The organism is Peribacillus phoenicis (assembly GCF_047238085.1).
In the GTDB taxonomy this organism is placed as follows: Bacteria; Bacillota; Bacilli; order Bacillales; family DSM-1321; genus Peribacillus.
Genome location: NZ_JBDFMF010000001.1, coordinates 1,857,085 through 2,087,770 on the forward strand (window position 1 = coordinate 1,857,085; position 230,686 = coordinate 2,087,770).

Genomic DNA, 230,686 nt, shown 5'->3' on the forward strand with positions numbered 1-230,686 from the left:
ATTTTGCCATTGCGAAAATCGGCGCAATTGCCGTTCGACTTAATTTTAGGCTATCAAGTGCTGAGCTTAAGTATGCATTAAATGATTCACAGACAAAAATATTGTGCTTTCATTCGAACTTAGCCAATCAGCTGGAATCAGTTTGTAATCATGTTCCTGTTGAGCGTTATTTTTGTCTTCCTCATAGAAATGGCTCAACCCCAGGTTGGTCTGAGTCATGGAGTGTTTTAGAAAGTGGTTCGGTAGATGAGGTCAAAGTCGATAACATCAAATTAAACGATCCGGTCATGCTGATGTACACATCAGGCACAACGGGAAGACCTAAAGGTGCGATTTGGACTCATGATACAACTTTCTGGTTTTCTACGATACAAGCGCTGAAATGGAAATTTACAGGGAGAGAAGTTGCGATGACGACAGGACCACTATACCATGTTGGAGCGATGGAAGATATCGCACTTCCTATTCTCATGATGGGTGGAAGCGTAATAATTACAAAAAGCCAAGAATTCGAGATTGGAAGAATTCTTTCCGTTATTGAACAGGAAAATGTGACCGATGCTTTTTTATTCCCTTTTATGATTTATGAAATGCTAAATTTACCTGAAATTAAAGAGTATCAGCTAAATTCTTTAAAAACCATTTATACAGGTGGTGATCCGCTAATGCCATGGGCATTAGAACAATTAAAAAAGAGGTTTCCTCAAATTGGAGTTGTTCAAGTTTACGGGTTAACTGAAGGACAACCAATTGCGGCTTCGCTTGAACCACAGGATGCTTTTACAAAAGGCCATACCGTTGGAAAGCCGATGCCACTTACAGAAATTAATATTATTGATGAGGATGGAACGCCCTTGCCTGTTGGTGAAATTGGTGAAATCGCTATTAAAAGTCCAGCGGTTTCTGAGGGGTATTGGAGGAAACCTGATGCCACAATGGAAACATTTGTGAATGGTTGGTGTAAAACAGGAGACATGGGAAAATTCGATCATGATGGGTATCTATCAATTGCAGGCAGAAAAAAAGATATGATTCGAAGCGGTGGTGAAAACATATACTCAGCGGAAATTGAAGATGTCTTATATCGCCATGAGGAAGTGAAGGAAGTTTCTATAATTGGTATTCCTGATCCGAAATACATTGAGGCTGTATGTGCTGTTATTGTCAAAAAAGAAGGGGCCAAACTTACGGAAGAAGATGTTGTTAATTACTGTAAGGAACATCTTGCTAGCTACAAAAAACCTAGAAAGGTTACATTTGTTGATGAAATTCCACGTACCCCATCCGGTAAGGTTCAAAAGTTTATTCTTCGAAAACAGTTTAGTGGTAAGGAATAAATAAGGAATTTCCAAAAAGTTAAAAGTTTATAAATACATTATTTCAATTTTTAAAAAAATGCACATAACCACTATGGATTTTATCAAGATATCTGTGTTTACCCACTGATGCACGTTTTCAACAATGCAAGAATATTTGGAACCCACAAGTACACTTAAGGTTGAGGAGGAAAGCCGATGAAGAATAAAAATCAAGTTGTTTCATGGTCAAAACAGGGGAATATTGCAATGATTATTATTGATAATCCACCTGTTAATGTACTAAGCGCAGATGTTATAGAACAATTGAATCTTGTGGTGGATGAAATTGAAAGCGATTACAAGGTTAAGGTCATTATCCTTACAGGTGAGGGCGAAAGAGCTTTTGTTGCTGGTGGAGATATTAAAGAATTTCCAGGATGGATAGGAAAAGGAGTCGAAGAAGGAAAGGGGAAATCACTTTGGCTTCAGGAACCACTTAATAAAATTGAACGTCTATCACGTCCAACCATTGCTGCAATCAACGGATTAGCATTAGGTGGAGGATGTGAACTTGCCTTAAGTTGTGACATTCGAATTGCGGAGGAACAAATTAGGATTGGACTTCCTGAAATTAAATTGGGATTGTTTCCAGGGGCAGGGGGAACTCAAAGACTTCCTAGACTGATAGGTAAGGCAAAAGCAAAAGAATTGATCTTTACTGGTGAGCCACTGAATGCAGAAGAGGCCAAACAAATAGGCCTTGTTAATCATGTGGTGCCAAAGGGCGAATCCATAAATAAAGCAATGGAAATCGCAAAATGTATTTGCAATTATTCTTTACAATCTTTAACTTTTGCAAAGCATTCTATTGATTATGGCTATGAACAAACACTTGAAGATGGACTCGTGATTGAAGCTGAAAATTTTGGTCATGTTTTTCAGACGAAGGATGTTAAGGAAGGCGTTGAAGCCTTTATTAATAAAAGAGAGCCGAACTTCGTTGATCAGTAATCCTGCATGACAAAACCAGAGTCAAGTCCAATTTTTGAAAAAAGAAGATTTTGCAGTTACTATTTTTGTTAATAAACTAAATAGATAAAGTTATTTTAAAAAACAATAAATCTATTCGGGAAATTAATTAATGTTCTTTACTTTATGTTCACTAGAAAAGTGGACTATGATGCGCAAGAAGTCTTGGGGCAATGCATTCAAACCAGCAACAAATGATAACATATTATATTTTGAGAAAAAGGGGGAATTCAATATGGATGTAATGATAATTATTATTTCACTAGGATTACTTATGTTTCTAGCATATAGAGGATTTTCTGTTATTCTTTTTGCACCATTGTGCGCTTTGTTTGCTGTATTTTTAACGGATCCTGGACATGTTTTACCTTTCTTCTCTAATATATTTATGGTTAAGTTGGTTGAGTTTGTTAAATTATATTTCCCGGTTTTTCTACTAGGTGCTATTTTTGGGAAATTGGTTGAAATAAGTGGAGTTGCAAAGAGCATAGCTAAAATTATTGTCCGTTTTATCGGGGCTAAACAAGCCATTCTAGCCATTGTGATAATGGGCGCAATCCTGACATATAGCGGAGTTAGTTTGTTTGTTGCAGTGTTTGCCATCTATCCATTTGCTGCTCAGCTGTTTCGCGAAGCTAATATTCCAAAGCGTTTAATTCCTGCGACAATTGCAGTTAGTGCTTTTACCTTTTCAATGGATTCACTTCCAGGGTCTCCCCAAATTCAGAATGTCATTCCAACGGGATTCTTTAAAACTGACATCTATGCTGCACCGACATTGGGGATTATTGGGGCAATATTTATCATTTCCTTGAGCCTTTTATATTTAAATCATTGTCGACATAAGGCAGCTAGAAATGGTGAAGGGTATTTTGGAATTGGGGATAAAGCTATTGATAAGGAAGCTGCTGAAGCAGAAATGGCAGCTAGTTCTGCTTTATCGGTGGAAACGACTAATAAGTTGGGAATGGATTCTGAAAAAGCTATAAGAAGAAAAGACTGGCTTGCTTTTATTCCGTTGGTGTTAGTTGGAGTAATGAATAAGTTTTTTACTGAGTCGTTTCCTCTTTGGTATGCCAAAGGATTTGATTTTGCTGCAATTGGGTTAAAAGATTATGGAAATGTTGATATGTCTAAAGTTATTGGTGTTTGGTCTGTAGAGATGGCTCTTATTCTCGGAATAATAGCAACCGTCTTATTAAACTTAAAAGCTGTCAAATTAAAATTCAATTCGAGTATTAATATAGGGATTAGTGGGGCATTGCTTGCAACCATGAATACGGCAACCGAATATGGTTTTGGGGGTGTGATTGCAGCTTTACCCGGCTTTACTGTGATACAAGACTACCTTACTGGTATGTTTTCGAATCCTTTAATTAATGGGGCGATCATGACAAATGTTTTGTGCGGCATTACTGGTTCTGGATCTGGTGGGATGAGCATTACGTTGAGCCTAATGGCGGATACGTATATACAAACAGCTGCTCATTTTGACATTCCGTTGGAAGTTTTACATCGTGTCATTGCTATGTCAGCAGGTGGATTTGATACTTTGCCACATAATGGAGCAATAATAACTCTTCTTGCTGTTACGGGACTCACTCATCGCCAGGCATATAAAGACATTTTTGTTATTACCATTATAAAGACACTTGCTGTATTCTTTGTAATTGGTATATTCAGCTTGTTTGCCATCGTTTAAATATTTGCCGGTGAGCATTGGAAAATAATTTTCGATTTCTAGCTTTAAACGCTATTTACATCAAATAGTATGTCTTCGAAAAGCATTTTTTATAGTTGTTGATTTTAAAAACTATCACTAAATTATATATTCTATAGTATTTAGTATCTGAATTTTCCGCCTGCTAATTTAACCCGAAGTAGAAGGAGATTGGAATAATGTTTAATAAATATTTCCATCAATATGAAATCGGAGAAACATGGGTGTCGAAAGGACGTACTATAACCGAAGCAGATCTAGTAATGTTTTCTGCATTTAGCGGTGACTGGTTTCCTCTCCATACTGATAAGGAGTATGCAGCAAATACACAATTTAAGCAAAGGATAGCCCACGGAATGCTTATACTATCTGCTGCAACCGGCTTATTTCAATTTGAACCAGGAATCGTCGTTGCATTTTATGGTTTGGAGAAAGTACGATTTACAAGCCCTACTTTTATTGGGGACACGATACATGTAGAATTAAAGGTGATTGATCTTTTTGAAAAGGGCTATCAAGGTGTTGTAACAGTCATCCAAGAAATAAAAAAACAAAATGGAGAAACTGTAGCCATCGCCAATATGAAAATAATGGTCAATTCTGATGCCGATGTAAAAATATAATATTCACTTGATTTATTAGGCGACAAACGTAAATATTTGAGCAGATAAAACGTACTTATTACTAATATCAACATCAAATTAGCTTATGGGTATAAGAGAAAATTCTAAGTAAAAGGTATTATCCCAAACTTTAGCACAGAAATTTAAACGGGCGGTAGGCTGAAGAAACGAAATAACAAGCTGCGTTTTTTACTTCATTTTTGATGAAGGCAAGCCTGCACACTGGCTTGCCTTCTTTAATGAACTCAAGCCACTTTAGTTTTTTTAGACATCTTTATCTTGCCTTTATAGGGTTTTGTTTCGATTTTGGTTGAAAAAAATTTCAAGTTCATCTTATATAGCAAGATTTTATATGAAATCCCTAACAATGTTTGTCATAATAGGAAAGTAGGAAGGGGGAACATCATGCTTCGATTATACGGGGCTTTAATCGGCCTTAGTTTGATATGGGGTTTATCGTTTGTATTTATGAAGTGGCTGCTACCGCCTGCGGGCATTTGGGGGATTGTATTTCTCCGCTGTTTGGCGGGTGCTGTTGTTCTGCTTCCCATTTTATGGTGGAAGCGCAGGGAAATCAATTGGAAATTGCCGTGGAAAGCACTGGTCGTTGTCGGAATCTTCAATTGCGGATTAGCATGGGGATTAATACCTTTAAGTGAAACAGAGATTAACAGCAGCACGGCATCGATTCTAAATGCAACCACTCCGATCTGGACGGGGATCATCGGATTTATCATTTTTTCATACGTTCTAACCGCCCGACAATGGATGGGCATTCTAATTGGTTTCTTCGGAATTCTAGTATTGATGGATTTTCAAATCGGTCAGCTTTTCGGAAAGGAATTCATCGGGATTGGGACAATGCTGCTAGCATCCATCTGTTATGGTTTTGCCGGTCATTTTACGAAAAGATTTCTTTCCAGTACCAGCATATTGGTCATTACGACGTTTACGCTGCTCACGGGTGCCGTTATCGGCTTGATCGGGATGCTAATAACAGAGCCGATTAAGCCAGTGATGTTGATGCAACCGCTGACGATTTTCGCCATAATCGGTCTTGGGTGCTTTGGCTCTGGGGTCGGCCAGCTGATCTATTTCTACATCAATAAAAATGGCAGCCCTGAGTTAGCCGCATCTGTTACATATCTTATTCCTGCAACCGCTATGGTTTGGGGCTATGTCTTGCTTGGAGAAGAAATTAGTCCTAATGTAATTATTGGCCTGCTGATTATTTTCGCAGGAGTTTATCTATCTTCTAAGAAGTCAAAAGAAAATGATGGCACAAACTCTTCATCCGGAAAACAAGCGGAATTGCATCACGTAAAATAAGAAACCAAACGAAATAGCCCTCACCTAAAGATTTTGTTTTATCCTGGGGGCTTTCGTATTGAAACACCTTAATAGTTTTACTTAATTCTGATTTATTTTTGCCAAAGAAGTGATTGATTGTCTTTGCCGCTATTTATAGTTATAGACATTAACCCATATACAGAATGGTATTTGCTTAAGGAAAATTGACATTGTGTTTTTTTGCCTGAAATTATTTTGATTTTGAGATATATTAATTTGAGATAATGTTGTTGACAGTGAATGGCATTCGTGATAAATTATCTTTAAGTTAAGATATATTAATTCGAGATAAAAAGAAAAGCATGTAAAAACTTATCAAACCCCTTTAATGAATAGCCACTCTTATTGAAGGAAAAATATAGGGGATTAATGAAAAAGCTGAACATCCAAAAATTGAATCGTTATAAATGGGAGGAATATTTTATGAATGGATTAAAAGGTATACACCACGTAACGGCCATAACAAGTAGTGCAGAAAAGAATTATGAATTTTTCACAAATATATTAGGCATGCGTTTAGTCAAGAAAACAGTTAACCAAGATGATATCCAAACCTATCACCTGTTTTTTGCCGACGATGTTGGCGGTGCGGGTACTGACATGACATTCTTTGATTTTCCTGGTATTCCTAAAGGAGAGCATGGGACTAATGAGATTTCCAAAACATCCTTCCGTGTACCGACTGATGCGGCATTGGAGTATTGGGTTAAACGCTTTGACCGTTTAGAGGTAAAAAATACAGGAATCCAAGAACAGTTTGGCAAAAAGATCATTTCTTTTGTGGATTTTGATGATCAGCAATATCAATTGATTTCAGATGAAAATAATGAAGGGGTTGCAGCTGGAATCCCTTGGCAAAAAGGGCCTATTCCTCTGGAATACGCTATTACAGGATTAGGACCAATTTTCATTCGGATCGCCAATTTCGATTACTTTAAAGAAATGATGGAAAAAGTCCTATTATTCAAAGAAATAGACAAGGAAGGATCATTTCACCTATTTGAGGTAGGGGAAGGTGGGAATGGTGCTCAAGTTATCGTCGAGCATAATTCGATCCTCCCTCAGGCACGGCAGGGTTTTGGGACTGTTCACCATACAGCCTTCCGTGTTGAAGACCGTTCCGTTCTGGAAGAATGGATCAAACGAATGGAAAGCTTCCAATTTCATACGTCCGGTTATGTTGATCGTCACTTCTTTGAGTCGCTTTACGTAAGAGTGGCGCCGCAAATTTTATTCGAGTTTGCCACGGATGGTCCTGGATTTATGGGGGATGAGCCGTATGAAACGCTTGGGGAAAAATTATCTTTACCACCGTTCTTAGAATCAAAGAGGGAGCAAATCGAAAAGTTGGTCCGTCCCATTGATACAGTAAGAAGCACCAAAGAATTCATTAAAGAATAATTGACAATCTTTAGCGAATGATATGTTGGTTTATGCCCATACTAAAACAGGTAGAAAATAAAAAATGGAATAATCATTTGAAATAGAAAAAATGCTCTGGAGGAATGACTTATGACAAAAGATTTTTACACGGCAATTAAAGAGAGACGTTCATATTATGGGATCAATAAAGAGGTCGGAGTATCCGATGAGAAAATTAAAGAAATAGTTGAATTTGCGGTAAAACACACGCCATCGGCTTTTAATTCCCAATCTTCCCGCCTTGTTGTTTTAACAGGATCGGCCCATGATAAATTATGGGATATTACAACGCAGGCTTTAAGGAAAGCGGTTGGTGAGGGAGATTTCTCTGGCACTCAACAAAAAATGGATTCCTTCAAAGCTGGATATGGGTCAATATTATTCTTTGAAGATGAATCTGTTGTGAAATCACTTCAAGAACAATTTGCAACGTATGCCGATAATTTCCCTATCTGGTCACAACAAACATCAGGCATGCATCAATTAGTTGTTTGGACAGCACTTGAAGCAGAAGGATTGGGAGCAACTTTACAGCATTATAATCCTCTAATTGATGATGAAGTGAAAAAAGAATGGGATGTTCCAAGTAATTGGAAATTAATTGCACAAATGCCATTTGGAAATCCAACAGCTCAACCGGGTGATAAAGAATTCAAACCACTTGAGGATCGTATAAAATTTTATAAATAAAGTGGACTGATAAGAGCAACCTTGTAAAGAGCCAATTCTAATTGGCTCTTTTTTGTTTATTGCCCTGTGTGGAAAGTGACTATACCTTATGTAAAAGCTTTATAAGTAATAGTTCTGCTTGTTATTCAATTCTTTAAAAATGAGAGCTATTCCTTGGTCAAGTTTTTGTATATTTGTATTGGACACGTTTAATTTTAATATTTTGTCCTGGTGAAAGCCATCTATATAATTTTGACCCATCGTCTCTACCAGTACTTGTTGATTCTGTAAGTTATTGATGAGGTGAGTACTATTTAAACGACGAGGCAGTACGATATGTGCGTTCATACATATGGATGCTGGGCGAAAAAAGCCTAGGGTAGAGTGCTTTTCTAGAGCATCATATAGCAAGTTTGCACGCTCTAAATAGGAGAGACGCACCTTGTTTCTATGGCGTTCAAACATACCGCTTTTTATGTAGATTTCCAAGGCTGCTTGTGAAATCATGGAACTATCAATATCAGCTGTTCTTTTATATAGTTGGAAGCTGTCCGCTAATGGTTTAGGCAATACGGCAACACCTATGCGTAATCCTGGAAACATTATTTTAGAGAAGCTTTTTAAATAAATTACCATGTTATGGGTATCCCCGGAAAAAATAGGGTCTACCTTCATATTTTCTTCGAAATCTGCTAAATAATCATCTTCTACAATATAGACACCATACTTTACTGCAAGTTTTAGTATCTCCTCTCTTTCCATCTTAGAGTAAGAAGTCCCTAACGGATTATGAAAACGAGGCATCGTATAAAAGAATTTAATTTTCTGATCACTAAATATCCGTTCTAATTCCCCTAAATCAATACCTTCTGCTGTTCGTTGGATTCCTAGCACGGAAATCTTGTACGCTTTCAATTGCTCCACAAATAGATGATAACTAGGCTGCTCAACAAGTATATCGGTACGTTCATTTGGAAAGGGGATGAACGTTAATAAGGAAAGTGCTTGCTGCACGCCAGAAGTGATGAAAATCTGTTCTTCTTTTGCGAAAACCTGATACTGCTCTAATTGTTTTTGTATCACTTTAATTAAAGAGGGCAGTCCTTTTGGAGTGCCATAGATAAACAATTCTTGCTGATAGGTATCGATGGCTTTGTTGATGCAATGTTGAAAGTCATGATACGGAAATTGATGCCAAGCGGGAGCGGAGGTAACAAAGTCGATGTCCGCTGTTGGTTCGCTTTTACCATCAAATTCTTTTTGGACGACATAATATCCACTTTTAGGAACCGCGTAGATTAAATGCCTCTTTACCAATTCTTGCAGTGCTTTCAAGACTGTACTTTTACTACATTGATGTTGATCGCTTAATTGACGAATAGATGGGAGTTTAAAGCCCGCTTTGAGCCGTCCATTCTGGATGAGAGATTCAAATTCATTAAACAAGGCTATGTATTTTAGCATGAATACCTCCTAAAACTGTACCGTTACAGATGCTTCTTATTTGTATTGTATCGTAGTGGAACTTTTAATACGATACTAACAACCGGCCGGGTGTTGAAAAGGAGGAGTTACTAAATATGCCAGAAAATAAAAAAGCCTATTTTGCGGCGATACTATATGCCATTATTATTGGATTTTCATTTATCTTTACAAAAATATCATTAATGGAAGCTAGTCCGTTAGATACATTGGCACATCGATTTACGATGGCTTTTTTGATCGCCATAATTTTTAAGCTATATAGGAGGACATCAGTGAAAATAAGTGCAAAGGATACTTTGAAAATTCTTCCGTTGGTGTTCCTTTATCCAATTTTATTCTTTACATTTCAAGTGTTTGGCCTCTTGTATACCTCATCTTCAGAAGCGGGTATTATCCAAGCGACCATACCAATTTTTACGTTATTATCAGCTTCATTATTTTTGAAAGAATACGCTGGTAGAGGTCAGAAATTTTTTCTTTATTTATCTGTGATGGGGGTTATCTTTATCTTTGTCATGAATGACTTGCAAATTGCGGATCACAGTTTGAAAGGAACGATCCTGATCTTATTATCCTCGATTGCTGCCGCTCTCTATAATGTGGTGGCGAGGAAGGTAACAAAGCAATATTCACTATTTACGTTAACTTATGTGATGACGTTCTTTGGTTTTGTGGCTTTTAATAGTATGGCCATCATCAACCATGTAATTAACCAATCTTTTAGTAGCTTTTTATTACCCTTCACAAGTAGTGCATTTCTCCTTTCAATCTTATATCTTGGTGCATTATCGTCACTGCTTACTGCTTTTTTATCAAACTATGCATTATCCATATTACCAGCATCTAAAATGAGCGTTTTTAGTAATTTAGCGACATTGATTACGATCATGGCAGGGGTGATTTTCTTACATGAATCCATTCATTATTATCACGTTATAGGTGCAATGATTATTCTTGCTGGGGTAATCGGCACGAACTATTTTGGTGGAAATCGGTCAAAACATATCCGTAAGAATGTTGCCGATCCATTGCTGAAAAGGGAGGTAAAGTGAATGAATAAATATTTGTTGCTACTCTTGATTAGTGGTATATGGGGATCTCAATTCTTCTTTATTGCATTAGTCATAGAAAATGTTGGGGTTATTACATTGTCAGCCATCAAAGCATGTATCGGCGGTATCTGTTTACTCTTCTTTGGTTTTTTTTTATCAAAAGAAGAGCGAAGAGTACCCAGGAGTTATTATAAATGGTATATAATCATTGCTTTTTTAGAGGTTGTACTGCCATTCGTGTTTATTGCACAAGGCCAGAAATCGGTGCCTAGCAGTATCGCAGCGGTGCTGATTGGAATGGTTCCCGTCTTTACCATCCTCTTTTTACTAGCATTTTTCAAAAGAAAAAGCACAAGGCCGGAGATTACAAGTATCCTATTCGGATTTGCAGGCATTGTCTTCCTTTCCTGGCCAACACAAGGAATCCAAGACCTTTCTAACAGTATTCTGGGGAACATCCTATTGATATTGGCTGCCATGAGTTTTGGATTATCATTGATTTTCATGGAGAAATTAAACGAGGGATCTTCCGTTATTCATATGAGAAATGTATTACTGATTGCCAGTGCATTGCTCATACCCATGTCCCTTTTGTTTGAGCAATCTTTCGAATTGGATTTAGCACGATCTCAATCAATCTACTTAGCGATTTTAGGCATTTTCCATGCAGGTGTTGTTTATGCCTTATTTAATAGGCTGATTCGGCAAGAAGGCGCATTATTTACTTCATATAGTAATTATATAGTGCCTGTCATCGGAATGATTTTAGGCTTTTTATTTTTACATGAAGCGTTGTCTATTCATCAGTTGATTGGAATGGGAATAGTTATGATGTCATTAGTTTTTTTAGACGGAAAAATAATAACCAAGTTGATAAGAAAGTAGTATTTTATTATATGTGCTCTGGTCCGTTATCTTTAATTGTACTAATAAACGCAGTAATTTCAGAACTCGTATATTTAACGAAACCAAATTGAGAAAAGGGGAGCAGGTTTATTATATCTTTGTAAGATCTTTTTTGTTTTTTGATCCGCAAATGATTTATATAGTAGAAGAAGCATCTGCTGAGGTTAATGCAGATGCTTCTTCTACTAAAAGGGGTAACGATTTATTGGCGCTAACCAGTAATAAATGCTTATATTTTTATTTTTTCTGCATTAGATAGTGAAGTATTTTTCTCAATCTTCATTATAATAAATCCACTCCAGGCAAACATTAAGGAGGCAATGTAAAAGATGCTGCCGATCGTTAAAAAGTCGACTAAATATCCGGTTGCAATCACCGCAGCCGCAGCACCGATGGATGTCCAAACATGGTAGTTTCCAATTTCCTCTCCCGCTGTTTTCTTCGTAACATATCTTGCAAGTACGGTTTTTTCAGTGTTTTTTTGCACTGCCCCAAGTACTCCCATAATGATTTGCAGGAGATAGACATGCCAAATTTCATATGCGAGGGGAAAGGCAAGAAGGATAAGTGCCATCCCCCATGAATAGATGAGGAGAAATGCTTTGTCACCGGCTTTGTCAGTGAATTTTCCGATTATAGGATAGCTAAGTGCTGCAGTCAATGAGAATATTCCATATGCCCACCCGAATTGCGAATAACTTGTACCTACATTTTTGATTAGCAAAATATAAAAAGGGAAAATCATGCTGGCAGCCATTCCAACAGTACCTTGGTAAAAAACAAAACGTTTATAATTCATGGATGATACTCCTCATAGAAAAGATTCATGAAGCGATTATCAGGATCATATTTCTTTTTTAATCGGAAGAATTCCTCAGTACGCGGATACGCTTCAAATAATTGTGTCTTGGTTGGATACCCATAATAGGGCAGATAGTAGCTGCCGTTATGGTCAAGCGTCACATCAATCATATTACGGATGACCCTTCCCGTATTTTCCTTACTATCGCTATCTGTCCCTTGATTGATGAGCATTACAAGAGCGAACATATCATCCTTGGCATAGGACATGAGTGATTCATCATTATGTTCCACATAACGAATTGTAATATTTAATAAATTGAAATCTTTCTCATCAGATAAGGTATTTCTTAAATCATCGATATAATCAGCAAATTGATCAATCGGAACGAAGTATTCTTGCAGTACTTCAGTTTTGGTGGGGTTGCTGTAATCCATAAAGGCTGAGTCCGACCGCATCACATTATTCCTCGAAACCAAGTTGCCATCAATATTGGCCGTGTAGGTTTTTTGAGTTTCCCAAAATCTTTTTTTACCCCAGTCATTAAAACGTGATAGGCCAAGAAAGAATTTAGGCACAGCAATGATCGTTTCCCGTTTGAGAGTATTGTAGTCAGATAGCTGTGTTTGGTCATTTGCCTTATAATAATCCGTTACATACATTTCATCCAAATAGGAGCCAGGAGCAACCGATATTCTTGCAAGGTGCATTTTAACATCATCGTTTTGGAGAACTTCTCTTTTAAAGTACGACGTATATTCATCATAATGGAGTGATTTAGTTTTAATGTTATAAAGTTCGTCATCGGTAAGGTGGAGTGTTACATCGAGTATTACGCCAAACAAACCATACCCGCCAATAACCGAATGGAAGAGCTCCGAATTTTCTTCGCGGCTCACTGTTAGGATTTGTCCTTTTGCGTTAAGCAATCTAAATGATTCCACGGTTTCTATCAAGGCATGATGACGGATATCGCGGCCATGGACATTAACGCTCAAAGACCCGCCAATGGTAAAAATGTTTTGAGATTGACTGACCTTCAGTGCAAGTCCATATGGGTTGATATATTCCTGGAGAGCAGCCCAGGTTGCTCCGCTTTGGACCGTGATGCGTTTTTCTTTAACATCCAAATCTAGTATTTTATCATAGTGCTTCATATCGAGCAGGACCCCATTTGGATATAATGTCTGTCCTCCTTGGCTATGCTGCATTCCGGCAATTGAAATGGGATCATCGTTTTTTTCGGCATCCAAAACGACCTTTTTGATTTCTTCTTCACTATCTTCCGCCTTAATCGTTTTCATTTTAACCGGCATCAGCCGGCTGATATCTTTGGCAATAGGGTGGTCAAGCTTGAAATTAAAAGCCTGCAGCGATAATCCAAATAATAGTGCATATAGGATGATAAATAAAAATCGTTTCATGATATCTGGCTTTCGACTCCTCGTTTAATATGTCTGACACTCAATTGAAAATAATGAAAAAGTATGAACTTTATAGGTTAATGGAGTTACCCCTGACCATTAAGTGAGATTGGGGTTAATATTGAATTAATGTCAGATTCTTTGAAAATGAATCTTTTGATTTATGTATTAGTTCTTGGTTTTCAGCCCGTTAATGATTGTTTTGGTTAGCGGTATGGATAGTGATTCCAAGCTTTGTTCAGAGTTGTTTAATCCCCAATGATAGATGATTCCCATTAGGCTTTGAGTGATAAGTTGTGAAATTTCGTTAACTGATTGGTCAGTGCCAATGTCGTTTTGTTCTTTCGCCTCTTCAATTAATGAACGAATAATTAGGAAGAGTGAACGATTTGAATTTAAAAAGTAAGTATGTTCTTTCGAATCTAAAGCAGAACTGTAAATCACTTTCATTAAATCTTTGCCCATTTCTTCTTCCAGAAAACGCATCAATTTGCGTATGAAAATAAATAATTTCTCGGTAGCGTCCATATCGACTGGGAACGAACGGAAGACTTCACGATAGTAATCATCGACCTCTATGAATCTCACTAAAAAAATATCAGATTTCGCTGAAAAGTGTTGGTAAAATGACCCTTTTGATGTGCCGCTTTTTTTCACGATTTCGTCAACGGTAACTTTATCATAACCTTTTTCGCTAAATAGCTTTAAAGATATTTTTAATATTTTTTCACGAGTCTTTTCTCCCCTAAGCTGTTTCTTTCTAGGCTCGATCATAAAAAACCTCCAAATGATAATTGACAGAATATTCCTATATGGTTTAATATCAGACTACAGTCTAGTTAAATGATTGGTGGTCTATTTAATCTAACGTAGATCATCAATAATCACAACGCTTTCTTAATCGCATTTAGCATTTTTAGAAAGCGTTTACAAAGTTTTGAGATCAGGTATGGGGGAGGTTAGTTCAGTTTAAATTAGGAGGTTTTTCAAGTAGATGAATTAGGAGGGGGTATCAGGATAAACTTAAAGACCTAGGAATAAACCATAGTATCGGGAAGCAGGAAAAGCGATGTGCGTTAAACGGATTATTTTTTGGGAAATAGTAGCAAGAAAAGGGAGGGAATTATCATGAATCATTCCAGTGGTGAGATAGAGAAAAGAACGATCAGTAAAACGATGAAACGGATTCTTCCATTTATCTTGCTCCTTTATATCATTGCTTACTTGGACAGGGTCAATTTAGGCTATGCTGCTTTACAAATGAATGCAGAATTAGCCTTATCCGCTGAAGTTTTTGGATTGCTTTCCGGCATTTTTTTTATAGGCTATTTTTTCTTTGAAGTTCCTAGCAACATGATCATGCATAAAGTGGGAGCTCGGATATGGATTGCCCGCATAATGATTTCGTGGGGACTCGTGGTAATATTAACAGGTTTTGCGCAAACAACGATGCATTTATATATTCTCCGTTTTTTATTAGGTGTTGCCGAAGCTGGGTTTTTTCCTGGTATAATTTTGTATTTAACTTATTGGTTCAGGGCCCGCGAGAGAGGACGGGCAACAGCGGCCCTGCTTTTAGCCTTACCGATTGGCGGGTTGATTGGTGCGCCTGTGTCGACGTGGATACTTGACAATATTTCCTGGTTCGGTATGGCCGGCTGGAGATGGATGTTCATCCTTGAAGGCATTCCGGCCATTATTATCGGTGTTGTTGTTGTTTTCTATTTAACTAATAGACCGACTAACGCTAAATGGTTATCTAAAGAAGAAAGTGATTGGTTAGAAGGGGAATTGAGTGCAGAAAGAAAAGTTAGCTCGAAAATAAATAAAGTCACAAAGCTTGCTATGCTGAAAGATGCGAAAATTTGGAAGCTGGCCCTGTTTTATTTCGCGGGGTACACATCTATCTATGGATTGTCATTCTGGATGCCCACCATAATTAAATCTTTATCGGAAAATGCAACAACCAATTTAGAAATAGGCTGGTTAGCGATGATTCCATCGTTAGTAGGAGTACCTGCCATTATGTTTGTGGGCTGGAATTCAGATCGGACCAATGAACATAAATCACACTTGCTCGTTTGCCTCATGATAGCAGTTGTCGGATTTATCGGGTGCGGCTTTTCAGATAGTGTTTTTATGATGGTGCTTATGTTAACGATTACATCTTTCGGGTTATACGGGTTCAGTGGATGTTTCTTTGCCTATATGACATTTTTCTTCACTGAGTCCACTGCACCAGTTGGAATAGCCATCGTCAATTCAATTGCGGCTTTAGGAGGTTTTGTAGGACCGATGATTCTTGGAACTGTTGCATTTACTCAAGGTATGTTTATTTTATCTGGATTACTTGTAATAGGAGTCATCACCCTATTATCATTAAAATTGACAGATGCTTCAGCGGAAAACGTCGTAAAAGAAGTTGAAGTAAATATTAATCGATTATAAAGGTTCTAAATGTATTGAAGATTAAAAGAAAAGAAACATCATTGGAAATCACAAAGTTCCTATGATGTTTCTTTTTGTATTTTCATATGGCTACTTCCCGAGCAGATAAAAATAACGGCTGAGCATGTCAAAAATTTAACCTTAATCGCAGGTTCTGCCCAATAAGACTTGTTTGTAGTTTTCGGCGGGATTAGAATGGAGATGAGATACAAGTCTTTTCAATTGCTGACTTCATATTTATTTTCATTACAGGAATATCAGCAGAAATGAGGTGATGATGTGGAAATTCATTTGGTGGCAAAAGATGAGATTGAGGCTCAAGGAATTCGTTGGATAGTCGAGTCCCACCTAACGGGAGTTAGACTGATCTTATGGAAAACGATTGAAGAATTTGAAAAGGGCATCCGCAATCAGCAACCGGAATTCGTTATTTTGGATATGGATATTTGGACGGATGAAAGTGAGGCGATGGGTGTTTCGTTAAAGCGAAGGGGAATTCGATGGTTAGGGATTTCATCTGAGCGAATTTTTCAGACGGCTTATCGAGCCTTACGTTTCCGTGCTGAAGATGTATTATTCCGTCCTTTTTCTTCGGCGGATTTGGTAAAACATATCCAACAATTGCGTTTTCAATTGAGAAATGGTCCAAATCTTCTCTCATCAAACACCATGGATGATGGGAATGCTCTGGATATTGGGTATCCTGATTTCTTCTTGACGGACCGGAGGCATGAAAGTCGAATAACCATGGTCGCTTTTTTGACACCTGATAACAAGACCCTTCCATTAGTTTATGATGAACTGCAACGATATTCTTTTACTGGGAAGAATCAAATCTTCGCTTTATCGGATTTTATTTTATGTGTCCAGGAAACAAAGGAAGTTGAAGTTTATAAGGAAGAGTACCAAGCGTTTCTTGCCCACTGGAAAGAAAGAATGGATGAGCCCCTTGCCATCATTATAAAAGCGGCATCTTCAGATGAGTCTTTAAAAAGGATGTATCAGCAAACACGTGAATTTACGAGACAAATCTTTTTCGATGGATATGATATCATTTTAGCCGAAAGTCAACAAACTTCGCATCAAGAGATGGATCCGTTCCTCACGCCTCTTGAACAAAGACTTTGGATAGAAATGCTCGAACGACGGGATGCGAAAGCCATCAGGAACTGGATTGAGCGTGAATTCCTTACCTTTGAACGACCATACCCCGACCCGGAAATCGTTCGTATCCGCCTTACAAGCGTACTTGCGCAGATTCGTAGGCATATGAAATCATACAACTTGCAAACTGCCTCTTTAGAAGCAATATACTATGATGTATTTCAACAAATTGTACATAAACCCGTCATTCATCAAATAGTAAAAGAGCTGCATGCGTTCACGACCCATATGCTTCTGCAGGATCATGGACAATTACAGGAAGGTGCGCGCACAATTAGTGAAAAGGCAAGAGAGCTGATCGAGTCCAACTATTGGGACGCCCAGTGGAATCTAGCAAGTTGTGCAGAGACTCTGCGTATCAATAAAAGCACGCTCAGCCGGCGTTTTGCGGCTGAATCCGGCGAGTCTTTTCGAAATACGCTGCATCAAGTTCGAATTAGGGAAGCTAAACGTTTATTAAAGGAAACGGATTTATCATTGGAGGAAATCTCACAATTGGCCGGCTATTCACATCAAACTTATTTCAATGCAAAGTTCAAATTGCTTGAAGCTTGTACACCATCAGCATATCGGTCTGGATTATAAAAAAGGACGATTCAATAAATGAATCGTCCTTTTTTATTTATTTCATAACAATGTAATTAATGAAATTATTCATAAAAAAATAAAGATAACTACAAAAAGTGTAAATAAATTATAAAATTATCATTAGATTATAATGAATTATTCTGAATTTTTCTTATAGAATGAAAATATAACAAACCAAGGGGGAAAGTGAAAATGAATACGATTACAAACAAGGTTATACGTTATAGAGGTACTGATTTGCATACGAAAGGCTGGCAACAAGAGTCAGTGCTTAGAATGCTGATGAATAATTTGGATCCTGAAGTCGCTGAACGTCCTGAAGATTTAGTTGTATACGGAGGGATTGGGAAAGCAGCACGTAACTGGGAATGCTTTGATGCAATCGTCAAATCACTAAAAGAGCTTGAAAATGATGAAACTTTACTGGTCCAATCAGGGAAACCGGTGGCAATTTTTAAAACGCATACCGATGCACCCCGTGTCCTGATTGCCAATTCAAATATCGTCCCGGCGTATGCAAACTGGGAAACATTCCATGAACTTGATAAAAAGGGCTTGATGATGTATGGGCAAATGACGGCTGGCAGCTGGATATATATTGGCTCTCAAGGAATCGTACAGGGTACATACGAGACATTTGCCGAGCTTGCAAAACAACATTTCAATAACTCGTTAAAAGGCACCATCACTCTTACGGCAGGTCTAGGCGGCATGGGTGGGGCACAGCCACTGGCAGTTACGATGAACGGTGGGGTCTGTATCGGAATCGATGTTGATGAGACAAGAATTGACCGGAGGATCGAGACTCGTTATACCGATGTGAAAACGGATTCTTTGGATGAAGCCATTCGTTTAGCCAAAGAAGCTAAACTTGCAGGAAAAGCATTATCGATTGGTTTGATTGGGAATGCTTCAGATATTCTTCCGGAAATGATCGCAAGGAACTTCATTCCGGATGTCTTGACTGATCAGACTTCCGCCCATGATCCGCTAAATGGATATACACCTTCAGGTATGTCAATGGCGGAGGCGGCAGAATTACGAAATGCGAATCCAGAAGAGTATATTAAACTCTCTAAAGCTTCAATGGCCAAACATGTTAGCGCGATGCTTGAAATGATGGAAAAAGGAGCCGTGACGTTCGATTATGGCAATAATATCCGTCAAGTTGCGAAAGATGAAGGCGTAGAGAATGCTTTTGACTTCCCTGGCTTCGTTCCAGCGTATATCCGTCCACAATTTTGTGAAGGAAAAGGTCCATTCCGCTGGGTCGCTTTATCTGGTGATCCTGAAGACATTTATAAAACAGACCAAGCCATTTTACGCGAATTCGCGGATAATGAACATTTATGTAACTGGATTAGAATGGCTCAAGAAAAAATTCAGTTCCAAGGTCTGCCTTCCCGCATTTGCTGGCTTGGTTATGGGGAGCGCGCCCGTTTTGGTAAAATCCTTAATGATATGGTTGCCAGCGGTGAATTGAAAGCCCCGATAGTAATTGGACGTGACCATTTGGATTCAGGCTCTGTCGCTTCTCCAAATCGTGAAACGGAAGCCATGAAGGATGGATCGGATGTAGTGGCTGACTGGCCGATCTTAAATGCAATGGTGAATGCAGTGGGCGGCGCAACTTGGGTATCCGTACATCATGGCGGAGGCGTAGGAATGGGATACTCAATGCATGCTGGCGTGGTAATTTTGGCTGACGGCACCGAAGAAGCAGCAGCCAGGATTGAGCGAGTGCTGACAACGGACCCTGGGATGGGCGTAGTGCGTCATGTTGATGCAGGATATGAACTTGCAGAGGAAACAGCCCGTGAAAGAGGTATTAATATCCCGATGCTTGATAAAGGAATTGATAAACAATGACAAAGCCAATTTGGATAAAACATGCCGCTCAACTTGCTACCCTTACATCTGAAAGGAAAGGTCCGCGTTCCAAAGAAGCAATGTCGGAGCTTGGTTTGATAGAGGACGGAAGTATATGGATCGAATCTGGGTTGATTCAAGCTGTCGGTACAACCAAGGAATTGGAAAAACTCTATGCTGATAGAATGCATGAAGCTGAAGTTTTCGATGCTACTGGCCATTTGGTGACACCAGGCCTTGTTGATCCCCATACGCATGTTGTATATGGCGGAAGCCGTGAGCGTGAATTCGAAATGCGTCTAGAAGGTGCAACATATATGGACATCATGAACGCAGGTGGGGGCATTCATGCAACCACCCGCATGACAAGGGAAGCAAGTGAAGAAGAGTTGATGGAACAAACCATGCGCCGCCTTGATTCGTTTCTCGCTCATGGCGTGACTACTGTAGAAGGTAAAAGCGGTTATGGAATGAATTTGGAAACCGAATTGAAGCAGTTGCGGGTGATGAAGAAGTTACAGGAAGAGCATCCGATTGATTTAGTTCCTACTTTTATGGGAGCCCATGCGGTTCCAAAGGATTATAAAGGTCGTGAGGATGAATTTGTCGATCATCTGATTAATGATATGCTTCCAATCGTCTCTGAAGAAAAGCTTGCTGAATTCAATGATGTGTTTTGTGAAAAAGGGGTTTTTACCCCTGAACAATCAGAGCGGATTTTAAAGGCGGGGAAAAAGTACGGCTTGATCCCTAAAATTCATGCTGATGAAATTGAGCCATACGGGGGAGCGGAACTAGCTGCCAAAATAGGGGCTATATCAGCTGAGCATTTATTAAAGGCTTCCGAAGAGGGAATTCAAGCCATGGCTAAGTCAGGAACAATTGCCTGCTTGCTTCCAGCCACAGCTTTGTATTTAAGAGAAGATGCGGCCCCAGGTCGCCGAATGGTTGATGAAGGTGTAGCTGTCGCCATTTCGACCGATTGCAATCCCGGATCCTCGCCGACGACTTCCATGCCGCTTGTCATGAACCTGGCATGCATCTCGATGCGGCTGACCCCTGCTGAAGCACTTACGGCGGCAACATACAATGCTGCTTGTGCAATCAACAGACAAGAAAAGGTAGGTTCACTTGAAGTGGGAAAACAAGCGGATGTCGTTTTATGGAATGTTGAAAACTATCAGGAATTGCAATATTTATTTGGGGTTAACCATGTTAAGACTGTATGGAAAAACGGTGTTCAAGTTGTGAATGATAAAGTGAAGTCTGATTCCAAAAGCCTTACGGGCCTTTAAAAATCAATATTCTCAATCAATGTCTACCCATTCCATCCGCTGAAAAATTCAGGGGATGGATGGGCTTTTGGAAGTATACAACAAATGTAATGGTGCTGAATAGTAGGATGATGATCTATCATCCTACCCATTTTCAGCGTTATACACTTTACTGCTTTACAGTGAAATTAAATGAAAGTGTTTTAAGGAATTCGTGGAAATGACTCTTCCATGTGGAGGGAATTTTATGTGGATAATCACTATCCATTCGAAAAATGACATAAAAATGTTTGAGTTTACCACAGAAAAGGAAGCAAGGGAAAAATTCGAGGTAATGGAAGGCTGTAAAATACTTAGTGAAGTCATTTATTTCAATGATATACAACTGATCGAATCTTAAACTATATTTTCATATATTAAATAGAATTTAAAAGGTAGTATGATTTGATATAGTTTATAAAAAGAGTATTATTTCATAATATTCTTTGCTGAATTTTTTTATAGTATTAAGCTTAATCGATTCATTCAATTTCAGGGTCACTACTGAGTTTTACAGGAAGAGTGTTTTTTGAATCGATATATCTTATAAAGCAAAAAGTGGAGGGGATTCTTTGAACGAACAAAAATTCACTATTGACGATGCCCCATTTAATAGGTTTCATTTTCGAATTGCAGGACTTACATTCGGGTCCAGCTTTTGTGATGGCTATTCTTTAGGGATCATTGCGATGGCCCTGACAGTATTCGGGCCTCAAATGAATATGAATTCAATGTGGACAGGGCTGATCGGCAGCTCTGCTTTAATCGGTCTGTTTGCGGGATCTTTAATACTTGGAAGACTTTCTGACCGTGTAGGCAGACAGAAAATCTTTCTCGTAAACTTTTTACTTATCACGGTAGCTACTATTTTACAATTTTTTGTTAGCAGCCCAGAACAGCTTTTTATTTTACGGTTGCTGATTGGATTTGGACTTGGAGGAGATTACGCTGTCGGTACGACTTTGCTTGCCGAGTTTTCACCCAAAAAGTATCGCTCCTCTCTCCTCGCGTCTATAAACGTAGTATGGACGCTTGGATATGTAGCATCAAACTTTGTTGGTCATTACTTGGGACAGGCTGGTTCAGACTCATGGCGTTGGATGCTTGTCAGCGCTGCCATTCCGGCTATTGTGGTTTTAATCTTAAGAATAGGAACGCCTGAATCACCAAGATGGCTTGTCAGCATGGGGCGAGTCGAAGAAGCTCGCCAGATTGTAAAAAAACACCTTGGATCGAACGTTGAAATGGGGGAAACGACGACTGGCACAGAAAAACAAAAGACTCTGGGATTTCGTGGACTTTTCAGTAAAAGGCTTCGTAAGCGTTTGGCTTTTGGCGGAATATTCAAATTAACTCTTGTTATTCCGTACTTTGCAATTTACACTTTCCTGCCTTCCATACTTAGTACAATGGGTTTTGAACAGAACTTTTTTGCCGATACAATGTTAAATCTATTCTTGCTTGTTGGGGCAATTGTTGGTCTTTGGCTGCTTGCAAAATTTTCTCGTAGAGGATTTACCATCGGGGCTTTCACGATCCTTACCGTTTCATTGTTTTCACTCAGCTTCTTGCACAATGGTTTTCAATTCTTAATGTTGTTAGCCTTCTTGATCTTTACTTTTTTCATGTCAGCAGCATCGAACCTTACATTAGTATACCCGGCAGAGCTTTTTCCAACTGAGATCCGTGGCTCGGGAATAGGCATGGTTACGGCAATTAGTCGGATTGGTTCTGCAATTGGAACATTTTTGCTGCCTGTTTCTTTAAGTTCATTTGGATTAAGTGCCTCAATGGCAGGAATGGCAGCCATTCTGCTGGTCGGCTTGATCGTATCGATCGCCTGGGCACCTGAAACGAAGAATCTTTCATTACATGAAGCAAGTGACCCTTTGCTAGAAACGGAGAATTCTCCGAAGGGAACCGCTCTTCCCTTTACAGAAAATGAAAAAATAACATAAGATTGACTTCCAGCGAATAAATGAGAAGGACCAAAACTTTTTTCTCCTTCTTGATCAGTCATATGAGAGGAGATGTATAAGGATGACAACTACCGATTGTTTACACCCTATGGATATTAAAGAGGTTGTAATAGGAGATGATGCCATCTCAATCGAAGAGGTAATTGCGGTTGCAAGATATGGTGCAAAAGTTACTTTCACTGAGGCATATTGTGAAAGGGTGGATAAATCACGAAGCTTAATAGACAAGTTTTTAGATGATAATAGATTGATTTACGGTGTAACGACAGGTTTTGGCAGTAATATGACGGAGGTGATTTCTCCACAGGACGCCGAAACCCTTCAACGGAATATTGTTCGTTCACATGCCGTTTCTGTTGGGGAAACTCTTGAAAAAGAAGTCGTAAGAGCCATTCAATTGATGATCCTCGTGAATTTAGGCCAAGGGTATTCAGGGGTCCGTTTACAAGTTTTAAAGCTTATCGCTTCACTGTTAAATCACGATATACTTCCCTATGTTCCAGGTGATGGGTCAGTGGGGTATCTTTCTCCTGAAGCTCACATGGCCTTAGTGGTGATTGGTGAGGGAAAGGCATGGTATCAGGATGAGCTCATACCTGGCAGGGAAGCTTTAGAGAAAGCTGGATTAGCACCTGTTACGTTAGGTGCTAAAGAAGGATTGGCACTTATAAGCGGGACTACTTCCGTTACTGCGATGGCTGTCCTGGCTTTATACAATAGTATGCAAGCCGCGGAAACCGCCGACATTACGGGAGCTATGTCTTTAGAAGTGCTAAAAGGTACAATAAAAGCATTTGATTACCGTTCTCACGCATTGAAAAAACATGAGGAACAGGCTAAGACAGCCAGAAATGTTACAAGGATTCTTGAAGGCAGCCAAATCATTGAAACTTACAAGGAACATAGATTACAAGATGCACTTAGCTTACGATGCATTCCACAAGTCCATGGAGCCGTAAAAAGAGTTTTGAAGGACGCTGCTGTTTCGATCGAGAATGAAATGAACTCTGTAAGTGACAATCCTCTGATTTTTCCGGAAGGGGAAGATGGAATTGCCCTGATGGCGGGAAATTTCGATGGTTCATTTGTTGGGATTTATACGGATGCGATTTCCATCGCGTTAGCAAACTTAGCAAAAATAACAGAACGCAGAATAGATCGGCTTGTAAACCATCACCTTAGTGAATTACCTAATTTCTTAGTGGTTAATCCAGGTTTAAATAGTGGCTACATGATTCCGCAATATACAGCCGCCGGACTATTGAATGAAATCAGGGTGCTCTCGCATCCAGCCACAATAGATAATATCCCTACCTGTGCAAATCAAGAAGACGTGATAAGTTTTGCCTATTTCGCTGCGAAGAAAGCCTATCGGATTTCGAAGAAACTTGAATATATTTTAGCAATTGAACTGATGACGGCAACCCAAGCAATGGATTTTCATCTGCCCTTGAAACCGTCACCGGTTACGGAGGGGGTATATCATTTAGTTCGGAGCGAAGTCCCGATGGTTGAAGAAGACCGCTTTTTCCATCCTGACATTGAAGCGATATATAGGCAAATTCATGAAGGGGAAATAGTGAAGTTCGTTGAAACGGCAATCGGGGAAATAGAGTTCTAAAACTATGTGGAAGCTGTTTTACTTTATTAAATAAGGTAAAATGGCTTCCTTTTTTTAAAATGATGGATCATATTTAAAGGAGGAGGGATGAAAGATGCATTATGATGTAATTGTAATTGGAGCTGGATCTATGGGAATGTCTTCAGGTTATTATCTATCAAAAAAAGGACAAAAAGTATTATTATTGGATTCCTTTGCTCCTCCTCATAATAAGGGCAGCCATCACGGGGAAACAAGAATTATTAGACATGCTTATGGTGAAGGCAGGGAGTATATTTCTTTGGCACTTAAATCCCAAGAGCTATGGGGTGAGTTGGAAAGAAATTCGGGGAAACAATTATTTCTTCCAACGGGGGTCCTGAATGCTGGTAGCGAAAATTCCACTTTCATTAAGCAAGTGATAGCGGGTTCAAACGAATATGGGTTACCTATGAAAATCTTGGATTACCATGAAATTCATGATAGATGGCCTGGAATAAAACTGCCGGAAGACTACATTGGATGCTTTGAATCGACTTCGGGCGTATTGAAAAGTGAAGAGTGCTTAAGAGCGTATCAGCAACTTGCGAAATCTCATGGTGCCGACATCAGGGTAAACAGTGAAGTGAAGAAGATAGTTGTTCATGGCAATGGGGTCACGATTAAAACGGATGAACAGACCTTCCACTCAGAATCTTTAGTCGTTGCAGTTGGGGCGTGGGCACCGAAAATATTGGCGATGTTAGATTTAAATCTGCCGCTGGAACCCATCAGAAAAACATTTGCCTGGTTTCATGCAAATGAAAGATTATATAATCATAATGATTTTCCGGCTTTTTCTTTTGATACTTCAGTTGGTACATACTATGGCTTTCCTAGTATAAATGGTTCTGGAATGAAAGTAGGGAGACATGATGGGGGAACCCGTATAAATCCTGATGGCTGTATTGAAGGTTTTGGTGAATTGGATGAAGATGAGGGAGATTTGGTGAAGTTTTTGCGGAAATATATGCCTGCTGATCAAAAATTGAAATATGGGAAAACTTGCATCTACACCATGACCCCTGATGAGCATTTTATAGTGGATAAACATCCTTATTATCCACACATTGCCATAGCGGCAGGTTTCTCTGGACATGGTTTTAAATTCAGCAGTGTCATGGGAGAAATATTGAGTGACTTGATTATCTCCGGAACTAGCAAGGAAGATATTTCATTGTTTTCTATTAATCGATTTAAAAATTCATTGTCATAATATACTCCTGATTTTAGTGCTGTAATCATTGCCGTTGCTTCCTTTCAAAGGAAACAACGGCTTTTTAGCATTAAACAGTAAATGTTAGGTTACCTAACAAAATATTGTCGAAATAATTAAAATATGCTAGAATGAGAATATTCCGAAATATGAAACTCTGATTCCGAATTTCGGACCTAATACATTTGAGTGATTGAAAGAGTAACTACATAATTTTTATTTACTGAAATTTCCGTTAATAAAGGAGAGGGTAGTATGAACACGGTTGATTTGAATTGTGATTTAGGAGAAAGTTTTGGCGCTTATAGGATTGGTAATGATCAAGAGATTTTGGATTATGTAACATCTGTCAATGTAGCTTGTGGATTCCACGCTGGTGATCCGACAGTCATGAGAAAAACGGTTCAGCTTGCTTTAGGGAAAAATGTCAAAATCGGAGCCCACCCAGGTTTACAGGATTTAATAGGATTTGGCAGACGCAATATGAATATTTCACCACAGGAAGCTTATGATATTGTCGTCTATCAAATTGGTGCATTGAATGGCTTTCTGCAATCCGAAGGCGGAAGTATGCAGCATGTGAAACCGCATGGGGCTTTATACAATATGGCCGCAAAGAACAAAGAGTTATCCATGGCCATTGCCGAAGCGGTATATAAAGTGAATCCTGAGCTTATCTTATTTGGTTTGTCAGGCAGTGAATTGATACGTGCCGGACAGGCTATCGGATTGCAAACCGGGAGTGAAGTATTTGCCGATCGAACCTACCAACATGATGGTTCATTGACTTCCCGATTGGAAAAGGACGCATTGATCGAAAACGATGATGATGCCGTTGCCCAAGTCATTCGCATGGTGAAGGAAGGGAAAGTACTGTCTCAGCAAGGCTCAGATGTGGCTTTAAAAGCAGATACCATTTGTATTCACGGGGACGGGGTACATGCTTTATCCTTTGCACGGCATGTTAAGGAATCTTTGCAATTATCTGAAATAACAGTCAAGTCCTTTACTTGAAAAAAATAAACAATCAGGAGGCAGATTCCATTGGAGCCAATCAAAAATACAACAGCACAGAAAAAGAATCCGACTAAGCCAAAAACGAACCGCACTTTATTGTTAGGTGCGGCATTCCTAATGGCAACTTCGGCAATAGGACCTGGCTTTTTAATGCAAACAACCGTCTATACCCAAAGTCTTGCGGCAAGTTTCGGTTTCGTTATTCTTATTTCGGTCATTCTTGATATATTTGCCCAAACAAATGTATGGCGCATTATTGCTGTATCCGAAAAACGCGGTCAGGAAATTGCAAACATGGTCCTTCCTGGGCTGGGTTATGTACTGGCAGCTCTGATCGTCATGGGCGGGCTGGCATTTAATATTGGAAATATAGCAGGAGCTGGATTAGGTCTTAATGCAATGACGGGAATATCTCCAACAGCCGGGGCGGCAATAAGTGCAGTCATCGCCGTACTGATTTTTGTAGTGAAAGAAGCAGGAAAAGCGATGGACCGTTTTACGCAAATCGCCGGATTTTTCATGATTTGTTTGATGATTTACGTTGCTTGGACAACCTCTCCTCCTGTAGGGGAAGCGGTAGTGAAGACCTTTGTGCCTGATAAAATCGACATTATCGCGATCGTTACATTAGTGGGTGGATCTGTAGGCGGCTATATTACTTTTGCGGGAGGCCATCGTCTATTGGATGCAGGCGTGAAGGGCGTTGACTCATTACCACAGGTCACGAAGAGCTCGGTAATGGGGATCCTGATAACGACGGTCATGCGTGTTGCGTTATTTCTAGCAGTACTGGGTGTTGTATCGAAAGGTTTACAAATTAATCCGGATAACCCTGCAGCATCCGTTTTTCAACTCGCTGCGGGTGATATAGGATATAAAATCTTCGGTATTGTCATGTGGGCAGCAGCTATCACATCGGTTGTAGGAGCTGCATATACTTCGGTTTCATTTATCAGAACTTTCAGCGAAAAGATAAATAATAAGGCTAACTGGATAATCATTGGCTTTATAGCCGTATCGACCATATGCTTTCTATTGATTGGTCAACCGGTTAAAGTACTGCTTGTAGTTGGGGCCATTAATGGACTCATCTTACCAATTGCTCTTGGAACATTGCTAATTGCCGCATATAGGAAAAACATCGTGGGTGATTATAAGCATCCTTTATGGTTAACGATTTCCGGTGTATTCGTGGTAGTCATCATGGCGTTAATGGGCGTATATACATTAATGAAACAACTGCCCGCACTTTTTTAATGATTAATCAATGTAAACCCAATTAATAAAGGTGGAAGTGGCGTGCCAGTTTGTAACTGGCTGCAGTTCTTAATAGGAGATGAATACTAATGATCGACCTTTCTCAAGCTACCCCGGCTAAGTTGCGTTCAATGATTCGAAACAACGAATTGATAAAACCGACCGCTGGCATGGCTAACGGTTATGCACAAGCGAACTTAGCCATCTTAAAAAAAGAGCATGCTTTTGATTTCTTATTGTTCTGTCAGCGTAACCCTAAATCCTGTCCATTGCTGGACGTTACGGAAATTGGTTCACCCATTCCCGCATTTGCAGCAAATACGGGGGATATACGCACCGATATTCCTAAATATAGGGTATATAAATATGGAGAATTAGTGGAAGAAGTAACGGATATCTCAAACTACTGGGAAGACGATATGGTTGGATTTTTAATCGGGTGCAGTTTTACATTCGAACACGCCTTATTGAATAATGATATATCGATTCGTCATATTGAAGAGGGATGCAATGTACCAATGTATAAAACCGATATCCCTTGTATTGAAGCAGGGATTTTTCATGGGAAAATGGTGGCTAGCATGAGGCCGATTCCACAAAAGGATGTGGTGAGGGCGGCTCAAGTGACATCGCGGTTTCCTGCCGTTCATGGCGCTCCGATCCATATTGGTGACCCTGAAGCGATCGGTGTTTTCAGCATTCAGCAACCGGATTTTGGTGATCCAGTAACGATTCGTGAAGGGGAAGTCCCTGTCTTTTGGGCATGTGGTGTGACACCTCAATCCATTGCTATGGAGACTAAACCGGAGATCATGATCACACATGCACCTGGATATATGTTCATAACGGACATTCGTGATGAAAAATTAGGAGTTTTATAACGTATAGAAAGAGATGATTCCTATGCCGGAAAAGCTTTTGAAAAAAACTGCATGTACACTTTCTCCATTGGGCGATTCCGCAATCGTGATAACATTCGGGAATGGAATGGAATACAGCGTTCACAAGAAAATAAAATTGTTAAAGGATTTGCTGGAGAATGAACCTTTTGCAGGGTTTATAGAATGTGTACCGGCTTATATCAATTTGACGGTTTTTTATGATCCACTCGTTATTTATAAGGATCAAAATAAAAGCAATGGTAGTGAAACCATTTCTCCCTTTGATGTGGTCCGTTCCATCTTGGAAATGAAATTACAGGATTTACAAGAAGATAAGAAACTCATACATCGAACGGTTACCATTCCCGTGTGCTATGGGAAGGAATATGGACCCGATTTGGAATATGTTGCCCGCTATAATGATTTGACCACTGATGAAGTCATTCATATTCATTCAACCGGGGAATATTTGGCTTATATGATCGGGTTCGCACCGGGTTTCCCGTTTCTTGGCGGACTGTCAGGGAACATCGCGACACCTAGGCGTTCCTCTCCCCGAATGACCATTCCGGCAGGGGCAGTAGGGATCGCCGGTAAGCAAACGGGTGTATATCCTATTTCAACGCCTGGTGGATGGCAATTGATCGGACAAACGCCAACCAAACTATTTTTACCAAATGTAAATCCTCCAAGTCTATTACAAGCAGGGGACATTGTGAAGTTCCATCCGATTACGGATCAAGAATATAAAGAAATGATTACTAAGGAGGAGATACAGTGAGCCTGCGCGTAATCAAACCGGGAATATTGACTAGTATACAGGATCTTGGAAGAAAAGGATTCCAGCAACATGGGGTGATTGTAAGCGGGGCGATGGATGCACATTCGTTACGAATTGCCAATATGCTGGTTGGCAATGAAGAAGGAGAAGCGGCCTTGGAAATTACATTAATGGGGCCGACCATTAAAGTCGAGAAAAATTGCCTGATTTCGATAACGGGTGGAAACTTATCACCTACAATCGATAATCATGCTGTACCGATGTGGAGGCCCATTCTTGTGAAAAATGGATCGATGCTTCGATTTGCAGGGTGTAAATCAGGTTGCAGGGCTTACTTAACTGTAGCGGGAGGCTTTGCTATTCCTGAAGTCATGGCCAGTAAAAGCACATATCTAAGGGCTGGGATTGGCGGCTATATGGGGAGGGCATTAAAGGCTGACGATGTCTTGGAGTTTAATGAACCTTCGGAAAATCTTGGTGATCGGACGTTCAAAGGTTCATTTTCCTTCCCAAAGTGGTTTGTCAATGAGAAGGAGTTCATGCCAGGAGGAAAAGCTCTCATCCGGTTCATCGATGGAAGCCAATATGAATATTTCACAGATTACAGTAAAGATAGTTTTGTAGCGGGTGCCTTTAAAGTTTCCAATCAATCCGACCGCATGGGATATAGATTATCGGGCCCTACACTGAAATTAAAGGATAATGGGGAGTTATTATCTGAAGCGGTCACAAATGGGTCCGTTCAGGTTCCTCCTGATGGAAATCCAATCATTCTCCTTGCGGATAGCCAAACAACGGGGGGGTATCCTAAGATAGCTCAGGTGATTACGGCAGATTTACCAAGTATCGCTCAGGTTAAACCAGGGGAATCCATACAGTTCTCAAGGGTGAACTTAAAGGAAGCTGAGCGGCTTTTCCTTCAAAAAGAACGGCAATTGAAGGAATTGCAAGTTTCGATTTCCTTGGCCCTGAACAAATGGCTGGATATATAATTGCTTCGATAAAAAACGCAAACGATGAGAAAGTACTCTTAATGAGTGCTTTCAGGCTGTAGACAAACTCGATGGAAATCGAGTTTGTCTACAGTTTTTTTTGCTTGTACAAATTTGACGTTGATTGGAACGTAGGGCACTCGCTTTCCGCGGGCGGTCCGGGAGCCTCCTCGGCGCACTTGCGCCTGTGGGGTCTCCCTTGGACTCGATATTCCCGCAGGAGTCTCGCACACCCGCTCCAATCAACTATGTTTAAAAAATTGGATAAACTCCTTTTGCCTACAGTCTTTTTTGTTTTAAAAGGGAAGTTTAAAAGTGGTTCGGAATTTTTTAATTCCGCCCCTCTTTTGTCTGCAAACTGAAAGTACTCCTAAAGAGTGCTTTCTTTTTTGTTTCATTAAACAAAGTACATGATAAAGACGTTTCCTTTCCACCCTTTATCCAATGCTGTCTTTAAAAGATGGCTTTTTTTGCTGGACCCGTTTTGCAATTCGAAAGGGAGGAGAAGTTGAGATGCATTTTCTTCTCCAAAAAAATCTTGAAATATTGAAACCTAACATCCTCATGCGTACTTATTTACATTATTACCTCATTCCCAATAAAGAAGTGAGGAAATCGGTATGATGAAATTCGAAGTAATCAACATTCTGGCATCTTAATTTTTGTTTATTTTCAAAAGTTAAGGGGATTTTTCCAATAGGATGGGGAAGTTCCCCGATATCGAACAATCAGGCAAGATCTTACAATAAGGGTATGGTAATTGTTTGTAATGAGGAGGAATAATAATGCAGGCAAAAGTCGCCGTAAATCAAAAAACAGGAAAATCGATTGATGATGCTTTTGCATCACATTTTGCCAAGTCTATGTTTCTAGCAGTTTGCGGACTTGTATTCTTATCGTTTATAGGTACGAGAATGTTTACACATGTGGATTTAAACCTTTATGGCTATATGGTGGGGACGTTTATTTTTATTGGGGGTTTCTTTTACAGATTTATCGCATGGGGAGAAAGGCCGCCAACAAAGGTTTTTATAAAAAAAGGAATCAAAATTCTCTTAAGAAGATCAACGCCCAAAACAACAGTTGAACATTTAGCAACATACAATTTCATCTGGAACAGGGGGATTTACCGATGGACTCAGCACGTTCTAATGGGCTGGGGCTGCATACTTTCCTGCTTCGTGACCTTTCCTCTAGTATTTGGATGGATGTACTTCACAATGGACGACAACGGTTACTACAACATCATCGCTATGGGGATCCAGGTAATGACAGTGCCAGCTGATGGGCTTATTGCGACGTTATCATATAACGCACTGAACATTACAGCAGTGATGGTCATTTCCGGTGTATGCATGGCCCTTTATCGCCGTTTGAAAAATATGCAGGCAAGGGCAGAGCAACAATTCATGTATGACTTCCTTCCATTATTCATGCTGTTATTGGTCAGCGTTACAGGACTGGGACTAACCTTCATGAACATTTTTATGCATGGTGCAGGACAGCCAGCCATGTCCCTGATACACCAATGGTCAGTCATCATTACATTGATTTACCTTCCGTTCGGAAAACTTGCGCACATACCTTTCCGCCCTATGAGTGTATTTGCAAGAAACTACAGAGAGCATTATGCGGAACAATCCATGAAAGGATGCAAAGTATGCGGTAATGAGTTTGTTTCAACAGAACAATCAAAAGATGTCATAGAGGTTCTCGGCAGGAATGATATAGAATTTCAAGCGAAAGAAGGCCACCATCTCGCTGAAATGTGCCTTCCTTGTCGAAGAAAATACAGGATTGCCCAATTTTCCGGGTTCCCCATCCATGAAGTAAAAGTTAAGGAGGCAAACCAGGATGCAAAAGGATAAGTTTTTTAAAGCAGAAAAGAATGTGATACACCCGAATGAAACATTGGTCAAAACCCATTGTGCTTATTGCGGAATGCAGTGCGGAATGAATTTAAGGGTAAATGTTGCGACGAATAAAATCATTGGGGTTGAACCCCGTTATGACTGGCCTGTAACCGTTGGGAAAATGTGTCCAAAAGGGGTTACAGCTTACCAGCAGACGAATCATGATGATCGTATTTTAAAACCGCTTATTCGTGATGATGCATCATTAAAGGGAACAAAGGAAGGTTTCCGTGAAGCAAGCTGGAATGAGGCGTATGATTTAATCGCAAATAAGTTCAGGGAACTTCAAGTTAAATATGGAAAAGATTCATTATCCGTTTTCAGCGGGGTATCAATGACAAATGAAAAATGCTATTTAACAGGGAAATTTGCACGTGTTGCTCTTGGAACTCGCTACATTGATTATAATGGCCGATTTTGCATGTCGAGTGCAGCCGGGGGATTCCTTCGTTCTTTTGGAGTTGATAGAGGTTCAACATTACCCTGGACTGATATTCATGAAACGGATTGCTTATTTATTGCAGGTAGCAACACAGCAGAATGTCATCCGACTTCTATGTTCCGAGTCTGGAACGTACAAGAAAGAGGAGGATACATTATCGTGGCAGATCCCCGTGAAACTCCTATTGCGAGAAGAGCAGATGTGCACCTTGACCTGAAACCGGGAACCGATCTTGCCCTTGCTAATGGAATCTTAAATTTATTAATTCAAAATGGTTATGCGGATGAAGGGTTTATTAATAATCATACAAACGGGTTTGAAGAAACAAAAGAGCTTGTACGAGAATTTACACCGGAATATACGAGTGAGCTTACAGGTGTGGCACCGGAAAAAATCATTCGTGCAGCAGAGATTTATGGGAAATCACCGAATGCAGTTGTGATGTTTGCACGTGGAATCGAACAGCAGCAAAAGGGTGTTGACAATGTATCTGGATATACAAACTTGGCGCTTGTGACAGGTAAAATCGGACGGCCCAAGTCTGGTGTAGCGACATTCACTGGTCAAGGAAACGGACAGGGGGGACGGGAGCATGGCCAGAAAGCCGATTTATTGCCAGGATACCGTAAAATTACAAACCCTGAACATGTAGCAGAAGTTTGTAAAGTATGGAAAATCACTCCGGAAGAAATGCCCCAGCCGGGTGTTTCTGCATATGAAATGTTTGAATTGATGGAACAAAAAACGATTCGCGGATTGTATCTGCTATGTTCTAATCCTGCAGTATCTGCGCCGAATCTGAATTTCGTCAGAAGTGCGATGAAAAATCTTGATTTTATGTTGTGTTCGGATTTCTATCTTTCTGAATCAGCAGAGTTCGCGGATGTGATCCTGCCATCTGTAACGTGGTCAGAAGATGAAGGAACAGTTACAAACCTTGAAGGAAGAATTATTAAGATAAATAAGGCACAAGAACCAATCGGTGAATCTAAGCCCGATTGGCAAATACAAGTAGAACTTGCAGAACGTCTTGGAAGAGGAAAATACTTTTCCCATTTGAAAACAGCAAAAGATATAGCTGATGAATTCAGACTGGCTAGTAAAGGAGGATATGCCGATTATTATGGAGCTACGTGGGATAAAATCGACAAACAGGACGGAGTATTTTGGCCTTGTAAGGATGAAAATGATATGGGAACGCCGCATATGTTCCTGGATAAGAAATTCTATCACGCAGACGGCAAAGCGAAAATTTGTGCGCTTCCTTACCGCCCCCCTGCTGAGGAGCCAGATGAAAAATATCCACTTCGTTTAACAACCGGGCGTGTCGTTTACCACTACTTATCTGGAAACCAGACGAGAAGAATCCAGTTCCTGCGTGATATGTGCCCGGAGCCATACGTCGAAGTACATCCGGAAACAGCAAAAAAATACAATATGGACCATGAGGATAACGTCCGCCTGTACACCCGAAGAGGCGAGGCAATCTATAAAGTGAAAATTACAGAAGCAATTCGTGAGGACACTGTATTTGTTCCATACCACTTTGGGCACGAGCAATCTATCAACCTATTAACCATTGCAGCACTTGACCCAATGTCTCGTATGCCGGAGTTTAAGGTCTGTGCGGCTCAATTGGAAAAAGTCGAAATAAAGAAGGTGCAATAAATGAAAAAGAGGCTCTACTTAGAACTTGAAAACTGCATAGGATGCCGGTCATGCCTTGCTGCTTGTACACAATGCGGAGGACATGAAGAGCGGAACAGGAACTACGTTTATGATGTAAACCCTCTGGTCAATCGGCAGACGATGCCTCTTATGTGCCTCCATTGTGTGAATCCGGCCTGTGCAAGAAGCTGTCCTGCCCAGGCAATCCAAATACATGAAACAGGGGCCGTCTTATCAGCTCTCGTTGAAAAATGTATTGGCTGCCAAAACTGTACGATTGCTTGTCCATATGGAATACCAAAATTTGACACTGAACAAAACTTAATGTACAAATGCGATTTATGTATCGACCGGACAAAAAACGGTATCCCGCCAATGTGTGCAAGTGTTTGTCCATCCAATACACTTCAGTGGCTCACCGATGAGGAAATTGGAAATAGAAAAAAACAATTTAATCTAGATAATGGAAAATGGGTGACTAGCCTGCCTTATCTTGAAAGTGAAACGAACGTTAAGGTAAATCTGCCTGGTATTTTACAGGGAATTGAAAAGCTATTTTAGGAGGGATTTATATGCCGTCGGATAAAAATAATAAAATCCCCTTTAATGAAGATAATTACACCCATAATATTGAACGGGATAATGAAAGAAAGCTCGACAGACGAGGGTTCATGAAAACATTAGTGGGAGCTGCAGGAGTATTCGCGATTTCCTCCCTTCCTTGGGGAGCGATTGCGGCTAAAGAATTGATGGGACTTGGGGAAAAGGAGTATCCTCACAAAAAAATTACCGATGTAAGCGGACTTGCAATTGGTGACGCAGTGGAGTTTAAATTTCCAGGGGATCATGATGATGCCATTTTGATCAGATTGTCTGAAACGAAATATGTAGCATATCAAAATGCATGCACACATCTTCGTTGCCCGGTATTTTGGGTGAAAGAAGAAGGTGAAATGATCTGTCCTTGCCATCATGGGAAATTTGATGTTGAAACAGGTGCTCCAACTGCCGGACCGCCAAGGAGGCCCCTGCCTGAAATTCAAGTGAAAGTTGAAAATGGCGCAGTATACGCTGTAAGGGTGAAGCGTTATGAAGTTTAAGTACATCGGTGTCGCGTTGCTTTGTGCCTTCTTGATGATGAATATTGTATTTACCCAATTTATGGTTCACCAATTTTATTATGAAAATTATATAAATGTACTAATATTTGGTGGATTGAACATTGTTGTGTTTCCCTTAGCGTTTTTTACATATAAAAAAACCAAATACGAAAAGGCGTGAATCAAATGAACAGTGAAACATACTTTGATTTTTGTTTTGTAAAAGAAGCATCTGGAAATTTTGCTGCTGAAATCGATAAGCTCCTTTCAGACCTTTTTAAAGATGTCCGTCTTAACTGGTATTTAGATGAAAAGTCAATAGATGGGGCCGATATTGTAGTTGCCGAAGTAAAGGGAATGAGCAATTGGGAGTCTGTAGTGGAAACAATTGAATTTATCGAGAATCATGCAGAAGATACATTCTGGGAATATTTGCAGGGTTTTCAAATGAATGTTTACACGGCAAAGAGAGGATGCAATACCTGTGGAACACATTAAAATAGAAGATATACAACCATTAATATTGGAAAAAGCAAGTGTAGCCATCTTAGATGATGATGGCCAGGGTAAAGCTCCTTTCGTTTCTAAAACGATTGTTAAGGTGAAGCTTTGTCCTGACATGACACATCTGCGTATTTACTTTGACGACATTAATTTTTTCGCTGTCCCGTTGATATCCAATGTGACTAAAAATGAAAATGAGTGGTCAGCTTTTGACGAAAATGCGAGATTACAATATGTAATTAGAAGAGAGAGTGGTCAGGATGTTTAGAAAAATTCAGCTTCCATTACAAACCTTAAACCTCGTTGTAGGATTTATGGTGTGGGTATTAATTTCGTCCCTGCTGCCTTTTATTAAAGAAGATATCGCAATACAGGATGGTCAGCTTGCACTGGTAACAGCTGTTCCTGTTATTTTAGGATCTATTCTTCGCATTCCCCTTGGCTTTTACGCCAATCAGTTCGGGGCCAGGAAAATTTTCCTGATTAGCTTTATATCGCTGTTATTCCCTGTTTATTATATCAGTATTGCGGATTCTCTTGCTGATTTGTTGATTGGAGGGCTATTTCTTGGTATTGGGGGAGCTGTATTCTCTGTTGGAGTAACCTCTTTACCGAAGTACTACCCTAAGGAACGCCATGGCTTTATAAACGGAATTTACGGTGCAGGAAACCTCGGAACGGCTATATCAGCATTTGCAGCACCTGTTGTAGCTACGAAGTTTGGCTGGTCAACAACCGTACAGCTTTATCTTGTGATTTTGGCGGTATTTATCGCAGGTAACTTCCTATTAGGGGATAAAAAGGAACTGAGAGTAAAGACACCGCTTTTAGAACAAATTAAGGGTGTCTACAAAAATGAAAAACTATGGCTGCTAAGCTTATTTTACTTTATAACATTCGGTTCTTTTGTTGCATTTACTATTTATCTGCCAAACTTTCTTGTAGCGAACTTTGGATTGGATAAAGTTGATGCAGGTGTAAGGACAGCAGGCTTTATTGTTCTTGCCACTCTTATGAGACCTATTGGCGGGTGGCTTGCCGACCGCTTCCATTCTCTTATTCTGCTCATGTTTGTTTTTGGAATTTATACGATTTCAGCAATGATCCTATCCTTTGCTCCATCAATTGGCTGGTACACATTTGGCTGTTTAAGTATTGCTCTCTGTGCTGGAATGGGAAATGGTGTTATTTTTAAACTGGTGCCGATGTATTTCCAAAAGCAGGCTGGTATTGTGAATGGAATTGTGTCCGCAATGGGAGGTTTGGGAGGATTTTTCCCGCCGTTAATTCTATCCTTGTTATTCAATATCACAGGACATTATGCAATCGGGTTCATGGCATTGTCAGAAGTTGCCCTTGCAAGTTTGATTTTAGTAGTCTGGATGTATTTCCAAGGTAAAATGGGTCTTGCCAAAGAAGTGATTGACAATACAATAGAAGGCATTTTGATCACCGATACCAGTGGTAAAATCATTTCAGTAAACCCTTCGTTTACAAGGATTACTGGCTATCAGGAAAATGAAGTAATTGGAAAGAATCCTAGTATACTTAAGTCAGGTAAACAGCCTCAAACTTTTTATGAGGATATGTGGAAATCTATTGAAAAAAATGGTTTCTGGCAAGGTGAAATCTTGAATAGCCGAAAGGATGGACAGCAATATCTACAATGGCTGACAATTAGTGCAATAAAGAATGATGCTGGGGATGTTGTTCAATATGCCGGAATGTTTAGTGACATTTCAAGTCATAGAGTGAAGAAAGCATAAAATGAACTGCGCGCATGAAATTATTGGATTTGAAGGCTGAATGTAGTTTTCAAGAACAAGAAGTTCTAATGCTAGGTCTCTGGTGGGAAAGAAGGTATACGTCAGTGTTCTCACCACTCTGCCGAAAGTGTAATCGGGAGAGCATGTCGCATTTTGAATGGCCAATAATCAGCGACTATTGAAGAAGGAGGGTGGGAATGAATACTCAGCCACTTAAAAACAACATCAGTTCTTATATCATACAAACACATGAAGAAGAGATTAAAAGAATTGCCATGGAGCTTCATGAAGGTGTGGGGCAGTCCCTTTCCAGTCTCTTTTCCGGAATGCAGCTCATTGAAACGGCAATCGAACAGCCTGCCATGAAAATCTATGCGGGTGATATGAAACAGCTATTGGAGAAGGCAATACAAGAAATCAGGCTTTTGGCTGTAGAATTGCATCCTCCTACCCTTACGACTTTTGGGCTTATTTCAGCTATAAAAAGCTACATAAAAATATATACTTCAACCTATGGAATTGAGGTTGAGATGGAGAATCTGGGAATTGAATCGCAAATCTCTGATAGAGACAGCATTACACTTTTCAGGGTCTGCCAAGAAGCATTGGTGAATATAGCAAGGTATGCTGATACAACAAAAGCAAGTATAATATTCAAATGGGAAAAAAGCTTGTTATTAATTATGATAAAAGATTCAGGGAAAGGGTTTGAGGTTGAAGCCGCCATGAATAAGTTGAGCGGGATTGCTGCCATGTGTGAAAGAATGCATTTGATTGGCGGGAATTGTACCATTTTTTCAAAAATAGATGATGGGACTTCTATAGAGATTTCTCTGCCATTATATTAAAATGCTAAACAGGGGTTTGCGAATTGTGCAATCCCCCTTGTTGTTTCATATAACGATACAAACACGAACAAAGCTAGGGGGAGCTGCTTTGATAAAAATTTTGCTTTGCGATGATCACGCCGTTGTAAGAATGGGCTTAAAGATGCTATTAAACAATCATGCTGATATGGAAGTCATAGGGGAAGCTTCAGAAGGGAACGAAGGAATAGAACGAGCACTAGAGCTTCAGCCTAATGTGGTAGTCATGGATTTAAGCATGCCTCATGGGAAAGATGGCTTATCGGCTACTTCCGAACTGAAAAAACTAATGCCTGAGGTAGCCATATTAATACTTACCATGCATGATGATGATGAATATTTGTTCAGAACTATTCAAGCCGGGGCTTCAGGATGTATTTTAAAAAGTGCACCCCATGAAGAATTATTGGTAGCCATCCGATCATTATCGAACGGAAATGCTTACCTTCATCCATCTGCTACAAAAAGGGTAATGGAAGAATATTTAGGCAGTGTGAAGCAGGGAACCGCTGATTCTATCAATCTGTTGTCTGACCGTGAAAAAGAGGTACTTACGTTGATTGCGAAAGGGTTTTCCAATAAAGAAATTGCCGGACAGCTTGTCATAAGCGTGAAAACGGTTGAAAGCCATAAAGGAAACCTAATGGAAAAGCTCAAGATGAAAACAAGGCATGAACTTGTTGCATTCGCTTTAAAAAAGGGGTTATTAGGGTATGGAATTTAACGGGGACAGTAAATCGAAAGAGGATCAACCATTTAAAAAAGCGTGTGAACATGTATTAGAAGAAATGAATGGTGATTTTGTAGGCCTTGCCTTACAAAACAGAAATGGTCCTGACATAAGCTGGCATTATGCCGCCGGAAACAGAAATGATAAGTACAAAAGGATAACTGTTCGATATGGAAAAGGAATAGCAGGTAGGGTCATATCAACGGGGACGCCGATGAAAATTGAGGGTTTCCCCAATAATATCCACGGCAAAGCTTTAGATTATCCCATTATGCTTGCGGAAAATCTCAGTTGCGCCTTCGCAGTTCCGATTCAATTTAAAGGTGTTCCCAAGGGGGTATTATTAGTAGGTAAACGAACAGCTCAGCCTATTTCTGAAAGCGACCAGCATAAGATCCTTGATGCAGCGAATAAACTGGAAAAGGAATTGAACAGCTCTATTTAACAGGGCAACAAGGAGGATTATGTATGGACTTGAATAAATATTTGGAAATGGAAAAAGGGGTTACGCCTGGATCTAGCGATGCGACAATCCTTGTCAATGAATCTGGAGTCATCTCTTTTGCGAATCAACAGGTATATGAAAACTTTGGTTATGATCATCATGAATTGAACGGGGAAAAGCTTCTGAATCTTATACCAGGGGCAAACCTGCAGCACAGCGGGGAAGGGGAGATTATCCACCAGTTGGGGATCCACCGGGATGGTCATGCTTTTTCGCTTTTTTTCAGGGTGAACTCCTTTCAGCTTGCGAAAGAGCTTTATTACTTAATTGTAGTCCATAAAGTGAAAGATCAATCACGGATTAACCAGCAGCAATCCTATCCGATAAATGAACTGGTTGATTTAATTTACGCACTTGATGAATCAACGATTGTTGCATTTACGGATGAAAAGGGCAAGATAATAAACTTTAATAAGAAATTTTGTGAGGTATCCAAATATTCAGCAACAGAGCTTATCGGGAAGGATCACCGAATTATTAATTCAGGTTATCATTCAAAGGAATTTATGCAAGAGCTTTGGCGAACAATTTCATCAGGAAGTGTTTGGCAGGGTGAAATCAAGAACAAAGCGAAGGATGGAACTTATTATTGGGTGGATACCACAATTGTCCCTTTCTTAAATGAAAAAGGGAATCCTTATAAATACCTGGCAATTCGGAAGGAAATTACCGAATATAAACGAGTTTTAGAGGAATTAGGGAAATTTGTAAATAAAATGGCTGATTTCCAATTTGCTTTGGATGCTTCCTCAATTGTAGCAATAACCGATCAACGAGGGACGATCAAATATGTAAATGATCAATTTTGCCGGATTTCAAAGTTTTCAAAAGAAGAGCTGATCGGACAGGATCATCGAATTATTAACTCGGGATTTCATTCGAAAGAGTTTTTCGACAATCTTTGGAAAACAATATCATCAGGGGAAGTATGGAAAGGCGAGATTAAAAATAAGGCCAAGGATCATACTTATTATTGGGTGGATACGACAATCGTTCCATTTCTTGATGAGTTCCAGAAACCTTACCAATATTTAGCGATTCGATATGAAGTAACCCAGCGTAAGCTTGCGGAAGAAGAGATTCAGAAAATGACCGGGAAAATCATTGATGTGCAGGAAGAAGAAAGAAAACGCATTTCCAGAGAGCTTCATGATGATATCGGACAAAACTTATACAGCCACCTCATAACGATTAACAGACTGCAGACAGAAATGGATCATCCCCTGTTAGATCAGATGCAAGATGAAGCGACCGAAATTATCGAAGCACTCCGGCATCTATCCTGGGAATTAAGGCCATCTGTACTTGATGATCTTGGACTGTTCCCTGCCATTCGCTCTTTATTGGGGCAATTTTCAGAGCATCATCATATCAAGGTCCATTTTGAATGCTATTTGAATTGCCGTCTGAATACAAACAAAGAAATTACCATTTACCGTATTATTCAAGAGGCATTAACAAATATTAGGAAATATGCTCAAACCGAAGAAGCTACAGTGACGATCCAGGAAATAGAGGAAGAAGTTCGTGTAGAAATAGAAGATAAAGGAAAGGGCTTTGATTTAGAAAAAGTTACCCGTGGAGTAGGCTTATTCAGTATGGAGGAAAGAGCCAGAGTTTGCGGCGGAAACCTTATCCTTCATTCTCGTGAAGGGAAAGGGACAAAAGTAATATTGAAAATGCCTTTGTAGTGGATGGATTTTCGTAATGATCAAGTAACTTAATCCGCTAAACGCTTCAGCATATCCCATCAATATTCGTTCTATGGGCTTGCGGGATGATAAAATGATACGATCAAATTGAAAATAATGCCGGAAAATCAAATGAGAATACAGTCAGAGCATTCCCGAAATAACAATGAATACGGTTATTTTCATTACATCCTTTCTTCCATGTTTTATAATAGAATGATAGTTAAGGAAAACATGTATCATGAAAGGAGACATTGTATGCAGGCACATAACAAAACGGTCGTGAAATCCATGCAAATCCTAACCCTTTTCATAAATCATCCAAAACTGACCTTTAATGAAATGATGGAACTTTCCAATTTGCCGAAAACGTCGTTACACCGTATGGTGGGATCATTGGAAGAAATGGGGTTTTTAACAAAGGACGATGATGGCCACTATTCACTTGGACTTATATTCCTGCAGTTTGGTCAACTGGTTGGGGAGCGTTTGGATATCAGGTCAATCGCCTATCCCATCATGAAAGACCTGCGGGATGAAGTTGAAGAAGCAGTGAATTTAATTGTGAGGGATAAGGATGAAGCGATGTATATTGAAAAGGTGGACACCCTGCACCCTGTTCGACTTTATACATCCATTGGAAGGCGTTCGCCATTGTATGCTGGAGATTCTCGAATCATCCTAGCGTATTTGCCGGAAGAAGAGCGTGAAAATTATTTGGGAAGCATTCAATTAAAACCAATCGCCATTGGAACGATAACGGATAAAACTGAACTCCGTCACGCTTTGGATGAAGCGAAATTGAATGGTTACACGATAACTTCATCAGAACTTGAGGATTATACAAAAGCGGTGAGTGCACCGATACTCAATGGTAAAGGTGAAATAGTAGCTGGTATTAGTGTGGCTGGGATTGAAGCAAGATTTCAGGAAGATCGCTTGCCTGAATTGATTGACAAAGTAATGAAAGCTGCCAAAGCCATTTCCGTGAAACTTGGTTCGCAAACACATTAATGAAAATAGTAAAATCATGTCATTTTCGGAATATATTTTTCTGAAATAAGATAACTTACATAAAATGGTCGATTCCTACATACTACATATAGGAAGTAAAGTCACCGCTTATGGTGGTTTTTTGTCATGCTGGCATGCTCCGCTGAACCAAAACGAAAAGGTGAACCATTCGGGGTTCACCTTTTCCAATATCGTAAGACTTTATCGCAAGATTGTTGGTTAGCCGTTACAAACGCACAAAGTCTGTTTGATTTATATTTCTAGGCACCCCGATGTCAGCCATTGTAAGTAAACCTGGTTTACGGAGCGCATCAATTTGCTTAGCGGTATTGATAATCATTGCTGCGGTGGCGGTATCTCCAAAAATGCCGTTTGGAACAATCAACCTTTGGGTTTCGTTACCCTCAATAACGATTTCATCTTCCTGTTTAATACCTGCAGACATCGTTAAATCCAAGGAAATTTCCTTTCCGTCCACCGTCTTGCCAGTGGAAATTTGATGAAGCCCATTAACATCCCCTGGTTTTAAGGCAGTTAGCGGAACTGTCATTTCTTCGCTTGCAATCGTTGGTTCTATGGTATTGGTTACATTTGAAAGTTTCCAATTCAGCCCATAAGCGATCAACCTGACAGACTCCTCAAGTCCTACATGCCCTATTTTATTCCGCTCAGCTAAAAATTCAAACTCTTCCCTGGTCATCCCGATTCCGACCTTTTTTTGTAAGGGGAGGCGCCTTTTCGAAACATCCACTTTACGATTGACCTTAATTTGGTTAACCGTGGTCAATACTGTTGTAAATGAAATGGCCATAGTATCCATGATGTACCCTGGATTGATCCCGGTCCCAATGACACTAAGCCCTTTAGCTTTAGCATAATCATCTATTTCCTTTGCAAGTAGAGGGTAGCGATGCCAAGGGAAGGAAAGCTGTTCACAGGTGGAAACCACTGAAAAGCCGTGATCTAGAAGCTCTTTGATTTGGGGCCATACTTGTTGTGCGTCGGAGCCGGTTGCATGTAGGGCGATAGGGTGGCCAGCTTCGGTATTTACATCCCGTATATGAGAGACTACACACTTGTTGGTTTCCTTTTCATGGATTAGTAACCCAATATCCTTTCCTACCTTATCGGGAGCAATATCGACAACACCGATAATCGATTGCGGATTCGTTTGATAAGCACTGCGGAGAATTTCAATTCCGATGGGGCCCAGCCCGAATACTGCGAATTCAGAATAGTTCATAGACATTCATCTCTCATCCTTTCAAATAACTTATAACAAAATGCTAACATTGGCTGATAAATAATAAAAATAGTTAATTTTTATATCTTTATAATGAATCGTTATAAAAGGAAAGACGGCAATGAATGAGGTGAGATATTGGAGAATCATACTACTATTTTGGGGTTTTCACGACTCAAGCGGCAGCATTTGGACATTATTTAACTAAGGCTCGAGAATTAGCAGAAACGTTATCCGGTTTTATGTGATAAAGGGTTAAGGTATTGTTTCAGGTTGTTTTGATCGAAGCAACGCCTTTAATAGTTTTGTATATAAAACTACTTTTTCTGTTGGGAAAAATATTAATCTGAATAATATTGACTATTGTGAAAATTCAATATAACATTAAATATCGGTAACATTGTTTTTTATATAAAACAATAGTTGCTGCTATCTTTTGAAAGGAGGAATTGGTAAAGTTGCTAGTTTGACAGGCATTTTTTTTATAGAAATCATGAAAGCGCATTCAAAAGAGCTGCTATAAGGGGGAAATAACATGTTACAAGGTCAAAAAAGATGGTTGTACATTGCGATTCCTATTTTTTTCTTCTGGTTTTTCGGTCAGATTGATAAAGTAGGTATCTCTGTTATCCAAACCGATCCGGGATTTTTAAGTGATCTTGGTTTAACTGGCCCGGATAAAAATGCGAAAATTGGCTTGATCTCCTTTATATTCATGATTTCATACTCCTGTTCCAACATTTTTTGGGGAGTTATCATCGACAAGTTAGGGGCACGGAAAACAGCAGTTTTAGGTTTACTGGTATGGACAGCGACAATGGTAATGGGCGGGCTGTCCACTTCATACGAAATGTTTTTAATCAGTAGGGTAATCCTCGGAATTGGGGAAGGTATGATGATCCCGATATCGGGAAAATTCATTTCGAATTGGTTTAATAAACGAGAGCTTGGCAGGGCACAGTCATTCTGGATCACTGGAAACTACCTTGGCCCGGCAGTGGGTACCGTTATGCTCATACTAATTATTTCAACGTTTCATTGGCAGGCCGCGTTCTTTGCACTCGCCGCTTTTAACTTGTTTATAAATATTCCAATGTTCCTGTTTTTGGCTCGTAATACGCCAGAAGAGCATCCACGCATAAGTAAAGAAGAAGTCTCCTATATTCGCCAAAAAGACGAAGCGGATGATGTGCAGTCGAAGCAATTCTTTGCAAAGGATTATCGTTATTGGATTGTCTGGTTTGGCAATTTGATGTCGTCCTTTCTTTTCTTTGGAATCAGTATTTGGCTGCCTACATATCTCGTTGAGGCCAAAGGGTTTGAAAGGGAAGCAATGACTGGTATTACTTCATTATCGTGGCTATTCGCGCTTGGATTTGTCCTGGCTGGCGGATTTTTGGCGGACAAAACGAAGCGTCCGAGCTTACTTGCGACAATTCTTTTCATACTAACAGCTGTATTTTTGACAATCGCTGTCATTGCACCAAATCCTATTTTCGCTGGCGTTTCCATGGGGCTTGCCATGGGAACTCAAGGAGGTATGTTTCACCTGACCAATTTCTTCATCATCAAATTTTCAACACCTGAAACAGCTGGCCGCGCAGCCGGTTTAATGGGATTCACAAATATTATGGGTGGATTTTCAAGCTACATTATGGGGTGGAGCCGCGATTTGTCTGGCGGTGATTTTGGTCCCTCCATTGCCATGCTGATTGTAGCAGCCATTCTTGGGTTTGTGGCGTACTTATTTATGATTAAACAAGAAGTTGCCGAATATCACCTAAGTAATGCGACAGGAAACAAAGTAACACTATAAGCGCAAAAAAGTTAATATGTTTTTTAGAAGGGTTTCTCGGTAAGATTGGCGCTAGAATCTTACTGAGAAACCACAAAAAAATCATACTTATTGACGAGTGCCGCAGTAGTAAGGATAACCGCAGAATGATATAGACAGTGTATTCCCGAACGATCGTTTCAGTTTTTTTACATTGACAATAAAGCGATTACATTTTAGAATTATTTATATAAAAAACATTGTTTTGTGTATAAAACACTATGTGGTCGTTATGAAAAAATATGTGCTCGCGATCTTTGTATAACCGTTCATCACGTTTGAAAGATAATAGAAGGGGTGGAGACAATGGGCATGGCCTTAAAAGATAAAGTCGTATGGATTACAGGGGGAGCTTCTGGAATTGGAGAGGCTGTCACTCGCCGTTTTATACAAGAAGGAGCAAAAGTGAGCATTATCGGCCGCTCTAAAGACAAGTTAGCGAAAATGAAGGAAGAATTTGGTGAAAATATCCTTACTTATCAGGGAGATGTAAGCAAATACGAAGACAATGAGCAAGCGGTCCAAGCTACTGTTGAGCAATTCGGAAAGTTGGATGTTTTCGTGGCGAATGCCGGCGTGTTCGATGGGTTTGCCAAATTTGCCGATGTGACTCCTGAGGCGCTTTCCGAAGCGTATGATTTCCTTCTCAATATTAACGTAAAAGGCTCTTTTTTTGGGGCGAAAGCTGCTCTTGAAGAACTGAAAAAAACAAATGGCAATATTATTTTTACCGTCTCCGGTGCAAGTTTTTATCCAGATGGCGGCGGTGTTTGGTATACAGCGAGCAAACACGCCCAAATTGGATTGATGCGCCAGCTTGCGTTCGAACTATCTCCTTCCATCCGGGTAAATGCGGTAGCCCCAGGGGGGACATTGACAGCACTTACTGTGATCCCGCCGCTGCATCCATTTGTGAAAATCGTCGATAATGATACGAAAGCAAGCAGCATTAAAAAACGGAATATCCTTCAACTTGCCCAGATGCCGGAAGATCACGTTGCGGCGTATGTACTGTTAGCTTCCGACGAATCACGCGCAATCACCGGTGAGGTCATTTCCAGCGATGGCGGATTGTCAGTGCGAGGACTTGGCTAAGCTGGCACAGTTCTTTAATACTGTTTTAGCTAAATTAGAAGGGAACGGAAGTGGGATTTCCTGCTTAACTTCAGGATAGGATGCACTTTCATAATAGAAAAGAAAGCTAGTTCCAAGCGAAATATAAAAATAGTTTATCATTCGCTTTTTAGAAAGATATTTCAAGTACAGGTGTTTTAAGAGTCAGAGATTCACCTTAAAAGGGGATTGATATTATGCCATACGTAAAAGTAGAAGATTTAAGCATTCATTATGAAATAGAAGGTCATGGAGAACCTTTAGTATTATTACACGGCATGAGTAATAATTCACAGTCATGGAAGGAGCAAATCCAGGAATTAAAGGAGCATTATACAGTAATTGCATGGGATGCACCGGGTTATGGGAAAAGTTCAGATCCAGCAGAAGAATTTAAGTATTTCAAAGAGTTTGCACGTATTCTGAACAGCATGCTAGATCAGCTAAAGTTGGAAAAAATCCATCTGCTTGGCCATTCAATGGGAGCGGCAATCGCGATAGAGTTCTGTAGCCTGTACCCTGATAAGATTAATAAACTTATATTGGCCGATTCGACAAGAGGGGCTGCTGCTCTAACCCCAGAGGAGAACGAGACGAAATTGAAAAATCGATTATTTTCAATTGAAAACCTTTCTACTGAGGAGATCGCGGAAAAGAGGATACAAGCATTGCTATCTCCCCATGCTTCAGAAAAAGTCTATAAGCGAGTAAAAGAGATTATGACACAGATAAGACCGGCAGGATATCGTTCGGTAGCAAATTCACTTTATCATCTGAATCAAATGAGTTTGTTATCTTATATAAATGTCCCTGTTCTTGTAATTTGTGGAGAGTTGGATACTGTAACTCCTATAAAGGAGTCGGAAGCAATTCATGAAGAGTTAATGAACTCCCGGCTCGTGATAATTCCAGAAGGCGGGCATCTGTGTTATCAGGAAAATCCTGAAAAGTTTAATTCGAGCATTTTGGAATTTTTGAACGATATTGAGTAGGAAAAGGCTTCTGCAAATACCTTAGTAAAAAACCAGGGCCTAGATTAGAGAGAGGAATGGATAGAGATAATGGCTAATTATACAATCGTGGATAAAGAAACTTGTATTGCTTGCGGAGCTTGTGGTGCTTCAGCTCCGGATATTTATGATTACGATGAAGAAGGTATTGCGTTCGTTATATTGGATAATAATGTTGGGGCAGCGATTATACCTGATGAACTTGAGGACGATATGATAGATGCTTCAGAAGGATGTCCAACCGATTCTATAAAAGTGGCTCAATTATCCTTTGATGGTAACCCTAATAAATTTGAATAATAATTCTAGGTGCGTTTGTGACAGATAATAGCTTTATAGATTTTTAAACTGGTGACATATCCAGATTGTCTTTGAAAGGGTAGATATTCAATTGCTCTTATCCATCATTTATGGAATTGGAAAAAGGAAGAATTACTTGTAGGCTAGTACATCCCTTACCACCAATAAATCATATTCAGTATGAGCAACCATCCTGGAAGAAAAGGAGTGATTACATTGACAGAAGAAAAAACGGTCTATGACATAACAATTATTGGCGGCGGCCCAGTTGGTTTGTTTACGGCGTTTTATGGAGGAATGAGGCAAGCAAAGGTGAAAGTCCTTGAAAGCCTTCCTCAATTGGGAGGACAGCTATCAGCTCTTTATCCCGAAAAATTCATTTATGATATAGCTGGTTTTCCAAAAGTAAGGGCCCAGGAATTGATAGATAATTTAAAAGAACAAATGAAAGTATTTGAACCAACAATTTGTCTTGAAGAAGCAGTTGAACAGATGGAAAAGCAAGCAGACGGAACATTTAAAATCACTACAAACCTCGATACTCATTTTTCTAAATCAGTAATCATTACTGCTGGAAATGGAGCCTTTCATCCCCGTAAACTGGAATTGGAAGATTCAACACAGTTCGAAAATAAGAATTTGCATTATTTCGTGAATGATATGAACCGCTTTAAAGGAAGAAAAGTGGCGATTCTTGGCGGTGGGGATTCTGCTGTTGATTGGGCCCTTATGTTAGAGCCGATTGCTGAAAAGGTAACATTGATACACAGAAGAGATAAATTCCGTGCCCATGAACATAGTGTGGAAAAATTAGTGAATTCTTCTGTTGAGGTCAAAACACCTTATATTCCCTCCGAATTGGTAGGAGCAGAAAGAATTACGCAAATTGTTTTAGAACACACTAAGACGCAACAAAAAGAAGTGATTGATATAGATGATTTAATTATTAATTACGGATTTGTCTCTTCTCTTGGTGCGATTAAAGAATGGGGACTAAACATCAACAAAAATGCAATTGTCGTTAATTCCAAACAAGAAACGAATATTCCAGGCATTTATGCAGCCGGGGATATTTGTACGTATGATGGAAAGGTTAAATTAATTGCATCCGGATTTGGTGAAGGTCCTACGGCAGTCAATAATGCCAAAGCCTATATTGATCCGATGGCGAAAGTTCAGCCGTTGCATAGTACTTCCTTATTTGGCTAACCTCTATCTAGCTACAAGGCTCTTCTGAAGAAATGAATTAGTACATAGGCGAGACCCTTAAAGATGGATGGGGGTGGGCGATTGTCCTGAATTTAATGGAAATGAAAAGTAAATAGAGGCTTTCCAGGTTTTGTTGCCTAACAAAGGGAACAGGCTAATATGACAGTAAAATAAAAAGTCGAATTCCTTCTCAGCAAGGAATTCGACTTTTTAGATTGTTTTAACCAATACCCGTATTGTGATACTCCACTTAATTCTTCGAAGACAAATTCCAGGAACTCCAAAAACATTTGTCGTTTTGCAGCCTTTTCCAGTCTAGAATCTCATTTATCATGAGAATGATCATTCTCTAACGTTTTCAAAATATGCTTGGTCAGAATGGATGCATCCGTGCTTTTCCAAACTGCCGATATGGAACTGAATAATTCCGAGTTATCGATGTTCAAGGCTTTAACTTGGCTTTTTCCCAACAAACTCACCATATCTTCCGGCATGAGGGCTACGCCGAGGTTATTGGATATAAGATTGGCGATCGTCAGTAATTCAGAGCCTTTACATAATTCTTTTGGTGAAAATCCAGCAGTCATGCAAGCTTTTTCCAAAAGGAATTGAAGGGAGTGTGCTTGAACGGCATCATAATGGATAAAAGGTTCGTCTTTTGCTTCGTATAAATGTATCGCATCCTTTTGGGCCAGTGGATGATCAATGGAGACGACTAATTGTAAAGGGAACCTCATGAATTCAATCATGCTTAATCCTTCATTGGCGATGATGTTACTGTGAATGGGCGTTCTGATGAAACCGATATGATAATTTTGTTGGTTTACGAGTTTTACAGCTCTTGAGGATGTTGTTTCATGCACGTAAAATTCTGTATCCGGGTATTCCCCCACTATCTTTTTCAATAACTTCGGGATATATATACTAGCTGCAGAGGGGACGGTAGCAATCTTCAATTTAGGCTTGGGGATGGCTTTATTTTCAACTATGTAATTTACTGTTTTCTCAATATCTTCAAAGGAAGGAGCAAGTTTTTTATAGATGTACTCTCCTTCTTCCGTCAATGTAATTTTTCTTGTGGTTCGATTCAAAAGTTTAAAGCCTAATTGTTTTTCGAGGGATAAAATCTGTTGGCTAAGTCCGGGCTGGGATATATGCAGGGTTTTGGAAGCCTCACTGAAACTAAGATGGTTAGAAACCTCTATGAAATAGCGGAGGGATAGGAAATTCAAACAATCACCCACTTCAGTTGGATTTGAAAATACAGAGCTAAAATGGCTGGAAAAGAAAGGGTTGGACAGTTGATTCCCTCTCAAACAAAGCTGGATATAACGATTAAAGGCTAGGAAGATCGTTTTATAACATCTACTTATAAGTTTATAACAATAATATATTTCTAAAATGGAAGAGTCAATATTATCCTTAAAGAAAGGAAGAATAGGTAATAAAAGGTAAAATATTACTATTGGATAGCGAATTTTCCTTGTTTTTAATAGGTGTTTTTACACATTTAAGCTTGGTGATTGGATTTCTATAAAACTATTTAATGTAATACTAGTGCTTTTGGATGGTGTGTCTAATTTTGTAAAAAAAGGGAAAGTAAGGTGGTCGGTAGAATAATAACATTATCATCTTTTGCAGATGATGAAAACACATGAGGGGGAGTTTTATGAAAAAATTTCATAAGTGCTTTTTATTGGTCATGATTTTGACGGTATCCGGTATTATCACTGCCTGCGGAGACAGTAAAACAGGTGTCTCGGGCAGCGGAAACCAAAATTTGAGTTTGTTGACTGGTGGTACGGGAGGTACATACTATCCGCTCGGAGGGCAAATTGGAAAAATCATTTCCGATAAAACAAAAGCGAACATAACACCTCAGACATCTGGCGCCTCCGCCGAAAACATGGAAACGTTAAGGGCTGGAGAGGCTGAAATCGCTTTTTCGCAAACGGATATCGCCGCATATGCACTTGAAGGAACGGAAATGTTCGACGGGAAACCCATTGACAATATAATGGCGATCAGCTCTCTATATCCTGAAACTGTTCAAATTGTAACGACTGCAAAAAGCGGAATTAAATCAATCGAGGATTTAAAGGGTAAAAAGGTATCAGTAGGTGCACCGGGTTCTGGTGCATATATCAATGCCATGCAAATCCTAGAGATTCATGGTTTGTCTGAGAAAGATATTAAAGGACAAAATCTGTCCTTCGATGAGTCGGCCGAAGGAATTCAAGCAGGAAATATTGAAGCAGCTTTCATTACTGCCGGAACACCAACAGGTGCAGTTGAGGCGCTATCCGTACAAAATGATATCATGGTCCTGCCTATTGCAGAGGACAAAATTCAAGCATTGGTTAAAAAGTATCCATACTATGCTGAAGATACAATTCCAAGTGGAACGTACAAAATCAAATCCGAGGTAAAAACAGTTGCAGTTAAAGCGATGTTAGTGGTTACAAAGGATCTTGATGAAGATTTAGTTTATGAAATGACTAAAGCTGTTTATGACAACACAGATCAAATCACACATGCAAAAGGCAAGTTCCTTACAGCAGAAACTGCCCTAGAAGGATTAGGGGAAATGGAAGTGCATCCTGGAGCAGCAAAATACTTTAATGAAAAAGGTGTTTCCAAGTAATGCAATTGGGTCGGTAGCTCGCTTTATGTGGCCTATCGACTTCGTTTTTTTCTAAATTGGATATATGGTTTTGAAAGGGGTACCTATGAAATTCAAGAGATTCATGGCATTTGGTATACCTCTGCTCATCGCTTTTTTATTCTTTTTTCCTTATAAGCATGTAATTGCCTTTTCCTTTGAGGATCAAGGGGAATTAATCGCATACTTTCCTTTGAAAAAAGAAAAAGAATTCAAGATTGAGTATACACACTCCATCCACCTCACGGATGTTTTGGAATCATATCGTTTATCGGATAAGCAAATCGAACAAACTGAACTTTCTTATCATGATTTTGCAGTCGGTATGCCTTCTAATGCGGAGGGGGAGGAAGTATTTGAAGAAAAAGACGGTACCTATTTCATAAAAAATATGAAACGCAATTTCACCCATATCGATTTAAGGGTAGGACAAGTTAAAGCTAACCATCGTTTAATATATGATGAAAAAACATACACATTGGCAGACTTCATTAAACCAGGGACATGGGTCAGGATTTCATCGGAAAGAATTTCATTGTGGGAACAGTTGAAGGGAGTGAAGATTAGTGTCTGATAATGAAAAAATCAAATATTTAACCGAAGCGGAACAGCAGGAGTTATTGGAAAAATATGATCCAGAAGCCGGGACTAGGAAATTAACTGGTGTCTTGGGCCACATTGCGTTTTTTGGACTCCTGGCTTTTTCGCTATTCCAATTATATACTGCCATTTTTGGTGTTTTTACAGCACAAATCCAAAGGACGATACATTTAGGGTTTGCACTCTCCTTAGTATTTTTACTATTTCCCGCAAACCGGAAGAAGCGTGAAAAAGGAAAGTTTCAAATTGCCTGGTACGATATCATATTAGCGATCCTTAGTATCGGGGTAGGTGCATATTGGCCCTTATTTTTCGAAGATATCGTCATGAATGTAGGACGTTTGGGCGCATTGGATTTTGCCGTTGGTTTATTGGCCATTCTCCTGGTTTTGGAGGCAACCAGGCGTGCAGTGGGGCTTCCCATTATGGTCATTGCTTTGATATTCATTTTCTATGGAATTTTTGGACAGTATATGCCAGGATTCCTCGCTCATCGGGGTTTGACTCTAGAACGGATGGTACAAACGATGTTCTTCTCGACAGAGGGCATTTTAGGCACTCCGTTAGCGGTGTCGTCGACATTCATCTTCCTATTTTTACTGTTTGGATCCTTTCTAGTCCGAACAGGTGTCGGTCAATACTTCAATGATCTTTCAACAGCCATTGCCGGCAGAAGGATAGGGGGACCTGCAAAGGTTGCGATTTTTTCCAGTGCTCTTCAAGGAACGATTAGCGGAAGTTCTGTAGCTAATGTTGTCACTTCGGGAGCATTCACGATACCGATGATGAAAAATCTGGGTTATAAGAAGGAATTCGCTGGGGCAGTGGAGGCAGCCGCTTCGACAGGCGGTCAATTGATGCCTCCGGTAATGGGGGCAGCGGCATTCTTAATGGTTGAGTTCATTGGGAATGGGATAACGTATTGGGATATAGCAAAGGCGGCTGCGATTCCAGCTATCCTTTACTTTTCAGGAATTTGGATCATGACCCATTTTGAAGCGAAACGACTTGGGCTGCGTGGGTTAACGAAAGAAGAGATGCCAAGTAAAAAGGAAGTGTTCGGCAAATTTTATTTACTAATACCGATCCTTGCCATTATTTTATTGCTCATGCTGAATATCACGGTTACACATGCAGCACTGTATTCCATTGCTATCTCGGTTCTTGTAGGTTTCATAAACAAGGATGTCCGCATGAAATTAATCGATATCATTTATGCATTGGTCGATGGAGCCCGAACGGCACTTGCGGTTGCAGCTGCAACCGCAGCAGCAGGCATTATTGTAGGAATCGTTACGAAAACCGGATTAGGGCTGAAGCTGGCTAATGGTTTGATCGATTTGTCTGGTGGATATTTGATCCCAACACTGATGCTAACTATGGTAGCGGCCCTTATATTAGGAATGGGTTCACCTACGACCGCCAATTATGTCATCACATCGACGATTGCAGCACCTGCGATCATTTTGCTTGGTGTTCCTGATTTATCTGCACATTTATTCGTTTTCTATTTTGGCATTATAGCAGATATTACTCCTCCAGTTGCTTTAGCGGCATTTGCAGCGGCAGGGGTGGCAGGCGGTGAACCGATAAAAACGGGAATTGAGTCATCAAAACTTGCTATCGCTGCATTTATCATTCCATATATTTTTGTTCTTTCCCCACAAATGCTGATGATCGATACAACTTGGATGGAGGTTACCTGGGTCGTGCTTACAGCAATGTCAGGCATGATTGCAATTGGTGCGGGTGTTATAGGTTACTGGATGAGGGGGATGCACTGGTTAGAAAGAGTCCTCGCGATAATCGTTGGTTTACTATTAATCTATCCTGAAACGATATCGGACATCATTGGGGTATCCGCTTTTATCGTATTACTGGCTTTACAATACCTTTGGAAGAGTGACAATCACGACAGCTCCAAAATCTTGGAAAACAACCAAAGCATAGAGAAAAATTGAGTCTAAGAATATCGATCCTAAAAGTAAATGATAGAGCTGAACCATTCAGGGGGGTGATTTTTTGTAGTGAAACATCATTGAGAACACAACGCCCAATCGGAATGTGCAGACTGCTTTTCTATCGAGAACATCTAGAATACTCCTACTAGGGCCATCAGCTCGTATTTTCAGTTGCATTATGGTAAAACCCTAATTGGTTTTAATTTGAAAGGAGACTAATTCATGAAATTTTTAAAAAGTTTTATTTTAGTTACTTTCAGTTTCTTTTGCATGATCACACCAGCTTTTGCAAGTGTCCCTGGAGTGGATACTTCAATGAAAAAAGGAGCAACAAAAGGAATCGTATCAGTTTCCCACCCTTTAGCGGCGGAAGCGGGCATAAAGATATTAAAACAAGGTGGAAACGCAGTCGATGCAGCAGCAGCCATTCAATTATCGTTAAATGTAGTTGAACCGATGATGTCTGGAATCGGCGGCGGTGGTTTTATCATGATTTATAATAAGAAAGAAAATAAAATAACGATGATCGATAGCCGCGAAATGGCACCGCAAAATGTTACGCCTGAACTATTTTTAGATGAAAAGGGAAAACCCGTACCTTTTAGTAAACGGCACACAACCGGAAAAGCCGTTGGTGTTCCTGGAACCCTTAAGGGGATGGAAGCTGCCCTAGAGAAATATGGAACATTGAAATTATCACAAGTTATGGACCCGGCCATTAAACAAGCTGAAAAAGGAGTTAAGGTCAATTGGATAACAGCGCAATATATCGATGAAAATGTAAAAAAATTAGAAAATAACGAAGAAGCCGCAAAAGTATTTGTGCCTAACGGAAAACCATTGGAAGAGGGAGACACCCTCGTTCAGCCTAATCTGGCAAAGACTCTTAAGTTAATAAAAAAACAAGGTTCAAATGTTTTTTATAAAGGTGAAATCGGGGAAGCCCTCACCAAAGAAGTTCAAAAACGTGATGGGACGATGACAACTGAAGATTTGGAAAACTATGTGGTGAAAGAGAGGGAACCAATTAAATCGGAATATAGGGGATTTGAAGTCGTCGGGGCGGCTTCACCAAGTTCAGGCAGCTTGACTGTCCAACAGATTCTTGAGCTTTTGGAAGGATACGATGTGCAAAAGATGGGGGAGAACTCTCCTGAGTATCTTCATCATCTAACCGAAGCCATGCATCTGGCTTTTGCCGATCGAGCTGCCTATATGGCAGATGAAGATTTTTATGATGTACCCACTAAAGGACTATTAGATGAAGAATATATAAAAGAAAGAAGAAAACTCATCAATCCAAATAAATCAACAGCCGATGTCAAAGAAGGCGATCCATGGAAGTACGAAGGCCAAGAACCGGTTTCAATGGAGAAGGTAAAAGAAGAGAAAACACCGATCGGACAAACGACTCACTTTTCTGTAATGGATAAGTGGGGAAATATGGTTTCTTATACGACTACGATCGAGCAAGTATTCGGTTCAGGTATCATGGTACCTGATTATGGATTCATGCTTAATAATGAAATGACGGATTTTGATGCCACACCGGGTGGCGTTAACCAGGTGGAACCAGGAAAAAGACCAAGAAGCAGTATGTCACCGACCTTCATATTAAAAGATGGCAACCCTTTCATGGCGATTGGGTCACCAGGTGGAGCCACGATTATAGCATCGGTATCTGAAACGATAATGAATGTGATCGATCATCAAATGACAATTCAAGATGCGATACTTACGCCGCGTGTTTACTCTGCTGGTTATCCGACAGTCAGATGGGAACCGGGAATCGATCAAAATACAAGGTTAGAGTTAATGGCAAAAGGGCATGTTTATGAAGAAAAACCGCAGCATATCGGGAATGTGCAAGCTGTTATTTATGATTATGAAAGGGGAAGAATGTATGGGGGTGCCGACAATACAAGAGAAGGAACAGTTCTCGGGGTGGATGGGGTTTCCTATAAATCGAAACAGCCAAGAGAAATGAAAGAAGAAAAAAAGGGGCCGTTTACCTTAAAAGTGAATGGAGCCGTTTATCCTTACACTGCAAAACAAATGAAACTGATTGATGGAAAACCATATATCCAATCAGACAAATTGCTTCTAGGTTTGGGTGCAATTGAATCGGTGGATTTAGAAATATTTAAACCAGATAAAAAATCCTACTTACCGGTGCTAAAAGTCGCAAAATCATTAGGATATAAAGCAAAATGGAACGAAAAAGACAAAGTTGCACTTTTGGAAAAAGATCCGGCTGATATTGAAGACCCAGACGATGATGGCAGTGTCACGAATTAATTTCCTTTCTTGAGGGAGCCAAGCCTGCTCCAAGAATAAAATCGAATTCTGTATGACTCAAAAAATGAAAAACCCCTGGATTCTCTATGAAAAGAGAATTCAGGGGTTATTTATAGTTCATAGCGTTTCTATTATCAAATCTGATCATTTCAAATGTGGATGGCCGCTTAAATTGGATTTTGTCTGTTCAATTGCCAATTTTGCTAAATTCTTTATCGTTACATCGTCCATCGGAGGATTGTGTAAACCAGCTCTTACATCCCTATAGTGCCTTTGTAGTGGATTATTGCGTTGAAGACTTTTTGCACCGACTATTCGCATGGCTTTATCGACAATTGTAATGGCTGCGTTTGTAACAATATGTTTTGCAGCCCCCAGCTCATTTGTGAAATGAATTCTTCGTGATTCATCATCATAAGCCTCGGCAACGCTATATAAGAAATGCCTGGCTTTCATTAATTCCAAATCAATTTCTCCTAACAGTTGTTGGACATTAGCCAGCTGGCTGATTGGTGCATTTATACTGTTTGGAGTATAGTTATTGGCAAAGTGTATGGCGTAATCCCTTGCAGCTTGCGCAATGCCAAGGTAACAGGCTGGAATATGAAGGATCCAAGCATTGAATCTGTTTCCACTTGGCATTTCAGGTAACTCAACAAGTTTTGAATCATCCACTTCAACATCTTTAAGGACTAAATCATGACTTCCTGTCCCCCTCATTGAAATTACGTCCCATGTTTCATCTATGTAGAGCCCATCCAAATCTTTATGCAGGAGAAAAAATCCAACCTTTTGCCTTTCCTCGATCCATGCTGAAACTAGGAAATAAGTTAAAACAGGGGACATGGTTGTATAGGTTTTACGTCCGGAAATAACCCAATAATCTCCCTTTTTGACTGCGTTTGTACCGGGGCGTCCCCCGCGAGTCGGACTGCCAGTTTGCGCTTCACTAACGGAACGGTTCACTAAAGCGCCATTTAGAACTTCCCCAGCAATAAAATCTAAGTTCGTTTTTGTCCAACTTTCCTGTTCAAAAAGGTCTCCTATCACTCCAAGGTTCCAACCAATGGATAGCGCAGTCGCTGAATCAAAACTAGCCAATGTTTCTTGAAGGAGAATCATGTCATAAACTTTTAACCCTCCGCCACCATAGGATTTGGGAAGAGTTGAGCTTGTATATCCCATACGAATTAAATCTTGAATATGTTCTTTCGGAAAAAAGGCCAATTCATCAATTTGAGCAGAATTATTTTTGAATTTTGATTCTACTTCATATAATTTTTTCAGCCACGCTTTTTGACTCTCCGTCTTAATGAATAGGTTAATCACACGGTTCCCTCCTTCTATTACCTTCTGTTTTTGTTTCAATTCCTATTAATCTTATTGGTTTAAATGATAATTAAGGTGTGTTTAGTTGTCAAGGAAATTAAGGGTTTGCAGATAAACGATGCCTCTGGAAAGACTCTTGTATTTTCATATAACTACAATTCTTTTAATAAAACAGGTGTGTGCAGTTGCTTGAAAATTTTAAATATACACATTGACTTTACAAAAGTATCCATTTATTATGTTTATAACCAAATAACTTACTTAACCTACCTAAATAGTTGGTATTGAGTGGTGAAGGTGATGTATGTATTTCCTTTGAATTTCAGGAAATACAAATGCAAGTAAAAAAACATCGTAAAACGAAAGGGGATTCACTATGAAAAATAAAAAATTTCGCCATGTTTTAACTATCGGTTTAGCGTTTGTAACCATATTAGCGGGGTGCGGATCAGGTACATCAACGAGTAATGAAGCCGATGCAAATTCAGGTAGCACTTCAGGTGTCCGAAAGGTAAAAGTAGCATATGACCAAGCGTCAAAACCTATGTCTTGGCTGGATGAGAAGGGAAATCCAACTGGATATGATGTGGAAGTTATGAAATTGGTTGATGAATTACTACCGGCATACGAATTCGAATATATTGGCACATCAAGCGATGACCTGTTAGTAGGCATTGAACAAGGTAAATATCAAGTGGGGGTTAAAAATGCTTTCTGGACAGAGGAAAGGACTGAGAAGTTCATCTTTCCTAAAGAATTCCTTGGATTAAGCAGTGCGGGCCTTGTTTTAAAGAAAGAAAATTCAAAGATCAAAAATCTCAAGGACTTTGCTTCAGAGGGCTTCTCCTTAGCACCAATCGCAGCAAATAACGCTCAATACACGATCGTTGATGAGTATAATCAGGCCAATCCGGACAACAAGGTGAAATTGAAAGCCGGAGATGCATTCACTGTAGATGTAATTCAATGGGTAAATGAAGGCCGTGTCGACGGTGGAATAGCGATCGAGGGAGCTTTTAAGAAGCAAGTGGCCGACGATGGCCCCTATCATAATTTAGTGGATGATCTAGTTTACAATGAATTTGCAGTCATTAAAACCTGGCCATTATTCAACAAAAAAGAACAAAAATTCGCAGATGCTTATGATGAAGCGATTAAAAAAATTAAAGACGAAAAGAAGACGAATGAGTTAAGCAAAAAGTTTTATGGCCGGGATTTATTCGAAGTTTTGGGAACTGTAGAGAGATAACGAAGCCCTTAGCAAAACAAGCATTAAAATGTCAATCAATAGGTTATGACTTGTCATTTTCTTAATATGGGTTTTCTTGGATAACTCTGGTATTTTAAGAGATGGCAAGTTTCTAGGTACTGGCCTTCAATAGAATGATTGGATTTGAAAATTCGAATCTTCAATGAAAGCAGATGGAGGTGAAACATGGAAAAATACTTTGATTTAGCTTACATAGTAGAGTCGGTACCAGTGTTAGTTCCCTTTCTAAAAGTAACATTAATCGTTACGGGTCTATCGGTCTTGTTCGGGACAATCATAGGTTTCATCTTAGCGGTCATGAAACTTGGAAATAGTAAAATCGCCAGGAAAATTGCCTATGGATATACAACGGTATTGAGATGTACACCCTCTATAGTTCTGCTTTTTTTGACTTATTATGGTATACCTGCAATTGCAGGGAAATTTGGCATAAATCTTAATGATATTGATAAAGCAGTATTTGTAGTCATAACCTTTTCGCTTCAATTTGCGGCTGCAATGTCAGAAGTGATCAGAACATCGCTTGAATCTATTGATAGAGGGCAATTAGAAGCGGCAGTAAGCGTTGGATTAAGCAATACGCAAGCTTACCGGAGAATTATTTTACCCCAGGCTTTCGTAGTCGCATTACCAAACTTCGGTAACAGCTTACTTGAATTAATGAAAGAAGGGTCTTTAGCATATACAATCGGCTTGATAGATATCATGGGGAAGGCAGAGCTTATAATCGCCGGGAACTATAACACACATGCATTAGAAATTTATCTTGCATTGGCGGTTATTTACTGGACATTGTCGATTGCCATTGAACAACTGTTCTTAAAATTGGAAAAGGCATTCAGTAAAGGAAAACAAGTGATAACAACTGCATAGAGGGGTGACAGAATGTCAGAAGGTCTGGATTATAGGTTTTTAGTGGAAACCTTTTTTGTAGCGTTTTCGGGGGTGCCGACCGCATTATTCATTACAATTGTTGCTTTGATTATTGCCTTGCCATTAGGGTTTTTACTTGCTTTATCAAGAATAAATCAAATCCCGGTATTGAATCGCTTAGCACAGATATACGTTTCATTTGTCAGAGGAACGCCCGTCATTATCCAAATTTTCATTATATATAGCAGTGTGCCATTAATGCTGACTTCTATATTTGAAAAGTATGCTGTCGAAATGAATGTATACGATGTAAATCCGATATGGTACGCATTCATTGTTTTCTCGTTGAATACGACAGCTATTCTCACAGAGGTGTTTCGTTCGGCAATTAGCACAGTGAGCAAGGGGCAACTTGAAGCTTCTTATGCTGTCGGATTAACAACTGTGCAAGCATTTAGAAGAATTATCATTCCACAGACATTGGTAGTGGCATTACCGAATATCTGTACAGCAACAGTCAATCTGATTAAAGCGACATCATTAGGTTATGCTTTGTCATTGCAGGAAATCACTTTAAAAGCAAAGGTAGCTGCCAATGTTGGCTACAATTATGTTGAAGCATATATTGATATCTTTCTTGTTTACCTAATTTTATGTAGTTTGGTGGAATACTTGTTTAAAAGGTATGAAAAACGAGTAAGCAGGTTTAAAGCCGTGAGTATCTGAAATGAGGAGGTGTGGCCGAAATGCTAGAGATTAAAAATATTCATAAATCATTCGGTGAGAATGAGATTTTAAAAGGTGTGGATTTAAATATAGACAAGGGGGATGTGGTGGTAATTCTGGGTCCAAGTGGTTCAGGTAAGACAACTTTACTTCGATGCATTAACTTTCTTGAAAAAGCAGATCAAGGACATGCCGTTTTTGGTGATATTGATGTAAGTCTTAAAACGGCATCGAAAAAAGTGATTCATGGAATAAGGCAGAAGATAGCCTTTGTTTTTCAAAATTATAATCTTTTCACTAATAAAACGGCATTGGAAAATGTGACGGAAGGACTGGTTATTGGAAGGAAGATTGCGAAAGCAGAAGCATATGAGATTGGTAAAAAAGCATTGGATAAAGTAGGCTTGTCAGAAAAATATGGTGCTTACCCTAGTGAACTCTCAGGCGGGCAGCAGCAAAGGGTGGGCATTGCGAGAGCGGTTGCTTTAAACCCTGACATAATTTTATTTGACGAACCAACTTCGGCATTGGACCCGGAATTGGTCGGTGAAGTACTGACGGTGATGAAGCAAATTGCCAAAGAAGGAACTACGATGTTAGTTGTCACGCATGAAATGTCTTTTGCAAAGGATGTTGCAAACAGAGTGATTTTTATGGATGCAGGTGTCATAGTGGAAGAGGGATCGCCTAAAGAAATTTTTGTGAATCCAAAAGAAGAAAGAACGAAGAGGTTCTTAAAAAGAGTCTTGCCGGAGGATTATATTTTTTATATTTAGGTTATGTTCACTTTCTCTTTTGATATGTGATTGAAACAAACGAATGAAAATAACGTTTGTTAGAGGGATTCAGAATGACGTTAAGTGAATTGATAGTAAAAATTCAAAAATTGAATTAAGCAAAAATACATCGGTTGAAAGAATTCTTTATCCATTTACTTGCAACATCATTTTCTGCAAGTGAACAAGCATTTCAAGAAGTGACCGAACGCAAAAATAAAGATGGCTAAACTTGTGTAGATTTTGACTCTTTAAACATATACCTCTACAGTTCATTAACAAGCAGAATAGGATAATGAAAGAAATATACTTTGGTGGAAATTGAAAACTGTAAAGGAGAATAAAAACTTGCGTAATCAACAATGGAGTAAAGTAAAGAAAAAGTTAGAGAGTTTTATCTGTGACTCTCTAAAAAATAGAGTTCAGTTTACTGTTACGAATTATCGAAAGGCTCACGACCGATTAGGACGAGCTTTTATTACTGTTGATAAAAAGGAAATCCTAAATATGTGTACGATAACATCTGATAGAGAAATGTTCAGAAAAGAAAATGAAATAAGAAATGCCAAAAGTATTGAATACGATGTCTATAATGGAAATCAGAACTATGAGATAGGGATACAAGCACAAGAAATGATTAAAGCAGAGGGGATTTTTGCACAGTATGACTTTTTTAATGCGGTTGAAGAATATTTTAATTTACCAATAGAAATTTCCTTAAAATCAGATGATATGATTATAAAGATTCTTTCTCTGATAGATAGAAGAGTTGGGATGCGTACGTTACAGGGACTTAAAAAATCCATCCTAAATGAAAAGGAAATTATCCAGTATTTTTATAACTTGCGATGTGAAGCAGAGGGAATAAGAACTTCCTAAAAAGCGCTATAATGAATTTTTATTGAACAAGTATTTTACTTGGCGTGGAAGTGTGAGCGTTAGAACGTTATTAATTAGTGAGGAAAAACAATATGGATGGATAGTGAAAACACATGAACCTCCTGCAAATATGAGTGGGAAACCTAGCTCATTGGCAGGAAGTCTAAAGTGTTTTCTTTATACAAAGTGAATCACAATGAGCCATGGTGTCTTTTCCATTAAATTAGAGAATCAGCATTTAGGCATCGTTCCTAACATCCCACTTAAAAAAGCTATGTATTTCCTCTACTAACTTACATACTGCAGGAGACAGATATCGATCTTTCAAATAGGCCAGGTAAACAGTCCTTTCCAAAAAATTCGAATCAATCGCACGAATTGCAGTATTGCGTGTTGCAGCGGATTTTATATAGCTTTCCGGTAAAATTGTAACCCCAAGCCCTTCTTCCACCAAACTGCAAGCCGTTTCAAGCCTTTCTATTTCGTATAGGATATTCGGAATTGCATGTTCTTCCTTAAATGCTCTTAAGATATCATCTCTTGTTTGAAATCCAGTTGTACTGATGATCAATTCTTTCTTTGCAATGTCTTGGAAAGTGATGGACTCTTTTTCATTTAACTCGTCATCTTTATGGATCAAAAGCATGAATTTTTCATTATAAAGGGGAGTGGACAGAATTTCATCATTGTTGATGGGCTGGTTCGTGATGGTGAAATGAACATTATACCGATTTAACGAATCGAAAACTTTCTCTTCCCCTAATATTTCCCTTACTTTGATATGAATATTAGGATAATTGATTTTAAAATTCCTGATTATCTTCGGGAACCAAAATTTGAATGATTCTATGGAACCTATAGATACTGTTCCGCTTCCAACATCCTTCATTTCCTTAAGCTCCACTTGCATATTATCGAATTTTCTTAACAGATCAACAGATCTCGTATAAAAAAGCCCACCTGCTTCCGTAAGCTCAAGAACCCTTGTATTACGTTCCAAAAGCTGAAAACTAACTTCATTTTCTAATTTCATTATGGCATTACTTAGGGAAGGTTGTGATATATGCAGCATTTTTGCCGCTTTTGAGAAATTCTTTTCCTGGACGATAGTAGTGAAATACCGAAGTTGACGAAGATCCATTTATTCTCCTTACTATAGCTTTAAACTATAGATATATTGAATTTTTGTATTGGTAATTATATATTATCTCATTTATAATTTTTAAAAAAGATATTTCGGAATTTTTTAAATAAAGGAGAAATTATGTATACTAATCCGACTTCAAAATATTGGAATGGAAGAATTGATTCCCAATCTGACATGGACAGCTTCAGATACCACCAAAGAGTACGGTTGGCTCCGATACCGGAATTAGCCATCTCTTCCAATGCATCAAAGACCTTTGGGTTGATTGGCTTCAAATGTGATGAAGGCGTCAAAAGGAATAAAGGCAGGATTGGTGCTGCAGAGGGTCCTGATCATATTAGGCAGTACTTGGCGAAATTACCCTGTCATTTACCGTCCCAAACCGAGCTGGTGGATGCTGGCGATGTAATATGTGAAAGTACGGAAATGGAGGCCGCCCAGTTCGAATTGGGATCGGCTGTTGACCGGATATTGGAGACTAAAGCGATTCCTATCATACTTGGGGGAGGGCACGAAACCCTGTATGGCCATTATCTTGGGATTAGGAAATCCATTGGACCAAAAGCTAGATTGGGGATCATTAATATTGACGCGCACTTTGATATGAGGCCTTATGAAAAAGAAAGTTCATCAGGAACGATGTTTAAGCAGATTTTGGACGAAGATCAAAGTTGTGGATATTTATGTGTCGGAATTCAGAAGCAGGGGAATACGAAGGCACTGTTTGAAACCGCTGAGAGAAGTAATGTCGACTACATTTTGGAAGAAGATTTGTCATTGAACGAAATGGATGAAACAAAGCGGCGGATAAATGAATTCGTTAATAAAAATGACTACATTATGCTTACATTATGTACGGACGTTATTGATTCAGCCTACGCACCTGGGGTAAGTGCACCATCGCCGTTTGGACTGAATCCAAAATTGGTCCGTGCGATTATTAGGCATATCGTATCTAATGAAAAGATCCTCTCCTTTGACATTTCGGAAGTGAATCCTTCGTTGGACGAAAATAATAAAACCGTAACATTGGCAGCACATTTAATAAATGAAGTTTTGCTGCATTTTAAATAATGAATGGACATGGAAGAGGGGCAATTCCAATTTGGTTCTTCCAGCTTTCCTCAATGTTATCTCCATGATCAATTATCATAAAAACCTTAGAAAGCACCCAGGCTGTCCGTGAATCATTCATGGACAGTCTTTTTAGTGGTTAATTGCCCCGGCTATTGCTTGAATCCCCCGTTTTAGGATTAACAATGACTCTTCCAAAGTTCACTACTGATACTTGTGGGTTTTTGGTTTATAATAACAACCATCTAGGGGGGATTTTTTATGAATGAATATAAAGTGACGGTCAGGAATGGCAGTACCTTGATCTTGTCGGAAATCATTAAAGCAGAAGATGAAAGAGAAGTCCTTGGAACTCTTTTGATTTCCAGCGAATTATTTAATCAACCATTTACCGACATCAAAATTTTAGAACGCTGATTTGTGCCTGTCCGTTCGATTTGTTACACTGTAATAAATTCTAATACGGTAGGCGATAGTATGTGTGGACGTTTTACCCTTTTCACTGACATTGAAGAAATAAAAGATCGGTTTGATATTCAAGGATCGTTTGATGAGGAATACCAATTCAGCTACAATATTGCTCCCTCCCAATCCGTGCTCTCCGTCATTAATGACGGGGCAATGAATCGACTTGGATATCTTCGGTGGGGGCTCATTCCTTTCTGGGCAAAAGACGAAAAAGTGGGCTACAAAATGATCAATGCCAGAGCGGAAACCATTGCTGAGAAAGCAAGCTTCAGGAATGCGTATAAGAAGAAGAGATGCTTGATAATCGCTGACTCTTTTTATGAATGGAAGAAGACAACGGAAAGAAAAATACCGATGCGAATAAAACTGAAGAATCATGCTCCATTTGGAATGGCGGGTATCTGGGAATCCTGGAAATCTCCTGAAGGCATCAGCATCTATTCGTGCTCCGTTATAACAACCGTTCCTAATGAGCTAATGACCAGCATTCATGATCGTATGCCTGTCATCCTTAAACCGGAAGATGAAAAAGATTGGTTGAATCCAACCAATAATGATCCTGCATATCTGCAGCAGTATTTAAAGTCATTTGATTCGGAACAGATGGAAGCCTTTGAGGTATCGACTGAAGTGAACTCGACCAAAAATAATTCATCTAACCTAATACAACAAATTTGCTGAGAGGTCATTAGACCTCTTTTTTATATGAATTCCGTCCCGATAAATGAAAAAAACTGATTAACTGCCAATGTCAAGATCTCTTTATAATCAGTAAGGAGTGCATGTAAAATAATTTAAAATTAACCCTTGCGAAAATAGACAAAATGCTGTACTGTTATATTTGCTTTTCAAAACGACTTTCGATGTCACGAACTCAGGCAAGTTTCCAGCGTGGTACTTTTCTGGCAGGCATCGTAATTTTTGATAAATTATATAATGTAATCTTCTTATCAAGAGAGACGGAGGGACTGGCCCGAAGATGTCTCGGCAGCGGACTTAAATGGAGTGCTGTGCCAAATCCAGCAGGCTGATTTTCGCCTGAAAGATAAGAAGGGTGTTTTTTATAAATTAAAAGACCTCTTCTTGTTGTTAAATAGAAGGGGTCTTTTTTATGCCAGTTTTTTTGCTATAGCTCCATGACTGGATAATCAGGTAGGTTCAAATTGGAGTTATTTGCGAAAACTGTTAATAGAATAAGAGCTGTGACAAATGTCGCGGGAAAAATAAAAAGAGGTGTACATCATGAGTGCAAACAATAAAGGGAATCCATGGGCATTGATCCCGTTTGTCGTATTTTTAATTTTATTTATAGGGTCCGGAATCATCACTAAAGATTTTTATTCATTTCCGGTGATTGTAGCGATTTCCATTGCATCGGCAGCTGCATTGGCGATGAATCGGAAAGAGACATTCAATGAAAAGGTTGATATCTTCTGTAAAGGTGCCGGGGACGCCAATATTATGTTAATGGTTATCATTTTCCTTTTGGCCGGGGCTTTTGCCGAAGTTGCCAATGGCATGGGGGCAGTTGAATCAACAGTGAATCTTGCCTTAGCTGTTTTTCCGCAAAATCTATTAATGGTAGGGATTTTCATCATCGCTTGTTTTATTTCTTTATCAATGGGGACAAGCATGGGAACGATTGTTGCACTGGCACCTATCGGGGTTGGGATTAGTGAGCAAACTGATATTTCGCTTGCCCTATCAATGGCGGCCGTTATTGGTGGTGCGATGTTTGGGGATAACCTTTCCTTCATTTCAGATACGACAATCGCTGCAGTTCGAACTCAAGGAACGAAAATGAAGGATAAGTTTAAAGTGAATTTTTTCATCGTTTTACCTGCTGCCATCATCACATGTGTCATCCTAGGAATTTTAACGATGGGCGAACAAGCCGACATCTCCCAACAGTCTTATGATTGGGTGAAGATTCTTCCATATCTTTGCGTATTGATCACTGCATTGGCAGGAGTCAATGTGTTCTTGGTCCTTTCCATCGGAATCGTATTTGCCGGAATTATCGGCTTGGCTGATGGAAGTTATCAACCGTTGGGTGTCATTCAAAAAGTTGGAGAAGGAATGGCGGGAATGTATGAAATCTCCTTCCTTGCCATTTTAATTGCAGGTATGGTAGCTGTAATCAAACATAATGGTGGCATCGATTATCTACTCCACCTAGTGACCCGAAATAGCAAATCAAAAAAAGGGGCGGAATTCAGCATTGCCGGGCTTGTTGGTTTGACAAACCTTTCAACGGCAAATAACACGATTTCGATTATCATTGCCGGGCCACTTGCCAAAAATATCGCTGAAAAGTATGGGATTGATCCGCGTAAATCAGCGAGCTTGCTTGACATATTTGCATGTTGTATCCAAGGGTTGATACCATATGGAGCACAACTGCTGGTTGCAGCAGGGGTAGCAAAGATTTCACCAATAAGCATCTTGCAGTATTCATATTACCCAATACTAATTGGACTTTGTGGCGTCATTGCCATCCTGATTGGTTTTCCACGGTTTCAGCCGGGAAATGATGAAACGAAAAAACATACTTCTTAAAAAGAGAATAATAAGAAAACACCCTGAATCATTGGATACAGGGTGTTTTCTCAGTTTGTAGACAAAAGGGGTTCGGAATTAAAAAATTCCGAATCCCTTTTAAAATTCCATTGAAATTTTGACCAAAGGTTAAGAGATTTTCGAGCCACTATGTTAAGCCATTTTAGGGCCTTACCATGTCCACGTAGCCATCTTCTTTAAATTAATGGCAGCGAAAGTAAGCATAGCTTGCATCGACAATTTTTTAAGTCCCCTTAAAGTAGTCCAACGCATACCATGCTTTTCTTTTGCATCTGGGAATACACGCTCAATCGTTTCACGCATGGAACGAATACCGAAGGTATATTGAATGAATGTCAGTTTAACTAAAATAACTAGATCAATACTTGGGCTTCCTATCTCTGAATATATATCTTTCACCAAATCATAAATGAAAGTGAAGTCAATGGCAGCCTCAATTTTACGAACCAAATGATTCGCCGGCACCAGTTGATCTAAAGTAATCATTTCAAGTTGGTCTCGCTGAATAGAATTATGTTTCGAAAGCATCCTCATCACCTCAAGTTTTAATAGTTCAATTTTAAAACAAAAAAGACTATAGGCAAAAGGAGTTCCATCTGAAATTTTAAACATAGTTGATTGGAACGGAAGGGGCGAGACTCCTGCGGGAATAGCGAGTCCAAGGGAGACCCCACAGGCGCAAGTGCCGAGGAGGCTCCCGGACCGCCCGCGGAAAGCGAGTGCCTGAAGTGGAAATCAACGTCCAAATTTGTACATGCAAAAAAAAAATGTAGACAAACTCGATTTTCATCGAGTTTGTCTACATTCTGAGAAAACACCCTGAATCATTGGATACAGGGTGTTTTCTGTATGGGTGAAATACTAAAATATGAATTTTCAGAAGCCATTATGGCTCTTATGTTAGTATAATTGTTTCTCAGTGTTCAGGAACTAATCAAGGCCGTATTCATCTGAACTAAGCTTTTGGTAAACAATTATTTTCATAACCAAAATAACTGCTTAATTCCAGTCCATATAGATAATGGTTGTGTGGTGCGACATTTGTCATGAATAGAGGACGACTCCAACTAAACCAGAAAGAATAATTACATAGGCTGGGTGCCAACGTAATTTCATTAAGGCAAATAACGATAATCCAAAAACGAGTAATAAGCTTATCGTATGCCATGAAAAGTTCAGCGCTATCATATGATTGGAAAGTGCAAAGCTGATCGCTGCAAAGAGGATTAAACTAGTGACAATGGGTCTTAGTCCATAGAACATGGATTGAATAACTGGATAATGATTCAATTTGCTGAAGAAGGTGGCTATAACGGTTACGAATATAATGGCAGGAAGCAAGATTCCGACAGCAGATGATATGGCTCCAGCAAATCCAGCAGTAGAATAGCCAACGAGAATGGCACTATTGGCGGTGACAGGTCCTGGGGACATCCCGGAAATGGCGATGATATCAGTAAATTGCTGCGTCGTCATCCATCCATGCTGTGAGACTTCCGATTCTATTACGGGAATCATAGCGTATCCGCCTCCAAACGATACAAAGCCGATAATAAAGAAGGTGCTAAACAACTCCCACAATTCCATCATTCTATCACACACTTTCTTGAAAATTAGTTAGACCCTTTTTTGATATACTTATATGCCAGCACCCATGAAAGGTTCGAAAACATCTTCTTCATTTCCTTTATTTCTGTCCATCTTAACATCGTAACCTAATTTTCTCTTAATGGAGATGGTCACAATACCAGCTACAGCTCCTGCTAATATAACCATCACAGGGTGCAGAAAGAAAAGGACTGGAATTCCTGCTATTAAAATACAGAAAGTTGTTTTGTCTACAACAGCCGTTTTTCCTATCTTGATAGCCGCATAGGCGATGATGGCTACTATGGAAGCTCTGATCGATACGAATGCGGATTCTATCTTCGGGTTATCATGAATAAAAAAATACAAAATGCCTAGGAGCAGAACAATTAAAAAGGTAGGTAATGAAACACCGATCATGGCTGCCATTGCCCCCTTCATTCCGGCAATTCGATGGCCGATAAAGGTGGCGGAGTTGATGGCGACAGCTCCTGGTACGGACTGAGATAATGCAAAAACATCCGTAACTTCTTCGCTTTTCATCCATTTTCTCTTTTCGACCACTTCTTTTTCGATTAAAGGGATCATCGCAAACCCGCCTCCGAATGTGACAGGTGCTATTTTAAAAAAGGTCCAAAATAATTGGAATATAATTTTCCATTGTCCTTTCATTGACATCAGTCACTTCCTTTGCATGCTTTGTTTAATTCTTATCATTAACATATCAAAGAAAAAGGGCTGGGTAAATTGCAACAAAATCATCGGGTATAACAAAACGTTATACCCAGAAGATTTATCCGTTTTATAAAGAATGCCGCCAATAATTAATAGCCTTGGAATGTATCACACTATTTTCATTTCACCATTTACCTAATGATGCTATCATTTTAATAAACTATCTAAAAACATGGAGGTCGTTTTCTTGAAATTGGAAAATCTGAAAATGTTTTGTTTAGTGGTGGATGAAGGAAGTATAAGCCAGGCAGCGAGGTTAAGTTTCCTATCACAGCCCGCTGTAACACGGCAGATCCATCAACTGGAAAATTATTATAACACTTTGTTATTCGACCGTGAGGAAGGAAGGCTGAGAGTTACAGAAGCAGGAAAGCTGTTATACCCCTTTGCAAAAGCCATAGTAAATGACTTCAACCATTCAAAAGAAGTGATTCAGCAATCGACGGGGAAGTACAATGCAAATCTCATAGTAGGGGCTTCCTTGACTATCGGTGAGTATTTGTTGCCGAGCTTGCTTGGGAGATTCAAAAAACAACAGCCAGAAATAAAAGTGACATTGACGATAAAAAATACCCCCCGGGTTCTGGAGGATCTTTCAAACGATGTCATTGATTTGGCCTTGGTGGAAGGACTTGTGGAAAACACCGATTTCATTGTAGACAAGTTCGCCGAAGACGAATTGATATTGGTATGTGCATCCGACCACCCATGGAAAGACAGAAAAGAAATTCAGCTAGAGGAATTGGGAAATGAAAGGATGATTTGGCGTGAATCCATTTCCGGAACACGGCTTATCGTAGAAAACATGTTAAGGGAGCATGGGGTTTTAGAAAAAATAGAAAGCTACATGGAGATTGGCAGTACACAAGCGATAAAAAGTGCGGTTGAAGCTGGACTTGGAATCAGCATTTTGCCAAGGTTGACAGTGGCTAGAGAATTGGAGCAAGGCTTTTTGCAGGAAGTGGATATATACAGAATAGATATGGCAAGAAATTTATGGCTAGTCAGGAAAAACAAGCGTTTTAATAAAATAGGGGTGTCTAAATTTGTTGATTTTCTTCAATAAGGATGGGACGCAGCCTTGGTTTACTATTACAATTGGCAGCGTTTTTAAGTTTCGTGGTTAATGGCGTCGCCCCGGCAGCAAGCAAAAGTCATGGTAAATTGAATATACCGCATTGATTATAAAAGCTCTTCCCAACCGGGAGGGGCATTTTGTATTTGGTTGTTCAGCCATCGGTTAGACAAACAAAGGGATTAATGGGCATAATAAAAGATATAATGATGGTTCGGAGATGATATAGCGTGGAGTTAAAGGAAATAAAGAAGCTCGCCAATGCATTAAATGAAAGCGGTAAACAGCAAATTGTATATTTCTTGCAGTCTCGAACGAAACCGATGTCGGCTCCTATTCGTGCAATTGATGAAATCCAGGTACAAAAGCATAAAGCTAGTCTTGTCTGCCCACTGTGCGATTTGGTAAATACGTTATCAAAACATGTGCTGGAGATGTGAAACAGCAGCGTTACAGCTGTAAAGCCTGCCATCAAACCTTCAATGACCTCACAAACACGCCTCTTCAACGCACCAGAAGACCACATAAATCTAAACGGGCAGTTTTGTTGAACAAGTTGTAAATTTAACATTTTAAAGTAAGAGCATTTCTTTGTAATGAGAAGTGCTTTTTATTTTTGTCAAAATTAAAGAGATATTTCAATAACAATAATAATATAAATAAAAACAATATAAATTTACTGTAATACAATAAATAATATGCTAAAATCATGTTGTCATTAAATAAGTGAGGTGTTTTAAATGAATGTTAAACGAGGTTCCACGACTTTCTTAAAGGTAATTATTTTTCTGGCTGGAATTGCAGTGCTTGCTTTGTGTATCTGGTTGCCTGAGATAGCCGTTAGAGATGCAAGGGTACATCCAGATACGGCTTACTTCCTAATCCCCTTTTTAGTATGTGCATACGGATTATGTATTGCGTTTTCTGTTGCGTTGTATCAAGCATATAAACTATTAACCTACATCGAAAAGAACAATGCTTTCTCTGAATTATCCCTTAAATCTTTGAAGATTATAAAGAAATGTACTTTTACAGTCATTTTCCTCATTTTGTTAGGAATAGTAAGCTTAAGGGTGCTTGCTAAAGTTACAGGTAGTGATGATGCAGCGGGTCCTACATCATTATGTCTAATGGGTATTTTAGCAACAAGTATCATCGCAGCCATTGTGGACGCACTTCAAAAGCCATTAAAAAATGCCCAGATATAATGTCAAAAAATGAATGATTAACGGATATGTAAGACTTTGGATTGTCAGCCAGGTGATTTTTGGAGTACAAAAGCGACGAAGACACTCAATAAAAACAAACACAACTAATTTATTTAACTACGGGGACGATAGTTCAATGAACCGCCTTTTCACCAAGGCGGTTTTCTTATGTTCTAATATCAACATTAGAATTTAACATAGCCTTTATATAAATAAAATTGAAGTTACCATTAGAAATAGGAAATATACTTAAAGGCAAATTAATTATAAAATAAATTCATATTATTCAAAAAAATCTAAAAAATATGCTTCAACATTCGTAAAATAGAAATGATATCTACTTAGAAAGGGGTATGAAATGTCCAAAGCATCTATTATTAAAGGAATTGTATCCGTTCCCATTGTTTTTGTTTTACTGGCAGGGTCTTCTGTTACAAAGGCTGCGTCAGATGAGCCGATGCCGGCGACAGATGCAACAATTTCAGCAAATAAGGCTTTTTATGAACAGTTGAATTTTAAAGATAAGGAAGATTTCAAGAATGCACATAAAGGATTCATTGCGCCTTTGAATATGAGTCCAATTAAAAATTCAAAAGGTGACGTGATATGGGATAGTAATCGATATTCATTCATCAAAGAAGATCAGCCGGCAAGCTTTACTGTTAACCCAAGCTTGTGGAGACAGGCTCAATTGCAAAATATAACAGGCTTATTTAAAGTGGTGGATGGCGTTTATCAAGTTCGGGGCCAGGATTTATCAGTGCTTACCATTGTGGAAGGAAAAACAGGATTAATAGTTTTGGATACACTTTCTACTATTGAAACGGCCAAAGCAGCCATGGAGCTTTATTTTGAACATCGGCCCAAAAACCCAGTAAGTGCAATTGTTATTAGTCACAGTCATGCGGATCACTTCGGTGGTATGAAAGGCATTGCTCAATATGCTGAAAATCCAGCTAAAGTGCCGATTATTGTCCCTGCAGGTTTTAACGATGAAGCGCTAAGTGAAAACATTCTTTTAGGCAATATAATGTCTCGCCGTGCAGGTTATATGTTTGGAAATCTCTTACCCGCAAATGAAAGGGGATTTGTTACTTCTGGTATCGGACCTGGATTAAGTAACGGAACTTTTAGCTATTTACCTCCAACAATGGAAGTGAAGGATGATATTGAAACGGTGGAAATAGACGGAATAACATTTAAATTTTTATTGACGCCGGATTCGGAAGCTCCATCTGAAATGCATTATTATATCAATGATTACAAAACTTTAGTGGTAGCCGAAAACACCGGACACACGTTACATAATATTTATACATTAAGGGGAGCTAAAACCAGGGATACTTTAAAATGGGTGAAAGCACTTGATGAAACAGTTGATCTGTTTGGAAACGAAGATATAGATGCTATGGTTACGGCCCATACATGGCCCATATGGGGAAGGGACAATGTTCTGGAGCAGTTGGAAAGTCAGCGTGATCTGTACAAATATATTCATGACCAAACCATACGATTAGCTAATTTAGGTCTTACACCGGATGAAATCGCGGAAGAGTTAAAGCTTCCTGAAAAGTTGGATAAAGTCTGGGCCAATCGGGGGTATTACGGAACATTGAAACACAACGTAAAAGCGGTGTACAACTTTTATTTAGGATATTTCAACGGTAATCCATCCGACTTGGATCCATTACCACAAGAGGAATCGGGCGCTAAATATGTACAATATATGGGTGGGGAAAAGAAGGTCATTAAACAGGCAAAACTTGATTATAAAAAAGGGGAATATCGCTGGGTGGCTCAAGTCTTAAAGCATGTCGTCATGGCCAACCCGAAAAATACAGAAGCAAAAAATTTATTGGCTAAAGCTTATGAGCAATTAGGATACACAGCTGAATCTTCTGTGTGGCGTAATTTCTATCTTACCGGCGCAGATGAGTTAAGGAATGGTGTGGCAGACTCGAAGGGAAGTGGCGGAATGATGAATCTCGATACGCTGCTCAATATGCCAATGGATGATTTCCTGAAATACTTGTCCATTAAATTAAACGGAATAAAAGCGGAAAATAAAAATATGTCATTCCATTTGACATTTACAGATTCGAAAACCAATTACACGATATATCTGAATAATTCTGTATTGAACTTCAAAAAAGGGAAAATGGCGTCCAACCCTGATACAACATTAACATTAGATAGAATAACTTTCTATCAGATTGCTCTGGGACGTGAAGGTTTATCCAAAATGGAAGCAGCTGGTAAAGTTTCCATTTCTGGTGATAAAAAACAGTTTGAAAATTTCGTGACTTTGCTGGATCAATTCCAACCAAAGGTTAATATCGTTACTCCGTGATAATCAACCACTTCATATTCTGAAACCAGGATGGATCGGTTACCCACGAGTCTACTTAGTAGTCTCGTGGGTTTGAATGTATTAATTAATCCTGTAGGCATCCTGTTTCGTTTTTAATTTTCTTTAAAACGCTCCTAATAGTTACAGAACAAAAGTCAATAACCGTAAAAAGAAAATTTCAATTTTTGTAATTCGAAAGGAATTGTAAGCGCTTCCTATATGGCTGAGCTTTTGTGAGAATATAAAAAAATGGAGTGATGGGGAATGCAGTTATATGCAAGTAAGAAACGAAAAATAATGATTAGCGGCCTTTTATTTGTTGGAATGATTTTAAGTTTTTTTGATCGCGTTGCCATAAATGTCGGGATTATTCCTATTGCAGATGAGTTTCATCTCACTACGTCCCAGACAGGTATTTTAATTAGTATATTTTTTGTTAGCTACTCACTCATGCAACCGCTTGGTGGATGGATGACCGATAAGTATGGCGCCAGAGTCATGGTTACTGTTTCTTTGTTTAGCTGGTCCTTGTTCACTGTAATGACTGGGTTTGCTTGGTCATTTATGTCTTTATTATTCATCCGTTTTCTGTTCGGGTTGGGTGAAGGGCCTTTCTATCCTGCCAGTATGTCCACTATAAGAGATAACTTCCCGGAAGAAGAACGGGGCCGGGCAAATTCGTTTTTCCTGTCTGCCCAAAATATTGGCGGGATATTAGGTACTGCACTTGCCGCTTCCATGGTGGTGGCATTCGGTTGGCGGGGCATGTTTACCATTGCCGGAATTCTAGGGATATTAGCTTCTTTCGGAATTTGGTTCATTCTTAAGCCTCAAGGAAATCAAGAGGTTAAAAAAGACAAACCGAAACAAAAAAAGGTTGCTCTGAAACTGTTATTTAAAATCGAAAATATTTGGAAACTCATAACATTCAAGTTTATATCAAATATTATCAACTATGGTCTGATCACTTGGATGCCTATATATTTGGTTAAAGAAAAAGGGGTGGATTTAATAGCCGCAGGAGGTTTATTGGCAATCCCTTATATTTTTGGTTTCTTGATGTTTAATGTAAGCGGGTGGCTTCTGGATAAGCATATGGCTAACCGGGAGAAGTATCTTGCCGCTGCAGGCGCTTTATTATCGGCAATTTTTCTCTTTTTAATGTCTAACGCCACGTCAATAGCTCTTATCATCACTTATCTCACTCTCAACTCCGTAGCACTGTCTTTCTTTGGAACGGTTCTTTATACGATCATCATCAAATACTCACCAAAGGAGCTAACGGGCTCTGCCTCCGGACTAGTAACTTTTGCCGGTCAAATTGCAGGTGCGGTTTCTCCTTTAGCCCTCGGTTTGATTATCAGTTTGTTTAATGACTCCTATAATGCCGCTTTCCTGTTTTTGGTGATAATAGCGTTATTGGGAACGATTGTTGCCGTATCTATTAAAAATAATCAGGCACAACCCGCTAAAGAATACGAAAAAACAACTACAATTATATAAAACTGGCATTCTGCTTTTGAGGAGACAGTTTGAAGTGTCCTGAATCCACTTCTCTAAAATTGAAAGGGCTTTCTGTTCGAGGTATGATATTAGTAATAGGCTAGAAGGAGAATGAGTCATGAATATTGAACAATTGGAATATATCATCAAGGTAGCCGAGGTTAACTCGATTTCCATGGCTTCAGAAAGCCTCCATATCTCCCAATCTGGAATCAGTATGGCCATTACGAGTTTGGAGAAGGAATTAGGTATAAAAATCTTCAAGCGGTCAAGGTTAGGAACCATACCTACAGAAGACGGAAAGGAAATCATCCAGAAAGCTCTTGAAGTATTAAGCAAATTGGAAGAAATAAGAGACAGTGCCCAAATACATTCAGATACGATGGAAAAAGAGTTACGCCTATCATCAACACAAGGTTTATTTCTAACGGTTTTGCCTAAATCCTTGGCCTTATTTAAGAAGAAGTATCCCGAGGTGAAAATTGTCATTGAAGAAAAAGGGGGACAAGAGATAACCGAAGAAGTACTGAATGGTAAGATAGACATCGGGCTATTGAATATCCCAAAGGTTAAACCAAAAGAAATTGAGTTGGAATTCCAACCTTTGATGGAAGCTAAAGTGATTGTGATGGTCAGTAAAAACTCCCCTTTAGTGAACCGTAAAAGCATAACCCCAAAAGAGCTAATGGACCAAAATTTGGTCATTTACAATGGACCAAGAATGAAGTCGTTCATTAAAGGTTTTTTTGATCATTACGGTGAGATGAATATTTTGTTTTTCACAAATAATACAGAGATCATCAAAAAAACCGTCGCTGAGGGATTAGCGATTGCCTTTTCTTATGATGTTGGAGTTAACAGCGACCCCTATTTCCTAGGCGGGGAACTTGTGGCCATTCCATTGGTGGAGCTGGAAAATAATACAATGGAATTCGGTTACGTTCGCTCTAAGAAGCAGTATTTTTCAAAAGCTGCAAGGGAGTTTATTAAATGTCTCGATTTCTATACTACTCTTAAATATTAGTTTCCTATAATGATAGGGAACTAATATTTTTTTATTTACATCAATATTTTTTATATTTATATCATATATCCTTATTTTACTTAAATATTATTTACATTTAAAATTAATATTATAACATTTTAAATATTTAAAAAGTTCAAAGGAAATAAAAATCGAAAGGGGAAACTTATGGTAACGACCCAGGAAGAGAAATTAGAGGTACTTCAAACAAAGTTGCAGGATTTCATCCAAAATGAATTGCTTCCATATGAACAGGAGCATGGATTGAACGCTGAAGAGGATATCCCGATGGAATCCATAAAATGGGCAAGGAAACGATCCAGGGAATTAGGATTTTACGGAATTAATCTCCCTGAAACATATGGTGGACAGGATGTTAGTTTAAAAGGCTTATGCATGTTCAAGGAAGAATTGGCCCGTTCCGGAGCGGTTTTATGGGGGCAGGTTATCGGCGAGATTGGCGGGCCGCTAAGAATTGGTCAGATGTTGGAAAGTTTTACACCGGAGCAAATAGAAAAATATGTGATGCCCGTTGTGACGGGAGAAGCGAGCTGCTGCTTTGCCCTTACAGAACCCAATGCCGGTTCGGATGCCTTTGCTATCGAAACAACAGCCGTTAAAGACGGAAATGATTATATATTAAACGGAAAAAAACATTTTATCAGTGCTGCCCCCTACGCTGATTTTGCCATTGTCATAGCGAAAGAATCCCGGAATGGAGAAAAAGAAAGAATCACTGCTTTCCTAGTTGATAAAAAAACACCCCAACATCCGGGGTTTGAACTAGGAGACATTCAAGTTCCGCTATCAGGTGAACGCATACATGCTGAATTGAATTTCAATCAATGTCGAGTGCCTGCCGCCAATATAATCGGAGAACCAGGAAAAGGGTTGCTGCTCGGATTGAAAAGAATAAACACAAATCGCGCTTCTCATGCCGCCGGCTTTGTCGGTATGGCTCAACACCTTCTCGATCTATCTATTGAACATGCCAAAACGCGAGTCCAACATGGCCGGCCCATCGGTGACTTCCAGGCAATTCAGCATATGCTCGCAGATATGGCGACGGAAATCTATGCCGCAAAGTGCATGGTCTATGATGTGGTTGAAAAAATTGATCAAGGAAAAGAGGATCGAGCCGGCACGTCCATGGCTAAGCTGTTTGCTTCAGAAGTAAATTGCCGTGTGGCTGACAAGGCTGTCCAAATCTTTGGCTCCAAAGGCTTGGTAAAAGGGCATCCAGTAGAAAAAATGTACAGGAGTGCTCGGATGTATCGGATTCTGAGCGGAACCTCAGAAATTCAAAAAAATACAATTGCTAAAGCATTATTAAAGGGGTAAATCCTTTTTCGAGGGAGGAAATATACATGCTGCATAAGTTGACATTTCAGTCACTGTTGAATAAAGGAATAAAACGATTCGGCGAACTGCCGGCTATTACCTTGTTGCCAGCCGGAGAAACGATAACCTACGACGAGTTATGGAAGAAAACAGAACTTATCACTTCTTATCTACTTCGTTTAGGTGCAGGAAGGGGTGTCCGCATAGCGACCATCATTCCAAACAGTTTGGAAAGTGTGATGTTTGGTTTGGCCATCCAGCAATGCGGAGCCACCTTGGTCCCATTAAGTGAAAAACTGGGGAAACGAGAAATACAATTCATTTTAAAGGAAGCAAAACCAGAAGTGGTCATAATAGCTACACAGACACACTTTGACACCTTCTTTGAGTATTTGGAAGAAATGAAGAAGGAAGATGTCCATGTCATTGGGCTCCCAGGCTTTCATATTAATTATCCGGAGGAGTTTGAATCGTTTCAATGGCCTGGCGAAATTAATAATCTAGACTTGCCATTAGCTGAAGAAGATGACATTGCACTTCTGTCATATACAGGCGGGACAACGGGTACACCCAAAGGCGTCATGCATTCCCAGAAAGGACTCGGCGCCGCCATACTTTCTGCAGCTATCGAAGACCCGCTGGACGACCGTGACCGGGTATTGCTAAGTACGCCCATTGTGCATTCAGCGGGTTCATTACTTTGGAGATCCCTTGTTTCGGGCGTCCATGTCTATGTGATGGGCTCATTCGACGCTGCAGCATTCATACAGGCGATAAGGGAACATAAAATCACGACGACATTCATGGTACCGACCATGTTATACAGGCTCCTTGATCAGACAAAGAAGATGGAATATGATATGAGCTCCATGCGCAATATCTTCTACGGCGCGTCACCAATTTCTCAAAAGCGCCTTAAAGAAGCTTTTGAAGTATTCGGGCCTATCATGCGCCAGCAATACGGCATGACAGAATGCAATATTGTCATTACCAGACTATCGAAGAGCGCTCATGTATGGGCTTATCATAACAATTCGGAAATTTTGAAAAGCTGTGGGAAACCGTGCATTCTTACAGAAGTTCGACTGATTGATGAAGATGGAAATGATGTAAAACCAACCGAGCTTGGAGAAATTATCGTAAAATCACCAGCAATGATGGTAGGCTATTTTCAAAGACCGGATCTTACCCAAGAATACATCCGTGATGGCTGGTTCTACACTGGGGATATTGGTAAATGGGATGAAAGCGGTTACCTTTATATTGTGGATAGGAAGAAAGATATGATCATTACGGGCGGGATGAACGTATATTCTTCAGAAGTGGAGCGAGTGGTGAACCAGCACCCTTCCGTTGCATTAAGCGCTTGCATAGGCGTTCCTCATCCAGATTGGGGAGAAGTAGTGTGTGTCGTGGTATCACCGCGAGATGGTTCGAACTGTACTAGTGAGGAATTAATTGATTTCTGCAAACAAAGAACCTCTAAGTATATGGTTCCTAAAGTAGCCTATTTTCTTGATAAGTTCCCATTAACGCCGATTGGAAAAATAGATAAGAAAGAATTAAGAAAGATGTTTGCACAAGGTATTCTAACCATCTAGCAACATTAAGGCCTATAGCAAATATAAGATAGAGCAGAGGAATGCAAAAAAGGCCTCGCACGTTAACCTGGGATCAGGACGTGTGAGGCCTTTTTGTACTATATCCAAGGTGTATTTGGAATATGAATGTAATTAACGTTGCAGTGAATGTTACATGAATAGAGATAAACACTATAAAGGAAATGATACTGAAATATCAATTCATGAATGAAAAAAATAGAGGGTTAGGATATAATATATTATTGTATTGGAGGTTCATTCTGGACTTTCCTTTTTTATGGGCTTCACTTGTTTATGTCCTCAATGTATGGGGAAATAAATTATAGTTGTATATGTTTTTATAATAATAATTAGAGTTAAGTAGAGGGGTTTGTTTTAATGGAATTCATAGGAAAATTTATTAGTGAGACAAATGATGTGTTATGGTCTTCCATATTGATCATCATGTTGGTTGGATTGGGTCTCTATTTTAGCATCCGCACGAAGTTTGTCCAATTCAGAATGGTAGGGGAAATGTTCAGGCTTTTGGGAGAAGGTGCCACTGCGGATAAAAAAGGTGTAACATCCTTTCAGGCATTTTGCATAAGCACGGCATCGCGGGTAGGAACGGGTAACCTTGCAGGTGTTGCCATCGCGATCACGACAGGCGGACCTGGAGCAGTTTTCTGGATGTGGTTAATAGCACTGATCGGATCTGCTTCCGCATTCATTGAAAGTACACTTGCTCAAATCTATAAGGTCAAGGATGGGGATGCATTCCGCGGCGGTCCTGCGTATTATATGGAAAAAGCATTGAATGCCCGTTGGATGGGGATCACTTTCGCTGTGTTGATTTCGCTTACATTTGGACTAGCTTTCAACTCGGTACAAGCCAATACGATTACGAGCGCATTCAATGAATCGTTTGGGATTGAAAAGTGGGTTACGGCAATCATCTTGGCTATGGTCACGGCTGTCATCATTTTTGGCGGGATCAAAATGGTTGCAAAGGTCTCTGAAGTCATCGTCCCGATCATGGCAGGAGCCTATGTGATAGTGGCATTGATTATCATTATAATGAACATTACCGAGTTACCTGGTGTCTTTGCTTTGATCTTTCAAAGTGCATTTGATGGAATAAAAGAAGTGGCTGGCGGAGTACTGGGAGCTGCCATGATGCAGGGAATCAAGCGCGGCCTATTTTCAAATGAAGCCGGGATGGGTAGTGCTCCAAATGCCGGTGCGACGGCTGATGTCAGTCATCCCGTCAAGCAAGGTCTCATTCAGTCTCTAGGTGTTTTTGTCGATACGCTCATCATTTGCAGTTCGACAGCCTTCATCATTTTGTTTTCAGGTCTTTATACATCGAAGGAAACGGATGGTATCGTCCTTACCCAAAATGCCCTCGGTACGGCATTGGGATCTTGGGCGGGTATTTTCCTTGCCATTATCGTACTGTTATTCGCCTTTAGTTCGATTGTTGGCAACTATTATTATGGAGAGTCGAACATCGGCTTCATCAATGAAAATAAGGTTTGGCTGAATGTCTATCGTATCGCAGTCGTAGGAATGGTGATATTCGGTTCGCTTGCATCACTGGATTTTGTTTGGGGACTGGCTGACTTGCTGATGGCCCTTATGGCCATTATCAACCTGATCGCCATAGCTTTACTTGGAAAGATCGCTTTTGCTGCACTGGCGGATTATCAAAAGCAAAAGAAAAGTGGGAAAAATCCAGTCTTCCATGTGAACAATATTAAAGGTTTGAAGAATGTGGAATGCTGGGGTGACCCATCCGATAATGTGGATGTGAAGAAGGAGGCCTAAGTTCTCATGAAGCTTACAAGTAAGTCCTTGAAAGGGGATTGTACTTGTAAGCTTTTTTTTGTCTTTTCCTGCCTTTTTTCATCATTATTGAATATTGCTACGTTTTTTACACAAAATACCTTTGTCTTTAATACCGCAATGATAATTTAAAAACTAGGAGTGAAAATAATGGATAGCAAGCAATCAAAAAATGAATCTTCAGAAGTTGCCGGAAGAATATATGATGTCAGCGATTATAAACGGGAAGATCCATTATCCTCTGGACTGGCCAGAACTCACGAACAAGTCTCCGATACTTATGCGGAAGGCGAAATAAAGGCAGTCATTGATGATGTAAACGGAAGAGATATTGAGATTGCAAAAGAAAGATCTAAAGAAGAAAGGTAATAAAATTTGTTTTTTTATGAACAAGAATTATCGCCTGCTATTTTGTTGATAAATCGGTTAGTTCCCCTAGCTTCTGATGAAACAAGAGCTAGGGGAAACATAATTAATAAATTCTTTCTGTCTCCAACTTTTGAAGCAATTCTTTCTTCGTTCTTGGGAAAAAGTCCCTTTCAAAAGGGTTCCTTGATTGAAGAAGGGCCTGAAACATTTCAAAAACCCACGGTTTCTCCAGATGTGCCTGCAGCAAAACGTCTTCATCATGGAAAACGGAAATAGGGTCCCCTTGGTATATGACCTTACCATCGTTCATGACAACGACTTCATCAGCCCATTGATAAGCTAAATTAACATCATGAGTTGATAGGATAATCGTTTTGTCAGGGTGATGGATACTGTCCAGCAGAGCCATGATCTGTCTTGAGAAATAAGGATCCAATCCAGCGGTAGGCTCGTCCAAGAGCCAGACATCGGGTTCCATGGCGAGTATCCCCGCAATGGCGACACGTTTTTTTTGCCCAAGGCTCAAAAAATGGGTAGGTCTGTCTTTCAGTTCCGTTACTTCCGTTTGGGCCATTGCCCAATTTACTTTCTCCTGGACCTTAATTCTATTCAATCCTAAATTCATCGGTCCAAACGATATATCCTGTTGTACATTAGCGGAAAAGAGCTGCGAGTCGGGATCTTGAAAAATGATCCCGACTTGCTTTCGTAATGATAATAATGATTTACGGTCATATTTCATTTTCTTGCCCTTAAATCTGATTGTTCCTGCTGTAGGTTGTAAAAGACCATTTAAATGGAGGAATAAAGTCGATTTGCCGGCACCATTATTGCCTAATAATGCAATCTTTTTACCATGTTGAATCGTTAGCGACAGATCGTTTAAAGCGAACGTTCCATCTGCGAATTGATGGGTGAGGCCTTCTATATGAAAAATATGCTCGTCCATTGTTGGTTGCCTCCAATTTACAAATATCCATTAATAAAGATTAAGCTTCCTAATATTGCAATCGCGATCAGCCAATTGCGTGAGGAATAGGCGTAAGTATCCTCGATATAGGAAAGATTCTCCTGATAGCCTCTTGCGTTCATGGCCATCGTCAATTGCCCAGAGCGCTGCAATACTCCTAAAAATAAAGACGAGATTAGTAATCCGAGTGAACGTATGCCTTTCCTTAATGAAACATACCCCAACCGTGAAGCTTGTGCTTGGTGAATGGCCAAAGCTGTATCTAAAAAAATAAAGATGAAGCGATAGGTCAATTCTATTAAATCGATCAATAAGGAAGGCACTTTAAATTTTCGCAGCACGGATAGGATGACGGTAATGGGTGTAGTTAAGGTAAGGAAATATAAACAGCTGATGCTGCCCAATACGACAGTGATCAAATTGGCCACTGTACCGACGCTGTCATCGCTTATGAATATTTGCCAGTTCCCGACCTTCCAGGACCACCATATATTCGATATCGATGTAAATTTACTTGTGAAAGAAAAAAGGATGGTAATTGTTCCAGATAGTATAAAAAATCCTGGCAATAGAAGTAATTTAAGATAATAGGAAAGCGGGATTTTTGCCGCAAAAATGATTAAAGCGCTCATCACCGTAAAAGTGATGAGCGAAACGGCCATATCCCTTACCGTTAACGAAAACAGCAAAAGGGAAAGTGCAAAAACCATCTTTTCCAACGGATGTACATCCTTTAGCCCATTGAAATAGGCATATTTATCAATGAGTAACATGCTTCGATTTTTCTGCCAATTCTTGTTTGGTTTGCTTATTCCTTTGTCTCATCACGCCAATGAAGTATCCAATGAAACCGGCTCCGATTGCAGCTTGAAGCGCAAATAATAAGCTTTCGGTTTCTGCACCTGGCGGCTCCCAAATACTGTTGAACCATGGCTTGTATTCCGGATGGATTTTAGTGATGGCTTCCTCAGCTTCGCCGTCGGCACCGCCAAATTCCGTTCCTTGTTGGGTGATTAACGGTATGGTTGCAAGAATGACAACCAGGAAAAGCAGCAGTAGACTTTTTTTCATATTAACGGGCCTCCTTGGATAAAACTCGCAGCAATTTCAATTCGCCTAGATTGTATTTTTTTAAGAAATTCATCACGACGACTGTCAATAACCCCTCACTGATTGCCAAGGGAATTTGGGTAAGGGCAAAAATCCCTGCAAATTTACTGAAAGAGGCCATGAATCCTCCTACCTCGGATGGAAAAGCAAGGGCAAGTTGAACGGAAGTGACCACATAGGTTCCTAAATCTCCAAAAGCAGCCGCCAAGAAAACGGCAAGTGAAAAAGACCACCCCAATTTAGTTGCACCCTTGAAGACAAAGTAAGCAATGAACGGTCCGCAAACGGCCATGGAAAATGCATTGGCTCCTAATGTCGTCAATCCTCCGTGAGCCAGTAATACAGCTTGAAATAACAGAACGATGGAGCCAACGACACTCATGGCCAATGGTCCGAATAATATGGAACCCAAACCAACTCCGGTAGGGTGCGAAGAACTTCCGGTAACGGAAGGGATTTTTAAGGCCGATAAAATAAATACAAATGCGCCCGATAGGCCAAGTATCATTTTTGTTTCTGGGTTTTCCCTTACTTTGGACCTAATGGACCGGTAACCCAAGATTAAAAATGGAAGCGTCAAGGCCCACCAGAATATAGCCCATTCTATGGGTAAAAAGCCCTCCATGATATGCATGGCCAATGCCCGTTTTGGAACAAAAAGCAGTAAAATGACAAAATAAATAATTTTCCAATTGGTTCTTTTCATTCTTTCTCCTTTCAACACTTTTGATTTTTCTGATCAATCTTGAGAAGAAAAGCGGCGCCCAAAATAAAAAGCACTTCTCTCAAAGGAAAGAAGTGCGTAATGAACAGGAATTTTGCAGCATGAACCAACCATGGGCCATTCTGCCTGATCCGCACGCCCATCCTCGTAGGCTGAAACAGTTTCACGCTTCATGGCAGGTCTCCTGGCTTTGGTTCATCATCCCATTACATCCTTCCCATCTCATTTGACAGTGGATTAAAGTAATGGAACTTCCCTTTACAGTGGCGGGACCGCTCCGGATTTTCACCGGCTTCCCTTTTAAGCTGAATTCCGAGAAATTCAACACCATGAAACTTATGTAATTATTTTGAAAATTCTCGTATAGTTTACCATAAAGAAATTATTCCAGCTACACTATCTTTTTTTTTTCGGGACGAAGTTTGTTGCGAGGAAAGGATTGTAACTGGTTTTACACTATTAAACTTTTCTAAACAGTCGGAATAAACTATTGAATTTTGATAAAGTTGTTATATGATAGATTAAGTTAGTTAGAAATGTATAATAAAACCAAATATTTCATTTTAAAAGTGCCCTTGTGTGAATAAGCAAGGGATAATAGGGAAATCGGTGAAAATCCGATGCAGCCCCCGCTACTGTAAACGCTGATGAAATTGTCGATAGCCACTGGCCTGATGCCGGGAAGGGACAAAGTAAAATGAAGCGTAAGCCAGGAAACCTGCTTTTAAAATTGCATGATACTTTTCGGAGGGAAAGGTAGAAGGACTATGACGATTTTGGGAGGATTTGGCATGCTTGCCTTAGGCTCCTCATTCATATAGTTTTTTTAAAACCTTGACTCTAATGTTAAGGTTTTTTATTTTGCCTTTTCCCTGAACTCAGGAGGAAGAAGATGACTACTTGGAATTTGACGGGTACAAATACGCATCTGTTGATTTGTAATGGGAGCAGCTGCATGAAAAAGGGCGGGGAAGAAGTAACCCAAGCGATTCGTGATGAAATTGCTTTAAAAGGACTGGATCTAAAAATCCATACAACCAGGACACGCTGTAACGGAAGATGTAAGGATGCCTGCGTTGTGATTGCCTATCCCCAAGGAAACTGGTATCGAGTGGAAACGCCTGATTTCGGTCGGCAGATCGTCAGTAATATCGATGAGGGTGAGTTTGTTCCACAGATGATCTATCAATTCAATGATGGCGAAATGACCCCTAATCCAGATTTTCCTGCTCATACGGGTATTTCAAAGAACAAAGCGTAAAAGGAGATGTCTTAATGAGTACAAACGGTAAATTATTCGTCGTGGGCTTTGGGCCCGGGAATTTTGAACACATTACCAAACGTGCCGTCGAAGCCCTTCAAGAAAGTGACTACATCATTGGTTATAAAACTTATGTTGAACTCATTCAGGGACTGCTTACAAATCAAACGATCATTAGTACGGGGATGACTGAAGAGGTATCACGTGCACAGGAAGCAGTGAAACAAGCGGAGCTGGGAAAGAAAGTGGCGGTGATTTCCAGTGGGGATGCCGGAGTTTACGGGATGGCAGGGTTGGTTTATGAAGTATTGATTGAAAAAGGCTGGAAAGAAGAAACTGGAGTGGGCATTGAAGTCATTCCTGGCATTTCTGCAATCAACTCATGTGCGTCTTTACTTGGGGCACCAGTCATGCACGATTCGTGTACGATCAGCCTCAGTGATCATTTAACTCCTTGGGAACTGATCGCTAAAAGGGTTGAAGCAGCTGCAATGGCAGACTTTGTCATTGCACTTTATAATCCGCGCAGCGGCAGGCGGACCCGGCAAATTGTTGAAACACAGAAAATTCTCCTTCGCTACCGCTCGCCGGATACACCTGTCGGGTTGGTGAAAAGTGCTTATCGCGATAGGCAGGATGTTGTTATAACCAATTTGCAGGATATGTTGAATCACGATATTGGAATGTTGACCACCGTCATTATCGGGAATTCATCCACCTTTTTATATGATGAAAAAATCATCACACCAAGAGGCTATCAGAGAAAATATACTTTGAATTCGGAAAAGCAAACATTGAAGCCCCATCAGCGACTGCAAAAAGAAGCGGAACCGTGGGCATTAGATCAAGAAGCCTTAACCGAGTCCGCTGGAGGAGTTGGATTACTTACAAAAGCACCAGAAAAGAAGCCAGCTTCCTTTGAAATGGCAATGGAGGCCCTGTCAAGAGTCAAGGGTCAAACCGTTAAGCAATCCATTCAGCCGATTGTTCAGCAAAAAATGGAGTCGGTATTCGAACTTGCCGTTAGTCCAGGTGTGGCGAATAAACAATTCACTCCCAAACAAATGATGACACTTGCGGAAGTTGTCGGGGAAAAGGGAACGATGGAATACACGCCAAATCATAAAATCGTCTTAAAGATACCGACAACGGATCCGGAAGTCATTACGGGGAAATTGCAATCAGCAAACTTTCTTTTGTCGCCGATTGGAGATGTACTGACATTAAAAGCCTGTGATTTCTGTGATGGTGAAAAAGCGGAATCCATTCCTTATGCGGATGAAATACACAGGGTGCTTGGCGGAATGAAAATGCCCAAGGAACTGAACATCGGTTTTAATGGGTGTGGGATGGCTTGTTATAGTGCTGTGATGGATGATATCGGGATTGTCTTCCGAAAAGGGAAGTTCGACTTATTTCTTGGAGCTAAACCGGTTGGAAGAACAGCCCATCCGGGTCAGCCGGTAGCGGAAGGGATTGAACCGGAACAGCTTGTTGAACTGATTACGGACATTGTCGGGGAGTATAAGCAAAATGCCCATCCAAATGAGCGGCTTTTTAAATACTTCAAACGTTCGAAAAAGATACAGAATTATTCTTATCAGGACATCGCTCCCAAAATAAACATAGAGCCTGCGCCTTGTGAAGACTAATCAAGAGGGGGAAAGTAAATGAAAGCAGTTTTGTTCGTAGGACACGGAAGCCGGTTGGCTTCGGGAAATGAAGAAGTCCGTCATTTTATTGAAAATATGATTCCGGCAATGGACGAGCGTTTCCTAGTGGAAACGTGCTTCTTGGAATTTGCGGCACCGAATATATCCAAAGGAATTGATAATTGTGTAAAACGAGGGGCTACTGAAGTTATCGTCATACCGATCATTTTGTTGCATGCAGGACATTCGAAATTACATATCCCAGCTGAAATAGAGGATGGGAAAACCAAGTATCCAGAAGTGAAATTCACATATGGCCAAACGATCGGGGTCCACCATGATGTATTGACGATCTTGACAGACCGTCTTGAGGAAGCGGGATTCGATACGGCCTCTGAACATTCTGAGACAGCGATATTGCTAATAGGCCGAGGTGGCAGTGATGCTGATGCAAATAGTGATATCTATAAAATTTCACGATTATTATGGGAAAAATTAAACGTTAAATGGGTCGAAACAGCCTTCATGGGTGTAACGGACCCGCACGTTGATGAAGGTATTGAACGATGCATCCGATTAGGGGCAAAAAAAATAGTGATGCTGCCATATTTCCTCTTCACTGGGGTGTTGATGGAAAGAATGGAGGATATGCTGAAAGGCTATCAAGAGCAATATCATGATCGAGAATTCATTTTGGCAAAGTATTTTGGATATCATCCAACATTACAGAACATTCTGCAAGAACGAGTAATTGAAGCCAGTGAAGGCAGGTCAAGCGGGGCGCGTGATTTGGAAAACTATCGTAAACATGTCGAGGAACATGGACATGCTCACCATCATCACCATCACGACCACGATCACGACCACGATCACGACCATCAACACGACCACGATCACGACCACGACCATGATCATCACCACGATCATGATGGGCAAGTGGTGGGGACATCAAAATGATTTTGTTCTTGGCGGGTACAAGTGATGCAAGGGAATTAGCGATTGAGATGCAGCAGGTGGGGTTCAAGGTTTTGGCAACTGTTGTAACCGAATCGGCGGCTAAGAGTTTGCAAGATTCTGGGATATCCACCCGGATTGGCCGATTATCTGCAGAAGATATGACATCTTTAATCTCTGCAAAAGGTTTTCAGGCTGTAGTCGATGCAAGTCACCCATTTGCCGAAGAAGCATCGAAAAACGCCCTTAACGGAGCAAAGGCAGCAAATGTTCCTTATATTCGTTATGAGCGTGAAAGTCAACGGTTTCAGAATGATAAATTGATAGTTGTCCGTGATTATGAGGAAGCTGCCAAGCTTGCCGCTGCAAAAAGGGGAGTCATCATGCTCACGACCGGAAGTAAAACACTATCCGTGTTCGCAAAAGAATTGGTAGGGCTCGAGAATACCAGAGTCATAGCGAGAATGCTGCCACGCATGGACAATATGGAAAAATGTGCACAGCTGGGCATCGAACAAAAAAATATCGTTGCGATTCAAGGGCCGTTTTCCAAAGAATTAAATAAAGCTCTATATGAACAATATGGGGTCACATTGATGATAACGAAAGAAAGCGGCAAGGTCGGTGCGGTTGATGAGAAATTGGAAGCCGCGTTGGAATGTGGAATTGAGACGATCATGATATCTCGACCGGATGTTGACTATCAGAATGTTCATTCCAGTTTTGAACATGTCATTGCCGAGTTGAATAATCAGTTAAATGAAAAATAGGAGGAATGCAAGATGGATTTTAAAACGGATTTTAAACCACTAACGGTAGACCCTGACAAAATATATGATTATAGTTTTTCAATCATTGCTGAAGAAATGGGCAATCATGATTTTTCTGAAGATGAATGGAAGATCGTCCGCCGGGTCATTCATGCTTCAGCGGATTTTGAATTGGGAAGAAGTGTAATAATCCATCCAAATGCCATTCAAGCTGGTGTGGAAGCCATTCGCAAAGGCAGACATGTCATTGCGGATGTTCAAATGATCGAGAGCGGTACAGGCAAAAAACGATTTCAAAAACATGGCGGGGACGTTCATTGCTATATTTCGGATCCGGATGTGATGGTCGAGGCAAAACGTTTGAATACGACAAGGGCGATCATTTCGATGCAAAAAGCAGTAAAGGAAAATGAAGGGGGCATTTATGCGATTGGCAATGCACCTACCGCTTTACTAGAGCTCATTCGTCTTATTAAAGAAGGGATTGCAAAACCGGACTTAATCATTGGAATGCCTGTTGGATTTGTTTCTGCAGCAGAATCGAAAGAGGAACTGGCTAAGATCACAGAAGTGCCATTCATTACGAATATTGGCCGAAAAGGTGGAAGTACTGTCACTGTTGCAGCATTGAACGCGATTTCCCTTTTAGCTGATAGTTAAAAAACATGGAAAAGAAAGTGAAAAAAGACCCCTCACAAATGCGTCATGGATATACGACGGGAGCATGTTCAACAGCTGTGACCAAAGCGGCATTGACCGCTTTGATCACGGGGGATGCACTAGAGGAGGCAACCATTTCCTTGCCAATCGGCCGAGATGCTACTTTCACTATTGAGAAATATGAAATATCGGAAAATGTGGTTAGTGCAGAAACGATTAAAGATGCCGGAGATGATCCCGATGCCACACATTTGGCCCATATTATCTCTACTGTCAGCTGGTCGGATGCACCTGGGATTATCTTGGATGGAGGGACCGGAGTTGGTCGTGTAACCAAACCCGGTCTTCCCGTTCCAGTTGGAGAGGCCGCGATTAATCCTGTACCGCGCAAAATGATTTTAACCACTGTGCAACAAACATTGGAAGAATTTAAGATCAATAGAGGAGTGAAAGTCGTCATCTCCGTGCCCGCAGGAGAAGAAATAGCGAAAAAAACATTAAATGGCCGCTTGGGGATTGTAGGAGGCATTTCCATTTTGGGAACAAGGGGCACTGTCGTCCCTTTTTCCAGTTCCGCCTATATGGCAAGTATCGTTCAGGCCATCAGTGTCGCCAAAGCGAGTGGGTGTGAACATCTTGTTTTAACGACTGGCGGGCGCAGTGAAAAGTATGCCATGGGCCTTCTCCAGGATTTACCTGAGGAAGCCTTTATAGAAATGGGTGACTTTGTAGGCTTCTCACTTAAGCAATGTAAGAGGCAGGGGATTAAAAAGGTATCACTCGTCGGCATGATGGGGAAATTCTCCAAAGTGGCCCAAGGTGTGATGATGGTGCATTCAAAAAGTGCCCCCGTCGACTTCGGCTTTCTATCGGAAATAGCCCAAAGCGTCGGAGCTGATGATGATCTTGTTCTTGAAATCAAGAATGCAAACACAGCGTCACAAGTCGGGGATATGATGTCAGCCATTAATAATTTTGACTTTTTTAATAAACTATGTGAATCCTGCTGTCACTCTGCCATTAACCAAGTGAAGGGCGGCATTGAAATGGAAACGGCGATTTATTCGTTGAAAGGACAATTACTGGGAAGGGCTGTTGGAATTGAGTCAATCGATTAAATTAATCGGGATAGGGGATAACGGTCAGGAAAGCTTACTGCCTCAATATGCCCAATGGATAGAAGAAAGTGAAGTGCTGGTCGGAGGTGAACGGGTCTTATCCTTCTTTCCGAACTATTCTGGCAAAAAGATTGTCATAAAGGGCGGTTTGAAAAAGGTGGTGGAGCAACTGCAGGATGAAACTCGTCCAACAGTGGTTTTAGCTTCCGGTGACCCAATGTTTTATGGAATGGGAGGCTATCTTTCCAGCAAAATCAACATGGAGGTTTACCCATATTTCAGTTCAATTCAGCTTGCTTTTGCAAAAATGGGGGAAAGCTGGCAAGATGCCTTCCTCGTGAGCATTCATGGCCGCAGTATGAAAGGGCTGGCACAAAGGATTGATGGGAAAGCGAAAGTTGCCTTGCTTACTGATAGTGAAAATAGCCCCAATCAACTGGCAAAATATCTCCTTTCATTCGGAATGACGGAATACCGGGCATTTGTGGCTGAAAATCTTCAAGGGGAAACCGAAGAATCTGGCTGGTATGAACTTGATGAAATGATGGAGCGGGAATTCTCCCCGTTGAATGTCGTCATTTTGAAAAGAAAATCAGAAGGTCCAAGCTGGTCCTTGGGGATAGAAGATGAAGAATTTTCGCAGCGAAAGCCGGACAAAGGCCTCATAACCAAAAAGGAAATTCGGGTATTAAGCCTGCATGCGTTGAAACTCAGAAAAAACAGCATAGTTTGGGATGTTGGGACGTGTACGGGCTCAATGGCAATTGAAGCTGCCAAGCTTGCATCCGAAGGTCAAATTTTCGCGATTGAAAAAAATAAGCCTGATTTAGAAAACTGTTATCAAAACCAACGTAAATTCCGTACCGATATAACGGCGATTCATGGTAAAGCCCCGGAGGGATTGGAAAATTTCCCTGATCCTGATGCGATCTTCATTGGCGGGACTGGCGGCGAAATGGGAGAGCTGATCAACACTTGCTGCAAACGGCTTAAAGAAGGCGGCAGGATCGTTCTTAATGCTGCGACGATTGAGAATCTTTACCGGGCTAATGAGGCATTTGCGGAAGCTGGTTTTCACACTTCCATCATGCATGCGCAAATCTCCAGAAGTAAGCCAATATTGGGAATGAACAGATTTGTACCTCTTAATCCGGTTTATATCATTACTGCACAACGAAAGGAAGACATGAATGAGTAATCTTGGTACATTATATGGCCTTGGCGTGGGCCCGGGCGATCCAGAGCTAATTACAGTAAAGGCATTTCGCGTGATTCAGGAATCTCCGGTCATTGCGTATCCCAAAAAAAGAAAAGGGAGTAAAAGCTACGCCCATCGCATTGTTGAAGTTTACATTCGTCCTGAAGAAAAGGATATGCTGGGCCTTGTTTTTCCGATGACGAAAGATCAAGCCATTTTGGATCGGGAATGGAACGGAACGGTGGAAAAGGTTTGGCAAAAATTAAATGAAGGTAAAGATGTTGCTTTCGTCACGGAAGGCGATCCGCTTTTATATAGTACGTTCATACATATGATGAAATTGATGCAGGAGTTGCATCCCGAAGTCGAAATCAAGACAGTCCCGGGCATTTCTTCCTTTAATGGATCAGCGTCAAGGCTGGGCATCGCTTTGGCTGATGGTGATGATCATGTTGCAATAGTTCCTGCAAGGGATGATTATGAAGCGATGAAGAAGGCCATCGAAGATCATGATGCCGTGGTGTTCATCAAAGTGGCAAAGGTCATCGATTTAATGATTACCGTTTTAAAAGATTTGGACTTGCTTGAAAAGGCCTCGGTCGTAACCAAAGTCACTTCCGATGAGGAAGTGATTTGGAAAGTGAGTGAATTGGAAGGACTTGAACTGGAATACTTAACATTGATGGTGGTGAGAAAATGAAGATATATATTGTAGGTGCCGGCCCGGGTGACCCGGATTTGATTACTGTAAAAGGATTGAACATTCTCCAAACGGCTGATGTGATTTTATATACGGATTCATTAGTGAATGAAGAATTGATTGCTAAGGCAAAACCAGATGCCGAGGTGCTGAAAACGGCTGGAATGCATTTGGAAGAAATTGTTGGCATCATGGTTGATCGTGTTAAGGAAGGAAAGATGGTTGCCAGAATCCATACAGGGGATCCTGCCATGTACGGTGCAATTATGGAACAAATTGTCCTATTGAAGAAAGAGGGTATCGGTTATGAGGTGATTCCTGGCGTAAGTTCGGTGTTCGCCTCAGCAGCGGCAATAGGAGCAGAGCTGACCATCCCTGATTTAACCCAGACACTTATATTAACGAGGGCTGAAGGACGTACGCCTGTTCCGGAATTTGAGAAGTTACGTGATTTGGCAAGTCATCACTGTACGATTGCCCTTTTCTTGAGTGCGACCTTGACCAAAAAAATCGTTAAAGAACTTCAGGAAGCCGGTTGGAAGGATGATACACCGGTTGCAGTCATTCAACGGGCAACATGGCCGGACCAAAAAATCGTCCGCACCACGTTAGTGAACTTAGATGATGATATGCGTCAAAATGGCATCCGCAAGCATGCGATGATTTTGGCTGGATGGGCTTTGGACCCTGACATCCATGATAAAGATGAATACCGTTCCAAACTATATGATGCGAGTTTTACCCACGGTTTCAGAAAAGGTGTTAAACCATGATCATTGAATTGAAAGAAGCGGAACTTGCTCCCATTAAACGGTCCCACACTTATGCGATCGTGGCGATTACAAAGCATGGTGTCGAGCTGGCACGAAAATTACATACCGTTTTTTCGAATTCCGATCTTTATTACATGAGCAAGTTTGAAAAAGGGGACGAAGAGCATAAACAGATCCAGCTTTTTTCGGGCAGTGTCCGTATGCTATTGCCAGCTTTATTCAAGGAATATAAGGGAATCATATTAATTATTTCACTCGGGGCAGTCGTGAGGATGATTGCACCAATTTTGAAGGATAAGAAAACAGATCCAGGTGTCGTTGTCATTGATGACAAAGGAGAAAATGTTATCAGTGTACTTTCAGGGCATCTGGGAGGGGCAAATGAACTGACTAAGGAAGTTGCTGCAGCCCTTAATGCAAGAGCTATAATCACCACGGCTTCGGATGTACAAAAAACGATTCCTGTCGACTTATTCGGCCAGCGCTTCGGCTGGATTTGGGATTCCGCAGAAAAATTGACTCCAGTAAGTGCGTCCGTTGTAAATGAAGAGCATGTTGCCGTTGTACAAGAATCAGGTGAACGGAACTGGTGGTCTTATGATACGGCATTACCTGAACAAATTATCATATACCCATCCATTGAAGAAGCGCTTCAAGCAAAGCCGCAAGCAGCTCTGGTCGTGACTCACCGCATGCTTAAGCAGTCGGAAAAGAGAATCCTGGAAAATGGAATCGTATATCGTCCAAAGGTCATTGCTCTTGGTATCGGGTGCAATAGGGGAACGGCGGCTGCTGAAATTGAGCAGGTGATTGCAGAAACACTAGCCGATTTATCATTTTCATTAAAAAGCGTTAAGGCGATCTGTACAATTTCCTTAAAGAAAGACGAACTTGGCTTGATTGAAGTAGTTGAAAAATATGGCTGGGAATTCGTGTATTATGAACCGGAAGAGCTTAATCAGGCCAAAATCGAAGCGCCTTCGGATACAGTATTTAAATACACGGGTGCATATGGTGTGAGTGAACCGGCTGTGAGGATCTATACTAAAGCTGAACAATTGGAGCTGGTTAAGAAAAAATCGGGGAACGTAACCATATCAGTTGGGATCATTCCTTTTTAGAGGGAGAAAAAATATGAACGAAAGAAGATTGGTAATTGCAGGTACCGGAAGCGGTGTCGGTAAAACGACATTGACCATCGGAATCATGGCAGCCCTCCAGAAGAAAGGCTATACCGTTCAAGGGTTCAAATGTGGTCCTGACTATATTGATCCTACTTATCATACCGCAGTTACAGGACGGGTTTCACGCAATCTTGACAGTTGGATGTTTGAACATGACACTGTTCGAGAAATTCTTAATAAAGCAGGTGCCGGGGCTGATATATCGATCATCGAAGGAGTAATGGGCTTCTTCGATGGCAAAAGTCCTTTAGCCAATACAGGGTCGACGGCTGAAATAAGCATCATCACGAAAAGCCCTGTCCTGTTGGTTGTCAACTGTGCCAGCATGGCCCGGAGTGCAGCTGCCATTGTAAAAGGATTTCAGGACTTTTCGATTGGCCCGAACATCATTGGGGTCATTGCCAATCAAGTGGGAAGTGCAGGTCATTACAAAATTGTCAAATCGGCCATTGAGCAAGATTGCGATGTACCGGTGCTCGGTTATATGAAGCGGGAATTGGATATTGATATTCCAAGCCGTCATTTAGGTTTAATTCCTGCTATTGAACGCGGGGAACTAAATCCGTTTTTCGATAAGCTTGCACAATTAGTCATGGAAACGATCGATATCGAGCAGTTGTACCGTTTGTCCAAGACAAGCTCCGTTACCAGTGGAGACTCAAATATTTTTCAACCCAAAAATGAAAAGGACGTGTGCATTGCCGTCGCAAAAGATGCAGCCTTCAATTTTTATTATCAGGAAAACCTAGAGCTGCTTGAAGCATATGGGGCGAACATCAAGTATTTTTCTCCATTAAAAGGGGATGAAGTACCATTGGATGCTGATGGTTTATATCTTGGAGGCGGTTTTCCTGAGGAATTTGCAGCTGAACTTTCCGGTAACGTAGATGCTATCATATCCATCAGAAGCTCCATTGAAAAGGGGATGCCGACTCTTGCGGAATGTGGCGGTTTCATGTTTTTGAGCAAATCGATTGAAACAACTTCCGGAGAAACGCATCATATGGCAGGATTGATCCCGGGCAGGATTAAAATGCAGAAAAAACTTGTAGCACTTGGATATCGTGAAATTACAGGAACCCCAGGCAATTTTTTGATCAATGAAATGGAGCAGGCAAAAGGTCATGAATTCCACTACTCGACATTTGAAGCGGATGCTGATCTTACACATGCTTATGAAACCAAAGGCAGATTCGGTTCGAAACAAGAGGGGTGTGTATTTGGCAACCTTGTTGCTGGGTATACCCACTTTCATTTTGCTTCCAATCCAACACTTGCAAAGAACTGGATCGATGCTTGCTTAAAACAAAAAAACAGATCTGCCCATGAAACTATCAACTAGGAAAAAGGTATTTTTTGAAGCTTAAGAGGAGGCGCGAGCATGAAACCGGGAAAAGTTCATTTGGTCGGTGCGGGTCCCGGAGATCCGAAACTGATTACGGTATATGGACTGGAATGTATCCAAAAGGCGGATGTCATTGCATATGACAGGCTTGTCAATCCAGAACTATTAAACTATGCAAAAGAAGATGCAGAACTGGTGTATTGCGGGAAATCACCAGGGAAACATCATCTCATTCAAAATGAAATACATGAACTTTTAGTGGAAAAAGCCTTACAGGGGAAAAACGTCACCCGTCTGAAGGGTGGAGATCCATTTGTTTTTGGGCGGGGCGGTGAGGAAGCAGAGATACTGGCTGCTAACGGGATTGAATATGATATCGTCCCAGGAATCACAGCGGGAATCGCAGCACCGGCTTATGCGGGCATCCCGGTAACCCACCGTGAACATGCTTCAAGTTATGCAATTGTGACAGGCCATGGCCGTGATTACAAGGGGCAGGATAACCTGAATTGGCAGGCATTGGCTCAAGGCATCGATACCATTGCCTTTTATATGGGAATAGGTAATATGCCGTTCATCTGTGAAAAATTGATGGAACATGGCAGGGACGGTAAAACGCCAGTGGCCGTCATTGAATGGGGCACGACAGATAAACAAAGGACGATAACCGGTACTTTAAGTTCGATTTCCTTGAAGGCTATAACAGAAGAAATTCAAAATCCGTCAATCTTTCTAGTAGGGGATGTCGTCCAATTAAGAGAAAAAATCCAATGGTTTGAAAGAGTAATTGAATCAGATTCCATTAAGGAAGGGAATGAGTTGGAATGTCCATCATTCAAGAATTGAAGGAACGCCGGGCAATAAGGAATTACGAAGAAAAAGAAGTGGAAGACGAAAAAATCAGGAAGTTATTGGAAGCGGCTACCTATGCCCCTAACGACCGATTGCGTGAACCTTGGAGTTTTTATGTTATCAAGGGGGAAGCGAAGCACCGTTATGAAGGATTGGCAGAAAGGTATTTACATGAACGCTTTCCGACCAAACCCAAATTGATTGACAGTTCACTGGAAGTTGTAAAGACGACACCGCTTATCATTGTCGTGACTTCTGATATTTTACCTGACGATCCAGATTCATCCGAAGACAATGTATTCGCTTCTTGTTGTGCCGTCCATTCGATGTGGCTTGCCGCAAAAGAACTTGGTCTTGGATTCGTTTGGCGCACTAGAGGGGTGGGCCTTGTCAGGGATGAACGCCTGCACGAATTTATCGGTTCACCGGAAAACAAAAAAGTGATCGGCACCATTTTTGTCGGATACCCTAAAGGCGATCAGCCGGTTCCTGCTACTAAAAGGACTTCATACATAGAAAAAACAGTTTGGCTATGAAGGTAGGTGAGTGAGTGGCACGCAGAGGATTAATGCTTATTTATACGGGAAATGGGAAAGGGAAGACGACTGCCTCATTAGGGGTGACTTTAAGGGCGATCGGCAGAGGAATGAATGTCAAATTCCTTCAGTTTATTAAATCTCCAGAGCGTACTTATGGGGAAACATTGGCTTTGGAAAAATTAGGAGTTAAAATGGAACAGTTAGGTATTGGTTTTACATGGACCAAAACACCAGAAGAGCATCGCAATGCCTTATCGTTAGCTTGGGAAAAGGCGAAACTGGCACTTACTGATCCGGATATTGATTTACTTGTTTTGGATGAGTTGAACAATGCGTTAGCTATTTCCAAATTCCCGATTGAAGATGTCTTGCCATTGGCTGAAGTCATCGATGCCATTCGAAATCGTCCCGCTCATATGCATATAGTCATTACCGGCAGGGATGCAAGGCCGGAGCTTATGGAAATGGCGGATTTGGTTTCATCGATCGAGGCGACCAAGCATTATTATGACGAGGGTATCGGCGCTGTCAAAGGATTAGAGTTTTAGGGGGTGAACGTAATGAAGGCACGATCCATCATGATACAAGGGACGTCATCTGATGTAGGGAAAAGTTTGATTTGTACGGCATTTTGCCGGGTATTTTCCAATAAAGGATTACGTGTCGTCCCGTTCAAATCACAAAACATGGCTTTGAATTCTTATGTAACCTTGGATGGCGGTGAAATCGGACGGGCACAGGGAGTACAGGCGGAAGCGGCACGGATCACGGCAACGACCGATATGAATCCGATATTACTGAAACCGAAACAGGATATGGTTTCGGAAGTCATCGTGCACGGAAAGCATTTCCTTGATATGAATGCAAAAAGCTATCGGTCCCAATTTGTCCAGGAAGCCATGCCCATCATCCGTAAATCGGTGGAAAAACTTCAAGATGAATATGACATCATTGTACTCGAAGGGGCAGGAAGTCCCGCTGAAATTAACCTTAAGGACCGGGATATAGCGAATATGCGAATGGCTAAACTCGCGGATGCAGCTGTCATTTTAGTGGCCGATATTGATCGTGGTGGAGTATTTGCGTCCATTATCGGGACACTTGCCTTATTGGATCAAGATGAACGAGATAGTGTAAAGGGCATCATCATCAATAAATTTCGTGGCATGCGTGAATTATTGGACGATGGCATTGAATGGTTGGAAAAGGAAACCGGGATTCCTGTTCTCGGGGTGCTGCCCTATCTAGAGGTGAATATTGAAGCGGAAGATTCACTTGCCCTCTCTTCCTTACGTTTTAAAAAACCTAAAAAGGCTGAGTTTCCGATCGATGTTGCCGTCTTGAGATTTCCGCGGATCTCCAATTTTACTGATGTGGATCCTTTTTTTGATGAACCCGGAGTAGGTGTTCGCCTAGTAAGCAGTGTACATGAGTTAGGTAATCCCGATCTGCTAATTTTGCCGGGTACAAAAAACACGATGGAAGATTTAGAGTGGTTGAAACGTATGGGATTGGATCGGGCCATCAATGAACTGCGGAAACAAGGAACGATGATATTCGGCATATGCGGCGGTTTTCAAATGCTAGGGACAAAACTTTTTGATCCCGACGCGGTCGAGGGTGACGGTGAGAACGCGGAAGGGCTTTCGCTTCTTCCGGTGGAAACCATTTTTCAAGCAGAAAAGAAAACGGTACAAATGGAAGGTGTCCTTTCTGCCGGGATAATGGAAGGTCAAATGAATCTTAACGGTTTTGAAATACATTTAGGCAGAACGACATTGAAGTCACAAGTAAGGCCCTTTCTTTTATTGAAGGATGGAAGAGAGGATGGAGCCATTTCCAATGACAACAAGGTAATGGGAACATATCTTCATGGGATATTCCATAATCGCTTGTTCACTAGATTACTAGTTAACCAAATTCGACGGAACAAGGGGTTGGAAGAAGTGAAGGAAAACGTTCAAAGCGACTCGGAGCGCAGGGAGGAAGCTTACAATCTCTTGGCTTCCCATTTGGAAGAGAACATTGATATGGATACGATCTATCAATGGCTGCAGCTGGAAACTGCAGAAAGTTGAAAAGGGTCATTAGTTTAATGTTGATCATAGCCCTTTAACCTTAAAAAAAGATCAATTTAGAGCGATAATTCCTTTTATTTAGCCATTTTAAGTGACAGAGGCATACAAGATATGTTATGTTGTCTACTCTACATACTTTATACAAAATAAAAGGATGAGGTGTTCATATGAATAAAACAGAATTAGTGAGCAGTGTTGCAGCACAAGCTGAACTGACAAAAGACGACGCAAAAAAAGTAGTGGACGCATTGTTTGAAACAATCACGGCTACACTTGCTAAAGAAGAAAAAATCCAATTAGTTGGTTTTGGTACATTTGAAGTGCGTGACCGCGCAGCTCGTACAGGAAGAAACCCGCAAACTGGCGAAGAAATACAAATTGCAGCTAGTAAAGTACCTGCTTTTAAAGCAGGTAAGGAATTAAAAGAAGCTGTAAAATAAAAGAGTAACGAAAAAAACCTGGCGATGCGATATTCGCCAGGTTTTTTTGTATACTGTCTGATTTTAATTTGCGCTTGGAAGGCAGTGAATGACAGTCATTTTTATATATTCGATGCCATTTTCAAACGGAGGCGTATAGGGCGTTCTCATGACCAACAATGGAAGAAGCCCACTCCATGAAGCGGTAATGGAATGTAACACAAATGAAAAAAAATTATAGTACTTATTAGTAAGGTTTATACTGTGACTATGTTAGGCTAAGTAATAACAAGTTTTAAAACCAAAATAAAAGAGGTGAAAGATATGCTGAAGAAAATAATGAAAAAAATCAAACAGCTTTCCCAAGGCAGCAGTGAGCGAAGACATGGTCATTATCGCCGAGGCAGCAGCAGCAGCCGAGGTTACAAAAGGTATCCCATGAGTGGAAGTGACCGCTACAAGAGAAAAGGACGGGGCAGCAGCAGCTAATGCAATTTCTCTAATGCAGCTTGCAGATCCAATGAGATTTCACTGATATCTGAATAAGGTTCTTGGATGCCTAATAACCTTTTCAGGATATGCACGGTTTCTTTTTCTAACGAAAGCTCTTCTGTCCAAGGAAGAGCCTTTTTATTTTTGGCTGAGTACGTCGTATAAAGTATATATAAGAGTATCTCTCCCAAGTCGTAAAAATCCTGCCGTTTCAGCTCCAAAATGGATTCCTTTGCAAAATCGGCCGTAACGTTCATTTTAGACAAACCAAAGTCTATCAAAATAGGCTCATGGCCTTTAATTAAAATATTTGGAATACGCAAATCTTGATGGTATATGTCATGGTTGTGTAGATAAGATACTAATTCGACCAGATCTTCAAGAAAAAATAGAGACTCTTTCTCATTGAATGTTATATGATTTAAGAAAATATGGTCTTCTAAATTATCCCCTTCAATGAAATTCATCACAAAATAAACATTCCCGTCATGTGAAAATTTCTCGTGAAATATGGGCATGTTTTTGTGATTTAACATACGTAATATGGAAATTTCATTTTCAAACTGTTTCAGCTCTTTTTTGCTGCGGCGTTTACTTCTCCGAAGTTGTTTGATCACTTTATTCTCATTCGTTTTCAAATCCGTGCAATGATAAACAATCCCGTAGCTTCCTGTTCCAATTACAGTAGTGATTTCGTAGCGGTTTTGTAAAACCACTCCTTTTTTTAAAGGTATATCTACAAAAAATTGATAGATCTTTCTAAAGGTACGCAAAATGGAAACTTCCCTCACCACTTTCATCTATTCAAGTCAAGACCAAAAAAGTCCATTATTAATTAAGCTGGAAATATGAATGAACATGGATAGTTTAACACTGATTTTTGATAATGCGGTAATGAAAGTCTTTTCTTCGGGGAGTTCTTTTGATAGTTCACAATTAAAAATAAATTTTTCCTATAATTTCACATTATGAAATTATATGGGTTTTTAAAAATATTAAGTTTACTATAATGAATTCATAATAAAAGAGTAGGAGGTGATAAGATGGATGGGCGCGAGTTGAGAAATTGCTTTGGTAAATTCCCAACCGGAGTCACGATAGTGAGCTGGTTTGATGGGAAAGTTCAAAAGGGGATTACTGTGAATTCATTTACCTCGGTTTCCTTGGATCCCCCGCTTGCTTTAGTATCAATTCATAAAGAAGCAAAAGCCTGCACGAGCATGAAAGACAAATCTTTTACCATTAATATCTTGTCGGATGAACAGGAATCCATAGCATGGCAATTTGCAGGCAGTAAACAGGATACGATTGAAATTGACTGGGATAACAAGGGGGTTTCGCCAAAAATAAATGGAAGTGTTGCCTGGATGGAATGCAAACCATGGAGAGAGTATGATGCTGGTGATCATGTATTGTTCATCGGTGAGATCCAGGAGTTACAATTCGAAGATTTGGAAGCGCTTACTTTTTATCAAGGGAAAATGGGGTCTGCTAAACAACTTGTAAAATAAGGGGGATTCTTATGGGCATTAAAACCGGCGAAGAATATATTAATAGAATTAAATCAAGGAAGCCAGAAGTCTGGCTTGGCGGAAGAGTGGTTGAGGATATTTATTATGAGCCAATTTTTAAACAGCCGATACAAGAAATTGCAAAGTTGTATGACATTCAACATGACCCGGAATATCAAGATGAAATCACCCACATTTGCAAAGAAACCGGAGAACGTGTTAACAATGCTTTCATATTCCCGAAGACATCGGAGGATTTGCAAAAAAGAAGTAAATTATTTGAAGTGTATGCAAGGATGACATATGGACTTATGGGGAGAACGCCGGACTTTTTAAATGTCGTGGTCACTTCCATGGCACATAACTCTTGGTTTCTTGATAAATACAACAAAGACTGGTCAAAGAACATCAAGGATTATTATACCTATATTCGTGACAATGATTTATTCTTAACGCATGCGATCATTAATCCTCAAAATGATCGAAGCAAGCAATCTCATGAGCAAAAAGAAACATATACCCACTTAGGGACCGTTGAGGAAAAAGAAGAAGGAATACTTGTACGCGGTGCAAAAATGTTAGCAACCCTGGCACCGATCACCGATGAGGTGATTATCTATTCTTTCCCAGGATTCACACCAGGGGATGAACGTCATGCGGTAGCATTTGCATTGCCGATCGATACGCCTGGACTGCGTATAATCTGCCGGGAACCAATGCAGGACGGAACACGCTCGATGTTTGACCATCCACTTGCCTCACGCTATGAGGAAATGGACGCCCTGCTTGTATTCAATGATGTCCTGGTTCCTTGGAACCGCGTCTTCTTATACAACAATGTGGAGGCGGCAAACCGCTTGTATCCAATGACGGGGATCGCTGAACAGCCTGCTCACCAATCGGGAGTGCGTGGATATATTAAACTGGCATTTGCCGTTGAGGTTGCTTGTAAAGTGGCAGACTCTATCGGGGTTGATGGATTCCTTCATGTACAGCGTGATTTGGGTGAACTTGTTCAATCCGTCGAAGTCATCCGTTCACTGCTTCGGGTAGCGGAATATGAGTACACGATCAATGACTACGGTGAGGCCCGGCCAAATCCGGATGCATTGGAAACGATTCGCGGCTTCCTTCCGGAGATGTATCCCCGTGCCATAGAAGTGATACAGACCATAGGAGCTGGAGGGCTTTTGATGTCTCCGACAGGGGCCGACTTTGATAATCCGGAATTGCGAGTAGATATCGATAAATATTATGGAGGACGAAGCGGGGTTTCAGCGGAAGAGCGCGTTCGGGTGTTTAAATTGGCTTGGGATTTATGCGGGGAAGCATTTGGGCAGCGCCTACTTCAATACGAACGCTATTACACGGGTGATCCAGTTAGGAAAAGAGCGATTTATTATAATAAATATAAGAAAAACAAGACCTTTACCATGGTGGATGAGGTGCTTAACAAACCGATGCAAATAGCCATCGATGCGGTTAAACAGTAATTTTTATAGTTGAATAGGGAGGGGGGGGACCGTCATGATCTCGTCCGTTGAGAAGCTAATAAAGATACTTGATTTATTCACAAATGAAGAACCCTCACTTGGAAATAAGGAAATAGCTAAAAAATTGAATATGAGTCCGAGCTCATCCCATCATCTAGTGAAAACGATGTGCAAGGATGGGATGCTGATCCAAGGCAAAGATCGAAAGTACCGGCTTGGTTGGAAGTTACTTGAGTGGAGCAGTAAAGTCATGTATCAGCAGGATATTCATTATGAGGCAGGTCCTATTATCAGTAATCTTGTCCTGCAATTTAGAGGTAATTCTCACATCGGTATGTTTCACGAAGGCGAAGTCAGGTTTGTGATGAAAATGTCGTCCCCTCATGCCGAGCATATGACCACATATATAGGAGCAAGAAAACCAGCTTATTGTACGAGCACCGGGAAAGTATTACTTGCCTTTAACCCATCCTTCATTCAGCCTACGCTTGCAAAAGGGCTATTGAAGCACTCAACTAACACGATCACTTGCATTAATAAATTGAATGAAGAGTTAAAGGACATCCGCAAACAAGGATTTGCGATTAGTGATGATGAAAATGATTATGGGTTATATGGTGTGGCAGCACCCATTAAATCCTATAATGGCCAAGTCATTGCGGCACTTAACCTCGTCGGGGACCGAAATTATATGATTGGGAAAGAAAAAACGAGAATTATTCAGTCGGTAATTCGTTCGGCACAAATGATTTCAAAACAAGTTGGTTATATGTCGCTAGTGTGAATTTTTTGACTATTATGAAAACTGGAGGTAGTTTATTTATGAAAGGATATGCTCAATCTTCAAAATTGCAGGCTAGATCATTAAATCTAATGAAAGTTATTGAAGACAATAAAAATTTATTGAAACCGCCGGTTAATAACAAAGTGCTTTGGGAAGATTCCGAATTCATTGTCATGCTACTGGGTGGTCCGAATTATCGGCGTGATTTTCATGTAGACCCTTCTGATGAGCTATTTTATCAGATAAAAGGATCCTGCTATGTAGAATGTATCAATCAAAACGGCGAACGCGAAGTAGTGGAGGTGAAAGAAGGGGAAATGTTCATGCTGCCGGCTGATGTACCCCATTCTCCTCATCGTGTATCTGATACTTACGGCATTGTCATAGAACGCAAGCGTGCTAAAGATGAGCTTGAAGATTTTGTTTGGTTCTGCGGGAATTGTAACCATGAGATGCACAAAGTTACGATCCAATTGACGAATATTGAGATCCAGGTGAAAGAAGCCATCGAGGCTTTCAACGGTAGTAAAGAACTTCGCACCTGTAGTGAATGCGGTCATGTCATGTCAGAAAACGTTGAGGATTGGAAATGCGAATAGATTTTCATACACATATTCTTCCGTTGGACCTCCCGGACTTAACCGGTAAATTTGGTCAGGGACGCTGGCCAGTACTAGAGCGGAAATGTTCTTGCGGGGCGGATATCATGGTAAGCGGAAAGCTGTTCAGGAAAGTGACTGACCAGGTATGGGACGCGGAAAAACGCATTCAGGATATGGATGCCGAAGGAGTCGATATGCAGGTGCTCTCACCGGTGCCAGTGACATTTTCATACTGGGCGCCAATTGACCAGGCGCTATATATGTCACAGTTCCAGAATGATTTCATTGCTGAGACTGTGAACAGGCATCCTGACAGGTTCATCGGTCTCGGTACTGTACCGCTTCAGGATTTGAAAGTGGCAATTGGTGAAATGGAACGCTGTAAATTTGAGCTTGGCCTGGCGGGAATCGAAATCGGTACTAACGTAAACGGAGAGAATCTGGATTCACCTGTTTTATTGGAATTCTTCCAAATGGCTGAAAAATGGAATGTCCCGCTGTTTATACATCCATGGGAGACAATGGCAAAAGACCGAACGGAACGGCATAACCTCATGTATACAGTGGCGATGCCGAGTGAAACGGCATTGGCGGCAGCAAGCATTGCATGGAGCGGCGTCATGGAAAAGTTCCCAAATCTGAAAATCTGTTTTGCACACGGCGGGGGCTCATTTCCATATATTTTACCGCGGATCGATCAGGGGTGGGAAGTATGGCCTGAATTAAGAAAAACATCAATGCCACCAAGCCATTATGCACAAAAGTTTTATTTCGATTCCCTGAACTATGATACCCGGAATATTCAGTATCTGATTGACCGTTTTGGGTATAAGAAAGTGCTGATGGGTTCCGACTATCCATTTTTATTGAGAGAAAAGCCTCCAGGTCAAGTGATTGATGACACTCTAAATCTTTCAGATGAAGTGAAAGCGAATCTTCTAGGTCGAAATGCATTGAGGTTCTTAAATTTGGAATCGCGAGGGGAGAAGCATGGAAAAACAGATTAAAGCGCCAGAACAAGTGCTTGAGGAACTTGGGATCATGCTAGAGCCGCCAAGGAAAGCGGTCGGCAACTATGTCAGCCACGTCCGGGTGGGAAATTTGATATTCACATCCGGACAAGGTGTTGATGATTTCCACGGCAAGCTTGGCAAAGAGCTGACGGAAGAAGAAGGATATCAGGCAGCGAGGCAGTCCATGATTAATCTTCTGAGGGTGCTTAAGGATGAGCTTGGAGATCTATCCAGAGTGAAGAAGGTAATCAAAATTCTCGGAATGGTAAATTCAACAGAAAATTTCACAGGACAGCCTAAAGTATTGAATGGTGCATCAGATCTGCTTGTTGCCGTGTTTGGAGAGAGGGGCAGACATGCCCGGTCAGCAGTGGGGATGGCCCAGCTTCCAAATAACACTGCAATTGAAATTGAAATGATTGTGGAAATACAAGATTGAGGCACTTGATTTCTAAGCCAGTGTCTTAATTAAAGGGGAGGGATGTTTCATGCAAGCAGCAAAAGCTAGTATAAATACAGCTAAATCGATAGATTGCCGGCACTTTATTAATGGGGAATTCCTGAATCCAAATCAATCCAAGATTTTTGACAATATCAATCCCGCAACGGAAGAAAAGCTTGGATGGGTTGCAGAAGGAGGTATAGAGGAGGTGAATCAGGCTGTTTCTGCAGCAAGACGTGCGCTTAAAGGTCCTTGGAAATCTTTTACCGATAATGAACGCTCTGCGCTTCTAAGGCGTATCGGCGATCTCATTTTGGAAAAGAAAGAAGAACTGACAATGTTGGAAACCCTTGATACAGGGAAACCATATAGCCTTGCACTTGAAATGGACATCAAGCGTTCAGCTCACAATTTTCACTTTTTCGCGGACTATATCACTGCACTTGGAAATGAATCCTACAATCAGAACAACATTGCACTTCATTATTCTATTAGGCGGCCCGTAGGCGTGGTAGGAATGATAAATCCGTGGAATTTACCTTTGCTATTGTTGACGTGGAAATTGGCACCGTGCCTGGCAGCTGGCAATACAGCGGTTATGAAACCAGCTGAACTGACACCGATGACAGCGACAAAGTTAATGGAAATATGCAAGGAAGCGGGGGTTCCCGATGGAGTTGTCAACCTTGTGCATGGATATGGTGTAAATTCAGCAGGAGCCGCTCTAAGTGAACATCCGGACGTCGATGCGATTACATTCACAGGGGAAACAAAAACGGGAACAGCGATCATGAAAGCTGCCGCTCCCACATTGAAAAAAATCTCTTTTGAACTGGGCGGGAAAAATCCGAATATTGTATTTGCTGACTCGAATCTTGATGAAGTAATCGAAACGACATTGAAATCAAGCTTCATGAATCAAGGTGAAGTTTGTTTGTGCGGATCACGAATCTATGTTCAGCAAGGTTTGTATGACGAATTCCTTGAAAAGATGGTCGCGCGAACAAAAAAATTAAAAGTCGGTGATCCGTTTGATTCCGATACGGAAGTAGGAGCTGTTATAGGAAAAGAACATTATGACAAAGTGATGAGTTACATTGATTTGGCGAAAGAAGAAGGAGCGAGAATATTAACTGGAGGAAGAAGAGCAGGACAGTTTGAAAAAGGGTTTTTCATTGAACCGACAATCATTGCCGGAGTTACGCGTGAATCCCGTTGTGTACGGGAAGAAATTTTTGGTCCTGTGGTAACGGTCATGCCTTTCGAAACGGAAGAAGAGGCACTGGAGCATGCTAATGACACACATTACGGACTGGGGGCAACGATCTGGACCAATGATTTAAGGAGGGCGCATCGTGTCGCTTCTAAAATAGAAGCGGGCATTATCTGGGTGAATACCTGGTATTTGCGTGATTTGCGTACACCTTTTGGGGGCATGAAACGCAGCGGCATCGGCCGCGAAGGCGGAGCGCATAGTTTCGAATTTTACAGTGAATTGTCTAACGTTACGATTAAATTATAAAGAAGGAGGGAGGCATTCATGATCGTTAGTTTAACAGAATGGTCTGCCAGGTTTTTGAAAGCGGAAAAAACAGGAATGGGAATATCGGCCCCCACCAGTGAAATTCCGGATTTGGATGTGGAGGATGCCTATCAAATTCAGCTTGAAACGATTCGAATGAAAACCCAGTCCGGTCTGGAAGTATCAGGTAAGAAAATAGGCTTGACTTCTAAGGCTATGCAGGAGGTACTGGGAGTGAATGAACCAGATTACGGACATTTACTTGATGCGATGGAAATAGAAAATAACGGCTGTATTTCGAGTTTGCGGTTAATCCAACCAAAAGTGGAGGCAGAAGTAGCTTTTATATTAAAGAAAGATTTACATGGCCCCAATATTACGGTTGATGATGTAATCGAAGCAACTGATTATGTGGTTGCTTCGATCGAAGTGGTTGATAGCCGAGTGAAGGATTGGGAGATCAAACTTGCAGACACTGTGGCGGATAATGCATCATCGGGCTTATATATACTGGGGAATCGCAAAATTCATTTGAGTGAAATCGACCTCCCTTCCATTCAAATGAGACTATATAAAAATGGCGAATTCATGAATAAAGGTACAGGTGAAGCAGTACTTGGAAATCCAGCAACGTGCGTAGCCTGGCTAGCAAATGAACTGCATCGTTTTAAAGGTTCATTGAAAGCGGGCGAAGTCATTTTATCCGGTGCATTATCCGCAGCAATCGAAGCGAAACCGGGTGACCGTTTTTCTGCTGACTTTGGAGAAAAACTTGGAAAGGTATCGGTTAATTTTGAGTGAAAGGAGTAAGCTGCCTTGAAAAAACTAAAAGTAGGCATTATAGGTTCAGGAAATATCGGCACGGACTTAATGATGAAAATTCATCGGTCGGATGTTCTGGAAATGTCGGTGATGATCGGTATCGACACGGAATCGGAGGGTTTGAAGAAAGCTAGGATTCATGGACATCATGTCATTGCAAATGGCATGGATGGATTTTTGGAAAGGCCGGAGCTTGCAGACATTTTATTCGATGCCACATCTGCGAAGGCGCATGTTTTTCACTGCGAAGCTTTGAAAAAGATGAACAAGAAGCTGATAGACTTGACTCCTGCCGCAATCGGACCGTTCATTGTTCCTTCCGTGAATTTAAAAGAAAATTTGAATGAGGCGGTTGTTAACATGATCACTTGCGGAGGTCAGGCGACAATCCCCATCGTTCATGCGATCAGTCAAGTGGCCCAGGTCGAATATGCCGAAATAATAGCGACAATTTCCAGCAAGAGTGCCGGCCCCGGAACCCGTGCAAATATTGATGAGTTCACACAAACGACGGCAAGGGCCCTGGAACAGGTGGGTGGAGCGAAAAAGGGGAAGGCTATTATTCTGTTGAATCCGGCCGAACCGCCACTCATCATGAGGGATACGATTCATTGTCTGCTTCAATCGGATTCCTTTGATATGAAAGCAATAACAGCGTCCATAAATAAGATGGCGGAAAAAGTTTCTGAATATGTTCCAGGATACCGCCTGAAGACAGAGCCGATATTTGATGGGAAACAAATAACAGTACTTCTGGAAGTGAAAGGGTTAGGAGATTTTCTTCCCGTATATGCAGGTAATTTGGATATAATGACTGCTTCAGCTGTAAAAGTAGGGGAAGAAATCGCTAAATGCCACTTCGAACACTATGTTTGAGAAAGATAATCGGAACTGTAAAGGTGGGGTTCATTTGCGTAAAGATGTATTGGTGACTGAAGTTGCATTGCGGGATGGGAGCCATGTAGTGGCACATCAATTCACCATCGATCAAGTAAAGAACATGACTGGGAAACTTAGTGCTGCAGGTGTCCCTTATATTGAAGTGTCGCATGGAGATGGACTGGGCGGATCATCCTTACAATATGGTTTTTCAAAAGTGAATGATATTGAATTGGTGAAAGCCGCTGTTGAAGCTGCTGGCCAATCGGTTATTTCAGTACTTTTAATCCCTGGTATAGGGACAATCGACCAATTAAGAGAAGCCGCTCACGTTGGGGCGAAAATGGCGCGGATTGCAACCCATGTAACGGAAGCGGACGTCTCAAAGCAACATCTGGAAGCAGCGAAACATCTCGGTATGGAAGCAATCGGGTTTTTAATGATGTCTCACATGGCATCACCGGAAAAACTACTTGAGCAAGCCGTTTTAATGGAATCCTATGGAGCGGATGCTGTGTATGTTGTTGATTCGGCCGGTTCTTTTTTGCCCCAAGATGTGAAGGCGCGGATCCGTTTACTACGATCAAAGCTTAAAATTGATATTGGTTTTCATGCTCACAATAACTTATCGCTCGCTATGGCAAATTCACTTATGGCAATTGAAGAAGGGGCGAATAGAATCGATGGCAGCATCCGCTGTCTTGGTGCAGGTGCTGGTAATACCCAGACGGAAGTGCTTGTTGCCGTTCTGGATAGGATGGGTATCCGTACCGAAATTGACTTATATAAAATGCTTGATCTTTCGGAGGAAGTTGGAAATACAATCATGCCCAAGCCCCAGGAAATAACGGACTCTAGTTTAATCATGGGTTATAGTGGCGTGTACTCCAGCTTTTTATTGCATGCAAATAAAGCGGCGAAAAAGTATGGAGTTGACGCCCGGGATATTTTGATGGAGCTTGGTCGACAAAAAGTGGTTGGTGGTCAGGAAGATACCATAATTGAAGTAGCTGAGCAAATAGCATTTCAGAAAGAAGGGACTTTAAGATGAAACTAGATCAACTGGCAAAACGGGTAGCCGAATCGCAAAAAAATGGTCGTGAAATGGATAAGCTTACATTATACAATCCTGAACTAACAGTAAATCAAGCGTATGAAATTCAGAAGTTGAGCATTAATGAGACACTTACTGGTGATAACAGATTGATCGGATGGAAGATGGGCTTGACGAGCAAAGCCAAACAACAGCAAGTAGGGGTAGAGGAAGCAATCTATGGCAGGTTGACATCTGACATGGAACTAACTAAACCAGTATTAAAAGTTGGGGAACTCATTCATCCGAGAGTGGAACCTGAATTTGCTTTTTTGTTCAAGGACGAATTGAAAGGTGCAAATATAACGGCGAAAGATGTCTGGCCGGCTGTAGAATGTGTATTTCTTGCTCTTGAAGTTATTGACAGCCGTTATAAAAACTTTTCTTTTACACTTACAGATGTAGTAGCGGATAACGCATCCTCAGCCAAAATCCTGCTTAGCAATCAAGCCTTTTCACCGTATCACACGGACTGGGCTCAAGCAGAAGTTACGCTTTATCAAAATGGTGAAATGCAAAAGAGGGGTCGCGGTGAAGCTGTGCTCGATCACCCGATTCATTCGATTGTGGAGCTTGTAAAAATGATTAACCGGGAAGGACTTTCCATCCAGGCTGGAATGATTGTTTTAGTAGGCGGAATTACAGATGCCGTATCGATACAGGCAAGCGATGAAATAATAGCAGATTACGGTGAACTAGGGAAACTGACATTACATGTTATAGCGTGAAATATGGCAAAGAGGAGGGAATATATTGCGTGAGGTCAATGCTTCGGAAGTGGTAGGTAATAGTAGATTTGGCCGTTTTCATATAATGGTCTTCATGTGGTGTTTGTTCGCAATTACCTTTGATGGATTTGATATAGCCATGTACGGAGTAGGTTTGCCTTTGATGATGGAGGAATGGAACTTGACGCCAGTCGAAGCTGGCGGAATTGCAAGTTACTCATTGTTCGGTATGATGGTGGGAGCACTCATTTTTGCACCTCTTGCGGATAAAATAGGGAGAAAAAAGGTGCTTGCCATCTGTATATGTCTATTCAGTGTTTTTACATTACTTTCAAGTTTTGCCCCGGATCCTGCCTTTTTCTCGGTTATGCGATTTATAGCGGCCTTGGGAATGGGAGGATTAATGCCAAACGTCATCTCCCTAATGGCGGAATACTCACCCAAAAAGAATAAGGTTCTCATTGTAACCGCTATGTACTGCGGTTATTCTATCGGAAGCATACTCGCTTCTTTAATTGGAATGTATGTGATGGAACAAATGAGTTGGAGGGTTTTGTATTGGATAGGGGCGCTTCCCTTGCTGGCACTGCCATTCTTCATGAAGCAATTTCCTGAATCGCTTTCCTATTATGTTATTCGAAAACAAGGAGAAAAGCTTGCTGGAATCCTGAATCGCATTGATCCAGACGGCGACTATAAAGAGTCGGACGATTATGAGTTTGCCAAAGTCCAAGAAAGGGCAAAGGGCTTTCCAGTCAAGAAACTCTTTGAAAATAAGCGCACTCTTAGCACATTTGCGTTTTGGGTAGCTGCCTTTAATTGTTTACTTATGGTATACGGACTCAATACATGGTTACCCAAAATCATGCAGCAGTCCGGATACGGCCTTTCATCCAGTTTATCTTTCAATCTTATATCGGGAATAGGACAAATTGGCGGATCGATAATTGGAGGGTATTTAGTTGGGAAAATAGGCCATAGAAGAGTACTTTTATCCCTCTGTGCCATGGGTACGGTCTGTTTTGTCATATTAGGTTTGACCTCAAATGCAGCAGCATTATATATTCTGATCGCTTTTGGAGGGGCCTGTACAGTCGGCACGATGAATTTGGCCAATACGTATATATCCGAGTATTATCCGCGGGAGATAAGGTCCACCGGGATAGGTTGGGCGTTGGCTTTTGGTAGAATTGGAGCGATTGTTGCCCCAACATTAATAGGATTACTGCTCGCTGCTAACTATTCACCACAAAATGCATTCATGGCCTTCACGGTTCCGAGCATAATGGCTGCCTTGGCGTTACTCGTTGTGAAAGAGAGGTATGGCAGCTATGATAAACTGCAGCTTGAGGAAAATATAAAACTAAAAGCTACATCGAATGTATAATATTGTTCTTTAGTAGATGGCCTATATGTCAGCGGACAGTCATGCAACTGTTCCCTGCCATATAGGCTATTTTTAGAGAATAAAAGATTTCACGAGTAAAGTTGGAGAATTCACGAGTAAACCAGCTAAATTCACGAGTAAACAGGCCAAACTCACGAGTAAAACAGCTAAATTCACGAGTAAAACGGCCAAACTCACGATTAAAGCAGCTAAACTCATTAGTAAAGCAGCAGAAATCCCATGTAAACATCAATTTCACGAGTAAAACGGCCAAACTCACGAGTAAAACAGTTAAATTCACGAGTAAAACGGCCAAACTCACGAGTAAACGGGCCAAACTCACGAGTGAATTACGTAGCGAAACCCATTGATTAAAGTGCCGTTAAACTGCCGGGTAAATGGGGGTTATGCAAGATTGAAAGGTTAGTAACCCTAAATCATTAAGTTGAAAACTTTTTCTAATACGTTTGACAATTGGATTTATCGTGTTAATATAAAGGCAAATGAAATTTAATATACAATTTGTACCACTAGGGGTGCTTTATAGGTGAAAGTTGATTTTTACCGCAGAAGCTGAGATTAAAGTATGACTTTAAGACCCTTAGAACCTGATCTGGTTTATACCAGCGTAGGGAAGTGGGGTCTGGAACAATACGTTTCTGTATTATTTCAAGTACAACCACTTTCTTTACGTTTAAGAAAGTGGTTTTTTGTTTGCAAAAAAAGGGGTGATAAAAGGTTTTTTTCCGTAACATTTCTTGAAAAATATAATTTGGAGGTAATGGACATGAAGTTTTCAGAGGAAATTCGTCAGGAAGCTGATCATATTTGGGAAGCTAGTTTTAATCACCCGTTTGTTGCAGGAATAGGAGATGGCACATTGCCATTGGAGTGTTTCCGTTTTTATGTCATGCAAGATGCCTATTATTTATCTCATTTTGCTAGAGTTCAAGCTTTAGGGGCAGTCAAAGCTACGGATTTACATACAACAAGCAGGCTTGCGGGCCATGCACAAGGAACATATGAAGCGGAGTTGAAGCTTCATGAGAATTTTTCTGAGAGATTAGGCATCACAAAAGAAGAACGGGATAATTTCAAACCTGCCCCGACTGCTTATGCTTATACCTCCCATATGTATCGTGCGGCATATTCGGGACATTTAGGGGATGTTATTGCAGCTATCTTGCCGTGTTACTGGCTGTATTATGAAATAGGTGAAAGACTGCAAGGGTGCATGCCGGAAGAGCCGATTTATCAAGAATGGATAGCGGCTTACGGAGGGGAGTGGTTCCGCACTTTGGTGGAAGAGCAAATTGCGAGGCTTGATGAGATTGCTGAAAAAGTGACAGACGAAGATAGGGAAAGAATGAAAGAGCATTTTATCCTCAGCAGCCAATATGAATACTCATTTTGGGAAATGGCTTATCGTTTAGAGACATGGCCTGTGCATAAGGAAACACTAGAAGTATAAAGGGGAATGAAACAATGAAAAAAGGATTGAAATTAACGGACATATTGGTCACGATCGTAATTGCGGTAGCATTTGGAATCGTATATATCCTTTGGGGTTCGATTTATTATTCCGTTAAACCGTTAGGATTACATCTGGATCAACTTATTTATGGAATGTGGTTTATAGCTGGCCCCGTCGCCTTTTTAATTTTACGGAAACCGGGTGTGGCACTTTTGGCGGAGATAGCTGCAGCTTCCGGGGAATTCTTTCTTGGTTCACCATGGGGGCTGACCGTGCTGTTATATGGGGTGGTACAAGGTTTGTTCGCGGAACTGGTGTTCATGGCGTTCAAATATAAAAAATTCAATATGCCGGTGGCCGTTTTAGCTGCGATAGCTTCCTGCTTGGCATCAGTTATCATGGATTTTGCATACGGGGAAATAGGTGCGCTTTCTACTTGGAATCTATCGTTATTCATGATAGCGAGGTTTTTGGGTTCCATATTCTTTGCAGGTGTGGCTGCTTATTATCTAGTTAAAGTCCTGGAAGCAACAGGTGTAACTAATCTTGTGCGTCCGGTTTCAAATAAAGATTATGCAGAACTGGATCAAAAGTAGAGGTTGAGGGCCATGGAACCAATCGTTTCTGTTGAAAAGTTAAGAATGAAATTTCCCGGTGATGAATCTTTGATATTCAAGGACCTATCACTATCGTTTGATCAAGGAGAAAAAGTGCTATTGTTGGGACCATCAGGATGTGGTAAGTCGACTCTTTTACAAGTGTTAAGCGGATTGATTCCAAATTCCATCGAAGTACCGATGAAAACGGAGAAATTGAAATGCCCTTCTTCATGGGGATATGTTTTTCAAGACCCTGATAGTCAGTTTTGCATGCCATTTGCCGATGAAGAAATTGCCTTCGTCCTTGAGAATCTTTCCGTCCCTAAAGAAGAAATGAAAGAGAAGATTCAAAATCATTTCCGTAAAGTAGGATTGAATCTGGGCCATACAAGTATTGAAACATTATCAGGCGGGATGAAACAGCGTCTGGCAATCGCTTCAGTATTGGCCCTTGAACCAGAAGTGATATTTTTAGATGAACCAACCGCCATGCTTGATCCGGAAGGAACGAAAGAAATCTGGGAATTGTTGAAGGAAGTCGGACGAGACAAAACGGTTATTATCGTCGAGCATAAAATTGACCATGTTTTAGAATTCATCGAACGAATCGTGCTTTTTAACGATGACGGTCAAATCATAGCTAATGGTCCAAGAGACACCATTCTTTCACTATATAAAAATGAAATGAAAGAGCATGGAATTTGGTTCCCAGGTGTTTGGGATGAATATATACAGAAGTATGCACCGGTTCGGGAACACCCATTTACAGATGATTCACCTCTTATGGATGTGCAGGGCTTTAGCGGTTTTCGGAATAAAGAGGAAAAAATCAAGGTTGAAGAGCTGAAGGTACATTCAGGGGAATGGATTGTAATCAGGGGGGAAAATGGCGCGGGGAAGAGTACTCTTTTGCATGCACTGATGCAGTTCATAAAAACGAATGGTAAGTATGAATTATTGGGAACACCCATTAAAAAGGTGAAAAATCCAACGGATCATATGACGTTTGTCTTTCAAAATCCTGAGTTTCAGTTCGTTGCAAATACTGTATATGAAGAGATTGCTTATTCATTGAGAATTGATAAAAGGCCGCAACAAGAAATAGATGAGAGAGTCCGCTCATTGCTTAAAGTGTTCCGCCTGGAGGCACATCGGGATAAACATCCGTTTCAATTATCAATGGGTCAAAAGCGTCGCTTAAGCGTAGCCGCCTCAATCGTAATAAACAAAAAAATCATTCTCCTGGATGAGCCAACCTTTGGCCAAGATTCGAAAAATACCTTTGCATTACTGGAATGGTTTGAAGAATATCGAAGACGCGGAATAACAGTGATCATGGTAACTCATGACGATCATATTTCAAAAAACTTTGCAACCAGGATCTGGACGGTTAAGGACGGAAACGTAATTAGTGATGAAAACATTGCGCAATCAGGATTTGTGGATACCAAAGTTAAAAGGAGTGTCATGTAGATGAATGTTTCAAATGCAGAAACATGGCTCCATAGAATTAATCCAAGCCTTAAACTTGGTGTGCTGATTGTGTTATGCATCGTGGCGTTATTCATTCATGACCTTAATTATATGATGAATATCACCATTGGCGTATTACTTTTATTTTTGTTTTTTACCGGGCATTCGATAAAGCGCATCTTACTTTTGTCGATTCCCTTTTGTTTCATTTTTATATCCACCTCTTCTGCAATGATATTATTCGGGCAAGGTGAGACGCTTTGGTTTGAGTGGGGCCTTATATCGATTACGGAAGAAAGTTTCATGAGGGGATTACTGGTAGGCTTTCGAGCTTTGTTCTTTGCGATCCTTGGTTTAACTTTTTCCTTAACGACGAGACCAGTGAACTTGTTTTATTCGTTAATGCAGCAAGTTAAGCTTAAACCGAAATATGCCTATAGTTTCATGGCGGCATTAAGGCTGATTCCCATCATGATGGAGGAGTTCCAAACGATCCGAAACGCGATGAAGGTACGCGGCTTCGAAAGGGGAAAAGGGATAAAAGCGTTATATTTTAAAATGAAAGCCTATTCCATCCCGTTGTTATCCGGAAGCATCAGACGTGCTCACCGAATCGCGGTTGCGATGGAAGCAAAGCGATTTACAGACACACGGGATCGAACATTCTATTATGAATTTGGGTTTTCAAAAAAGGACCATGGTTTCATTCTGTACTTTATCATCCTGTTGTTGGCCGGCTATTATCTGTCGATTCAATTCCCGTTAGTTTCTATTTGATTTTATGAGATTGTAACTTTACTTGTTAGGAGTCCTTAGTATGAGTGCACATGAATTGCATATTATTTCTACTGGGAAACAGCCAATTGAAAAGTTTGTGGAAATCGCTTCAAACATTCAGGAACATGTTGATTTCTTTTATCTAAGGGAAAAGCATATGAGTGCATCGGAACTTTATCGAGCAGTGACCCTGCTACATGATAATAAGATTCCGCTTTCTAAGATAATCATTAATGACCGGGTGGATGTAGCTTGGGTACACAAAGTATTTGGTGTGCAATTGGCTTTTCATAGTTTAGATGCAGAAGTCATAAAAGGAGCTTTTCCAGGGATGAATGTTGGCTGTTCGATCCATTCCAGGGATGAAGCGAATGCCGCATTCAGCAAAGGGGCCGATTACGCGATTTATGGACATGTTTTTGAAACGGCTTCAAAAATCGGCCTTCCTCCTAGGGGAGTTGAGGAGCTTCATGCAATCTCAAGAAATGTCAATCTTCCGATAATTGCGATAGGCGGAATAACACCTTTCAATTGCCAAGTCGTACTGGATGCGGGGGCACGTGGAATTGCGGTAATGTCAGGTGTCCTTGAAGCTGAAAATCCGATTGAAGCCGTTAAAGAATATTCGAAGTCTTTGGGAAAGGAGACATAAGATGAATTCCATATATGATGCAATCATTGTTGGGGGAGGAGTAATAGGTGGATCCATTGCTTTTCAATTAGCCAAACGAGGTAAAAAGGTCCTTTTATTGGAAAAAGATAGACTTGCCAGTAAAGCATCCAGTGCTGCAGCCGGGATGTTAGGGGCACAAGCCGAGTTAGATGCTGATAACCCGCTTTTTACATTGGCAAGCCGAAGCAGGGGGATGTTTCCTGCACTGTCGGAAGAATTAAAGGACATAAGTGGAATAGACATCGAATTAGTGAACAAGGGCATGTTTAAGGTGGCGCTAACGAATGATCAGGCAGCCGAGTTGAAGAACATGATCAGAGCCCAGCAAGTTGCGGGACTTGAGGCTGAGTGGCTTTCGACTGCCGAAATAAGGAAAACTGAACCGCTTCTATCGGATGAGATTAAGGGAGCCATGTTCATTCCGAAGGATGGACAAGTTTCAGCCACTAGGCTGTCGCTAGCTTATACTGAATCTGCCGCTGCCCTTGGTGTAGATATAAAGGAATTTGTTCATGTCTCCGACTTAGTTACTGAAAACGGATGTGTAACGGGAGTGGTGACGAACATAGGTGCATTTTCAAGTGAAAATGTCATCGTGGCAGGTGGGGCTTGGAGTGCTTTCCTCCTTGAAAAATTAGGGATGAAACTCGACAGTTATCCTGTAAAGGGAGAGTGCTTTTCAGTCCTGACCGATCGTCCATTGCTTGAAAAAACGATCTTCTCGCATGGCTGCTATCTTGTGCCCAAAGTTGGCGGAAGAATCATTGTCGGGGCAACGGTTAAGGCGGGCACTTTCGATCAAAAGGTAAGTCTTGACGGGATTTCTACTTTAATAGAAAGAGCAACGCAATTACTTCCGGCGATTAAAGGAACCGAATTGGAAAAGACATGGGCAGGTATACGCCCACAAACTGGGGACGGCTTGCCGTACTTTGGTGAACATCCGGCATGCAAAGGACTTTTCATTGCAACGGGGCACTACAGGAATGGCATCCTGCTTTCCCCGATTACAGGTGTACTTATAGCGGATATTTTAGAAAGGAAGATAAATCCCGAATGGTCCGCTTTTCGATTGGACCGTTCGATACAGACCCTTTTTTCTTAATGGAGGTGGATGAATTGGAATTGATCATTAACGGCGAAAAAATACGGATTCCTGCCGATGAATCAACAGTTACAGGGCTTTTGCAACACTTTAATTTACATCAAAAAGTAGTGATTGTTGAATTGAATGATGAAATATTAGCAAAAGAAAGTTTAAGTGAAACACTTTTGTCAAATGGAGACAAGGTAGAGATTGTACATTTTGTAGGAGGCGGATGATTATGTTAAAGATTGGTTCTTATGAATTTTCTTCAAGATTGTTATTAGGTACTGGAAAATATCCAAACTTCGATGTTCAAAAGCAATCAGTGGAGGTTTCGGAGACGGAAATATTAACATTTGCGGTCCGGAGAATGAACATTTTTGAAGCCAGTCAGCCAAATTTTTTGGAAAAGCTTGATTTGAAAAAATACACACTCCTTCCCAATACAGCAGGAGCTAAAACAGCCAAGGAAGCAGTGCGCATAGCCCATCTTGCAAAGGCATCTGGCTTATGTGACATGATTAAGGTAGAAGTCATTGGCTGCCAAAAAACACTGCTGCCTGATCCGATTGAAACTTTGAAAGCTGCTGAAGAATTAGTGAAACTCGGATTCACCGTATTACCCTATACTTCGGATGATGTGTTGCTCGCTAAACGCCTGGAGGAAGTGGGATGCCATGCAATCATGCCTGGAGCTTCACCAATTGGCTCTGGACAGGGCATTATAAACCCACTGAACTTACGATTCATCATGGAACAATCAGAGGTTCCAGTAATTGTAGATGCAGGGATTGGAACGCCCTCCGATGCGGCAATCGCCATGGAATTAGGGGCGGATGGCGTATTGCTTAACACTGCTGTTTCGGGAGCAAAAGACCCAGTCAAAATGGCGAAAGCAATGAAACTTGCCATTGAGGCAGGTCGATTAGGGTATGAAGCAGGAAGAATCGAAAAAAATGATTATGCGATAGCAAGCAGCCCAGTTGAAGGATTGAGCATTGGATGAATGAACGTTATTCACGTCAGGAACTTTTTAGCCCTATTGGAGCAGAAGGGCAATTGAAAATTCGCAAAAAACACGTTTTAGTGATTGGAGCGGGTGCTCTCGGTACGGGAACTGCGGAAGGTCTTGTACGAGCCGGAATTGGGAAACTCACCATTGTGGACAGAGATTATGTAGAGTGGAGCAACCTTCAAAGACAACAGCTTTATTGTGAAGATGATGCACAAAAAAGAATACCGAAAGCAGTGGCAGCGAAGAATCGTTTGAATGTGCTAAATTCGGACGTTATCGTAAATTCATATGTGGCGGATGTTTCGGTTGATGAATTGGCGAAGCTGGTTGAAGGCGTGGATTTAATAATGGATGCGACTGATAATTTCGACACCAGGATGCTTATTAACGATACTGCGCAAAAATATAAAATACCGTGGATTTACGGGGCCTGTGTAGGAAGTTATGGGATAAGTTACACGGTGATTCCAGAGGCGACCCCATGTTTGAATTGTTTGCTGGAAACGGTTCCAATGGGAGGACTGACATGTGATACGGCGGGAATCATCAGCCCTGCTGTTCAAACGGTCGTTGCTCATCAAATGGCGGAAGCTTTAAAAATCCTTGTCGAAGATCATGAATCTCTGAGAAACAAAATCGTTTCATTTGATCTTTGGAAAAATGAACATTCATCCATAAATGTAGCGCAATTAAAAAAAGACACTTGTTTGTCATGTGGGTCAAACCGAACGTATCCCCACCTCTCTTATTCAAATCGAACAAAGACTGCCGTTTTATGCGGAAGGGATTCTGTCCAGATTCGGCCGGCAATGAAGCTTGAACGAGACTTAGCGGAACTCGAAAATAATCTTCTCGCACAAGGTGGTAAGATCGTCAGGAATCCTTATTTACTTTCATTTACTATCGGAACCCATCGGTTGGTCGTTTTTAAAGACGGACGGGCATTGATTCATGGAACAAAAGATATTTCAGAGGCAAAAACGTTATATTATCGTTATTTTGGCTGAAATGGACTCACACGGACTTGAAATTCACGTTTAAACCGTGAAAGAGTGCCAAAAAAAGAAGCCCATATAATAGGAAGGTATCGAACATTTTCCATGTGACTAATTTGCTGCACAAATATAAAACGAAAGCGGTGTCTGCCTTATTGGGGCGGCACCGCTTTGTTATGGAACGATTATTTAAGCAGCTTACATATCATGACTGCTATTATGCTTCTGACGGGAGTGCTGTCTGTTTTTCACCTTATGAGAACCGCTTAACGGTGCAGGTTGACCTGGATTATTTCCTTTAGGAGCATTTTTTCGAATATCTTTACCATCGTTTTTGTTCATGTTCGATCCCTCCTATCTCTTAAGATAATCAGTCCGTGAAATTTTATTCACATACATATATTTGCAAACCTCGTACATGCTATGGATGGACACTATATTTAAGGAGCTGAACCCAAATGCAGGATAAACAAGATAAGCGAAGGACTTTCCAGGAAGCCCAGCAAAGTTATCAGCAAGTATTTGATGTATACTCATCCATTGAGAAAAACGCACCGAATTACGGAACGGAATTGAAACATGTGAAGCAGGAAGTGAACGAGGCCTATCAGCAAATACAATCTGCTTTAGTCACCGCTTCCGAACATCAGAAAGAACAATTGAAAAAATTCGAACAGGATATTCAGGCAATCGTCAATGAGGTGAATTCTGGGGACTATTGAGTGACGGGTTCTATCGTCATGAGTTTTGCGCGTATTACTTTTGCGTTTCCTGATTTTAGAATGGAATAGGCTTTTTGATAAATGCAGAACATCTGCCATTTCAAAAAGCCTATCCTGTTTAAAGCCTAGAAATGAGGGAAATCATTGGTTTTTCTTTCTTTTTTTATTGTTTTGCCTTTGCATTTCCGATAATGGCGGTTCATTTCCCAATTCATCATTGTATCCAGCTCCATTACCTTGCGCTTTTGCAGCATTCATACCCGGTATAACATGATTTGCCTTTTGTTTTGTCATTTCGACACCTCCACCCATAGAATGCGATAATGTCGAATGATTATGTATGAAGTACTAATATGTTTTGCTGGAATAATTTATCAGGCCATAAATAGGGGTATTTTCATTAAAACTCATATCAGCAAGGCTTCATAAATGCACTTTAATATGTGGTGGATTTTTTTCTATAAGGGAAACTTATCAAAAACAATAACTTTCTTGTTATTTACTTATACTCATTTCTATATTAGTATTAAGTTGAAGGAAAAGTTAGGGTGGGAGAAGAGAGAGAAAATTCGACAAACTAACTTTTTTACTTATATTTATAGTAAACATGGTTTCAGTGAACCAGGTTTTACTTTTATGTGCAGAATACGTTCTGACAGTTTAATAGGGGGTAATATTCATGACGAAAAATGACGTATACCAAGCGCGTAAGTCCTTTGAAATTGAAGGGAAACGCTACAACTACTACAGCCTAGACGCTATTGAAAAAGCAGGGGATGGCAAAGTATCACGCCTTCCATATTCCATTAAAGTATTACTTGAAGCGGTACTTCGCCAAGTAGACGGAAGAGTAATCACTAAAGAACACGTTGCGAACCTTGCTAAATGGGGAACAAGCGAGCAACAAGATATAGATGTTCCGTTCAAGCCATCACGTGTAATCCTACAAGATTTCACTGGTGTTCCAGTTGTTGTTGATTTAGCTTCTTTACGTAATGCTTTCGCAGCACTTGGTGGAGATCCTGACAAAATCAACCCGGAAATCCCGGTTGACCTTGTAATTGACCACTCTGTACAAGTTGATAAAGCTGGTACGATGGATTCCCTTGATGCCAATATGGATCTTGAATTCGAACGTAATGCAGAGCGTTACCAGTTCCTAAGCTGGGCTCAAAAATCATTCAACAACTATCGTGCTGTTCCACCGGCAACTGGTATCGTTCACCAAGTTAACCTAGAGTACCTTGCGAACGTGGTTCACGCTGTTGAAACTCCAAACGGCGACTTCGAAGTATTCCCTGATTCTGTTTTCGGTACAGATTCACATACTACAATGATCAACGGTATTGGTGTTCTTGGTTGGGGTGTCGGCGGTATCGAAGCAGAAGCAGGCATGCTTGGACAGCCTTCTTACTTCCCAGTTCCAAAAGTGGTTGGTGTTAAACTGACTGGTCAACTTCCTAAAGGTACAACAGCTACTGACCTTGCATTGAAAGTAACACAAGTTCTTCGTGCACACGGCGTAGTTGGTAAATTCGTTGAGTTCTACGGCCCAGGAGTAGGATACCTTCCACTTGCTGACCGTGCAACAATCGCTAACATGGCTCCTGAATACGGTGCTACAGTTGGTTTCTTCCCTGTTGATGCAGAAGCTATCGATTACATGCGCTTAACAGGCCGTGATGAAAAACAAATTAAAGTGGTTGAATCATACTGCAAAGAAAATGGTTTGTTCTACTCTCCTGAAAACGAAGATCCAGCATACAATGATGTTGTGGAAATCGACCTTTCAGCAATTGAACCAAACCTTTCAGGCCCTAAACGCCCGCAAGATTTGATTCCACTTTCTCAAATGAAAAAATCTTTCCATGATGCCATCAATGCACCTATGGGCAACCAAGGTTTTGGCATGGACAATTCTGAATTGGATAAAGAAGTAACTGTTAAATTTGCCGATGGCAAAGAAACGGTAATGAAAACAGGTGCGATTGCAATTGCTGCAATCACAAGCTGTACGAACACTTCTAACCCGTACGTAATGCTTGGAGCAGGTCTTATTGCTAAAAAAGCAGTTGAAAAAGGCTTGACTGTTCCGGATTATGTAAAAACATCATTGGCACCAGGTTCTAAAGTTGTTACTGGTTACCTTCGTGATGCAGGTCTTCAACCATACCTTGATCAATTAGGATTCAACGTAGTTGGTTACGGCTGTACAACATGTATCGGTAACTCAGGTCCGTTGGCTGACGAAATCGAAGCAGCTGTTGCTGAAGCAGATCTTCTAGTAACTTCAGTACTTTCTGGTAACCGTAACTTTGAAGGTCGTATTCATCCACTAGTGAAAGCAAACTATCTTGCTTCTCCAACTTTGGTTGTTGCATATGCACTTGCTGGTACTGTGGACTTCGATCTTAACAATGATTCACTTGGTAAAGACAAAGATGGTAACGATGTATATCTTGCTGATATCTGGCCATCACAAGAAGAAGTTAACGCTGCTGTTAAAGCAACAGTTACACCGGAATTATTCCGTAAAGAATACGAAACAGTATTCAACGATAACAAACGTTGGAATGAAATCCAAACAAGCAACGAAGCGATTTATGCTTTCGATTCTAAATCAACATACATTCAAAATCCTCCATTCTTTGAAGGATTATCACCAGAACCGGGTTCAGTTAACCCACTTTCCGGCTTGCGTGTAGTTGGTAAATTCGGTGATTCAGTTACAACTGACCACATTTCTCCTGCAGGTGCAATCGGTAAAGATACACCAGCTGGTATCTATCTTCGTGAAAACGGTGTGAAACCGCGTGACTTTAACTCTTACGGTTCTCGTCGTGGTAACCATGAAGCGATGATGCGCGGAACGTTCGCAAACATCCGTATCCGTAACCAAGTTGCTCCAGGTACAGAAGGTGGATACACAACTTACTGGCCAACAGGCGATGTAATGGCTATCTATGATGCTTGTATGAAATACAAAGCAGATGGAACAGGTCTTGCAGTAATCGCTGGTAAAGACTATGGTATGGGAAGCTCTCGTGACTGGGCTGCGAAAGGTACTAACCTTCTTGGCATCAAAACAGTCATCGCTGAAAGCTTTGAACGTATTCACCGTTCTAACCTTGCATTAATGGGTGTTCTTCCACTTCAATTCAAAGAAGGCGAAAACGCTGAAACGCTTGGATTGACTGGTAAAGAGGCGATCGCAGTTAAAATCGACGAAACAGTTAAACCGCGTGATATCGTAACAGTTACAGCTACTGATGAAGCTGGAAACGTAAAAGAATTTGATGTACTTGTTCGTTTCGATTCCGAAATCGAAATCGACTACTACCGTCACGGTGGTATCCTTCAAATGGTATTACGTAATAAATTAAAAGGCTAATTTCAGCTTTTAGGAAGCGGTAAACCTACTTATCAGGTTTACCGCTTTTTTTGTGTCAAGTTTATGAAACAATGTGATATCATGTTATGATTTAAAGGAATTGCACTTTTCCGGAGATCCTTTTATTGTTAAGATGGAATAGGGAAGTTGTTCTATTTCTGGAAATGGACTAATATTTTTATTGTAATGGGACAGGGGGACGAGTATGCTTAAAAAAATTATTGCTTCGGTGGCCTTACTATCACTTATTACTGTAGCGATCGTGCAGGCGATGGATAATGACTCAAAGGAAAATGACGAAAAAGATGCTTTAGGCGGATTGAAAATAGGAGCTAAAGCACCCAATTTCTCCCTGAAAACTTTGGATGGGAAACAAGTTGAATTATCGGATTATAAGGGCAAAAAGGTTATGCTGAATTTTTGGGCAACGTGGTGTCCGCCTTGCAAGAAGGAAATGCCGGATATGGAGAAATATACACAGCAAGCGGGTGATGATGTCGTCGTACTTGCCGTCAATATTGACCCCGAAAATGATGTACAAGCATTTGTAGAGGATAATGGAATTACATTTACCATACCGCTGGACAGTCAAAGTGCCAAAAATCCAGTGAATGAGCGCTACAAGATTCTTAGCATACCGACAACTTACTTCATCGACAAAGAAGGCATCATCAGGAATAAGGTAATTTCAGCCATGCAATTAAAAGATATGGAACGAAATATAAATAGTATGCAGTAGGGGAACTTTATGAAGTTCCACCAGTATTGAAGGAATTAGCGAAATTCGGTGCCCAAACCCGGCTTGGGGCGAGGAGGCTCCCGGACCGCCCGCGGAAAGCGAGTGCCTGGAGAGGAAATCAACGTCCATTGTACAAACCAAAAAAACTGAAGACAAACTCGATTTTCATCGAGGTTAGTCTTCAGTCTGACGGAGCCTTTATGAGGTTCCGTTTTTTGTATGTTAACAAAGTTGTCAAACTTTAATGGAAAAATCAAAAAAATTAAAAAATTATGGTTAATGTTCATGGAAAAAGGGTTAAAGTATAGAGAGCGAATAATGGAATTTTAAACAGGTTAAAAATCTGATAATTATGACAATTAAAGGGATGTAAACCATATAGTCATAATTTTACGTTAATTTGGCAATACTGAAAATTATATTAAAAATAAGTAGGTGAAAAGCATGAAAAAAAGAAAAAGGACATTTGAAGAATTAATTAAAGAAAACAAAAGGGAATTATTGATGGACGTTAAGCAAATGGAAAGACTTGAGGAACGTCTTGAAAAAAAACATATGCAAAAGGCTGAATAGCTTTTGCTTAAAAAGAGCCAGTGCCATGAAGGTCCCTTCAAGGTGCTGGCTCTTTTTTCATGGCTTTTTCAAAAACTGGCATTCATGAATTTCCTCTTTTTTATCCATGATAAGAGAAGGATAAGAGAAGGAGGCGATAAAATGGGTAATCCAAAAAAAGATTCCAAACACTTTAGACCGAGCCATCTAGGGACACAACCAATAGCTGCAGGTGGGAATAACGGTAAGAAAATGCAGGACAAATCCGGGAAACATCCTCAGGTCATTCAAACTAAAGGCGAGTAATCAAGGCTTAATAAAGTAATCGTAATAATATTATGTAAATAAAAAAACATGAGGTGAAATTAATGGGCACAAATAAGCACAATCCGGATAATCGTTTGGATAATGTTGAAAAAATTCAAGATGCTATAGAAAATACGGAAGAAAACATAATCGCTGCAAATGAAACGTTATCATTCTCTTCAGGGGAGGAAAAACAGGCAATTCAGGCTAAAAATGAACGAAGAAGAAAGAGCATTGATGGAATGAAGGAAGAAATGCAAGATGAGCAGGAAGCACGGGAAAGCGGTTATAGTAACGATAATATGTAAGCAACTAGGTAAGGGGAGAAAGAGGCGGGAAATCTTTCTCCTCTTTTATTTAGGTTCATTGAAGGGAAGCAGCCCAGATTAAGACAGCTTAAATGAAATTTGCACAATTGTTATGGTAAAATGTTTATTGCAATAGAAATGAAAGTGGGGAAACAAAATGTTCATAGCTGAAAACGAAATTGAAGTGCGATATGCAGAGACAGATCAAATGGGTGTTGTTTACCATGCGAATTATCTTATATGGATGGAACTGGGCAGGACAAAATTGATAAATGATTTAGGATTTTATTATGCTGATATGGAAGCGGATGGCATCCTCTCACCTGTTATGGATATTCATGCTTCGTATAAAACCCCTGTTAGATATGGTGATAAGGTAAAAGTTAAAACCTGGATTGAAAAATATGACGGCTTGCGGGTCGTTTATGGGTATGAGATCGTCAATGGGAAAAATGAAGTGGCGGCTACTGGTCATTCTTCCCACGTTTGCGTTAAAAAGGAGAGCTTCCGCCCGATATCCATTAAACGCATGTATCCTGAATGGCATGAGGCCTATGAGAAAAATAAAAAGCAGGATGAATTGGTTTAATTACAATTATTGAGGTGAACAAAAATGGCTTTTGGAATTAAACGGGTAGATGTAGTAGCCTGGAAGCAGAAAATCGATCAAGGCCAAATAGCTTTTTTAACTCATTATTGGCTGGATGACCGATTTCCCGGTTGCAAGACGGTTACAAAAGTCGGATGTAAAGATTTACGGCGTTTATCGGAGTGGGGTAAGCAATACGGGCTTAAAAAAGAGTGGATTCATCACAGGAAGGATGGCTATTCACATTTCGATCTTTTAGGGGAAAAGCAAGCGGAAATTCTTAGGGCGGAAGATATTAAAGAGCGTCTGCTCGATTGAACAAGAAAAAACAGCGGTTACACCGCTGCTTTATTGTCAAGCGCTCTTTTCATAGTGAAATTCTGGTTCAGTCAGTTTTTCATTAAAAGTAATAAGTAAATCGTGACCATCAAAGTACCATAAATCTTTTTCTTCTACATAAAAATTAATCTCATTCATAGTTGTTGCGGCTGCAGCAGTTTCAGGTTCTTCCTGCATGATACCTAATGAAAAGCCGCTTTGGACGGTACTATGCCCGCCATATCTTACATAAAAGCGCAAATGAGAGCCTTCTTGAAGCCCCAGCTCATCAATATACCACTTAGCTGCTTGATCGGAAATGGTCAGTTTCATACTCATTCTCCTTCCTAGATGTTCGTTATTTAAGTATAAAGTAATTATGAAGTAGATGCGAATAATGTGCGTTCAAGAAAGGAAATAACCCATGGATATTATCTATAATATTTGTTTCATAACCCGAAAAAAATTCAACGAAGTCGAAGTGTTGATGCTATTTCGCCAAAAGAATCCCAATAAGCATAAATGGAATGGTATAGGCGGGAAGATAGAACAAGGTGAAACCATCGATGAATCGATGGAACGCGAAATTTTTGAAGAAACTGGATTGAAAGTAAGGGGGATGGCCTTTCGAGGGATCGTGACATGGAATCAAACGGGTGGAATGTATGTTTACAGAGCTGAAGATGCAGGGGGCGGGCTATCTGCCTGTGATGAAGGGGAACTTGCCTGGAAGCCATATCAATGGGTTATGGAGGCAATTGATGTTGTGTCCAACATAAAGTATTACCTAAAAGATATATTACAGGATGAACCACCACAAGAATTTGTCTGTACCTATGAAAATGAACAATTAATATCAGTCAAAAAAAAGCCTTTGCCTGATTGGGCAAAAGAATTGACTTTCAATTGAAAACCGCCCATGTGCGGTTTTTTTGCTTTTTTTGATTCCTAAGCTAAATATCACAAAGTAGCAGAAGAATATTAAGGATTTTGGTATTTTTATGCAAGATACTGAAATTATTTATTGTGACGATTTACGGAAAACGAAATGTTAAAAGGGAGTACGGAAATATCCCGATTTATAAGGCAAGAGTATTTAATTAGTAACTGGCAGGATTCCATAGAGGACCTAAAAGGAAATACTATTATGCGACGAAATTGATTAATCGGTTTCTAATCCGTAAGGTAGTTTCGCACACATATGAGTATCCACAAAAATAGCTGCAGATTCCTGCAGCTATTTTGTATTTCCTTTTTCTTTTGCTTCAGCCTCGGCAAGCTTCCTCAGCAAAACAGGTGTAGGCATATGCATGATTTGCTCTAAAGGCAAGTTTAGTGACTTGGATAACTTTAATGCGGTTTCCGGTGATATTTGCAATGGCTTCATGGCACTTTCTCCTATCGATATTTAATAGCTAGTTCCAGTGTAGCCTCTGTTCTTCAATTATTCAATCCTTACTTGACCATTTATCCACCATACTATTCATTTGATGGGCAGTTAAGGTAAAAGAATTTTAGGTCCTTTTACCTTGACAAAAGACTTGAATTGAGGCCAAAATAAAAATATGTGTAGTCTAAATGAATTATTTATTTGATGTGAATCTAATTATTTTTATTTGCGTTGGATACAAAGACCTGTATTGTATTGGTGGGATATTTTGGATCCGCTTTATCGTGAAATACAAAATCAGGGGGAGTGGGATATGGGGATTTTCATAAAAGCGAAGCCGGAAAAAGCAATCTGGTTTCAAAAAGCAAAAGAAACAGATGGCATATTGGATGTAAGCATTGAACAGGTAAAACTGCAGGTGACTATCATCGATTTAACTGAATTCGATTTAAAGCTGATCCATGCCTTTAGAGAGGCAATCGAGCCCCAGGTAGAGGGAGTTGTTGATGCCTTTTATCAAACGATTCTCCAAGTTCCTGAATTGAAGGGGATAATCACTGAACACAGCACGGTCGGAAAATTGAGGAAAACGTTAATTACTCATATGCTATCTTTATTCAATGGTGTGATTGACGATGAATTTGTTGAATTGCGGAAGAAGGTGGCGAAGACTCATTATCGTATTGGCCTACAGCCCTTGTGGTATTCATCCGGTTTTCAAAATGTTCAAAATTACTTGCAAAGAATTGTCTTTGATCAAACCAAGAATGAAGAAGAACAGCGGGCATTAATATCAGCGATAGGAAAAATACTCAATCTGGAACAGCAGTTAGTCCTTGAGGCATATGAAATTGAAAATTTAAATGCTAGGGAAAATCAATATAAAGAAATAAAAGAGGAAGTGAGAAGGAAAATCTCGTTAGTTAGTGAAGAAGTCTTGAATTTAAGTGAAGAAACAGATGCTTCCGTTAAGCAATTGATAGAAAACGGGCAATATGTCAAATCGCAGATTGCAACACGCGCTGAACAATCATTTCGTTCAAAAACAATGGCTGAAGAGGGACAGAATCGCATGCAGATCTTAACGGAAAAGATACAAAACCTTGTTATTTTCATGAAAAATGTTGATGAAAAGATCGTTTTATTAAACCAATCCTTCGTAAGAATTACCGAGTTTGTTAAGCTTGTACAGGGAATGGCCGACCAGACAAATTTACTTTCATTGAACTCAGCCATCGAGGCAGCACGGGCAGGTGAACATGGTAATGGATTTGCGGTCGTTTCGAATGAGGTCAGGAAACTTGCTGAACAGACTAAAAAATCGATAACTGAAATAGATGCAATCGTACAAACATCAAATGAATATATGAAAGATGTTGTTGATTCAGTCCTAAGGGTCAAGGAAGTCGTTCAAGCAGGCGAGAAGGAATCGGAGTTAACAGAAAATTCCTTCAATGAAATAATCGGAGTCATCAAAGGGAATATAACGGATTCTGCAGAAATGGAAATGACAATTCAGGGATTAGTGTCAATCATCCAGGAAATCGGAAACGCCACTGAAATGGTTTCGAGGCATGCCGGTATCCTGAATAACACGGCAAATGAATTGTAGAATGGAAAATAGGCCCATGCATACGGGCCTATTTTTCACTTGGATATGGTGTGTTTTACAACCACTTTACCTTCGGTTCAGTTTTATCGATAATCCGCTTGATATTTGCGCGATGCCGGTAAAAAATGAAGATCGTTATTAAACTGATTACAATAATGAGCGCCAAATCCTCAATATGAAAAACTAAACTGTAGATGAGAGCAAGTAGACAAGCAATCATGGATGAAAGCGAGACATATTTGGATATGTATAAGGATATAAAGAAGATGATGACGGCAAAGACAAAAAACCATGGTTCATAAGCAAGAATGACACCAGCAGAAGTTGCCACCGCTTTTCCGCCCCGAAAGTTTGCAAAAATGGGAAACATATGACCGATTACCGCAATAACTCCAGCTAACAATAAATGCATGTCCACGCCTAGTATATACGGCAGAAAAGTTGCTAGGGTACCCTTAAGTATATCCATGATAGTAACGGTTAGCCCTGCCTTGACACCAAGTGTCCTGAAGGTATTTGTCCCGCCTAGATTCTTACTGCCATGCTCACGGATGTCGATTTTGTAGAAAGTTTTACCGATTATTAAACCGGAAGGAATCGAGCCGATCAGGTAGGCAGCCAGTATAGTGATAAATGTAAGCATTCTATTACCCTTTCTTTTAAGAAAAATCTTCTTTTTTTATCACGTTCAAGGGACGATTGTTCCCTTTTTCAAAAATAAACGTGTAGAAATAGCCAAAAACAGCCTTAAAATGCCTGTTAAGCTTCTCTTATTGTAACATTTTCGTGACAAAATGGTACGGCTGTCCAAAAAAAATCCACTAAAAAAATGAATTTTCCTTGATGAACTTACATCTTTTGATATACGTTAAGTTCATGAAGGGTAAAAGGTTTAGGCTTCCTTATTTTCGTAAATATAAAATGAAGGATGCCTCCTTGTATAAATTGTTACAATACGTGGTAGTCTGTATGAACATAAAGGCAGTTAAGTGAGTCATGCCTTTTCGAAACCTATTATTTCTTGTATAATGGTTTTTCTTAATAATGGTAATCCGTAAAATACACTTGTTAAGGAATACTCTTTATTCAATATTACATTTTATTATAAAGGGGATTGAAAAGAATGATAGAAAATCCAAGCAGAGAAGAAATGGGAAAGATGTTGAAAAATTCGAAGCGCATCGCTGTCGTTGGTTTATCTGATAACCCTGAGCGCACTTCATATATGGTATCGAAGGCTATGCAGGATAGCGGTTATGAAATCATCCCGGTAAACCCTGCTGTATCTGAAGTGCTGGGTGTGAAGGCAGTTAAAGCCCTGAAAGATATTGAAGGGCACGTCGATATCGTCAATGTTTTCCGCCGTTCAGAGTTCCTTCCTGAGATAGCCAAGGAATTTGCTGAAATCGATGCAGATATCTTTTGGGCGCAGCTAGGGGTGGAAAATGAAGAAGCGTATAATTTTTTGAAAGAAAAAGGATATACTGTCATCATGAATCGATGCATAAAAGTCGAACACGCCCTTACTAAGTAAAAATGAAGAGCGGAACTTCCGCTCTTTTTTTAAGGTATCGCTGTATCTCAACCCGGAGATAAACTAAAATGCAGGGAAAATTTAAGCCATTAAAGCTTAATTTGATTAAAATAATAAAAGTATATTTGCCAAATGAAAATTTACCGCTACAATTAGAATGGTAGCTATGATACGTTTTCATGTTCCAATCAAGGTGCTAACGCTAATAAAAGGGACGAAAAAAATAGAACACTTGTTCTTTATTCGTAAAAGTATTATACTTTTTATATGATATTAACGTATGAATGGATTTATTAAGCTAGTGAGTCATTTCATTGCAGTATGATTTGGCCCGGAAATTGTGTTTAGTAAGGAAAGGGGAATTTCTGTGGCAAAGAAAGTAAAAACAATCGAGTACAATGATGATGCAATTCAGGTACTGGAAGGACTCGAAGCGGTCAGAAAACGTCCCGGTATGTATATCGGCAGTACTGATGCACGCGGACTTCATCATTTAGTGTACGAGATTGTAGATAACTCCGTAGATGAGGCTTTAGCTGGATATGGAGACCAAATTAGTGTGAAAATACATAAAGATAACAGTGTAAGTGTGTCTGATAAAGGGCGCGGAATGCCTATTGGCATGCATAAATTAGGTAAACCGACGCCTGAAGTCATTTTGACGATTCTTCATGCTGGAGGTAAATTTGGACAAGGCGGATATAAAACGAGTGGAGGCCTTCATGGAGTCGGTGCTTCGGTCGTTAACGCGTTGTCTGAATGGCTTGTCGTGACGATCAAAAGGGACGGGTTCATTTACGAACAACGGTTTTTCAATGGCGGAAAGCCAGAAACCACACTGGAGAAAATCGGTAAAACCAATCAAGCCGGTACCAAGATCCACTTCAAGCCCGATCCAAAAATATTTTCGGTGACTACTTTTAATTATGAGATCTTATGTGAGCGTCTTCGCGAATCAGCCTTTCTTTTAAAAGGCATGAAGATAGAATTGACGGATGAGCGTAACGACCATAATGAAGTTTTTCACTATGAAAATGGAATTGAAGCGTTTGTCGATTATTTAAATGAAGAAAAAGAGACCCTTCATAGTGTAGTCAGCTTAGAAGGGGAACAAAATGGGATAGAAGTCGAACTCGCCTTTCAATTCAACGATGGCTATTCAGAGAATATTTTAAGCTTTGTCAATAATGTTCGTACAAAAGATGGAGGCACCCATGAGATTGGCGCAAAAACGGCCATGACACGGGCATTTAATGATTATGCCAGAAAGATGGGGCTATTGAAGGAAAAAGATAAAAACCTCGAAGGTACCGATATACGTGAAGGCTTGTCTTCAATCATTTCAGTACGTATCCCTGAAGAACTTCTTCAATTCGAAGGACAAACCAAGAGCAAGCTTGGAACAAGTGAAGCCCGTTCTGCAGTCGATTCCATCGTATCAGAGCACTTAGCCTACTTTTTTGAAGAAGATCCGACCACGAGTACCCTATTGGTTAAAAAAGCAATTAAAGCGTTCCAAGCAAGGGAAGCGGCACGCAAGGCTCGTGAAGACGCAAGAAGCGGGAAGAAACGGAAAAAATCCGATGCCATCCTTTCTGGGAAATTAACACCAGCTCAATCGAAAAATCCCGAACGGAATGAACTGTATCTTGTAGAAGGGGACTCTGCTGGGGGATCCGCTAAACAAGGACGAGATCGCCGTTTCCAAGCAGTTCTTCCATTGCGGGGTAAAGTTATCAATACGGAAAAGGCAAAACTGGCGGATATCTTTAAAAACGAGGAAATAAATACGATCATCCATGCCATCGGCGGAGGTGTCGGGGCGGAATTCAATACGCCGGACACTAACTATGATAAAGTGATCATCATGACTGATGCCGATACGGATGGAGCCCATATCCAAGTGCTGCTGCTGACATTCTTTTATCGCTATATGAAGCCGTTAATAGAGGCAGGAAAGGTTTACATTGCCTTGCCCCCTTTATATAAAGTGAGTAAAGGGACCGGGAAGAAAGAAGTCATTGAATATGCTTGGAGCGACGAGGAGCTTCAGGGAGCGATAGACAAGGTGGGGAAAGGCTATATGATTCAGCGCTATAAAGGGCTGGGTGAGATGAATGCCGATCAATTATGGGATACCACCATGAATCCGGAAACAAGGACATTGATACGTGTGAAGATCGATGATGGGGCCCGTGCGGAAAGACGTGTGACAACTTTGATGGGAGATAAGGTTGAACCGCGTCGTAAGTGGATTGAAGCCAATGTCGCTTTTGGTCTCGAAGAGGAATCGAATATTTTAGATAATGAAAATATGTCGATTGAAGAGGAGGTCAATAACGATGGTATTTGAAGAAACGTTTCGGGATTTGCCGCTTGAAGAGGTAATTGGTGACCGCTTCGGGCGTTATAGTAAATATATTATCCAAGATCGGGCACTTCCAGATGCAAGGGACGGTTTAAAACCGGTGCAGCGCAGGATATTGTATGCGATGCATGTCGAAGGAAATACTCAGGAAAAAGGATTTAGGAAATCCGCAAAAACGGTCGGTAATGTAATCGGTAACTATCACCCTCACGGAGATTCATCCGTTTATGAGGCAATGGTTCGGATGAGCCAAGACTGGAAGCTGCGGAAGGTCATGGTCCAAATGCACGGAAACAACGGTAGCATTGATGGTGATCCGCCTGCTGCGATGCGGTATACGGAGGCAAGGCTTTCATCGATAGCCTCCGAGATGCTGCGGGATATTGAAAAAAGGACGGTCGATTTTGTACCGAACTTTGATGATACTTCGGAAGAGCCCATTGTATTGCCTGCGATGTTCCCTAACCTGCTTGTAAATGGCTCTACAGGAATTTCAGCAGGCTATGCCACTGAAATCCCGCCACATCAACTAGGTGAAGTCATTGATGCAGCCATTATGCGAATCGATAAGCCGGAAGCGACTGTCGCTGACTTAATGACGGTCATTAAAGGGCCGGATTTTCCTACTGGAGGTATCATTCAAGGCATTGAAGGCATTCGTAAGGCCTATGAAACAGGTAAAGGGAAAATAATCATTCGCGGGTTGGCGGAAGTGGAAACGATTCGGGGGGGCAAACAGCAAATCGTCATCACTGAAATCCCATATGAAGTCAATAAAGCCAACCTTGTTAAGAAAATGGATGAGTTCCGCCTAGACCGGAAAGTGGAAGGTATCGCCGAAGTAAGGGATGAAACCGACCGTACAGGACTGCGCATTGTAATCGAACTGAAAAAAGAAGCAGATGCAAATGGAGTCCTGCATTATTTATACAAAAATTCCGATCTCCAAATTGCATACAATTTCAATATGGTCGCGATTTATAAAAAACGGCCAACATTGATGAGCCTGCCAAAAATGCTCGATGCATATATCGAACACCGTAAAGAAGTAATCGTGAACCGTTCACGGTATGAGTTGCAAAAGGCACATGACCGGGCACATATCGTCGATGGTTTAGTAAAGGCTTTGTCCATACTAGATGAGGTCATCGCTGTCATCCGGGCATCTAAAGACAAACGGAATGCCAAAGATAACCTCATCGCTAAATTCGATTTTACAGAAGCGCAAGCTGAAGCCATTGTCTCCTTGCAGCTATACAGGCTGACAAATACGGATATTACAGCACTTGAAGCAGAGGCAGCGGAATTGAAAAACAAAATTGAGGAATTGACAAAGATTCTTGGCAGTGAAAAAGTTCTTCTTCAAGTAATTAAAAAAGAACTTCGATTCATTAAAAAGGGCTTTGATGACGGACGGCGTTCCAAAATCGAAAAAGAAATTGAAGAAATCAAAATCAATCTTGAAGTCTTGATTGCGAGTGAGGACGTGATGGTGACCGTGACGAAAGAAGGCTATGTCAAACGGACTTCGTTACGATCTTATGCAGCATCAGGCGGGCTTGATTTTGGCATGAAGGATTCCGATCGCCTGCTCCAGAGGCTGGAGATGAATACGACGGATGTCCTGTTGCTGTTCACATCCAAAGGGAACTACCTCTATTGTCCAGTTCATCAGCTTCCTGATATTCGCTGGAAGGAAACCGGTCAGCATATCGCGAACATCATTCCAATCGACAGGGAAGAACAAATCATAAAAGCGATTCCAATCAAAGAGTTTGCCGTGCCGGAATTCTTAGTGTTCATCACGAAAAATGGTATGGTGAAAAAGACAGAATTAGCTTCCTATAAAGCCCAGCGTCATTCAAAACCGCTGGTTGGTGTCAATTTAAAAGGTGACGATGAACTTGTCGATGTCCATCATACCAATGGACAGGCTGACCTTTTCCTGGTCACCCATAACGGCTATGGTTTATGGTTTGATGAAGAAGAAGTAAGTATTGTCGGTGTTCGGGCAGCAGGAGTCAAAGGGATTAATTTGAAAGAAGATGACTATGTCATTGGCGGAAAGGTTTTGGCCAAGGATAGTAAAGAATCGATCTTTATCGTTACACAGCGCGGTGCCATAAAGAAAATGAAACTAACCGAGTTTGAAAAAACGAGCCGGGCAAAACGCGGTGTCGTGGTCTTGAGGGAATTGAAATCGAATCCTCATAGGGTCATTGGATTTGATATCATTAACAAAACGGACAGTCTATTCATTCTTTCTGAAAAGGGGACCATTGAAACGATTCATGCTGCTTCATTAAAAAACCATGATCGATATACGAATGGATCATTTGTTTTTGATGAAACGGTCAGTGGAAAAGCGAAAGAATTATGGAAAATATCATTGGAAGATGACTCCGCCATAGAGCAGTGAATCATTTTTTAAAACGGGATGCTGAACTTGATCAGCATCCCGTTTTATTTTCAAAAAATATCCTTCAAGAAAATAACCCCACATGCCCGCACTACAAGTTGAGTCCTTTACGGAAGCATCTCTAAATTCAAAAATGACTTATTGAGTCAATTTTAAATCCTAGCATTATGAACCTAATATTATTAAGGGCGCAGCAAATAATTCAATTTTGAATTTTACCATTGATTGAATCAGCGTAACATAACGATTTATTTTTGGCACACTCCTTGCATATTGTTTAGTATGACTTCTTTATTTTTTTGAATGAAGAAAGGGGAGGGCCAATGGATAGACCTTGGAAAAAACATATCCCGCAAGGAAATCCAAGCGAGATTGATATTCCTGAAATATCTTTGACAGAACTATTTTATCAATCAGTCGAACAATATTCGGATAATACAGCGGTTACGTTCATGGAGCAGAGTTATACATATTCAGAGTTGGGGACGTTAGTGAAAAGATGTGCCCGCTTGCTTGCTGCTGAAGGGATTGGAAAGGGAGATCGTGTGGCTCTTATGCTTCCTAATTGTCCACAATATCCAATTGGTTTTTTTGGAACTCTTTTGAATGGAGCCATTGTTGTCCAAATCAATCCAATGTATAAGGCGAACGAATTAATACATGTCCTGAAAGACTCAGGTGCAAGGCACATCATTGTGCTAGATGATTTAGTGCCAATAGTTGAAGCCGTTATAGCTGAAACCGATGTTGAAAAGGTGTTGAGCGTGTCGCTGGAAAAGGGCAAATGTGAAATGACAAAAAAACTGCTATCTGTAACAGAAGCGGATTTCAGTGTGGAGATTGATCCTGCTAGAGATGTCGCCGTTCTCCAATATACAGGAGGAACGACAGGGCGTTCTAAAGGGGCGATGCTAACACATCGTAATATCGTAGCCAATACGCTGCAAAGTGCAGCAACTTCAAGAATCAATACTCAAAAGGGTAAAGAAAGGGTACTAGGCGTTTCCCCATTATTTCATGTTTACGGCATGACTTCAGGGATGAACCTGACATTTTATAATGGCGGGGAATTAATTCTTGTATCCAGGTTTGAGGTGACGGAGATTGTCGATATTATCAATGATCTTAAACCGACTATTTTTCCAGGGGTACCGACGATGTACATTGCTTTATTACAATATTACCAGTCCCATCCATTTGATTTGCATACATTGAAATCTTGCGTTTCGGGTTCATCACCATTGCCATTGAATGTATTGTCAAGGTTTAATGAATTGAGCGGGACAAAGATTGCAGAAGGCTATGGCCTGTCCGAGGCGTCACCAGTCACGCACCGGAATCCAGTTAGCGGCCTGCAAAAACCCGGAAGTATCGGAATTCCGATACAAAATACGGATGCCGCCATAATTGACAGTATTACAGGAGAGCCTGCCCTCTTGGTTGATACACCAGGTGAATTGGTCATAAAGGGTCCACAGGTAATGAAAGGTTATTGGGGCATGCCTGAAGAGACGCGGCAGACGATTCAAAACGGATGGCTGCATACCGGTGATATTGCCAAGATGGATGAAGATGGCTTCTTTTACATTGTTGGACGGAAGAAAGAAATGATCATAGCAGGCGGATTCAATATATATCCCATTGAAATTGAAGATATATTATACAGCCATCCTAAGGTTCTGGAAGCTGCCGTCTTTGGCGTTCCCGATCAATATCGCGGTGAAACGGTACATGCAGCGGTAGTTATAAAACCAAATGAAAGAATAACTGAAAACGAATTGAAGGATTATTGCCGAAAGCAGCTCGCTGCCTTTAAAGTCCCAAAAGCAATCACATTTGAAAGTGAACTTCCGAAGACGGCAGTGGGTAAAATCTTAAAACGCAAACTTCAGGAAAAACATATTGCTTATTCGGATAATATATGAAAGCGTTAACAACCAATTCGCAGATAAAGGGGAATGCAAATGGACTTTCGCTTAGATGAAGACATCCTGCTATTAAAAGAAAATATACGCCAGTTTATTGAAGAGCAAATCGATCCATTTTCCATGCAGATAGAGGATGAAGATCATATCCCGGAATCCATTATAAATTTATCGAAGGAAATCGGGCTATTCGGGCTTAGTATCCCGGAAATGTATGGCGGGCTCGGAATCGGGATGGTGGGAAAATGCGCTTTATATGAGGAAATCGGCAAAACACATAATGGATATACCACTCTGATTGGGGCCCATACCGGCATAGGTACGGTAGGGATAGTCGAAATGGGCAATGAAATGCAAAAGGAAAAGTATCTACCAGATATGGCAAGCGGTAATAGAATTGGCGCTTTTGCTTTAACTGAGCCTGCAGCGGGGTCACATGCTACGAATCTCAAAATGACGGCAGTTAAAAATGGCGATAAATATATTCTAAATGGGACTAAGCATTATATAACGAATGCTGATGTAGCAGATATTTTTACAGTTATGGCCGTAACGGACAAAGATAAAGGGGCAAAAGGAATCACCTCATTCATAGTAGAAAAGGATTTTCCGGGTTTTAGAGTTGGTAGCCTGGAAAGGAAGATGGGTCTTCGAGGCTCACATTCGGCAGAATTGGTTTTTGAAGATTGCGAGGTTCCTGCCGAAAATGTACTGGGGGACGTTGGACAAGGGTATGTAAATGCATTGAAGATCCTTGCAAATGGCCGGGCAGGCCTTGCTGCCCGTAATTTAGGGTCCTGTCAGTACTTGCTCGATCTATCTACTAAATATGCCACAGAACGTGAACAATTCAATGTCCCGATCATTGATCATCAAGCCGTATCCCATATGATTGCCGAGATGGCAATGGAAATAGAAGCACTTCGCTCATTCACATACCGGGTTGCATGGATGGTCGATCAGAAAGAAAAAATCATTAAAGAAGCGGCAATGCTAAAGTTGTATGGTTCGGAAGTATATAATCGTGTCGCTGATAAGGCCGTTCAGATTCATGGAGGGATGGGATACATGAAGGATTATCCAGTTGAACGTTTCTATCGGGATGCCCGAATCACTAGAATATATGAAGGCACGTCAGAAATCCAAAAAAATATCATTACCGGACAATTGAAGAGAAAATATCAAAACTAGTCTAATTGGAAAGCGGAGGGGTTAAAATGGATTTACGACTATCAGATGAACAAAAAATGGTACAAAAAACAATACGCAAGTTCGTGGAAAATGAATTGATACCCTTGGAAAATGAAGTGCTTCGCAATGAAATGGCAGGTAAACCTAGTTTGCCAGAGGGGACATTGAAAGATTTACAGGAAAAAGCAAAAAAAGCTGGGTTTTGGGGCATCAATACCCCGGAGGAATATGGCGGGGCAGACTTAGGGCAGCTTATGATGGCAATTGTCTTGATGGAAGTATCAAAAACGTTTGTACCATTCAGCTTTGGAGGTTCGGCTGATAACATACTTTATTATGCAAATGAAGAACAGAAGCAGAAATATCTGATCCCTACGATTAATGGTGATAAAAAGTCCTGTTTTGCCATGACGGAGCCGGGAGCTGGGTCCGATACGCGAAATATTAAAATGACGGCAGTAAAAGAAGGGAACGAATGGGTGCTTAACGGTGAAAAAACTTTCATTACCGGAGGAAATGATGCCGATTTCGTCATGGTCATTGCTGTAACAGACAAAGAACGTCATCAAGCAACCGGGACGGAAGGGGTAACCTGTTTCATTGTAGACCGTGATATGGGCTGGAGATCAGAGTATATCAATACGATGGGAGAATGGGGACCGGCCGGATTAGTTTTTGACAATGTTCGGGTACCCGAAGAAAACATCTTAGGGGAAGTGCATGGCGGTTATAAACTAGGCTTGGAATGGATTGGGTTTGCAAGATGGATCGTGGGTGCACGTGCTGTCGGTTCTGCAGAAAGATTGCTGCAAATGGCTATAGAATACGCTAAAGAACGAGTCACATTCGGTAAACCGATCGCGGAGCGCCAGGCCATCCAATGGCAGATAGCTGATTCGGCTGTAGAGATTGAAGCTGCAAGATGGCTTGTATTGAATGCGGCTTTTACACTTGATAATGGAGAAGACAACCGCCATTTAGCTTCAATGGCTAAACTCTATGGAGCCAATATGGGGAATCGGGTCGTTGATCGCGTATTGCAGATTCACGGTGGCATGGGCTATACGAAGGAGCTTCCCATCGAACGTTGGTACCGAGAGGCAAGGCTTTGGAGGATTTATGATGGTACGGATGAAATACAGCGTATGATCATTTCCCGAAATTTGATTAAGGGGCATGTTAAATTAGGACAATTCTTATAATAGATTAGGAGGAAACGATTATGGCAGGGAGATTTTCAGGGAAAACGGCTTTAGTTACAGGTGGAAGCAGGGGGATTGGCCGGGCGATCGTCGAACTATTTGCCAGTGAAGGTGCAAACGTGGCGATTATCGATATCAATGAAGAGGTTTTGACATCAACAGGAAATGAATTAAGGGATAAGGGGTATACCATTTTTACCAAAGTGGCCAATGTGGTCAATTCCGAAGAGGTGGAAGCATCCATAAAGGAAATAGCCGACACATTCGGATCGCTTGATATTCTTGTGAATAATGCTGGGGTCATCCGGGATAATCTACTTTTTAAAATGACCGATTCAGATTGGCAGACGGTAATGGATGTGCATTTAAAAGGTACTTTCAATGCAGTACGTGCCGCCCAGAAGCATATGGTTGCAAATAAATACGGAAGAATCATCAATATATCATCCACTTCGGCCCTCGGGAACCGCGGTCAGGCTAATTATTCAGCTGCTAAAGCAGGGCTTCAGGGTTTAACAAAAACATTGGCGATCGAACTTGGCAAATACGGGATAACGGCTAATTCGGTAGCACCAGGTTTTATCGAAACCGAAATGACGAAAGAAACAGCTAGGCGGGTGGGAGTGAGTTTTGAGCAATTCATCCAGGATAGGGCAAACAGTATTCCTGTTGCCAGAAGCGGTTTGCCAAGTGATATTGCTCATGCTGTTGCATTCTTTGCCGATGAAGCATCCTCATTCATTAGCGGGCAGGTTTTATATGTTGCGGGCGGTCCAAAAAATTAAGGGAAAAGGCGGGATGTTATGTTCAACGAAAGTATTGGAAAACGATCCAACCCCGTTAAAAATATAGTTGAACGGGGAGCCGTTAAAAAATTCGCATTATCGATTGGTGATCCCCACCCGATTTTCATTGATGAAGAAATAGGCAGGCAATCAAGGTACGGTACGAATATCGCTCCACCAACTTTCCCAAGGGTCTTTGATTTCGGGACGATTGAAAGCTTAAATCTCCCAACTAAAGGGTTGATTCACGGTGAGCAGATATATCGCTATAACAGGCCGCTGAAGGTAGGGGAAGAAATCACCTGTTATACGGAAGTGAAAGACTATTACGAGAAAAAAGGAAAACAAGGGGAAATGGGATTTCTAGCCTTTAAAAATTATGGGACGGATGCAAATGGGGAAGTTGTCTTCACTGCTGAACAGCTTGTCATTATAAATGAAACGGTCAGAAGGATGGTGATGAGTAAATGACGACATTAACCGAACTTCATATCGGTGACTCGTTACATTCAATCGAGCTTGCACCTGTAACGCGTTTGGACCTCATTAAATATGCCGGCGCATCAGGTGATTTCAATCCCATTCATACGATTGATGAGGAAGCAAAAAATGCTGGTCTTCCCGGTATCATCGCGCATGGAATGTGGACGATGGGAAACCTCGCAAAGCTTTTCAGTAATCTTTATGAAATTGGTTTTATCGAAGAATACAAGATTCGTTTCAAAGGCATGGTTTTCTTGAATGATGTCATAACTCTTCAAGCGGATCTAAAAGAAAAAAATGGGGATAGATATTTTTTCAACGTTGCGGCCACTAACCAGACAGGTAAGGAAGCGATCAGTGGAGAGGTTATTTTTAAGACTTACTGAGGGATAGTAGTGATGAAAATTATTTCATCACTACTTTTTTTGGAGCGAAATTCGACAATTTTAAAGGAGTTTCGAAAATTATCCAGAATTGTACTTAAAAAGAATTCTTTTTGCGGCGGTGAATAGTAATGAATCAAGTGAAACAGGATTCTCAGATTAATTTGCTTAAAGAGTCGACCTTTCCTGCACTAGTCGTGGATTCTGCAAATCGGATAAAGGAATGGGGCAATTATTTTAATCAATCGTTAAGTCAGGATGGTAATACACTAACCGAACAATTCGATGAGTGGCAATTTCTCGATAATAAAAGGATTGCAGCTGCAAGGCTGCATGATAAGCGGTATTTATTTTTATTAATGAAAAAAATGGATGCTGACAATATTCTATATATAGGCAGTGAAACAGAATTTTTGGACGATTTATTGATTGATGCGCATGAAACGGATAAATTGAATCGCGCACTGGATGCCATTATCGAAAATTCCTATGATGGAATATACATCACCGATCAAGATGGAATCACGCTTTATACCAATTCGGCAATTGAACGGATCACTGGCATACCAAAAGAGTATTATATCGGCAAATCGGTGGACCAATTGATTAAACGCGGCATACTGAATGCTTCGGTGACGCATAAGGTAGTGAAGCTGAGACGAACGGTATCGGTCGTACAGGATAATTTTGCTGGAAAGGAAACATTGATTACAGGAAGTCCCGTTTTTAATGCAGAAGGGGAAATAGAGCAAGTCGTTACGAATATAAGGGATTTATCCGATTTAAATGAACTGATGCATGAGTTGACGAAAGTTAATGAACTGAATCATCAATATAAGCAGGAAATCGAAAAACTGCGGAAGATAACAAGCAAGGATGGAGTCGTATTTGTCAGTGATAAAATGAAAATGATTTATGAAATTGCTGAAAGAATATCGGATATTGATGCGACAGTACTCATTTTGGGAGAAACGGGTGTTGGAAAGGATGTCCTTGCCCGCAATATTTATAATCGGAGCATCCGATCTAAAAAAGGAGATTTCATCAAAATAAATTGTGGGGCAATTCCCGCTGATTTATTGGAATCCGAGCTCTTTGGATATGAAGGAGGGGCATTTACCGGAGCCAACCAAAAAGGCAAACCAGGGATGTTTGAGCTGGCAGAGAGTGGGATCTTATTTCTGGATGAAGTCGGTGAGCTTCCCCTGCAACTTCAAGTGAAGCTGCTTCGGGCCCTTCAGGAAAGGGAGATTCAAAGAATCGGTGGTACAAAGCCAAAGAAGATCGATGTTCGCATAATAGCAGCCACGAACCGAAATCTATCGGAAATGGTCAAATCGGGTGATTTTCGTGAAGACCTCTTTTATAGGCTGAATGTCATTCCGATTACGATTCCTCCTCTAAGGGAAAGAAGAGAGGATATCTTGGCATTGACTGACTTATTTTTAACAAAGGCAAATGAACAATATAAATTCTCAAAAGAAATAGATTCGCGGTTGAAGGAATATTTTTATCAACATGATTGGCCAGGAAATGTCCGTGAATTGATTAATATAGTGGAAAGGCTCGTCGTGCTGACGGATAATCAAATATTATCGATTAACGACCTTCCGGAAGAATATCAGCCGGAAAATCAGAATCAGCCGAACCTCAATGCTGCCCTAACTTTAAAAGAAGCGGTGGAAAGAGCCGAAAAGGAAATCTTGACGAAAGCGGCTCAAACCTACCAAACTACATATGAAATCGCAGAGGCCCTTGATTCCAGTCAGGCAACAATTGTGAGGAAACTTAAAAAATATCGATTAAAGGTCAGCGGAAAAGAATAGGTGAGTTTGAACAGCACCTCCATTGTTGGACACCATCCAACAATGGAGGTGCTGTTTTTTTGACTAAAGTTCCTAATTATATTTAAGAGTTTTTGAGGAATAGCTTTATTACCTAATTTTTATGTGTTTTTAGTAAATTATTGGTTTAAAAGTTGTTTTTTGTGCATTATTACCTGCTATTGCATGAAATGATTGTTGTTGTGAAGGTTATTTTTGGATCCCTTTCATTTTATTTCTTTATTTAATTCTTAGGTTGATTCAGAAATGATTTTTTCAGTCAATAGTGAATGACGGACATCCCGTATGGAATCGTTACTTTTGATTTTTACGATTCAATAATGAATTCACTGACTGGTGAATAGCCTTATTGTCGGTGAGATAATGTTGGCACGGCACTTGCATTTATATACAGGAAATAATCTACATACAGGAAATTAATCTACGTAATGGTCCTTTAGTGGTGTGGAAGGGGTGAACGAACCAGACGATTACCATGGGTAAACCGTTATTAAAGAGAAGATGGAAACATTGGCTATCCCTACAAACAGCATATGCTTGTCTGCACAATTGTGCCGCCTAGATTCAATAGGCAGAAAGAATGAGGACAAAAATCGCTAGGTGCATGTACTGTAATAAGTGGTCATTATAAATGAAAGCGCTAACAACAAACCAAGTGTTATATTCGCTACACCTAAGCTGTATCTGTAGGCGGAGAATATAGGGATATTAAACTTACTGTTCCACCCCGGGAGGTTGAGCCTGTTAGGAAAAAATTGAAAGTGTTTTTCATCGTATAGGTGTGCTTTCAAAATATGGACAGGATGGTGGGCCAGGGAATGAGCAGCAAAGTGAAATTCAATAATTTTCAAGGAGGAAGTAAATGGAAATTTTGATCCAGCAGCTTTTTAATGGTTTGACGATTGGCAGCGTATATAGTCTTGTTGCCCTGGGATTGACGCTAGTATATGGAATTTTGCATATCCCGAACTTTGCCCACGGTGCCCTATATATGTTGGGTGGATATATCACGTTATCAATGATGACTTTATATGGGGTCAATTACTGGATTGCCATGTTCGTATCCATTATCGTTGTTGGTTTGTTGGGAGTCCTTTTGGAACGTTTCGTGTTTCGCCTGTTAAGGGAGGCACCTCCATTGCACGATAAGATAGCCGCAATCGGAATTCTCCTTTTTCTTGAAGCCTTTGCCCAATTTGTCTGGGGTGCCGACTTCCATACAATGACTTCTCCATATGGTCAAGTGGTCAATATCATGGGCCTAACGTTCACACTTCAGCGATTATTGATCATCGTATCAGCTATCGCAGTTATGGTTTTACTTTACCTTTTCCTAAAGAAGACTTATACCGGCTCGACGATAATAGCGATGTCCCAAAGCCGTGAAGGTGCTTCATTAGTGGGAATCAACATTAATAAAGTTGCGATGCTTACCTTCATGATATCGGGTGGATTAGCAGCCATAGCTTCATCTCTTGCATCACCGATTAACCTTGTTTTTCCCGGCATGGGGCATTTAGTCATCCTAAAAGCATTCGTCATTATCATATTGGGCGGGATGGGGAGCATCCCGGGGGCGATCGTAGGCGGATATATCCTGGGTTTCAGTGAGAGCCTGGGCGCAACTTATATTTCAAATGATTATAAGGACATCATTGCATTCATTCTTTTAGTCGTAATATTAACCGTGAAACCAACAGGTCTTTTTGCCAAGGGGGAGAGGTAGCGTGAAGATATTAACGAAAAGAAATGGGATTATCGCTCTTATCATCTTTGCTTTTTCATTCCCCTTTATCGCTCAAAACGATTATTATCTCCATATGCTGACACTTTCGTTCATCTGGGCGATAGCTGTTTATGGAATCAATTTATTATCAGGATATACTGGATATCTCTCGCTTGCACATGCTGGATTTTTTGCGATTGGAGCATATTCGCTTGGCCTCCTGACGGTAAAAGCGGAAATGAACTTTTGGCTGGCACTTGTATGTGCATGTTTAATCACATGTGCAATTGGGTTTTTAATCGGTTTGATCGCGCTGAGGACAAAGGAACACTTTTTCGCAATTTATACCCTATGTGTGGGTTACATCATATATCTGGTCATCGATAAATGGGAGGGACTTACAGAGGGGGTTAGGGGATTGATCGGTATCCCTGCTCCTGGGAATATAGGGCCGATCACATTCGATACTGCAGCATCCCAATATTATCTAGTCCTCATTTTCCTGCTTGCAGTGATTTTAATCGTGTATCGAATTATACGCTCGTTGACCGGCAGGACGTATATGGCAATCAGGAACAGCGAGGACCTTGCACAAACGATTGGTATATCCACAATGAAGAATAAGTTAACCGCATTTGTCCTATCCACATTCTTTGCAGGTTTGGCAGGTGCTTTGTATGCTTCATTCATTCGTTTCATTGGACCTGATATCGGATCAACTGCCATAATGTTCGATCTATTGATGTATTTATTGGTTGGTGGAATAGGGACACTTTCAGGTCCGTTGGTAGGAACATTATTGTTAGTAATCCTTTCGCAGAATCTGCAATTCCTTCAAGAATATCGAATGTTGATATTCGGGCCATTGCTTACGGTGATCATTATCTTTTATCCGCGCGGAATCGCAGGGGCCTTCTTTGATTGGCAAAGAAAGCGAAAAGATAATGAACTGTCCAGGGTGAGAAGCGAAATGCACATAAAAGCTGAGGAGGGATGAAATTGCTAATCGAAACAAAGAATTTGACAAAGCGGTTTGGAGGATTGGCGGCCGTCAATAATGTGGATTTTACGATTGAAAAAGGTAGAATCAATGCAATAATCGGACCAAATGGAGCAGGAAAATCAACTTTTTTCAACTTGATCAGTGGCTTTCATCGACCAACTTCCGGGACGGTCCTTTTTAAGGGGATTGATATCACCAAACTTCCTGCCAATGAAATAGCGGGGCTCGGAATTTCAAGAACCTTTCAAACGACAAGCCTTTTTGATCAAACGACTGTGTTGGATAATGTCATTGTCGGTCATAGGCTGCGAACCAAATCCAATCTGGTGGATGCCATTCTAAGAACAAAACGTTTAAAAAGGGAGGAAGCGGCTTGCAGGGATAAGGCAATGGAGGTTCTTGATATTGTCGGATTGACGGAATCGGCTGACAGAATGGTCTCCAGCATCTCGCAGGAGGAAAAGAAACGGACAGCCATTGCCCTTGCCCTTGCGACTGAACCGGAAATTATCTTTCTTGATGAACCTGCTGCGGGAATCAATCCGGATGAAACGGAAGGATTGACAGAACTGATTAAAAAATTGAATCGATCGGGACTGACCGTTTGTTTAATCGAGCACAAAATGCATATGATCATGAACTTGGCAGACCACATCATGGTCCTTAATTACGGAGAAAAAATTGCCGAGGGCACACCTAAGGAAATCCGCGGAAATGAAGCGGTGATTAAAGCCTATTTGGGAGGGAGTGCCAGTGCTTAAGTTAACCGATGTCGCCGTGAATTATGGAAGTTTCACTGCGATAAAACATGTGAATATCGAAGTTGCCAAGGGAGAGATCGTTGTATTGTTGGGAGCTAATGGGGCAGGTAAAAGCACGACTTTTCGTTCCATAAGCGGAATCAGTAAGCTGTCCAAGGGGGAAATTCATTTTCTGGGCATGCCGATAGGGGGCCGTGCCCCTGATAAGAATGTTAGGGAGGGGATCGTCCAGTGTGCCGAAGGACGTAAACTGTTTCCACAGATGAACGTCCAGGAAAATCTGAGGATGGGTGCTTATGTGCATCGAAAAAAGAAAGCGGAGATCAAGGATTCCTTGGAATACGTCTATCATTTATTCCCGATTTTAAAAGAAAAGCATCATGATGAAGCGGGAAGCCTGAGCGGCGGCCAACAGCAAATGCTCGCAATTGGAAGAGCCTTGATGTCGAAACCGAAATTGTTGATGCTTGATGAGCCTTCGGTGGGACTCGCTCCACTTATTGTCGAACAAATGTTTCGGGTCATTGAAGAAATAAACCGCGAAGGAATCACGGTCCTGCTTGCTGAACAAAACGCGAATGCTGCTCTCGGCATTGCAGATAAAGGATATGTTTTTGAAAATGGGGAAATTGTCGTTCAAGGGACAGCAAGTGAGTTATTAGCCAATGATGAAGTAAGGAAAGCGTATATTGGGGCCTGAAAAAATTGAATGGGGGATTTTTATGAAAAAACTGAAAGTATTATTTATTTTTCTCCTGCTAATGATCACTGTGTTGACTGGGTGCAATAAAGGGGATAGCCCTGTGTCAAGCAGTGGCAGTAAAGGCAAAAGTGAAAATGTCGTTAACATCGGTTTTAGCGGTCCTTTAAGCGGGGCAGCAGCGTTATATGGGAAACGGACATTGAATGGTGTGGAAATGGCTGTCAATGAAATTAACGATGCTGGTGGGTTTGAAGTAAATGATAAGAAATACACATTGAATTTAGTTTCGTTGGATGATAAATACCTTCCCAATGAAACAGGGTCGAATGCTAAACGGTTAATTCAGGAATATGATACGCCGATCATTTTTACGCCTCATAGTGGGGGTGTGCTGGCACTTCAGGTTTTTAATGAACAAGAGGAATTCATCATTGGGGCATATACGAGTGAACCGGCAGTTACCGATAGCGGAAATTCATTAACCGTTCGAATTCCACCGAATTACGAGGGGTATATTGAACCTTTTACAACATATGCAATGGAACATTTCGGCAAGAAAATTGCCGCTTTGCCAACATCTTCGCAATACGGTAAAGACTGGACGGAAGCCGTGCTCCCACATTGGGAAAAGCAAGGCGGAAAAGTCGTTTATAATTCATCAATTGATTTCGCCAAAGAAACCGATTTCTTTACGATTGTCACCAATGCCTTGAAAAAAGATCCTGATGTGCTATTTATCGGTGGTGCTTCGGAACCAACGGCAAAAGTAGCGAAGCAAGCTCGGGAGCTAGGGTTTAAGGGCGGTTTCATCATCATGGATCAAGCAAAGCTGGATCAAATGAAGCCGATTGCAGGTTCATATGAAACATTGGAAGGCTCGATTGGCGTTCTGCCACTGATGGACTCAGATGAAGAAGCAATACCTGCTTTTGTTGAGAAATATCAAAAGAATTATAAGGAAGATCCAAGCTCCGAAGTTGGTTTGAACTATATCGCCATGTATGCGTTTGTGGAAGCGATGAAATCTGCAGGCAGCGTTGATGATGCCAAGGCCATCCGTAAGCATATGCAAGATGGACTTTCAAATATAGGGCCAGATCAAAAAATATACGATATTCCCTCAATTGATGAAAATGGAGGATTTGCATCAACTATTGTCGTCGGTGCAGTAGAAAACGGGAAAGTAGTCCCTATCCGTTAACTGGGTAAAGGAATGAGGTATCCAGGGCCGGGGTAGTATGTTAGTTTGGCATTTTATTATATTACTTGTGCGTGTATCGTTCCCAAGTTTGGGGACGGTACACGTTTTTTTATTGTTGAAAGAATTTACACCAAAAATAGGTGGCTCCTATAGGTAAATTACGGCACTCAGAAAGGGCTATCGATGCAAATTTTATTTAATAAGGAGTCCGCCGGCATGGGGGTTTTGAGGAAAGAAAAATGCTAATTAACAAATTTTATAAAAAAATCTTGTATCCGAGTAATGAAAACGCTATCATTGAATATAATATGAAATATAATTTCATTATTTTCTATTAAAAAATGAAATTATATTTAAGTAATTGTTTATGGGAGGATTTAATAGTCTATGGAAGAACACTTACGTTCATTAACGACTGAATTACGGAACGAAAAGACAATGAATATCGACAGTGTAAATACGATGGAAATCATTTCTGCAATCAATAAAGAAGATTTTAAAGTGGCAGCAGCGGTTGAGGAGGTATTGCCAGAGATTGAAACGGTGGTTGAATGGGCTTGTGAATCGTTAAAAAAAGGAGGGAGACTCATATACATCGGAGCAGGAACGAGCGGAAGACTCGGTGTGCTGGATGCGGTGGAATGTCCCCCGACTTTCAGCACACCGCCTGATAGGGTGCTAGGAATAATTGCAGGAGGGGAAAAGGCGTTTGTTCGGGCTGTTGAAGGAGCAGAGGATAAAGAAGAGTTTGGGGAATGTGATCTGATTGACGTGGGCCTTACAGCTAATGATACGGTTATTGGCATTGCGGCAAGCGGCCGTACCCCGTATGTGAAGGGCGCTTTACGTTATGCAAGAAAAGTCGGGGCTAAAGCCGTCGCTTTATCATGCAATAAAAACGCGAGCATCACAGAAGCAGCTGATATAGGGATTGAAGTGGTTGTCGGACCGGAAGTGTTAACAGGATCCACGAGAATGAAAGCGGCAACCGCACATAAAATGGTACTTAATATGATTTCAACGGCAACCATGATCCGGCTGGGAAAAGTCTATGAAAATCTGATGGTTGATGTAAATGTCAGTAATCAAAAACTGAAGGAACGTGCAATAAGCATCATAGAAACTGTAACGAATGCTGACTATGATCAAGCATTGAATACGCTTGAAAAGGCAAATAATCAAGTTAAGCCAGCGATTGTCATGATAAAAACGGCAACAAATTATGAAAAAGCAATGGAGTTACTGGAAAATGCGGATGGGGATGTCAGAAAAGCAATCTCGATCCATGAAGATTAAGGAGGGAAGAAATGGCTACAGGAGGATTATCAATCATACAGACGATGTTGAGCAAGCTGCCGCAATCTGAACAAAAACTAGCAGAATATATTCTGAAGAATCCTCATGAAGTTGTGAACAGCACTGTACAGGAATTAAGTACGTCTGCCCAAACAAGCGGGGCTGCTGTTATTAGGTTGTGTAAGTCGCTTGGCATAAAAGGATTTCAAGATCTGAAAATAAGGATTGCTGGAGATTTGATGAAGACCGTTGAACAGGGCTACCGGGATATCGAGCCTTCCGAATCACTGTATCGGATTGTGGAGAAAACAACGAGTAATTCGATTCAGACCATCCGGGACACATCTGAAATAATCGATCACGATAACCTCAAACATGCGATAACGCTGATGCTGAATGCTAAAACCGTCCACTTTTGCGGTGTCGGTGCTTCGAATATAGTTGCGGCTGACGCTCAGCAAAAATTACTTCGCATCAATAAAGGGGCAACGGCTTTTACAGATATGCATTTAGTTGCAACCTTGATTGCAAATGCTGATGAAAATGATATCGTTTTTGCCATTTCATTCTCAGGGGAAACACCTGAAGTTGTCAATATATTGAAGCTGGCAAAAGAACGTGGGGTCAAGACGATCGGGCTGACTCATTATGGCCAAACAACGGTATCTTCTTTGTGTGACGCCACACTGTATACATCCTTTTCGAATGAAGCACCGTTTCGAAGTGCAGCCACATCCTCACGATTGGCACAATTATATATGATTGACATTTTGTTTTTGGGGATGGCTTCAGAGCAATATGAAGAGACTGTTCACTATATTGATAACACCAGGTCTGCCATTAAATCGATGACAGATCGATATAAATGATTGATACGAGATTTGACAAAGGGGGCTTTTGAATGGGTAAGGGGGATAAGTACGCCAGTTTAGCCGAAGAATTATTGGGGAAATTAGGCGGGGCATCAAATGTTGCCGATGCTGCACATTGTATGACCAGACTAAGGGTACTGCCAATCGATCGTTCGAAAGTAAAAATGGAAGAAATAAAAAATACTGAAGGTGTATTTGGCGTCATTGAAGAGGAAACGATACAAATCGTCCTCGGGCCAGGCGTGGTGAACAAGGTTCATACAGAATTTGAAAAGCTTTTGGAAGATTCTTCAGGCAATTTGAACTTAAAGGAAGTAGCCTCGAAGAATAAATCAGAGATTGATAGGAAAAATGCAAAACCTTTTAAACTTTTTTTACGCAGGATTGCAAGTATTTTCATCCCTTTAATCCCCGCCTTAGTGGCATCAGGTTTGATTACCGGTATTACAAAAGCAATCGTTCAAGCAGGCTGGCTAGCAGCAGAATCACAGTTAGCCATCATTTTAACCGTTATCGGGTCAGGGCTGTTTGCCTACTTGGGGATTTTGGTTGGGACCAATGCAGCAAAAGAATACGGTGGATCACCTGCACTTGGTGCAGTAGCGGGTATCTTGGTCATCAACCCCGCCGTCGGCGACATTTCATTGTTTGGTGAAAATTTGCTCCCTGGCCGCGGTGGCTTGATAGGAGTCCTCTTTGCAGCTATTTTCATAGCCTTGGTGGAAAAACAGGTCAGGAAATTCATTCCTCAATCACTGGATATCATTTTGACGCCAACCATCGCTTTACTCATTACTGGGATTGTCACTTACATTGTATTTATGCCGGTAGGTGGGTTTTTATCGGATGCCATTACGACTGGGTTATTGAATGTATTGGATTTCGGCGGTGTTGTAGCTGGATTCGTCCTTGGTGCGGCCTTCCTCCCTCTCGTCATTACTGGTTTACATCAAGGTTTAACGCCTGTCCATCTAGAATTGATAAATTCGATTGGAGATGATCCACTGCTTCCCATTTTGGCGATGGGTGGCGCAGGCCAAGTGGGAGCGGCATTTGCCATCTATATGAAAACGAAGAAAGCAAGTTTGAAGAGAGCAATCGGAGGAGGCCTTCCTTCCGGGATGCTTGGTATCGGCGAACCTCTTATATTTGGAGTGACCCTGCCATTGGGCCGGCCTTTCTTAACGGCATGTTTAGGTGCAGGAGTAGGCGGAGCATTCCAGGCTCAATTCGGAATCGCAACGTCGTCGATCGGTGTGTCCGGACTGCCGCTTACCTTTTTAGTTCATCCAAACCAAATCGCCCTGTTCCTAGCTGGATTGTTCATTTCCTATATAGCAGGATTTATTTTTACGTATCTGTTTGGATTTAAAGATGAAATGGCGGTTGAATTCAAGTGATCGGAATCTCTTTTTATCTACAAGACCCGCATGCAGAAACACAAATCATACATGCTGCTGACCTGGGAGTGAAGAGAGCATTTACCTCGCTTCATATTCCTGAAGAAAAGGGCGACCTCGTGAAGAGAATGATCAGACTTTTAAAGCTTTCAGAGTCCTACGGAATAGAAATCCATGCAGATATCTCAATAAAAACGCTTGATCATTTGGGGATTAGCAAATTTACGGATTTATGGCCATTAGGTATTAAAGGTATTCGCCTTGATGATGGATTTGATAAAGAAACGGTCATATCTTTATCCAAGGTGTTTTCACTTTCACTGAATGCAAGTACGTTGAATGAAGATGAACTTTTAGCCGTGCTTGGAGGCGGTGTGGAACCGGAAAATCTGATAGCTTGGCACAACTTTTATCCAAGGCCTGAAACGGGCCTTGAGGAAGAATTCTTTCATGAACAAAATCGAATGTTCAAGAAATACGGCATACCGATCTTTGCTTTCATTCCGGGTGCAGGAAGTAAACGCGGTCCAATTCATGAAGGTCTTCCAACGCTTGAAAAACACAGGTTGATGAATCCTTACGCTGCCGGTATCGAGCTGTTTCAGCATGTGGAAGGAGTTTACGTTGGAGATCAAGGAACGGAGAATAATCTGCTTGAGAATCTGACCGCTTATAAAAATCAAAATATTCTAACTGTTAGAGCGGAATCCCGACTCTTGCAAAGCGGTCCGTACGAATTGAGGCCAGATGTTTCTCAAGATGTTTTCCGGCTGCAGAATACCCGGGTCACAGCAAATGTTGAGCCGAGTAATACAGTTGCACGCAGCCTTGGATCCATAACGATGGACAATAATGGTTACGGAAGATATCGGGGAGAGGTCCAAATTTGCAAGAGAGACCTAGGGGCAAATCACCGAGTTAATGTGATTGGGCGAATCATAGAAGAAGATATTCCCTTGCTGTCCCTTCTAAAGCCTGGTCAAACGATAAAACTTATAATTGAGTGACCAATTGGGCTCTATGAATCAATTATACAGGGATAAATGATATATTTCATGATGGCTTGTTTAAAAGAGGCGGCTGACGGGATTCCCAATGCTGCCTTGAATTTTTTATAGGATCTATATAGTTCTTTTCCATTCATTTATACCCCTTCATCGATGTGGTTATGGAATTGCTGCTAAAAGAACTAAAAAGTATACAAGGGAGGAAGCCTAAATGATAAAAAGGATATGTGCCCCTGCTGGAATCGCATTATTCTTAGGTTTTATATCCATTCTGGGAGGGAATGCGACAGCAAAAGGATCAGAGACTGAAAAAACGGTATCGGATATTCAGGAAATCGTAGCAAACATGACAGTCGATGAAAAAGTCGGACAAATGCTCATGCCGGATTTTCGCAATTGGCAAAAACAAGGAGAAGCGAAGGCGACGGGGTTTATTGAAATGAACTCAGAAGTTGCAAGCATCATCAAAAAATATCATCTGGGCGGTGTTATTCTGTTTGCTGAGAATGTAGTCGATACCGAACAAACGGTTCGGCTCACCGATGGTTTGCAGATGGCAAGCCCGGACCTTCCGCTGTTCATAACGATTGATCAGGAAGGGGGAATCGTAACTCGCCTTCAAACTGGAACGAACCTTCCTGGTAATATGGCACTTGGTGCAGCCAGAAAGGAGAGTTATGCTTATCAATCTGGAGAAATCATTGGCAAGGAACTGTCGTCACTTGGCATAAATGTCAATTTCGGGCCGTCTGTCGATGTCAATAATAATCCTAGAAATCCCGTTATTGGCGTTCGTTCCTTCAGTTCTGATCCGGAACTTGTAGCAAAGATGGGCATTCAGACGATAAAAGGATTGCAAAATCAGAACACGATAGCAACGACCAAGCATTTCCCCGGCCACGGAGATACAGCAGTCGATAGTCATTATGGTCTCCCTCTTGTTTCTCATGATAAAGAACGTTTGCGTTCCATCGAGTTGATGCCTTTCCAAAGGGCAATCGATGCTGGAGTTGATATGATGATGACTGCACATGTTCAATTTCCTGCATTCGATGACACTACGTATATCAGTAAAAAAGACGGTCAAGAGATTATGGTTCCTGCGACGTTGTCACATAAGGTCATCACGGGTTTATTACGTGAAGAAATGGGTTTTGACGGTGTTGTGGTTACAGATGCATTGAATATGAAAGCCATCGCGGACAACTTCGGACAGGAAGAAGCTATTGTCCTTGCATTGAAGTCAGGAGTTGATATTGCATTGATGCCTGCACAGGTTAATTCGCTTCAAATGGAAAAGAATTTAACCTCTGTATTCAATGCAGTGAAGGCAGCAGTGGCAAGCGGGGAAATTCCTCTAAATCAAGTCAATCAATCTGTAACGAGGATACTTGAACTGAAAGTGAAAAGAGGGATATTAAACCCTGATGAAACTCCGATCGATAAAAAAATCGAAACCGCGCTTCAAGTGGTAGGGAATGAAGATCATTTGAAAAAAGAAAGGAAAATCGCGGAAGATGCCATCACCTTATTGAAAAATGAAGACAAAACATTGCCTTTCAAACCCAAGAAAAATGATAAAGTTTTAATTCTTGCTCCTTTTGATGACCAAGTTGAATCCATGTCCAGGAGCATTAGCGAATTAGCTGTTAAAAAGAAAATAAAGAAAGTCCAAATAACGGGTATGAGTTTTTCAGGAAAGTCATTTACAGATCAAGTGGCCAGACTCATTGATGAATCGGACTTTGTCATAACTGGTTCCTATGTTGTCAAAAACGATCCGGCTGTCAATGATGGAGTGATCGATGATAGCATTCAAGATTCTTCGAAGTGGGCAACAGCCTTCCCTAGAGCGGTCATGAATCATGCTAATAAGAAAGATAAAGAATTTGTTTTAATGAGTTTAAGAAACCCTTATGATGTTGCAAACTTTGAAGAAGCGAAAGCGGTTCTTGCTGTTTACGGATTCAAAGGGTATTCGAATGGGCGTTATAGACAGCCGAATATCCCGGCAGGCATCTCGACCATTTTTGGAGAATCAAAACCAAAAGGCACGTTGCCGGTCGATATACCATCAGTAACTAAGCCCTCTGAGAGTCTTTATAAATTTGGATATGGATTAGATATTAAATCTGGAAGACCCATTAAAAAATAGGGAGAGAAGCTCTTTGAAAAGAATGATAATCCTTTTTACCATTTGTCTGTTGACTTTCGGCATTGTTTCCTCAAAAAGTGTAACCGCTGTTAAAGAGAAGAAAAAACAAAAGGTCAGTCCCGGTATTGAAGTCCTTTTAAAAGAAGAAAAGAACGTGTTAAGCGGAAAGAAAGTCGGCTTGATTACGAACCCAACTGGCATCGATTCAAAATTAACCAGCATCGTCGATCTACTTCATGATGATCCGGACATTAATTTGACAGCGTTATTTGGTCCTGAACATGGAGTGCGTGGAGATGCGCAAGCTGGTGCAAGCGTTGAATATTATATTGATGAAAAAACAGGGTTGCCCGTTTATAGCTTATATGGCAAAACGAAAAAACCGACGCCTGAAATGTTAAAGGATGTTGAGGTCCTTGTTTTTGATATCCAGGATGTCGGAACACGCTATTACACTTATATCTACACGATGGCATATGCAATGGAAGCAGCCAAAGAAAATGATATCCCCTTTATCGTGCTGGACCGGCCGAACCCGCAAGGCGGGGAGTCGGTAGATGGGCCGGTACTTGAACCTGAATTCTCATCGTTTGTCGGTTTGTACCCAATACCGCTTAAGCATGGGATGACAGTTGGTGAACTTGCGACTTTGTTCAATAAGGAATTTAAAATTGGTGCAGATCTTAAGGTCATCAAGATGAAAGGCTGGAAGCGAGATATGGACTATGATGATACTGGTCTCCCTTTTGTCTTGCCGTCACCGAATATGCCGGCAGTTTCCACTACTTTCGTGTATCCGGCTACAGGCTTGATCGAGGGAACGAATGTCTCGGAAGGCAGAGGAACGACTAAACCATTCGAGTTGATTGGTGCTCCTTATATAAACAGTGATGAGCTTGCTGGGAAATTAAATGAATTAAGGTTACCTGGCGTAAAATTCAGGGCAGCCTCCTTTACACCTACATTTTCAAAACATGCCGGTAAACTCAGCCACGGAGTGGAAATTTATATTACGGATAGAGAGGAATTCAAGGCTGTCCCTACTGGACTTCACATCATCAAGACCATTCAGGATCTATATCCTGGTGATTTCGAATTCCTTGCAGCCAAAAATTTCAATTTATTGATTGGCAATGGCTGGGTAATGTCAAGAATTGAAGAAGGTTCATCAGTAAATGAAATCATGAAAGAATATCAAGTAAAGCAGGATGCTTTTAAAAAGGTTCGTAAAAACTACTTGCTCTATAAATAAATGAAAAAAGAAAAGTCCGGTTGGACTTTTCTTTTTTTTATGAACTTTCGATGGATGAGTAAATCGCTAAGACTTTATTCCTGAATATAGCCAACTTTATATATGAAATGAAGTTCTAAAATGGAAGGAACCGTTGTCTAATAGAATATGGGGTTTGCCCTAAATCAGTAATTGACAGGAGGAAAGCGGGATGAAAAAATATCTTCAAAAAATTGGACGTTCCTTGATGCTGCCAGTAGCCGTATTGCCGGCAGCCGCCATTTTAATGGGGATCGGTTATTGGATAGATCCGGCAGGATGGGGAGCGGGAAGTCCGTTAGCGGCTTTCTTAATAAAAGCAGGTTCTTCGATCATTGACAATATGGCTATCTTGTTTGCTGTTGGAGTGGCGTTGGGGATGTCGAAAGGAAAAGATGGGGCCGCGGCTTTAAGCGGGCTGGTAGCCTATCTAGTTGTAACGACATTGCTTTCCACGGACTCTGTAGCGATGTTGCAGGGAATTGATGCAAAGGATGTAAATCCAGCATTTGTGAAAATAGAAAATGCATTTGTCGGAATCCTCTCGGGCCTTATAGCGGCAGCTATGTATAATCGGTTCAGTAAGGTCGAGCTGCCGGATGCACTCGCTTTCTTTAGCGGTAAACGCCTTGTACCGATCCTTACTGCGGTTGTCATGTTACTGGTTTCCCTTATATTATTCTTCTTATGGCCACTCATCTACTCCTGGTTAGTTATATTTGGGGAAGGAATAAGTGAATTAGGTGCTGCTGGAGCAGGACTCTATGGATTCTTTAATCGGCTTTTGATACCAACAGGTTTACATCATGCGTTAAACTCTGTATTCTGGTTCGATGTAATAGGACTTAACGATATCGGTAAATTCTGGGCTGGAACAGGAATAAAAGGAACCACAGGCATGTATCAAGCCGGATTCTTTCCCGTCATGATGTTCGGTTTGCCGGCAGCAGCCCTTGCCATGTACCATACCGCAAAATCACGGAAGAAAAAACAAGTTGCCTCATTAATGCTCGCAGCCGGTTTCGCTTCATTTTTCACAGGCGTCACTGAACCTTTGGAATTTGCTTTCATGTTTGTTGCACCAGCCCTATTCGTTGTGCATGCCTTATTAACAGGAATATCATTAGCTATTGCTGCGACTTTTCAATGGACAGCAGGGTTCGGTTTTAGTGCTGGATTCATTGACTTTGTATTAAGTTCAAGATTACCACTGGCAAATGAACCGTATATGCTACTTCTTCAAGGACTGGCTTTTGCTGTCATCTACTATTTCTTATTCCGATTCTTGATAACAAGGTTCAATTTAATGACTCCCGGCAGAGAAGATGATACAGAAGATGAGCTTGATGGCGGAGGAGGGATTGCGGAAGCAGACAGCAGTCAAGGCGGGAATAATGAGAGTAAATTCTTTGGAATGGCTTCCGCTATTTATGAGGGATTAGGCGGAGACGCAAACGTTACATCTGTAGATAACTGCGTTACCCGTTTAAGAGTTGAAGTGGAAAATATGGGGGCTGTCGATCAGAATAAAATCAAATCAACAGGGGTTGCTGGAATCAATATCGTGGGTCCCCAAAGCATTCAAGTCATCGTAGGGACACAGGTACAATTCATAGCTGATGAAATTGAAAAAATCCGGCGGCAATAAGTCTGGATAAACTGCATTTTGCCTTATAATGCAAAAATCTACGATCAGAATTATATTTTCTGATCGTAGAGATTTTTATGAAAAAGTACTTATTTGTTAACGCACAAAAGATTTATCTTTATAAACTCTGCTCTTAAAATAGAATAAAACGAATCAATGTTCTATAATATATAAGGGTATCGAATGAAGGATTTGCCATGGAGCTTGGAGAACTAGTAATGAAGAACGTCCGCCAATCATTGATACTTCGGTGATGAAGGCTATATACATACATATCAACCTAAAAACATGATTGTATAGTGTACTAAGATACTGAGCAAGCGATATCTTATGAATTTTTTCTACCTTTTAATATAAGGGAGGTTCCGGTCATGTATAAACAAAAAACCAAAGAAACTGACAGTAGTGTCATTGAGTTCATTGAGAACGTCGATAATCCGAAAAAACGTGAAGATGCATACGAATTGTTGGATGTTTTTACCGAAACGACAGGTTGTGAGGCAAAGATGTGGGGACCGAGCATAATTGGTTTCGGTACCTATCATTATAAATATGAATCAGGTCACGAAGGCGATGCCCCGCTGGTGGGCTTCTCGCCTCGAAAAGCAAAAATCAGTTTATATTTTGCTCCGGGAGACAAAAAAAGAGAAGAATTGTTACAGGCATTTGGTATACACACTTCCGGAAAAGCGTGTGTGTACATCAATAAAGTTGCAGATATCGATATTAACGTATTGAAAGAATTGATTATTCAATCTGTCAAGTTTTTGAGAGATACATACCCGGACAATGAAATATAATAAAATGTATGTTTAAGAGGAACAAGAAAGCGAGTGGGAACGAAAATGAGAAAAATTAAAGTGGGCATAGTTGGATACGGATTGTCAGGAGCTACTTTTCACGCGCCATTACTAAGCGTTTTAGAGCAATTTCAAATAGCGAAAGTAGTCAGCTCCAATAAGGAAAAAGTCCAAAAAGATTTGAAAGATGTGGAAGTGGTAAGCAGCTTAGAGGAAATTCTTGAAGACCCGTCCATTGATTTGGCTGTTATTACGACACCGAGTGGTTTACATTATGAAATGGCCAAGCAAAGCTTGTTAGCAGGCAAGCATGTCGTCCTTGAAAAGCCAATGGTAGTGGAAGCTTGGGAGGCGGAGGAGCTCATTAAGATTGCCGAGGAAAAGAATTTGCTATTAAGTGTCTATCATAACCGGAGATGGGATAATGACTTTTTGACCGTGAAAAAACTTATGGATGATGGAGTGCTTGGGGAAATCAATACATACCAAGTCCATTATGATCGATACCGGCCTGTGGTCAGGGATAGATGGAGGGAAAAACCAGGCCCGGGATCAGGCATGCTTTATGATTTAGGATCACATCTCATCGATCAAGCACTTCATTTGTTTGGATTGCCGCAATTCGTTTTGGCTGATGTATTTACCCAAAAAGGAAATGCTGAAACGGATGATTATTTCCATGTAATATTAGGATATGAAAAGCTGAGAGTTATCTTGCATTCTGGCTCAATCGTTCCGTTTAATGGACCGCGCTATCAGGTGCATGGAAGTAAAGGATCATTTATCAAGTACGGTCTTGACTGCCAAGAGGCAGCCCTAAGTGAGGGTAAAAAACCGTTGGATGACTCTTGGGGTGCAGATGAACCTGAATTCTATGGTAGGCTGGTTACGGTTGAAGGTGAAAATGAGACACATGAAACCATTGAAACACTGCATGGATCTTATTTAACATATTACCAATCAATTGCCGATAGTATATTGAGCGGGAAAAAAGCTCCAGTAACCGCCCAAGAGGGATTATCGGTCATTAAAATCATTGATGCGGCTTTTGAAAGCAGTAAAGGGAAAAAAGCCGTATATATTAAATGAAATTCATTTTCCCCTTATAACAATATAAATGAGAAAAACTGAATGATAAGCGGCCTTATTCTCAGAAATAAGGTCGCTTTTTATTTTGGCTAAATAAAATCATTAACTTAAGGAGCAAATACCCGTGAATTCGAATATTACGCAAGATTTTGAGCTGTTTTCACATGAAATTGGAGCGAATATCCGAGAGTTGGAAGCGTTACTCGTGAATTACTGCCATTTACTCGTGAATTCGGAGCAAATACTCGTGAGATTCATCCATTTACTCGTGAAAATGAAGCAATTACTCGTAAATTCGGATGTTACGCAAGATTTTGAGCTGTTTCAGCATGAAAATGGAGCGAATATTCGAGAGTTGGAAGCGTTACTCGTGAATTCGTGCCATTTACTCGTGAATTCGTGCCATTTACTCGTGAATTCGGAGCAAATACTCGTGAAATTCATCCATTTACTCGTGAATATGGAGCAAATACTCGTGAATTCTAATGTTACGGATGATTTTGAGCTGTTTTCGTATGAAATTGGGACGAATATTCGAGAGATTGAAGCGTTACTCGTGAATTCGTGCCATTTACTCGTGAAATCGGAGCAAATACTCGTGAGTTCGTGCCGTTTACTCGTGAATTCGAATATTACGCAAGATTTGGAGCTGTTTTCACATGAAATTGGAGCGAATATCCGAGAGTTGGAATCGTTACTCGTGAGTTCGTGCCATTTACTCGTGAATTCGGAGCAAATACTCGTGAGATTCATCCATTTACTCGTGAATATGGAGCAAATACTCGTGAATTCTAATGTTACGGATGATTTTGAGCTGTTTTCGTATGAAATTGGGACGAATACTCGTGAGATTCATCCATTTACTCGTGAAAATGAAGCAAATACTCGTAAATTCGAATATTACGCAAGATTTTGAGCTGTTTTCGTATGAAATTGGGACGAATATTCGAGAGTTGGAATCGTTACTCGTGAATTACTGCCATTTACTCGTAAATTCCGATCAAATACTCGTGAGATTCATCCATTTACTCGTGAATTTGAAGCAAATACTCGTGAATTCGGATGTTACGCAAGATTTTGAGCTACTTCCGCATGAATTCCGATCAAATACTCGTGAAATTCATCCATTTACTCGTGAATATGGAGCAAATACTCGTGAAATTGACGCATTTACTCGTGAATTTGAAGCAAATACTCGTGAATTCGGATATTACGCATGAATTTGAGAAGTTTCCGCATGAAATTGGAGCGAATATCCGAGAGTTGGGGACGTTACTCGTGAATAAACAGTTTTGGAGGATTTCAATCGTTATAAAATTCATAATGAAAACCCCCGTATAGCACCTGCTACTCGGGGGTTCGTTATGCTGTATAAAACATGAAATGCTTTTTAAGATAATGCCTTTGCATGAAGAGATCGTTTTTGCCAAGCCATGGTAATCATCAAAGTAATGAATAAAAGGATAAGGCCCAACATGAACGGATAGGTGATGTGGACATCATACATCATTCCGGCAAGTGTAGGTCCGAGCACATTTCCGATGCTCATATATGCATTATTCATACCCATTGCGAAGCCCTGTTCATTCCCTGCCATCTTGGAAATCAGTGTGTTAAGAACTGGACGCAAGATGGAGGTGGAAAGGAAGATGATAAGCGAAATCAAAAAGAAAATCAAGTAACTTGTAGCAAAAAGTGATAGAAGGAAACCGATTGCTGCAACACTGATAAAGATATTCAGCACATTCACTTCCCCGAATCGCTGTACAATCCGGTCGACGACAAACAGTTGCACTATTACACTGACGATACCGGTTGCTGTAACCATGACAGCGATGTCCTTAGGACTTGAATTGAATTGATTATCAAGATAAAGGCCAATTACAGATTCATATGCCATTAAGCCAAAGCTCATTACAAGAGTAATGATGAGTGGGATGAAATAAGGCATTTTCACGGATAAGGCAATCTTACGAATCATCGTTTCAGTTTTTGCATCCATGGATTGTGTAACCTGGGCCGTTTCGCTTTCTTTTAAAACAAAAATCGAAAATACCACAGCTGATAGGGATACCAGCGCAGAAATCAAAAAGGGAAACTTCAAGCCAAAGTCAGCTAAAAAACCTCCAATTCCCGGACCGACTACAATTCCCAGGGACATGGCGGCAGATACTAAACTATTGCCTTTGGCGCGTTGATCAAATGTGGTGATATCGGCTACATAAGCAAAAATTGCGGGTATAAGCAAAGCTGCTCCGATCCCGCCAATGATACGTGAAGCATATAATAACCAAATGGAATTGACTGCATAAAAAATAAACATGGATAATGTCAAACCGACTAATCCATAAATAATCATTTTTCTGCGCCCGAATTGGTCAGTCCATTTTCCGGCAATTGGCGAAAAGATAAGTTGTGCACCTGCGAATATGGCGATCATTAGGCCAGCGGCGGTTCCGCCTTGATTAATGGAGGCCAGGTATGCTGGTAAAATGGGAATGATGATACCGAAACTTCCTATTGCTATAAACATATTGATCATGAGGATAATGATCTTTTTGCGTTGTTCTGCTGACATGGACAGCCTCTCTCTCTCTTTAAAAATCAATAACCAATTTAATTCGCATGGTTAATTTTTTGATACGTTAATTATGTTATAGTTTTAGATAGATAGTGTCAATAAGAAAGGATTGTCAAACATGAATTCAAGTGAATTGTATAATTTACATCTAGAGATCAGGGAACTAAGCAGCCTATCACAGGAATTGGTTGAACCGTTATTGGTTAAATATGATTTAACTTCTGTACAGTATCGCGCATTGCAATTAATAGTCTTGAATGAATCCATAGCTGTTAAAGATGTTTCGAATCATTTGAAGATTAAACCTGCAGCAGGAACTGCACTAATTGATCGGCTTGAACGGAAGAAGTTGATTGAGAGGGTACACAGTGAGGATGATCGGCGGGTAGTTTTTATCCAATCCACCGAAAGTGGAAGGAATACCTATCATTCCATCAATCAGTGTTTTACCAAAATTTTTCGTGACTTTTATAGCGTCCTAAATGAAGAGGAAACGGAACGTCTCAAACAAATCGTTGGGAAACTTACCGAACATCTGTCGTCATGCATAGAGAATAAAATATAGTCTTCCTGACGTGTACAGTTTCCATTATAATAGAAAGAAGAAGCACTATATATTTATTAAAGCAGTGAATTTCACTGTTTTTAGGTAGTTAATTATCAGAATAATTAAAAAGTATCCTAAGTATAAACGTCATTCAATAATTTTTTTATGGTGTAAGTAATCCATTAAAGAAGATATGACGGCTGGAAAATGAAAATGTATCAAAAGGAAAAGAAGTTTTTTTCTCAGGATTCATCATGACGAACCAGGCAGGGTGCTGATTACAAAGAATCTGAAAAGAAGGAGATGGTAAAATGATTTCCCCATTAACCCCAATGGATTGGAAGCGCAGGGCCGTAAAATATTATCCTCAAAAAGTGGCAATCATCGATGAAGAGAAAGAGTTTACATATAAGGAATTCGGGCAGCGAACAGATCAACTTTCCAAAGCATTGCATTCTTCGGGAATTGAAAAAGGCGACCATATTGCAGTAATGTTGCCAAATACGCATTATATGTTGGAATGTTTTTATGGCATTTGTCAAATGGGAGCGGTAATGGTTCCTTTGAATTATAGGCTTGCTGCAGAGGATTTGGAATATATCATCAAGCATAGCGATTCAAAAATGTTGATAGTCGATGAAGAATTCACCGCTCCGATCGAAAAGATCATTACTAGACTATCATTGGAAAAAATCATTATCGTGCCTGTTGAAGGACATGAAACCACTTTACCTGGGATAGACTATGAGAATTTCATTTTGCATGCAAATGATGATGGACTGCCAGAGGTTACAATGGATGAAAATCAACTTTTGACTATAAATTACACGAGTGGAACGACTTCAAAACCAAAAGGGGTAATGTTGACCCATCGCGGGAATTACATGAATGCAGCTAATTTCATTTATCACCTTGGAGTGAAGCATGACGATGTATACTTACATACCCTGCCAATGTTTCATGCAAATGGGTGGGGGGGTGTATGGTCGGTAACGGCTACTGGCGGGACCCATGTATGTTTAAGGAAAGTTGATCCTCCTCTTATTCTCAAATTATTCGCCCAGCATAATATTACATTGTTATGTGGAGCACCTACTGTCGTCAATATGCTAGTGAATGATCCTAAAGCAAAAGAAACAAATATCAAAGTGCGTCCAAGGATGGCAACAGCAGGTGCTCCTCCAGCAGCAGCGCTTATACAAAAGGCACAAGAAATACTTGGTTTGAATATGATTCACGTTTATGGATTAACAGAAACTTCCCCTTTCATCCTATATAACGAGTGGAAGGATGAGTTTGAAGCTAAATCGGCGGACGAACAAGCAATAATAAAAGCAAGACAAGGTATTGAATTGGTTTTCAATGGGGAAACGATGGTAGTCAATCAAGATGGAAAAGCAGTCGCTTGGGATGGAAAGGAACTGGGGGAAATCATTACTCGCGGCAATGTTGTAATGGAAGGATATTATAAGGATCCGCAAAAGACGGCCGAAGCAATTCGGGATGGATGGTTTCATACAGGGGATCTGGCAGTGACCTATCCTGATGGCTATATTGAAATACAGGACAGGGCTAAGGATTTAATCATTTCCGGGGGAGAAAATATTTCTTCAACAGAGGTGGAAGGGGTATTGTATAAACATCCAGATGTTTTGGAGGCAGCGGTCATTGCCATCCCACACGATAAATGGGGAGAAACGCCTAAGGCAATCATTGTGTTGCACCCCAATGCGGAAGTGACAGAAAATGAGATCATTACCTTTTGCCGTTCAAACATGGCTCACTTTAAAGCACCGACAAAAGTTGAATTCGTAGAGTCTTTACCGAAAACGGCAACAGGTAAGCTACAAAAATACCGTTTGAGGGAAATCCATTGGAAAGGATCGAAAAAGGTAAATTAAAGGCTTTCATAGGAACGGGATATATATTAAGTGAATGTCATAAAAAGAAAATCAAATGAAGTATTGCAATTACCAAGACCAAGAATGCATTTAAATAAGCATTCTTGGTTTTTTATAATCATGGAAAGCGCCATTTCCTCTGTAATACTAGGAGCGGGATAGATTAATTAACGAGGGCTTCTAAATGAAAGATTTGACTTAGTGTAATATATATACGTTATTTTAGATAAACTTGGTTTTTTACCACTAGCATAGACTGATACATGATAAGCATGTTTTCCGGAATAATATGCTGCTATTAAACTATTAGGACTGCCAGCAAGTGCTGATGCCAGTGCAGTAGCTACTCCTGCTGGTGCGGTTGGGCCACCTGCAAACACAAGAGTACTTACGATGCTTAACCATGTTGTTCCCTTTTGATGAGCCTTTACCATCTTTCCTAATTGGGTATTTGTTAGTTTAGCTTGATGAGCAATAGGTTTGCTCATTTCAATGATGCTTGCTGTTGGTTGTATTTGTATAACATCATCACTAATTAATTTGACTTCCACAATGGGGGTGACTGTTGATGAAGGTATTGTTTCATTTTTCTCTTCGGCCAATGTATTGGGGACATGTGAGAATACTAATAAACTTATTATTAGTATTAAAAATAAGGACTTTTTCTTCATTTTCATAACACTCCGTTATACTTTTTTGAAAATTTGGTATAATATCATACTATATAACTATATGTAGGAGGTCAAGATAAATATGGAAAATAAGGAAAAAAGTTTTAAAACAGTGAAAATTGTACTTATTTCTATATGTCTAGGTTTTATAATCAGGATGTCCTCAGTAATAATAGCTGGTCGAAATTTATTTTCTATGTACAACATAGACCTATTAATTTTATTTATAGCAATAATTGGATTAATTATATGGTTGAATAAAAAGAAAAAAAGAATCTAATTATTCGGTTTGGAGACAAAAGGGGTCCTTTAGCGGTGTCTGGAGGAACCGTTCAAACCCTTTAATCCCATTAGTCTTTATTCTGACTTAGTGTTAGTTTTTATAAAAAAATCATTATTTCCGGATAATTAGAGTGGGAACTTTCATAAATGGATTTTGTGAATTCGTTAAAAATAAAAGGCGGGAGGAAAAACAGATTGTTTTTCGTCCCGCCTTTTTTTATGAAAAGCACGAAAAATTTAAATAAACCTAATGAGATCATATTATATGAAGAAACTAGAAGCACATCGAAAAACAAACGATGATCTATTAAAAATTCTGTAAATTTAATTTAAACATTATAACGTTATATTGATTAGTTCGGCAAAATATGATAATCTATTTTTGTAAAGAGAAATGTAATGAATTCTTACACAATTCAGTGTAACCGTATACAAAGTACTTGCAATCGATAGGATGTACGGAAAAGGATGAGGGAAATGACAGATACGTTAGTTCTGAAGAATGTAAAGATGTTAGAGGGAAATGCAGCGGATATCATACTGGAAAATGGGATGATTAAAGAAATCGCACTACCCGGAACTGCAACAGGAGATAAGATATTAGATTATGATCAAAAAGTTTATGTTTCTAGCGGATGGATTGATATGCATGTACATGCTTTCCCGGAATTCGATCCTTATGGTGATGAAGTTGATGAAATTGGATATAAAACTGGTGTAACAACGGTCATTGATGCAGGAAGCACGGGGGCAGATAGGATATCTGATCTGGTTAGCAGTTGTGAAAATTCCAAAACGAATGTTTTCGCCTTTCTGAATATTTCGCGGATTGGATTGAAAAGGATTGATGAGTTATCGGATATTTCATGGCTGGACGAAGGGGAATTAAGGAAGGCAATTTCCAAGTACGAGGATTTTGTCGTTGGACTTAAAGCGAGAATAAGTAAAAGTGTGGTTGGTCCAAATGGTGTCGAGCCATTAAAAATCGCAAGGAAGTTCTCGGCTGAAACTGGTTTACCATTAATGGTCCATATCGGTTCAGGGCCACCTGATATTAAGGAAGTCCTTGAATTACTTGAGGAAAAGGACATTATTACCCATTTTTTAAATGGTAAAGCGAATAATTTATTTGATGTAAGAGAAGAGCCGCTGCCTGAGTTCAGTAAGGCGATTGAACGTGGTGTCCATTTGGATGTAGGTCATGGAACGGCAAGCTTTTCTTTTAAAACTGCCGAAATGGCGAAAAAGCGGGGAATCCGCTTCAATACGATCAGTACGGATATATATCGGAAAAACAGAGAGAATGGGCCAGTTTTTAATATGGCAAATGTGCTAACAAAATTTTTGTACCTCGGTTATCCATTAAAAGAGGTAATAGATGCCGTTACGGTCAATGCAGCAGCTTGGTTGCATAAACCAGAGCTTGGCAGGATTTCAACTGGGGATATTGCGAACTTGACCTTATTCTCGATCGAGAAAGAGCCGACTCTTTTATTGGATTCCGAAGGTGAAAAAAGGATGGCAGAAAAAAGAGTTGTTGTAAAAGGAGTGGTTATAAATGGAGAATTCATTGAACGCTAAATACGGTTTGAAAAGAGTCATCAATGCAAGCGGAAGAATGAGCATATTGGGGGTTTCTGCCCCAACTGACACAGTGATGGACGCGATGAAAAAAGGTGGGCAAAATTATGTTGAAATTTCTGATTTAGTCGATAAGTCAGGCCAGCATATAGCGAATTTGCTTCATTCTGAAGCAGCGGTCGTCGTAAACTCAGCATCAAGTGGAATTGCGCTTTCTGTAGCGGCGATCGTGACTGAAGGAAACAGAAGGAAAAGTGAAAGGCTTCATCAAGATCTTATTCAAAAGAATGAAATCATCATGCTGAAAGGCCATAACGTTCAGTATGGTGCACCGGTTGAAACCATGATTTACCTTGGTGGCGGAAAATTGGTTGAAGTTGGGTATGCAAACGAAGGGAAGGCAGAACATATTGCGGATGCCATTAATGAAAATACTGCCGCCATTTTATATGTGAAATCGCATCATGCTGTTCAGAAAAATATGATATCGGTCGAAGAAGCGTGGGAAGTGGCCAAAAAGAATAGTATCCCTCTGATTGTCGATGCAGCAGCTGAGGAGGATTTGGAAAAATATGTACAATTCTCCGACTTGGCGATCTATAGTGGATCAAAAGCCATTGAAGGACCCACGTCAGGTATCGTTGCTGGCAGAAAAAAATATATCGAATGGGTAAAGGTTCAACTGCACTGTATCGGAAGGAGCATGAAGGTTGGAAAGGAAACTACCTTTGGGCTGCTTCAGGCATTGGATGAGTATTTTGTCAAGATAGATAATAGCGAAAAAGAAAAAGCTAGTTTACAAGTTCTCACATCACTTGACTCCATTGATGGCGTAAAAGTAACGATAGTGCAGGATGAAGCCGGCCGAGCCATATATAGAGCCCGTATTTCCATTGATCCTTTGATAACGGAAACAACGGCGAAAGAAGTGAACGAGCAGCTCAGAAATGGGGATATTGCCATTTATACACGTGATTATGGGATACGGCAAGGCTTTTTCGATATAGATCCGCGTCCATTGCAAGGTGATGATATAAATGTCATTGAAGCACAATTAAGAACCATATTAGGAGGAAAACAAGGATGACAAATATAAACAAACGGTTATTGAATGATCGTGTAGCCTTAAATGTACTTGCAAATAGTGTAGAAAATGCAGTGGAAGTCTTTGAAGCAGCGGAAGGCCATGTATTGGTTGGCGTACTCTCAAAGGATTATCCAACTGTGGAAGCTGGTGTTACAGCAATGAAAGAATACGGGGAAGCCATTGATGAGGCCGTTTCAATAGGATTGGGCGCGGGCGATAATAGACAGGCAGCAGTTGTCGCAGAAATAGCAAAATACTATCCAGGCAGTCATATTAACCAGGTTTTTCCGGCTGTTGGTGCTACGAGGGCCAATTTAGGCGAGAAGGATAGTTGGATAAATTCACTTGTTTCTCCAACTGGGAAAGTCGGTTATGTGAATATCTCCACTGGTCCAGTAAGTGCAGGTGCAAGTGAAACTGCCATTGTGCCTATCAAAGCTGCCATTGCGCTTGTTCGCGATATGGGAGGAAATGCATTAAAATACTTTCCGATGAAAGGCCTGAAGCATGAAGATGAATATCGTGCTGTTGCAAAAGCTTGTGGTGAAGAGGGGTTTGCATTGGAACCGACAGGTGGAATCGATTTAAGTAATTTCGAGACCATATTAGAAATTGCATTAGAAGCAAAAGTGCCTAAAGTCATTCCCCATGTATATTCTTCCATCATCGATGAAGAGACTGGTAAAACGAATGGGGAGGATGTACGGAAATTATTGGCCATAACAAAAAAAATGGTTGAAAAATATGCCTAAAAGGATTGTGGCATTCGGGGAAGTTATGATGCGTTTGCAGGTACCAGGGTATGAATTGCTATCACAGGCTAACACTCTGCAATACTCCTTTTCGGGCACGGGAGTAAACGTAGCTTCTGCGATGACAAAACTAGGACATGATGGGTATGTTGTGACCAAGTTACCGGATAACCCACTTGGGGATTCATCGATTTCAGCTTTGCAGCGCTTAGGAATTGGAAGGAACTTCATCTCTAGAGGCGGCAAATACATGGGGATGTACTTTTTGGAAAATGGATTTGGACAGCGGGCGAGCCGTGTCACATATTCCAATCGACTGGAAAGCAGTTTTAATACAGCCACCTTATCCGATTATGATATGGATATGATTTCAGAAAGTACGGATATCATCCATTTTTGCGGAATCACGCTCGCAATGGCGGAAAATGTACGGGAAAGTATGAAGGCGCTGGCTGGAAAAGTCAAAGAAAGAGGCGGTACAGTCTGTTTCGATTGCAATTACCGTCCCTCTTTATGGGAGGGAGGTTACGCTGACGCAAAGCCTCATTATGAAGAAATGCTTTCTTTGGCTGATATCGTCATGATGAATGAGAAAGACGCCCTATATATTTTAGGAATGAAGTCAGAAAGCTCCACAAGGGAAGAGCAGCTTATTGAGTTGATCCCTGAAGTGGCCAAGAAATTCAATATTCAATCGATAGCAGGGACACATCGTTCGATCAACAGTGATAATAGCCATACATTGAGGGGGTATATATACAAGGAAGAGACATTTTACTTTTCCGATATCTTATCATTTTCCGTATATGATAGAATAGGTTCAGGCGATGCCTACACCAGCGGAATCCTGCATGGCGAATTGCTAGGATATTCCCCTGAAAAGACAGTTCGGTTTGCGGCTGTATCAGGAATGCTGGCATGTACTGTCGTTGGAGATACTCCTTTGGCAACCGAAAAGGAGATACTCTCGGCAATGGAAGGTAAAATGGAAGATATTAAGAGATAAAGGCAGGAGATTAGGAATGAATGTGAACAGAAAAAATGGACCGATGTATTTACAGATAAAAGAAATATTAAAGGATCGTATTTTACATGGGGTTTATGCCATCGACACAAACATTCCCTCTGAGCCTCTTTTGGAAGAAGAATTTAACGTAAGTAAGGTAACTGTCCGAAATGCAATCAAAGAACTAGTTCAAGAAGGGTATGTTGAAAAGAAAAGCGGCAAAGGCACTAGAGTCATAGCTAATGGTTCGATTGTCAAACTTTCAAAAGGAAAGCGTTTCACAGAGCTGTTGGTGGAGGAAGGGCACTCCATTTTAAAAAAGGTGTTAAACATAAGTCATGTTGACCTTTCTTCAGACTCTAAGCTGCATTCTTTATTTGGTGACCATTGCTTAAGTATCGAACGGATATATTTATTGGACAATGAACCTTATATTTACTTTACACATTATGTTTCACTTGATTTAAACCAAGAAGAGATAGAAGAGGTCCAAATCAATTCTTTGTACCGCTTTTTGGAAGATCAAAACGTCAAACTTGAAATATTCAGAGATGAGTTTGCCGTTGCTATCGCTCCGGATCACATTTGCGAAACACTGAAAATCGAAAACAATAGTCCAGTACTAAAGAGGATTCGGATTTCCAGTGATGGGGACGGAAATGTTATGGAATACAGTGAAGGATATTACAACACGGCTAAACAGAACTACATTGTGACATATAACGAGCCGGTACAATAATCCCATTTATTGTATTGGTTTGATTGTAAGCGATTTCTTGGGAATGGGGAGAACATATGGATCTATATTTATTAGGAATCACGCTGATAGCAATCGTAATAGTTATTTTGGGGGTATCATGGTGGAAATGGCATGCATTCATTAGCTTGACTGTAGCCAGTTTATTTTTAGCGGTTTTTTCTGGACTGCCAATGGACAAGATTGTCGGAGCTTATGAAACGGGTGTCGGAGCTGTCCTAGGTCACCTTATTGGAATATTGGCCTTAGGGACCATCTTAGGAAAGATGATGTCCGACTCTGGAGCCGGGATGCAGGTTGCTGACTTTTTCATTAATAAATTCGGCGTGAAAAAACTGCCATGGGCCATGCTTTTATCTGGTTTCATCATCGGCATTCCCGTATTTTTCGAGGTTGGTTTAGTAATATTGCTGCCTTTGGTCATTTCCATTCGGAAATCTACCAAAGTGAACATCTTGTTAATTGGTATTCCAGTACTTGCTGGTTTATCGATCGTACATGGGCTGGTACCTCCGCATCCTGGAGCCATGACAGCCATTGGAATTTATAATGCTAACATGGGACAAGTACTTCTGTACTCATTGATCATCGCATTCCCGACTGCTGTAATTGCGGGACCTCTATTCGCAAGATGGATTCATAAACGGGTCATTCCTGTTGGAGAACCGGAATTGATCCGGGTGGAAACAAAGTCAAGTGGATTACCAGGCACTGGAGTTTCGTTCTTCATCATCCTTTTGCCGGTATTGTTGATGGTTTTAACGGTAGTGGCGCCTTATGTGCCGATACCGGGTGCCATTGAAAAATTCTTATTGTTTATCGGAAGTCCAGTGATCGCCCTATTAATCTCCTGTTTTGCAGCTTACTATTTCTTGGGCTACAGACAGGGTATGGACAAATCACTAATTAAAAAGTTGACGGAAGAATGCTTATTGCCATTAGCTTCCATAATTCTTATTATCGGTGCTGGCGGAGGATTCAAGCAAATTTTAATTGATAGTGGAGTAGGGACTGCAATCGCTTCCATGTCTGAAGAAATTTCTTTATCACCGATCGTTCTTGCATTTCTTGTGGCCGGACTGATTCGGATTGCCACAGGTTCTGCAACCGTCGCTTTGACTACGGCAGCAGGGATCGTTTCGCCGGTCGTTGCCAATATGACGGGTGTTAATCTTGAATTACTCGTTATTGCCACGGGAGCAGGCTCACTTATGTTCTCCCATGTTAATGACGCCGGTTTCTGGTTAGTAAAAGAATACATGGGATTAACCGTTAAAGAAACTTTCAAAACTTGGACAGTCATGGAAACCTTACTATCCTTCGTGGCATTCGGCTTGGTTTTAATTTTCGATATATTCATTTAATTAAAGAAAATTTCTGCAATCCCTGATTAAGTAGCATTTACCTCCGTGAACTGTCTTGGGGTGACAGATCACGGAGGCTTTTATTTAGTTATAAAATGAACGGCTTTACTCTTAAAGATAGGTCGTTGCGGAAAAAACAGAAACTAAATTCATTCACAATTGGAAGTAGTATGACTAGTGACAAGGGTGTAGTTTCATCCAGGAGACGTTTGTTTGGCTCCTCGAAGATATAAGTCCTGACAGAGACTTCTATATTGCAAGATTGACAGCTTCCCGTTTACATATTCATTCTGAATATAATCCAATAATTCATTGGCATGGTTAGGCTTTTGACGTTTTTCCTGAATATAATGGAGAATTAAAACTTCTATATTCACACACTCACCTTACTTGACAAGTATTTTTTTCCATTAACAATATAACATGGGCATTCAAAAAAATATCATTTTTTGAATATTTTAACTATCGACATATTTATACAAATAAAGGAGTGATTCGGAGTAAGCGGTGGAAAATTTTATCGGGAAATGCAAAAAGAACGGTATTGTACCGACTTGCTGTTAAGTCTGCACAAAAAAACCCTTGATAATTCAAGGGTTTTTTTGTTGATTTAGGTGATAAAACTGATTTTGCAACGACTTCATGCTTGTATCTTTTGTACAGTTAATGGTGATAAGCGCAGTTCTGCGGATTCTCTCTTAATGGAGAATAAATAAGCTGCCAAACCTAAGATGGCTGTAAAAATCAGCATGGCGATCGATGAACTGAAGTCCCCGCCAGACAAGTCACGAAGCCATCCCATGATATAGCTCGAAAAGCCGCCCATGATATTCGTGAATCCAATTAGACCAGCGGCTCGTCCTGCAGTTTCAGGTGTTGAGTATTTTACCATGAGCATATTACTTAGATGGAACACACCGCCTTGACATCCCATTGCCAGTCCCATACATAGTCCTGCCAAAATAGGATTGGGGATGAAGACAGCTACAGTCAAAAAGACAGCCGTCAATGAAAATAGAATCGTGGCCATCAAACTTGGACGTCTGGTTTTGTCAGCCAGAAAACCGCATGCCAAGACAAATCCTAAAGCGAATAGCCAGGAAAGTGAAGTAATGCTCGACATTCCTTCCTTTTCGAACCCTTTTGCCTCAATGAGGTAGGTAGGAAGCCAAATGCTGATTCCGAAAAATAAAAAGGAGCATACGAGCATGCCGAACCAAACAATCCAGAAACGATAATCTTGGGCGAAACTCTTCTTGTTCTCGGAGGAGGTGGTTTCTTTCATTTCATCATCCGTTTGGCGAATGAAAGCCAATTCTTCCTTACTTATCCGGGGGTGCTCTTCTGGTGTATTCCTCGTCATGAAGATGAACATCGGGATATTTATAAATAAGTTGAAAGCTGCAAGCATAAAGAAAGCTGCTTGCCAGTGGAGTAAAGATATCACGAGCACCAAGAAAATGGCTCCCATTGCCGGTCCTAAATAGTTTCCGGTAAGCCAAGATGCCTGGGCCCTTCCCAATTCGCGTTTATTAAACCAGTTAGAAATGAATTTTCCGGAAACCGGAATCATCATCCCCTCACCAAAACCAAGAATGATCCTGCTTATTAAAAACATTTCATATGAATTTGCCAGGCCTGACGTGATCATCGTGAGTGTCCAAATGAATAAACCGCCGATGGCTGTTTTACGGGCACCTAATTTATCAATGATGAAGCCCCAAAAAAGATTTGAAACTCCATAAGCAATGGTGAATACAAATGATAGAAGACCGATCTTTGCATTTTTGTCATCACCAGTCATACCGAGTGCATGCAAGAATTCCGGATCTGTTTGAATGATGGAAATGCCAACTTTATCAATTTGTCCGAAAAACCAAAAGAAAAAAATTGGAACGGCAATATACAACCATCTTTTTTGCCCATTTAACATAATACCATCTCCTTATCGCTTTTTAGCATTCCTTAAAACACTTACATGTGAGAATAAGTGTTTTACGGTTATCCCTTTAGAAAGGTACTAGTTTTGATTTTCCCGCCTTTCTTTATAATTTTGATAGATAAAAAGGAACAGAAGTGTTTTGTAAGGAAAACAAAGTTTTACTTTCTTAACGATAAATTAAAATAATTTGATTGTCAATTTAATATTTAGATAATTTTCTATTTTTAGAATAAATAATCTTATAAGCGCTTTCAGTTAAAAAATGAACTCTGTTTCATCCTATTGAGAGGTGGATCTCTATTAAGCCAGGACTTATAATGGATGTAAATCTAATTCTTTGTGTCAAAAAAACAAATTATTATCAAATTATTAATAATTCTGACTTGTTGATATTGAATTTGAAATCAGGAAAATCTATAATTCATTTATATTGTTTTGTATATGAAATACTTAATATTGGAAAATTCCGTGATTTGGCAGAGAATATCGACGTATTAAAATGCTTCATTTGTTTTTACTTGTGTAATTGGTTATATTTGGTTATAAAACAACAAGCTTTTCTATTGATAAGTCAATTAAGCTAGGCCTTCCAAATAGTTTTATATATGTAAATATGCTTTAATTGACACATATACACTATTCTATTTATACATGAAGAGTAAAGGATTGTGAGGTAGAAATGGTTGCCAATTTGCAGTACTGCCCGATTCATTATCAGGAATAGGGATAAGGAATAGCGCTTGAAGACACCAGCTTGGTTATCGCTCTAGGCTTTTACTAGCCGTTTTCCGGAAGCTGTGAAAGCGTTGATTATATCTGATGTGACTCGTGGGCCAGCTGTTGTTAGCATGAAAGAAAGTAAACGGAAACTTCTGAATTGATTACAATCCATCGAAATATGGTCGGATGAACTTGTAAAGCAGAGGGCAGTGCGCAGCTACTGGCGCAAAAAGTTCCTGTCTAGTTAAGGAAGCAAAAGAAAGCAGGCAACCATTGAAGTATGCATCAAAAACATTCACCAAATGAACAATCAGAAAAAAATGTACATATTCTGCAAGTTCTTCTTTCTAGGTATGAAGAAAGCTTTTCTGAATGGTTATAGTCAGGAGAAAATGAGATTTATTCACAACGGGGGGAATACTCGAATGGCAAGCGAAGAAAAAGAGAAAGAGAAATATAGTGCTAATTCATTGGTTAGAGGGTTGGAAATCATTAAGCTCTTTAATGAAGTACAGCCGAGCTTGTCTCTTTCAGAAATAGCAAAACAACTGGGAGTAAGCAGAACAGTACCATATCGTTTATTATTCACATTACAAAATATTGGTTACTTGTCTCAGGATGAACATACCAAACGTTATAGTTTAACGCCAAAGGTTCTTGAATTGGGATTCAGCTATTTGAATAGCTTGAAATTCCAGGAAATTGTCCAGCCTTATATGGAGACCTTACGTGATGAAATCGGAGCCTCCTGTCATCTGTCCATTTTAGATGGACAGGAAGTTGTTTATGTTGGAAGTGCCCCGATCAGAGGTGTATCAGCTGTCAATGTGAACATAGGTTTGCGGCTGCCGGCACATGCTTTGGCCAATGGAAAATTACTTTTGGCATATCAACCGAAAGAAATGCTAATGCAAATGTTCAAAATCTCAAACCTGACTCCTTATACAGACAGAACACTCACCGCGCCTGGTGAATTTCAAAAACAGCTGGAATCGATTCGGCAAAATGGTTATTCGATGACAAGCGGGGAATTTCACCCTGGCATCCGTTCCGTTGCAGCCCCGATTTTTGACAGGACTGGGAAAGTGTTGGCTGCCTTGAATGTCGTGGCAACAGAGTCTGCTTACCAGGAGGATTTCATCGATAAAATTGCCTTGCCGAAACTGTTGGAAGTTTCTCGGCAGTTATCCGTTTATATGGGATATAGCGGGGTTAAGCCTTATCAACACGAAGATGTCTGAACAATTTAAATCTATTGATAAATGAATAACCTCTTTCGAAAGTGTGGATCTCCCAATAGGGAATCCACACTTTTTGTGTTAAGAAAAGCAAATCGTTACAAGTTTATCCCATAATGGAGAGCGTTCGGATTATAAAAATAGTTTTAAATATTCTAAAAATTCGTTGACAATGAAGCGTTTTCATTTTAGACTTAATTCATAGACAAAACAATGTTTTGCTTATGAAACATAACTCAGTTAAGAAACAACAAATAAGGGAGGAATTTTAAAATGACAAAAGAAACTTTCTCAGTGAAGGATTTTGAAAAAAAATATGTTGCCCGATTGAAAGACCGTACTCTTGATTGGAATGTCTTGAAGTTCCAAGAAGAAATTGATCCCGCTTATAGACGCGCACAGATGAGATATATCGGACGTGGTGCGACTGCCAATAACGATACGAATGTAATTGCAGGTGTACATTTCACTTTAAGTACTATGGTGCTTCCTCCGGGATGTATCGGTCCTTTGCACCTTCACGACGATGTTGAAGAAGTGTTTTTCATTCTTGAGGGTGAAGTCACGGCATTAATTCAAGAGGATAGCTACAGTGAAGTGCATGAAATTAAATTAAGTGCGAGAGATTGCATCAGCAGCCCACCAGGGGTTTATCGGGGAATTAGGAATGACGGTGATGTGGAAGCGCGCATGCTCGTGATGCTAGGGGCAGTAAAACCTAACTTGCCGACTTATCCTGAAGGCAGTGACCTCGAAGAACTGCGTAAACAACGCGCTAAAGAAAGAGAAGCCATCATTAAAGAGTGATCATTTAGCTTAAAGGGCACCTGCATTATGAAAATTAATGAGGCGCCCTTTTCGATTAGATTGTTAAATATGGCCAATTCAATTTATTTAAAGTCATTAAATTATGGGAGGTATAAAAAATGCTTGGGATTACTCATTTACGACATATAAGCATGATAACTCCGAATTTCGACGATCAAGCAGAGTTTTATGAAAAGGTTTGGGGACTTGATAGAGTGGATGTTCCGGAAGAGGAGAATACGGTTTATTTCCGCGGGGCTGGACCGGAACATCATATTTTAAGCCTTCACAAGGGAGAAAAACGTGGCTTGCATCATATAGCTTTTGGCATGGTCGATAAAAATGCGGTGGACCGTGCAGCAGGGATATTACAATCGAAGGGCGTTCGAATTATTGAACCACCTGGATATTTGGATGAAGCAGGTGCCGGTTATGGCCTCCGGTTAATTGATCCGGAAAACCGCGTGATCGAGCTTTCGGCTTGGGTGGAAGTGCAAACGTCTATTTGGAGCAAGAAAAATGTTGACCCAGTGAAATTGAATCATGTTGTAATGAACACGAAGAACTTAGATATGATCGTTGAGTTTTATACGGATGTACTTGGTTTTAAAGTCACTGATTGGAGTGAGCACCAAATGTCATTCCTGCGATGCAACAGGAAACATCACTCAATTGCCTTCAATCAAGATGAGCATGCGTCAGTCAATCATATCGCATACGAGGTCGATTCCGTGGATGAACTGATGCGAGGAATAAGCAATGTGCGAAAAGCGGGCTTTTCAGAACTTTGGGGACCTGGACGTCATGGGCCTGGAGACAATATTTTCTGTTATTTTCAAGACCCAGGCGGTTTTGTTATGGAGTATACATGTTATCTGGAAACGATCGAAGATGAATCTGAGTGGAGAGCACGAGTATGGAAACGGGTCCCGCATTTAATGGACCAGTGGGGAATTGCAGGGCCGCCGAAACCTGAAGCCCGCAAAGCAATGGGAGGCGATCCCGATGCAGGCTGGGTTGATTCTCATATAGATGGTTCTGTCATGGCGGAAAAATGAGGAGGATTTTGATTTCCTCCCATTATTCTTGCGCGTAGTTACAGCGTTTGAGGAAAATGGCTTTGAAAAGGAGTGAAGAGAGTGGATTTAGGATTGCAAGGAAAAGTGGCTGTCATTATGGGCGGCACGTCGGGCGTGGGATTAAAAACAGCAGAAATGTTTTTAGCTGAAGGAGCGAAAGTGGCTATATGCGGCAGAAGTGCAGAGCGTATGGAAAGTGCACAAAGTCAATTGCTCTCATTTGGTGAAAAGGCAGATATTTTTGCATCAACATGTGATGTCACCTCAAAATCGGATGTGGATTCTTTCATTAATGGTACCGCTGAGAGGTTTGGCGGAATCGATATATTGGTGAATGCAGCCGGACAAAGCGTGATGGGTCACTTTTTTGACATAACGGATGAGCAGTGGGAAGAACAGATTCAGTTAAAATTCTTTGCCATCATATATGCCGTTCGTGCTTCGCATCCTCATTTAGTGAAAAGGGGAGGAGGGCGGATTATTAATATTAATGCAACCCTCGCTAAAGAACCTGAACGTCATATGGTAGCGACTGCAGCAGCAAGGGCTGGCCTCCTTAATTTAAGCAAAACCTTGTCCCAGGAATTGGCCTTTGACAATATATTGGTCAATTCAGTCAGTCTTGGATTGATCCGGACCGATCAATGGGAGCGAAGAAGATTGAAAAATGCCCCTGATATGGACCCTGAAGAGTATTACCGGGACCTTGCGAAAAAACGGAATATCCCCCTCGGTCGCGTAGGGGAAGCGGAAGAAGTGGCCAGCGTCATTGTTTTCCTTGCTTCAGACAAAGCAAGTTATGTAGCGGGTTCTACGATTGAGACGGCAGGAGCGATCGGAAAGGCACTATAAATATATTACTAAAAAAGGTAGGATAACGCGATGAAAATAAAAGAAGAAATAGAGTTTACGACCGCCGATTCCATCGTAAAGGAGCTGGTTCAAGCAGGAGTTGAAACTGCTTTCGGGATTGTCAGCATTCACAATATGCCCATCTATGATGCAATTCTTAGAGAAGGGAGCATCAAACTCATATGTTCACGCGGTGAGAGCGGTGCCGTCAACATGGCTGATGGCTATGCCCGCGCCACTGGAAAATTGGGTGTAGTGATTACCAGTACTGGAACAGGGGCAGGAAATGCAGCTGGTTCCCTGGTGGAAGCATGGGCAGCGGGTGTTCCCCTTCTTCATCTTACAGGTGAGGTGGCTTCTTCTTATCTTGGTACAGGCAAAGGGTACATACATGAGTGTAAAGACCAGCTTTCAATGATGAGCGGAGCTTGTAAAAATGCAGTGAGGCTTAGAAATCCTGAGCAATGTGCCGCGGTTGTAAGGAAGGCGATCGAAGAAGCGTTAACTGCACCAACGGGTCCGGTTACATTGGAAATTCCCATTGACTATCAATCGGCGATCATAGAAGATCTTTCACTGGAAGGGCTACGAGCTTCAACATCTGAAACAAATCCATTTCCATTCATTCCTGAACAAGCTGTGCAAAAAATGGTGGGGGCACGCCGTCCAGTGATATGGGCCGGTGGTGGAGTCATCAGTGCCAATGCTTCGCAAGAGCTGCAAAGATTAGCGGAAATCCTTGGTGCAGCGGTTATAACCAGTCAGTCAGGAAAAGGTTCGATTCCAGAAAACCATGAACAATGCATCGGACATTTTGCGGCATATGAAACAACTAAAGAGTTTTTAAGAAATGCAGATTTATTGATTAGCGTGGGTGTAAGGTTTAGGGGGAATGAAACATCCAACTGGAAAGTGCCGGTGCCACAAGAACATATAGCGATCGATGCGGATTGGCAGGCTATTAACCGGAACTATAAAGCAACTATAGGTTTGGTTGGCGATGCAAAAGATATGTTAGCTGCCATCATTCAAAAGCTCGAAGAACATTCAGTTCATGCGGAGCCTTCTTATTTAGAAGAAGTTCTGTCGCTTAGAAACGAAGTGCGCGCCCAACTCAGGGAAACGCTTGGACCTTATGAGCAATTTGTAGATGGCATGAGGGAGATATTACCAGATGATACCATTTTAGTTCGTGATGTAACCGTACAGGCAAACGTTTGGGGCAGCCGTTTATTTGAAATCTATGAACCGAGGACATCGATTCATGCATCAGGCGGCGGAATCGGTCAAGGTCTTCCAACAGCAATCGGTGCCCAAATGGGGTGTCAAGATAAAACCGTCGTTCTGATGGCTGGAGACGGAGGGTTTATGGTGAATGTCGGGGAAATGGTCACGGCAGCCGAAGAAAACTTACCAGTTATCATCGTATTGTTCGATGACTCAGGCTATGGTGTTCTTCGCAACATTCAAACAGCCGCATATGGTCGGCAGGTAGCCGTGGATTTATTGAGTCCTGATTTTGTGAAATTGGCTGAGTCCATGCATTTTGATGCAGTGCGTATTGGTTCTGGAGATGAATTCATATCCGAACTGAAAAAGGCAAAGGAAAGACGTAAACCTTCAATGATCGTTGTTGATATGGAAGCTGTGGGGCCAATGGCCAAGCCATTTGGCGGACCGCCAGGAGCTGCGGAAGCATTTAAGCCCAAAAAATTATAAGGAGGATTGAGAATGATTTCGACATACCCATTTGTTTCAGGAAATTATCTTGTTAATGGAGAATGGATAGAATTACCGGAAAAAGTCGATGTAATAAATCCGGCAAATACATCCGAAGTAGTTGGCCAGGTGGCAAAATGCTCTGAAGAAATCGTGAATGACGCGATTGAAGCGGCAGAAAATGCTTTTGAAACGTGGTCACGCTCTGATATCGGGGAACGGGCTAACCGGATGAACACTGCGGCAGAAGAACTATCAAAGGTTATCGAGGAAAATGTTACAGTGTTTGTACGTGAAAATGGCAAAACACTTGTTGAAGCAAAAAAGGATTTACTGCGCTGTGTTGAAGTCATGAAGGGCTGTGCAGCAGAGTTACTTGATTGGTGGAAGCCTGAAGTGCTCCCAGGTAATCAAAAAGTCCAAATCCGAAGAAGGGCAAGAGGTGTCACGGCCATCATCACACCTTGGAATTCTCCGATGATATTAACATTTAAAAGGGTCATTCCTGCTGTTTTGGCAGGCAATGCCGTTGTCGTAAAACCTGCAACTAATTGTCCTTTAACGATTATGACCTGTTTAAAAGTAGTTGCCGAACAATTTCCTCCAGGAGTCATCAATATAGTCTCAGGATCAGGAAAAGCAATCGGCGATACACTATGTTCTGATTCACGCGTACGGACATTGGCGTTTGTCGGAAGTACGGAAACCGGAAAAGATATCATGCAGAAATCAGCTGGAAATCTGCAAAAAGTATATATGGAACTTGGCGGCAATGATCCTGCCATCATCTTGGAAGATGCCAAAATGGATGAAGCGGCTATCAAACGTTTGAGGATGGGGATTTTACGAGCAGCGGGTCAGGTTTGTTCTGCTGTAAAAAGAGTGTATGTCCAAGAATCACGTTATGATGAGGTTGTGGAAAAGCTGACCAAAGAGTTTAGCCGGATGGTAATTGGTGATGGCATTCAGCCTGATGTAACTATGGGTCCATTGAATAATAAAGCACAATATGATTTTGTGAATGGCTTGATCGAACGTACCGCTAAGTCAGGAGGAAATATAATCACAACCGGCATTCAGCTGAATCCGGAAACTTGGGATAAAGGTTATTATATGCTTCCTTCCATTATTACTGGCGTCGATCAACAGAGCGAATTGGTTCGAGTGGAACAATTCGGACCGATCATTCCAATTTTACCTTTCAATGATATTGATGAAGCTGTAAAATTAGCGAATGATAGTGAGTTTGCGCTGCGTGCATCTGTTTGGACCGAAAATGAAGATATCGCTGTCGAAATGGCAGATCGCCTTGAAGCTGGTGCGGTTTTCCATAATAATCATACCGTTTTCAGCGACTTGGCTCTGGATTTCCCTGGCTTAAAAGAAAGTGGGGTTTCGCGGGAAACAAGACATTGCGGGTTGGAATTCTTTGCGGACTCATACGGGTTTGCTGATTGAGGAAGGATGAAACTACATGAAATTAGGTTTAATCGGGTGCGGTAATATCGGGAAATTTCTGCTACAGGCAATTAATAACGACGGACTTCTTCCAGGTGGGAAAATCGTTGCGATATATGCCCGCCGTGAAGAAGTCGCGGCACAGCTAGCAGAGGAATTCAGGACACAGTCATTTAGTGATGTCGACGAACTACTTAAATCCGATGTAGATATGGTTATAGAGGCAGCAACGATTGAAGCAGCTGAAGAGTATGCATTGAAAGTGCTTAAAAGCGGGAAGGATCTCTTGCTTAGCAGCATTGGCGTGATGGCGAATACTGCCTTTGAAGAACAATCAAATCAGATTTGCAAAATGAATAACGTGAATATTCTCCTTCCGTCTGGTGCGATTGGAGGTCTCGATGTACTTAAATCGGCAAAAGCGGTGAATGGCCTTGAATCTGTTTGCATCACCACAAGAAAACCGCCAAGCGCATTGCCCGGAGGGGCTTCAGTGACAGAAGAAACGGTATTATTTGAAGGATCTGCTGCAGAAGCAATCAAACAGTTTCCGAGAAACATTAATGTTGCGATTGTGCTGTCAATGGCTGGTCTTGGATCAGAAAAGACGAAAGTGAAAATCATTGCCGATCCAAATGTGTTAAAAAACAATCACCTGATAGAAGCTTCAGGTTCGTTCGGGAAACTGAAACTGGAAGTGGAAAATGATCCGATGCCTAATAATCCGAAAACGAGTTATCTAGCGGCATTAAGTGTTTTGGCGACTCTGCAAAATAAGGAAAAGAGCGTTCAAATCGGGTAATGCATTATGATATAAAGCTTGGAAGGGAGAGAAAAAGTATGCTTAAAACTGAAAAATCCTTAGAAGAAATGTCGAAACAGCAAGTTGTTGACTATTTGAACGAAACGGTTAAACCAGAGGAAGGCGTTATACCTGCATACCTCCTTGGAGACCCAAAGGTTTATGATATAGAACATGAAAAAGTGTTTTTGAAAACATGGGTTTTTATCGGTCATGATTCTGAAGTACCCAACAAAGGAGACTTCATGACCCGTGAACTAGCTGGCTACTCGCTCATCATCACACGTGATGCTGAAGGGGAAATCAGGGCGTTTTATAATATGTGCACCCATCGCGGAATGAAACTATGCCGTGCAGATAAAGGGAACAAGTCATTATTTACGTGTCCCTACCATGGATTTAATTTTAAAAACACTGGAGAGCTCGTAGGGGTGCCATTACAAAAGGACATATATGGGGGCAACCTTGACCGGTCGGAATTGGGCCTTCACAAAGTGAAGCTTGAATCCTATAAAGGTCTTTTATTTGGAACTTGGAATGAAGATGCAGAGCCACTTGAAGAGTTTCTTGGAGACATTAAATGGTATTTGGATATCCTTGTAGGACGTGCAGAAATGGAAGTTATCGGTGTCCCGCAAAGATTCATTGTTAAATCCAACTGGAAAGTTGGTTCCGATAACTTTGTGGGTGATTCCTATCACACGATGGTCACACACGGTTCCATTGCAAAACTGGGCATGGTGCCCAATGCTACCTATTCAAAGCGTGGTTTTCAAATCCATATGGATAACGGGCATGGACTGAACTTAGGGACACCTAACCCTGACTTCGCTTTCCCGGAAGAATTGAAAGATGAATTTAAAACTAATTTGTCTGAAGAACAATATGAAGTGTTATCAAACTTAAAGAATATGATTGGAAACGTTTTCCCCAACTTATCATTTTTAATATCCCATACAAAAATCAAAGACCAGTTCATCTCCAACACTTCTATTAGAATGTGGCGGCCAATCGGTCACAATCAAATGGAAGTGATCGCTTGGATGCTCGTGGAAAAGAACGCCACTCAAGATTGGAAAGATAGATCAAGAGATTCATTTATCTTGACCTTTAGCCCATCCGGTATTTTCGAACAGGATGATACGGAAGTGTTTACGGATATTACTGAAGCAGCCCAAGGCCCAATGCCTTTCCTAAAGAATCTAACTTACAATTATACAATGGGCCTTCATCGAGAACCAGTTGATTTTATAGGACCTGGTGTTGCTTACGATGATAAATTCACGGAAGCGAGCCAAAGGAATTTTTACAAATACTGGCTTGAGTTGATGACGAAATGATAAGCGGGAGGGGGAACGGAAATGAATGTGGAGAAAATGTTGCTGAAATGTGAATTTGAACAGTGGCTGTATGATGAAGCTCAATTACTCGATGATATTGAATTTGATGATTGGTTCGATTTAATGCACTCGAGCTTACGCTATCAAATGCCAGTACGTGTTAATAAAGAAGGGGTGGAACGCCCGGATTATTCAACGGAAATGTTTACATTTAATGATGATATTGAGCTGCTGAAACTGCGCGTGGATCGTTTGAAAACGGATTATGCTTGGGCGGAAATACCGCCATCAAGAACACGGCGTTTTGTCTCTAATGTACGCGTTAAAGACTATGTTGAAGGTGAAAAGGCAGTCGTAAAGAGCTACCTGCTTATCTATCGAAGCCGCAGCACTGATATTCAGCATGATTTGATTTCGGGGGAACGAAATGATGAATTCATTTTCGAAGAAGGTAAATGGAAACTATCCAAACGGATATTCATTGTTGATCAATCAACGATAAATACCAGAAATCTTGCTATCTTCGTATAATATTGACCTGAATAAAAAGAGATAACAAGGAGGCTGGTTACAATGGCAATGGCGTTAAAGGATAAAGTAGTGTTGATTACTGGAGGCAATTCAGGTATCGGAGAGGCTGTCACAAGACGTTTTATACAAGAAGGGGCAAAAGTCAGCATCATCGGCCGCTCGATAGAAACGCTAAATAAAATGAAAGAGGAATTTGGTGAAGAAATCCTAATTAACCAAGGCGATGTAAGCAAATATGAAGACAATGAGAGGGCTGTTCAGGCCACTGTCAAGCAATTTGGAAAGCTGGATGTTTTCGTTGCCAATGCAGGAGTCTTTGATGGATTTGCAAAATTTGCCGACGTAACTCCCGATGCACTTTCAGAAGCATTTGATTTTCTGATCGATATTAACGTTAAAGGATCTTTCTTCGGTGCTAAAGCCGCTCTTAAAGAACTGCAAAAATCGAATGGCAATATTATTTTCACCGTATCAGGTGCTAGTTTCTATCCGGATGGCGGCGGGGTTTGGTACACAGCAAGCAAGCATGCCCAAATAGGGCTGATGCGCCAACTTGCCTTTGAACTTGCTCCTGACATAAGGGTGAATGCTGTAGCGCCTGGTGGCACTCTGACAGCATTATCGGTCATTCCTCCTCTACGTCCATTCGTTAAAATCGTGGATAATGAAACGAAGGCCAATAGCATTAAAAAAAGAAACCCTCTTCAGCTTGCACAGATGCCCGACGATCATGTAGCTGCTTATGTCCTGTTAGCATCGGACGCAGCGCGTGCAATTACCGGCGAAGTCATCTCCAGTGATGGAGGATTGTCAGTTCGCGGACTGGGTTGAGTTCATAACAAAATAAACTACGGGAAGAAGGTTTATAAGTATGGCTGAATCACTATTGGGCAATAGGAATATTAATCAACTCGCATTTGTTGTAAAAGATATTGAAGCTGCTAATCTAGCTTTTACAAGACTGCTGGGCATTAAGAAGGCAGAACCGTTTCTAACTGGTGACAGTTCTATTTCGAAAGTCACTTTTAGAGGTGTACCAACGGAATCACAATCCAAACTGGCTTTTCTGAATACACCAACCGTCCAATTTGAATTAATAGAACCCGATAAAAATCCAGGAACGATGCGTGAGTTCCTGGATGAAGTAGGTGAAGGGATTCACCATATTGCTTTTGATGTAGACTCTATCCAAAAGAGGCTGCCAATCATGGAGAAAAGTGGATACCCAGCTTTGCAAACGGGAGAATTCACTTCAAGTGACGGCCGATATGTATATGTGGATACACTAGATGATCACAAAACGTTAATTGAAATGCTTGAAAGTGCAGAGCCGAGAGAAACGGCATGGGAAAGACCAGAAGATGCTAGCGTTCAGCCGCTATTAGGGACTAACAAAGTGGAACAGATTGCGTTAGTTGTAAAAGACCTTGATGCGGCTGCAGAAGCATATTGTAAGTTGTTGGGGATTGAAAAACCTCCCATCATCCATTCTGGTTCAACCGATATTACAAACGTGATTTACAAAGGGAAGCCCACTGAAGGAAAGTCAAAATATATGTTCATCGATACGCCGTTAATTCAAATTGAATTAATCGAGCCGGGTGAATCACCCAGTACGTGGAAAGATCATCTTGAAACATATGGTGAGGGTGTTCACCATATCTCTTTTGTCGTTAAAGACATGGAGGCTAAAATGAAGATGCTGGAAGAAATGGGCTATCCGGTCATACAGACAGGTGACTTTTTTAACGGAAAAGGCCGATATGCCTATATGGATACAACATCGACCTATAAAGTTATTATTGAATTGCTAGAACGTTTTGATGAGTAAACATGTACCTATTTCATCAAAAGATGTTCTGGATGCAATTGTCTGAGCACTTGGAAATTACATAATTTAGAATAATGAACTCCAGCGGTCATTCAATCTAAAACCTAGCCATTTTCCCACCTAATCAGCTGATTAACTTACTAAAAGTGAAACCGTAAAAAGCATACAAGGCAATGGGCGGAAAGGGGACTTCAACCATGGCCTTGTAAGTGCTCGTTGTTTCGTTCCTCATACCAAGATATATCAACCATAGTAACATCCTCATTACGGGCCGGTAAAAAGGAAATTCAAAAAGAAAACCATAATGAATCCGTAGTTTTTTGGAGAAAGGTATTTCTCCAGTAGGAATATAATAAGCGGTGAAATTCAATGTTTGCACGGCTTGCCGCTATTCGGTCATTACTATTAATTGCCAGTTGCAGTTTATCCGTTGCCCATTCCAGTTTTTTTAATTCCTCCTCCGTAATACCTTCACAAGCTTATTGGATCGAATAGTTTTCGAGCATTTTCCTGATTTCCAATTCCTGCTGTAAAAGTTCAATATCCACATTGGATATGACCATCCCTATGCCAGGTTTCACCTGAAGCGAATTTTCCTGTTCCAATTTCCCCGTTAAACGGTCTCAGGGGCAAAAATATCCCTTCAATGATCGCATTTTTTATAACAAAAAATAAAGCTTCCCTTAAGGACTTAGTAGAATAATGTTCTATTTTTTCTGTAATATATTGATAGTGTATTCAGGGAAGCCCCCATCCATACTGAAACTGGGGAAACTGCCTGATACTTTTGGAAATACAAGGGTGTCATAGAGTAAGTGGAAGCTCACAGTAGGTTATATTATCATAGGTTTTGATATGGGGATTTTTTTTACAGATAATTAAGAATTGAGATTCATGTTGCTCGATTACATAAAGATGCTATGATTGAAATCGAAGATTATACTAAAGAAAAGAATACATCAGATTGATATTTTCTTTTCTTTAATATACATAGAGGATACAGGAGGAGTTTTAAAATGAATTTAGCACAATTTCCTAGAAAGCGATATACACCGACATATACACCAATTGAGAGGTTAGATCATTTTTCTGATGTTCTTGGGGGACCATCCATTTACGTTAAACGAGATGATATGCTTGGTTTGACGGCTGGGGGAAATAAAACAAGAAAACTGGAATTCCTTGTTGCCGATGCATTGGAAAAAGGAGCGGATACGTTGATTACATGTGGAGGCATTCAGTCAAATCATTGCCGCTTGACACTGGCTGCTGCGGTTAAAGAGAAAATGAATTGCATCCTTGTTTTGGAAGAGGGACTTTCGAAAAATTCAGAGCCGGATTTTAACGGTAACTATTTTCTCTATCATTTATTGGGGGCTGACCAAATTATAGTTGTACCTAATGGATCGGACTTAATGCAAGAAATGCAGAAAGTGGCTAAAGTGGTAACAGAGAAAGGACACCGACCTTACATCATTCCGGTTGGGGGATCCAATGTCATTGGTGCAACCGGATATGTTGCATGCGCTCAGGAGATCTTGGCACAGTCCTTTGAGCAAGGGATTGATTTGAAAGCAGTTATTTGTGTAAGCGGCAGTGGGGGAATGCATGCTGGCTTGGTGTCAGGATTTCATGGAAATCAAAGTGGAGTATCAGTAATGGGAATAAACGTAAGCAGAGGAAAAGCGGAACAAGAAGCGAAAGTTTTTCAGCTTGTTAAAGAAACCTTAACCCATATCGGCATTCCAGCTTCTATTCCTCGTGAAGCTGTTACGTGTTTTGATGAATATGTCGGGCCGGGTTATGCTTTGCCTACACCTGAAATGGTGGAAGCAGTCAAGCTCATGGCAAGAACAGAAGGGATATTGCTGGACCCGGTATATACGGGTAAAGCGGCAGCGGGACTCATTGATTTAATCCAAAAAGGCACCTTTAAGCCGGATGATAACATCTTATTTGTTCACTCTGGTGGTGCTTCATCTTTATATGCCAATACTTCTCTATTTAATTGAAGTACTTATCATGCAGGTGGCCTAATCCCACATTTTTCAATAAAGTAGGCATGGTTATTAAGCGAAAAACATATGTCTAACGCAATGGTAGCGGAATAGACAATTGTCCATGGACAAAAGAGGATTCTACAGTTGTAGAATCCTCTTTTAATGATAATATTACTTTTCGATTAAAGTCGTCGTATGATCAAAAACAACTTTTCCATCAACGATCGTTAGCTGTACCTTAGTATTAGGAATTTCTTCTGTTGGTACTTCAAAGAGATTTCGTTCTAATACTATGATATCTCAAAGTTTTCCTACTTCTAATGTACCCAATTCCTCATCTCTAAAAGCACCATAAGCGGATCCGGCTGTATAAGCTTTCAATGCTTCGGACAGTGTGATGCACTCATGTGGATGCGATACCATTTCACCGCTGCTGTCGAATCTCGTTAGCACGACCTATACTAAGCTTATTTTGCATGGCTTTATCTCCTAACCAACACTGAATTTATAATATATTAATAACATAATTACCCACTATTATTAAGTAGTGATTCTTGTTGTGTATAGCTAGTAGTAGGAAAATTTGTACCACGTCCATAAAATTGCAGTCACAAACTTACCGTCCAGTATTCGATTTAAACCTGGTTATCCATTTAAATATAAAGCCAATGGATGTTCAAAAAGACTGAAAGTTTAATCTCAAAATAAAATGATTAATAAGGAATTTGTAATGAGGGAACGTATGTTTTATAATGTGCTTTGAGAAAGTAATTATCTAACGGAATAGGGGAGGTATTATATGTATAGTACAATTTCGGATTTTATTAAAGAATGGAATAAAGAAGCCATACTGACTCAGAATGTTTTGGATAGTTTGACAGATGATTCATTAGAACAACAAGTGTATCCCGAAGGTCGCACTTTAGGAAGAATTGCGTGGCATTTCACTACGAATATTCCAGATTATCTAGATCATTTCGGGTTAAAGATAGACCGGATAGAAAGTTCGGAAAACGTCCCTTCTTCAGCCCAGGAAATTGCTATCACTTTTAAAAATGTAAGTTCTCACGCAGCCAAAATAATTGAACAACAATGGACGGACGCATCCCTAGAGCAAATACAAGAAGCGTTTGGTAGACAGGAAACAAATGCTTCCATCCTTATGGGGCTAATCAAGCATATTGTTCATCATCGCGGACAAGTTACGGTTCTGATGCGTCAAGCAGGAATAAAACCTTATGGGGTATATGGACCGCCAAAAGAAGATTGGATTCATCTAGGTGTGGAGAGTCCACCACTTTAATAACTTATGCATGCTTAAGTAATGACCTTAACTAACGGGGCCATTAGCGAATAATTAAATCCCAGTTTCAATTTTATAACCGAGTTAAATAATATGTTAAAGCATCCTTTGAAGGGTGCTTTCTTATTTTATCAAGAAGGGTTTAAATGAAACCTGCTAATTAGAGAAGATGTTTTAAATGGCAATTTCCTTTTTTTTAATTAAAGCTATTGAAGTAAATGTAAAAGTAAAAGGTGGAATGAATTCCAGTCTTTCCCTTTGAATAGGCTATGTTAAACCATTATTGCAGAATAGTTCTTTAGTAGTATTATTTATAATTATGCTATTATTATGCTTCCATATCCTGAACCCCACCGTAATTGCCACAACCATCGGCACAACTATATCCGTCAATGATAAGGAGTTAAACAAAACGACTATAATGACGAGATCTTTACCAAATCAATTAAGCTGACTGAAAGTGTATAGATATAGTGCAGAACTTATAAATATCAGAATTTTGTTGAAAAATGTCGTTATTTGCGAATATCATTATCGTCATTTCTGAGATATTATAATATTGAATGTACTTTAATACATTGAAGTGATAATGCAACTTTTATGTCGGGACTCAACTTAGTGAGTGGGGGAAAATAAATGAGTGTAATCATCGAGAAGAAACGGTTGGAAAACTATGCTCATATGGAAGATGTAATTTTGGTTGGGAAAATCCATAATGGTGATGAAGATGCACTGGACTTTTTAATTAAAAAGTACAGATGTGTCGTTCAATCAAATGCTTTGAAGTATTTTTTAACGGGTGGAGATAAGGAAGACGTCTATCAGGAAGGGATGATTGGTCTATATAAGGCCATTCGGGACTACAAGAATTGCAAAAAGTCATCTTTCAGATCATTTGCGGAACTGTGTATTACAAGACAAATCATAACGGCTGTTAAAGCGGCTATTTGCCAAAAGCATTCTCCCTTAAATAATTATGTTTCATTGTATAAGCCTATCTATCAAGGGGAGTCGGAACAGTGCCTAATTGATCTAATCCCTGAACAGAGACAAAATGACCCAGTCACGATCTTAATTAAATCAGAAGAAATTTGCGATATTGAGCTAATTTTAACGGAAGTCCTTAGTGAGTTGGAAACTAGTGTTGTGGACTTGTACCTGGAAGGAAAAACTTATTTTGAAATATCAAAGGAATTGAATGTTCAAAAAAAGACGATCGATAATGCACTTCAGCGAGTAAAAAGGAAGTTGGAGCGGTACTTCGAGTCCAGGATGTTGGAAGAATAATCACTATAATCATTAAACATAAAGAATCTATTCAATTCTGAATGGGTTCTTTTTTTCATAATTTAGTCTACTTAAATTTTCAAATCCATCCTTATCAATGCATCAACAAGAAATTTTATTGAAGAAAAAGGGGCGATTCTTAAATAAGATTCGCTACTTAATTTTCTGATAAAGAGGAATAGAATGTATTCGTTTGTATATTAAGTAAAGTGTTTAATAACATTGATTTTCGGGGAACTTACATCATACAAACAACATATTGTCGGATTGATAGAAATGAAGCAGCCTGATTAAATGGAGGTGCTTCATTTTTTTGTGCTTTTTCGATAAGCCAACAAACCTGCACAAATGACATAATTTTTTTAAAATTTGCACAAGTGGTATTTTTTTGTTGACGTAGCTATTTTTGTAAGCGTATACTAAATTCAATAAAGCACAAATGATTATATCTGCACAAATGTGCATATCAAAAAGGGTGTGGAACTAAATGGATAAAAGGGAAGAAAAAAGACTCTTAGTTAAAATTGCGCAAATGTACTATGAAGAAGATATGACTCAAGGTGCCATTTCAAAAGAATTAGGTATATACCGAACATCCGTCAGCAGACTTTTAAAAAAAGCAAGGGAAGATGGAGTAGTTAAAATTACTGTCAGCAGCGACATTGATGGAGCTTTTGAATTGGAACGTCAATTGGAAAAGTTGTTTGGCTTAAAAGAAGTAATTATTGTTCCTGAAAAAAGAGACAGTACCGAACTGGATAAAAAGAAAGTGGTAGCGATGGCCGGGGCTGAATTACTAAAACGAATCATTAAAGACGGTGATGTTGTAGGCTGTGCCTGGGGAAGCACAATGGCCAGTCTGATAGGTGAATTTACCAACGCCGGAAAAAAAGACGCTCATTTTGTCCCTTTAGTAGGCGGGCCTGGACCTATGGATACGAAGCATCACGTCAATAGAATTGTTTATAATATTGCAGAAGATTTTGGAGGAACTTCTTATTTTATTGACGCTGCGGCAGTAGTGGAAAAAAAAGAGACAAAGGATGACATTGTTCAATCTCACTACTTCACTAAAATAACGGATCTTTGGGACAACTTAACAATTGCCGTAGTGGGGATTGGGAACCCAAACCAATCATCTAATTTAGTCTGGGCCGGCTTTTGCGGCAATCGGGAAATTGAAGATTTAAATCAACAAGGTGCCATAGGTGATATCTGCTCACGATTTTATGATTTAGATGGAAACCTGATTCAATCTGACTTATCTGATCGAACAATAGCCATTGAGCTGGAAAAACTAAAAAACATTCCATACTCAATCGGTATTGCAGAGTCTGTTGAAAAAGCTCCTTCCATTATTGGTGGATTAAGAGGCGGATACATTAACACTCTGATCACCACTGAGGAAACGGCAAATGAAATCATTAAAATCATCGAAGAAAATGGAACCTTAGAAAGTATGGATTAATTATCTGATTGTAACGGAAACAAGATGTAAGATTCAGTTCATATGAAAAGAGGAAATGAAAATGCTATGGTTTGTCATTATATTAATTGGCTTTTCTTGGCTCCTTCAAAGCATTTTTGGATTTTTGCAAATCAAGCATTTCAATAAAAAGTATGCAGAGTTGAGAAAGCTTGGAAGGGTCGCTATTGGGAAAAAAACGGGACTTATTAAATCAGGCACGGTCGTCATGTTTGCTATTGACCCCAAAAACAACATTTTGAAAGCCACCAAAATGCAGGGAGTGACGGTGCTTTCAAGAGTACGAAACTTAAAAGGATTTGAAGGGAAAAATCTCTTACACCTCAGTGAAGAAGATTTCCATAAAGTAAATAAGTTAACAAGGTTAGCCATTGAGGATGCACTGAACAGCTATCATATTATCTCTAAAGGGGGTGAATTGAAGGTTAAGAAAGGCTGGATTGATTTACTCTTATCAAAAAATTAGGTGTATGAGGTGAATTGAATGGATTGGCTTACAAATGCAGCAGATGGCTTTATGAATTTATTTAGAGCAGGAGCCGAAACTTTTGTCGATTTAGTAACAGGTATTGTTCCACTTCTTATCATGCTTTTAGTTGCAATGAATGCTCTTATAAGGTTGGTTGGAGAAGAAAGAGTGGAACGGATTGCGAAGAAATCAAGTAAGAACCCACTTACAAGATATTTTGTTCTACCGGTGATTGGAACGTTCGCATTGGCAAACCCAATGACTTTGTCACTCGGGAAATTTTTGCCGGAAAAATACAAACCAAGCTATTATGCTGCTGCTTCTTATTCCTGCCACACGCATAACGGACTTTTTCCACACGTTAATCCAGGAGAGTTGTTCGTATTCTTGGGAATTGCTGCAGGAATTACAACACTGGGATTTGAAACAACAGAACTAGCCCTTCGTTACTTCTTGGTGGGTATTTTCACAAACTTTTTAAGAGGCTGGGTAACAGATTTAACAACTTATTATGTATCTAAACAGCAAGGCGTTAAATTGAAAGAAACAGTGGATCTCTAAGGAGGGGAAAGGAATGACTCAAACGGTTACGAAGTACAAGTCAATTATCGTCAATGCAGGGCAAGGCGGATTTGGCGGGCCATTAGTGATTTCACCGACAGAAGAAAAAAATAAAGTGGTTTATGTAACGGGCGGAACAAGACCGGATATTGCAGACACCATTGCAGAGATAACAGGCTGTGAATTAGTCGACGGTTTTAAAACGAGTGTTCCTGAGAATGAAATGGCGTGTGTCATCATTGATTGTGGCGGAACGCTTCGTTGTGGCTTATACCCCAAAAAAAGAATCATGACGATCAATATCATGCCTACTGGACAAAGTGGCCCGTTAGCAATGCACATTACCGAGGACATTTACGTTTCTGGAGTAAAGCCTCAAAACATTGAATTGTATGAAGGTGCTGCAACACCTCCAGCATCCAATGTGAACAATGCTAACGGACAAATTGAAAAAACAATTTCTAAACCTAAGTATAGCGCAAATAAAAAAATTAGTGAACAAAGAAAGCCTAAAGGTGTCATCGCACGCATTGGGATGGCGATGGGTTCCATCGTCAATGTCTTTTATCAGGCTGGCCGTGACACGATAGATACTGTCATTAAAACCATTTTACCGTTTATGGCTTTTGTGGCCATGTTAATCGGGGTGATTAAAGCATCTGGAATTGGCGATGTGTTCGCACAATATTTATCACCATTTGCAGGATCTTTGCCGGGCTTGCTCTTAATCTCTTTAATATGTTCATTCCCATTATTATCACCATTCTTGGGACCGGGAGCTGTTATTTCACAGGTCATTGGGACATTAATTGGAGTGGAAATCGGGAAAGGGAATATTCCTCCGCACCTTGCATTGCCAGCTCTTTTCGCGATCAACTCCCAGGCTGCAGCTGATTTTGTTCCAGTTGGGCTAGGTTTAGCTGAGGCAGAAGTGGAAACCATTGAAGTCGGAGTTCCTTCCGTATTGTACGGGCGTTTTTTAACCGGAGCACCAACGGTTTTTATTGCTTGGCTCGCAAGCTTCGGTTTGTATGAATAATTACTAGAATAGATTGTGAATAGATTATTTAAAGCAAAGAATTGGAGGAGTTTCTTGTGCAGACAGTTTATCAAACTCAAATTAACCAACTTGGTCCATCTGTCTCTGATTTTCTTGGAGAAAAAATGTTCATCCTATTCGGAGCAAATGCCCCGAGTGAATTAGCGGATTATTGCCTATTAATTGATGTAAATGAAATTAATGGAGAAATCGAAAAGGGTTACATTCTCGTCTTAGGCAATCAGCAATATACCATTACCTCTGTAGGTGAGGTGGTGACAAAGAATTTAGGTTCACTTGGACATATCACGTTAAAATTTGATGGTTCTGAAACAGCAGAATTACCTGGCACTTTACATCTTGAAGAAAGAGATATTCAAATGCCCCAAGCAGGGACAACTCTTCAAATCTTGAAAAAATAAGCTTATCAAAGATTTATATAGAATAATTGAATGCAAGAGGAGGAAGTTGCCTCACCGGAAAATTGCATCAGTAAGAGTTAAAACAGCTAAAACAAGAAAAAACAATTTAGAGTTTGTTACTCATTTTTAAATTTCACCTATGATTCTCGACTCTATATATAATAAGGAGGAAAAAGAATGAATGAATCATGGCCTCAATTAGAAAATAAAGTGGCAATTGTTACTGGTGGTGCCTCTGGAATTGGCTCGAAAATTACAGCACATTTGGTAAAGAACGGTACAAAGGTGATTGTTTGCGATCTAAATGTAAAGACTGGCGAACAAACTGATGGAACTTATCATATCCAATGCGACGTTACCAATAAAGAAAGCGTTGAAAATATGGTCAGCAAAGCCACAGAGTTATTTGGAACTGTAGATATTTTAGTTAATAATGCCGGTGTAAACTTACCACGTTTACTTGTTGATTTCCGTGGCGAAAAGCCAGAGTATGAATTAAGTGAAAAGGATTTTGATTTCATGGTTGCCGTCAATCAAAAAGGACCTTACCTTTGTGCTCAGGCAGTTGCGAGAGTAATGGTGAAAAATAATAAAGGCGTTATCATTAATATTTCCTCCGAGGCAGGTATGGAAGGATCTTCTGGACAAAGTGTTTATTCGGCAACAAAAGGTGCCGTCAATGGCTTTACCCGTTCTTGGGCAAAAGAACTGGGGAAATTCAACATCCGCGTAGTGGGTGTTGCGCCAGGGATCAATGAGCAAACAGGTTTAACAACAGATGCTTATAATGAAGCATTAGCTTACACACGTGGAGTGACAGTAGAAGGTCTTGGATCTGATTACAGCAAAACAATTCCACTTGGACGACCTGGTAAATTGGATGAAATTGGTGAATTGGTCACTTATCTAGCTTCAGACCGTTCTAGTTATATTACAGGTACAACCGTTAATATTTCAGGTGGAAAATCCCGCGGATAAATAATGGCATCAATCATGGAGTTCTTATTCAAAATATAAATACAAGAATGTTGGGTGGTTTTAAAATTCAACATAGAAGCGTTTTATGTTCTTTCATTTAACTTTTAAGTAAGTATTAATCAACAAACAGGTGCTTTGGTTCATTAACAGGGGTTGCTGCGGCAGCCTTTTTTTATGGAAACTAACGGGGCAGGTTTGTTTAACAAGAAACTAGAGTCTTCCTTTTACCTTATTGGGTTTGAAAAAGTATTAAATTATGAATTAGGGGTATGTCTTAATGGGGTTTGCAAATTATATAAAAATTTTTATTTTTAATTCTTAACATCTCGTATTTCAAAGTTTGCTGAAGCAACCTTTTTGGGGCAGCCTTTTAGACAATAGTCGTTTTAGATTCTGAGATGTGCTGGAAAATTATTTACATAATAGTAAAACAATAAATTAGACGCTAAATAAGGGGTTAAATGAAGATAGGTAATATTTTCATTTGGTGGTAATTTAATGTTTGATTATAACTAGGTAGGAAAATAAATTATTCTAAAATCAATTGCCTAATGGTTTGATCCCTTGAAGTAAATGCCGATGATAAATTCCCTGAGTATAAACACAAAAAGCCCAACTGAAACACATGGGCTTTTTACTATGTTCATTTTTTTAATTCACTCTATTCAATTGGAGATTGTATCTCAATGTTTCATCTTCTGAATATAATTTGTATCCAAGTCCGTCACTGTAATCAAGGAAGACTTTATCCGGAAGATGCTTTTTAGACTCACTTGAAATTAATACGGGGACCCCATCAATTATGAATCTCTCATCATCTTCGTTCTTATTATCAATTTTCAATTCATGTTCAACATAAATCGAACAGCTCCCAACATAAATGGCTTCGATACGAACACCTTCATTCTCTTTATAATTCATTTTTAATAGTTGTTCAATCGCTGCTTCTTTAATCTCAATATTCATAAAACCCGCTCCCATATTATTTTTTATCTATACAATCCTCTATTTATTCGTATACCCAATTGTTTATAAGTTAATGTGTATAAGAAAGACAAGTTGGGATAGTATATTTCCTTAATGGAAAACCTCGGCTTTATTGTCGAAATTTACTTAATGCAACTTTTCCGAGTTTTGTGTACATAAGCAACCTGATAAACAGCCTGCTCCCGGATTTCCCAGTCTGTAACTTCATTCATAAAACAGCATTCTTCGCAATGATCATCCTATCGGCTTTGCTTTCATGGGCCACTTTTTGTTTAATTCAGTTATAAAAGTCTTGACATTTTTTTTATCTTTCATAATGGGGGAATAGACGTAGGAAAGTGTCCTGTTAAAGGATTCATCTTTTACCTGAATGATAGAAAGGATTTTATTTTGTACATCCCTTTCAATGACACTTCGGGAAAGCAGGGCCAGCCCTGCGCCGTTTTTTATAAGTGTTTCTTTAATTCCTTGATTACTGCTTATCGTGAGTATCGATTTAATTTTCAAACCATTTGAACGTATGACATGGTTAAGGTATTCTCGTGTACCAGATCCAACTTCCCTTGTTACCCATGCTTGGTCATGTAAATCAGTAATCTCCACATCGTCTTTATTAGAAAGTTCATGATTGTTAGAAGACACAATGAATAGCTCATCTTGCATGAATGGGTGAACAGAAAGCTCTTTTTCGTTAGTCTGACCTTCGATTAAACCTATATCCACTTTGTATAGCCGAACGGCTTGAACGATTTCTTCCGTGTTGCCAATTACCACTTGAAGTTCAAGTTCAGGATATTCCTCTTGAAGGTCGATGAGTAAAGAAGGAAGTATATACTCTCCTATTGTAAAACTTGCACCTATCTTTAATTCGCCCTTGATGGACCTATCATGTTCCTGTATGTCTTGTCTGGTCTGTTCATAGATTGTGATCATTTGCTTGGCCCGGTCGTAAAGAATTTCTCCTGTTAAGGTGACTTTCAAAAATTTAGGAGAACGGAGAAATAATTTGGTTTGGAACTCTTCTTCTAATTTTTTGATATGTAAACTAACACTTGGTTGCGACATAAGAAGAATTTCTGCTGTTTTTGTAAAATTTTTGACTTCCACAAGGGTCACAAATGTTTTTAGAGCATCATAGTACATAGAAATTTCTCCTTATTATTAATATTCTTAATAGTTATAATAAATTATATATATTTTACTAATGATGTGCCTTCCAGTAAAGTTTTAATGAGAAACTTATTTTAGGAAGAGTATAGGCTGGGGAAAGCTATTGTTCTTTTTATTTGTTGCGTGCTATGAACCTATAAAACTGTATTTTTCATTTTTTTTGCAGTTAAAACCGACTTGGTCTATAGGAGTAAACGAGTTAATTAATTTATGGATCGAAATAAAATATTTAAACCCACTCGTTATACATAATAATCAACTAAGATAAGTTAATATCCTTTGTGAGGTGGAAATCGTGCAACTTCAGGTAAGTAACAGTCCCTTTAATCAAGAGCAAGCAGAGCTCCTTAACAGCCTGCTGCCAAGCTTGACTGAAACACAAAAAATTTGGTTGAGCGGTTATCTGACTGCAACTTTGTCAGTTTCGAACACAAGTTCAGCCGACGCCCCGGTAATGGAAGCTCAAAGCGGCGGGAAGACAATATCAAAAGAGGTGACCATCCTGTATGGTTCACAGACGGGCAATGCTCAAGGGCTGGCAGAAAATGCGGCGAGTAAGCTTGAGGGTAATGGCTTTCAGGTTACCATTTCATCCATGAGTGACTTTAAAGTCAACAATTTGAAAAAAATCGAAAATCTTCTGATTGCCGTTAGCACGCATGGAGAAGGTGATCCGCCGGATAATACATTGTCCTTCCATGAGTACCTTCATGGCAGGAGGGCACCAAGCCTTGAAGGTCTCCGCTTTTCGGTATTGGCGCTTGGGGACAGCTCATATGAGTTTTTCTGTGAAACGGGAAAACAATTCGATAAACGCTTGGAGGAACTTGGAGGAACACGGTTATTTCCGAGAATGGACTGTGACCTTGATTATGATGAGCCTGCTAGCGAATGGCTGGGAGGAGTACTTTCCAGTTTAAGTGAAGGGGAAGTCAGTTCAATTGCTGCAGTTCCCGCAGCGAAAGCCTCAGTAAGTGAACAAACGTATTCGAGAACAAATCCGTTTAAAGCGGAAGTGTTGGAAAATATAAATTTGAACGGCCGTGGGTCCAATAAAGAGACACATCATCTTGAGTTATCTCTTGAGGGCTCAGGTCTTACATTCGAACCTGGTGACAGCCTTGGTGTTTATCCGGTAAATGATTCGGATTTAGTGGATATGCTTCTTACGGAACTCAATTGGGACCCTGAAGAAACCGTGAAGGTCAATAAGCAGGGAGAACTTCGTCAGCTTAGGGAATCGCTCATCTCTGACTTTGAAATAACGGTATTGACAAAATCGCTCATTGAACAAGCGGCACAGCTTTCAGGTAACGAGGATTTAAAGGAGCTTTTAAAGCCTGGTAATGAAGAAAGATTAAAAGAATATCGTGAAGGCCGTGATTTGCTTGATTTTGTCCGTGATTTTGGCTCATGGGGTGAATCGGCGCAAGAGTTCGTATCAATACTCCGGAAAATGCCAGCCCGTCTATATTCGATTGCGAATAGCTTATCCGCATATCCGGATGAAGTGCATTTGACAATCGGAGCTGTCCGGTATGAAAGTCACGGACGGGAAAGAAACGGTGTCTGCTCCATTTTATGTGCGGACAGATTACAGCCAGGGGACACGCTGCCCGTTTACATTCAGCATAACCAGAACTTCAAGCAGCCGGAGAACCCAGACACTCCAATTATCATGGTTGGACCGGGAACGGGCATTGCTCCGTTCAGATCCTTTATCCAGGATCGCGAAGAATCTGAAGCGAAAGGGAAAACGTGGCTCTTTTTCGGAGATCAGCATTTCGTGACGGATTTTCTTTATCAGACTGAATGGCAAAAGTGGTTGAAAACAGGTGTACTTACGAAAATGGATGTTGCCTTTTCACGAGATACTGATGAAAAAGTGTATGTTCAAAACCGGATGCGCGAGCACAGCGGGGAATTATACGAATGGCTTCAAGAAGGTGCAGCTGTATACATTTGCGGTGACGAGAAAAACATGGCACATGATGTCCATAATACGCTTATAGAGATCATTGAAAAAGAAGGCAATATGAGCCATGCTGATGCGCAGGCTTATCTTGAAGAAATGCAACAGAATAAACGCTATCAACGTGATGTGTACTGAAATTTGGATGAAAAGGAGATAACAACATGGTGAAAACACTATTAAAAGCACCAGAAGGCCCGCCCAGTGATGTTGAGCAAATTAAAGAAAAAAGCGATTATTTGCGAGGTACACTTGGAAAAGTGATGCAGGATCGGATCAGCGCCGGTATTCCGGATGATGACAACCGATTAATGAAACATCACGGCAGCTATTTGCAGGATGACCGGGATCTACGCAATGAGCGTCAAAAACAAAAACTGGAGCCTGCCTATCAGTTTATGTTGCGTGTCCGCATGGCCGGCGGGGTAGCACAGCCTTCTCAATGGCTTGTTATGGATGACCTCGCTCAGAAATACGGTAACGGAACCTTGAAATTGACAACAAGACAGACGTTTCAAATGCATGGTATTTTAAAATGGAATATGAAAAAAACTATTCAGGAAATCCATGCTTCCATGCTGGATACAATCGCTGCATGCGGAGATGTAAACCGGAACGTAATGTGCAATTCGATTCCATATCAATCCGAAATCCATTCTGAAGTATATGAATGGTCGAAAAAATTGAGTGATTATCTATTGCCGCGTACGAGGGCGTACCATGAAATCTGGCTGGATGAAGAAAAAGTGGTTGGTACTCCTGAAGTGGAGGAAGTCGAACCAATGTACGGAAAGCTTTATTTGCCAAGGAAGTTTAAAATAGGCATTGCCGTACCTCCATCCAATGACATTGATGTTTACTCCCAGGATCTTGGCTTCATAGCAATTGTTGAAAATGGTAAACTCGTTGGTTTTAATGTGGCGATCGGCGGCGGAATGGGAATGACCCACGGTGACAAGGCGACATATCCCCAACTAGCAAAGGTAATCGGCTTTTGCCAACCAGACAAAATACTGGATGTGGCTGAAAAAATCATTACGATTCAGCGAGATTACGGGAACCGATCCGTACGGAAAAATGCCCGGTTCAAGTATACGGTAGACCGGCTTGGGCTCCAAGCGGTAAAGGCTGAACTGGAAAATCGTTTAGGCTGGAAGCTGGAGGAAGAGAGAACTTATCATTTCGATAATAATGGTGACCGCTATGGATGGGTAAAAGGGATGCAAGGAAAATGGCATTTTACACTGTTTGTCGAGGGTGGCCGAATTGCCGATATCAATGATTACAAGCTGATGACCGGTTTGCGCGAAATCGCAAAGGTCCATACGGGTGATTTCCGGTTGACGGCCAATCAAAACCTTATCATTGCAGATGTGTCAAGCCAGAAAAAGAAACAGATCATAGAATTGCTTGAAACATACGGTTTAACGGATGGTGCGCATCATTCTGCGCTCCGACGCAGCTCGATTGCATGTGTGGCTCTTCCAACATGCGGGTTGGCAATGGCCGAAGCAGAGCGTTATTTGCCGGTTCTGCTTGATAAAATCGAGACCATCGTTGATGAAAACGGCCTGAGGAACGAAGAAATCACGATTCGCATGACCGGTTGTCCGAATGGATGTGCCCGGCATGCACTCGGGGAAATTGGTTTTATCGGTAAGGCACCTGGCAAATATAATATGTATCTCGGTGCTGCATTCGACGGAAGCCGATTAAGTAAAATGTATCGTGAAAACATCGGTGAAGAAGAGATATTAAAAGAGCTGGGTGTACTTCTTTCCCGTTATGCAAAAGAACGTCAGCAAGGAGAGCATTTCGGCGACTTCGTCATCAATGCTGGCATTGTCAAAGAAGTGACGGATGGAACGAATTTTCATGATTGATTAAAACAAACGAGAGACAGGAATAACTTCCTGTCTCTTTTGGTATTCAAGGTTTTCCGGAGTGCCTGGAACACCGATATGTTGAATCATGACCATACACATCTATAGTCTATTTATTTGAGTTGCTGTTATTTTTATAGGATACTTCTGCTTCAATCTCAATGAGAAAGTCCTGCGAAACCAAGCTTTCAACGCCTACAGTTGAACGAGCTGTTTTCACTGGATTTTCTTTTGTATTAAAGAACAGAGCATAGGCATCGAACCAACCTTGATAGTCTGGTGCATCTCCTTTGTTCGGATCTGGCGCGACATACACACGCAGATAGGTTACATCAGCAAGGGAAAGTCCTTTTGTTTTCAGATCTGCTCCTAATTTCTCTAAAATCCCGATTGCCTGCTTTTCTGTATTGCCATATCTCTCATAAGTGGTTTTTCCATCCTTGTTTAAAAGAGGAGCTACTGTTCCGCTATACAATATCCGGTTATAACTTTGAGGTACAGCAACTGAACTGGAAATCTCAGAAGTTGGAGACCCAAAGAAGGTCACTTTATCTGATTTCAATTCATTTTGCTCGTTATCTGCGGAAGCAAAAGAGAATCCTGCGATTAAACTTATACCTAATACTGAGGCAGCGATGATCGATTTCATAGGTGTTTTCATAAAGTCAGCTCCTTTTTATTTATGAAACATTAGTAGGCAAATAACTCTGTTTTATTCTGCTATAGAAGGGGCTTTACCTGAGATGTTCACCAGCAACCTTGTGGCTAATTTAATATATGATAGTAGTTTTTACGATCGAAGCAGAATTTCTAAATGGCCTCTCGACAATTCATCATTCAGAGACCCCGGTTTGAATGATATTAACTTTGGTTTCTACATTAATGTCCATTTTCGGATAAATCTTTTTCCAATGTTCATAGGTCAGTTTTTTATTTTTGGCGTGATATTTTTCCTTAAGGCCAATCGGATCAAGGGATTTTTTCTGAAGATCTTTAATAAGTCGGTTTGCTTGCTTGGTTAAATCAGCTTCCATTTCCTTTTCAATTTTCTTTATCATCTTTCTATTGGTTAGGTTTTCACTGCGCATGGATTCCTTGATTTGTCCTTTAATTTTGATCTTAATCGTGATAGAGGGATTTTTCTCTGAGCTTGCTACCTCATAACTTGAACCGCTTCGGATACTTTCCACTACGATATCGCTTTCTTTCTTATCTTTTAATTTGAATTTGTATAATCCCCGCCTATGATGCTGAACTAATGTCTTGAAAATGAACATATCATCGGTTCGAACTTTCGTGACCATCTTATTTTCATGAAATAGGGCCACTCCAGAAACAGCAACTTCATTATTAATTAATTTAATTAAAGGAAGATACGAATCGCCGCCAGTTTCTAGAGCGTTTCCTAAAAAAAGATGGAGGTTAGTATCGGGTCCGTTCCCCGTTTCATTTTGTTGATTAATCAAATCCGATAAAAAGATTCCAATATTCACATTCGTATTTGGTGGTTTCGTATTTATGACATTCTTGACCTTTCCTTCAACGATGGCCAAAATGACCCTGTTTCCAAGTTGCGGCTCACGGTAGAGATAATCGGTCAGTTCTGTCATTCCGATTTCACGAACCATTTTCTCGCTGAATAAAATGATGCGTGTCTGTCCAAGCAATACCGGCTTATCCGCTTTTTTGGAAACGACAGCCTGAACATCACTCGTTGTCGTCGATGTTCCAGTTAAGATTTGATATTTACCCATCTTGTCCTGTTGGAAGATAGGGATGACGAACATTCCTTCGACATTATCATTTTTCAGTATATCGTAGCCAATGGCCTGGGACATATTGACTTCGTCAACCACCCTTGGCTCGGCACAGCTGCAAAGGAGGGGAAAAGCCAATATAACAAGAAATAATTTTCTCATAAACGTTTCCTCATTTTCTTTATATAGATGACGACCAAAAGAAGAGGCAAGTATAAAGCAACAAAGAGTGCGCCGTATGGATTGATGATTTTACGCAATATATATAATGAATCGACATCAAAAACAAAAATATTCGTAAGCAGGATAATAATCGACATCCCCCATAATGGATACTTTTGCTGAACATTGAATATGCGCTTGAAACCTCGGCTTGCTGCCCACAAGGGGATGGTCATGTTGGGTATGATGACGAGGGCCCACCAAGATACATCTATATATTCAAATCGCTGGATAAAGGGCAACTCGACAATGCTGGTCAATGACAGTGTCGGCCATATAGTCAGTTCCAATTGTTTTTGTGAATAAAAAACAATTGAAACTAAATAAACGAATACTGTTATTAAGGTTGTTGTTAAGGCCCCTCCATGAGCATATTTTTGTGAGGTTTTAGCATCTTTGATGAACGGATAAAACATAACGATCATTTCAAAACCAAGCATTGTTAATGAAGTACTTCTGGTTCCTTTCAATACATCCAATAGAGTGTGGTGGAAAACAGGAAGCAAATTGGTGAATTCAGAGTATTTCATGGCATAGAATAGGACAAATAAAAGCCAGTATGTCAAAATGACGCTTAAAAAGGCAATACCTGTAATTGTTCGAAATCCTCCCGTATGAATATAATAAATCAAAACCAGGAAGACCACTGAAAACGCCCAAGATGGTACCTCTTCAAACATCCATACATGTATGACATTTATATAGCTAATCATGACTGTCATCCCTAGGATCAAAAAGTAAAGAATGAATAATAGACTGAAGAAATTCCCGATCCATTTTCCGAATGCATGATTATTGGCCGAAATGATATCACCAGGGACGATACTGAAGATTTTATATATGACCCAAATCATTATATGAACGGTCAGGCCGGCTAGTAGTATCGAAATCCAGCCATCTGTTCCCGTTGTCTTCGCTAAAACTCTTTGAAAACTTAAAACACCTATTCCCGTTTGCATGGAATGCACTAAAAAAAATACATAAAACGGTGACACTTTATACTTTTCATTAACTCCAGCTTGGTTCATATAGGACCCTCATTTAAATCATTCATTAAAATCATTTTTTTTGATTCTTGCTTTTTTGGGCTGCTGTCTGGATATATCATCAGGACGTAAATTTATAGGCCGTGACTTGAAAAGATTAAAAGGAAGCCGAACAAAGCTGTCTTTCCAATCTTGCATGCGAAATGGGTAGATCGGTTCGAGGTACGGGTGTCCCATTGATGTTAATTTGATAAGGTGGGTCATCAAAAACACGGCTGCTATGGTAATGCCGAGTAGCCCCCAAATTTGGGCCCCGATTAAGAAGGGGAACCGCAGCAGCCGAATGGCATTACCCATTTTATAAATGGGAGTAACAAATGATGCCAATGCCGAGAGGGCAACGATGATCAATAAGATATTACTGGTCAAACCAGCTACAACGGCTGCTTGACCGATAACGATACCGCCTACGATACCTAGTGTCTGACCTACCTTTGTTGGCAGCCTGGCAGCAGCTTCCCGTAATAACTCAATGGAAATCTCCAGGAATAATGCTTCGATCAAAGGCTGAAAAGGTATTAAGTTCCTTGAAGTGACGATCGTTTCCAAAAGATCTTTAGGAATCAGTTCATAATGATAGGTCAGCACGGCTACATAAATGGGAGTGGCAAATATCGAAAAAGCGACCGCGAATATCCTTAATAAACGGAATGCAGATGCGGGAATCCATGGCATATTATAATCTTCCATGGTGATAAAGTATTCCAACAAAATGGTTGGAGTAATAAGTGCAGAAGACGACCTATCGATTAACAGGGCTACTTTACCTTCAGCCAATGCACTTGCGATGCGATCAGGCCTTTCCGTATTTAGAAAAAGGGGAAATAAGGTATTTGAATTATCATATAGCATTTGCGCGAGATAGGACCCGTCCAATATTTCATCAAACTCTACGTCATTGATCCTTTGTATAACATTATCAACATTTTCCTGATCAACGATTCCTTCTATCGATAAAACTGCCACTTTCGTTTTAGACAAGTATCCCACAGTCATTTCACTTACTTGCAACCCAGGGACAGGGAGCCTTTTTCTGACTAAATTAAGATTGATATCAAGATCCTCGACAAATGCTTCTTGAGCACTTATGATTCCAAATTCAAGTTCAGGTTTCTCAACTTGTCTTCCTTGTTGGGCCGCAACATTGATTAATAGGCATTCATCAAGATTTCCATCTAAACGAAGTGCAATTTGGCCTCTCATGATCCTTTCTTCAATTACAACCTTGGTGCTGGTAATCAGTGTATTTTCAATAGGAACGTTTTCTTTTATTTGCTCCAAATTTATCGTTTCCAGGGTAGGTATGACAGAAAGAACACTTTCATGAAGTACCTGTGCATCGATTAAAGAGCGATAAAAAGAGACCCAATAGCCTACGCCATTATATGTTCCTTGATGGTTTATGAAATCATTAGATGAAGATAGGGTGTTGAATAGGTCCCTTACTTCCGAAACTTTATTTAATTCTTCATTTTTTTCGTTTGGTTGATTTGGCTTTTTTTTGAACGTTCTGCGGTTAAACAATGTTGTCACCTCTGCACTAAAGCTTATTATCCTAGCATTTGCAATTTAATTACAAATTAACCATTTTGGATGTTAATGTCGCTCGCTTCAGAAAGGAAAATCATTAAATAAATTGGTGTAAAAGCAGCCTCCATATCCTGTTCGCATAAAAAAATTGAAAATAGAGGAAACTGAAAAAATAAAAACCCATTTAACCAAAGGAGTTCACCATGAAAAGTAAACCCTTGCATATTAAATTGGATCAAAAACAGGAAAAATTGAAATCTGAATTGGATATGCAGGCTGATGTATTTTTTAAACAGATATTCATTCCCGGTTACGAAGTTTCGGGATTATTCGTATTTGTCAATGGAACGATGGATTACCCTGCATTCAATGAGATAGTCCTAGATTTATCGGCTGCCCAGGTTGAAACCAGGCATCCAGTTTCAATCGAACAGCTGGTCATTTCCAAAATCTGTTCAGTCAGGGAACAGGATGTAGAAACATATGAAAAAGCCTTAGAGCATATTTTTGACGGGAAAACGCTTTTATTTATAGATGGAATGGTAGACGGTTATGTCTTGAATCTGGAAAAGGAAAAAACCCGTACACTGGGTGAACCTTCGACAGAGAGGGTTGTCCGGGGACCGAAGCTTGGTTTTATCGAAAGTCTTCAGGAAAACATTGGCTTGATAAGGCAATATTCAAACCATCCAAACCTTATCGTCAAACAACAGAAGTTCGGGACGATGGAAAAACGGGAAGTTGCGTTGATCTATTATGAAGGAAAAGCTAGCGATTCATTGTTAAAAGAAGTGAATAAACGGATAACTGAAGTGAAAGCTACTGATCTCCAAGACTCGGGGATGCTTGAGGAATTAATTGAAGATACAGCGTTAACCCCTTTCCCGCAAATCCAGAATACGGAGCGACCCGATAAAGTATTGGCTGCATTGCAGGAGGGCAGGGTGGTCATCATGGTTGACGGCTCGCCATTTGCGCTGATGGCACCTACGACGATAACGATGCTGCTACAGTCACCGGATGATTATTATGAAAGATGGGTCGCAGGATCATTTTTACGTGTACTTCGCTATTTATCTTTATTTGTTACCGTATTTCTTTCAGGGATTTATATCTCCTTGGTTTCGTTCAACCCTGGATTGCTTCCGTCAGAACTGGCGATGACGATCGCGGGTACAAGGGAGAACGTGCCATTTCCGCCGTTTGTTGAAGCTATCATCATGGAAGTAACGATTGAACTGCTTCGCGAAGCAGGTATTCGGCTCCCGTCGCCCATTGGGCAAACGGTTGGATTGGTTGGCGGAGTCATTATTGGACAAGCGGCAGTTCAAGCGAATATTGTAAGTTCCCTCATGGTCATAATCGTTTCGATCACGACGATTACCTCTTTTACGGTACCACAATATAGCTTTGGACTGGCGTTCAGGGCATTAAGATTCGGGGCGATGATTTTTGCCGCCGTTTTAGGTTTATACGGAACCACATTATTCTTTATCATCGTTATCAGCCATTTGTCGAAATTGACCAGCTTCCAAGAACCTTATTTTCAACCAATGGATTTTATCGGTAAAAAGAGCTGGAAGGATGCGTTCCTGCGGTTACCGAAGCGGAAAAAGGGGAGGGATTCTTTTGAGCCAGTCCGACGGCAAAATTCTTAGTGGCGAATTGGCTGCGATCATTTCTTGCAGCATGTTAGGAATTGGAATGCTGACCCTTCCGAGGACGATAACGGAAAAAATCCAATCGAGCGATGGATGGATCGTCTTGATCTTAAATGGGATCGCTATTGCCCTTTTGATATGCTTATTTGTTGTACTGTTAAAAAAACATAAGGTCGCTAACTATTACACATACATGGAGGAGGCCTATGGAAAGTTGCTCTCCAAACTTATTGGATTGGTCGTGGTGGTGTACTTTATAGGCGTGGCCAGCTTTGAAGTTCTTGCGATGAGTGAAATGGTCCGGTTTTATTTGTTGGAGGAAACCCCGGTTGAAATCGTGATACTTTCCATGATTTTAGCGAGTGTGCATCTTTTGACAGGCAAAATAAAAGCCATAGCAAAGGCTTGTGTCTTCTTTCTTCCTTTGACAATAGTCATCGTCTTGCTCATTTATTTGTTCAGTCTCAGGGTAGTCGAGTTAAAAAACCTCCAGCCTGTTCTTGCGAAAGGACTTCTACCTGTCATGAAAGGAATGGGCTCTGGAACTTTGTCGTTTTTTGGAATTGAACTTTTCATCTTTTTGTTTGGCGTCGTTAAAAATCAAAACAAAGATAAAAAGTGGCGTTTTAATCGGTTTTTTCATACCGCTGATTTTATATGTGATTACATATGTATTGGTAGTGGCTACACTGACTGTCCCGGAAGTCAAAGCAGTTACTTGGCCAACCATTTCTTTTATTCAGTCCTTTGAAGTAACAGGCATATTTTTAGAGCGTATGGAGCTATTTCTCTTAATCACTTGGATTCTTCAGTTTTTTTTAACACATGCGATTTACTATTACTTCGCAGCAGAAGGACTGACGAAAATTTTTAACAATTCATATACAACTAATCTCATTGTACTGGTTCCCGTCGTATTTTTTCTGGCCAAGGTTCCTAAAAATACAATCGAGATCTTTAAAATGAGTGATTTGCTTGGATATCTATTTCCGGTTATATTGATTGGCTTGCCAATTATTACATTCGTAATCGTTCAATTGAAAAGGAGTAGAAGAAGCGGATGAAAAGATTATGGTTGATCTTGCTTATTCCTTTGCTTACAGGCTGTTGGGACAGTGAAAATATTGAAGAGTTATCCCTTGTAGTTGGAGTGGGGATCGATAAAAGCAAAAAGAAAGACGAAATCATGTTAACACAGCAAATTCTGGTGCCTCCAGGAAATAGTGTTCAGGATAATCAGGCCCATCTAAAATATAAAAATGTTTCTGTCAGTGCCAAAACGCTGCATGAAGCAATAAGGGATTCATTGCTCATTACCAATACGGTATTAACCAATCATCAGCGTATCATCCTTATTAATGAAGATGTATTAAGGAAATTCCCGATGGAAGCGATCATTAATCAGTCAATACGCGATAATAATACAAGGAGGAGCTGTCATGTTTATTTAACAAAGAGACCGACGAAAGAAATTTTGGGACGATCCGAAGATGGGGAGATCCCTTCGAATGTAATCTATGAATTGAAAGATAATGAGAACAGAACGAATAAGATACTTCCGCCTTTAACACTGGGCAAAGCATCCTCAAATTTGCAATCAGATGGAAGCTTTGCCATTCAGGCCGTTGATATTAGGGGTGGGAAATTAATTTTGGAGGGTGCAGGGGTGATCAACAATTCAAAGTTGGTCGGGGTCATGAATGATGAGGATATAGCTGCATTAAATTGGTTGAACGGAGAGGTAAAGGGCGGAATAATCGAAGCGGTCCAACACGGTGAGCCTTTAAGTGTTGAAATAATTAATAGGACAAGGAGGAAGATCACGACGGAATTGAAAGGTGATCATTTGACGATCAATATTGAGGTCGGGTACACAGCAAGACTTTCGGAAGATTGGTATGGTAAGGAAAACTCATTTAAGGAAGGCTATTTAAAAGATGTTGAGCGTGTCGCCGAGGATGAAGTGAAAAAGGATGTCGAGAAAATCATATACAAATTACAGCATGAATATAAAACAGGAGTAGCAGGATTGTACCGTTATGTGGAAAATCAGCATCCAAAGTTTTGGGAGAAAAATAAGCAGAAATGGGACGAAATTTTCAGTAAAGCTGACATTAATTATGAAGTGGATTTAAGGATCGTAGACTTCGGTTCAAAAGGAGGGATAAAGTGACTGTTCATATGAAAGAAAACCTTCCAAAAAGGAAGGTTTTTTTGTCAATACTCTTAAGTTAATTAAGCAAAGAAAAGGTCCATTCAAGGAACAGCGAATGTTCTAGGCAGATCCGTCACTTCATGTGCAACCCTGATGCCGGATTGAATGGCTCCTTCAATCCAAGCTGGTACGGTTGATGTATGCTCACCAGCGAAGTGGACCCTTCCTTCAGGGGTGGGGATGTATGGAAACAAGTCCGTTTCCTGACCAGGTTTAAACATGGAGAAAGCGCCGTAGGCATACTGATTCAGTGTCCAGCTATAAGAAGCTCCTGATAAAAAATGATCATATACTTGTTTTCCATGGATCACTGCCAAATTTTTCAATGCGTGTTGTATTCGGTCTTTTTCCGGAAGTATATCCCATAATGTAGCGTCATCTTCCCATGTATAACTTGCTAAGATGAGACCGGATTCACGCTGGTTGCTCGTTTGACTGGGGTAATAAGAGAACCTAATAGGTAAATCGGTCGTTAATTTACCGCCGAAGATTCCTTCCTTTTCCCAAAACCTATGCGTGAACTGAAGTCCAATTTTTGTGGATGCGGCATAATGAAGTTCCCTTATTGCCTTCCACTTATTATGGGAAAAGGAATTCCGGGGTTCAATATCTATAAATTGCAGTAATTGAAGAGGAATCGTCACGATCGCAAGGTCACCGGTAACCGTTAAGGGGTTTTGGCTTTGGGTATGTTTGGAATGGATGGTGACTTGATTATCATGTTGGATGATTTTTGTCACTTCATATCTGAAGTTTAAATTATCCCTCAATTCCGGTAGAAAAGCATATGGAAGCCGGTCGTTTCCTCCGTCGATTGAAAAAAACTTTACATCTGGATTAAAGAGCGGCATAAGCTCCCGAAGTATGGCCGGAAAAGAAAGTTCAGGGAATCCTTCTAAACCCATCAGGACTTTTATGCTTTCAATCGCCCCTGTTGATAGACTGATTCCGACTGGATTGTACTGCAAAAAGAAGCTCATGGAGTATTTATCAAACTCTTTAATGACTATTTCCCAATTTCTACGTGGGTTTTGAATGATGAAGTCAGTCACAGGCTTAATTGCCATGTTGAGTAATTCTTCAGCTGTTTTACCTCTTTCATGGGGAGCTACAGGGTACCTCAGTATATCCGGGTTCCGTTGATATATGGCAGCGGTCGTCTTGATTCCATTGGCATAAATGGGATCATTAGGAGTCGCATTCACAAAAGTGTTGACACGTAAACCATACTTCTTGATGTATTCAGCAACTAGGTAATGATAATTCGGAATGCGCATGGCACCGGCTTCAAGGTAGGAACCTTCTGAAAATGGCTCCCGTATGGTCAAAACACGCCCTCCAACCCTCCCGGTTGCTTCCAATATCGTTACATCGTGCCCCGCTTGTTTTAAAAGGGATGCTGCAACCAACCCAGACATTCCGGCACCAAGGATAATGATTTTTTTGGGGATTGGGGAAGGCCCCAGGCCATTTCTGATAACAGCCAGCATTTGATCGGGTGATAGCGGATCTTTGGAAAAGGACAAAGTGTTTTTCTCCTCTCTTGTAACACTTTCTATATGGGATTTAAGCTATCTTATTCCGATTGGGTCACCATTTATGAAGAATCTTCAATAATTTGTCATCCAAGTGCTTAGTGAAATTTTTTTAAGCGTATTGATGAAATCCACGTGATATATATTAGAAATAACCTCGATAGAATATCTAATAAACAATCAACCAAAAACATCATTAAGTAAAATGCTGACCTTCTGTAAAACCTATGAAAACTTAGTTTGTGGAATATTATTAAATATTTTCCTTTACAGAGGAGATACTACCAAGAGACAAAGGTTAGAAAGGAAGACAGTATGGATCATATACAAATGGCCCGTGCGATGTTCGGGACGAATATGGCTGTACATATCATATTTGCAACGATCGGCGTCGGGTTGCCGATGATGATGTTGGCAGCGGAATTGATGTATCAAAGGACAAAGGATTTACAGTATGTCGTCATGGCTAAACGCTGGACGAAAACATTAGGAGTTTTACTTGGGGTCGGCATTCCGACTGGTACGATTGCTGGTGTGCAGCTGTCATTATTATGGCCTGGGTTCATGGAAGTGATTGGACGTGTCATGGCGCTTCCATTCCAGATCGAGATTTATGCATTCATGGTTGAAGCGCTGTTCATGTCAATCTACGTGTATGCAGCTGAAAAAATCAAGCCATGGGCCCGAATCGTCAGTTTATTCTTTGTTGCATTCGGAGCATTGGCTTCGGCTGTTTTGATTTCTAATGTCCATGCTTTTGAAGGTACACCTGCTGGGTTCCGGTTTGAAAATGGGGAAATCGTCGATGTCGATCCTTGGGCGGCATTTTTCAACCCAAGTTTCTTGGTGACGGCGGGACATACAGCCTTGACTGCTTATACTACAGGCGCTTTTGTCGTAGCGTCCGTTGCAGCCTATAAGATGCTGAAAAATAAATATGGCACTGCTGAATTTAATTTTCACCAAAAAGCACTGAGGCTTAGTCTTGTCTTGGGTTTGGTTTTTTCTTTTTTGACGGCATTGAACGGTCATGCGACTACACAGCATTTATATAGGGAACAGCCGGAAAAACTGGCGGCGGCAGAAGGGTTGTTTGAAACACAGGACCATGCCGGACTTACCTTGTTCGGTTATACCGACAGGGAAGCCCAGGAAGTGAAGTATGGGATTGAATTCCCATGGTTATTAAGCTTTCTATCTGGTAATAGCTTCGATACGGTCGTGACCGGTTTAAACGATTTTCCGGAAGAGTATTGGCCTCCGCTTTATGTCCATATCTTATTCAACGCAATGGTCATCATTGGTTCAGGCTTAATCACGTTGGCACTGTTTGCATTGGTATGGAATAAATGGCTGAAAAAGGAGACATATCCGAAATGGATTCTTTGGCTGTTTGTTGCGTCAGGGCCGCTTTCGGTGATTTCAATTGAATGCGGTTGGATTTTTGCCTGTACAGGCAGACAGCCATGGACGATATACAGGATGCTGACCACGGAGGATTCAGTCACTTCGTACGAAAACCTTGGGTTTTTATTCACGATGTTCATTATTGTATATATCATTTTATGCGTTTCTGTCGTGTTTACACTTTTGTATTATTTCAAACGTCATTCCGTAATGGATGATATATATAAGGCCGAACAGAAAGATGTAAGGCTTTTCGATTCGAATTCATAAAAGGGGGGAAGGCGAATGAGTGATGCTCTTCTTGCAATAACACTGGTCTGGGGCTTTATTTTTCTTTATGCCATCATGGCCTCTATGGATTTCGGCGCTGGCTTCTGGGCAATGACTTACATTAAAAAGGAAGAAACGAATGCCACCAAGATCGCAAATAGCTATTTATCACCAACTTGGGAAGTAACCAATACTTTTGTCGTTGGTCTTGTCATTGCGATTTACAGTTTATTTCCAGGTGCGGTTTTCCCGATAGGGGTAGCCTTGATCGTTCCCGCGAGCCTGATACTTGTCCTGCTATGTATTAGGAGTGCTTTCTTGGTTTTCTCTCATAGCGTAGACAAATATGAAAAAGCGTTAACGTATATTTCAGGGTTGACGGGATTGATCATACCTGGGCTATTAATCAGCGTATTGCCAATCACCCATCTTGGATTTGTAGAAGGCGCGAGAGGAAATGAAGAATTGAATCTATTTAAACTTTTCACGAGTCCGAATGAGTATGCATTTGTGGGGTTCGGAATTATGAGCACGCTTTTTTTATCATCTTTGCTCCTGTCCGATTACTCAAAGCAGGCTGATGAAATGAAAGCATACAAAATATATCGCAGGGATGCGATGATAACGGGACCGCTTATGTTGGTCATGGCTTTGTTGGTTATGCTCACGTTAAGAAACGAAGCGAATTGGATCTACCAAGGAATGATGAAAAATTCTGGATTGTTATTCGTCTCGCTCATTTTTTTCATCATTAGCGGGATAGCACTGTACTTACCCTATTTTTCCAAGCGGGAGGTTAAAGGGATGCCCCGCCTCGCTGTAATAGCGATCATCATACAGTATTTAATTGGCAGTTATGTTTATGGTATCGCACATTTACCTTATATCATATATCCAAATGTCACAATTCTTTCAGGATTTACCGATCCAACCTCATTCCGGGCCGTGTTTGCCACATATATCGTGGGCTTTGCGATATTAGTGCCAGGGTTCTATTATTTCTGGTCCATCTTCATGAAAGATCAGCGTCGAAAGTTCAAGCGGCGACAAATGTCAAATTAGTTCATCTTTGAAAAGAGAGGTTATCACTATGAAAAAGTTAGATCTGCTAAAATATGCGGTTTTAGTCATCTCACTATTTTTGAGCTATCAAGCGGTGGAAGCGCATGATAAAAATTTTCAGGTAGATGGCACATATATATCAACAAAAAGAGATGTAACAGGTGACCAGAAAATAGACATCATCCAGGTTCAGGGACTGCCATTTGAGGAAGGAAGCAAATTTCTGAAGAAAATTGAGTTAAGTGTGGAAAGCAATCGCCGTACAATCAACGTCCCGCTTGAAGCTGGGTATAATCCAGATCTAAAGGTTGCCGACTTGAATAATGATGGAGTACAGGATGTATTGGTCACGGTTTTGATGGAAGGTAGGGAACGGTTGATATCCAGTTACGCCTATACGTTCAAGGATGGAAAAGTGAAGGAACTGGAAGTGCCGCCATCCGTCCCCGTAATCGCACAATTTCTTGACGGATACAAAGCGGAAATCATTATCGAAGGTCAAAAGCCTGTGGTGATAGATGTCAGTTCCAGAAAACAAGCGTATGATGAATTGGGCATTTATCGAAATGGAAAACTAAATGAACCGACAGAGCTTTTGGTTGATCCATACTCCTCATTGGACCCCAAGACCGTTTTTGGAAAAGGAAAAGCACTTATGGGAGTCCAAAACGTAAAAGGGTCCGATGAACCTGTTCCGATTTTGAAGATCAAATCAATATGGAAGTATGACAATGGATGGCAGCTTGTAAAAGCCCAGGTTAAACCGGTCAAGGGTAGTGAATGACATGGTATCGACTGCTCCTTAAATAAACTAGGTTGACAGCTCTTGGTTTTGAGGGCTGTTTTTTTGTTGATAATTAAAAATTGACAATTTTTAAATATTTGGTAAAATCTAAATAAATCCAGTTAACTACATAACCACATCTCTTTATGTTGTTAAATGTAAGCGGATACAAGAAGGGGGTGTAGTCTTACGGAGTTAAAAGAAAAAATAATTGAAACATCGTTGACGCTCTTTGATCAGCATGGTTTTCATGGTGTCTCCGTTAACGAAATCGTTAAGGCTTGCGGAACTAGCAAGGGTGGTTTTTATCACCATTTCTCTTCCAAAGATGAACTTTTATTTGTCATCCATGATTACTTTATTTCATATGTTTTAACAAAAGCACAGGAAGCCATCTCAGAAAGTACCCATCCAACAGAAAAAATGCAAAAGATCATTCAATCATTTGTTAAAGTTTTTGACCTCTATAAACCACACATCTCAGTTTTCTATCAAGAAAGCATTTACTTAAAACCGCCCTATGTTGAAGCAATCAAAAAAAAGCGTCAAATATATAAAGAAATCATTTTTTCCGTTATCAAAGAAGGTATTGACAAGGGAGTTTTCCGCAGCGAATTACCAGTGGAAATTACCGGAATGTCAATTCTGGGCATGGTGAACTGGTCCTACAAATGGTACAAAAGGGACGGTGGAAAAACGATTGATGAAATCGGTGATATTTACGTAGATTTAATTCTGAATGCCCTATTGATAGATATACAAAAAGAAGCGGAAATCACCCAGCCATTTTTACTGAAGAACAAAGTTGTTGTGGATTAAACAATAAACTTGATTTACACAGACCAACTAGTCGGTCTCAATAGAAAGGGGAATGAATAAATGGATTTTTCACTTACAAAAGAACAGCAGATGATTAAGGAAATGGTTAGGGAATTTGCCGAAAAGGAAATTAAACCCATTGCGATAGAGTTGGATGCAAAGTCCATGTTTGCGGAGGATGTATTCAAAAAAATGGGGAAACTCGGGTTGCTTGGAATTCCGTTTCCTGAAGAATATGGCGGTTCGGGCGGAGATACGATTTCGTATGCTATTGCCGTTGAAGAGGTTGGGAAGGCATGCGGGGGAACCGGCTTAAGTTATGCAGCAGCCGTTTCGCTCGGGGCAAGTCCAATTTACTATTTTGGAACCGAAGAACAGAAGCAAAAATACCTGGTTCCAATCACGACCGGTGAAACCCTGGCAGCTTTCGGGTTAACAGAGCCTAATGCGGGTTCCGATGCTGGTGGTACAAGAACGACTGCCGTGTTGGAGGGTGATGAATATGTGATTAATGGCGAGAAAACATGGATAACAAATGCCAGCTATTCAAGAACGGTTACCGTCACGGCTGTATCGGGCAAAGATTCCAAGGGCAAAAATATCATCTCGGCATTCATCGTGCCAACCGATACCCAAGGGCTAACGATCAATAGCAATTATGAAAAAATGGGAGTTCGAGCTTCCAATACTTGTGAAATCATTCTGGATAATGTCCGGGTGCCAAAGGAAAACTTATTGGGAGATCCAGACAAAGGGTTCAAACAATTCTTATTCACGCTTGATGGAGGAAGGATTTCCATTGCAGCTTTGGCCGTCGGTATCGCTCAGGCTGCCTTTGATAGAGCTTTAGTTTTTTCAAAAGAGCGCATTCAATTCGGTAAAACCATATCAAATTTCCAGGCCATTCAATTCAAGCTTGCAGATATGGCGATGGAAATTGAATTGGCGAGGAATATGGTATATAAGGCTGCATGGTTAAAAGACAATAAAAAGCCTTTTGCAAAGGAAGCGGCATACGCCAAGCTTTTTGCAAGTGAGACCGCGTTCCGGTCCAGCAATCAAGCGATTCAAATACACGGCGGCTCTGGTTACATGCGCGAATATGAGGTGGAACGCTATTTAAGAGATGCTAAGTTATTGGAGATTGGTGAAGGTACATCCGAAATTCAAAGACTCGTTATCGCCAGGCAATTAGGCTGTTAATCTTTACGGAACGTAAAATGAACAATGATGCTTGCGTTCATTTTGGTGAAAAGCAGATATCTATACAGCAAAAAGCGTTCAATCTTACTTTTATTTGATTAGGAGGAGTTTGATGTCTGATTTGCTAGATGTTACTATCGGAAAACTGCTTGAAAGGACAGCTGAACAATATGGTGATAATGAAGCGGTTGTGTACCATGAACTAGGCCTGCGCCATTCTTATCGCGAATTTGAAAAGATTTGCCGAAAGGCGGCCAGGGGGTTCATGTCACTAGATATTAAAAAAGGGGAACATATCGCCATTTGGGCATCCAATAAACCGGAATGGCTTATATCCCAATTTTCGACCGCGAAAATGGGCGGTGTGCTGGTAACGGTCAATACTAATTACCGCACAAGTGAACTGGAATACCTGCTCAAGCAATCCGATTCGACGACGATCATCCTGATGGAACAATATAAGAATCATTCATATATAGATACGCTGTACGAAATCGTTCCTGAATTGAAAAATGCAGAACCAGGAAAATTACAATCTGAGAAACTGCCAAAATTGAAAAATATCATCGTTTTAGGTGAAAAGCGTTATCCCGGAACGTTTTCGTGGGATGAAGTCATTAGCGGGAGCGAATCCGTTTCGGAGGAATCGCTGGACATGAGAATGGAGGAATTGGCTCCCGGTGATGTGATTAATATGCAATATACATCAGGGACGACAGGATTTCCAAAAGGAGTGATGCTGACTCATTCCAACTTGGTCAATAACGGATTGAATGTCGCGGAATGCATGAAGCTTACCGAAGCTGACCGGCTTTGCATCCCGGTTCCGTTTTTTCATTGTTTCGGCTGTTCCCTTGGCACGATGGCCTCTGTTTCTGTAGGGGCAACAATGGTGCCGATCGTGGAATTTAATCCACGAGTTGTCCTTCAGACAGTTGAAGCCGTAAAATGTACGGGGCTTCATGGTGTACCGACGATGTTCATTGCTGAACTTAATCTCGATGACTTTGACCAGTATGATTTAAGTTCGTTACGGACTGGTATCATGGCAGGATCCACTTGTCCGATCGAAGTCATGAAAAGCGTAGTGAATAAGATGGGCATCTCGGAAATTACGATTACTTATGGTCAAACGGAATCTTCTCCAGGAATTACGATGACAAGAACGGACGATCCGATCGAACTTCGTGTTTCCTCAGTGGGAAGGGCTTTGCCGAAAGTGGAAGTGAAAATTGTCGATCCAGCTAGTGGGGAAGAAGTCCAGCGGGGCAAACAGGGTGAACTCTGTTCGAGGGGATACCATGTAATGAAGGGATATTATAATAACCCGGAAGCCACTGAGCAGGCGATTGACCGGGAAGGCTGGCTTCATACGGGAGATTTGGCGGTGATGGATGAAAGGGGTTATTGCAAGATTACAGGCCGGCTGAAAGATATGATCATTCGCGGAGGGGAAAATATTTACCCCCGTGAGATTGAAGAATTCATCTATCAACATCCTGCAATTGTCGATGTCCAGGTACTCGGCGTTCCAGATCAGAAGTACGGCGAAGAGGTAGCGGCATGGATCATTTTGAAAGCAGGAGAAACCCTTACGGAGAAAGAATTGATAGAGTATTGCAAAGGGAAAATATCTTTTCATAAAATTCCCCGGTACATTCAATTTACCGATGCTTATCCAATGACAGCATCCGGAAAAATCCAAAAGTATAAGCTTCGGCAACAAACTCTTGACCTACTATCGGAAGGCACTAAATAAGGAGGATATCGAATGATTCGAAAAATTCTTATCGCAAACAGGGGAGAAATAGCATCACGCATTATTCGTACATGCAGGAAGCTGGGGATACATACTGTCGCTGTCCATTCGGAAGCTGATTCGGATTCGCCATTTGTGGGATTGGCGGATGAGGCATATTTACTGGGTGGCCCGAGAGTACAGGAAAGCTATTTAAACGTCAATAAGATTTTGGAAATAGCTAAGGAAACCGGAGTGGAGGCCATTCATCCTGGATATGGATTTCTTAGTGAAAATGCAGATTTCGCACGTTCATGCGAAGAAGCCGGCTTGATATTCATTGGTCCCAAACCAGAGATCATCCAGCAGATGGGCAATAAAGTCGAGGCGAGGAAAAAGATGGAGCAAGCGGGACTTCCATTGGTGCCTGGATTTTCACGTCCGTTAATTGATAGTGCGGAAGCGGCAGCCGTTGCCGAAAAAATTGGCTACCCAGTCATGTTAAAAGCAGCAGCAGGCGGCGGGGGAATCGGCATGCAGGCGGTTGCTAATGAAGATGAATTGACCAAAGCCTTCGAGGGGAATCAAAAACGTGCCCAATTGTTTTTTGGCAATGGAGATATGTTCATAGAAAAATTGATTGAGAAGCCTCGTCATATCGAAATTCAGGTATTGGCGGATTCCTTTGGGAATGCTGTTTACTTATGGGAAAGGGAATGCTCCGTTCAAAGGCGCCACCAGAAGGTCGTGGAAGAGGCTCCCTCTTCTTTCCTTGACGAAGAAACAAGAAACAGGATGGGAATGGCTGCAGTGAAGGCAGTAAAATCCATCGGTTATAGCAATGCGGGCACCCTCGAATTTTTAGTTGATGCAAATAAAAATTTTTATTTCCTGGAAATGAATACACGCCTTCAGGTGGAGCATCCTGTCACCGAAGAAATTACGGGGCTGGATTTGGTTGAACAGCAAATTAATATTGCATCTGGCAACAAATTGGAATTTGCGCAAAGTGAGATTAAACAGGATGGACACTCCATTGAAGTGCGCATATATGCTGAAGATCCGAAAACCTTTTATCCAGCACCAGGAAAAATCACAAGCATGGAACTTCCGGAAGGTGAAGGGATCCGTCATGAATTGGCTGTTCATGGAACTTCGGTCGTATCCCACTTTTATGATCCGATGATTGCCAAATTGGTGGTGAGCGGCGATTCAAGGGATAAAGCGATCGAGAGATTAAGAGAAGCGCTCGCAAACTATAAAATAGAAGGAATTAAAACAAACCTTCCTTTGCTGATGGAAATCATTTCTCATGAAGCTTTTTCCCAAGGAGATACGACTACGGATTTCATTGCAAAATATATAAAAAAATTGACTGTATAACGCATATCTTAAAACATAATGATCAGGAGGAATGTAAGATGGCAGAATTAAAGGCAAGCATGGCAGGAAGCGTTTGGAAAATCGTGGCGAACGAGGGGCAAAGTGTAACCGATGGACAGGATATCATTATCTTGGAATCTATGAAAATGGAAATCCCCATTGCAGCCGAGGAAGCTGGCACCATTAAAGAACTTAAAGTGAATGAGGGGGATTTCGTAAATGAGGGCGACGTTTTGGCCGTCATTGAATAAAGGGACGGAGGGGTAAGATGAATTGGCCTGAAAAAGTGACAATTAAGGAAGTGGGTCCGCGCGACGGGCTGCAAAATGAAAAGGTCATGATACCTGCACAAAGCAAAATGGATTGGATCGATCAGCTCTCTGATACAGGATTATCTTATATAGAGGTGACTTCTTTCGTCCATCCAAAGTGGATTCCCCAATTGAGTGATGCCGCCCTGGTGGCTAAGGGAATAAAGCGCAATCCCGGTATCACTTATGCGGCCCTTGTACCCAATCAAAGAGGACTGGAGTCGGCCCTTGAAGCCAATATCGATGAAATTTCCGTGTTCATGTCATCCAGTGAAACGCATAATCTTAAAAATATCAATAAGTCGATTTCCGATACCTTTCCAATAATGAAAGATGTCATCGGGACAGCAGCTAACAGCGGGAAAACGGTTAGGGGCTATATTTCAACCGTTTTCGGCTGTCCTTATGAAGGGGAGGTTTCGATCGAACAGGTTTTCCGTGTTTGTGATCAACTTTTTGACTATGGAATCAATGAAGTCTCACTGGGTGATACCATTGGGGTCGCTTCTCCAAGACAGGTTGCACTGTTCCTTGAACAGGCTGTAAAAAGATATGATATAAGCCGGATTGCCCTCCATTTTCATGATACAAGGGGAATGGCACTCGCAAATGTTCTTGAATCACTTAATTATGGTGTGGACACTTTCGACTCTTCGCTCGGAGGTTTAGGAGGATGCCCGTATGCACCAGGTGCGAGCGGAAACGTGGCAACGGATGACCTGATTCATATGCTACATAAAATGGGAATTCACACGGGAATCAATCCAGAAAAACTAATGAAGGCTGCGGCCATGATGCAAAGCTTTTTGGAAAAACCATTGCCAAGCCATCAGATGGCTGTTTATAACGCACAATAAGAGAAATTGAGGTGAATTTATGACTTCATTAGTTGAAATAAGTACTGAGGAAAAGGGAATTGCCCTCGTGACTTTGAATCGGCCGGATGCTGCTAATGCCTTATCCACGGAATTGCTTCATTGCTTGGTTGAAGTGCTCGAGGAATTGAAAAGTGATTCCAATTTACGAACAGTCATTATAACTGGGTCAGGTGAAAAGGCGTTTTGTGCAGGTGCGGACCTTAAGGAACGAGCAGGTATGAATGAGGATAAAGTCAGGGAGACAGTCAAGTTGATTGGAGATACGATTACGGCTGTGGAAAACCTTCCAGTTCCGGTCATCGCCGCGATTAACGGTTCGGCTTTTGGCGGAGGGCTGGAGTTGGCACTCGCTTGTGACATACGAATCGCATCTGAAACGGCGAAGGTGGGACTGACAGAAACATCGTTAGGCATCATCCCAGGCGCCGGCGGTACTCAGCGACTGCCTCGGATAGTCGGAATGCCGACAGCGAAAGAACTGATTTATACGGCTAGGAGATTGGATGCAAAAACGGCACATGCCTTGAAAATCATCAGTCATGTATATTCACCCCAACATTTACTTGAGGAAGCGAAAAAATTGGCTAAGGAAATTGCGGTCAATGCCCCATTGGCACTCAGGGCTGCAAAAGCGGCGATCAATCAAGGCGCTGAGACTGACTTGAAAACAGGATTGCAAATTGAAAAAGACTGCTATCAGACAACTTTAAAAACCCGTGACCGACTGGAGGGTCTGTCAGCATTCAAGGAAAAGCGCAAACCGGTATTTAAGGGGCAATGATTTCAATTGAAGGAGGAACAGGGATGGTAACGACGGATAAACTAACTGAAACGGTTGAGACGATTAAACAAGGCGGTTTAGAAAAATATCATCAAAAAAACGCTGAAAAAGGAAAGCTTTTCGTACGTGAACGGCTCGAGCTGCTTTTCGATGAAGGGGTTGAAATAGAGGACGCTTTCTTTGCTAATTGTGCCAGTGATGGTCTGCCTGCCGATGGTGTGGTTACAGGCATCGGGAAAATCAATGGTCAGAGGGTCTGTGTCATGGCCAATGATTCGACTGTAAAAGCTGGTTCCTGGGGAGCAAGAACCGTCGAGAAAATCATTCGCATTCAGGAAACAGCTGAGAAGTTACAGCTGCCCCTTCTTTATTTAGTCGATTCTGCCGGGGCACGAATTACAGATCAAGTAGAAATGTTTCCGGGACGCCGCGGAGCAGGACGCATCTTTTACAACCAAGTAAAGTTATCAGGAAAAGTCCCGCAAATTTGTCTATTGTTCGGTCCGTCTGCCGCCGGCGGGGCATATATCCCAGCTTTTTGTGATATCGTCGTAATGGTTGATGGCAATGCATCCATGTATTTAGGTTCACCGAGAATGGCAGAAATGGTCATTGGCGAAAAGGTGAGTGAAGAGGAAATGGGCGGGGCGAAAATGCATTGTTCCGTTTCAGGATGCGGGGATGTGCTTGTCAAATCAGAAGAAGAATCCATCGCGTTTGCGCGCAGGTACTTAAGCTATTTTCCAGGAAATTATCAAGAAAGGCCGAAAAGCGTAAAACCTGAGCTGCCTGCGGATTTTGAAAAAACGTTGGAAGAACTGATTCCTAAAAATCAGAATGCAGCCTTCAATATGTATGACCTGATCGATAGGATTATAGACAGGCAAACGTTTTGTGAAATCAAGAAGCTATTTGCCCCTGAATTAATCACTGGGCTTGCAAGGCTAAATGGACAAACGATAGGGATCATAGCCAATCAGCCGCGTGTCAAGGGGGGCGTCCTGTTCCATGATTCAGCTGATAAGGCAGCCAAGTTCATCAATTTATGTGATGCTTTCCATATACCGTTGTTGTTCCTGGTTGATATTCCAGGATTCATGATTGGGACGAAGGTCGAACGGGCAGGGATCATTCGCCATGGTGCGAAAATGATTTCGGCCATGAGTGAAGCCACGGTTCCCAAGATTTCTGTCATTGTCCGTAAGGCTTATGGTGCTGGACTATACGCGATGGCCGGTCCAGCTTTTGAACCGGACTGCGTTCTGGCCTTACCGACGGCATTGATAGCGGTCATGGGGGCAGAAGCTGCGGTCAATGCAGTCTATGCCAATAAAATCAATGCAATGGAACCAGAAGAGCGTCCTAAATTCATCGAACAGAAGCGCAATGAGTATAATGAAGACATCGATATTTACCGCTTAGCCTCCGAGATGATTGTTGATGGCATCATTCAGCCAAATGACCTGCGTGATGAATTGAGCGCCCGCTTTGAAGCGTATAGCAGTAAGCAATTGACATTTACCGATCGTAAACATGGGGTCTATCCCGTTTAAAGAATTCAATAAACAAGCCCGGTCATCATGACCGGGCTTGTTTTCATGTAATAAAATAAATGATTATTTAAATAATTAGAAAATTTTTCTGATTTAGAGTTGCTAAATCACACAAGGAAGAGTACTATAATTAGTAATTAATGATTTACTAATTACTTGAATTCCATACTTAGTGAAAGAAAGTGAGAGTTGCCATGGCTCAGCAGGAAAAAAAGAAATATATTACACCAGATGGATACACCGCAGATATTGCGATCTTTACTATTACAACAAAGAAAACGGCAGAGAAAGCCCCGCCTGAAATGTTTTTGAAGCTATTATTAATCAAACGCGCCACAAAAGATAAGGAAGGAAGCCCCAATGTTGAAGGAGATAAATGGGCTTTACCTGGAGGCTTTGTCAATGCTAGCGAGACTGCCTATGAAGCAGCCAAACGAGAATTGAAAGAAGAAACGGGCGTAGCTGGATTCCATGTCAAGCATTTCGGGGTTTATGACCGGCCAGGACGCGATCCCAGGGGCTGGATCATTTCCAATGCTTTTTATGCCATTGTCCAGGAAGAGTTCCTTAATCAAAGAAAAGCGAATGACGACGCAGCCGAGGTTGAATTGTTCACGATTCAGGAAGCCTTACAATTAGATCTTGCATTCGATCATTATACAATTATTAATGATGCGATGAATTTAATGAAAAAAGAAATGGTACAAACGACGATAGCCCAAAAATTCCTGCCGGATGAATTTACACTTTCTGAGCTGCAACGGGTTTTGCTGACAGCCAGAGATGATGCAAAAATCAGTGCAGACTCACTCTTTTATGCAAAAGCCCCGAAGCTCCCGTTTTTGGAGAAAGTCTTGGATGAAAAGGGAATGCAGAAGAAAACGAAACGGAATTCGTATCGGCCTTCACAGCTTTACCGATTTAATGCAGAGGTTGTCATGGACTCTATTTACTATTGAGGGGGAATTGGTGATATGGGGAAAAAGGCATTGATCAATATAGATTATACGTATGACTTCGTGGCGGATGGGGGTTCATTGACCTGCGGGAAGCCTGGTCAGGATATCGAGAAGGAATTAGTCAATATAACCAGGGATTTTATCAAACACGGCGAATATACGGTATTCGCGATTGATTTACATGAAGAAGGAGACCGCTTACATCCCGAATCGAATTTGTTTCCACCGCATAATATTAGCGGTACAATGGGTAGAGACCTATACGGGGCGTTAAAAGAGGAATATGAAACTAATAAAAATCAAAAGAATGTTCATTATATAGATAAAACACGTTATTCGGCCTTTGCAGGAACGGACCTTGATATCCGCCTGCGGGAACGTCACATCACCGATGTATATTTAGTCGGGGTTTGTACAGATATCTGTATTTTGCATACGGCAATCGACGCTTATAATCTAGGCTATAATATCTTTGTATATGAAAATGCAGTGGCCTCGTTCAATGATGCCGGTCACCATTGGGCGCTTGGACATTTTAAAGGATCTCTTGGAGCAACCATTCTATAATATCCATTCAAGCAACAGAATAGAAGGGAAGCGAATGCTTCTCTTTTGGGAGGAACTATCCATGGAAAAAAAGTACAACGACGACAGTTACGCATTACACACTGACCTTTACCAAATCAATATGGCCCAAACTTATTGGCAGGACAAAACACATAACCGAAAGGCAGTTTTCGAGATATTTTTCAGAAAGCTTCCATTTAATAGCGGATATGCGATTTTTGCGGGACTTGAAAAAATTGTCCATTACCTTCAAAACTTTTCCTTCTCGGAAAGTGATATCGACTATTTAAAAAATGGTCTGCACTATGATGAAGAATTTTTGAATTATTTGAAGAACATTCGTTTCACGGGAGCGATTCGCTGCATGAAAGAGGGAGAGCTCGTTTTCGGCAATGAACCGATATTACGGGTGGAGGCACCGCTTGGTGAGGCTCAACTCATTGAAACTGCGTTGCTTAACATTGTGAACTATCACACACTCGTAGCAACTAAAGCCTCACGCATCAAACAGGTCATCGGTGAAGAATCTGCGCTTGAATTCGGTTCAAGGCGGGCGCAAGAAATGGATGCTGCAATTTGGGGAGCGAGAGCGGCCTATATTGCTGGCTTTGATTCCACTAGTAATGTACGTGCTGGAAAGCTGTTCGGCATTCCGGTTTCAGGGACGCATGCACATTCCATGATCCAAGCTTATAAAGATGAATATACAGCTTTTCATAAATACGCTGTTTCCCATAAAGACTGTGTATTCTTGGTTGATACTTATGATACATTGCGTTCTGGCATCCCGAATGCAATCCGTGTTGCCAAGGAATTGGGCGATAAAATCAATTTCATTGGCGTCCGTCTTGACAGCGGTGACTTAGCATACTTATCAAAAGAAGCACGGCGTATGCTTGATGCTGCAGGGTTCCATGATGCGAAGATTGTCGCTTCAAATGACTTGGATGAATATACGATCATCAATTTGAAACAACAAGGAGCAAGAATTGACATTTGGGGCATCGGAACCAAATTGATTACGGCTTATGACCAGCCAGCGCTCGGTGCCGTTTATAAAATGGTTTCAATAGAGGGCGAAGATGGGAATATGAGAGATACCATCAAAATTTCTTCTAACCCTGAAAAGGTTACGACACCTGGTTTAAAACGAGTATACCGAATCATCAATAAAGTGAATCATCATGCTGAAGGTGATTACTTGGCGATGGAATATGAGAAGCCGCAGGAACAGGAAAAATTAAAAATGTTTCATCCTGTCCATACCTTCCTAAGTAAATTCGTCACGGATTTCGATGCGGTTGATCTGCATGTGGATATTTTCAAGGATGGAAGTTTGATTTATGAA

General features: G+C 40.6%; 217 protein-coding genes, 3 pseudogenes and 4 riboswitches (2 of these 224 running past the window's edge). Of the genes and pseudogenes, 184 read left to right on the top strand and 36 right to left on the bottom strand.

The window, feature by feature from the left end; genetic code table 11:
- The 7 genes from ABC374_RS08980 to ABC374_RS09010 form a co-directional block, all read left to right on the top strand.
- A protein-coding gene (locus tag ABC374_RS08980) for an acyl-CoA synthetase (protein WP_413017141.1) crosses the window boundary here: on the top strand, nucleotides 1–1,337 show its 3' portion. It extends 217 nt beyond the left edge of the window; only the last 1,337 of its 1,554 coding nucleotides appear in the window; its start codon lies beyond the left edge, outside the window; the stop codon is at nucleotides 1,335–1,337.
- A gap of 177 nt (nucleotides 1,338–1,514) precedes the next feature.
- Entirely contained in the window at nucleotides 1,515–2,309 is a 795-nt protein-coding gene (locus ABC374_RS08985) for an enoyl-CoA hydratase/isomerase family protein (protein ID WP_413017143.1), read from the top strand.
- Between the two features lie 253 nt (nucleotides 2,310–2,562).
- Nucleotides 2,563–4,029 carry a GntP family permease gene (locus ABC374_RS08990; RefSeq protein WP_413017145.1) on the top strand — a complete coding sequence of 489 codons (1,467 nt, stop codon included), beginning with the start codon at nucleotides 2,563–2,565 and terminating at the stop codon, nucleotides 4,027–4,029.
- Between the two features lie 197 nt (nucleotides 4,030–4,226).
- A complete protein-coding gene (locus ABC374_RS08995) occupies nucleotides 4,227–4,670 on the top strand; it encodes a MaoC/PaaZ C-terminal domain-containing protein (protein ID WP_413017147.1) in 444 nt (147 codons plus the stop codon).
- Between the two features lie 405 nt (nucleotides 4,671–5,075).
- Nucleotides 5,076–5,999, top strand: coding sequence for a DMT family transporter (locus ABC374_RS09000; protein ID WP_413017149.1), 924 nt, complete (start codon nucleotides 5,076–5,078; stop codon nucleotides 5,997–5,999).
- 444 nt (nucleotides 6,000–6,443) lie between these two features.
- Nucleotides 6,444–7,421: a ring-cleaving dioxygenase gene (locus tag ABC374_RS09005; protein WP_252269646.1), complete on the top strand. Its 978-nt coding sequence runs from the start codon at nucleotides 6,444–6,446 to the stop codon at nucleotides 7,419–7,421.
- Nucleotides 7,422–7,532: 111 nt separating this feature from the next.
- The gene (locus tag ABC374_RS09010) at nucleotides 7,533–8,132 is read left to right on the top strand and encodes a nitroreductase family protein (RefSeq protein ID WP_350302356.1); all 600 of its coding nucleotides are present in this window, start codon (nucleotides 7,533–7,535) and stop codon (nucleotides 8,130–8,132) included.
- A gap of 99 nt (nucleotides 8,133–8,231) precedes the next feature.
- Here ABC374_RS09010 and ABC374_RS09015 read toward each other — a convergent pair whose 3' ends face one another.
- The gene (locus tag ABC374_RS09015; RefSeq protein WP_413017152.1) at nucleotides 8,232–9,575 is read right to left on the bottom strand and encodes an aminotransferase-like domain-containing protein; all 1,344 of its coding nucleotides are present in this window, start codon (nucleotides 9,573–9,575) and stop codon (nucleotides 8,232–8,234) included.
- 116 nt (nucleotides 9,576–9,691) lie between these two features.
- Here ABC374_RS09015 and ABC374_RS09020 point away from each other — a divergent pair, with 116 nt between their 5' ends.
- The gene (locus ABC374_RS09020; protein ID WP_413017154.1) at nucleotides 9,692–10,648 is read left to right on the top strand and encodes a DMT family transporter; all 957 of its coding nucleotides are present in this window, start codon (nucleotides 9,692–9,694) and stop codon (nucleotides 10,646–10,648) included.
- Entirely contained in the window at nucleotides 10,649–11,533 is an 885-nt protein-coding gene (locus ABC374_RS09025) for a DMT family transporter (protein WP_413017156.1), read from the top strand.
- Nucleotides 11,534–11,783: 250 nt separating this feature from the next.
- On the opposite strand, the gene ABC374_RS09030 is transcribed toward ABC374_RS09025, so the two are convergent.
- The 3 genes from ABC374_RS09030 to ABC374_RS09040 all read right to left on the bottom strand — a co-directional run bounded on the left by ABC374_RS09030 (nucleotide 11,784) and on the right by ABC374_RS09040 (nucleotide 14,554).
- Nucleotides 11,784–12,353 carry an MFS transporter gene (locus ABC374_RS09030; RefSeq protein ID WP_413017158.1) on the bottom strand — a complete coding sequence of 190 codons (570 nt, stop codon included), beginning with the start codon at nucleotides 12,351–12,353 and terminating at the stop codon, nucleotides 11,784–11,786.
- Nucleotides 12,350–13,780 (bottom strand): FAD-binding protein, encoded by a 1,431-nt coding sequence (locus ABC374_RS09035; protein ID WP_413017160.1) that lies wholly within the window; start codon nucleotides 13,778–13,780, stop codon nucleotides 12,350–12,352. Before ABC374_RS09035 ends, ABC374_RS09030 begins: the two co-directional genes overlap by 4 nt.
- A 168-nt stretch (nucleotides 13,781–13,948) precedes the next feature.
- Nucleotides 13,949–14,554 carry a TetR/AcrR family transcriptional regulator gene (locus ABC374_RS09040; protein WP_137024496.1) on the bottom strand — a complete coding sequence of 202 codons (606 nt, stop codon included), beginning with the start codon at nucleotides 14,552–14,554 and terminating at the stop codon, nucleotides 13,949–13,951.
- 354 nt (nucleotides 14,555–14,908) lie between these two features.
- On the opposite strand from ABC374_RS09040, the gene ABC374_RS09045 reads away from it, so the two are divergent.
- The 25 genes from ABC374_RS09045 (at nucleotide 14,909) to ABC374_RS09165 (ending at nucleotide 43,123) form a co-directional block, all read left to right on the top strand.
- Nucleotides 14,909–16,228 (top strand): MFS transporter, encoded by a 1,320-nt coding sequence (locus ABC374_RS09045; protein ID WP_413017163.1) that lies wholly within the window; start codon nucleotides 14,909–14,911, stop codon nucleotides 16,226–16,228.
- Between the two features lie 279 nt (nucleotides 16,229–16,507).
- A complete protein-coding gene (locus ABC374_RS09050) occupies nucleotides 16,508–17,977 on the top strand; it encodes a helix-turn-helix transcriptional regulator (protein WP_350302363.1) in 1,470 nt (489 codons plus the stop codon).
- 195 nt (nucleotides 17,978–18,172) lie between these two features.
- A complete protein-coding gene (hutU, locus tag ABC374_RS09055) occupies nucleotides 18,173–19,849 on the top strand; it encodes a urocanate hydratase (RefSeq protein WP_350302364.1) in 1,677 nt (558 codons plus the stop codon).
- A complete protein-coding gene (hutI, locus tag ABC374_RS09060; protein WP_413017165.1) occupies nucleotides 19,846–21,144 on the top strand; it encodes an imidazolonepropionase in 1,299 nt (432 codons plus the stop codon). Before hutU ends, hutI begins: the two co-directional genes overlap by 4 nt.
- 226 nt (nucleotides 21,145–21,370) lie before the next feature.
- Nucleotides 21,371–21,523: a hypothetical protein gene (locus tag ABC374_RS09065; protein ID WP_413017167.1), complete on the top strand. Its 153-nt coding sequence runs from the start codon at nucleotides 21,371–21,373 to the stop codon at nucleotides 21,521–21,523.
- Nucleotides 21,524–21,734: 211 nt separating this feature from the next.
- Nucleotides 21,735–23,120: an MFS transporter gene (locus ABC374_RS09070; protein ID WP_413017169.1), complete on the top strand. Its 1,386-nt coding sequence runs from the start codon at nucleotides 21,735–21,737 to the stop codon at nucleotides 23,118–23,120.
- Between the two features lie 82 nt (nucleotides 23,121–23,202).
- Nucleotides 23,203–24,762 carry a histidine ammonia-lyase gene (gene hutH, locus ABC374_RS09075; RefSeq protein WP_413017171.1) on the top strand — a complete coding sequence of 520 codons (1,560 nt, stop codon included), beginning with the start codon at nucleotides 23,203–23,205 and terminating at the stop codon, nucleotides 24,760–24,762.
- A gap of 94 nt (nucleotides 24,763–24,856) precedes the next feature.
- A complete protein-coding gene (gene solA / locus ABC374_RS09080) occupies nucleotides 24,857–25,996 on the top strand; it encodes an N-methyl-L-tryptophan oxidase (RefSeq protein WP_413017173.1) in 1,140 nt (379 codons plus the stop codon).
- 255 nt (nucleotides 25,997–26,251) lie between these two features.
- Nucleotides 26,252–27,010, top strand: a complete 759-nt coding sequence (pxpA, locus tag ABC374_RS09085) for a 5-oxoprolinase subunit PxpA (protein ID WP_413017175.1) — start codon at nucleotides 26,252–26,254, stop codon at nucleotides 27,008–27,010.
- Between the two features lie 120 nt (nucleotides 27,011–27,130).
- Nucleotides 27,131–28,270 carry an NRAMP family divalent metal transporter gene (locus ABC374_RS09090; RefSeq protein ID WP_350302852.1) on the top strand — a complete coding sequence of 380 codons (1,140 nt, stop codon included), beginning with the start codon at nucleotides 27,131–27,133 and terminating at the stop codon, nucleotides 28,268–28,270.
- Between the two features lie 89 nt (nucleotides 28,271–28,359).
- The gene (locus tag ABC374_RS09095) at nucleotides 28,360–29,151 is read left to right on the top strand and encodes a putative hydro-lyase (protein ID WP_413017177.1); all 792 of its coding nucleotides are present in this window, start codon (nucleotides 28,360–28,362) and stop codon (nucleotides 29,149–29,151) included.
- 22 nt (nucleotides 29,152–29,173) lie between these two features.
- Nucleotides 29,174–29,932 (top strand): 5-oxoprolinase subunit PxpB, encoded by a 759-nt coding sequence (gene pxpB / locus ABC374_RS09100; RefSeq protein WP_413017179.1) that lies wholly within the window; start codon nucleotides 29,174–29,176, stop codon nucleotides 29,930–29,932.
- Nucleotides 29,929–30,924: a 5-oxoprolinase subunit C family protein gene (locus tag ABC374_RS09105; RefSeq protein ID WP_413017181.1), complete on the top strand. Its 996-nt coding sequence runs from the start codon at nucleotides 29,929–29,931 to the stop codon at nucleotides 30,922–30,924. The genes pxpB and ABC374_RS09105 overlap by 4 nt, the downstream gene beginning before the upstream one ends.
- A gap of 785 nt (nucleotides 30,925–31,709) precedes the next feature.
- Nucleotides 31,710–32,792, top strand: a complete 1,083-nt coding sequence (locus ABC374_RS09110) for a hypothetical protein (RefSeq protein ID WP_413017183.1) — start codon at nucleotides 31,710–31,712, stop codon at nucleotides 32,790–32,792.
- Complete coding sequence (locus tag ABC374_RS09115) at nucleotides 32,779–34,947, top strand: molybdopterin oxidoreductase family protein (RefSeq protein ID WP_413017185.1); 2,169 nt, start codon at nucleotides 32,779–32,781, stop codon at nucleotides 34,945–34,947. The genes ABC374_RS09110 and ABC374_RS09115 overlap by 14 nt, the downstream gene beginning before the upstream one ends.
- A complete protein-coding gene (locus ABC374_RS09120; RefSeq protein ID WP_096338634.1) occupies nucleotides 34,948–35,508 on the top strand; it encodes a 4Fe-4S dicluster domain-containing protein in 561 nt (186 codons plus the stop codon). It abuts the gene before it with no gap.
- Nucleotides 35,509–35,519: 11 nt separating this feature from the next.
- Nucleotides 35,520–36,047 (top strand): Rieske (2Fe-2S) protein, encoded by a 528-nt coding sequence (locus tag ABC374_RS09125; protein WP_251539171.1) that lies wholly within the window; start codon nucleotides 35,520–35,522, stop codon nucleotides 36,045–36,047.
- Between the two features lie 186 nt (nucleotides 36,048–36,233).
- Nucleotides 36,234–36,545, top strand: coding sequence for a hypothetical protein (locus ABC374_RS09130; protein ID WP_063233471.1), 312 nt, complete (start codon nucleotides 36,234–36,236; stop codon nucleotides 36,543–36,545).
- Complete coding sequence (locus ABC374_RS09135; RefSeq protein ID WP_350302377.1) at nucleotides 36,532–36,819, top strand: hypothetical protein; 288 nt, start codon at nucleotides 36,532–36,534, stop codon at nucleotides 36,817–36,819. The genes ABC374_RS09130 and ABC374_RS09135 overlap by 14 nt, the downstream gene beginning before the upstream one ends.
- The gene (locus ABC374_RS09140) at nucleotides 36,812–38,317 is read left to right on the top strand and encodes a nitrate/nitrite transporter (protein WP_413017188.1); all 1,506 of its coding nucleotides are present in this window, start codon (nucleotides 36,812–36,814) and stop codon (nucleotides 38,315–38,317) included. The genes ABC374_RS09135 and ABC374_RS09140 overlap by 8 nt, the downstream gene beginning before the upstream one ends.
- A 197-nt stretch (nucleotides 38,318–38,514) precedes the next feature.
- Nucleotides 38,515–39,165, top strand: a complete 651-nt coding sequence (locus ABC374_RS09145) for a sensor histidine kinase (protein ID WP_350302379.1) — start codon at nucleotides 38,515–38,517, stop codon at nucleotides 39,163–39,165.
- Nucleotides 39,166–39,253: 88 nt separating this feature from the next.
- Nucleotides 39,254–39,907, top strand: coding sequence for a response regulator transcription factor (locus tag ABC374_RS09150; RefSeq protein WP_101221836.1), 654 nt, complete (start codon nucleotides 39,254–39,256; stop codon nucleotides 39,905–39,907).
- Complete coding sequence (locus ABC374_RS09155; protein ID WP_350302380.1) at nucleotides 39,897–40,358, top strand: GAF domain-containing protein; 462 nt, start codon at nucleotides 39,897–39,899, stop codon at nucleotides 40,356–40,358. The genes ABC374_RS09150 and ABC374_RS09155 overlap by 11 nt, the downstream gene beginning before the upstream one ends.
- Before the next feature lie 23 nt (nucleotides 40,359–40,381).
- Nucleotides 40,382–42,109, top strand: a complete 1,728-nt coding sequence (locus ABC374_RS09160; RefSeq protein WP_413017191.1) for a sensor histidine kinase — start codon at nucleotides 40,382–40,384, stop codon at nucleotides 42,107–42,109.
- Between the two features lie 258 nt (nucleotides 42,110–42,367).
- Nucleotides 42,368–43,123, top strand: a complete 756-nt coding sequence (locus tag ABC374_RS09165) for an IclR family transcriptional regulator (RefSeq protein ID WP_413017193.1) — start codon at nucleotides 42,368–42,370, stop codon at nucleotides 43,121–43,123.
- Nucleotides 43,124–43,349: 226 nt separating this feature from the next.
- On the opposite strand, the gene ABC374_RS09170 is transcribed toward ABC374_RS09165, so the two are convergent.
- Complete coding sequence (locus ABC374_RS09170) at nucleotides 43,350–44,372, bottom strand: NAD(P)H-dependent amine dehydrogenase family protein (protein ID WP_413017195.1); 1,023 nt, start codon at nucleotides 44,370–44,372, stop codon at nucleotides 43,350–43,352.
- Nucleotides 44,373–44,901: 529 nt separating this feature from the next.
- Between ABC374_RS09170 and ABC374_RS09175 the strand changes: the two genes are divergently transcribed.
- The 5 genes from ABC374_RS09175 to ABC374_RS09195 all read left to right on the top strand — a co-directional run bounded on the left by ABC374_RS09175 (nucleotide 44,902) and on the right by ABC374_RS09195 (nucleotide 49,832).
- Complete coding sequence (locus ABC374_RS09175; protein ID WP_413017197.1) at nucleotides 44,902–46,182, top strand: MFS transporter; 1,281 nt, start codon at nucleotides 44,902–44,904, stop codon at nucleotides 46,180–46,182.
- 324 nt (nucleotides 46,183–46,506) lie between these two features.
- On the top strand, nucleotides 46,507–47,295 hold the full coding sequence (locus ABC374_RS09180) for an SDR family NAD(P)-dependent oxidoreductase (RefSeq protein WP_413017199.1): 789 nt from the start codon (nucleotides 46,507–46,509) through the stop codon (nucleotides 47,293–47,295).
- Nucleotides 47,296–47,510: 215 nt separating this feature from the next.
- The gene (locus ABC374_RS09185; protein WP_413017201.1) at nucleotides 47,511–48,305 is read left to right on the top strand and encodes an alpha/beta fold hydrolase; all 795 of its coding nucleotides are present in this window, start codon (nucleotides 47,511–47,513) and stop codon (nucleotides 48,303–48,305) included.
- 69 nt (nucleotides 48,306–48,374) lie between these two features.
- Nucleotides 48,375–48,623: a ferredoxin gene (locus ABC374_RS09190; protein WP_350302385.1), complete on the top strand. Its 249-nt coding sequence runs from the start codon at nucleotides 48,375–48,377 to the stop codon at nucleotides 48,621–48,623.
- A 216-nt stretch (nucleotides 48,624–48,839) separates the two neighbouring features.
- Nucleotides 48,840–49,832, top strand: coding sequence for an NAD(P)/FAD-dependent oxidoreductase (locus tag ABC374_RS09195; protein ID WP_413017203.1), 993 nt, complete (start codon nucleotides 48,840–48,842; stop codon nucleotides 49,830–49,832).
- 323 nt (nucleotides 49,833–50,155) lie between these two features.
- On the opposite strand, the gene ABC374_RS09200 is transcribed toward ABC374_RS09195, so the two are convergent.
- The gene (locus ABC374_RS09200) at nucleotides 50,156–51,064 is read right to left on the bottom strand and encodes a LysR family transcriptional regulator (RefSeq protein ID WP_413017205.1); all 909 of its coding nucleotides are present in this window, start codon (nucleotides 51,062–51,064) and stop codon (nucleotides 50,156–50,158) included.
- A 437-nt stretch (nucleotides 51,065–51,501) separates the two neighbouring features.
- On the opposite strand from ABC374_RS09200, the gene ABC374_RS09205 reads away from it, so the two are divergent.
- The 4 genes from ABC374_RS09205 (at nucleotide 51,502) to ggt (ending at nucleotide 57,353) form a co-directional block, all read left to right on the top strand.
- Entirely contained in the window at nucleotides 51,502–52,476 is a 975-nt protein-coding gene (locus ABC374_RS09205) for a TAXI family TRAP transporter solute-binding subunit (RefSeq protein WP_413017207.1), read from the top strand.
- Between the two features lie 85 nt (nucleotides 52,477–52,561).
- Nucleotides 52,562–53,068, top strand: a complete 507-nt coding sequence (locus ABC374_RS09210; protein WP_350302389.1) for a DUF1850 domain-containing protein — start codon at nucleotides 52,562–52,564, stop codon at nucleotides 53,066–53,068.
- Entirely contained in the window at nucleotides 53,061–55,055 is a 1,995-nt protein-coding gene (locus tag ABC374_RS09215; protein WP_413017209.1) for a TRAP transporter permease, read from the top strand. The genes ABC374_RS09210 and ABC374_RS09215 overlap by 8 nt, the downstream gene beginning before the upstream one ends.
- A gap of 222 nt (nucleotides 55,056–55,277) precedes the next feature.
- On the top strand, nucleotides 55,278–57,353 hold the full coding sequence (gene ggt, locus ABC374_RS09220; protein WP_413017211.1) for a gamma-glutamyltransferase: 2,076 nt from the start codon (nucleotides 55,278–55,280) through the stop codon (nucleotides 57,351–57,353).
- 144 nt (nucleotides 57,354–57,497) lie between these two features.
- Here ggt and ABC374_RS09225 read toward each other — a convergent pair whose 3' ends face one another.
- A complete protein-coding gene (locus ABC374_RS09225; RefSeq protein ID WP_413017213.1) occupies nucleotides 57,498–58,682 on the bottom strand; it encodes an acyl-CoA dehydrogenase family protein in 1,185 nt (394 codons plus the stop codon).
- Nucleotides 58,683–59,058: 376 nt separating this feature from the next.
- On the opposite strand from ABC374_RS09225, the gene ABC374_RS09230 reads away from it, so the two are divergent.
- The 6 genes and pseudogenes from ABC374_RS09230 (at nucleotide 59,059) to ABC374_RS09255 (ending at nucleotide 63,206) form a co-directional block, all read left to right on the top strand.
- A complete protein-coding gene (locus ABC374_RS09230; RefSeq protein WP_230176422.1) occupies nucleotides 59,059–59,931 on the top strand; it encodes a transporter substrate-binding domain-containing protein in 873 nt (290 codons plus the stop codon).
- A gap of 186 nt (nucleotides 59,932–60,117) precedes the next feature.
- Nucleotides 60,118–60,825 carry an amino acid ABC transporter permease gene (locus ABC374_RS09235; protein ID WP_413017216.1) on the top strand — a complete coding sequence of 236 codons (708 nt, stop codon included), beginning with the start codon at nucleotides 60,118–60,120 and terminating at the stop codon, nucleotides 60,823–60,825.
- A 12-nt stretch (nucleotides 60,826–60,837) separates the two neighbouring features.
- Entirely contained in the window at nucleotides 60,838–61,551 is a 714-nt protein-coding gene (locus tag ABC374_RS09240; RefSeq protein ID WP_413017218.1) for an amino acid ABC transporter permease, read from the top strand.
- Between the two features lie 20 nt (nucleotides 61,552–61,571).
- A complete protein-coding gene (locus ABC374_RS09245) occupies nucleotides 61,572–62,327 on the top strand; it encodes an amino acid ABC transporter ATP-binding protein (protein WP_101221855.1) in 756 nt (251 codons plus the stop codon).
- Between the two features lie 125 nt (nucleotides 62,328–62,452).
- Nucleotides 62,453–62,620, top strand: a pseudogene (locus tag ABC374_RS09250) (IS1595 family transposase); the annotation flags it as partial.
- Between the two features lie 55 nt (nucleotides 62,621–62,675).
- On the top strand, nucleotides 62,676–63,206 hold the full coding sequence (locus tag ABC374_RS09255; RefSeq protein ID WP_413017220.1) for an SF0329 family protein: 531 nt from the start codon (nucleotides 62,676–62,678) through the stop codon (nucleotides 63,204–63,206).
- A gap of 238 nt (nucleotides 63,207–63,444) precedes the next feature.
- Here ABC374_RS09255 and ABC374_RS09260 read toward each other — a convergent pair whose 3' ends face one another.
- Nucleotides 63,445–64,347, bottom strand: a complete 903-nt coding sequence (locus ABC374_RS09260; RefSeq protein ID WP_413017222.1) for a LysR family transcriptional regulator — start codon at nucleotides 64,345–64,347, stop codon at nucleotides 63,445–63,447.
- Nucleotides 64,348–64,470: 123 nt separating this feature from the next.
- Between ABC374_RS09260 and hutG the strand changes: the two genes are divergently transcribed.
- The 4 genes from hutG to ABC374_RS09280 all read left to right on the top strand — a co-directional run bounded on the left by hutG (nucleotide 64,471) and on the right by ABC374_RS09280 (nucleotide 68,454).
- Complete coding sequence (gene hutG, locus ABC374_RS09265) at nucleotides 64,471–65,427, top strand: formimidoylglutamase (RefSeq protein WP_413017224.1); 957 nt, start codon at nucleotides 64,471–64,473, stop codon at nucleotides 65,425–65,427.
- 261 nt (nucleotides 65,428–65,688) lie between these two features.
- Nucleotides 65,689–65,844: a hypothetical protein gene (locus ABC374_RS09270; protein ID WP_350302397.1), complete on the top strand. Its 156-nt coding sequence runs from the start codon at nucleotides 65,689–65,691 to the stop codon at nucleotides 65,842–65,844.
- A 60-nt stretch (nucleotides 65,845–65,904) separates the two neighbouring features.
- Entirely contained in the window at nucleotides 65,905–66,576 is a 672-nt protein-coding gene (locus ABC374_RS09275) for an SOS response-associated peptidase (protein WP_413017227.1), read from the top strand.
- Between the two features lie 263 nt (nucleotides 66,577–66,839).
- Nucleotides 66,840–66,947: riboswitch (SAM riboswitch) on the top strand.
- 190 nt (nucleotides 66,948–67,137) lie between these two features.
- Nucleotides 67,138–68,454 carry a Na+/H+ antiporter NhaC family protein gene (locus ABC374_RS09280; protein ID WP_350302399.1) on the top strand — a complete coding sequence of 439 codons (1,317 nt, stop codon included), beginning with the start codon at nucleotides 67,138–67,140 and terminating at the stop codon, nucleotides 68,452–68,454.
- 171 nt (nucleotides 68,455–68,625) lie between these two features.
- Here the strand turns inward: ABC374_RS09280 and ABC374_RS09285 are convergent, their stop codons facing one another.
- The 3 genes from ABC374_RS09285 to ABC374_RS09295 all read right to left on the bottom strand — a co-directional run bounded on the left by ABC374_RS09285 (nucleotide 68,626) and on the right by ABC374_RS09295 (nucleotide 70,740).
- Complete coding sequence (locus ABC374_RS09285) at nucleotides 68,626–69,087, bottom strand: transposase (RefSeq protein WP_459564385.1); 462 nt, start codon at nucleotides 69,085–69,087, stop codon at nucleotides 68,626–68,628.
- 432 nt (nucleotides 69,088–69,519) lie between these two features.
- Complete coding sequence (locus ABC374_RS09290) at nucleotides 69,520–70,065, bottom strand: chromate transporter (protein ID WP_413017231.1); 546 nt, start codon at nucleotides 70,063–70,065, stop codon at nucleotides 69,520–69,522.
- A 48-nt stretch (nucleotides 70,066–70,113) separates the two neighbouring features.
- The gene (locus ABC374_RS09295; RefSeq protein ID WP_413017233.1) at nucleotides 70,114–70,740 is read right to left on the bottom strand and encodes a chromate transporter; all 627 of its coding nucleotides are present in this window, start codon (nucleotides 70,738–70,740) and stop codon (nucleotides 70,114–70,116) included.
- A gap of 244 nt (nucleotides 70,741–70,984) precedes the next feature.
- On the opposite strand from ABC374_RS09295, the gene ABC374_RS09300 reads away from it, so the two are divergent.
- The 10 genes and pseudogenes from ABC374_RS09300 (at nucleotide 70,985) to ABC374_RS09345 (ending at nucleotide 83,092) form a co-directional block, all read left to right on the top strand.
- Nucleotides 70,985–71,863: a LysR family transcriptional regulator gene (locus ABC374_RS09300; protein ID WP_413017235.1), complete on the top strand. Its 879-nt coding sequence runs from the start codon at nucleotides 70,985–70,987 to the stop codon at nucleotides 71,861–71,863.
- 239 nt (nucleotides 71,864–72,102) lie between these two features.
- Nucleotides 72,103–72,398, top strand: a pseudogene (locus ABC374_RS09305) (IS1595 family transposase); the annotation flags it as partial.
- Nucleotides 72,399–72,612: 214 nt separating this feature from the next.
- Nucleotides 72,613–73,080 carry a DUF2975 domain-containing protein gene (locus ABC374_RS09310; RefSeq protein ID WP_350302404.1) on the top strand — a complete coding sequence of 156 codons (468 nt, stop codon included), beginning with the start codon at nucleotides 72,613–72,615 and terminating at the stop codon, nucleotides 73,078–73,080.
- Between the two features lie 358 nt (nucleotides 73,081–73,438).
- Nucleotides 73,439–75,430 (top strand): alkyl/aryl-sulfatase, encoded by a 1,992-nt coding sequence (locus tag ABC374_RS09315; RefSeq protein WP_413017237.1) that lies wholly within the window; start codon nucleotides 73,439–73,441, stop codon nucleotides 75,428–75,430.
- Between the two features lie 264 nt (nucleotides 75,431–75,694).
- Nucleotides 75,695–76,933, top strand: a complete 1,239-nt coding sequence (locus ABC374_RS09320; protein ID WP_413017239.1) for an MFS transporter — start codon at nucleotides 75,695–75,697, stop codon at nucleotides 76,931–76,933.
- A gap of 118 nt (nucleotides 76,934–77,051) precedes the next feature.
- Nucleotides 77,052–77,957, top strand: a complete 906-nt coding sequence (locus ABC374_RS09325; protein WP_413017241.1) for a LysR family transcriptional regulator — start codon at nucleotides 77,052–77,054, stop codon at nucleotides 77,955–77,957.
- 168 nt (nucleotides 77,958–78,125) lie between these two features.
- The gene (locus tag ABC374_RS09330) at nucleotides 78,126–79,298 is read left to right on the top strand and encodes an acyl-CoA dehydrogenase family protein (RefSeq protein ID WP_350302407.1); all 1,173 of its coding nucleotides are present in this window, start codon (nucleotides 78,126–78,128) and stop codon (nucleotides 79,296–79,298) included.
- Nucleotides 79,299–79,324: 26 nt separating this feature from the next.
- Complete coding sequence (locus tag ABC374_RS09335) at nucleotides 79,325–80,899, top strand: class I adenylate-forming enzyme family protein (RefSeq protein ID WP_413017243.1); 1,575 nt, start codon at nucleotides 79,325–79,327, stop codon at nucleotides 80,897–80,899.
- A 378-nt stretch (nucleotides 80,900–81,277) separates the two neighbouring features.
- Nucleotides 81,278–82,705 carry an alanine/glycine:cation symporter family protein gene (locus ABC374_RS09340; protein WP_413017245.1) on the top strand — a complete coding sequence of 476 codons (1,428 nt, stop codon included), beginning with the start codon at nucleotides 81,278–81,280 and terminating at the stop codon, nucleotides 82,703–82,705.
- A 168-nt stretch (nucleotides 82,706–82,873) separates the two neighbouring features.
- On the top strand, nucleotides 82,874–83,092 hold the full coding sequence (locus tag ABC374_RS09345) for a YozQ family protein (RefSeq protein WP_137018441.1): 219 nt from the start codon (nucleotides 82,874–82,876) through the stop codon (nucleotides 83,090–83,092).
- A 103-nt stretch (nucleotides 83,093–83,195) separates the two neighbouring features.
- On the opposite strand, the gene ABC374_RS09350 is transcribed toward ABC374_RS09345, so the two are convergent.
- The 5 genes from ABC374_RS09350 to ABC374_RS09370 form a co-directional block, all read right to left on the bottom strand.
- Entirely contained in the window at nucleotides 83,196–84,041 is an 846-nt protein-coding gene (locus tag ABC374_RS09350; RefSeq protein ID WP_413017247.1) for an energy-coupling factor ABC transporter ATP-binding protein, read from the bottom strand.
- 17 nt (nucleotides 84,042–84,058) lie between these two features.
- Nucleotides 84,059–84,835, bottom strand: coding sequence for a cobalt ECF transporter T component CbiQ (gene cbiQ, locus ABC374_RS09355; protein WP_350302411.1), 777 nt, complete (start codon nucleotides 84,833–84,835; stop codon nucleotides 84,059–84,061).
- Nucleotides 84,822–85,133: an energy-coupling factor ABC transporter substrate-binding protein gene (locus ABC374_RS09360; RefSeq protein WP_137018444.1), complete on the bottom strand. Its 312-nt coding sequence runs from the start codon at nucleotides 85,131–85,133 to the stop codon at nucleotides 84,822–84,824. Before ABC374_RS09360 ends, cbiQ begins: the two co-directional genes overlap by 14 nt.
- Nucleotide 85,134: 1 nt before the next feature.
- On the bottom strand, nucleotides 85,135–85,878 hold the full coding sequence (locus ABC374_RS09365) for an energy-coupling factor ABC transporter permease (RefSeq protein WP_350302412.1): 744 nt from the start codon (nucleotides 85,876–85,878) through the stop codon (nucleotides 85,135–85,137).
- A 33-nt stretch (nucleotides 85,879–85,911) separates the two neighbouring features.
- Nucleotides 85,912–86,070: a hypothetical protein gene (locus tag ABC374_RS09370; RefSeq protein WP_413017250.1), complete on the bottom strand. Its 159-nt coding sequence runs from the start codon at nucleotides 86,068–86,070 to the stop codon at nucleotides 85,912–85,914.
- Nucleotides 86,054–86,243, bottom strand: a riboswitch (cobalamin riboswitch). It overlaps the preceding gene by 17 nt.
- A gap of 203 nt (nucleotides 86,244–86,446) precedes the next feature.
- A riboswitch (cobalamin riboswitch) is annotated at nucleotides 86,447–86,636 on the top strand.
- Between the two features lie 152 nt (nucleotides 86,637–86,788).
- Here ABC374_RS09370 and ABC374_RS09375 point away from each other — a divergent pair.
- The 16 genes from ABC374_RS09375 (at nucleotide 86,789) to ABC374_RS09450 (ending at nucleotide 101,420) form a co-directional block, all read left to right on the top strand.
- A complete protein-coding gene (locus ABC374_RS09375) occupies nucleotides 86,789–87,157 on the top strand; it encodes a (2Fe-2S) ferredoxin domain-containing protein (protein ID WP_413017252.1) in 369 nt (122 codons plus the stop codon).
- 14 nt (nucleotides 87,158–87,171) lie between these two features.
- On the top strand, nucleotides 87,172–88,809 hold the full coding sequence (gene cobJ, locus ABC374_RS09380; protein WP_413017254.1) for a precorrin-3B C(17)-methyltransferase: 1,638 nt from the start codon (nucleotides 87,172–87,174) through the stop codon (nucleotides 88,807–88,809).
- 18 nt (nucleotides 88,810–88,827) lie between these two features.
- The gene (locus ABC374_RS09385) at nucleotides 88,828–89,766 is read left to right on the top strand and encodes a sirohydrochlorin chelatase (RefSeq protein WP_413017256.1); all 939 of its coding nucleotides are present in this window, start codon (nucleotides 88,828–88,830) and stop codon (nucleotides 89,764–89,766) included.
- Nucleotides 89,763–90,533, top strand: a complete 771-nt coding sequence (gene cobK, locus ABC374_RS09390; RefSeq protein WP_350302417.1) for a precorrin-6A reductase — start codon at nucleotides 89,763–89,765, stop codon at nucleotides 90,531–90,533. Before ABC374_RS09385 ends, cobK begins: the two co-directional genes overlap by 4 nt.
- A gap of 12 nt (nucleotides 90,534–90,545) precedes the next feature.
- On the top strand, nucleotides 90,546–91,193 hold the full coding sequence (locus ABC374_RS09395) for a precorrin-8X methylmutase (protein ID WP_034312499.1): 648 nt from the start codon (nucleotides 90,546–90,548) through the stop codon (nucleotides 91,191–91,193).
- 5 nt (nucleotides 91,194–91,198) lie between these two features.
- On the top strand, nucleotides 91,199–92,311 hold the full coding sequence (locus ABC374_RS09400; protein ID WP_413017258.1) for a cobalt-precorrin-5B (C(1))-methyltransferase: 1,113 nt from the start codon (nucleotides 91,199–91,201) through the stop codon (nucleotides 92,309–92,311).
- On the top strand, nucleotides 92,295–93,509 hold the full coding sequence (cbiE, locus tag ABC374_RS09405) for a precorrin-6y C5,15-methyltransferase (decarboxylating) subunit CbiE (protein ID WP_413020309.1): 1,215 nt from the start codon (nucleotides 92,295–92,297) through the stop codon (nucleotides 93,507–93,509). Before ABC374_RS09400 ends, cbiE begins: the two co-directional genes overlap by 17 nt.
- The gene (gene cobI, locus ABC374_RS09410; RefSeq protein ID WP_098371853.1) at nucleotides 93,502–94,209 is read left to right on the top strand and encodes a precorrin-2 C(20)-methyltransferase; all 708 of its coding nucleotides are present in this window, start codon (nucleotides 93,502–93,504) and stop codon (nucleotides 94,207–94,209) included. Before cbiE ends, cobI begins: the two co-directional genes overlap by 8 nt.
- Nucleotides 94,206–94,982, top strand: coding sequence for a precorrin-4 C(11)-methyltransferase (cobM, locus tag ABC374_RS09415; RefSeq protein ID WP_318291661.1), 777 nt, complete (start codon nucleotides 94,206–94,208; stop codon nucleotides 94,980–94,982). Before cobI ends, cobM begins: the two co-directional genes overlap by 4 nt.
- Nucleotides 94,979–96,103 (top strand): cobalt-precorrin 5A hydrolase, encoded by a 1,125-nt coding sequence (locus ABC374_RS09420; protein ID WP_413017261.1) that lies wholly within the window; start codon nucleotides 94,979–94,981, stop codon nucleotides 96,101–96,103. The genes cobM and ABC374_RS09420 overlap by 4 nt, the downstream gene beginning before the upstream one ends.
- A 13-nt stretch (nucleotides 96,104–96,116) precedes the next feature.
- On the top strand, nucleotides 96,117–97,508 hold the full coding sequence (locus tag ABC374_RS09425; RefSeq protein ID WP_413017263.1) for a cobyrinic acid a,c-diamide synthase CobB: 1,392 nt from the start codon (nucleotides 96,117–96,119) through the stop codon (nucleotides 97,506–97,508).
- Between the two features lie 39 nt (nucleotides 97,509–97,547).
- A complete protein-coding gene (cobA, locus tag ABC374_RS09430) occupies nucleotides 97,548–98,357 on the top strand; it encodes a uroporphyrinogen-III C-methyltransferase (RefSeq protein ID WP_413017265.1) in 810 nt (269 codons plus the stop codon).
- On the top strand, nucleotides 98,336–98,899 hold the full coding sequence (locus ABC374_RS09435; protein ID WP_413017267.1) for a nitroreductase family protein: 564 nt from the start codon (nucleotides 98,336–98,338) through the stop codon (nucleotides 98,897–98,899). Before cobA ends, ABC374_RS09435 begins: the two co-directional genes overlap by 22 nt.
- Before the next feature lie 14 nt (nucleotides 98,900–98,913).
- Nucleotides 98,914–99,450 (top strand): cob(I)yrinic acid a,c-diamide adenosyltransferase, encoded by a 537-nt coding sequence (locus ABC374_RS09440; protein ID WP_413017269.1) that lies wholly within the window; start codon nucleotides 98,914–98,916, stop codon nucleotides 99,448–99,450.
- Between the two features lie 12 nt (nucleotides 99,451–99,462).
- A complete protein-coding gene (locus ABC374_RS09445) occupies nucleotides 99,463–100,980 on the top strand; it encodes a cobyric acid synthase (RefSeq protein ID WP_413017271.1) in 1,518 nt (505 codons plus the stop codon).
- Between the two features lie 167 nt (nucleotides 100,981–101,147).
- Nucleotides 101,148–101,420 (top strand): HU family DNA-binding protein, encoded by a 273-nt coding sequence (locus tag ABC374_RS09450; RefSeq protein WP_063233522.1) that lies wholly within the window; start codon nucleotides 101,148–101,150, stop codon nucleotides 101,418–101,420.
- Nucleotides 101,421–101,884: 464 nt separating this feature from the next.
- Here the strand turns inward: ABC374_RS09450 and ABC374_RS09455 are convergent, their stop codons facing one another.
- Nucleotides 101,885–102,664, bottom strand: a complete 780-nt coding sequence (locus ABC374_RS09455; RefSeq protein WP_413017273.1) for a protein kinase domain-containing protein — start codon at nucleotides 102,662–102,664, stop codon at nucleotides 101,885–101,887.
- A 270-nt stretch (nucleotides 102,665–102,934) separates the two neighbouring features.
- Between ABC374_RS09455 and ABC374_RS09460 the strand changes: the two genes are divergently transcribed.
- The 21 genes from ABC374_RS09460 to ABC374_RS09560 all read left to right on the top strand — a co-directional run bounded on the left by ABC374_RS09460 (nucleotide 102,935) and on the right by ABC374_RS09560 (nucleotide 122,272).
- The gene (locus tag ABC374_RS09460) at nucleotides 102,935–103,402 is read left to right on the top strand and encodes a flavin reductase family protein (RefSeq protein WP_413017275.1); all 468 of its coding nucleotides are present in this window, start codon (nucleotides 102,935–102,937) and stop codon (nucleotides 103,400–103,402) included.
- An 11-nt stretch (nucleotides 103,403–103,413) separates the two neighbouring features.
- Nucleotides 103,414–104,895 (top strand): 4-hydroxyphenylacetate 3-hydroxylase family protein, encoded by a 1,482-nt coding sequence (locus ABC374_RS09465; RefSeq protein ID WP_413017277.1) that lies wholly within the window; start codon nucleotides 103,414–103,416, stop codon nucleotides 104,893–104,895.
- Between the two features lie 34 nt (nucleotides 104,896–104,929).
- Nucleotides 104,930–105,679 (top strand): IclR family transcriptional regulator, encoded by a 750-nt coding sequence (locus ABC374_RS09470; protein ID WP_413017279.1) that lies wholly within the window; start codon nucleotides 104,930–104,932, stop codon nucleotides 105,677–105,679.
- Between the two features lie 38 nt (nucleotides 105,680–105,717).
- Complete coding sequence (locus ABC374_RS09475; protein WP_413017281.1) at nucleotides 105,718–106,278, top strand: 3-hydroxyanthranilate 3,4-dioxygenase; 561 nt, start codon at nucleotides 105,718–105,720, stop codon at nucleotides 106,276–106,278.
- Nucleotides 106,263–107,288 carry an amidohydrolase family protein gene (locus ABC374_RS09480; protein ID WP_350302429.1) on the top strand — a complete coding sequence of 342 codons (1,026 nt, stop codon included), beginning with the start codon at nucleotides 106,263–106,265 and terminating at the stop codon, nucleotides 107,286–107,288. Before ABC374_RS09475 ends, ABC374_RS09480 begins: the two co-directional genes overlap by 16 nt.
- Nucleotides 107,272–107,733 carry a RidA family protein gene (locus ABC374_RS09485; protein ID WP_413017283.1) on the top strand — a complete coding sequence of 154 codons (462 nt, stop codon included), beginning with the start codon at nucleotides 107,272–107,274 and terminating at the stop codon, nucleotides 107,731–107,733. The genes ABC374_RS09480 and ABC374_RS09485 overlap by 17 nt, the downstream gene beginning before the upstream one ends.
- Nucleotides 107,734–107,782: 49 nt before the next feature.
- Nucleotides 107,783–109,258, top strand: a complete 1,476-nt coding sequence (locus tag ABC374_RS09490; RefSeq protein ID WP_413017285.1) for an aldehyde dehydrogenase — start codon at nucleotides 107,783–107,785, stop codon at nucleotides 109,256–109,258.
- 18 nt (nucleotides 109,259–109,276) lie between these two features.
- Nucleotides 109,277–110,059, top strand: a complete 783-nt coding sequence (locus ABC374_RS09495; protein WP_413017287.1) for a 2-keto-4-pentenoate hydratase — start codon at nucleotides 109,277–109,279, stop codon at nucleotides 110,057–110,059.
- 15 nt (nucleotides 110,060–110,074) lie between these two features.
- Complete coding sequence (locus tag ABC374_RS09500) at nucleotides 110,075–110,956, top strand: acetaldehyde dehydrogenase (acetylating) (protein WP_413017289.1); 882 nt, start codon at nucleotides 110,075–110,077, stop codon at nucleotides 110,954–110,956.
- 34 nt (nucleotides 110,957–110,990) lie between these two features.
- The gene (dmpG, locus tag ABC374_RS09505) at nucleotides 110,991–112,010 is read left to right on the top strand and encodes a 4-hydroxy-2-oxovalerate aldolase (RefSeq protein ID WP_413017291.1); all 1,020 of its coding nucleotides are present in this window, start codon (nucleotides 110,991–110,993) and stop codon (nucleotides 112,008–112,010) included.
- Nucleotides 112,007–112,780 carry a 2-keto-4-pentenoate hydratase gene (locus tag ABC374_RS09510; RefSeq protein WP_413017293.1) on the top strand — a complete coding sequence of 258 codons (774 nt, stop codon included), beginning with the start codon at nucleotides 112,007–112,009 and terminating at the stop codon, nucleotides 112,778–112,780. Before dmpG ends, ABC374_RS09510 begins: the two co-directional genes overlap by 4 nt.
- 25 nt (nucleotides 112,781–112,805) lie before the next feature.
- Nucleotides 112,806–114,167: an MFS transporter gene (locus ABC374_RS09515; RefSeq protein ID WP_413017295.1), complete on the top strand. Its 1,362-nt coding sequence runs from the start codon at nucleotides 112,806–112,808 to the stop codon at nucleotides 114,165–114,167.
- Nucleotides 114,168–114,689: 522 nt separating this feature from the next.
- A riboswitch (TPP riboswitch) is annotated at nucleotides 114,690–114,819 on the top strand.
- Between the two features lie 135 nt (nucleotides 114,820–114,954).
- Nucleotides 114,955–115,638 carry a thiaminase II gene (gene tenA, locus ABC374_RS09520; protein ID WP_413017297.1) on the top strand — a complete coding sequence of 228 codons (684 nt, stop codon included), beginning with the start codon at nucleotides 114,955–114,957 and terminating at the stop codon, nucleotides 115,636–115,638.
- Between the two features lie 14 nt (nucleotides 115,639–115,652).
- Nucleotides 115,653–116,237 (top strand): ECF transporter S component, encoded by a 585-nt coding sequence (locus ABC374_RS09525; RefSeq protein ID WP_413017299.1) that lies wholly within the window; start codon nucleotides 115,653–115,655, stop codon nucleotides 116,235–116,237.
- A 12-nt stretch (nucleotides 116,238–116,249) separates the two neighbouring features.
- Nucleotides 116,250–117,713 (top strand): ABC transporter ATP-binding protein, encoded by a 1,464-nt coding sequence (locus tag ABC374_RS09530; RefSeq protein ID WP_413017301.1) that lies wholly within the window; start codon nucleotides 116,250–116,252, stop codon nucleotides 117,711–117,713.
- Entirely contained in the window at nucleotides 117,714–118,490 is a 777-nt protein-coding gene (locus tag ABC374_RS09535; protein ID WP_413017303.1) for an energy-coupling factor transporter transmembrane component T family protein, read from the top strand.
- A gap of 40 nt (nucleotides 118,491–118,530) precedes the next feature.
- Nucleotides 118,531–119,142, top strand: coding sequence for a DUF561 domain-containing protein (locus ABC374_RS09540; RefSeq protein WP_413017305.1), 612 nt, complete (start codon nucleotides 118,531–118,533; stop codon nucleotides 119,140–119,142).
- A gap of 1 nt (nucleotide 119,143) precedes the next feature.
- Nucleotides 119,144–120,268 (top strand): glycine oxidase ThiO, encoded by a 1,125-nt coding sequence (thiO, locus tag ABC374_RS09545; RefSeq protein WP_413017307.1) that lies wholly within the window; start codon nucleotides 119,144–119,146, stop codon nucleotides 120,266–120,268.
- 14 nt (nucleotides 120,269–120,282) lie between these two features.
- A complete protein-coding gene (gene thiS / locus ABC374_RS09550) occupies nucleotides 120,283–120,486 on the top strand; it encodes a sulfur carrier protein ThiS (RefSeq protein ID WP_063233541.1) in 204 nt (67 codons plus the stop codon).
- Nucleotides 120,487–120,488: 2 nt separating this feature from the next.
- Complete coding sequence (locus ABC374_RS09555; RefSeq protein WP_063233542.1) at nucleotides 120,489–121,256, top strand: thiazole synthase; 768 nt, start codon at nucleotides 120,489–120,491, stop codon at nucleotides 121,254–121,256.
- Nucleotides 121,253–122,272 (top strand): thiazole biosynthesis adenylyltransferase ThiF, encoded by a 1,020-nt coding sequence (locus ABC374_RS09560; protein WP_413017310.1) that lies wholly within the window; start codon nucleotides 121,253–121,255, stop codon nucleotides 122,270–122,272. The genes ABC374_RS09555 and ABC374_RS09560 overlap by 4 nt, the downstream gene beginning before the upstream one ends.
- A gap of 186 nt (nucleotides 122,273–122,458) precedes the next feature.
- Here the strand turns inward: ABC374_RS09560 and ABC374_RS09565 are convergent, their stop codons facing one another.
- Nucleotides 122,459–122,602, bottom strand: a complete 144-nt coding sequence (locus ABC374_RS09565) for a small acid-soluble spore protein P (protein WP_083450736.1) — start codon at nucleotides 122,600–122,602, stop codon at nucleotides 122,459–122,461.
- A gap of 116 nt (nucleotides 122,603–122,718) precedes the next feature.
- On the opposite strand from ABC374_RS09565, the gene ABC374_RS09570 reads away from it, so the two are divergent.
- A complete protein-coding gene (locus tag ABC374_RS09570) occupies nucleotides 122,719–122,982 on the top strand; it encodes a hypothetical protein (protein ID WP_230302650.1) in 264 nt (87 codons plus the stop codon).
- A gap of 141 nt (nucleotides 122,983–123,123) precedes the next feature.
- On the opposite strand, the gene sspO is transcribed toward ABC374_RS09570, so the two are convergent.
- A complete protein-coding gene (gene sspO / locus ABC374_RS09575; RefSeq protein WP_034312428.1) occupies nucleotides 123,124–123,276 on the bottom strand; it encodes a small acid-soluble spore protein SspO in 153 nt (50 codons plus the stop codon).
- A gap of 385 nt (nucleotides 123,277–123,661) precedes the next feature.
- Between sspO and acnA the strand changes: the two genes are divergently transcribed.
- From acnA to ABC374_RS09610, 7 genes are all read left to right on the top strand, one after another.
- Nucleotides 123,662–126,373: an aconitate hydratase AcnA gene (acnA, locus tag ABC374_RS09580; protein WP_137023029.1), complete on the top strand. Its 2,712-nt coding sequence runs from the start codon at nucleotides 123,662–123,664 to the stop codon at nucleotides 126,371–126,373.
- A gap of 205 nt (nucleotides 126,374–126,578) precedes the next feature.
- On the top strand, nucleotides 126,579–127,112 hold the full coding sequence (locus ABC374_RS09585) for a TlpA disulfide reductase family protein (protein ID WP_350302459.1): 534 nt from the start codon (nucleotides 126,579–126,581) through the stop codon (nucleotides 127,110–127,112).
- A 444-nt stretch (nucleotides 127,113–127,556) separates the two neighbouring features.
- Nucleotides 127,557–127,685, top strand: a complete 129-nt coding sequence (locus tag ABC374_RS09590; protein ID WP_072272906.1) for an FbpB family small basic protein — start codon at nucleotides 127,557–127,559, stop codon at nucleotides 127,683–127,685.
- 141 nt (nucleotides 127,686–127,826) lie between these two features.
- On the top strand, nucleotides 127,827–127,970 hold the full coding sequence (locus tag ABC374_RS09595) for an acid-soluble spore protein N (RefSeq protein WP_057275900.1): 144 nt from the start codon (nucleotides 127,827–127,829) through the stop codon (nucleotides 127,968–127,970).
- Between the two features lie 62 nt (nucleotides 127,971–128,032).
- Complete coding sequence (tlp, locus tag ABC374_RS09600; RefSeq protein WP_230176396.1) at nucleotides 128,033–128,278, top strand: small acid-soluble spore protein Tlp; 246 nt, start codon at nucleotides 128,033–128,035, stop codon at nucleotides 128,276–128,278.
- Between the two features lie 157 nt (nucleotides 128,279–128,435).
- Nucleotides 128,436–128,867, top strand: coding sequence for an acyl-CoA thioesterase (locus ABC374_RS09605; RefSeq protein ID WP_350302460.1), 432 nt, complete (start codon nucleotides 128,436–128,438; stop codon nucleotides 128,865–128,867).
- A gap of 24 nt (nucleotides 128,868–128,891) precedes the next feature.
- Nucleotides 128,892–129,185 carry a hypothetical protein gene (locus ABC374_RS09610; RefSeq protein ID WP_101221898.1) on the top strand — a complete coding sequence of 98 codons (294 nt, stop codon included), beginning with the start codon at nucleotides 128,892–128,894 and terminating at the stop codon, nucleotides 129,183–129,185.
- Between the two features lie 36 nt (nucleotides 129,186–129,221).
- Here ABC374_RS09610 and ABC374_RS09615 read toward each other — a convergent pair whose 3' ends face one another.
- Nucleotides 129,222–129,518 carry a HesB/YadR/YfhF family protein gene (locus ABC374_RS09615; protein ID WP_101221899.1) on the bottom strand — a complete coding sequence of 99 codons (297 nt, stop codon included), beginning with the start codon at nucleotides 129,516–129,518 and terminating at the stop codon, nucleotides 129,222–129,224.
- Nucleotides 129,519–129,609: 91 nt separating this feature from the next.
- Between ABC374_RS09615 and ABC374_RS09620 the strand changes: the two genes are divergently transcribed.
- Nucleotides 129,610–130,095: an NUDIX hydrolase gene (locus ABC374_RS09620; protein ID WP_350302461.1), complete on the top strand. Its 486-nt coding sequence runs from the start codon at nucleotides 129,610–129,612 to the stop codon at nucleotides 130,093–130,095.
- Between the two features lie 327 nt (nucleotides 130,096–130,422).
- Here the strand turns inward: ABC374_RS09620 and ABC374_RS09625 are convergent, their stop codons facing one another.
- Nucleotides 130,423–130,572, bottom strand: a complete 150-nt coding sequence (locus ABC374_RS09625) for a YycC family protein (RefSeq protein WP_065310839.1) — start codon at nucleotides 130,570–130,572, stop codon at nucleotides 130,423–130,425.
- Nucleotides 130,573–130,888: 316 nt separating this feature from the next.
- On the opposite strand from ABC374_RS09625, the gene ABC374_RS09630 reads away from it, so the two are divergent.
- The gene (locus ABC374_RS09630) at nucleotides 130,889–132,187 is read left to right on the top strand and encodes a protoglobin domain-containing protein (protein WP_413017316.1); all 1,299 of its coding nucleotides are present in this window, start codon (nucleotides 130,889–130,891) and stop codon (nucleotides 132,185–132,187) included.
- A 55-nt stretch (nucleotides 132,188–132,242) separates the two neighbouring features.
- Here the strand turns inward: ABC374_RS09630 and plsY are convergent, their stop codons facing one another.
- Nucleotides 132,243–132,830 (bottom strand): glycerol-3-phosphate 1-O-acyltransferase PlsY, encoded by a 588-nt coding sequence (plsY, locus tag ABC374_RS09635; RefSeq protein ID WP_350302464.1) that lies wholly within the window; start codon nucleotides 132,828–132,830, stop codon nucleotides 132,243–132,245.
- Nucleotides 132,831–133,310: 480 nt separating this feature from the next.
- On the opposite strand from plsY, the gene ABC374_RS09640 reads away from it, so the two are divergent.
- The 26 genes from ABC374_RS09640 to ABC374_RS09765 all read left to right on the top strand — a co-directional run bounded on the left by ABC374_RS09640 (nucleotide 133,311) and on the right by ABC374_RS09765 (nucleotide 164,593).
- The gene (locus ABC374_RS09640) at nucleotides 133,311–133,721 is read left to right on the top strand and encodes a CoA-binding protein (protein ID WP_241588751.1); all 411 of its coding nucleotides are present in this window, start codon (nucleotides 133,311–133,313) and stop codon (nucleotides 133,719–133,721) included.
- Between the two features lie 367 nt (nucleotides 133,722–134,088).
- A complete protein-coding gene (gene parE / locus ABC374_RS09645) occupies nucleotides 134,089–136,074 on the top strand; it encodes a DNA topoisomerase IV subunit B (protein ID WP_350302465.1) in 1,986 nt (661 codons plus the stop codon).
- Entirely contained in the window at nucleotides 136,064–138,508 is a 2,445-nt protein-coding gene (parC, locus tag ABC374_RS09650; protein WP_350302466.1) for a DNA topoisomerase IV subunit A, read from the top strand. The genes parE and parC overlap by 11 nt, the downstream gene beginning before the upstream one ends.
- A 323-nt stretch (nucleotides 138,509–138,831) precedes the next feature.
- Nucleotides 138,832–140,433: a long-chain-fatty-acid--CoA ligase gene (locus ABC374_RS09655; protein WP_413017319.1), complete on the top strand. Its 1,602-nt coding sequence runs from the start codon at nucleotides 138,832–138,834 to the stop codon at nucleotides 140,431–140,433.
- Between the two features lie 39 nt (nucleotides 140,434–140,472).
- A complete protein-coding gene (locus ABC374_RS09660) occupies nucleotides 140,473–141,624 on the top strand; it encodes an acyl-CoA dehydrogenase family protein (protein ID WP_413017321.1) in 1,152 nt (383 codons plus the stop codon).
- A gap of 26 nt (nucleotides 141,625–141,650) precedes the next feature.
- A complete protein-coding gene (locus tag ABC374_RS09665) occupies nucleotides 141,651–142,826 on the top strand; it encodes an acyl-CoA dehydrogenase family protein (RefSeq protein WP_413017323.1) in 1,176 nt (391 codons plus the stop codon).
- 20 nt (nucleotides 142,827–142,846) lie between these two features.
- Nucleotides 142,847–143,611 (top strand): SDR family oxidoreductase, encoded by a 765-nt coding sequence (locus ABC374_RS09670; RefSeq protein ID WP_413017325.1) that lies wholly within the window; start codon nucleotides 142,847–142,849, stop codon nucleotides 143,609–143,611.
- Between the two features lie 18 nt (nucleotides 143,612–143,629).
- Entirely contained in the window at nucleotides 143,630–144,082 is a 453-nt protein-coding gene (locus ABC374_RS09675; protein ID WP_413017327.1) for a MaoC family dehydratase N-terminal domain-containing protein, read from the top strand.
- Nucleotides 144,079–144,480 carry a MaoC/PaaZ C-terminal domain-containing protein gene (locus ABC374_RS09680; protein WP_413017329.1) on the top strand — a complete coding sequence of 134 codons (402 nt, stop codon included), beginning with the start codon at nucleotides 144,079–144,081 and terminating at the stop codon, nucleotides 144,478–144,480. The genes ABC374_RS09675 and ABC374_RS09680 overlap by 4 nt, the downstream gene beginning before the upstream one ends.
- A 128-nt stretch (nucleotides 144,481–144,608) precedes the next feature.
- Nucleotides 144,609–146,303, top strand: a complete 1,695-nt coding sequence (locus ABC374_RS09685; protein WP_413017331.1) for a sigma-54 interaction domain-containing protein — start codon at nucleotides 144,609–144,611, stop codon at nucleotides 146,301–146,303.
- An 880-nt stretch (nucleotides 146,304–147,183) separates the two neighbouring features.
- Nucleotides 147,184–148,047, top strand: coding sequence for a branched-chain amino acid ABC transporter permease (locus tag ABC374_RS09690; RefSeq protein ID WP_063233567.1), 864 nt, complete (start codon nucleotides 147,184–147,186; stop codon nucleotides 148,045–148,047).
- Nucleotide 148,048: 1 nt separating this feature from the next.
- Nucleotides 148,049–149,044, top strand: a complete 996-nt coding sequence (locus ABC374_RS09695; protein ID WP_413017334.1) for a branched-chain amino acid ABC transporter permease — start codon at nucleotides 148,049–148,051, stop codon at nucleotides 149,042–149,044.
- On the top strand, nucleotides 149,041–149,811 hold the full coding sequence (locus ABC374_RS09700; RefSeq protein WP_413017336.1) for an ABC transporter ATP-binding protein: 771 nt from the start codon (nucleotides 149,041–149,043) through the stop codon (nucleotides 149,809–149,811). The genes ABC374_RS09695 and ABC374_RS09700 overlap by 4 nt, the downstream gene beginning before the upstream one ends.
- Nucleotides 149,804–150,511, top strand: coding sequence for an ABC transporter ATP-binding protein (locus ABC374_RS09705; RefSeq protein WP_350302471.1), 708 nt, complete (start codon nucleotides 149,804–149,806; stop codon nucleotides 150,509–150,511). The genes ABC374_RS09700 and ABC374_RS09705 overlap by 8 nt, the downstream gene beginning before the upstream one ends.
- Before the next feature lie 22 nt (nucleotides 150,512–150,533).
- Entirely contained in the window at nucleotides 150,534–151,715 is a 1,182-nt protein-coding gene (locus ABC374_RS09710; protein WP_350302472.1) for an ABC transporter substrate-binding protein, read from the top strand.
- A 387-nt stretch (nucleotides 151,716–152,102) separates the two neighbouring features.
- Nucleotides 152,103–153,011, top strand: coding sequence for an N-acetylmuramic acid 6-phosphate etherase (gene murQ / locus ABC374_RS09715; RefSeq protein ID WP_413017339.1), 909 nt, complete (start codon nucleotides 152,103–152,105; stop codon nucleotides 153,009–153,011).
- 11 nt (nucleotides 153,012–153,022) lie between these two features.
- Nucleotides 153,023–153,880: a MurR/RpiR family transcriptional regulator gene (locus tag ABC374_RS09720; protein ID WP_413017341.1), complete on the top strand. Its 858-nt coding sequence runs from the start codon at nucleotides 153,023–153,025 to the stop codon at nucleotides 153,878–153,880.
- Between the two features lie 32 nt (nucleotides 153,881–153,912).
- Nucleotides 153,913–155,283 carry a PTS transporter subunit EIIC gene (locus ABC374_RS09725; RefSeq protein ID WP_413017343.1) on the top strand — a complete coding sequence of 457 codons (1,371 nt, stop codon included), beginning with the start codon at nucleotides 153,913–153,915 and terminating at the stop codon, nucleotides 155,281–155,283.
- Nucleotides 155,280–156,290 (top strand): MupG family TIM beta-alpha barrel fold protein, encoded by a 1,011-nt coding sequence (locus ABC374_RS09730; RefSeq protein ID WP_413017345.1) that lies wholly within the window; start codon nucleotides 155,280–155,282, stop codon nucleotides 156,288–156,290. The genes ABC374_RS09725 and ABC374_RS09730 overlap by 4 nt, the downstream gene beginning before the upstream one ends.
- 211 nt (nucleotides 156,291–156,501) lie before the next feature.
- Entirely contained in the window at nucleotides 156,502–158,445 is a 1,944-nt protein-coding gene (locus ABC374_RS09735) for a glycoside hydrolase family 3 protein (RefSeq protein WP_413017347.1), read from the top strand.
- A gap of 13 nt (nucleotides 158,446–158,458) precedes the next feature.
- Nucleotides 158,459–159,697: an exo-beta-N-acetylmuramidase NamZ family protein gene (locus tag ABC374_RS09740; RefSeq protein WP_413017349.1), complete on the top strand. Its 1,239-nt coding sequence runs from the start codon at nucleotides 158,459–158,461 to the stop codon at nucleotides 159,695–159,697.
- Nucleotides 159,698–159,887: 190 nt separating this feature from the next.
- A complete protein-coding gene (gene nagE / locus ABC374_RS09745; RefSeq protein ID WP_413017351.1) occupies nucleotides 159,888–161,363 on the top strand; it encodes an N-acetylglucosamine-specific PTS transporter subunit IIBC in 1,476 nt (491 codons plus the stop codon).
- 371 nt (nucleotides 161,364–161,734) lie between these two features.
- Nucleotides 161,735–162,163, top strand: a complete 429-nt coding sequence (locus tag ABC374_RS09750) for a DUF1801 domain-containing protein (RefSeq protein ID WP_413017353.1) — start codon at nucleotides 161,735–161,737, stop codon at nucleotides 162,161–162,163.
- A 45-nt stretch (nucleotides 162,164–162,208) separates the two neighbouring features.
- On the top strand, nucleotides 162,209–163,252 hold the full coding sequence (locus tag ABC374_RS09755) for an oxidoreductase (RefSeq protein ID WP_413017355.1): 1,044 nt from the start codon (nucleotides 162,209–162,211) through the stop codon (nucleotides 163,250–163,252).
- 124 nt (nucleotides 163,253–163,376) lie between these two features.
- Nucleotides 163,377–164,168, top strand: a complete 792-nt coding sequence (locus ABC374_RS09760) for a hypothetical protein (RefSeq protein ID WP_413017357.1) — start codon at nucleotides 163,377–163,379, stop codon at nucleotides 164,166–164,168.
- 176 nt (nucleotides 164,169–164,344) lie between these two features.
- A complete protein-coding gene (locus ABC374_RS09765; protein ID WP_413017359.1) occupies nucleotides 164,345–164,593 on the top strand; it encodes a hypothetical protein in 249 nt (82 codons plus the stop codon).
- A 49-nt stretch (nucleotides 164,594–164,642) separates the two neighbouring features.
- Here ABC374_RS09765 and ABC374_RS09770 read toward each other — a convergent pair whose 3' ends face one another.
- Nucleotides 164,643–165,830, bottom strand: a complete 1,188-nt coding sequence (locus ABC374_RS09770) for an MFS transporter (RefSeq protein ID WP_350302482.1) — start codon at nucleotides 165,828–165,830, stop codon at nucleotides 164,643–164,645.
- 121 nt (nucleotides 165,831–165,951) lie between these two features.
- Here ABC374_RS09770 and ABC374_RS09775 point away from each other — a divergent pair, with 121 nt between their 5' ends.
- Both ABC374_RS09775 and ABC374_RS09780 read left to right on the top strand, forming a co-directional pair.
- Nucleotides 165,952–166,398, top strand: coding sequence for a MarR family winged helix-turn-helix transcriptional regulator (locus ABC374_RS09775; protein ID WP_350302483.1), 447 nt, complete (start codon nucleotides 165,952–165,954; stop codon nucleotides 166,396–166,398).
- A 293-nt stretch (nucleotides 166,399–166,691) separates the two neighbouring features.
- Nucleotides 166,692–168,281 carry a long-chain-fatty-acid--CoA ligase gene (locus ABC374_RS09780; protein WP_413017362.1) on the top strand — a complete coding sequence of 530 codons (1,590 nt, stop codon included), beginning with the start codon at nucleotides 166,692–166,694 and terminating at the stop codon, nucleotides 168,279–168,281.
- 167 nt (nucleotides 168,282–168,448) lie between these two features.
- Here the strand turns inward: ABC374_RS09780 and ABC374_RS09785 are convergent, their stop codons facing one another.
- Entirely contained in the window at nucleotides 168,449–168,952 is a 504-nt protein-coding gene (locus tag ABC374_RS09785; protein ID WP_413017364.1) for a hypothetical protein, read from the bottom strand.
- Between the two features lie 759 nt (nucleotides 168,953–169,711).
- Between ABC374_RS09785 and ABC374_RS09790 the strand changes: the two genes are divergently transcribed.
- The 6 genes from ABC374_RS09790 to ABC374_RS09815 are packed head-to-tail and all read left to right on the top strand — an operon-like array spanning nucleotide 169,712 to nucleotide 175,781.
- Nucleotides 169,712–170,815: an amidohydrolase/deacetylase family metallohydrolase gene (locus ABC374_RS09790; protein ID WP_413017366.1), complete on the top strand. Its 1,104-nt coding sequence runs from the start codon at nucleotides 169,712–169,714 to the stop codon at nucleotides 170,813–170,815.
- Entirely contained in the window at nucleotides 170,793–171,902 is a 1,110-nt protein-coding gene (locus tag ABC374_RS09795) for a DgaE family pyridoxal phosphate-dependent ammonia lyase (protein WP_413017368.1), read from the top strand. Before ABC374_RS09790 ends, ABC374_RS09795 begins: the two co-directional genes overlap by 23 nt.
- Nucleotides 171,899–172,654: a 2-dehydro-3-deoxy-phosphogluconate aldolase gene (gene dagF / locus ABC374_RS09800; RefSeq protein WP_377419380.1), complete on the top strand. Its 756-nt coding sequence runs from the start codon at nucleotides 171,899–171,901 to the stop codon at nucleotides 172,652–172,654. The genes ABC374_RS09795 and dagF overlap by 4 nt, the downstream gene beginning before the upstream one ends.
- Complete coding sequence (locus tag ABC374_RS09805; RefSeq protein ID WP_413017370.1) at nucleotides 172,647–173,660, top strand: sugar kinase; 1,014 nt, start codon at nucleotides 172,647–172,649, stop codon at nucleotides 173,658–173,660. Before dagF ends, ABC374_RS09805 begins: the two co-directional genes overlap by 8 nt.
- A gap of 16 nt (nucleotides 173,661–173,676) precedes the next feature.
- On the top strand, nucleotides 173,677–174,399 hold the full coding sequence (locus ABC374_RS09810) for a GntR family transcriptional regulator (RefSeq protein WP_101221927.1): 723 nt from the start codon (nucleotides 173,677–173,679) through the stop codon (nucleotides 174,397–174,399).
- A gap of 56 nt (nucleotides 174,400–174,455) precedes the next feature.
- Nucleotides 174,456–175,781: a GntT/GntP/DsdX family permease gene (locus tag ABC374_RS09815; RefSeq protein WP_350302491.1), complete on the top strand. Its 1,326-nt coding sequence runs from the start codon at nucleotides 174,456–174,458 to the stop codon at nucleotides 175,779–175,781.
- A 194-nt stretch (nucleotides 175,782–175,975) separates the two neighbouring features.
- Here the strand turns inward: ABC374_RS09815 and yppF are convergent, their stop codons facing one another.
- Both yppF and ABC374_RS09825 read right to left on the bottom strand, forming a co-directional pair.
- Nucleotides 175,976–176,158, bottom strand: a complete 183-nt coding sequence (gene yppF, locus ABC374_RS09820; RefSeq protein ID WP_214746539.1) for a YppF family protein — start codon at nucleotides 176,156–176,158, stop codon at nucleotides 175,976–175,978.
- A 263-nt stretch (nucleotides 176,159–176,421) separates the two neighbouring features.
- Nucleotides 176,422–177,714 (bottom strand): MFS transporter, encoded by a 1,293-nt coding sequence (locus ABC374_RS09825; RefSeq protein WP_350302492.1) that lies wholly within the window; start codon nucleotides 177,712–177,714, stop codon nucleotides 176,422–176,424.
- Between the two features lie 1,154 nt (nucleotides 177,715–178,868).
- On the opposite strand from ABC374_RS09825, the gene ABC374_RS09830 reads away from it, so the two are divergent.
- The 11 genes from ABC374_RS09830 to ABC374_RS09880 all read left to right on the top strand — a co-directional run bounded on the left by ABC374_RS09830 (nucleotide 178,869) and on the right by ABC374_RS09880 (nucleotide 190,100).
- On the top strand, nucleotides 178,869–179,684 hold the full coding sequence (locus ABC374_RS09830; RefSeq protein WP_350302493.1) for an IclR family transcriptional regulator: 816 nt from the start codon (nucleotides 178,869–178,871) through the stop codon (nucleotides 179,682–179,684).
- Between the two features lie 270 nt (nucleotides 179,685–179,954).
- The gene (locus ABC374_RS09835; RefSeq protein WP_350302494.1) at nucleotides 179,955–180,488 is read left to right on the top strand and encodes a cupin domain-containing protein; all 534 of its coding nucleotides are present in this window, start codon (nucleotides 179,955–179,957) and stop codon (nucleotides 180,486–180,488) included.
- Nucleotides 180,489–180,607: 119 nt separating this feature from the next.
- Entirely contained in the window at nucleotides 180,608–181,546 is a 939-nt protein-coding gene (locus ABC374_RS09840; RefSeq protein WP_350302495.1) for a VOC family protein, read from the top strand.
- An 81-nt stretch (nucleotides 181,547–181,627) separates the two neighbouring features.
- Complete coding sequence (locus tag ABC374_RS09845) at nucleotides 181,628–182,419, top strand: SDR family oxidoreductase (protein ID WP_413017374.1); 792 nt, start codon at nucleotides 181,628–181,630, stop codon at nucleotides 182,417–182,419.
- Between the two features lie 30 nt (nucleotides 182,420–182,449).
- A complete protein-coding gene (locus tag ABC374_RS09850; RefSeq protein WP_413017376.1) occupies nucleotides 182,450–184,138 on the top strand; it encodes a thiamine pyrophosphate-binding protein in 1,689 nt (562 codons plus the stop codon).
- A gap of 12 nt (nucleotides 184,139–184,150) precedes the next feature.
- Nucleotides 184,151–185,596 (top strand): aldehyde dehydrogenase family protein, encoded by a 1,446-nt coding sequence (locus ABC374_RS09855; RefSeq protein WP_413017378.1) that lies wholly within the window; start codon nucleotides 184,151–184,153, stop codon nucleotides 185,594–185,596.
- A gap of 16 nt (nucleotides 185,597–185,612) precedes the next feature.
- Nucleotides 185,613–186,398 (top strand): aspartate dehydrogenase, encoded by a 786-nt coding sequence (gene nadX, locus ABC374_RS09860; RefSeq protein ID WP_413017380.1) that lies wholly within the window; start codon nucleotides 185,613–185,615, stop codon nucleotides 186,396–186,398.
- A gap of 38 nt (nucleotides 186,399–186,436) precedes the next feature.
- Nucleotides 186,437–187,738 (top strand): aromatic ring-hydroxylating oxygenase subunit alpha, encoded by a 1,302-nt coding sequence (locus ABC374_RS09865; RefSeq protein WP_350302499.1) that lies wholly within the window; start codon nucleotides 186,437–186,439, stop codon nucleotides 187,736–187,738.
- A gap of 21 nt (nucleotides 187,739–187,759) precedes the next feature.
- Entirely contained in the window at nucleotides 187,760–188,269 is a 510-nt protein-coding gene (locus tag ABC374_RS09870) for an aromatic-ring-hydroxylating dioxygenase subunit beta (protein WP_076371322.1), read from the top strand.
- Between the two features lie 42 nt (nucleotides 188,270–188,311).
- Entirely contained in the window at nucleotides 188,312–189,100 is a 789-nt protein-coding gene (locus ABC374_RS09875; RefSeq protein ID WP_350302500.1) for an SDR family NAD(P)-dependent oxidoreductase, read from the top strand.
- 40 nt (nucleotides 189,101–189,140) lie between these two features.
- Nucleotides 189,141–190,100 (top strand): VOC family protein, encoded by a 960-nt coding sequence (locus ABC374_RS09880; protein ID WP_350302501.1) that lies wholly within the window; start codon nucleotides 189,141–189,143, stop codon nucleotides 190,098–190,100.
- A 287-nt stretch (nucleotides 190,101–190,387) separates the two neighbouring features.
- Here ABC374_RS09880 and ABC374_RS09885 read toward each other — a convergent pair whose 3' ends face one another.
- Both ABC374_RS09885 and ABC374_RS09890 read right to left on the bottom strand, forming a co-directional pair.
- Nucleotides 190,388–190,567, bottom strand: a complete 180-nt coding sequence (locus ABC374_RS09885) for an FCD domain-containing protein (protein WP_413020310.1) — start codon at nucleotides 190,565–190,567, stop codon at nucleotides 190,388–190,390.
- Nucleotides 190,568–190,579: 12 nt separating this feature from the next.
- Nucleotides 190,580–190,705 carry a hypothetical protein gene (locus ABC374_RS09890; RefSeq protein WP_413017383.1) on the bottom strand — a complete coding sequence of 42 codons (126 nt, stop codon included), beginning with the start codon at nucleotides 190,703–190,705 and terminating at the stop codon, nucleotides 190,580–190,582.
- A gap of 411 nt (nucleotides 190,706–191,116) precedes the next feature.
- Here ABC374_RS09890 and cuyA point away from each other — a divergent pair, with 411 nt between their 5' ends.
- The gene (gene cuyA / locus ABC374_RS09895) at nucleotides 191,117–192,112 is read left to right on the top strand and encodes a D-cysteate sulfo-lyase (protein ID WP_413017385.1); all 996 of its coding nucleotides are present in this window, start codon (nucleotides 191,117–191,119) and stop codon (nucleotides 192,110–192,112) included.
- Between the two features lie 288 nt (nucleotides 192,113–192,400).
- On the opposite strand, the gene ABC374_RS09900 is transcribed toward cuyA, so the two are convergent.
- Nucleotides 192,401–192,553, bottom strand: coding sequence for an amidohydrolase family protein (locus ABC374_RS09900; protein ID WP_413017387.1), 153 nt, complete (start codon nucleotides 192,551–192,553; stop codon nucleotides 192,401–192,403).
- A 346-nt stretch (nucleotides 192,554–192,899) separates the two neighbouring features.
- On the opposite strand from ABC374_RS09900, the gene ABC374_RS09905 reads away from it, so the two are divergent.
- The 8 genes from ABC374_RS09905 to ABC374_RS09940 all read left to right on the top strand — a co-directional run bounded on the left by ABC374_RS09905 (nucleotide 192,900) and on the right by ABC374_RS09940 (nucleotide 199,645).
- Nucleotides 192,900–193,403, top strand: coding sequence for a DinB family protein (locus ABC374_RS09905; RefSeq protein WP_413017389.1), 504 nt, complete (start codon nucleotides 192,900–192,902; stop codon nucleotides 193,401–193,403).
- Nucleotides 193,404–194,039: 636 nt separating this feature from the next.
- A complete protein-coding gene (gene sigH / locus ABC374_RS09910; protein WP_413017391.1) occupies nucleotides 194,040–194,690 on the top strand; it encodes an RNA polymerase sporulation sigma factor SigH in 651 nt (216 codons plus the stop codon).
- A gap of 487 nt (nucleotides 194,691–195,177) precedes the next feature.
- Nucleotides 195,178–196,158 (top strand): sugar-binding transcriptional regulator, encoded by a 981-nt coding sequence (locus tag ABC374_RS09915; RefSeq protein ID WP_413017393.1) that lies wholly within the window; start codon nucleotides 195,178–195,180, stop codon nucleotides 196,156–196,158.
- Nucleotides 196,159–196,219: 61 nt separating this feature from the next.
- A complete protein-coding gene (locus tag ABC374_RS09920; protein ID WP_413017395.1) occupies nucleotides 196,220–196,642 on the top strand; it encodes a transcriptional regulator GutM in 423 nt (140 codons plus the stop codon).
- Nucleotides 196,643–196,660: 18 nt separating this feature from the next.
- Nucleotides 196,661–197,206, top strand: coding sequence for a PTS glucitol/sorbitol transporter subunit IIC (gene srlA / locus ABC374_RS09925; RefSeq protein ID WP_063233613.1), 546 nt, complete (start codon nucleotides 196,661–196,663; stop codon nucleotides 197,204–197,206).
- 13 nt (nucleotides 197,207–197,219) lie between these two features.
- Nucleotides 197,220–198,245 (top strand): PTS glucitol/sorbitol transporter subunit IIB, encoded by a 1,026-nt coding sequence (gene srlE / locus ABC374_RS09930; protein WP_413017397.1) that lies wholly within the window; start codon nucleotides 197,220–197,222, stop codon nucleotides 198,243–198,245.
- 56 nt (nucleotides 198,246–198,301) lie between these two features.
- Nucleotides 198,302–198,667: a PTS glucitol/sorbitol transporter subunit IIA gene (locus ABC374_RS09935; protein WP_413017399.1), complete on the top strand. Its 366-nt coding sequence runs from the start codon at nucleotides 198,302–198,304 to the stop codon at nucleotides 198,665–198,667.
- A gap of 177 nt (nucleotides 198,668–198,844) precedes the next feature.
- On the top strand, nucleotides 198,845–199,645 hold the full coding sequence (locus ABC374_RS09940; protein ID WP_413017401.1) for an SDR family oxidoreductase: 801 nt from the start codon (nucleotides 198,845–198,847) through the stop codon (nucleotides 199,643–199,645).
- 651 nt (nucleotides 199,646–200,296) lie between these two features.
- On the opposite strand, the gene ABC374_RS09945 is transcribed toward ABC374_RS09940, so the two are convergent.
- Nucleotides 200,297–200,611 carry an iron-sulfur cluster biosynthesis family protein gene (locus ABC374_RS09945; protein WP_413017402.1) on the bottom strand — a complete coding sequence of 105 codons (315 nt, stop codon included), beginning with the start codon at nucleotides 200,609–200,611 and terminating at the stop codon, nucleotides 200,297–200,299.
- 255 nt (nucleotides 200,612–200,866) lie between these two features.
- Nucleotides 200,867–201,775, bottom strand: coding sequence for a LysR family transcriptional regulator (locus tag ABC374_RS09950; protein ID WP_413017404.1), 909 nt, complete (start codon nucleotides 201,773–201,775; stop codon nucleotides 200,867–200,869).
- Nucleotides 201,776–202,097: 322 nt separating this feature from the next.
- Here ABC374_RS09950 and ABC374_RS09955 point away from each other — a divergent pair, with 322 nt between their 5' ends.
- Nucleotides 202,098–203,912 (top strand): assimilatory sulfite reductase (NADPH) flavoprotein subunit, encoded by a 1,815-nt coding sequence (locus ABC374_RS09955; protein WP_413017406.1) that lies wholly within the window; start codon nucleotides 202,098–202,100, stop codon nucleotides 203,910–203,912.
- A 26-nt stretch (nucleotides 203,913–203,938) separates the two neighbouring features.
- Entirely contained in the window at nucleotides 203,939–205,657 is a 1,719-nt protein-coding gene (gene cysI, locus ABC374_RS09960) for an assimilatory sulfite reductase (NADPH) hemoprotein subunit (RefSeq protein ID WP_413017407.1), read from the top strand.
- A gap of 109 nt (nucleotides 205,658–205,766) precedes the next feature.
- Here the strand turns inward: cysI and ABC374_RS09965 are convergent, their stop codons facing one another.
- The 4 genes from ABC374_RS09965 to ABC374_RS09980 all read right to left on the bottom strand — a co-directional run bounded on the left by ABC374_RS09965 (nucleotide 205,767) and on the right by ABC374_RS09980 (nucleotide 210,206).
- Nucleotides 205,767–206,318 (bottom strand): Rid family hydrolase, encoded by a 552-nt coding sequence (locus ABC374_RS09965; protein WP_413017408.1) that lies wholly within the window; start codon nucleotides 206,316–206,318, stop codon nucleotides 205,767–205,769.
- A gap of 172 nt (nucleotides 206,319–206,490) precedes the next feature.
- Nucleotides 206,491–207,576 (bottom strand): Ger(x)C family spore germination protein, encoded by a 1,086-nt coding sequence (locus ABC374_RS09970; RefSeq protein WP_350302512.1) that lies wholly within the window; start codon nucleotides 207,574–207,576, stop codon nucleotides 206,491–206,493.
- Nucleotides 207,573–208,664, bottom strand: coding sequence for a GerAB/ArcD/ProY family transporter (locus ABC374_RS09975; RefSeq protein WP_350302513.1), 1,092 nt, complete (start codon nucleotides 208,662–208,664; stop codon nucleotides 207,573–207,575). The genes ABC374_RS09970 and ABC374_RS09975 overlap by 4 nt, the downstream gene beginning before the upstream one ends.
- A gap of 18 nt (nucleotides 208,665–208,682) precedes the next feature.
- A complete protein-coding gene (locus tag ABC374_RS09980; RefSeq protein WP_413017411.1) occupies nucleotides 208,683–210,206 on the bottom strand; it encodes a spore germination protein in 1,524 nt (507 codons plus the stop codon).
- A gap of 209 nt (nucleotides 210,207–210,415) precedes the next feature.
- Here ABC374_RS09980 and ABC374_RS09985 point away from each other — a divergent pair, with 209 nt between their 5' ends.
- The 4 genes and pseudogenes from ABC374_RS09985 to ABC374_RS10000 all read left to right on the top strand — a co-directional run bounded on the left by ABC374_RS09985 (nucleotide 210,416) and on the right by ABC374_RS10000 (nucleotide 214,046).
- Nucleotides 210,416–211,870: a spore germination protein gene (locus tag ABC374_RS09985; RefSeq protein ID WP_413017413.1), complete on the top strand. Its 1,455-nt coding sequence runs from the start codon at nucleotides 210,416–210,418 to the stop codon at nucleotides 211,868–211,870.
- Between the two features lie 46 nt (nucleotides 211,871–211,916).
- A pseudogene (locus ABC374_RS09990) lies at nucleotides 211,917–212,435 on the top strand (GerAB/ArcD/ProY family transporter); the annotation flags it as partial.
- A gap of 22 nt (nucleotides 212,436–212,457) precedes the next feature.
- Complete coding sequence (locus ABC374_RS09995; protein ID WP_413017415.1) at nucleotides 212,458–212,937, top strand: GerAB/ArcD/ProY family transporter; 480 nt, start codon at nucleotides 212,458–212,460, stop codon at nucleotides 212,935–212,937.
- Nucleotides 212,934–214,046: a Ger(x)C family spore germination protein gene (locus tag ABC374_RS10000; RefSeq protein WP_413017417.1), complete on the top strand. Its 1,113-nt coding sequence runs from the start codon at nucleotides 212,934–212,936 to the stop codon at nucleotides 214,044–214,046. Before ABC374_RS09995 ends, ABC374_RS10000 begins: the two co-directional genes overlap by 4 nt.
- An 83-nt stretch (nucleotides 214,047–214,129) precedes the next feature.
- Here the strand turns inward: ABC374_RS10000 and ABC374_RS10005 are convergent, their stop codons facing one another.
- Nucleotides 214,130–215,578: a flavin monoamine oxidase family protein gene (locus ABC374_RS10005; RefSeq protein WP_413020311.1), complete on the bottom strand. Its 1,449-nt coding sequence runs from the start codon at nucleotides 215,576–215,578 to the stop codon at nucleotides 214,130–214,132.
- A 360-nt stretch (nucleotides 215,579–215,938) separates the two neighbouring features.
- Between ABC374_RS10005 and ABC374_RS10010 the strand changes: the two genes are divergently transcribed.
- The 14 genes from ABC374_RS10010 to ABC374_RS10075 form a co-directional block, all read left to right on the top strand.
- On the top strand, nucleotides 215,939–217,300 hold the full coding sequence (locus ABC374_RS10010; RefSeq protein ID WP_413017419.1) for a cytochrome ubiquinol oxidase subunit I: 1,362 nt from the start codon (nucleotides 215,939–215,941) through the stop codon (nucleotides 217,298–217,300).
- Nucleotides 217,301–217,315: 15 nt separating this feature from the next.
- Nucleotides 217,316–218,362, top strand: a complete 1,047-nt coding sequence (locus ABC374_RS10015; protein ID WP_350302519.1) for a cytochrome d ubiquinol oxidase subunit II — start codon at nucleotides 217,316–217,318, stop codon at nucleotides 218,360–218,362.
- 28 nt (nucleotides 218,363–218,390) lie between these two features.
- The gene (locus ABC374_RS10020; protein ID WP_413017422.1) at nucleotides 218,391–219,146 is read left to right on the top strand and encodes a hypothetical protein; all 756 of its coding nucleotides are present in this window, start codon (nucleotides 218,391–218,393) and stop codon (nucleotides 219,144–219,146) included.
- A gap of 207 nt (nucleotides 219,147–219,353) precedes the next feature.
- On the top strand, nucleotides 219,354–219,965 hold the full coding sequence (locus ABC374_RS10025) for a TetR/AcrR family transcriptional regulator (RefSeq protein ID WP_413020312.1): 612 nt from the start codon (nucleotides 219,354–219,356) through the stop codon (nucleotides 219,963–219,965).
- 60 nt (nucleotides 219,966–220,025) lie between these two features.
- The gene (locus ABC374_RS10030; protein ID WP_413017424.1) at nucleotides 220,026–221,168 is read left to right on the top strand and encodes an acyl-CoA dehydrogenase; all 1,143 of its coding nucleotides are present in this window, start codon (nucleotides 220,026–220,028) and stop codon (nucleotides 221,166–221,168) included.
- Nucleotides 221,169–221,289: 121 nt separating this feature from the next.
- A complete protein-coding gene (locus ABC374_RS10035; RefSeq protein WP_413020313.1) occupies nucleotides 221,290–222,927 on the top strand; it encodes an AMP-binding protein in 1,638 nt (545 codons plus the stop codon).
- 12 nt (nucleotides 222,928–222,939) lie between these two features.
- Nucleotides 222,940–224,289: an acetyl-CoA carboxylase biotin carboxylase subunit gene (locus ABC374_RS10040; RefSeq protein ID WP_413017426.1), complete on the top strand. Its 1,350-nt coding sequence runs from the start codon at nucleotides 222,940–222,942 to the stop codon at nucleotides 224,287–224,289.
- Between the two features lie 38 nt (nucleotides 224,290–224,327).
- Nucleotides 224,328–224,540, top strand: a complete 213-nt coding sequence (locus ABC374_RS10045; protein WP_034312225.1) for an acetyl-CoA carboxylase biotin carboxyl carrier protein subunit — start codon at nucleotides 224,328–224,330, stop codon at nucleotides 224,538–224,540.
- Between the two features lie 17 nt (nucleotides 224,541–224,557).
- Complete coding sequence (locus ABC374_RS10050) at nucleotides 224,558–225,457, top strand: hydroxymethylglutaryl-CoA lyase (protein ID WP_350302523.1); 900 nt, start codon at nucleotides 224,558–224,560, stop codon at nucleotides 225,455–225,457.
- Between the two features lie 19 nt (nucleotides 225,458–225,476).
- The gene (locus tag ABC374_RS10055) at nucleotides 225,477–226,259 is read left to right on the top strand and encodes an enoyl-CoA hydratase (RefSeq protein WP_413017428.1); all 783 of its coding nucleotides are present in this window, start codon (nucleotides 225,477–225,479) and stop codon (nucleotides 226,257–226,259) included.
- Nucleotides 226,260–226,282: 23 nt separating this feature from the next.
- On the top strand, nucleotides 226,283–227,812 hold the full coding sequence (locus tag ABC374_RS10060) for an acyl-CoA carboxylase subunit beta (RefSeq protein ID WP_413017430.1): 1,530 nt from the start codon (nucleotides 226,283–226,285) through the stop codon (nucleotides 227,810–227,812).
- A gap of 194 nt (nucleotides 227,813–228,006) precedes the next feature.
- Nucleotides 228,007–228,771: an NUDIX domain-containing protein gene (locus ABC374_RS10065; protein WP_413017432.1), complete on the top strand. Its 765-nt coding sequence runs from the start codon at nucleotides 228,007–228,009 to the stop codon at nucleotides 228,769–228,771.
- 15 nt (nucleotides 228,772–228,786) lie between these two features.
- Complete coding sequence (locus ABC374_RS10070) at nucleotides 228,787–229,338, top strand: cysteine hydrolase family protein (protein ID WP_137019760.1); 552 nt, start codon at nucleotides 228,787–228,789, stop codon at nucleotides 229,336–229,338.
- Between the two features lie 61 nt (nucleotides 229,339–229,399).
- A protein-coding gene (locus ABC374_RS10075) for a nicotinate phosphoribosyltransferase (RefSeq protein ID WP_413017434.1) crosses the window boundary here: on the top strand, nucleotides 229,400–230,686 show its 5' portion. The gene runs 183 nt beyond the window's last position; the window shows 1,287 of its 1,470 coding nt (coding positions 1–1,287); the start codon lies at nucleotides 229,400–229,402; the stop codon falls past the right edge of the window.

Coding starts and splice junctions, on each gene's coding strand:
- ABC374_RS09040 (WP_137024496.1), bottom strand. CDS start 14,554: ATGATCGAGCCTAGAAAGAAACAGCTTAGGGGAGAAAAGACTCGTGAA.
- murQ (WP_413017339.1), top strand. CDS start 152,103: ATGGAAGAACACTTACGTTCATTAACGACTGAATTACGGAACGAAAAG.
- ABC374_RS09685 (WP_413017331.1), top strand. CDS start 144,609: ATGAATCAAGTGAAACAGGATTCTCAGATTAATTTGCTTAAAGAGTCG.
- ABC374_RS09565 (WP_083450736.1), bottom strand. CDS start 122,602: ATGAACAAAAACGATGGTAAAGATATTCGAAAAAATGCTCCTAAAGGA.
- ABC374_RS09460 (WP_413017275.1), top strand. CDS start 102,935: ATGGATGGGCGCGAGTTGAGAAATTGCTTTGGTAAATTCCCAACCGGA.
- thiO (WP_413017307.1), top strand. CDS start 119,144: ATGAATTCCATATATGATGCAATCATTGTTGGGGGAGGAGTAATAGGT.
- ABC374_RS08990 (WP_413017145.1), top strand. CDS start 2,563: ATGGATGTAATGATAATTATTATTTCACTAGGATTACTTATGTTTCTA.
- ABC374_RS09465 (WP_413017277.1), top strand. CDS start 103,414: ATGGGCATTAAAACCGGCGAAGAATATATTAATAGAATTAAATCAAGG.
- ABC374_RS09690 (WP_063233567.1), top strand. CDS start 147,184: ATGGAAATTTTGATCCAGCAGCTTTTTAATGGTTTGACGATTGGCAGC.
- ABC374_RS09295 (WP_413017233.1), bottom strand. CDS start 70,740: ATGTCAATGAAAGGACAATGGAAAATTATATTCCAATTATTTTGGACC.
- ABC374_RS09385 (WP_413017256.1), top strand. CDS start 88,828: ATGAAAGCAGTTTTGTTCGTAGGACACGGAAGCCGGTTGGCTTCGGGA.
- ABC374_RS09530 (WP_413017301.1), top strand. CDS start 116,250: ATGGAACCAATCGTTTCTGTTGAAAAGTTAAGAATGAAATTTCCCGGT.
- ABC374_RS09915 (WP_413017393.1), top strand. CDS start 195,178: ATGGATAAAAGGGAAGAAAAAAGACTCTTAGTTAAAATTGCGCAAATG.
- ABC374_RS09045 (WP_413017163.1), top strand. CDS start 14,909: ATGAATCATTCCAGTGGTGAGATAGAGAAAAGAACGATCAGTAAAACG.
- cobJ (WP_413017254.1), top strand. CDS start 87,172: ATGAGTACAAACGGTAAATTATTCGTCGTGGGCTTTGGGCCCGGGAAT.
- ABC374_RS10000 (WP_413017417.1), top strand. CDS start 212,934: ATGAAAAGATTATGGTTGATCTTGCTTATTCCTTTGCTTACAGGCTGT.
- ABC374_RS09510 (WP_413017293.1), top strand. CDS start 112,007: ATGAAACTAGATCAACTGGCAAAACGGGTAGCCGAATCGCAAAAAAAT.
- ABC374_RS09025 (WP_413017156.1), top strand. CDS start 10,649: ATGAATAAATATTTGTTGCTACTCTTGATTAGTGGTATATGGGGATCT.
- ABC374_RS09525 (WP_413017299.1), top strand. CDS start 115,653: ATGAAAAAAGGATTGAAATTAACGGACATATTGGTCACGATCGTAATT.
- sigH (WP_413017391.1), top strand. CDS start 194,040: ATGAGTGTAATCATCGAGAAGAAACGGTTGGAAAACTATGCTCATATG.
- ABC374_RS09975 (WP_350302513.1), bottom strand. CDS start 208,664: ATGAACCAAGCTGGAGTTAATGAAAAGTATAAAGTGTCACCGTTTTAT.
- ABC374_RS09330 (WP_350302407.1), top strand. CDS start 78,126: ATGGTAACGACCCAGGAAGAGAAATTAGAGGTACTTCAAACAAAGTTG.
- ABC374_RS10050 (WP_350302523.1), top strand. CDS start 224,558: ATGAATTGGCCTGAAAAAGTGACAATTAAGGAAGTGGGTCCGCGCGAC.
- ABC374_RS09260 (WP_413017222.1), bottom strand. CDS start 64,347: ATGGATCTTCGTCAACTTCGGTATTTCACTACTATCGTCCAGGAAAAG.
- ABC374_RS09855 (WP_413017378.1), top strand. CDS start 184,151: ATGATTTCGACATACCCATTTGTTTCAGGAAATTATCTTGTTAATGGA.
- ABC374_RS09155 (WP_350302380.1), top strand. CDS start 39,897: ATGGAATTTAACGGGGACAGTAAATCGAAAGAGGATCAACCATTTAAA.
- ABC374_RS09620 (WP_350302461.1), top strand. CDS start 129,610: ATGGATATTATCTATAATATTTGTTTCATAACCCGAAAAAAATTCAAC.
- ABC374_RS09015 (WP_413017152.1), bottom strand. CDS start 9,575: ATGCTAAAATACATAGCCTTGTTTAATGAATTTGAATCTCTCATCCAG.
- ABC374_RS09350 (WP_413017247.1), bottom strand. CDS start 84,041: ATGGACGAGCATATTTTTCATATAGAAGGCCTCACCCATCAATTCGCA.
- pxpB (WP_413017179.1), top strand. CDS start 29,174: ATGCCGGAAAAGCTTTTGAAAAAAACTGCATGTACACTTTCTCCATTG.
- parC (WP_350302466.1), top strand. CDS start 136,064: ATGGTATTTGAAGAAACGTTTCGGGATTTGCCGCTTGAAGAGGTAATT.
- cysI (WP_413017407.1), top strand. CDS start 203,939: ATGGTGAAAACACTATTAAAAGCACCAGAAGGCCCGCCCAGTGATGTT.
- ABC374_RS10005 (WP_413020311.1), bottom strand. CDS start 215,578: ATGCTGGCTGTTATCAGAAATGGCCTGGGGCCTTCCCCAATCCCCAAA.
- ABC374_RS09670 (WP_413017325.1), top strand. CDS start 142,847: ATGGCAGGGAGATTTTCAGGGAAAACGGCTTTAGTTACAGGTGGAAGC.
- ABC374_RS09450 (WP_063233522.1), top strand. CDS start 101,148: ATGAATAAAACAGAATTAGTGAGCAGTGTTGCAGCACAAGCTGAACTG.
- sspO (WP_034312428.1), bottom strand. CDS start 123,276: ATGACAAAACAAAAGGCAAATCATGTTATACCGGGTATGAATGCTGCA.
- cuyA (WP_413017385.1), top strand. CDS start 191,117: ATGAATTTAGCACAATTTCCTAGAAAGCGATATACACCGACATATACA.
- hutG (WP_413017224.1), top strand. CDS start 64,471: ATGTATACTAATCCGACTTCAAAATATTGGAATGGAAGAATTGATTCC.
- ABC374_RS09065 (WP_413017167.1), top strand. CDS start 21,371: ATGTGGATAATCACTATCCATTCGAAAAATGACATAAAAATGTTTGAG.
- ABC374_RS09700 (WP_413017336.1), top strand. CDS start 149,041: ATGAAATTGCTAATCGAAACAAAGAATTTGACAAAGCGGTTTGGAGGA.
- ABC374_RS09190 (WP_350302385.1), top strand. CDS start 48,375: ATGGCTAATTATACAATCGTGGATAAAGAAACTTGTATTGCTTGCGGA.
- ABC374_RS09765 (WP_413017359.1), top strand. CDS start 164,345: ATGAATTCCGATCAAATACTCGTGAAATTCATCCATTTACTCGTGAAT.
- ABC374_RS09570 (WP_230302650.1), top strand. CDS start 122,719: ATGCAGGATAAACAAGATAAGCGAAGGACTTTCCAGGAAGCCCAGCAA.
- ABC374_RS09610 (WP_101221898.1), top strand. CDS start 128,892: ATGGCTTTTGGAATTAAACGGGTAGATGTAGTAGCCTGGAAGCAGAAA.
- ABC374_RS09965 (WP_413017408.1), bottom strand. CDS start 206,318: ATGAAAACACCTATGAAATCGATCATCGCTGCCTCAGTATTAGGTATA.
- ABC374_RS09400 (WP_413017258.1), top strand. CDS start 91,199: ATGGAAAAGAAAGTGAAAAAAGACCCCTCACAAATGCGTCATGGATAT.
- ABC374_RS10010 (WP_413017419.1), top strand. CDS start 215,939: ATGGATCATATACAAATGGCCCGTGCGATGTTCGGGACGAATATGGCT.
- ABC374_RS09120 (WP_096338634.1), top strand. CDS start 34,948: ATGAAAAAGAGGCTCTACTTAGAACTTGAAAACTGCATAGGATGCCGG.
- ABC374_RS09870 (WP_076371322.1), top strand. CDS start 187,760: ATGAATGTGGAGAAAATGTTGCTGAAATGTGAATTTGAACAGTGGCTG.
- ABC374_RS09340 (WP_413017245.1), top strand. CDS start 81,278: ATGGAATTCATAGGAAAATTTATTAGTGAGACAAATGATGTGTTATGG.
- ABC374_RS09815 (WP_350302491.1), top strand. CDS start 174,456: ATGGATCTATATTTATTAGGAATCACGCTGATAGCAATCGTAATAGTT.
- ABC374_RS09165 (WP_413017193.1), top strand. CDS start 42,368: ATGCAGGCACATAACAAAACGGTCGTGAAATCCATGCAAATCCTAACC.
- ABC374_RS09125 (WP_251539171.1), top strand. CDS start 35,520: ATGCCGTCGGATAAAAATAATAAAATCCCCTTTAATGAAGATAATTAC.
- ABC374_RS09755 (WP_413017355.1), top strand. CDS start 162,209: ATGAGAAAAATTAAAGTGGGCATAGTTGGATACGGATTGTCAGGAGCT.
- dagF (WP_377419380.1), top strand. CDS start 171,899: ATGACAAATATAAACAAACGGTTATTGAATGATCGTGTAGCCTTAAAT.
- ABC374_RS09140 (WP_413017188.1), top strand. CDS start 36,812: ATGTTTAGAAAAATTCAGCTTCCATTACAAACCTTAAACCTCGTTGTA.
- ABC374_RS09720 (WP_413017341.1), top strand. CDS start 153,023: ATGGCTACAGGAGGATTATCAATCATACAGACGATGTTGAGCAAGCTG.
- ABC374_RS09865 (WP_350302499.1), top strand. CDS start 186,437: ATGCTTAAAACTGAAAAATCCTTAGAAGAAATGTCGAAACAGCAAGTT.
- ABC374_RS09775 (WP_350302483.1), top strand. CDS start 165,952: ATGAATTCAAGTGAATTGTATAATTTACATCTAGAGATCAGGGAACTA.
- ABC374_RS09985 (WP_413017413.1), top strand. CDS start 210,416: ATGAAAAGTAAACCCTTGCATATTAAATTGGATCAAAAACAGGAAAAA.
- ABC374_RS10020 (WP_413017422.1), top strand. CDS start 218,391: ATGAAAAAGTTAGATCTGCTAAAATATGCGGTTTTAGTCATCTCACTA.
- ABC374_RS09160 (WP_413017191.1), top strand. CDS start 40,382: ATGGACTTGAATAAATATTTGGAAATGGAAAAAGGGGTTACGCCTGGA.
- pxpA (WP_413017175.1), top strand. CDS start 26,252: ATGAACACGGTTGATTTGAATTGTGATTTAGGAGAAAGTTTTGGCGCT.
- ABC374_RS09810 (WP_101221927.1), top strand. CDS start 173,677: ATGAATGTGAACAGAAAAAATGGACCGATGTATTTACAGATAAAAGAA.
- tenA (WP_413017297.1), top strand. CDS start 114,955: ATGAAGTTTTCAGAGGAAATTCGTCAGGAAGCTGATCATATTTGGGAA.
- cobM (WP_318291661.1), top strand. CDS start 94,206: ATGAAGATATATATTGTAGGTGCCGGCCCGGGTGACCCGGATTTGATT.
- ABC374_RS09395 (WP_034312499.1), top strand. CDS start 90,546: ATGGATTTTAAAACGGATTTTAAACCACTAACGGTAGACCCTGACAAA.
- ABC374_RS09555 (WP_063233542.1), top strand. CDS start 120,489: ATGTTAAAGATTGGTTCTTATGAATTTTCTTCAAGATTGTTATTAGGT.
- ABC374_RS09210 (WP_350302389.1), top strand. CDS start 52,562: ATGAAATTCAAGAGATTCATGGCATTTGGTATACCTCTGCTCATCGCT.
- ABC374_RS09835 (WP_350302494.1), top strand. CDS start 179,955: ATGACAAAAGAAACTTTCTCAGTGAAGGATTTTGAAAAAAAATATGTT.
- ABC374_RS09145 (WP_350302379.1), top strand. CDS start 38,515: ATGAATACTCAGCCACTTAAAAACAACATCAGTTCTTATATCATACAA.
- ABC374_RS09095 (WP_413017177.1), top strand. CDS start 28,360: ATGATCGACCTTTCTCAAGCTACCCCGGCTAAGTTGCGTTCAATGATT.
- ABC374_RS09270 (WP_350302397.1), top strand. CDS start 65,689: ATGAATGAATATAAAGTGACGGTCAGGAATGGCAGTACCTTGATCTTG.
- ABC374_RS08995 (WP_413017147.1), top strand. CDS start 4,227: ATGTTTAATAAATATTTCCATCAATATGAAATCGGAGAAACATGGGTG.
- ABC374_RS08985 (WP_413017143.1), top strand. CDS start 1,515: ATGAAGAATAAAAATCAAGTTGTTTCATGGTCAAAACAGGGGAATATT.
- ABC374_RS09005 (WP_252269646.1), top strand. CDS start 6,444: ATGAATGGATTAAAAGGTATACACCACGTAACGGCCATAACAAGTAGT.
- ABC374_RS09370 (WP_413017250.1), bottom strand. CDS start 86,070: ATGAAGCGTGAAACTGTTTCAGCCTACGAGGATGGGCGTGCGGATCAG.
- ABC374_RS09490 (WP_413017285.1), top strand. CDS start 107,783: ATGCAAGCAGCAAAAGCTAGTATAAATACAGCTAAATCGATAGATTGC.
- ABC374_RS09180 (WP_413017199.1), top strand. CDS start 46,507: ATGGGCATGGCCTTAAAAGATAAAGTCGTATGGATTACAGGGGGAGCT.
- ABC374_RS09230 (WP_230176422.1), top strand. CDS start 59,059: ATGAAAAATAAAAAATTTCGCCATGTTTTAACTATCGGTTTAGCGTTT.
- ABC374_RS09320 (WP_413017239.1), top strand. CDS start 75,695: ATGCAGTTATATGCAAGTAAGAAACGAAAAATAATGATTAGCGGCCTT.
- ABC374_RS09360 (WP_137018444.1), bottom strand. CDS start 85,133: ATGAAAAAAAGTCTACTGCTGCTTTTCCTGGTTGTCATTCTTGCAACC.
- ABC374_RS09325 (WP_413017241.1), top strand. CDS start 77,052: ATGAATATTGAACAATTGGAATATATCATCAAGGTAGCCGAGGTTAAC.
- plsY (WP_350302464.1), bottom strand. CDS start 132,830: ATGCTTACATTTATCACTATACTGGCTGCCTACCTGATCGGCTCGATT.
- ABC374_RS09595 (WP_057275900.1), top strand. CDS start 127,827: ATGGGTAATCCAAAAAAAGATTCCAAACACTTTAGACCGAGCCATCTA.
- ABC374_RS10045 (WP_034312225.1), top strand. CDS start 224,328: ATGGCAGAATTAAAGGCAAGCATGGCAGGAAGCGTTTGGAAAATCGTG.
- ABC374_RS09030 (WP_413017158.1), bottom strand. CDS start 12,353: ATGAATTATAAACGTTTTGTTTTTTACCAAGGTACTGTTGGAATGGCT.
- ABC374_RS09660 (WP_413017321.1), top strand. CDS start 140,473: ATGGACTTTCGCTTAGATGAAGACATCCTGCTATTAAAAGAAAATATA.
- ABC374_RS09770 (WP_350302482.1), bottom strand. CDS start 165,830: ATGTCAGCAGAACAACGCAAAAAGATCATTATCCTCATGATCAATATG.
- ABC374_RS09000 (WP_413017149.1), top strand. CDS start 5,076: ATGCTTCGATTATACGGGGCTTTAATCGGCCTTAGTTTGATATGGGGT.
- ABC374_RS09830 (WP_350302493.1), top strand. CDS start 178,869: ATGGCAAGCGAAGAAAAAGAGAAAGAGAAATATAGTGCTAATTCATTG.
- ABC374_RS09785 (WP_413017364.1), bottom strand. CDS start 168,952: ATGAAGAAAAAGTCCTTATTTTTAATACTAATAATAAGTTTATTAGTA.
- ABC374_RS09185 (WP_413017201.1), top strand. CDS start 47,511: ATGCCATACGTAAAAGTAGAAGATTTAAGCATTCATTATGAAATAGAA.
- ABC374_RS09950 (WP_413017404.1), bottom strand. CDS start 201,775: ATGTACTATGATGCTCTAAAAACATTTGTGACCCTTGTGGAAGTCAAA.
- ABC374_RS09285 (WP_459564385.1), bottom strand. CDS start 69,087: ATGTTTAAAATTTCAGATGGAACTCCTTTTGCCTATAGTCTTTTTTGT.
- ABC374_RS09275 (WP_413017227.1), top strand. CDS start 65,905: ATGTGTGGACGTTTTACCCTTTTCACTGACATTGAAGAAATAAAAGAT.
- hutH (WP_413017171.1), top strand. CDS start 23,203: ATGACAACTACCGATTGTTTACACCCTATGGATATTAAAGAGGTTGTA.
- ABC374_RS09020 (WP_413017154.1), top strand. CDS start 9,692: ATGCCAGAAAATAAAAAAGCCTATTTTGCGGCGATACTATATGCCATT.
- cobA (WP_413017265.1), top strand. CDS start 97,548: ATGAAACCGGGAAAAGTTCATTTGGTCGGTGCGGGTCCCGGAGATCCG.
- ABC374_RS09875 (WP_350302500.1), top strand. CDS start 188,312: ATGGCAATGGCGTTAAAGGATAAAGTAGTGTTGATTACTGGAGGCAAT.
- ABC374_RS09605 (WP_350302460.1), top strand. CDS start 128,436: ATGTTCATAGCTGAAAACGAAATTGAAGTGCGATATGCAGAGACAGAT.
- ABC374_RS09735 (WP_413017347.1), top strand. CDS start 156,502: ATGATAAAAAGGATATGTGCCCCTGCTGGAATCGCATTATTCTTAGGT.
- solA (WP_413017173.1), top strand. CDS start 24,857: ATGCATTATGATGTAATTGTAATTGGAGCTGGATCTATGGGAATGTCT.
- ABC374_RS09365 (WP_350302412.1), bottom strand. CDS start 85,878: ATGAAAAGAACCAATTGGAAAATTATTTATTTTGTCATTTTACTGCTT.
- ABC374_RS09920 (WP_413017395.1), top strand. CDS start 196,220: ATGCTATGGTTTGTCATTATATTAATTGGCTTTTCTTGGCTCCTTCAA.
- ABC374_RS09680 (WP_413017329.1), top strand. CDS start 144,079: ATGACGACATTAACCGAACTTCATATCGGTGACTCGTTACATTCAATC.
- ggt (WP_413017211.1), top strand. CDS start 55,278: ATGAAATTTTTAAAAAGTTTTATTTTAGTTACTTTCAGTTTCTTTTGC.
- ABC374_RS09335 (WP_413017243.1), top strand. CDS start 79,325: ATGCTGCATAAGTTGACATTTCAGTCACTGTTGAATAAAGGAATAAAA.
- ABC374_RS09420 (WP_413017261.1), top strand. CDS start 94,979: ATGATCATTGAATTGAAAGAAGCGGAACTTGCTCCCATTAAACGGTCC.
- ABC374_RS09475 (WP_413017281.1), top strand. CDS start 105,718: ATGAAAGGATATGCTCAATCTTCAAAATTGCAGGCTAGATCATTAAAT.
- ABC374_RS09115 (WP_413017185.1), top strand. CDS start 32,779: ATGCAAAAGGATAAGTTTTTTAAAGCAGAAAAGAATGTGATACACCCG.
- ABC374_RS09485 (WP_413017283.1), top strand. CDS start 107,272: ATGGAAAAACAGATTAAAGCGCCAGAACAAGTGCTTGAGGAACTTGGG.
- ABC374_RS09375 (WP_413017252.1), top strand. CDS start 86,789: ATGACTACTTGGAATTTGACGGGTACAAATACGCATCTGTTGATTTGT.
- ABC374_RS09090 (WP_350302852.1), top strand. CDS start 27,131: ATGGCAACTTCGGCAATAGGACCTGGCTTTTTAATGCAAACAACCGTC.
- ABC374_RS10015 (WP_350302519.1), top strand. CDS start 217,316: ATGAGTGATGCTCTTCTTGCAATAACACTGGTCTGGGGCTTTATTTTT.
- ABC374_RS09750 (WP_413017353.1), top strand. CDS start 161,735: ATGTATAAACAAAAAACCAAAGAAACTGACAGTAGTGTCATTGAGTTC.
- ABC374_RS09435 (WP_413017267.1), top strand. CDS start 98,336: ATGTCCATCATTCAAGAATTGAAGGAACGCCGGGCAATAAGGAATTAC.
- ABC374_RS10065 (WP_413017432.1), top strand. CDS start 228,007: ATGGCTCAGCAGGAAAAAAAGAAATATATTACACCAGATGGATACACC.
- ABC374_RS09850 (WP_413017376.1), top strand. CDS start 182,450: ATGAAAATAAAAGAAGAAATAGAGTTTACGACCGCCGATTCCATCGTA.
- ABC374_RS09130 (WP_063233471.1), top strand. CDS start 36,234: ATGAACAGTGAAACATACTTTGATTTTTGTTTTGTAAAAGAAGCATCT.
- cobI (WP_098371853.1), top strand. CDS start 93,502: ATGAGTAATCTTGGTACATTATATGGCCTTGGCGTGGGCCCGGGCGAT.
- ABC374_RS09235 (WP_413017216.1), top strand. CDS start 60,118: ATGGAAAAATACTTTGATTTAGCTTACATAGTAGAGTCGGTACCAGTG.
- ABC374_RS09880 (WP_350302501.1), top strand. CDS start 189,141: ATGGCTGAATCACTATTGGGCAATAGGAATATTAATCAACTCGCATTT.
- ABC374_RS09010 (WP_350302356.1), top strand. CDS start 7,533: ATGACAAAAGATTTTTACACGGCAATTAAAGAGAGACGTTCATATTAT.
- ABC374_RS09425 (WP_413017263.1), top strand. CDS start 96,117: ATGAACGAAAGAAGATTGGTAATTGCAGGTACCGGAAGCGGTGTCGGT.
- ABC374_RS09245 (WP_101221855.1), top strand. CDS start 61,572: ATGCTAGAGATTAAAAATATTCATAAATCATTCGGTGAGAATGAGATT.
- srlA (WP_063233613.1), top strand. CDS start 196,661: ATGGATTGGCTTACAAATGCAGCAGATGGCTTTATGAATTTATTTAGA.
- ABC374_RS09280 (WP_350302399.1), top strand. CDS start 67,138: ATGAGTGCAAACAATAAAGGGAATCCATGGGCATTGATCCCGTTTGTC.
- ABC374_RS09905 (WP_413017389.1), top strand. CDS start 192,900: ATGTATAGTACAATTTCGGATTTTATTAAAGAATGGAATAAAGAAGCC.
- ABC374_RS09640 (WP_241588751.1), top strand. CDS start 133,311: ATGATAGAAAATCCAAGCAGAGAAGAAATGGGAAAGATGTTGAAAAAT.
- hutI (WP_413017165.1), top strand. CDS start 19,846: ATGACAAAGCCAATTTGGATAAAACATGCCGCTCAACTTGCTACCCTT.
- ABC374_RS09940 (WP_413017401.1), top strand. CDS start 198,845: ATGAATGAATCATGGCCTCAATTAGAAAATAAAGTGGCAATTGTTACT.
- ABC374_RS09625 (WP_065310839.1), bottom strand. CDS start 130,572: ATGAAGCCATTGCAAATATCACCGGAAACCGCATTAAAGTTATCCAAG.
- ABC374_RS10070 (WP_137019760.1), top strand. CDS start 228,787: ATGGGGAAAAAGGCATTGATCAATATAGATTATACGTATGACTTCGTG.
- ABC374_RS10040 (WP_413017426.1), top strand. CDS start 222,940: ATGATTCGAAAAATTCTTATCGCAAACAGGGGAGAAATAGCATCACGC.
- acnA (WP_137023029.1), top strand. CDS start 123,662: ATGACGAAAAATGACGTATACCAAGCGCGTAAGTCCTTTGAAATTGAA.
- ABC374_RS10055 (WP_413017428.1), top strand. CDS start 225,477: ATGACTTCATTAGTTGAAATAAGTACTGAGGAAAAGGGAATTGCCCTC.
- ABC374_RS09665 (WP_413017323.1), top strand. CDS start 141,651: ATGGATTTACGACTATCAGATGAACAAAAAATGGTACAAAAAACAATA.
- ABC374_RS09205 (WP_413017207.1), top strand. CDS start 51,502: ATGAAAAAATTTCATAAGTGCTTTTTATTGGTCATGATTTTGACGGTA.
- ABC374_RS09170 (WP_413017195.1), bottom strand. CDS start 44,372: ATGTCTATGAACTATTCTGAATTCGCAGTATTCGGGCTGGGCCCCATC.
- ABC374_RS09290 (WP_413017231.1), bottom strand. CDS start 70,065: ATGATGGAATTGTGGGAGTTGTTTAGCACCTTCTTTATTATCGGCTTT.
- cobK (WP_350302417.1), top strand. CDS start 89,763: ATGATTTTGTTCTTGGCGGGTACAAGTGATGCAAGGGAATTAGCGATT.
- ABC374_RS09615 (WP_101221899.1), bottom strand. CDS start 129,518: ATGAAACTGACCATTTCCGATCAAGCAGCTAAGTGGTATATTGATGAG.
- nagE (WP_413017351.1), top strand. CDS start 159,888: ATGAAAAAATATCTTCAAAAAATTGGACGTTCCTTGATGCTGCCAGTA.
- ABC374_RS09470 (WP_413017279.1), top strand. CDS start 104,930: ATGATCTCGTCCGTTGAGAAGCTAATAAAGATACTTGATTTATTCACA.
- ABC374_RS09560 (WP_413017310.1), top strand. CDS start 121,253: ATGAATGAACGTTATTCACGTCAGGAACTTTTTAGCCCTATTGGAGCA.
- ABC374_RS09825 (WP_350302492.1), bottom strand. CDS start 177,714: ATGTTAAATGGGCAAAAAAGATGGTTGTATATTGCCGTTCCAATTTTT.
- ABC374_RS09345 (WP_137018441.1), top strand. CDS start 82,874: ATGGATAGCAAGCAATCAAAAAATGAATCTTCAGAAGTTGCCGGAAGA.
- ABC374_RS09540 (WP_413017305.1), top strand. CDS start 118,531: ATGAGTGCACATGAATTGCATATTATTTCTACTGGGAAACAGCCAATT.
- ABC374_RS09710 (WP_350302472.1), top strand. CDS start 150,534: ATGAAAAAACTGAAAGTATTATTTATTTTTCTCCTGCTAATGATCACT.
- ABC374_RS09630 (WP_413017316.1), top strand. CDS start 130,889: ATGGGGATTTTCATAAAAGCGAAGCCGGAAAAAGCAATCTGGTTTCAA.
- ABC374_RS09315 (WP_413017237.1), top strand. CDS start 73,439: ATGTCCAAAGCATCTATTATTAAAGGAATTGTATCCGTTCCCATTGTT.
- ABC374_RS09675 (WP_413017327.1), top strand. CDS start 143,630: ATGTTCAACGAAAGTATTGGAAAACGATCCAACCCCGTTAAAAATATA.
- cbiQ (WP_350302411.1), bottom strand. CDS start 84,835: ATGTTACTCATTGATAAATATGCCTATTTCAATGGGCTAAAGGATGTA.
- hutU (WP_350302364.1), top strand. CDS start 18,173: ATGAATACGATTACAAACAAGGTTATACGTTATAGAGGTACTGATTTG.
- ABC374_RS09585 (WP_350302459.1), top strand. CDS start 126,579: ATGCTTAAAAAAATTATTGCTTCGGTGGCCTTACTATCACTTATTACT.
- ABC374_RS09795 (WP_413017368.1), top strand. CDS start 170,793: ATGGAGAATTCATTGAACGCTAAATACGGTTTGAAAAGAGTCATCAAT.
- srlE (WP_413017397.1), top strand. CDS start 197,220: ATGACTCAAACGGTTACGAAGTACAAGTCAATTATCGTCAATGCAGGG.
- ABC374_RS09495 (WP_413017287.1), top strand. CDS start 109,277: ATGATCGTTAGTTTAACAGAATGGTCTGCCAGGTTTTTGAAAGCGGAA.
- ABC374_RS09780 (WP_413017362.1), top strand. CDS start 166,692: ATGATTTCCCCATTAACCCCAATGGATTGGAAGCGCAGGGCCGTAAAA.
- ABC374_RS09970 (WP_350302512.1), bottom strand. CDS start 207,576: ATGAGAAAATTATTTCTTGTTATATTGGCTTTTCCCCTCCTTTGCAGC.
- ABC374_RS09535 (WP_413017303.1), top strand. CDS start 117,714: ATGAATGTTTCAAATGCAGAAACATGGCTCCATAGAATTAATCCAAGC.
- ABC374_RS09945 (WP_413017402.1), bottom strand. CDS start 200,611: ATGAATATTGAGATTAAAGAAGCAGCGATTGAACAACTATTAAAAATG.
- ABC374_RS09175 (WP_413017197.1), top strand. CDS start 44,902: ATGTTACAAGGTCAAAAAAGATGGTTGTACATTGCGATTCCTATTTTT.
- tlp (WP_230176396.1), top strand. CDS start 128,033: ATGGGCACAAATAAGCACAATCCGGATAATCGTTTGGATAATGTTGAA.
- ABC374_RS09840 (WP_350302495.1), top strand. CDS start 180,608: ATGCTTGGGATTACTCATTTACGACATATAAGCATGATAACTCCGAAT.
- ABC374_RS09790 (WP_413017366.1), top strand. CDS start 169,712: ATGACAGATACGTTAGTTCTGAAGAATGTAAAGATGTTAGAGGGAAAT.
- ABC374_RS09310 (WP_350302404.1), top strand. CDS start 72,613: ATGAATGTTAAACGAGGTTCCACGACTTTCTTAAAGGTAATTATTTTT.
- nadX (WP_413017380.1), top strand. CDS start 185,613: ATGAAATTAGGTTTAATCGGGTGCGGTAATATCGGGAAATTTCTGCTA.
- ABC374_RS09725 (WP_413017343.1), top strand. CDS start 153,913: ATGGGTAAGGGGGATAAGTACGCCAGTTTAGCCGAAGAATTATTGGGG.
- ABC374_RS10060 (WP_413017430.1), top strand. CDS start 226,283: ATGGTAACGACGGATAAACTAACTGAAACGGTTGAGACGATTAAACAA.
- ABC374_RS09240 (WP_413017218.1), top strand. CDS start 60,838: ATGTCAGAAGGTCTGGATTATAGGTTTTTAGTGGAAACCTTTTTTGTA.
- ABC374_RS09805 (WP_413017370.1), top strand. CDS start 172,647: ATGCCTAAAAGGATTGTGGCATTCGGGGAAGTTATGATGCGTTTGCAG.
- ABC374_RS10030 (WP_413017424.1), top strand. CDS start 220,026: ATGGATTTTTCACTTACAAAAGAACAGCAGATGATTAAGGAAATGGTT.
- ABC374_RS09110 (WP_413017183.1), top strand. CDS start 31,710: ATGCAGGCAAAAGTCGCCGTAAATCAAAAAACAGGAAAATCGATTGAT.
- ABC374_RS09590 (WP_072272906.1), top strand. CDS start 127,557: ATGAAAAAAAGAAAAAGGACATTTGAAGAATTAATTAAAGAAAACAAA.
- ABC374_RS09035 (WP_413017160.1), bottom strand. CDS start 13,780: ATGAAACGATTTTTATTTATCATCCTATATGCACTATTATTTGGATTA.
- ABC374_RS09655 (WP_413017319.1), top strand. CDS start 138,832: ATGGATAGACCTTGGAAAAAACATATCCCGCAAGGAAATCCAAGCGAG.
- ABC374_RS09445 (WP_413017271.1), top strand. CDS start 99,463: ATGAAGGCACGATCCATCATGATACAAGGGACGTCATCTGATGTAGGG.